We start from the raw sequence: 224,810 nt of genomic DNA, 5'->3' as shown, positions 1-224,810 counted from the left end.
CGCCCAGGGAAAAGATCCTGCGCATCTTGTTTATCATCTTTACGGTGATCGCAGCCCTGATCGTGATCCTGTTTGTGGCCTATAAGCTGCTGGTGGTCAAGCCGGAGATTCCCAATGTAGCGCCCCCCGATGCGGAGGAATCTGCCGGAATGGAGATGACGGGACCGAAACTGTCCGGCGACCGGAAGGAGGAGTTCTACACCTTCCTGGTGGTGGGACGGGATACCGGCGGCGGCGGCAACACCGACACCATTATGGTCATGTCCTACGACATTCCCAACCAGCAGCTCAATGTGCTGAATATTCCCCGTGATACTATGGTCAATGTGCCCTGGGACGTGAAGAAGATCAATTCCGTCTACAACTGGGCTTCCAACTACGACAGGGATGGCATCGATTACCTGAAGGAGGAGATCTCCTACCTCATCGGCTTCCAGCCCGACTTCACCATGGTGGTGGAATGGGAGGCTGTGGGTGAGCTGGTGGATGCTATCGGGCCCGTGTGGTTTGATGTACCATACGACATGAATTATGATGATGGTACCCAGGACCTCTACATCCACCTGGAGGCCGGCTACCAGGAGATCGACGGCGACGAGGCCATGCAGCTGCTGCGCTGGCGGAAAAACAACAAGATTGAAAACGGCAAACTGATTGTCTACGGCGGTTACCCCTCCGGCGATCTGGGCCGTATCCAGACCCAGCAGGATTTCCTGAAGGCGGTCATTGAGACCTGTCTGAACAACTTGACTGTGGATAAGATCCCCGCCCTGGCTCAGATCTTCTTCAATAATGTGGATACCCGCGGCACTCTTACCGTGAATAACCTGGCCTGGTTTGCCCAGGAGGCCATTCTGGGCGGATTGAGCATGGAGAATGTCAACTTCATGACCCTGCCCTGCGAGGGCGTCTACGTCTATAGCCGGACGGTGGGCAACAAGCAGTCCTATGTGACCCCCATCCAGGATCAGACCCTGGAAATGATCAACACCTATTTCAACCCCTATCTGGAGGACATCCGGTTGGATCAGCTGGATCTGATGAGCGTCAATGACGACGGGTCTCTGTCCTCCACCAGCGGCCATGTGGAGGACACCTATGCGGCTAAGCCTCAGGGCGGCAGCTCCAGCAGTTCGTCCGGTTCTTCCAGTTCGAACAGTTCCAGCGGCTCGGGTAGCTCCAACACAACGACCAAGCCCAGCAGCACGCCCAAGCCGGAAGTGACTTCCACGCCCAGGCCCAGTAACAGTCCGGCGGCCAGTGCGCAGCCCTCCGCGACCCCGGCTTCCACACCCAGTCCCACGGCCAGTGCGCAGCCCTCTGCGACCCCGGCGCCTACCCCAACTCCGGCCCCTACGCCGGCAGCCACACCCGCTCCTGAATCGACACCGGAGATTGGTCCGGGCATGGAGCCTGTGGAGTAAAGGAGAGATTTTATGTTAACACCTAAGGAAATTGCCCTGCTGGCCGCCAAAGCGCTGGACAGTAAGAAGGGCCTGGATATTAAGGTGCTGGAGACCGGTCATCTGACCACGCTGGCCGACTATTTCGTGCTGTGCTCCGCCACCTCCACCACCCAGATCAAGGCCCTGGCCGACGTCTGTGAGAAGGAGCTGAAGGACGCTGGCGAGCCCCCCCATCATGTGGAGGGCCACCGGGGCGGCATCTGGATCCTGCTGGACTTCTCCTCCGTGGTAGTCCACATCTTCAATGAGGAGGCCAGAGAGTTCTACGATCTGGAGCGCCTGTGGAGCGACGCCACCCCTGTGGACCTGTCCGGTGTGCTCACCGAAAACTAAAGCAGTAAAAAAGTGTCGCGGGATTTCCCGCGACACTTTTTTATTTCATGATGACTGGACTGGAGGTCCACTCCAAGCCGCAGGGCCTGGGTATAGGGAAGCACAGACCGTACAGGTCGGTGTATCGGACTTCCGCCTCAAAGAGCTGGCGGGCCGGACCGGTCAGGTCCCTGGCCTGAGCGGGCTTGGTCAGAATGGGGAGGGGACAGGTTCTTTTCATCTCCTTCAGAAGTGCCTGTCCCCGGCTGTTGAGCCCCAGCACCCGCACATAGGGGGGCAGCGGGGGGCGGTTCCCGTCCATCCCCAGAAAAGTAGAGAGGGCCAGCCGCCGGAGTCGGGCGTGGGTATAGCGCTTGGTTTTGGCAAGGGAGTAGAATTCATCCAGGGAGAGGGCCTGTCGGGCGGCGCGGACCAGCCGTTCCGGCAGGCCTTCTGCCGCGCCGCTGTCGGGGAGGGCGGCCCAGTCTGAGGCGTCCATGGTGCGCAGTTTGGCCAGAATGGCCCGCTCGATATGGGACAGGGAGGATACCGTATCCATCCGGTCCAGAGCGTTGGGGCACACCAGCAGAGCGGCTTCCTCTTGCTGTCCGCTCCGTAGCAGTCGCCGGATCTGGGTAGCGGAAGCGAAACCCTCCACCGTCCGGCTGCTGTTATGCTCCGCCCCCCGGCGGGGTACCGTTACTACCTCCATGGAGGCGGACAGATGGCGGAGGGCCCGCAGGTATTCCACCCCCAGGTTGTTGTTTGGGGTGGACAGGCAGGAACAATTTGCAGCCTCCTGCCGGGCGGCGGGAAAGGACAGCCCCTTGCCCAGAGCTGCCCGCAGCCTGGCAGGGAAGTCCGGGGCATCCAGAGCCTCCGCTGCCTGGCGCAGTTCATCAGCGCTGCCGCACTCGCTGCCAAAGGAGAGGGTATCTACCACCCCGGTGGCAGCCAGAATCGACACCGCTCCCCGGGCAAAGGCCTCTGCTGAGGCCATGGCCCAGGGGGTGGGAAGCTCCAGCACCAGATCGGCGCCCCCCTCCAGAGCCAGTCCAGCACGGGTCCATTTGTCCGTAACGGCACAATCCGCCCCCTGTACCCAGTGGCCGCTCATGACGCACACCACCGGCCGGTCCTCCTCCAGCAGGCGGCGGGTCTGGGCGATGTGCCAGGCGTGGCCCAGGTGGAATGGATTGTATTCCGCGACGATGCCTACAGCGGTCATGGCTTTTCCTCCAGAACGAGAGTAAAATTTCTCTCCCTTTCAGTCAAAATGTGGGTTGTTCTTTGTGAAAAAAAGGGATAAAATAAAACTGATATGTTTCTGTTATTGTACTACGGGAACGCCTGGCTCTCAAGCCATAGTTTATCAGGAAATGTAAGGAGAGATGGAACCATGAAAGTTCTGGTCATCAACGCTGGCAGCTCTTCCCTCAAGTATCAGCTCATGGACCCCGCCACCCGTGAGGTGCTGGCCAAGGGCCTGTGTGAGCGCATCGGCATCGACGGCCGCCTGACCCATAAGGTCCCCGCCAAGGACGCCAAGTGTGAGTTCGAGATCCCCATGCCCACCCATGCCGAGGCCATTCAGGCCGTGCTGGACGCTCTGCTCTCCAGCGAGCACGGCGTGATCAAGAGCGCCTCTGAGATCGACGCTGTGGGTCACCGCGTGGTGCACGGCGGCGAGAAGTTCGCCTCCTCCGTGCTCATCACCGACGAGGTCATGGCTGCTCTGGAGGAGTGCATCCCCCTGGCCCCTCTCCACAATCCTGCCAACATCACCGGCATCCGCGCCTGCCAGAAGGTCATGCCCGGCGTGCCCATGGTGGGCGTGTTTGACACCGCCTTCCATCAGACCATGCCCGCCAAGAGCTACATCTATGCTCTGCCCTACGAGTACTATGAGAAGGACAAGGTCCGCCGCTACGGCTTCCACGGCACCTCTCACCGCTACGTTTCCGCCCGGGCTGCCGCTATGCTGGGCAAGCCCATTGAGGAGCTGAAGATCATCACCTGCCACCTGGGCAACGGCTCCTCCGTGGCCGCTGTGGACTGCGGCAAGAGCGTGGACACCTCCATGGGCTTCACCCCCCTGGCCGGTCTGCCCATGGGCACCCGCTCCGGCGATCTGGACGCCGGTATCATGGAGTACCTGATGAACAAGTATGGCTACGACATGAAGGAAATGATGACCATCCTCAACAAGAAGTCCGGCGTGCTGGGTATCTCCGGTGTGTCCTCCGACTTCCGCGACATTGAGAACGCCGCCGAGGAGGGCAACAAGCAGGCTGCTCTGGCTCTGGAGGCCTTCCAGTATGGCGTGAAGAAGCTCATCGGTGCCTATGCTGCCGCCATGGGTGGTGTGGACGTTATCGTGTTCACCGCCGGCGTGGGCGAGAACGATGCCAACACCCGTCTGGCTGCCGCTTCCGGCCTGGAGTTCATGGGCGTGAAGATGGACGCCGAGGCCAACAGGGTCCGCGGAAAGGAGACCGTGATCTCCGCAGCCGACTCCAAGGTGAAGGTGCTGCTCATCCCCACCGACGAGGAGCTCATGATCGCCATGGATACCGCCGCCATCGTGGGCAAGTAAGGAAAACAGAATATCGTTCCATTCAAAGGGGCGCTGCTATGCAGCGCCCCTTTTTGCATCAAAAACGGGAAGCCGGTAGGATCCTGCTGCGGCTAGCCCCATTCTTTTAGAAAAATTTCATCTTTTTTTATGGAAGATTTGGGAAGGATTTGCTATCCTGTCTGACGGAACGGTTGGGAACAAATTGTGAATTCTGCGCCCGCCCTGTTGACATATGACAGCTTGTCGGATTAAGATAATACGACAGGTTGTCAGGTTTGGAGGGAACCACTGTGCCAAGTACGACCTTTTTTCATCTGCCGGCAGAAAAGCGGGAGCGGCTGCTGGCAGCGGCCCGGGCGGAATTTGTCCGGGTGCCCTACGAAGATGCCTCCATCAACCGGATGATCCGGGAGGCAGGTATCCCACGGGGCAGCTTCTATATGTACTTTACCGATAAGGAGGACCTGTTCCGCTATCTGATGGAGTCCTATGGACAGCAGCTGGTGGAGCAGGTGGAGGAATGGCTGGATCGGGATGGCGGAGATTTGTTTCAGGCCTTTCTGGACCTGTTTGACTATCTGCAGGCCAACCGGAACAGCGATGATTTCCGGGAGATGGCGGCCATCCTCCGCCGCAATCAGCGGCTTCAGCCGGGACTGATCCTCAACCGGCAGGGGCCCTGCGCCATTGTGGACCGCCTGCGGGACAAGATTGATCTGTCCCGGCTGGATCTGCGCAGCGAGACTGATCTGCCTGATCTATTTCACCTGCTGATCTCCGCAGTGGCGGGGACCATGCTGACGGCAGAGCAGGACGGCGGCTTGGAGCAGGCCAGAGCCAGGCTGATTCGTATTTTGGGGATCTTACAGCGGGGCGTAGCTGCAAAAGAGGCTGTGCCCGGCCGGGGACAGCAATGAAAAGGAGAAACGACCATGGAAGCAACCCAAGTAAAATCGGAAACCACAGCGGCGCCCAAGGAGGATCAGAAAAAACTTCCGGAGTTTAAGGCGCCCAAAAAGAAGCGCAAGTGGGTCAAGCGGGTGATTGCTCTGGTGGTGATCGTGGTGATCATTGCCTTCCTGCTCTCCCGCTGTATGGGTGCGGGCAAGCAGATCATCAGCAGTGCCTATTTGCCCTACACGGCCTCCATGCAGGATATGACGGTGTCCGTGTCGGGTACCGGTACCATTGAACCCATCCAGTCCTACAACGTGACCACTCTGGTCAGCGGCGAGATTCTGGAGGCTCCCTTTGAGGAGGGCCAGACGGTACATAAGGGCGACGTGCTCTTCCGCATCGATGCCAAGGATGTGGAGAACAACATTGAGCAGCTCCAGCTCAATGTCCGCTCGGCTCAGCTCACCCTGGACGATCTGCTCAAGACCCAGAGCGACAACCAGAAGGACCGGAACATCACCGCCAAAGACGCCGGCGTTATCACCGAACTGCACGTGGAGCAGGGGGACACCGTTACGGTGGGTACTGTGATCGCCGACGTGCTGGACCGGGATCACATGAAGCTGAAGGTACCCTTCCATGCGGCGGACGCTGCAGGCTTCTATGTGGGACAGACCGCCACGGTGACTGTGAACGGCACCGGCTCCACCCTGACCGGTACAGTGACTGAGATCGCTGCCACCGACGAGGTGGGAGCGGGCGGCACTCTGGTGCGCCAGGTAACCATTCAGGTCAACAACCCGGGTGTGCTGTCCGAGACCAGCCAGGGTACCGCCTCCATCGGCGGCGCGGCCTGCGCGGCCAGCTCCAACTTTACCTATGCGGCCTCCGCCCAGATCACAGCAAAGGCCTCCGGTGACCTGGATGTCCTCAATGTGAAGGAGGGGGACCGGGTCAGTGTGGGGCAGGTCATCGGTGTGATCGCCGAGGCGGATCTGGACACCCAGATCGAAAACGCCAGGATCGCCCTGGAAAATGCCCAGCTCTCCCTGAAAAACGCCCAGGAAAAGCTGGACGACTATACCATCACCTCCACCATCGACGGTCAGGTCATTGAGAAGAACCTGGATGTGGGAGACAACATCAACGGTATGTCCAGCTCCGGCACCACCGTGACCTATCCCGCCGTGATCTATGACCGCTCCCAGCTCACCTTTGAGATGGATATTGACGAACAGGACATCAGCCAGATCCAGGTGGGCCAGAAGGTGGAGATCACCGCCGATGCTCTAGACGGGCAGAGCTTCACCGGTGTGGTGGATAAGATCAACATCAACGGCACCACCGCCAGCGGACACACCAGCTATCCGGTCACTGTTCTGGTGGATGGCTCTCCTGAAGAACTGTATCCCGGCATGAACGTCTCTGCCAAAATCATTGTGGAAGAGGTGGGCAATGTGCTCGTCCTGCCGGTGGAGGCTGTGGAACGGGGGAATACTGTTCTGGTGGCCAAAGAGGGCTGCCTGGATGAAAAGGGAAATGTAGTGGATGTCACTGCCACAGAAGAGCGTCAGGTGACCCTGGGCCGCAACGACGACAACTACATCGAGATCGTGGACGGCCTGGAGGAGGGGGAAGTGATTCTGGCCCCCAGCCCTCAGGGGTCCAATATGATGGAAGCTATGATGGGGATGGGTTAAGCCATGGAACACCTCATTGAACTCAAAGACGTCTATAAGATCTACCAGATGGGTGAGGAGACCGTCCACGCTTTGGACGGCATCTCCCTGACGGTGGATCAGGGGGAATTTGTGGCCATTGTGGGCCAGTCGGGCTCCGGCAAGTCTACTGCCATGAATATCATCGGCTGCCTGGATGTGCCCACCTCCGGTACCTATCATTTAAGTGGGGTGGACGTGTCCACCATGGATGACGACCAGCAGGCCGAGATCCGCAACAAGATGCTGGGCTTTATCTTCCAGCAGTATAACCTCATACCCAAGCTCAACGTGCTGGAAAATGTGGAGCTGCCCCTGCTGTATGCCGGTGTGCCCGGCAGCGAGCGCCGGGAGCGGGCCCTTCAGGCGCTGGAACGGGTGGGACTGGCGGACAAGCGGAAGAATCTGCCCAGCCAGCTCTCCGGTGGTCAGCAGCAGCGGGTCTCCATTGCCCGCGCTCTGGCGGGAAATCCGTCGGTGATCCTGGCCGACGAGCCCACCGGCGCTCTGGATTCCCGCACCGGCCGGGAGGTGTTGGGCTTCCTTCAGAAGCTCAACGCCGAGGGAGACACCGTGGTCCTCATCACCCATGACAATTCCATTGCGGTAAGGGCCAAACGCATCGTCCGCCTTCAGGATGGACGAATCATCTATGACGGGGACGCCCACGATCCCAGAGCTGTAGTCCAGCCCGATCTGGAGGAGGAACACGGCGGAGCCAGGGAGGTGCTGAATCTATGAAGATAGGACAGTCCTTCCGGCTGGCCATCAAGAGCCTGATGACCAGTAAGGTGCGGGCGCTGCTTACCATGCTGGGTATCATCATCGGCGTGGCAGCGGTCATCGTCATTGTTTCCCTGGGCAACGGGATGCAGCAGTACATGAACAGCCAGTTTGAGCAGATCGGTGTCAATATGATCCAGGTGGGGATCTACTCCTACGGCGGAAACCGGGAGGCCACGCCGGAGGACTTCTATGAGTTGGCGGAAAAATATCCTCAGTACATCGATTCGGTGAGTCCCTACCTCAGCGCTACCACCATTGTCCGCCAGGGCGCACAGGAGTATGAGCGCACCAAAGTCTACGGCGTCAGCGAAACCATGTACAACAGCGAGAAGGGCCAGACAGCTACCGGTGACAAGCTGGAGGAAGGCCGCTTCCTCAGCTATGTGGATGTGGAAAAGAATCAAAAGGTGTGCGTGATTGGCAGCTACCTCAATGAGGATATGTTTGGCGGTCAGGGCCTGGGACAGACCCTGACCATAGGAGGCGTACCCTACACCGTCATCGGCACGCTGGCCCAGAAGGCGGATTCCACCGAGGGCAGCGGAGACGACCAGATCTATCTGCCCTATGGCCTGGTGGAGCAGATCAACGCTACCGGCAGCATGATGGGAATGAGCAGCAACTCCTACCTGGTCACCAGTACCAACAAGGATACCTCCTCCGCCGCCAAGGGTGTCATTGAGAATATGCTCTTTCGCATCTATGGGGACAGCAGTGCCTATCTGGTCATGACCTCGGCGGAAATGATGGACATGATGGACTCCATGCTGGGTGTGCTCATGACCATTCTGGTGGTTATTGCCGCTATTTCCCTGGTGGTGGGCGGCATCGGCATCATGAATATCATGCTGGTATCGGTGACCGAGCGCACCCGGGAGATCGGCATCCGGAAATCTCTGGGGGCCAAGGGCCGGGATATCCGCAGCCAGTTTATCATTGAGGCGGGTACCACCTCCGCCATCGGCGGCGTGATCGGTATCCTGTTTGGTATCCTGCTGGCCAATCTGTTTACCGCGGTGGTGGGAGTGGTGATGAGCGACGCCGAGGGCTTTGCCGCCATTCCCAATCTCAGCGGCATCCTGGTGTCCTTTGGCGTGTCGGTGGGCATCGGCGTCCTGTTCGGTTACCTGCCTGCCAACAAGGCGGCCAAACTCAACCCAATTGATGCCCTGCGTTACGATTGACAGGTGGGGAGGAACCTCTTGCCTCCTGCCTTCAGGGGGTATATACTTACGGTAACGAAGGCCCGTTTCCGTGGGAAGGAGAAAAAAGATGAAGCATAGACTGTTATCCGGATTGCTGGCCCTGGTTTTGGTATTGGGGCTGGCCCCCGGGGCGCTGGCCGCCCCTCCGGCCGAGGCGGAGGCTGCCCAGGTACTGGCTGCGCTGGACATTATGGTAGGAGATCAAAATGGTGATCTGGCCCTGGACCGTACCATTACCCGGGCGGAATTCACCAAAATGACAGTGGCGGCCTCCACCAGCCGGGATACGGTGGGGGATACGGTGGCTGTCAAGCCCTATCCGGACGTGCCCCAGACCCACTGGGCGGCTCCCTATGTGAAAGCCGCTGTGGACCTGGGCCTGGTTCAGGGCGATCTGTACGGCAACTTCAACCCCGACCAGAAGATCACTCTGGCGGAAGGGGTCACCATGGTACTGCGGCTGCTGGGCTATACCGACAGCGACTTTACCGGCGTTTGGCCCGCAGGCCAGATGGCTCAGTACCGGGCCCTGGATCTGGATGAGGGCGTGACCTGTGGGCAGAGTGAGAATATGACCCGTCGGGACGCTCTGTACCTGTTCTACAATCTGATGGTCACCAAGAACAAATCGGGGGTCTACCACCTGAATGTGCTGGAACCCACCCTGAATCTGGTGAATGCCGCCGGTGAGCTGGACCGGGTGGCTCTCATCAACTCTGCCATGGAGGGGCCGGTGGTGGCCTCCGCCAACTGGCAGGACGCCCTGCCCTTTAATGCCTCCACTGCCACGGTATACCGCAACAGCAAGGCGGCCACACTGGGCAGCATTCAGGAGCAGGATGTGCTCTACTGGTCCAAGTCCATGCGGACGGTGTGGGCCTACTCGGATAAGGCCACTGGTACACTGGAGGCCCTCAGCCCCTCCGCTTCCGCACCTACTTCGGTGACGGTGGCGGGCAAGACCTATGCCATCGAGACCACCTCCGCCGCCTATGCGCTGTCCGACCTGGGCAGCTATGCGGTGGGCGATCAGGTCACCCTGCTGCTGGGCCGCAACGGCGGCGTGGCCGCTCTGGGTGAGGCGCCCAGCGAGGGTGCGCTGATTTACGGCGTGATCACCAAGGTGGAAAACCTACCCTATGACGACGGAAACAACGGTACCTATACCGCCCGCACGGTGACGGTGGCGGCCACCGACGGCAGCAGCTACCGCTATCAGTGCAGTGAAAAGAGCCTGGAGGAGGGGGACCTGGTCCAGGTTATCACCGGCGACAGCCAGGTCCAGGTGAAGCGGCTGAGCACCGCCAAGCTGACCGGCAAGGTCAATTCCGATGGCACCAAGCTGGGCAGCTATGTGCTGGCGGATGATGTGCAGATCATTGATACCTATGAATCCCGCACTCCCATCCGGGTCTATCCCAGCCGCTTGGCGGGGGTGGAGCTGACCGGCAGCATGGTGCGCTACTATGCCCTCAACAGCGCCGGAGAGATCAGCCATCTGATCCTGGACGATGTGACCGGTGATCTGCACCAGTACGGCATCATTACCGATGTGAATGAGGTCAATGTAAGCCTGCCCACCGGCGGTTTCCAGATCTCTTCCGCTTACACTTATGATGTGGGCGGTCAGGAGCTGATGTTTGGCTCCGACTCCAAGATCTACAATCTGAAAACCGGTCCCTGCCAGGTCAAGATGGACAGTGATACCAATGTGGAGCGCCTGTACAACCTGAGTGAGCAGAAGCTGGACAGCGTCAGTGTCAGCGGAAACTTTGCTGTGGGCACTGACCGGCGGCAGTATGCGCTTTCCGAGCAGGTGGTGGTCTATGTCTATGATAAGGGCGACTATCTGCTCTCCAGCCTGTCCAAGGTGACGGAAGGAGACTATGCCCTCACCGGCTGGTACGACAAGAGCGAGAGTGCCGGTGGCCGGATCCGCGTGATCGTGGCCCGGTAAGCCTCAGAAGAAAAGAGCCCCGCCCCGCAGAGCCAGATATGCTCTGCGGGGCGGGGTTTATCATTTGAAATGCAGAAATTTCCGCCCGATGTGTATAACCCCTCTCCGGCCTGTCCAAAATAAGGCTCGGAGGTGCTGAAGAGTATGAAAAAATCATTCTACCACCGTTTCAGCGACTTTATCGAGGGAAAGGGATTTTACATCGTCCTGGCTCTCTGTCTTGCGGCCATCGGGCTTTCCGGCTGGTTCCTGTTCTCCTCCCTGACCGGGGAGCAGGAGGAGCAGCCTGTAGGCGGTACAGCCAGCATCACGGTGACCCCTGCCCCCACACCGGCTGCTACTGTAACGCCGGTGAAGCCCACCGTGACCGCAACCCCCAGGCCTACCGCTACGGTTCCCGCCGTAGTCTCTGCCACGCCCTCGGCCACCGTTCAGCCGACGCCCACACCTAAGAGCGCCCCCACCTCTCTCACCTGGCCGGTACAGGGAGAGGTGCTCACCAGCTACAGCGTGGAGACCCTGGCCTATGACGTGACCATGGCTGACTGGCGCACCCACGCCGGTGTGGATATTGCCGCCGCCGCCGGCACGGAGGTCCGGGCTCCCGCCTCCGGTGTGGTGGTTGAGGTGACCGAGGATGTGATGCTGGGCACCACTGTGGTCATCGACCACGGAGGCGACCTGACCACAACCTGCGCCAACCTGGCCTCCGTTCCCACAGTGGAAGTGGGGGATGAGGTGACGGTAGGGGATATCATCGGCTCGGTGGGGAACACCGCCATTGCCGAGAGTGCCCTGGCCAGCCATCTGCATTTCAGTGTGGAGCGGGAGGGCCAGAGCGTGGACCCCATGGAACTGCTGAACGGATAACGGAAAAGAGCGCGCTGCGGAGTGCAGCGCGCTCTTTCTATTGTCAGCGATGGAGCTGATTCCCGGAGCCACGGGTGATCTTGACCACCAGGCCGCTGAGGGCCAGCAGACCGATCAGGTTGGGCAGTACCATCAGGCCGTTGAACATATCGGACAGACTCCAGACCAGATCCACTTTCAGGGTGGAACCTACCACGATAAAGACCACCACGATCACGGCGTACAGTTTGGCGGCCCCCTTGCCGAACAGGGCCTTCACATTGACCTCGCCGAAGAAATACCAGCCGATGATGGTGGAGAAGGCGAAGAACAGCATACAGATGGCCACAAAGGCGTTGCCGAAGGAGCCAAAGGCGGCGTTGAAGGCGGCCTGGGCCAGGGCGGTACCCTGGAGGGGGCCGTTCACAGGCTGGAGCATACCGGAGGAGATGATGACCAGGGCAGTCAGGGTGAGCACCACAAAGGTGTCGATAAACACGCCCATCATGGCAATGATGCCTTGATCCTGGGGCTTTTCCACCTTGGCCATAGCGTGGGCGTGAGGGGTGGAGCCCATACCGGCTTCGTTGGAGAACAGGCCCCGGGCCACGCCGTACCGCATGGCCTCCCGCACACTCAGGCCCAGAGCGCCGCCAAACACCGCCTGGGGATCAAAGGCGCACACAAAGATGGAGCGGAGGGCGGAGAGCAGGGTCTCGTGGTTGATGCACAGGATGATGATGCAGCCTACAATGTAGAAGAAGGCCATAATGGGGACGATCTTCTCGGTGAAGGAGGCGATGCGCCGCACACCGCCCAGGAAGATAAAGGCGGCAATAACGGCCACCACAACGCCCACCGCCAGTTTGGGAATGCCAAAGGCGGTGTGGAAGGCGTCGCCGATGGAGTTGGACTGGACCATATTGCCCATAAAGCCAAGGGCCAGGATGATGGCGATGGCAAAGAAGCCGGACAGGAACTTGCCGAACTTGCCCCGGAAGGCTGCCCGGATGTAGTACAGGGGGCCGCCGGTGACATGGCCGTCGGCATCGGTGGTACGGAACCGCTGGGCCAGCACCGCCTCGGAATAGATGGTGGCCATACCGAAGAAGGCGGACAGCCACATCCAGAAGATGGCGCCGGGGCCGCCGGAATACAGGGCGGTGGCGCAGCCGGTGATGTTGCCGGTGCCCACCTGGGCGGCAATGGCGGTGGTCAGAGCCTGGAAGGAGGACATACCCTCCTTGCCCGCCCGGGCGCCCTTCATGGAGAAGCCGCCGAACAGCCGGCGCATTCCTTCGCCGAATTTACGCAGCTGGATAAAGCCCAGCCGCACCGTAAAGAAAATACCGGTGGCTACCAGCAAAAAGAGCAGCGCATAGTCCCACAGCACGGTGTTGACCGCGCCCACCAGTCCTTCGATCCATTCCATTGTACTCTCTCCTCGTCTCTTGGAATTGCGGCAAAGAAAAGGGCCAAACCGCACACACACTGCGGTTTGGCCCTGAAATACAAGCAGAAAGACATCCGGTGAACCGGATGCCGCTGTTCTTCACTCTGTCCTTTTGCCTGAGAGATTCGTGCCCCATGGGGGCGCGTTGCACCTTCGGCATCCCCGCTGGGGGGACTTCTCCAGAGCCACATCCATCCACAGTCCTCATTTCCCGGGGGAAACGCCTGAGAGTTTTGCTCCTTCGGCAAGCCGTCGGCTTTTTCCTGTGGACTTCCTTTGTCGCTATGCGGCGGACGAATGTCCATCCGATTTGATATGCAGAACTATAGCACGGGATGGGGGACTTGTCAAGCCATTCCAAACGGTCGAAAGAGGATGGGGAAAAGAGGAAAATCTGCGACAGAAACCGTGCACCTTCTCCCTGCCATCTGGCATATACTGATATGTACATCACCGGGAAGGAGGGAGCCAAATGAAGCAGTACCCGCATGATGACACCATTCAGTCCACCGGTCCCAGCGGAGACGTAGATGATCTGATCTTCTGTACCGATCCGGCGTGGTCCGCCAGCAGCCGATAAAAACCGCCCGCCTTCGGGCGGTTTTTTGGTGCCCCTCTCTTTACATCGGCCCTGCCGTTGGGTATAATAATATGGCTATTTTACGGAAATGAGAGTGGATCTATGTTACAGTTTGATGAATATAAGGTAAAGCTCAACAACCTGCGGCCCGAGCTGGACGAGCTGGAGCAGGCGTTGGGCCTGGAGGCCGCCCGGCGGGAGGCCGAGATGCTGGAGTCGGAGTCCGCCTCCGACGGCTTCTGGGACAACCTGGAGAAGGCCCAGAAGGTGCAGCAGCGGGTGAAGAACCTGCGGGACAAGATTGAGGGCCAGGAGAAGCGCCAGAGCCAGTGGGAGGACCTGATGACCCTGTGCGAGCTGGGCAACGAGATGGAGGACGAGAGCCTGGTGCCCGAGCTGGAGGAGGGCTTTGCCAAGCTGCAGGCCGACATGGAGGAGGCCAAGCTGTCCACCCTCTTCACCGGCGAGTACGACAACTCCAACGCCATCCTCACCTTCCACGCCGGCGCCGGCGGTACTGAGGCCCAGGACTGGGCCCAGATGCTCTTCCGGATGTACACCCGCTGGGCCGAGCGTCACGGCTTCACCTGCAAGACACTGGACTACTTGGACGGCGACGAGGCCGGTCTGAAGAGCGCCACCATCCTCATTGAGGGCGAGAATGCCTACGGTCACCTGCGCAGTGAGCACGGTGTGCACCGGCTGGTGCGGGTATCCCCCTTTGACGCCAACGCCCGGCGGCAGACCTCCTTTGCCGCCATCGAGGTCATGCCCGACCTGCCCGAGGACGCCGACGTGGAGATTCGGCCCGAGGACTACGAGATGCAGGTGTTCCGTTCCTCCGGCGCCGGCGGTCAGCACATCAACAAGACCTCTTCTGCCGTCCGACTGATCCACCATGCCACCGGCATTGTGGTGTCCTGTCAGACCGAGCGCAGCCAGTTCCAGAACAAGGACACCTGTCTGCGGATGCTGCGGGCCAAGCTGGTGGAGCTGAAGATGCAGCAGCACGCCGAGAAGATCTCCGACATCAAGGGTGTCCAGCTCAAGATCGAGTGGGGCAGCCAGATCCGGTCCTATGTGTTCATGCCCTATCAGCTGGTGAAGGATAACCGCACCGGCTATGAGACCAGCAACGTCAACGGCGTGATGGACGGCGATCTGGATGGCTTTATCAATGCCTATCTGAAGGCGGAGGCTACCGGCAACTGGGCGGAGAAATAATCCGCCGAAGGAAAAGGAGAATTTGCCATGTGCAAGGTACTCTATCTGCTCAACTATGCGGGCAAGGCGGGGACGGAGCGGTATGTGGAAACTCTGGTGAAGTACCTCTCTGCCGACGGGCTGGTGCAGCCCTTCTTTGCCTATAACGAGGGCGGGCTGCTGGTGGAGCGGCTGGAGGCCATGGGGGTCCCCTGCCGCCAGGTCACCATGCGTCGCCGGTTCGACAAGCAGGCCGCCAGAGCGCTGGCCGACCTGTGCCGGGAGTGGGATATTGATCTTATCCACTGCCACTACCTGCGGGAACACTATACTGCCCTGCTGGCTAAAAAGTACAACAAAAAAATCCGGGTGGTGTACACCAACCACTTTGTCCTGGCCAACGACTTTATCACCCGGCTGTCCAACCGCTGGATGGATAAGCGGCAGGACCAGATGATCGCCGTGTGCAACAAGGGCAAGGAGCAGCTCATTGCCAACGGCTGGAGCGCCGACCGGATCCAGGTCATCTTCAACGCGGTGGATCTGGAAGCCTGGGCGGGGGACCGCTCGGAATCCACCCTTCGTTCCGAACTGGGTCTGCCCGAGGACCGGTTTGTCATGCTGTGCGCCTCCCGCTTTGCCGACGACAAGGGACATAAGTACCTCATTGACTCAGTGAAGCGGCTGACGGAGCTGACGGACAAGCCCTTTACCCTGGTGCTGGCGGGAGACGGCCCTCTGCTGGAACCCTCCAAGGCCCAGGTCAAGGAGCTGGGGCTGGAGGAGCAGGTGAAGTTCATCGGCTTCCGCAAGGATATCAAGAACCTGTACAAGGGCTCCGATCTGTACGTCAACTCCTCTCAGCATGAGGCACTGTCCTTCCTCATCATCGAGGCTATGGCTGCCGGTCTGCCGGTGATTGCCACCGATATGGGCGGCAATTCGGACATTGTAAATGACGAGGCGGGCTGCGGCCTGCTGGTGACCTATGACGACCCCGACTCCATGGCGGGGGCCATGAAGCGGTTCCTGGAGGACCCGGATTTCAGAGCGGCCTGCCGGGAGAACGCCCTGCGGACCATCGAGGAGAAGTTCGAGATCCACAAGATGGCCAAGGTTACCTACGGTGTGTACGAAAAAGCCCTTCACGACTGATTCCAAGGAGTAAAAACCTGATGTCTATCGCAAAAAACAGCCTGTTTCTTCGCTTTTTCCTGGCCTTCTGGCTGGGACTCAGGCAGGCCTGGGCGGGCAGTCTGCCCGGACGGGCCTGCGCGGGCCTGGAGCGGTGGTTCACCCGGCAGCTGCGGGGGAGCATTCTCTTCCGCTTTGTCTGGCGGGAGGGAGTCATCCCAAAGGCCTGGCCGGACAGCCTGATCTGCAGGCTGCTCACCGCTATCATCAACATCCCCTGTGCCATCTGTAAGTGGCTCTGCAAGATCGGCCGCCCGGTATGGGACGGCAGCCTGTTCTGCCGCTTCCTGGGCACCGTGGGCGGAGCCGGATTCTTCTTCCTGGGCCTGTTCATGCTGGTGATGCTGGTGGCCCCCCATGAGATGTGGAACAACACCTATGGCCTGCTGGGCGCGGTTGCGGTCACCGGCCTGTTCATCATCGGCAGCGCCTCCCGGGCCAAGGATCGGCTGGAGCTGGATACGCTGGGGCCCTATATGAGCCTCTATATGGCCTTTATCTGCATTGCTCTGGCCGGGTCTATCTCTACCCGCCTGTCTATGCGCTTCTTTGCCTTCCACATTACAGCCTTCCTGTTGGTGCTGCTGGTGGTAAGTTCCGTGCGGAAGTATGAGCAGCTCCAGCTGATGGTGGCCCTGGCGGTGCTGGGTATCTCCATCGCCTCCATTTACGGCTGCTACCAGGGATATATCGGCGTGGAGGTGGTGGCCTCCCAGCAGGATATGACCGTCAACGCCGGTATGCCCGGCCGGGTCTATTCCGTCTTTGACAACCCCAACAACTTCGCCGAGCAGCTGGTCATGCTGTTGCCTCTGGAGCTGGCCCTCTTCCTCAACTCCCACTGGCGGGGCAAGACACTCTCCCTGCTCGCCCTGTGCGTGGGCGTGGTGGCCATCGGCCTTACCTATGGCCGCTCCTGCTGGATCGGGCTGGCCCTGGCGGTGGTGGTGTTCCTGGCCCTCATCGACTGGCGGTGGGTGCCCCTGTTCATTGTGGCCGGACTGGTGGCCATCCCCTTCCTGCCGGAGACCATCTACAACCGGATCCTCACCATCACCAACACCGAGGACAGCTCCACCCAGTACCGCTTCGAGATCTACTCCACTACCAGCAACCTGATGCGGGACCACTGGGTCAAGGGTATAGGATTGGGTACCGATGTGATGAAAGAGGTGTTCCAGACTTATCCCACCAACTTTGACGGCACCTATCCCATCCACACCCACAACAACTATTTGCAGATGTGGGCGGAGACCGGTATCTGGGGCGTAATCTCCTTCCTGGCCCTGCTGCTCTACCAGCTTAAGAGCGGCGTGAAGGCCTTCCGGGCTGCTCTGGATAAGCGCACCAAGCGGATGCTGGCGGCAGCCCTGGGCGCCTTCTGCGGCATCCTGGTGGTGAGTGTGGCGGAGTATACCTGGTTCTACCCCCGCAATATGTTCACCTACTGGTTCCTCTTCGGCGTCATCGCTGCCTGCGTCAAGTTGGTCAGACAGCAACAGAAAAAGGCATAACGAATAGAAGCACAAAAAAGCGTCTGCCTCGGCAGACGCTTTTTTTATACTTTCTTGTTAGCAGGGTTCCCGAGTCATCATTTCCAGAATCACATGGTCGGTCTCCCGCATCCCCTGGCGGCCCAGTTCGCCCACGTTCTGAATGGTGTGCTCCACGCCGTCGCTGATGATGCCGTCGCCGGTGCGGAACTCCTGGCCGTTCTGGTACATCTGATAACCAAAGATACCGGCCTCCACCGCCATACTGATCTTGGCGGCGCAGCTGGATTTGGCGCCGTCACACACCACGCCGGAGTGGAAGGCCAGGGCATTGACGATGGTGTGCTTCACTTGATCGTAACCGCCGCCCAGCAGGTAGCAGATACCGGCCCCGGCGCCAGCGCCGGCGCTCACCGCGCCGCAGAAGGCGGACAGACGGCCAATATAAGTCTTTTGGTGGATGGTGCACAGGTCGGACACTGCCAGCGCCCGGTACATCCGCTCTTCCGGAATGCCCAGGGAGCGGGCGTACTCAATGACGGGCACCGAGGCGGTGATGCCTTGGTTGCCGCTGCCGGAAACAATGACCACCGGCATTTCACAGCCGTTCATCCGGGCGTCGGAGCCGGCGGCGGCCTTGGCCCGGGCCCGCCGCTCCAGAGAGGCCTCGGTGCTCATGAGTACCTTGCCCACATTGGCCCCGTAGGCGTGGAGCAGGCCCTCCTCCGCGATAGCCATATTATACTGGATCTGGGGGTCCAGCAGGGGACGCAGGTCGTCCACGTCCACGCTGTCGGCAAAGTCCACGATCTCCTGGATGGAGAGGATGGAGCGGTCGGTGAGGGCGGTCTCCTGCTCGCCCTCCACCGGAATGTCGATCTCCTTCACGCCGTCTTTCTCCAGCAGCACAATGTTGGTGTGATAGTTGGCGATGCGCAGGGTGACGGTATGGCCGCCGCCGGTAAGGGTGACGGTATAGTCGAAGGTCAGGGGAGTGTTGGCCAGATGGACTCCGATGGGGTGGGAGCGGAGGAAGTCAGTCATTTCTGCCTTCTGTTCCTCCGTCACCACGGAAATAACTTCCAGCACCTTATCTGGGTCGCCAGCCACCAGCCCGGCGGTGACAGCGGCGGGGATGCCCTTCAATCCGCCGGTGTTGGGGACAATGACGCTCTTCACGTTTTTGATCAGGTTGCCGCTGACCTGGACGGAGACGGTTTCGGGCAGGCAGCCCAGGGCCCGGCGGGCCACCGCCGCGCCGTAGGCCAGCGCGATGGGCTCGGTGCAGCCCATGGCGGGGACCAGCTCTTCCCGCAGAATTTGCAGATAAGCTTGATAATGGGGATCGGTTTTCTTCATGAACAGTTCTTCCTTCCTGCGGGCTCCCCAGGGAGCGCGCTTTCTCCTGTTATCTACATGATATCCGACCTTCCCCCAGTTGTAAAGAGGTCCTTTCCATCTCAGGAAAGGACCTCTTTATTTTGGCGGAAGATTGAAATTCAAAAAATCTTTTTCTTTGGTGTACGAAACCGTCCAACTTTTGGGGGTGGAACCGCTAAAAGTGAAGAGACCATGGAGTCTCTTCCAACAGCGAGCGGGGCGGATACAGGGCTGGGGCGGCCGCTCCGGGAAAGAGGAGGTGAACAGGATGGCCAGATTGCAGGAATTATCCGGGCAGTATCGGGAGGCGGCCGCCCGGCTGAGGTTGGGCCTGGAGGCGGCCAAGCAGCGTCTGGAAAGCCAGGAGGGAACAGAACGACAGGTGACCAATCGGGAGATCCTGATGCTGCGGCAGATGCTGCGGGAGATGCGGGAACTGCGGCAGCTGGCGGAGGAATACTACACCCGGCCCAGAAACGGAAAATATACCACCGCCGACCTGACCGCGCCCCGAATCAACGAGGAAAAGCGATGAGCAGAGCCAGAGAGATCAGAGAACGAATCAAGGTACTGCGGGAGCAAAAGGCCGCCCTTCAAACTGAGCTGGATGGAGCGCAGGGGAGAGAGAAGAAAGCCCTCCGGCTGGAACTGGCCCGGGCCGAGGAGGATCTGGCGAACTGCACCCGGCAACTGCGGGAACTGATGCCCCGGCACAGGATCAGTCGAGGTACCACCTGGGCCGGGGTGGACGGCTGGCGGTGGGACAGAATGCAGTATAAGACCTGGGCGGAGGTGGAAGGCGCGGAGGCACCGGAGGGCCCCACGGAACAGGACAAGATGCGCCTGGCGGTACGGACGGCCCGGACGGGGATCACGCCTGTCCAGAAAGCTTATCTGGCAGGTATCGACAGTGGCAATCCTCAGGCCCAGGTGGCCCGGGAGGCGGGGCGGAACCGCTCCACTGTATGCCGTACGCTGCAACGGGGACAAAAACGGATTGCGGAGGACGCTAAGTTCCTCTATCGGCTGCTGGACTGCCAGGAGGGAGGTCCTCTGGTGGTGGACCTGGGGGAGCCGGAAGTACTGAAAGCGGTGCTGGACCGGCTCACCCTCCGGCAGCAGACCTATCTGTATCTCTATTATGGCGAGTGGCTCTCCCTGCGGGAGATCGGAACTTTGCTGGGGGTGGACCATGCGTCGGTACTGCGGTCCATCCGGTGCGGACTAAAGAGGCTGGAAAGTCTGGCCCTGGGAGAACAGGTGGAGGTGCGGGGACTGGAGAGACTGGAGGAGCGGCTGATGGCCCACTTCAATGACCTGCCTCCGGAGGAGACCCGGGAGAAGCGTACTTATCAAAAGCGAGGTGTTCCGTCTGCCGATCACAAGCCGATATCGCTGGCACAGCGGCTGCTTCGTCTGGTGCGGGGCGGACAGATACGGATTGTAGAGGCGGGTGCGCCTGATCTGTCCCTCGGAACGGATGGCTGGAGCAGCGGCAGGCTGCTGGCCTGGCTGAGGGAGCAGGGGGAGGGGCGGAAGGAAAAACGGGCTTGGCTGCGCAAGTTGTTGTATCACTTACTAACATGGATGAGGAGGGATCTGGATGCTGACTATCATTGAGATCGAGGCCAGAGCGGACGGCGGTCACGGTTTACAGAGCCAAAGCCACCGAACGGAGTGCTGGCTGGAGGGGTGGATTGCAGTGCCGCCCCAGCTGGAACAGGCGGCGTGGGACTGCTGCGGCTACTGCGAACTGGACATTCAGGACGGCATTCTGGTGGGGCTGACCCCCGGCCAGGTGCCGGAACCGGAACCCACACCGGAGCCTGAACCTACGGAATTGGAGCGGCTGCGGGCGGATGTGGACTTTCTGGCCATTATGACGGGGGTGGAACTGTGAACGTGTACGAGTTGGCTAAGAAATATTATCCCAGACTGTGGGATGAGCAGCGTATACAGGCCCTGGCAGAGGCAGGCAAGCTGACAGAGGAAGAAGCTGCGGCAATTCTCAGCCAGACGGAAAAAGCATAGCGCATGATCGTGTAAACAGCCGCCCCGTGAACCGCTTCTGTGGAAGCAGGCTCACGGGGCGGCTGTTTTGTTTTTTACAGGGATAACAGGACAGAGGGACGGTCCTCTCCAGGCGGGGTACAGAAGCGGACAAACTCCTCCATCTCCCGGGTGGCCCATTTCTCCCGGTGATAGAAGATCTGGCCATACATTACCGCCTTGAGGTCGCTGACATCCACAATGGCCAACTTTCCTTGGCGCACCGGTTCTTCCACCAGAAAACGGGGCAGGAAGGACAGCCCTTCCGTCTCCTCCAGAACTCGCAGCAGGAAGGAGGCGTAGCTGCTCTCCAATGCAGGGGTGATGGCCTGGCCAAAGGCAGCCAGCCGCTGGTCCAGCAGCCGACGGTAGTTGGCGTCCCGCTCCGTCAGATAGAAGGGCTTGTCCAGCAGGTCCACCAGCTTGTGGGAGTGGCCGCTCAGCGCCGCCCCCAGCGAAGCGGAGGCTACCACTACCACTTCCTCCTGCAGCTCCAGCATTTTGCACCAGCTGTTGTTATAGAGTGGCTCATCCAGAATGTAAATGATGTCCAGCTCTCCCCGCTCCATTTTAGTGATGATCTCCTCCGGCGTACCCGTGGTGATCTGGATGCTCACCTGGGGATGCCGTATCCGGAAATTCCGGATGATACCGGGCAGTCGGGCGTAGCAGAGGGATTCCAGTGTCCCGATATGGAGCTGGCCCCGCAGGGTTTCATCCTCACCTGCCAGAGCCAGCTTGGCTTTAGATACATCCTGAATGATGCTGATGGCGCTGTCCAGAAAGACCTTCCCCTGTCCGGTGAGACACACCCGCTTTCCCATACGGTCAAAGAGCCGGACCCGCAGTTCCTCCTCCAGAAGGCGGATTTGTACCGTGACGGCGGACTGGGAATATCCCAAACTGGCCGCCGCCTTGGAGAAACTTTGAAATTGGGCCACCCGGATGAATGTGGTCAGCTGACGCAGCTCCATAATGCAAGCCTCCTGCCATACCGGTGAGTTTGATATTAAGAAAATTCAATTATATGATAAATTAGATTTATTTGATTTAATTGTTGTGCAATGTTATACTAAGGCCCTCCAAAAGTCAATAGGGAAATGGACAAAATAGAGAAAGTTAAGGGAGGAACTTATATGGCAAAGAAAAAGATTAAAATTGGCCTGATCCCGAAGCTCATCATTGCAATTATCCTTGGCATCTTGTTTGGCTCCTATATGCCGGAGGGGTTCAACCGTGTGATTGTGACCTGCTCCTCGATTTTCAGCACATTCCTGTCCTTCATCATCCCGCTGATGATTGTGGCCTATGTGACCATGGGCATTGCCAACCTGCGCAGCGGCGCCGGTAAGCTTCTGCTCATTACAGTGGCCCTGTCCTATGTGTCTACGCTGGTGGCGGGTTCCGCCTCCTATCTGGTTTCCTCCAACCTTTTCCCCTCCTTCATGAGTGAAGGCGCCCTGGACCAGATTGCCCAGACGGCGGACGTTTCTCTGGAAAGCTATTTTTCTTTATCCATTCCTCCACTGCTGGATACCCTGTCCGCGGTTACTCTGGCCTTCGTGCTGGGGCTGTGCCTGTCCAATATGCGGGGCAAGGAGATTGGTGACAGCCTCTATCACGGCATGGAGGATTTCTCCGCCATTATTGATAAGGTGCTCCATGTGGTCATCATCCCCCTGCTGCCCCTCTACATCTGCGGCACCTTTACCAACATGACTGCCTCCGGCAAGACGTTCGCCATTCTGGGCATCCTGTGGAAGGTATTCCTGGTGGTCATCGCCATGCACCTGATCTATATCTGCATCCAGTTTATTGTGGCAGGTGCAGTATCCAAGAAGAATCCCTTCGCTCTGATCCGCAACCAGATCCCCGGCTACGCCACCGCCATCGGCACTCAGTCCTCCGCCGCCACCATCCCCGTCAACCTGGAGTGCGCCAAGAAGGACGGCATTCTGGAGGAGATCCGCAATTTTGTGGTGCCGCTGTGCGCCAACATCCATATGGCCGGTTCCATGATCACCATCACCGCCTGTGCCACCGCCGTGTGCCTGATGTACCAGCTGCCCATCAGCCTGGGTACTGTGGTGCCCTTCATCATGACTCTGGGCATTGCCATGGTGGCCTCCCCCGGCGCCCCCGGCGGCTCCATCATGACCGCGCTGCCCTTCCTGTACATGGTGTTCGGTACCGAGGCCGGCGATGTGAACGGCCCCATCTGTGCCATCATGGTGGCCCTCTATATTACTCAGGATTCCTTTGGCACCGCCTGTAACGTATCCGGTGACAACGCCATCGGTACCATTGTCAATGCCATCTACCAGAAATTCATTCTGAAGGCGCCTGCCGCCTCGGAGGAGTGATTCTATGTCGTTCATCAGCGTATTCGACGTATTGGGACCCAATATGATTGGTCCGTCCAGCTCCCACACTGCCGGTGCGGTGCTTATTGCCAACGTGGCTCACAAGCTGCTGGCGCCGCCTCTGAAGAAGGTGGACTTTACCCTCTACGGTTCCTTTGCCAAGACCTACCACGGCCACGGTACCGACCGGGCCCTGCTGGGCGGTATCATGGGTTTCTCCACCGATGATCTGTGCATTCGGGACTCCTTCCGCATTGCCAACGAGCGGGGCCTTGCCTTCTCTTTTACTCCCAATGAGGTGGAGACCGACATCCACCCCAACACCGTGGACATCCGCATGGAGAACGCTGCCGGGCAGGTTATGACCGTCCGGGGCGAGTCCCTGGGAGGCGGCAAGATGCACATCGTGCGCATCAACGGCGTCCGTGTGGACTTCAGCGGCGAGTACGCCTCGGTGGTGGTGATCCAGCAGGACAAGCCCGGAGTGGTGGCCCACCTGACCAAGGTGCTCAGTGACCGCAACGTGAACATCGCCTTTATGCGTCTGTTCCGGGAGGGCAAGGGAGATACCGCTTACAGTATCATCGAGTCGGACGGTACTCTGCCCGACGGCATCGGCGAGGAATTGCGGGCCAACCCCTATATCCAGGACGTTATGATTGTTCAGTCGTAAGGAGGCGGGAACATGGAGTTTAAAAATGCCAACGAACTGCTGGCGCTGTGCCGTCAGGAGGGGTGTTCCATCTCTGAGATCATGCGTCGCCGGGAGTGCATTCTGGGAGAGACCACGGTGGATACGGTCACCCGGCGCATGAAACGGGCATTGGAGATCATGCGGGAGTCAGCCACTATTCCGCTGACCAGCCCTGTCCGCTCCATGGGCGGACTCATCGGCGGCGAGGCCAAGCATCTGGCCGCCCACGCCGCCAAGAAGAAGGATATCTGCGGACCTGTGCTTCAGAAGGCCATTACCTACGCCATGGCGGTGCTGGAGGTCAACGCCTCCATGGGCCTGATCGTGGCCGCCCCTACCGCTGGTTCCTCCGGCGTGGTGCCCGGCCTGCTGCTGGCCCTTCAGGATACCTACCACATCTCGGACGCCCGGATCATAGAAGGGCTGTTCAACGCCGGCGCCATCGGTTATCTGGCCATGCGGAATGCAACCGTGGCCGGTGCGGTGGGCGGCTGCCAGGCGGAGGTGGGCATTGCCGCTGCCATGGCTGCCTCTGCTGCCGTGGAGCTGATGGGCGGTGAGCCGGAGCAGTGTCTCAGCGCGGCGTCCACTGTGCTGATGAATATGCTGGGCCTGGTGTGTGACCCGGTGGGCGGTCTGGTGGAGTACCCCTGTCAGAACCGCAATGCTGCCGGTGTGGCAAATGCGCTGGTTGCCGCCGAAATTGCGCTGAGCGGAATTCAGCAGCTGATCCCCTTTGATGAGATGCTGGCCGCCATGTACCGGGTGGGTCGCTACCTGCCCGCCGAGCTGCGGGAGACCGCACAGGGCGGCTGTGCTGCCACTCCTTCCGCCTGCGAGCGGTGCGGGTGCTGCGGCTGACAACTTAATACAAAATAAACATGGCCGCCCGTCAGGGCGGCCATGTTTTGCATCTTGAAAGGGAAATAGGGGCTTACTCCAGCACCGCGCCCCGGGAGGCGGAGGTGACCAGCTTGGCGTACCGGGCCAGATATCCCGTTTTGACCTTGGGCTCGGGGCACACCCACTTGGCTTTCCGCTGGGCCAGGGTAGCCTCGTCCACCTGCAGCTCGATCTTGCAGGAGGGGATATCGATGGAGATGATGTCGCCCTCCTCTACCAGGGCGATGGGGCCGCCCTGAGCAGCCTCGGGGCAGACGTGGCCGATAGCGGCGCCTCGGGTGGCTCCGGAGAACCGGCCATCGGTGATGAGAGCCACGCTCTCGCCCAGACCCATACCCACGATAGCGGAGGTGGGGTTGAGCATCTCGCGCATACCGGGACCGCCCTTGGGGCCCTCGTAGCGGATGACTACCACGTCGCCGGGGACAATCTTGCCGGCGTAGATGGCGGAAATAGCCTCCTCCTCGCTGTCAAAGACACGGGCGGGGCCGGTGTGGGCCATCATCTCAGGAGCCACAGCGGAGCGCTTCACCACGCAGCCCTCAGGGGCCAGATTGCCCTTGAGCACGGCAATGCCGCCGTCGGGGGAGTAGGGGTTCTCGATGGGGCGGATGAGCTCCGGGTTGCGGTTGGTGACGCCCTCCAGATTCTCCTCCAGGGTCTTGCCGGTGCAGGTCATAACAGAGGTGTCCAGCAGGCCCTTCTTGGTCAACTCTTTCATCACGGCGTACACGCCGCCGGCACCCTCCAGATCCTCCATGTAGGTGTCGCCGGCGGGAGCCAGATGGCACAGGTTGGGAGTCTTGGAGGAGATCTCGTTGCTCATGTCCAGATCCAGCTCGATGCCGCACTCGTGGGCGATGGCGGGCAGGTGGAGCATGGTGTTGGTGGAGCAGCCCAGGGCCATATCCACCGCTTCGGCGTTGTGGAAGGCGGCAGGGGTCATGATGTCCCGGGGACGGATGTTGTTCTTCACCAGTTCCATAATCTGCATACCGGCGTGCTTGGCCAGCCGCAGCCGGGCGGACCACACGGCGGGAATGGTACCGTTGCCACGCAGGCCCATGCCGATGGCCTCGGTGAGGCAGTTCATGGAGTTGGCGGTGTACATACCGGAGCAGGAGCCGCAGGTGGGGCAGGCATTGTTCTCATAGTCCTCTACGCCGCACTCGTCCAGCTTGCCGGCCTTGTAGGCGCCCACCGCCTCAAACATATGGCTCAGGCAGGAGCGGCGGCCGTCGTTGAGCCGGCCGGCCAGCATGGGACCGCCGGAGCAGAAGATGGTGGGAATGTTCACCCGGGCGGCGGCCATCAGCAGGCCGGGCACGTTCTTGTCGCAGTTGGGGATCATCACCAGGCCATCAAACTGATGGGCAATGGCCATGGCCTCGGTGGAGTCGGCGATGAGATCACGGGTGACCAGAGAATACTTCATGCCGATGTGGCCCATGGCGATGCCGTCGCACACGGCGATGGCGGGGAACTCCACCGGGGTGCCGCCGGCAGCCCGGACGCCGGCCTTGACGGCCTCGGCGATCTTGTCCAGATTCATGTGGCCGGGGACGATCTCATTGTAGGAGCACACCACGCCGATGAGGGGACGCTCCAGCTCCTCCTTGGTGTAGCCCAGAGCATAAAAAAGGGAGCGGTTGGGGGCGCGCTCCACGCCCTTGGTAACATTGTCGCTGCGCATGGGGAATGACCTCCTTCTATGTATCACTTGCGTTGTATGATAACGCTTGCATTGTCTGACTATATACTATATGATAGTGGCAGAACTGTCAAGGACTGACCAGAAGGGAAGTAGGGTATGGAGAAAAAAAGTTTGGCTCAGCAGACGGCGGAGGGATTATACAGTCGTATTGTAGTGGAGAAGGGACTTAAGCCGGGGGAGAAGTTGCCCAATGAGGTGGAGCTGGCCGGGGAGCTGGGGGTGAGCCGGGCCACCCTGCGGGAGGCCATCCGCACCCTGACTGCCCAGGGGGTGCTGGAGGTGCGCCGGGGCAAGGGCACCTTTGTGTCGGCGGCGGTGGAGGAGATGGACGACTTCGGCTTCTCCAGCCTGGAGCGGGTACGGGGGCAGTTGCGGGACCTGTTTGAGCTGCGCTCTATTTTTGAACCCAGGGCTGCCGCCCTGGCCTGCCAACGGGCCACAGAGGAGGAGCTGGCAAATATCCTGGCCCGGGGAGAGGAAGTAGAGCGGTGCATCCGGGCGGGGGAGGACCGAACCCAGGCCGACCGGGCCTTTCACGCCGCCATCGTCCGGGGCGCCCACAATGAGTTTCTGGTGCGGCTGCTTCCCCTCATCGATCAGGCGGTGGCCGCCGCTCTCACGGCGGGAGAGCACCAGGAGCGGCTGGCTGAAGACACGTGCCGGGACCACGCTCTGCTGATGGAATTTTTCCGTAAGCGGGACGGAGAGGGGGCGGGCTACGCCATGGCCATCCATATGCGCCACTCCATGGATGTGATGGGACTGTAAAAAGCGGCCCCCAGACGGGGGCCGCGCAAGGAGTTAGGTTACAGATTCCGCAGGTCGGTATCCATCAGGAAAGGTATGGAAGTTTGGATCAGATCAATGCGCTGGTCAAAGGCCTCCGCATCAAAATTGTCGCTGGAATCAGACATGGCCTGGGCAAATTCCTGGTCAGAGGCATCCAGCAGAGCGCATACCGGAGTAAGGAATTCCTCCCACTGTGCAGCGACTTCCATCAGGGCGTCATAGCCCTCCTGATAGTAGGGAGGGGGTGTCAGCTGGGACAGAGCATCCTTCACCTGATCATAGGAAGCCTGGGCGGCGCGATAGGCCTCCCGATAGGGCTCAGTGTCGAAGCTGATGGTGAAGTTGATGGTGTTGAAAAAGTCATGGATGCCGCTGGTGAACTCGCCCACCACCTCCAGGGCTTCCTGCTGGAATGCTATTGCGTTCTGAACCTCGGTGGTCTGATAGCTGGTTCCGGCCAGAGTGGTGGTCAGCACCAGCTCCTCCGGATGCTCGGAGGCCTCCGGCGGGATTTCCACGATGCAGTACAGGGTGAAATCCCGCAGCGGCGGCAGGGGAGTATGGCCGGTATAGGCGTTGCCGTTGCCTGCGATATCCTGATCAAATTCCGTATATTCATATTTTTCCTGGTAAAATACCTTATTAGAGAGTACGGTTTCCGGAATGAGATCGTCCTCCGTGGCACCGGTATTTTTGATGTTGTAGATGGCACACAGGTAGTCGCTGTCATCCTTGGCGTTCAGGTTGATGTTTTCATCCACCACTGCGTCCAGAATGACCACCCCTTTCAGGGTGAGCTCAGCGGTTTCTGATGTGATAGTCTGGCCAGCGGTCAGTTCTTCCAGCGTCTGGGCCGGTGCGCCGGAAGGACTGTCAGGCGCTCCGCCGCAGGCGCACAGAGAGACGGAGAGCGCCAGGGCCAGGGCCCCAGGCAGCAGCCGGTGATATTTCATTGCATTTTCCTCCTCATCAGATTATATACACCTGTACTATAGCATGAGGGGAGGGAGTCTACAATGTGCTGGGAGCATAGTGGTGTTTGGGGGGATTGACGGAAGAGAAGGAGCCACCTATAATGAAACCACGATAAAAGGGGGTGGACAGGTGATCGACGAAAACGGCAGGGAAGTTGGCGGCTATGGGCTGCTGAGCCGCTACCGGGGAGAGCTGATGGGGATTGCCATGCTGTATGTCATGCTCTTCCACGCCTATGAGCTGAACGACACTTTCCTGCCCTTCAAGGCCTTTCGCTCCATGGGGTTTGCAGGGGTGGACATCTTTCTGGTGCTCTCCGGCATGGGAATCTGCTGCTCCCTGGCCCGGCGGGAACAGGAGTCCTACGGGCGCTATCTAGGCCGACGGCTGCGGCGGCTGCTGCCCGCCTTCTGGCTGGTGGTGGGGATCTACAGTGCGGCCCTGGCCGCGGCCGGGCGGATCACTCCTGATGTGATCTTCTGGAATCTGTCCACCTTATCCTACTGGCTGAATGTGCCGGAGGGGTTCAACTGGTATATCTCCGCCATCCTGGCGTTCTATCTGGCGGCACCGTTCTATTTCAAGCTGTTCCGCCGCTGCGCCCATAAAGAGTGGCTGACCCTGTTCATCTATCTGATCAGCTACCTGCTCTATCGGGTAACCTGGGGGGGCGGGCTACTGTATCTGCCGGATTTTCTGCTGCGTATTCCCGATTTTGCCATGGGCTTTCTGGTGGGCTCCTATGTGATGGAGGGCAAAAAACTCAATGCCCGGCACCTGGCGGTGTGGGTGACTTCAGCTGTTCTGGCACTGGCAGTTGTGGCCGGCTGGCTGGTCCAGCCGGTGATCTTCCCCCTGATTCTGGCGGTTGTGGTGGGTGTGATGCCTGTCTGCCTACTTCTGGGTAGAGTGCTGCACTGGTACCCCGGACGGTGGGTCCCTGCCTTCCTGCGTCTGGTGGGGGGGAGCAGCCTGGAGATCTATCTGCTCAATGTGGTGATCACCCGGGAGTTCGGCCTGCTGGCGCCCTGGCTGGACCACGATCCCCGACACATCAGCTTCTATCTCATCGCCTATACGCTCAATATCGCTTTGGGCGTGCTGCTCCACCGGATCCTGGAGCGGCTCATGAGGCGGTTTGCATCCTGAGTATAAAAAGTGGCCCTCCAGCCGGAGGGCCACCTTTTTTATATTGCAATTAGTTGGAAGCGGTATCCAGGTCGGTGTCGCCGCCCCAGATCATGTTCTTGCGCAGCTCCTCGCCCACGATCTCCATCTGGTGCTTCTTGAGCGCGGCGCGCTTGGAGTTGAAGAAGGTACGGCCGTTCTTATTCTCGGCGATCCACTTGCCGGCGAAGGTGCCGTCCTGGATGTCGGCCAGCACGGCCTTCATGTTCTTCTTGGTCTCCTCGTAGGGCAGCACCCGGGGACCGGACACATATTCGCCGTACTCGGCGGTGTCGGAGATGGAGTAGTTCATGGCGGCCACGCCGCCCTTGTTGATCAGGTCGATGATGAGCTTCATCTCGTGGATGCACTCGAAGTAGGCGTTCTCGGGCTCGTAACCGGCCTCCACCAGGGTCTCGAAGCCGCACTTCATCAGATCCACTACGCCGCCGCACAGCACAGCCTGCTCACCGAACAGGTCGGTCTCGGTCTCGTCGTGGAAGGTGGTCTCCATGACGCCGGCGCGGGCGCCGCCGATACCGGCGATGTAGGCCAGGGCGATCTTATAGGCGTTGCCGGTGGCGTTCTGCTCCACGGCCACCAGGCAGGGCACGCCCTTGCCGTTGACGTAGGTGGAGCGGACGGTGTGGCCGGGGCCCTTGGGGGCAGCCATGAACACATCCACGCCGGCAGGAGGCACAATCTGCTGATAGCGGATGTTGAAGCCGTGGGCGAAAGCCAGGGCCTTGCCCTCGGTCATGTAGGGAGCGATATCCTTCTTGTAAACCTCAGCCTGAACCTCGTCGTTGATGAGGATCATCACAATGTCGCCCCACTGAGCGGCCTCGGCAACGGTCTTGACCTGGAGACCGGCCTGCTCGGCCTTGGCCCAGCTCTTGGAACCCTCACGCAGGCCAACGCACACATCGCAGCCGGAATCCTTCAGGTTCATGGCGTGGGCGTGGCCCTGAGAGCCGTAGCCGATGATGGCGATCTTCTTGCCGTTCAGGTAGGACAGATCACAGTCCTTCTCGTAATACATCTTAGCCATAGTCTTTGCACTCCTTTGTCAAATGAAGGTTTTTTTCTTGTCCACGATGATAACACAGCGGGGAAGAAAAGAATGATAAGTGTGATACAATCTCAGAAAAGATTTCGGCGTGGCTTGTATTTCTAAAATATTACAGGAAATTCTTCCCGAGATTAAATTCGGTTTGCTCCTTGGTCTCGTCCTCAATGGTATAGGCGCCCCGCTCCAGGGCCAGTTCCCAAACGTGCAGGCACGTTTGGGAGCCCTCCGGGCGGATTTAACCTCCTCGGCGGAAGTACCCGCAAGGGGTACGCCACATCCGTAGGGCGGCAAAGCCGCCAACGGCTGTGCAGTGAATTGCCCCTGCGGCAAGGTTTTGCTGCGCAAAACGCTTGGACGCCGCACAGCGGCGGGCCGCCGGTAGCGGCCTGGTGGCCCTTCTTAAAGGAAGTTTTTGCCCAGGTTGAACTCGGTTTGCTCCTTGGTCTCGTCCTCAATGGTATAGGCGCCCCGCTCCAGGGCCACCATGCCGGTGCGGACCAGCTCCAGGATGCCGAAGGCCTCCAGCAGCTTCTGCATGGCCTCCGCCTTGGTCTCATCGCCGATGAGGGCCAGGGTCAGGGATTTCAGAGATACGTCGATGATGGAGGCCCGGAAAATGTTGGCGATCTGGATGACCTCGTTGCGGATGTCGTGGGTCTCCGCCTTCACCTTGAACATCACCAGCTCCCGGCGGATGGAACGCTCCGGCTTCAGCTCCTGAACAGAATAGACGGGGTACTGCTTGCGAAGCTGGTTCATGATCTGCTCGATCATGGGGGCGTCGGCCCACACCTCAATGGTGATACGGGACACCGTGGGATCGTCGGTGGTGCCCACGGCCAGAGACTCGATGTTATAGCCCTTTCGGGAGAACAGCCGGGAGACCTGGGACAGGACACCGGCGGCGTTTTCTACCAGCACCGAAAGGGTGCGGCGGGTGGCATTCATTTCATTCATATTCCACACCCTCCTTAGTCCAGAATGAAGTCAGTGACCGGCGTACCGGCGGAGATCATGGGATGGACCATGGCGTCCTTGTCGATGGCGCACTCGATCACATAGGGACGGCCGGAGGCCACGGCACGGCGGAAAGCGGCCTCAAATTCCGGCTGGGTGGCTGCACGCTCACCCTGGATGCCGTAGGCCTCCGCCAGCTTCACAAAGTCGGGGCCCCGGTCCAGATCGGTCTGGGAGAAACGTTTGTGATAAATCAGGTTCTGCCACTGGCGTACCATACCCAGGGTCCGGTTGTTGAAGATCACGGTGATCACCGGGATGTTGTAGTGTTCGGCGGTACACAGCTCATGGCAGTTCATGCGGAAGCAGCCGTCGCCGGTACACTGGACCACCACCTTGCCCGGGTTGCCCACGGCGGCGCCCATGGCGGCACCCAGGCCGAAGCCCATGGTGCCGAAGCCGCCGGAGGTGATCAGCTGGCCAGGGCGGGAGAAGTGGTAGTACTGGGCGCACCACATCTGGTGCTGGCCCACGTCGGTGGTGATGATAGCGTCCCCGTCGGTGACCGCCTGAATGGTCTCCAGAATCTCATGGGGGTGGAGAATGTCGTCCTTCTTCAGGGGGATCTCCTTGTGGGAGAACACCCACTCCTTCCACTCGGGATAGTCGTGGGCGGGCAGCTTGGTGTTGAGCAGCTCCAGCACCCGACGGGCGTCGCCGATGATGTGGTGGTCGGTGACCACGTTCTTATCGATCTCGGCGCGGTCAATATCGATGTGGACGATTTTGGCGTTGGGGGCGAAGGTGGCGGGGTCGGTGGCCACCCGGTCGGAGAACCGGCAGCCGATGGCGATGAGCAGGTCGCACTGGTCGCTGGCGTGGTTGGAGGCGTGGGAGCCGTGCATTCCGATCATGCCGGTGAACAGGGGATGGTCGCCGGGGCAGGCGCCGCCGCCCATAATGGTGGAGGCCACCGGGGCATTGAGGGTCTCAATGAACTTCCGGAACTGAGGCACAGCGCCCTTGGAGCGGATCACGCCGCCACCCACCAGCACCAGGGGACGGCGGGCCTCCTCGATCATGTCCAGCAGGGTCTGGATGTCGCCGGCGTCGGGCTCGGGAGCCTTCAGCTCGTGGCTGGCCCGGCGGAGCATGGCGGCCAGACGGCCGTGGTTGGGGTGCTCAGACAGGGGCAGGGGCTCATACTCCGCCTCAGCGGCGGTGACGTTCTTGGCGATGTCCACCAGAACCGGACCGGGGCGGCCGGTGCGGGCAATGGCAAAGGCCTCCCGGATCACGTCGGCCAGCTGGTTGGGGTCCTTTACCAGGTAGTTGCACTTGGTGATGGGCATGGAGATACCGGTGATATCCACCTCCTGGAAGGAGTCCTTGCCGATCAGGTTCTCGCTGACGTTACAGGTAATGAACACCACGGGGGAGGAGTCGTAGTAGGCGGTGGCAATGCCGGTGGTCAGGTTGGTGGCGCCGGGGCCGGAGGTGGCGAAACACACACCCACCTTGCCGGTAGCCCGGGCGTAGCCGTCAGCGGCGTGGGAGGCGCCCTGCTCGTGGGCGGTGAGGATGTGACGGATCTTATCCTTATAGCCGTGCAGCTCGAACTCGTCGTATACATTTAGAATGGTGCCGCCGGGGTAACCGAATACGGTATCCACCCCCTGCTCCAGCAGACATTCCATCAGGATCTGGGCTGTTTTCATTCTCATGGTGGAAAAGACCTCCTTTGGCTGGTATGGGAGAAAAATAACATGGCGGCTTCGTCCCATAGGACGAAGCCGCCATGACACTCCGTGGTACCACCTAACTTCGCGGGCATACCCGCGCACTCATGCCCCGGTAACGGAGGGTAACCGTCCCCGCCTACTGCCTTCGGCGGAGCCGCTCCCGGGTGACCTTCCGATGCGGCCTCACGGGAGCTTACACCAACCGCTCCCTCTCTGCGCTTATGCGCCGCCCGTACTGTCCCGGTCATCGCATTTGAAGCGTCCATCCCAGAGGATGAACTGCAAGTTGTAGGTATAATCATAGCTTTCCCGGTGGGCTTTGTCAATCTGCCATTTGAAACTTCTGCATTTTAAACAAGTAAAGTACCGTGGCAGGGGGACAGAATCCACGGTTCCGCCAATTAGAAAACCGACTGGTATAGTTTTTTCAAAAAGGAGGAAAAGCAAGGAAGAATTCAGCTTTTTGATAAAACTGGTGAGTTTAAATGAAAAAACAGTGAGAAATTTGACGGTTTTAACTGGACAATTTGTGTGCTTTGCGATATGATAATTCTGTTTGAGATACCGGTCAAACAACTCAGAAAAATGGCCCGTGTGTGGGTCAGATTTGCGAGGTGGACCTATGAAGCAAAGCTTTTACGGCGGCGTGCATCCCCATGACCGGAAGGAGCTGGCACGCCACAAGGAGATAGCGCCTCTGAGCGCTGCTCCCAAGCAGGTGGTCATCGCTATGTCCATGCATATCGGTGCTCCCTGTAAGCCCATCGTTGCTGTGGGCGATCACGTTAAGGTGGGTCAGAAGATCGGCGAGATCGCCGGCCTGGGCGCCCCCATCCACGCTTCGGTCTCCGGTGAGGTCAAGGCGGTGGAGTCCCGTCCCTATGTGGGCGGCGGCAAGTGTATGTCGGTGGTGATCGAGAACGACTTCCAGGATACCTGGGGCTCCGAGCTCGTTCCCCATCCCGATTACACCAAGCTGAGCACCGATGAGATCGTCAACATCGTGAAGGAGGCTGGCCTTACCGGTATGGGCGGCGCCGGCTTCCCCACCCATGTGAAGATCAGCTCGGGCATCGGCAAGGTGGACACCGTGATCCTCAACGGCGCCGAGTGTGAGCCCTACATCACCGCCGACCATCGCCTCATGCTGGAGCATGGCGAGAAGGTTGTGGGCGGTCTGCGCATCCTCATGCAGGCCTTCGGCCTCAAGAGCGGCGTGATCGGTGTGGAGGCCAACAAGGAGGATGCCATCGAGCACCTGCGTGCTCTGGTGGGCGGCAAGGGTGACATCACTGTGGAGTCTCTGCGGACCCGGTACCCCCAGGGCGCTGAGAAGCAGCTGATCCAGCGCATCACCGGTCGTGAGGTGCCTCCCGGCGGCCTGCCCGCCCATGTGGGCTGCGCCGTGTTCAACGTGGGCACCGCTGCTGCTGTGTACGATGCCGTGGTGGAGGGCAAGCCCGTCACCCACCGTGTGATCACCGTCACCGGCGACGCCATCCAGGAGCCCAAGAACCTGATGGTGCCCCTGGGCGTGTCCTTCCAGGAGCTCATCAACGAGGCCAAGGGCTTCAAGGAGGAGCCTGAGCGCATCCTCACCGGCGGCCCCATGATGGGTATCGCTCAGTATGACCTGAATGTGACCTGCATCAAGGGCACCAACGCCGTGCTTTGCCTCACCAAGCACGAGGCTGCCCCCGTGGTGGAGGAAGAGGTCTGCCTGCGCTGCGGCCGCTGTGTCAACGTCTGCCCCATGCACCTGACTCCCGTGTATATGCACCTGTATGCCGGCAAGGGTATGTGGAAAGAGGCGGAGGCCCTCAACGTTATGGACTGCATCGAGTGCGGTTCCTGCAACTACATCTGCCCCGCCCGCATCCATCTGGTCCAGTCCTTCCGCGTGACCAAGGGTGAACTGCGGAACCTGGCGGCCAAGGAAAAAGCGGCAAAGGAGGCGGCCAAAGCATGAATGAGGAAAAGAAGCTGAATCTGACGGTGGCCTCGTCCCCCCACGTGGCCTCCCCCATCGATACCCAGAACCTGATGCGCGATGTGCTCATTGCGCTGGTGCCCGCCCTGGTCATGGGCGTGGTGTTCTTCGGCCCCCGTGCTCTCGTTGCCACTCTGATCTCTGTGGTGGCCTGCGAGTTCTTTGAGTGGGGCTATCGCAAGCTGATGAAGAAGTCCTGCGCCAACAAGGACCTGTCCGCTGCCGTTACCGGCGTGCTGCTGGCCTTCGTGTGCGCCCCCACTCTGCCTTACTGGATGCTGATCATCGGCGATTTCTTCGCCATCGTGGTGGTCAAGCAGCTCTTCGGCGGCCTGGGCCAGAACTTCATGAACCCCGCCCTGGGCGGCCGTGCCTTCCTGATGCTGTGCTATCCTGTAGCCATGACCACCTGGGCACCCCAGGGCATCGGTACGCAGTACTGGCCTGACCTGCTGGGTGGCACTACCACCATGGCCGGCGCCGACATCGTTTCCGGCGCCACCCCCCTGTCCGCCGATTTCATGCACAAGGGCCTGCTGCCCACCGATGTTTCCCTGCTGGATGCCTTTGTGGGCAACAAGATGGGCTGTATTGGTGAGATCTCCGCGCTCATGCTGCTGCTGGGCGGCCTGTACCTGATCTGGCGCGGCGTGATCCGTGCCCGTATCCCCGTGGCCTACATCGCCACCGTGGCGGTACTTACCTTTGCCTTCCCCATGGGCGGCAATGACCGGCTGACCTGGATGCTCTATCAGCTGTGCACCGGCGGCCTGATGCTGGGTGCCTTCTTCATGGCTACCGACTATGTGACCAGCCCCGTTACCAAGAAGGGCGAGGTCATCTTTGGCATCGGCTGCGGTCTGCTCACCGTGTTTATCCGCTACTTCGGCGGCTATCCAGAGGGTGTGTCCTACTCCATCCTGATCATGAACTGCTGCGTGTGGCTCATTGACAAGGTGGGCAAGCCCAACCGTTACGGCGTTACCAAGGAAATGAAGGCCGCCGCCAAGGCAAAGGCCAAAGCCGGAAAGGAGGGCTAAGCCATGAGCGAAACTGTTACTAAGAAGAAAGAAGCCGGCATGGCCACTCTGGTCATTGTGCTGTTTGCTATCTGCGCCGTTACTGCTCTGCTGCTGGGCCTGACCAATGAGGTCACCAAGCCCTACATTGCGGCCAACAACGAAAAGACCACCCAGGAGGCCATGGCGGCTGTGCTGCCTGCCGACAGCTATGAGAAGGTTACCGATCAGTACACCGGCGGCGACGCTACCGTGGAAGACGTCTACAGCGCCGGCGACGCCGGCTATGTGGTGCAGGTCAAGCCTGCCACTTCCTTCAGCGGCAACCTGACCATTATGGTAGGCGTGGACGCTACCGGAGCCTGCTCCGGTGTGTCCATCGTCAAGACCGGCGAGACCTCCGGCCTGGGTTCCAACGCCAGCAAGGAGGATTTCCGTGCCCAGTTCGTTGGTGCCACTGGTGAGGTCCATGTGACCAAGGACGGCGGCACCATCGACGCGCTCACCGGCGCCACCATCACCTCCCGAGGCGTATGCGAGGCGGTTTCCTCCGCTATTGCCGCCGCGGCCAGCATGGGTTAAGGAGGGAACAAACCATGAATGCAAGAAAACAACTGATGGACGGTCTGTTCTATCAGAACCCCGTTACCGTCCAGCTGCTGGGTATGTGTTCCACCATGGCCATCACCACCACTCTGTTCAACGGACTGGGCATGGGTGTGTCCGTGCTGGTGATCCTGACCCTGGCCAATATTATCATCGCAGCTCTGCGTAAGATTATTCCCAACAATATTCGTATTGCCTGCTTCATCGTGGTCATTGCCGGTTTCGTGACCATCGTGGACCTGATGCTCCAGGCATTTGTACCTGCTCTGTCGGCCAGCCTGGGTCTGTTTATCCCTCTGATCGTGGTAAACTGTATCATTCTGGGTCGTGCCGAGTCCTTTGCTTACAAGAACGGCATCGGCGCTTCCGCCATGGACGGTATCTTCCAGGGCCTGGGCTATACCATGATCCTGGTAATCATGTGTGTGGTCCGTGAGTTCCTGGGCAACGGCACCATCATGGGCGGCCTGCTGGAGATCGGCAAGGACGGCAACCTGGCCTTCGGCCTGGGCACCGCCGCCGGCATTCGCATCCTGCCCGAGGGCATCCCCGCTCTGGGCATGATTCTCCCTGTGGGCGGCTTCATCACGCTGGCCGTGCTCATCGCTGCCATGCAGTACATTCTGAACAAGCCCAAGAAGGGCGAGAAAAAGACTGAGGAGGTGGCCAAGTAATGGATTGGGCAAACCTGTTTACCGTGGCCCTTGGCGCCATCCTGGTCAATAACTTCATCGTGGCCCAGTTCCTGGGTATCTGCCCCTTTATGGGCGTGTCCAAGAAGGTGGAGACGGCCTCCGGTATGGGCCTGGCCGTTATCTTCGTTATGGGTCTGGCTTCCGCTATCTGCTGGCCCATCAATGAGCTGATTCTGGTGCCCCTGGGGCTGACCTTCATGCAGACCGTGACCTACATCCTGGTCATTGCCGCCCTGGTGCAGTTCATCGAGATGTTCCTGAAGAAGTCCATGCCCTCCCTCTATGAGGCCCTGGGCGTGTACCTGCCCCTGATTACCACCAACTGCGCCGTGCTGGGCGTGGTGCTCCAGAACACCCAGAACAGCTACGATTTTATTACCAGTGTGGTATACGGCGTCACCGGCGGTATCGGCTTCCTGCTGGTCATCGTGATTTTCGCCTCCATCCGGGAGCGGATGGAGTTCTCCGAGTGCCCCAAGGCCTTTGAGGGCTTCCCCATCGCCCTGATGGCCGCCGGTCTGGTGGCTCTGGCCTTCATGGGCTTCTCCGGCCTGAAGGTCTTTGGTTAAGGGAGGCGGATGAATCATGGATATGAATACTGTTATCTTTGCCGTTGTGGTCCTGGCTGTGCTGGGCGCCATCTTCGGCCTGGTACTGGCCATCGCCGCCAAGGTGTTTGCCGTTGAGGTGGACCCCAAGGAGGAGGCTGTGCTGGCCTGCCTGCCCGGCGCCAACTGCGGCGGCTGCGGCTTCCCCGGCTGCTCCGGTTATGCTGCCGCTGTGGCCAAGGGCAAGGCCCCTGTCAATGCCTGCGCCGCCGGCGGCGAGGCTGTCGCCGCTCAGATCGGTGAGATTATGGGCGTGGCTGCCGGCGCTTCCGTCAAGATGATCGCTCAGGTCCACTGCACCGGCTGCGGTCAGAACTACAAGCAGTACAACTATGTGGGCCTTCACGACTGCGTGGCCGCTTCCAAGCTGCCCGGCGGCGGTGATCTGGGCTGCTCCTACGGCTGCCTGGGTCTGGGCTCCTGTGAGAAGGTCTGCCCCTTCGACGCCATCCACGTCATCGACGGCGTGGCCAAGGTGGACGAGGAGAAGTGCAAGGCCTGCAACAAGTGCGTGGACGTTTGCCCCCGCCACATCATTGCTCTGGAGCCTTACAAGACCAAGCGTCACGTCACCATTCCCTGCTCCTCCCATGACAAGGGTGTGGATGCCCGGAAGGTGTGCGACAACGGCTGTATTGGCTGTTCTCTGTGCATGAAGAACTGCCCCAAGGAAGCCATCACCATGGTCAACAACCTGGCCGTGATCGACTACGAGAAGTGCATTGGCTGCGGCATCTGCGCCCAGAAGTGCCCCCGCAAGCTGATCACCGTGGATGGCAAGGTGCCCGAGGTCAAGCCTGCGGCGCCCAAGGCTGCCCCTGCTGCCGCCGCCGCCCCCAAGGCGGAGGCTCCCAAGGCCGAGGCCCCTGCCGAGCCCAAGGAGTAATTCCAAATACAAAAAACAGGACCTGCTTTCGCAGGTCCTGTTTTTTGTTGCTCAGGTGCTTAGTGCTGGCCCAGCTGGAAGGAGGCGCACTCGGTGGAGGCGCACTTGGTGGCGTTGGGCTCGCAGCAGCCGACCTTGATCTCATTCAGGGTGCAGTAGTTCTGGCCGCCGCAGTGATGGGCACAGTTGGTGACGGAGCACTTGATGCTGTTGTTAGGGGTCTGGTTCATTGCAAATTCCTCCTTGTTACCGTGGTACGCTCCTAGTATGGGCGGAATGGAGGAACTCTATGCAGGTATGTAGTAAAAAAATCTGCCAAAAGGGGAGAGGAGGTGGAAAAACAGAGGAGTAAAAGCAGCTTAATCCTGTGCGGGATCGTCCTGATCTGCCGTTGTTTCCACATCGTCCACCACAGTGGGGATAAACTGGGGAGCAAATTTACCCTTGCCGCGGTTTTTCACATAAAAGAAGCCGATGGTGGAAAAGACCACAGCGCCAATAAAATTCACGAACAGATCCTTCATGGTGTCGATAATGCCGATGTCCAGATAGCCGCCCAGCCCCAGAGATTGCTGGGCGCCGTCGGCAGTGACCACGATCACATCTGTAATATGTTTGATGGAGACAGGGTGATTGCCTCCGGTGGGGTCCAGCATCACCGAGCCAATGGAATTGACCACGGTATCCTTCTGCATATCCAGCAGGAAGAGCTGGTCCATCGAGAACTCAAAGAACTCCCAAAGCACGCCGATGGTCATGGAGAAGCAAAAGGCCACCACAGCCAGATAGACCGGAGAGAGGCTGAATTTCAGTTTTTCATTTCGGTTGAGGATATCCAGCAGAGAGAAGCCGATGGCGGCACACAGGAAACCGTTGAGGGTATGGAGCATGGTGTCCCAGTAGGGATATTGGATGTAGTAGGCCTGGATCTCACCAAGGATTTCCGCGGCGAAGATAAAGAGTAAGATAATGATTTCCAGCGTGTCCGGGATCTCGATACGAATGGTGCGCTCCAGGAAGGAAGGCAGCGTAAAGAGAAACAGGGTGAGAACACACAGAAACACGTTCTCAAAGTTGCCCTTGAAGGACTGGGCCACGATGGCCACAATAACCAGGGCCCGGAGAATGATATAGACTGCGGTCACACCGGGTTTGGCCTTTACCTCTTCTTTCAGCGCCTGTCGGCGCTGTCCCTTGGGGTGATGCTCTTTTTTCATGTTGTTACCTCCTGACCGACAGCGGGAAGTTGGGCCGCAGACAGCTCCCGATAGAGCTGGGCGGAGTGGGGCAGGGATTCCTGCTCATCCGGGCGCAGGGGCCGGACCGCTTTGGCAGGGGAACCCATCACCAGGCTGCCTGGCGGGATTACCGTGTTCTGGGTGACCAGCGCCCCGGCCGCCACCAGACTGCCTGCACCGATGACGCAGCCGTTGAGCAGGATGGCGCCCATACCGATGAGGCATCCGTCTTCTATTGTGCATCCATGGAGGATGGCGCCGTGGCCTACAGTTACATCCCGACCGATGACAGTGGGAAAGCCCGGGTCGCCGTGGACCACTGCCTGGTCCTGCACGTTGGAGCCTGCGCCCAGGCGGATGGAGCACTCATCGCCCCGCAGAACTGCGCCGTACCAGATGCTGGCGGCGGGGCCGACAGATACCTTGCCCACAAGGGTGGCATTGGCGGCGATTCTGGCCTCCGGGTGGAGCTGAGGAACATGGTTATCCAGAGAATGGATCATAGAAAGTGGGGCCTCCTTATCCGGATATATGGTATGCACACCATTATAGCCTGCCCCACATCAGCCCGCAAGTCAAATCTGCGTCACTGGTGCATAGACTGGGTTGGAGGTGAGCGCATGGAACTCAAACGAAATCAGATTACAGTAGGGGAGCTGCTGGACCATCCGGGTAGCCGGGCGGTGCTTCAGCGCCGGTTCCCTATGCTCTTCAAGCATCCCATCCTGGGGGCTGCCCGCTCCATCACCCTGGAGCAGATCCTCTCGGTAGCCCAGGCTTACGTATCCCAGAAGAAGATTGACGAGACTCTGAATGACCTGAGACGGGCATGAGGGACGCCCCCTTTCAGATACAAAAATCTGAAAGGGGGCGTTTTTCACGCTGGCTTTCGTCGGAACAGCCGGACATACCAGCGTAGAGAACCGGTATCCCGTGTTCGGCGCAGCAGTAGGGCGGTGAGTACCGTATCTACGCACAACAAAGCCGCAGCGGGTGGTGTGGCCCAGGTTGGAATGGCGGCAGCCAGCCAGGCAATCGTCGGATGGAGCAAATAATAGAGGGCCAGAGTCAATGCGCCCCAGTACAGGGAGAAGCGGAGGCAGATGTGCCGGCCCAGATGCAGAGGCAAATGGGAGTAATCCCAGAAGGATACCAGAAAGACTTTTTCATAAAAAAGACCCGCCAGAAGTTCTGCCGCCGTACAGATCAGAACCGCGGCAGGGAACAGCAGAAGAGGCTGAGCCCGTACACGCTCCGGCAGCAGGAGCAGACCCAGCGCGCCCAACCCATAGACCGGGCAGATGGGAAGAAGCAGGCGGCACTTCCGGTCCTGCTTGGATTCACCACTCAGCCGGGCATAGCCTACCTCGATGAGAAAGCCGACAAAGCTATAAATTAGAAAGATCCAAAACAGCGACATGGCATAGCCTCCTTTGCTTTTTAGTGTGGGCATAACCTGAGCAAAGGATACCTGTCAGTCTTTACACAGAGCCGGGTAGATTGAACGGCGTAGATGTCAAGGAGGAGTGGGAAAAAAGTAGGAAATTTGTCCATTCTGCTCTTGCCGGAACGAGGGGAAATATGATACGATAGAAAAAATTCAAAAGGGGAAATGAAGCGTCATGCGGCATTTGATCGACTTTGGAGACCTGTCAAGGGCGGAGTGGGATTCCCTGTACCAGCGGTGCAGTGATATTATGGACCACCCCGCCGATTTTATGGACGCCTGCCGGGGGCGGGTGATGGCCAGCCTGTTCTATGAGCCCTCTACCCGCACCAACTTTTCCTTCCAGACCGCCATGCTGCGGGTGGGCGGTACCGTGTTCGGCTTTGCCGATCCTAAATCTACCTCCACCGCCAAGGGCGAGACCCTGAAGGACACCATCAAGATGGTGTCCGGCTACGCCGATGTGGTGGTCATGCGTAACCCCAAGGAGGGCGCCGCCAAGGCTGCTTCTCTTTACTCTGATGTACCGGTGATCAACGCCGGCGACGGCGGCCATATGCACCCCACCCAGACCACCGCCGACCTGACCACCATCACCCGCCTGCGGGGCGGTGTTGACGGCCTGTCCGTGGGCCTGTGCGGTGACCTGAAGAACGGCCGTACCGTTCACTCCCTCATCAAGGCCCTGGCCAAGTTCAAGGGCATCAAGTTTTTCCTCATTGCTCCCCGTGAGCTGGCGGTGCCCGAATATATGCGGGCCTTCATGCGGGAGAATGATATGTGGTTTACCGAGGTCACCGGCCTGGAGGCCGTCATTCCCCAGCTGGATGTGCTCTATATGACCCGTATCCAGCGGGAGCGCTTTGTGGATCCCCTGGAGTACGAGCGGTGCAAGGGCATTTACGTCCTCACCCGCCGGAAGCTGGACCGGGCCCGGAAGGACCTGCTGGTGATGCATCCCCTGCCCCGTGTGGACGAGATCGCCATCGACGTGGACGACGATCCCCGGGCGGTCTACTTTGAGCAGGCCCGCTATGGTATGTATGCCCGTATGGCGCTGCTCACCGACCTGGCCAATCAGGACCGTATGAGCCCCGGCGCCGTGGAGATCGGCACCAAGCCGGTGTGCTCCAACCCCAACTGCATCACCCAGACCGAGCACTACCTGCCCCCCCTGGTGAAGCAGAACGGCGGCGTGGATTGCTGCGCTTACTGCGACAAGGAACTGCGGTAAGCCAGAGGCTTGACATTTTCCCGAAAAGTGCATATACTATGTCCCAAAGGCTAAGATGGGAAGGAGTACCCCCGCGAAAGGTACAGAGAGGAGCCGGTTTGGTGCAAGGCTCTCCGGCGGTGGGGGGAAGGTCGTCCCAGAGCTCTGCCCCTGAACCACAGTAGGGGGCGGCGGAATCCTCCCGTTACAGAGGCAATGAGTGTCCTCATTTGAGGAAATTCAGGTGGTACCGCGGACTAACAGGTTCGCCCTGAGCAACAGCTTGGGGCGAACCTTTTTTGCCCCGAAAAGGAGTGTAACAGATGAAGAAAGAACTTCCCAAGGTCTATGAACCCCAGGAGGTGGAGGGCCGCGTCTACGAGATGTGGGAGAAAAACGGCTGCTTTGAGGGCCACCGTGATCCCGATAAAAAGCCCTTCACCATCGTCATGCCGCCCCCCAACGTCACCGGCCAGCTCCACATGGGCCACGCCATGGACTCCACCCTCCAGGATATCCTGATCCGCTTCAAGCGGATGCAGGGCTACGCCGCCCTGTGGGTGCCCGGCACCGATCACGCCGGCATCGCCACCCAGATCAAGGTGGAGGAGGAGCTGCGCAAGAATGAGGGCCTGTCCCGCTACGACCTGGGCCGGGAGAAATTCCTGGAGCGGGTGTGGGACTGGAAGCACAAGTACGGCAACCGCATTGTGGAGCAGCAGAAGAAGCTGGGCGCCTCCTGCGACTGGTCCCGGGCCCGTTTTACCATGGACGAGGGCCTCAGTAAGGCTGTCCGCCATGTGTTTGTCTCCCTGTACAAGAAGGGCCTGATCTACAAGGGTTCCCGCATCATCAACTGGTGTCCCCACTGCGTTACCGCCCTGTCCGATGCCGAGGTGGAGTATCAGGACAAGCCGGGCAACTTCTGGCACATCCGCTATCCCATCCAGGGGGAGGAGGGCCGGTACGTCATCGTGGCCACCACCCGGCCCGAGACCATGCTGGGCGACACCGGCGTGGCGGTCAATCCCAACGACGAGCGGTACAAGGACATTGTGGGCAAAAAGTGCATTCTGCCCCTGGTGGGCCGTGAGATGCCCATTGTGGCCGACGACTATGTGGACATGGAGTTCGGCACCGGCTGCGTGAAGATGACTCCCGCCCACGACCCCAACGACTTTGAGGTGGGCCTGCGGCAGAACCTGGAGACCATCCGTGTGTTGGACGACAACGGCAAGGTGGTGGAGGGCTACGGCCGCTACTCCGGCATGGACCGCTACGAGGCCCGGAAGGCCATTGTGGCCGACCTGGAGGAGCAGGGCTTCCTGGTGAAGGTGGAGCCCCACCAGCACAACGTGGGCACCTGCTACCGCTGCCACAACGACGTGGAGCCTCTCATCTCCGCCCAGTGGTTTGTCAAGATGAAGCCTCTGGCTGAGGAGGCCCTGCGGGTGGTCAACGAGGGTGAGGTCAAGTTCGTCCCCGATCGCTTCTCCAAGATCTACACCAACTGGATGGAGAACGTTCATGACTGGTGTATCTCCCGTCAGCTGTGGTGGGGCCACCAGATCCCCGCCTGGACCTGCCAGGAGTGCGGCCACATCACCGTGTCCGAGGACGATCCCACCGAGTGCGAGCACTGCCATTCCCACAACATCAAGCAGGAGGAGGACGTGCTGGATACCTGGTTCTCCTCTGCCCTGTGGCCCTTCTCCACCCTGGGCTGGCCTGAGGAGACCGAGGACTACAAGTATTTCTATCCCACCGACGTGCTGGTCACCGGCTACGACATCATCTTCTTCTGGGTGGCCCGCATGATCTTCTCCGGCTGTGAGCACACCGGCAAGCCCCCCTTCCACACCGTGTTCATCCACGGCCTGGTGCGGGACGACAAGGGCCGCAAGATGTCCAAGTCCCTGGGCAACGGCATCGACCCCTTGGAGATGGCCAACCAGTATGGCGCCGACGCCCTGCGCTTCAACCTGGTCACCGGCAACTCCCCCGGAAACGATATGCGCTTCTACACCGAGCGGTGCGAGGCCATGCGCAACTTCGCCAACAAGATCTGGAACGCTTCCCGCTTCCTGATGATGAACCTGACCATCGACAAGTGCGAGCTGCCTGAGAAGCTGGAGCTGGAGGACAAGTGGATCCTGTCCAAGCTGAACAGCGTCATTCCCGAGATCACGGAGAACATGGAGCGCTACGAGCTGGGCGTGGCCGCCCAGAAGGTGTACGACTTCATCTGGGATTCCTACTGCGACTGGTATATTGAGCTGACCAAGACCCGCCTCCAGGGCGACGATGAGGACAGCAAGATCCGGGCTCAGCAGGTACTGTGCTACGTGCTCACCCAGATCCTGAAGCTGCTCCATCCCTTTATGCCCTTCATCACCGAGGAAATCTGGCAGGCCCTGCCCCATGAGGGCGACTACCTGATGCTCCAGCAGTGGCCGGAGCACCACGCCAACCTGGACTTCCCCGAGGAAGAGAAGGCTATGGAGCTCATCATGGACGCCATTCGGGCCATCCGTGCCCGTCGGGCCGAGATGAACGTGCCCCCCTCCAAGAAGGCGCAGCTCACCGTCTCCACTCTGGAGCAGGCCGTGTTCCACCAGGGCACCCCCTTCCTGAAGCGTCTGGCCTATGCCAGCGACGTGAAGGTGGTGGAGGCCACCGATACGGTGGACGCTCAGGGTATGGTGACCATCGCCACCCATGCGGCCCGGCTGTATCTGCCCCTGGCTGAGCTGGTGGACCTGGAGAAGGAGAAGGCCCGCATCCAGAAGGAGCTGGACAAGAACCGCAAGGAGCTGGACAAGCTGGAGACCAAGCTGAACAACCCCGGCTTTGTAAACAAGGCCCCCGCCCAGGTGGTGGAGGCCGAGCGGGAGCGGGCGAATAAGCTGAAGGCTCTGCTGGTCAAGCTGGAAGAATCTGCGGCTGCGCTGGGCTGATAAAATTCTCGAAAAACAGAGAAACGCCGCCATCGAACGCGGATGGCGGCGTTTCTGTGCCCATATTGTCATACTTTGTTACACAACTGTGGTTGTGCTCCAGAGCAGAATCGGATAAAATGTACAGTAATATTGTACGGCCCAGTTTGACCCAGGCCGTGGAAAGGAGGTTGGAGCGTTGAAAAGACTGATCCCATTGCTGGCGGTACTGCTGCTGCTGGGCGGATGTACCGGGTCCTGTCAGGATACCGGGGCGGTATCTACCGCGCTGCCCAGTGCCGCATCCACGCCTGAGGTGGAGCAGAGCGCCGAACCTACCCCCTCCGCGGAGCCCTCACCCATCCCAACGGCCCAGCCCACTGTTATGCCGGAACCTACGGCCTCTGTGGAGCCGGAGCCCTCTGCGGAGCCTTCGCCTACCCCCACGGCCTATGACGGACCTAACGATGAGGAGGTATTGTCCGCCTACCGGGCGGCGGTGCAGGCCTTCTGGTGGTTCCAAGTGGAGCCCATGCCCTTTGATGAAACGGACAGCCGCGAGGTAGACGGTGCCACCTATTATCGGGTAGACTATCCCGGCATTGACAGCACGGTCAGCCTGCGGGGTTACCTCAAGAGCCTCTTTTCCGACGATCTGGTGGAAAAGCTGCTGCCTTATGACGGGACCCAGTATGTGGACATCGACGGTGTGCTCTATGTCCAGGACGGTGGCCGGGGCACCGACATCACCAGGGGTGCCGAGACGACCCAGGTCCTGCGGGACGGAGACCCAAACCGCTGTACCGTCCGGGTGACGGTGGAAGTGCTGGACCCGGAGCAGGACGGCGCGGTGGTGGATACCCTGACGTTTGACTTCCCCTACGAAAAAGTGGGGGAGAAGTGGATCTTTACCGATTTTTCCCTGGTCCGGTGAGTCCTTCGACAAAATATATACCCCATCTGTGATAGGATCGCAGTATACCAAAAATTGGTATACTGCGATTTTTTTGTACAGGGGGGATATGCCATGGCAGTGACCTGCAAAGCAGAGAATCGGGCGCTGTACGCGGCCATTGACGGCGAGGTGGACCACCACCGGGCCAGACAGATTTTAGGCGAGTTGGTACGGCAGATCGACCTGACCATGCCCCGTCATCTGACGGTGGATCTGGGGGGCGTCAGCTTTATGGATAGTTCGGGGATCGCCGTACTGCTGCGGGCCAGCCGCCGGATGAGCGAGCTGGAAGGGACCATGGAGGTGGTCCATGTACCTGAGCAGGCAGGCAAGGTGCTTCGGGCAGCCGGGCTGGACCGGTTGATCAAATTTGAATGACGGAGGAACTACATAATGAAACCGATGAATGAGGCCACGGTGGTCTTTCTCAGCCGGTCGGCCAACGAGGGCTTTGCCCGTACCACGGCGGCTTGCTTTGCCGCTCAGCTGGACCCCACCCTGGAGGAGATCAATGACATCAAGACGGCGGTGAGCGAGGGAGTAACCAACTGCATCGTCCACGCCTATCCGGACAAGCTGGGGCTGGTCCAGATGCGGCTGCGGCTCTTTGAGGACCACACCCTGGAGATCCAGATCAAGGATAAGGGCGTGGGCATCCCCGATGTGGAGCAGGCCCGGAAGCCCATGTTTACCACCGGCGGAGAGGAGCGCAGCGGCATGGGCTTTACCATTATGGAGAGTTTTATGGACGGAGTGAAGGTACGCTCCACCCCGGGGAAGGGAACGGTGGTGACCATGCGCCGCAGGATCTCCCGACGGCTGGGAGGGGCGCAATGAATGTGGCGGATACCCCCGATCTGCTGGAGGAGGCCCGCCGGGGGGACAACGAGGCCTGCGCCAGGCTCATTGAGGAGAATGGTGGGCTGATCTGGTCCATTGTGCGCCGCTACTACGGCCGGGGAGTGGAGCCGGAGGACCTGTATCAACTGGGCTGCCTGGGCTTTGTGAAGGCGGTGCGGGGCTTCGATCCCGCCTTTGGCTGTCAGTTCTCCACCTATGCCGTGCCCAAGATCGCCGGTGAGATCCGGCGCTACCTACGGGATGACGGCGCTATTAAAGTCAGCCGCGGTCTGAAAGAGCGGGGGATGGCCATCCGGGCGGCCAGGGAACGGCTGTCGGCCTCCCTGGGCCGGGAACCCACCTTGTCCCAGCTGTCCGAGGCCACCGGGCTGGAGCCGGAGGAGATTGCAGCCGCTGAGGAGGCGGGGCTGCCGGTGGCCTCCCTCCAGATGGAGACAGGGGACGGCCTGACCCTGGAGAGCGTGTTGGGCACCGAGGGTATCGAGGAGGGTATCGTGGAGCGTGAGGCCCTGCGTACCGCCATCGCCGCCCTGCCTGACCGGGAGCAGCAGGTGATCCTGCTGCGCTACTACCGGGGCATGACTCAGGACCGGGCGGCCCGGGTGCTGGGGGTGAGCCAGGTCCAAGTATCCCGCATTGAGCGCCGGGCGGTGGAGCGGCTGCGAAAGAAACTGGAGGAGTGAGGGATGCGGACAAGCTGAGGGAGGCTGGCGTGTATTTGTCCTGTGCTGAGCATGACTTTGTTTGGATAAGAGGAACTTAATGGTGGTTTTTCTCGTCCAAAGGGAGTATAATGACCAAACAGAACAAAAAACGCAAGGAAGATGGATTGATATGGAAGATATTCTTTATATTGTCGTTCCCTGCTACAACGAAGAAGAAGTGCTGCCAGAGACCTCACGCAGGCTGAAAGAAAAGCTGGAGGCCCTGATGGCTGCCGGAACTATTTCCCGGGAGAGCCGGGTTCTTTTTGTAAACGACGGTTCCAAGGATAAGACCTGGCAGCTCATTGAGGAGCAGCACCAGAGCAGCCCCATCTTCTCCGGCGTGGACCTGAGCCGCAACCGGGGCCATCAGAACGCTTTGTTGGCAGGGCTGATGACCGCCAAGGAGCGGTGCGACATGGCCATTTCGATGGACGCCGACCTCCAGGATGACATCAACGCGGTGGACGCTATGGTGGAGCAGTATTATGCAGGCTGTGACATTGTGTACGGCGTGCGCTCCTCCCGGAAGAAGGACACCTTTTTCAAACGCTTCACCGCCGAGGGCTTTTATCGGCTGATGAACTCCATGGGAGCGGAGACGGTGTTCAACCACGCCGACTATCGCCTCATGTCCCGCCGGGCTCTGGAAGGCCTGGCACAGTTCAAGGAGGTCAACCTGTTCCTCCGGGGCATTGTACCCATGATCGGCTACCGCACCGGCACCGTGGAGTATGAGCGGGGGGAGCGGTTTGCCGGAGAGAGCAAATACCCCTTAAAAAAGATGCTCTCCTTCGCCATGGAGGGCATTACCTCCCTGTCGGTCAAGCCCATCCGCATGATCGCCGGCCTGGGCTTCCTGGTGTTCCTGGTGAGCATCATTATGCTCATCTATTCCATCGTCCGCTGGGCCATGGGGGAGACCATTCTGGGCTGGGCCAGCATGATTTGCTCGGTGTGGGCCATTGGCGGCCTGATCCTGCTGTCCCTGGGCGTCATCGGTGAATACATTGGCAAAATTTATTTGGAGACCAAGGAGCGGCCCCGGTTCCTGATCCGCGAGGTTTTGGAGGACGAGCATGGCAAAGCTGATTGATAACTCCATCCCCAAGTTCCTGCTGGTGGGGGTGGGCAACACCCTGTTGTCCATGATCCTCATGTTCCTGCTGGAGGGGCTGGGCTACTGGCCCTCCACCGCCATCGCCTATGTGGCCGGCGCGGTCATGAGCTTTTTCCTCAACCGCCACTTTACCTTCCACAGCGAGGAGACCTTCCTGCGCTCGGCGGTGAAATTTGCCGTCAACGTGGCGGTGTGCTATGTGATTGCCTACGCCCTGGCCCAGCCCATCGCCGGTTGGGTGCTGGGCAACACCGGCATGGACCCCATCTGGCAGGAGCGGCTCACCAAGCTGGGCGGCATGGCCCTGTATACCATCCTCAATTATTTCGGTCAGCGGTTTTTTGCCTTCCAGAAAAAGAAGGATTAAATTTATGTGAAATCCCCCCGCGTTCTCTTGCGTACGCCGGGAATTGGGGGTAGAATAGGGCCAGCATGTGAGTCACCATACCGCAAGGAGGTAAGAAGTATGGCCTTTTTTGACGATTTGAAGGATAAAGCCACCGACCTGGGCCGGGCGGGTATGGCCAAGTCCAAGCAGCTGATGGAGATCACCAAGCTCTCCCTCAACAATTCCGGGGAGGAGGACGCCATCCGGAAAGCCTATCTGGAGATCGGCAAGCTCTACTATGCCGAGCGGGGCGGGGCACCGGAGCCGGCGTATGCCGCCCTCTGCCAGCGGATCACCACCGCCAAGATCAACATTGAGGAAAACAAAGCCCGTATCGCCCAGATCAAGAAGGACGGCACCCTGTCCGACGAGGATATCTCTCAGGCCGCCGCGCAGACGGAAGTCACTGACTATACCGTGGAATAAGACAACCAAAGCCCTCCGCCGGCTCGGCGGAGGGCTTTTTGCGTCCCTGTAACTGGATTGTAACTGGACAAACATCCACTTCAAATGTAGTATAATGATATCCACTACAAATGAAGTTGGTGATAGAGATGAAACGACTGCCCGATACTGAGCTGGAAGTGATGAAGGCCCTGTGGGCCTCCGGGCCGGATACTCCGCGCGCTGCCCTGGAGACCGCCCTGGAGGGCTTTTGCTGGGCCTCCAATACGGTGAATACCTATCTGACCCGCCTGGCGGAGAAGGGCTTTGTAGCCGTCCGCCGGGAGGGGAAGAGCAACCTGTACACCCCGCTGGTGAGCCGGGAGGACTACCTGGCCTTTGACAGTCAGGCGGTACTGTCCAAACTGTACGGCAGTTCCCCCCGCAATTTCCTGGCGGCGCTGGCCAAGAACGGCCTGGAGGAGCGGGACCTGGACGAACTGCGGGATCTGTTGGATGAACTGAGCGGGGAGAAGCAGGTATGACGGATGTATTGACCTCCATCGCCGGGGTAAGCCTGGGCGGCGGGGCGGTGGCTTTGCTGCTGGTGGTGCTGGCCAAGCTGACCCGGGGACGGTACGGGGCCAGGTGGCGGTGCTGGGCCTGGCTGCTGCTGGCCCTACGGCTGGCTGTTCCCCTGCCTCTGCTGCCCGCCGGGTCGGCCTCCGCCCCCATCCAGATTCAGGTGCCGCCGGACCGGGTGATCTACCAGCCGGTGAGGACGCCCCGGCCCAGTGCGGCTCAGCCCTCCCAGCCGGTTCAGACGGCGGCTCCATCTGCGGCACCCTCGTCTGTCCCGGTCTCCACCCCTGCGCCCGAGGTTCTGCCCACAGAGCAGGACCAGGCCGCCCCCATCACAGTGGGCGGTATCCTGCTTGCGCTGTGGGTGACAGGTGACGCGGCGGTGCTGGGGTGGAATCTCATAGCTCATTTCCGGTTTAAAAGATACCTGGCCCGGTGGTGCCGCCCGGTGGAGGATGCGGGCACTATCCGCCTGTTCAACGGACTGTGCGACAGCCTCTCCCTCCACCGCAGGCCCATGTTGCGGCTGTGTCCCGGTCTGGCGGTACCCATGCTGGCGGGGCTGTTCAGGCCGGTGCTGCTGCTGCCGGAGGAGACCGGAGGTGAGAGCTTGCGCTACGCCTTGCTCCATGAGCTGGTTCACTACCGCCGCCGGGACATTTGGCTGAAAACTCTGGTGCTGTGGGTGAACGCCGTCCACTGGTTCAATCCACTGGTGTGGCTGATGGTGCGCTCCGTGGAGCGGGATACTGAGCTGGCCTGCGACGAGGGGGCCCTGAAGCGGCTGCCCCAGGAGGAACACGCCGCTTACGGCAGAGCGATTTTGCAGGCCGTGGCTGCCCTGAGAAAGGAGAAAGCATGACATTGCCCAAGACCCGGCTGTCTACAGCCATGAGCGGATCGGCCAAGGAGACCGAGGGACGGGTCCGCAATCTCTTTATCAAGCACAGGCGGCCCGCTCTGGGCCTGGTGTTGGCAGTTGGCTTTGCCATCGGCCTGTGCGGCTCCCTGGTGGCCTGCCGGTCGGAGACGGCCATTTCCGCCGCCCCGGCGGGAGAGGAATCGGCCTTTGCCCTCACCGGGCCGGGGGAGGAAATAGTACCCTTTACGGACCTGCTGGGCCTTTCCGGCACTGTGACTCACACCCTGACAGACGATGGCGTGCATAATTACGCCTATCAGATCCGGCTGGAGGACGGAACAGAGTTTCCGCTGACGGAGACCTGGATGCCCCTGTACCAGGTGGATCTGGACGGGGATGGGGCGGTGGACGCCCTGGTGGAGAATGAATTCTTCCTGCAGCTGTACCGCTATTGGCCGGACGGGTCCCTGCGGACCCAGCAGCTCCAGGCGGCGGCAGCCGGTTTGCTGGGCCTGGAGGGGGACTATTGGCGCATGGTGGAGCTGGCCTTCCAGCCGGAGGATCAGATGGTGGCCATCCACGTCTGGCCCTATGACGATGTGGGAGAGATGGAGGAGCGGGTACCCCTGTCCCGGCTGCTGGAGGCGGCCAACTGGAGCGAGGTGGTGCTTAACCCGGAGGGACAGCCCCTGCCGGATGGGAGCAGCCTCAGTTATCTGGAGAACCTCACGCTGGACGGCCAGGGTGTGGGAGACGACCATCTGACGGTTAGGGCAACCTGGCCGGACGGGCAGGACCAGGGTTCCACGGAGATGGTGGTGACCCTGGGTACCGGAGAGGTGCTGTCCTGGCGTTATCCAGCGGTCACCCGCCCCACGGTCACCCCGCTCCATATGACCTCCAGAGAGCGACAGTCCCTGCTGGCCGCCCTGGCAAGTCCCGGGTCCAACTACGGCGCCTGCGCCTATGTGGTGCTGGAGGTGGAGGACAATAAGCTGGCCCAGCGGTTCCAACTGGACGCCGTAGCTAATGCCTATGTGGAGACCGGGGAGAATGGCCTGCAGGTCCTGCGTATCCCGGAATTGTATGACAAATGGCACAGCTACCTCTGGGGGACAGCGGCCTGGGACGGCAACCAGATCACCTATACCTCCGACGGCTACTTTACCGATACCTATGAGTTGGACGTGGGTGGGGACAAGACCCTGACCCTGGCCCTGCGGTGTACCCCGTCCCTGGAGGAGGGCGCATTGGTCACAACGATGTTGTACGACCAGGTCCAGCTGTTGAAGGACGGCCAGGTGGTCCAGACCATCACACCGGAGGATGTGGCGGACGACGGGGTCCACACCTTCCAGGGCTTCCATATCGACAGCCCGGCAGGGGGGCCGGTGGAGACCAGGGATATCAACTTTGACGGGGTGGAGGAGTTCGGCCTGCTGTGCGACGCCACCCAGAACGCCTGCCGCTGCTGGTTTGTGTGGGACAGTGAGGCGGGACAGTTCCGCCATCTGGCCACCCTGGCCGGGGAACTGACCCTGCTGCCTGAGGAGGGGCAGCTGGAGGAGCGGATGTGGAACCGGGACTGGGATGCCATGGTGACCCGCACCTACGGCTGGGACAGCCAGGGCAACCTGGTACTGCAATCGGAAACATGACGGGAGGAACGGGATGAAAGTACCCAAAACACGGCTGTCCACGGCCATGAGCGGCTCGGCCAGGGAGACCGAAGGACGGGTCCGCAATCTCTTTGTCAAGCACAGACGGCCCGCCCTGGCCCTGGTGATGGCGGTGGGATTTGCCATCGGCCTGTGCGGCTCCCTGGTGGCCTGCCGTGCCCAGGTTGGCCAGGAGCAGCGGCTGGATGCCCTGTATGATGCCGCTGAGGTCAGTTTTGATGGGAAACCTCAGGGGGAGGAGCTGGCCTGTATCCAGGGCCAGGGGGGCACCCTGGTAGCCGGCCATTTTTACGACGACTATCCCCACTGTGCCCTGGTCATCGGCGTAGAGGATGACCGGGGCCAGCTTACTGGGCCGGTGTTTTCCGCCACCTCCAGCGGCGGAAGGCCCCAGGTTTCCACCTTCCGAAAGGACGATGTGGACTATCTCCTCTACACCGTCAACGGCGGAGGGCAGGGTTACACCTATGGAGAGGGGGGGCTGCTGGCCTTTGACGGCACCGACTTTACCTGGGTCTGGCCCATGAAGGGGGATCTGCGGCAGGAGGACGCCCAGGTCTGGATGGAGTACCAGAACTACTGGGAGGATCAAATACCCCTGCCCTGTCCCGGCGGGGTAGAGATCTTTCAGGGTGCGGATGACTGGCGCCTGTATGGCCAGGGTCCCCAATGGTCCTTTCGGGAGCGGCTCCAGCTGACGGGGGGGTACCATGCCCCTGAGCGGGTTATGAATGAGCTGCGCAGGGTTGTGGAGAGCCGCACCAGAGACCAGGATAACCCCTGGCAGGCCAGCAATACCTCCGCCCAGTGGCAGATCGTCCAGGTGACGCCGGGGGAGGAGACCCTGTGCGGACAGCGGTACACCCTGCTGGCCTGCTCTGTTTTGACGGGGGAGGAGTGGCTGGGAATGGAGGTGCTGCTCTGCCCCACGTTCTGGAGTGGTGAGGAGCAGCTCTGGCCCAATCTCATCCGGGTGGTCACAGGGAGCGAGGAGGAGGTGCGGCAGGCCCTGTCGGAGGAAAACCGGCAGGTGGAGACCGAGCGGATTACCATGACCACTGCCACCGGGAGAAACCTGTCCCTGGAGCTGGAACTGGAGCCGCTGGACCAGCAGCCCTATTGTCTGGCAATCGAGCAGATCCGGGTCTATGAGGGTGACACACCGCTTCAGTTCATGGCGGTGGAGGACGATGTGTATACGCCGGACAGCTTCTACCAGGGCCTGTTTCTGATCCGGGACCCCAATATTGGGGAGCCGGATATCCGGGACCTGAATTTTGACGGTTCCCCCGATTTGGGCCTGCTGGCGGAGTCGAGCTTTCCCCACAATGTGAGCTATGTGTGGTTCTTGTGGGACGAGGAGACGAGCCGGTTTTCCTTTTCCACCTACCTGTTTTCCAATCCCACCCTGGACGTGGAGAACCGACAGGTGGTGGAACACATCCGGGGGGATGTGGGCCGTCCGGAGGAGGCGGTGTATGTCTGGACTGAAGACGGTACCCTGGAGCAAATCAGCTACAGACAGCTCAGCTGGTCATGAGAGAGGAGGGCCATTATGAACGTGCCCCATACCCGGCTGTCTACCCGCATGAGCGGGTCGGCCAAAGAGACCGAGCAGCGCCTGCGTAATCTCTTTGCCCGGCACAAGCGGCCTGCCCTGCTTTTGGTGGCGGTGGTAGCCCTGGCTATCGGCCTGTGCGGAGGGCTGGTGGCCTGCCGGAGTACCACGCAGGCCGGAAGTTTCACGATGGACACCCAGTATTATGACGCCCTGGGCAACTACATTGAGCTCCCCAGACTGACGGCGGAGGGGGAGAGTGCCCAGGCGGTGAACCAGGCTCTGGCCGCCCTCAAGAGCCAGTATCAGACCGTTATGGATGCCCCCATGAATACGGTAGGGGGCCAGCGGTGCCTGTTTTATCCTGCGGTCACCGAACGGTACGATAACCTGATCTTCTATTTGGACTCTGCCAGCTCCGGCAGCGACGGCGGTCTCTACACCCTGGTCTACGACCGGCAGGAGGATCGGGTGGTGCCCCTGGCGGAGGCCCTGGAATTGGCGGGAACCACGGAGGATGCCCTCTGCCGGGGAGCGGAGGAGTACCTGAACGGGGAACTGGCGGGTACGGAGGTGGCTCTGGCCGCCCAGGATGGGGCGGTGACCGGGTTCCGCATCCGGAATGACCGCGGGGTGGAGTTCTATCTCACCTGCATGACCGACGATGCCGACCCGGCGATGGACGCTGTGGACGGCTGGCAGCGCTTGCTGGTGTATGCGGACGGCAGCTGGCGTCGCTATAACCCGCTTACGGAGGAGCTGCTCATTCCGGCGGAAGAACTGACCGGCTTTGATCCCCCCCTGTGGTATCAGTGGGGCCCATCCGGCGGGGTGCCGGAAGGCGGTTTTGTGATGGAGCGGATTCCTCCCCAGGTGGAGGAAGAAGTCCTGCAATATATGGTAGACCATGTGGGCTATTCGGAACCGCCTATGGAGCTGATCCTTCGTACCAGCTTTACTGATTTGAGCCGGTTGGATCTGGCGGAAGAATGGCGGGATATGGACGCTCTGGAGTGCTATGGAATTACCTATGGGGCTAACGGTACCTATGTGGGGGAAGATCTGCTCTTTTTCCGTAAGGGCGAGCAGTATACCTTCGTCGGATCGCTGGGAGAGCATGATTCCGAACAGATGGAGCCCACACGGTTGGCTGCTGTAGGCACCTATAATTATCGGATTATGTACTGGATGCTGGAGCAGGGCATCCTTACCGCCTTCCCCGAGGCGGACGCCATGCTGCGAGACGCGCCCATGCCGCTGGCAGCCCGGAATGCTGCGGTGGCCTATTTTTACAGCAACAGGCCGGCGGATATGTCCATTTTCTTTGCCGACCAGGCGCCGCTCCAGCCGGAAGGACGCACCATGCGGATTGATGAAGCAAGCTACCTGGGCCTGCGGCAGCTTTACGAGACCTACGGTGTAGTCTATCAGCTAAGGTGCAGCGGCTGGGAGGATGGGAATTGGTATGCCTACCCGGAACCCCTGTGGCTGGTGTTCCAGCTGGGCCAGGGAGGAGACATGACTACCGTCCTGGGTGAAAGTGTGCCCAGGGAAACGGTGGAGCAGGCTGCGCTGGAGCAGGGATACCATCTGGTGGATGGGACAGTGGCCCTGTGGCGGGACGGATACCCCAACCCGGCGGGGCCGGGGAGTGAGGTAGGCTTTTTCCAGGAGGAGCCTGTGGTCACCGTTCTGGAGGGGGCCGAGCCCATCTACCAGGCGGGGGACTGGTGGCAGCAAATGGAGTGGGAGGGCCTTTCGGCCCTGTGCTACTGCAATGCCGACGGCGGCTACGCCATCCAGCGTCTGGAGACCACACGAACCGATCTCTTTACTGACCGGGGTATCCGGGTGGGTTCCACCCGGGCGGAGGTGGAGGCGGCCTACGGGGAAAAGCTGTCCCGTACCGACTACTGGGGCCTGTATCCCGGGGAAGATTATCTGTGGTACTGCGCGGATCCGGAGGGCTGGGGGGCGGCCATCCTCTTCTTCTTTGATGGGGACCAAGTGAGCCGTATCGTACTCAACAATATGTTTAATTGACATAAAACAGAGGGGCCTGCCGCGGCTGCGGCAGACCCCTTTCTCATCAGGTGGTAAGGGTGGTGGAACGGCGCTGGGAGAGCCACAGTCCCGCCAGGATGAGGACGATGGCACCCAGGGTGAAAAGGGTCACCGGCTCCCCTAGAATGAGAAAGGAGGCGGCTACGGTGATTACCGGCATCAGGTAGAGGTACACATTGGTGGCTACCGGGTCAATGAGGGCGGAGGCCCGGTTCCAGGCCAGGAAGCACAGAGCGGAGGCCACTACGCCCAGGTACACCGTATTGCCCAGCATCACCGGTTGGGCAAACCGGGTCAGATCAAAGGTGATGCTGGTACCCAGGCAGAAGGGGAGGGTAAAGAGGACACCCCAGAAAAAGACCTTCCGGGTGACCAGCAGATCGTTTAGGCCCTGACGCTGGGCGGACTCCAGACACAGACCGTAGACGCCCCAACTGATAGCGGAGCCCAGGGCCAACAGACAGCCGATAGGATTGAAGTCAAAGGATTCTCCCTCCGCCAGGGAGATGAGGGCGATGCCTGCCATAGCGAGAACAAAGCCCACAAAGAAGGAGGCTCCAGGCCGGGTGGTTCGACGGCAAAGCCACAGCAGCAGCGCGGTAAACATGGGCGCGGAGGAGACGATGAGCCCTACGGTGGAGGCCATGGAAAAGGTGAGGGCGTAATTCTCCAGCAGAGAGTAGAAGGTGAGCCCTGACAGGGCGGCCCCCAGGAAAGGCAGCTCAGATCGGAAACTGCGGGGCAGATGGGGCTTTGGCGCACAGAGAAAGAGGATGGCTCAGGCCAGCACAAAGCGGAAGATGAGGATCTCTACCGGATGGAAGGCATCCAAAAGCACCTTGGTGGAGATATAGGTGGTACCCCACACAATGGAGACAGCCAGGGCCAGCAGATGGCCAAAGGCGGGAGAACGGCTCAAAGTGGGCACGCTCCTTTCTGGTTTAATAGGAAAAAACACCCCGCCTGCTGACGCAGGCGGGGCGAAAACTTTGATATGATCTTTACCTGCCAAGCAAAAATCACAGAATGCGGCGGGCAGCGATATACACGTTGGCGTAGTGGCCGGTCATCAGCTGATCGATCTGCACCTGATACTTGTTGGTAGAGGCGTGGATGAACTGGCCGTTGCCGATGTAGATGCCCACATGAGAGGCGGGGTAAGAGGTATTGTAACGGAAGAATACCAGATCGCCGGGCTGCAGCTCACTCTTGGATACCGCCACACCGTTGGACAGCTGGGTAGAAGCGGTGCGGTTCAGAGTGTAGCCGAAGTGGCGATATATGTAGCTGGTGAAGCCGGAGCAGTCAAAACTGTTGGGTCCGTTGCCGCCATAGACATAGGGCACACCCAGGAACTGCTTGGCGTAGCTGACGATCTGCTGGCCCATACTGCTGTCGGAAGCCACGGCCACGGCGGTGGCGCCGTCGCCGCGGGAACCGGCGGAGTCCTTGCAGGTCACCATATACTCGCTGCTGACATAGCCAACAGCACCGCTGGAGGTCTTGATCTTGTACCAGCCATTATTGATACCCACGATGGTGACAACCGCGTTGTCATTGAGGGTGGTCACCTTGCTGTAGGTGGTGCCAGGCCCGCTGCGTACGTTCAGGGTGGAGCCGCCGGTCTGAACCAGACCGTAACCGATGGTCACATCGGCCTGAGCGGAGACCGTCAGGTATTCGCCGGACATATAGCCTTCCACGGTGTTGTAGTCCACCTTGTACCAACCGTTGCCGGCGTCCTCCAGGATGACTACGGTGTCACCTTCGGAAGCAGTAGCCAGGATGGTGGAAGTGGTGTTGGCCTCGTTGCGAAGGCGAAGGGCGTCGGTATTGACGGTGCCCACGCCGCTGGCGGCGGAAGCGCCGATCATACAGACGGCGGAAACGGCGACGGTCAGGAGCGTGGTGCGCAGAAGCTTGGCAGGTGTTATCATTGGTAGAATTCCTCCGTTCTGATCGTTGGGTGGGTAGGAACTTATTTGCCGGACAGAGCCCGGTCCAGCCAGACGGAAGCCACGTCCATAGCGGCGTACAGGCTGTCTTTCTCGGTCTTCTTAACCACACGGTCCCGGCTCTTCAGGTCAGGGTCGGTGAGCTGAAGCTGAACGGATACCCGGGTGGCCATGTCCAGATCCTGATCCTTCTTCTGGTCCAGAACCTGAAGCATAATGATATATTTTTCGGCCATGCTGCCGTAATAGATCAGACTGTCTTTCCGGCGCAGCGGATGGCCCTTGTAAGTCAGAGGGATGCTTTGCGTAGCCATTTTGGCCTCCTTTTGGAAGTTGTTACTGCTTTTTAAAAACTGTAACCAAATTGTAACACATTGTTTCCAAGTCGTCAACCGCTTTTCCGGGATTTCTTGTTTTTTTCGCCCAAACCCTGAGGCAGACAGGGGGAAGAGACGTACAAATGCCGGATCAGCAGGACTGCTGTAAAGATGAGTCCGGCCAGTACCATCAGGCTCTCCAACAGCATGGTGAACATCTGACCACCCAGGGTGAGGATCAGGGTATATTTCATCCGCAGGTAGGTCAGATAGGCACTGAGGGAGGAGAGCTGGACCAGCACTGCCGGAGGCAGGCCCGTGGGACGGGTGCAGGCCCAGACCAGGGTGAGCACGTCAGCCAGGAAGTAATAGCGGTCGTGCATATAGGGGAGAAAGAAGGGCACGCCCAGCGTAAGCGTGATGCCGAAGAGCAGCAGAGCCCCATCGTCCAGCCGGTCCCGGAACAAGAAGGCCAGCACCAGCAGCAGCAAAACCAGGGCAAAGGCCGCCAGAATGCCCAAGCGGGCGCCGAAAGCCTCGTCAATTTGAGTGCCGTAGGGGACCATGGAGAAGATGGAGGCGCAGTTGTAGTTCAGTGCCCCTGCGCCCTCCTGCGTCTGGCCCACATAGACCCCCAGGATATCCCCCAGCGGTTTGCCCAGTAGCAGAGCAGGGATGCAGGTAACGGCATAGGCCAGGGGGAAGCACAACAGGTCCCGGAACCGGGTACGTCGGGCCATCCACAGCACTGCCCACAGGGGGAGGATGAACACTGTCTGCAATTTAAAGGAGAAGGCCACGCCCAGCAGGGCGGCGGAAGCTTTGGGACGGCCGCCCAGCCCATCTGCCAAGGCGTGGAGCGTCAGGGCACCGTACAGTGCGTCGCACTGGCCCCACAGGGAGCCGTTGAGCACCACAGTGGGCAGCAGCAGCAGGACGCAGAAGCATACCAGGGGACGGATGCTGTCTTTGCCGGTGAAGTGACGTACCAGCCGCAGGCCGCCCCAGGCCAGCAGCACATCAAACAGGATGGAGAAGAGCTTGATGAGGTACAGGTCGGGGACCGGCAGGTAGGAGATGGCGGCCAGGAAATAGAGGTAGGGTACATTATAGTTGCCGATGGGCAGCTTGATGGCAGCGAAGCTGCCGTTGTCCCGGAAGGTGGCCACCCACTGGGACAGGAAGATCTCGTAGTCATCTGCCGCATAGTCCAGCAGGATGGCCCGAAGGAAGAAGGCCAGGCCGATGGGCAGCAGCAGGGTACATAGCCGGTCCAGGGAACAGCCCGACCGGTGGAGCAGCCACAGCGCCAGTACGGCCAGGGCGGTCAGCAGTGCAAAGACGGCAGCTTTTGCCCCCGGACCGCCCCGGGACAGTTCAGAGATCGGAAACAGGGCAAAAAACAGCAGCGCCAGACCGCCGGCACCGGCGAACAAAGAGAGAGGGGAGCATCGTTTCATCGTGATACCTCATTGTCGGTCGGATGGGACAGGGACAACGATAGAAAAAGGGGGCGCTGCATGGCTGCAACGCCCCCCAAAAACATTGGGATTAAAGATCCGCGCTGTCGGTCAGAATGGGCTCCTCAACAACGGGAGCGTCGTCAACGACTTCGGCAATCTCTTCGACAGCCTCGCCGCTCTGGGCGGTACCCTCGTCGTCCATCTGGTCGTATTTGCGGTACATGGACAGGCCGGAGCCGGCGGGGATCAGCTTACCGATGATGACGTTCTCCTTCAGGCCCAGCAGGTGGTCCACCTTACCCTTGATAGCGGCCTCGGTAAGGACCTTGGTGGTCTCCTGGAAGGAGGCGGCGGACAGGAAGGAGTCGGTGGCCAGAGATGCCTTGGTGATACCCATGAGCAGACGGGTGCAGGTGGGCAGCCGCAGCTCCATACCGTCGTTGGTCTCACCGGCGTCGATGCGGGCCTGAACAGCGGCCTTGGCATCCTCGAACTCGATGAGCTCGATGGTGGAGCCGGAGAGCAGGTCGGAGTCGCCGGCGTCCTCCACACGGACCTTCCGCATCATCTGGCGGCAGATAACCTCGATGTGCTTGTCGTTGATATCCACGCCCTGCTGACGGTAGGGCTTCTGCACTTCCTGGATCAGATAGTCGTACACAGCGTGGATGCCCCGGACACGGAGCACGTCCTGGGGATAGAGGGCGCCTTCGGTGAGGGCGAAGCCCTTCTCCACGGTGTCGCCGTTCTTCACACGCAGGCCGGCATAGGGCAGCGTATAGGTGACGACCTCGCCGTCATCGGCGGTGATGGTCACATTGCACATGGAGTTGCGCTTGGCCTCCTCCAGAGTGACCTTGCCGCCCACCTCGGCCAGCTGAGCCATCTTCTTGGGCTTGCGGGATTCGAACAGCTCCTCAACACGGGGAAGACCCTGGGTGATATCGCCGCCGGCCACGCCGCCGGTGTGGAAGGTACGCATGGTCAGCTGGGTACCGGGCTCACCGATGGACTGAGCGGCGATGATACCAACGGCCTCGCCGGCGCCCACAGGCTCGCCGATGGCCAGGTTAATGCCGTAGCACTTGGAACATACGCCGCTGCGGGCACGGCAGGTGAGCACGGAGCGGATCTTGACCTGCTGGATGCCGTGAGCCTCCAGCAGCTTGGCATCGTCGGCAGTCATCATGGTGTGGTGGTCGATGAGCACCTCGCCGGTCTGAGGATCGCAGATATCCTCCACCGGGTAGCGGCCCTTCAGACGCTCGCCGAAGGTCTCGATGACCTGGCCGTTCTCCACGATCTCGCTGACCATGATGCCGTCGTCGGTACCGCAGTCGTCCTCACGGATGATGACTTCCTGAGACACGTCCACCAGACGGCGGGTCAGGTAACCGGAGTCGGCGGTACGCAGAGCGGTATCGGCCATACCCTTTCGGGCGCCTCGGGAGGAGATGAAGTACTCCAGCACGGACAGGCCTTCACGGAAGTTGGACTTGATGGGGATCTCGATGGTGCGGCCGGAGGTGTCGGCCATCAGGCCGCGCATACCGGCCAGCTGACGGATCTGAGCGGAGCTACCACGGGCGCCGGAGTCTGCCATCATCCAGATGGGGTTATAGCGGTCCAGGCCGGCCATCAGGGCGTCGGTCACGTCCTTGGTGGTCTTTTCCCAGGCCTCAACCACCAGGCGGTACCGCTCCTCGTTGGTCAGGAAGCCGCGCTTGTACTGGCGCTCGATCTTCACGATCTCCTTCTCGGTGTTCTCGATGAGACCGTACTTCTTCTCGGGGATGGTCATGTCGTAGATGGACACGGTGAGGGAGCCGCGGGTGGAGAACTTGTAGCCCTTGGCCTTGATGGTGTCCAGCACGCCGGCGGACACGGTGAAGCCGTGCTTGACGATACACTTGTCGATGATCTTGCCCAGCTGCTTCTTGCCGGTGACGAAGTTGATCTCGGGCTCAAACATCTGCTCGGGATCGGTGCGGTCCACAAAGCCCAGATCCTGAGGAATACCCTCGTTGAAGATCAGGCGGCCAACGGTGGTGCGCACCAGCTTATAGCGGGTCTCGCCGTCTACCTCGGCGGAGCGGCGGACCAGAATGGGCACATGGAGCTCCAGCTCGCCCTCGTCGTAGGCCAGACGGGCCTCGGTGTCGCTGCCGAAGACATGGAGCACCTCGCGGGGCAGCTGGCCGTCCTCGGTCTCGGCACAGATACCGGCGTAGGTGGGGATATCGTCCAGAGAGCCGGGGTTCTTGACCCACACCAGGTCGCCGGGATTCAGAGTGCCGGCGTCCAGAGCGGCCTTGACGGCGGCAACGTCGTCATAGGTCTCCTCGGCGGTGTGCTCGGCGTACTTCTCGTAGGTCAGGTAGTAGGAGCCCAGCACCATGTCCTGAGTAGGCACGGTGACGGGGCCGCCGTCCTGAGGACGCAGCAGGTTGTTGGCGGAGAGCATCAGCACCCGGGCCTCGGTCTGGGCCTCGGCGGACAGAGGCACATGGACGGCCATCTGGTCACCGTCGAAGTCAGCGTTGAAGGCGGTACACACCAGGGGGTGCAGCTTGATGGCGCGGCCTTCCACCAGCACGGGCTCGAAGGCCTGGATACCCAGGCGGTGCAGGGTAGGGGCGCGGTTGAGCATAACGGGGTGGTCCTTGATGACGAACTCCAGAGCGTCCCAGACCTCGGCCTTGCCCTTGTCCACCATCTTCTTGGCGGACTTGATGTTGTTGGCCAGACCGTCCTCCACCAGCTTCTTCATGACAAAGGGGCGGAACAGCTCGATAGCCATCTCCTTGGGCAGACCGCACTGATAGATCTTCAGCTCGGGGCCAACCACGATAACGGAACGGCCAGAGTAGTCCACACGCTTGCCCAGCAGGTTCTGACGGAAGCGGCCCTGCTTACCCTTGAGCATATCAGACAGGGACTTGAGGGCGCGGTTGTTGGCGCCGGTAACGGCGCGGCCGCGGCGGCCGTTGTCGATGAGGGCGTCCACGGCCTCCTGCAGCATCCGCTTCTCGTTGCGGACAATGATGTCGGGGGCGTTGAGCTGGATCAGGCGCTTCAGACGGTTATTGCGGTTGATCACCCGGCGATACAGGTCGTTCAGGTCGGAGGTGGCGAACCGGCCGCCGTCCAGCTGCACCATGGGGCGCAGCTCGGGGGGAATGACAGGCAGCACGTCGATGATCATCCACTCGGGCTTGTTGCCGGAGATGCGGAAGGCGTCCACCACTTCCAGACGCTTGACGATGCGGGCCTTCTTCTGGCCGGAGGCGGCCTTCAGCTCGGCACGGAGCTGGGTGGAGAGCTCCTCCAGGTTGATGTCCTGGAGCAGCTTCTTCACGGCCTCGGCGCCCATGCCGGCCTCAAAGTCGTCCTCGTACTTCTCCCGCATATCGCGGTACTCCTTCTCGGAGAGGATCTGGTTCTTGGCCAGGGGGGAGAAGCCGGGATCGGTCACAATATAGCTGGCGAAATAGAGCACCTTCTCCAGGATGCGGGGGCTGATGTCCAGCAGCAGACCCATCCGGGAGGGGATACCCTTGAAATACCAGATGTGGGACACGGGGGCGGCCAGCTCAATGTGGCCCATGCGCTCACGGCGCACCTTGGCCCGGGTGACCTCCACGCCGCAGCGGTCACAGATCTTGCCCTTGTAGCGGATCTTCTTGTACTTGCCGCAGTGGCACTCCCAGTCCTTGGTGGGACCAAAGATGCGCTCGCAGAACAGGCCGTCCCGCTCAGGCTTCAGGGTGCGGTAGTTGATGGTCTCCGGCTTCTTGACCTCGCCATAGGACCACTCGCGGATCTGCTCCGGGGAGGCGATGCCAATCTTGATGGCGTCAAATTCAGCGTAACTCATGTTTCTGCTCGACCTCCCTTACTTATTCCATATCGTCATCATCGGAGTAATCGTCCTCCGAATCAGAAAAATCATCGCTGTCGTCGGCAACGGCCAGATCATCGTCGTCGCTGCCTTCCTTGAGGGTGTAGCCCGCGGCGGCAAAGTCGGACTCCCCACCGGCGTTGTAGCCGTAGAAGTCGTCGTCATCGTCGCGGAACTTGCCGGGCTGGTAGGTATCCTCGTCGTCGTCCTTCAGCTCGATCTCGTTGCCCTGGTCGTCCAGCACCTTCATATCCAGGCACAGGGACTGCAGCTCCTTAACCAGAACCTTGAAGGACTCAGGCACGCCGGGCTTGGGCACGTTGTGGCCCTTGACGATAGACTCGTAGGTGCGCACACGGCCGGTGACGTCGTCGGACTTGACGGTGAGGATCTCCTGCAGGGTGTAGGCGGCGCCATAAGCCTCCAGGGCCCACACCTCCATTTCGCCGAAGCGCTGGCCGCCGAACTGGGCCTTGCCGCCCAGAGGCTGCTGGGTGACCAGGGAGTAGGGGCCGGTGGAACGGGCGTGGATCTTATCGTCAACCAGGTGGTGCAGCTTGAGGAAGTAGACGTAGCCCACGGTGACGGGGTTGTCGAACCGCTCGCCGGTGCGGCCGTCGTACAGCCAGCTCTTGCCGTCGGGGCGCAGACCAGCCATCTTCAGGGTCTCGGCGATGTCCTTCTCGTCGGCGCCGTTGAAGACGGGGGTGGCCACCTTCCAGCCCAGGGTCTTGGCGGCGTAGCCCAGATGGACCTCCAGCACCTGACCGATGTTCATACGGGAAGGCACGCCCAGGGGGTTCAACACGATGTCCAGAGGAGTGCCGTCGGGCAGGAAGGGCATATCCTCCTGGGGCAGGATGCGGGACACAACACCCTTGTTACCGTGACGGCCGGCCATCTTGTCGCCCACGGAGATCTTACGCTTCTGGGCGATATAGACGCGGACCACCATGTTGACGCCGGGGGAGAGCTCGTCGCCCGCCTCGCGGGTAAAGACCTTCACGTCCACGATGATGCCGCTCTCGCCGTGAGGCACCTTCAGGGAGGTGTCACGGACCTCGCGGGCCTTCTCACCGAAGATGGCGCGCAGCAGGCGCTCCTCGGCGGTGAGGTCGGTCTCGCCCTTGGGGGTGACCTTGCCCACCAGGATGTCGCCGGCACGGACCTCGGCGCCCACCCGGATGATGCCGCGCTCGTCCAGATCCTTCAGGGCGTCGTCGCCCACGTTGGGGATGTCCCGGGTGATCTCCTCGGGACCCAGCTTGGTGTCGCGGGACTCGGTCTCGTACTCCTCGATGTGGATGGAGGTGAACACGTCCTCCTTCACCATGCGCTCGTTGAGCAGGATGGCGTCCTCGTAGTTGTAACCTTCCCAGGTCATAAAGCCCATGAGGATGTTCTTGCCCAGGGCGATCTCGCCGTTGGAGGTGGAGGGGCCGTCCGCGATGACCTCGCCCTTCTCCACCCGCTGGCCGGCGTTGACAATGGGACGCTGGTTGATGCAGGTGCCGTGGTTGGAGCGCAGGTACTTGGTCAGCTTGTACTCCTCCACACGGCCGCTGTCATAGCGAACGGTGACGTACTGAGCAGACACCTTGGTGACCACGCCGTCTTCCTCGGCCAGAATGGCGACCTCAGAGTCGATGCAGTTCTTGTGCTCCTGACCGGTGGCCACGATGGGGGCCTGGGTGGTCAGCAGAGGCACGGCCTGACGCTGCATGTTGGCGCCCATCAGAGCACGGTTGGCGTCGTCGTTCTCCAGGAAGGGGATCATGGCGGTAGCGATGGAGAACATCATCTTGGGGGACACGTCCATGTAGTCCACCTGATCCCGGTCCACATCGATGATCTCGTTGCGGTGACGGCAGGTGATACGGGCGTTCTTCAGACAGCCGTTCTCGTCCAGAGGCTCGGTGGCCTGGGCGATGGTGAACTCGTCCTCCATGTCGGCGGTCATATACTCCACCTGGTCGGTGACCTTGCCGGTGGCCTTATCCACCTTGCGGTAGGGAGCCTCGATGAAGCCGTAGCGGTTGATGCGGGCGTAGGAGGCCAGGTAGGAGATCAGGCCGATGTTGGGACCTTCGGGGGTCTCAATGGGGCACAGACGGCCGTAGTGGGAGTAGTGAACGTCTCGCACATCGAAGGAGGCACGGTCACGGGACAGACCGCCGGGGCCCAGAGCGGACATACGGCGCTTGTGGGTCAGCTCGGCCAGGGGGTTGGTCTGGTCCATGAACTGGCTCAGGGGGGAGGAACCGAAGAACTCCTTGATCGCGGCGGTAACGGGACGGATGTTGATCAGGGACTGGGGGGTGACGATGTCCAGGTCCTGAATGGTCATGCGCTCCCGGATGACGCGCTCCATGCGGGAGAAGCCGATGCGGAACTGGTTCTGCAGCAGCTCGCCCACGCAGCGCAGACGACGGTTGCCCAGGTGGTCAATGTCGTCGGCGTTGCCCACGCCATGGGCCAGGCAGTTCAGGTAGTTGATGGACGCCATGATGTCGTCCACAATGATGTGCTTGGGGATCAGGTCGTCGATGCGGTCCTTGACAGCCTCTTTCAGCTCCTCGCCGGAGTAGTTCTGCAGCAGCTCCTGGAGGACGGAGAAGCGCACCTTTTCGGTGACGCCGCACTGGGCGGGGTCAAAGTCCACAAAGCCGGCCATATCCACCATGTTGTTGGAGAACACCTTCAGCTGAACGCCGCCGTCCAGGTCCAGCACGGCCTCGTTGACGCCCTTGGCCTCCAGCTCCCGGGCCTGCTCACGGGTGAGCACCACGCCGGGCTCGGCCAGGATCTCGCCGGTGGTGGGGTCCACGATGGGCATGGCCAGCTTCTGGCCGGACAGGCGGGACCAGATGGCCAGCTTCTTGTTGAACTTGTAGCGGCCCACGGCGGACAGGTCGTACCGGCGGGGGTCGAAGAAGAGGGCGTTGAGCAGGCTCTCGGCGGAGTCCACCGTGGGGGGCTCGCCGGGGCGCAGCTTGCGGTAGATCTCCAGCAGGGCCTCCTCATAGGTCTTGCAGGCGTCCTTCTCCAGGGTGGCCACAATGCGGGGATCGTTGCCGAACAGCTCCAGAATCTCGGAGTCGGTCTTGGGACCCACGGCCCGGATCAGGCAGGTGATGGGCAGCTTGCGGTTCTTATCGATACGGACATAGAAGATTTCGCTGAGATCGGTCTCATACTCCAGCCAGGCGCCGCGGTAAGGAATGACGGTGGTGGCGTACACCACGTTGCCGGTCTTATCCTCGGTGCGGGCATAATAGATGCCGGGGGAACGGACGATCTGGGAGACGATGACGCGCTCGGCGCCGTTGATGACAAAGGTACCGGCCTTGGTCATCAGGGGGAAATCTCCCATGAAGATCTCCTGCTCCTTCATCTCGTCGGTCTCTTTGTTGCGCAGGCGCACCCAGACCTTGATAGGAGCGGCGTACGTGGCGTCCCGGGCCTTGCATTCCTCCACGTTGTACTTGGGAGGCTCATCCATGGAGTAGTCGATGAAGGAGAGCTCCAGATTGCCGGCGTAGTCGGTAATGGAGGCCACATCCTTAAAGACTTCACGCAGGCCTGTCTCCAGGAACCACTTGTAGGAGTTCTTCTGCACCTCCAGCAGGTTGGGCATTTCCAGGATCTCTTCATGGCGGGCGAAGCTTTTGCGGAGGGTCTTGCCGAAGTAGACGTCCTTGACCATCGTAGAAAAAACACCTCGATTTCATTGTCTGGAACCGCCGCCTCAGGGGGGCGATTCCGGCGAAGGTTGCTGCTTTCCGTCAAATCATACAAAAGGGGCGGTGGGGCACCGGACGCGAACGCCCGGGTGCGTGGATAAAAATATTCTGATATCCTCTTGCGCTTTCCGCCCTGCTGTGTTAAACTGACCACACAGTGGAGCAGAATGTTCTGACGCAATCGGAAGTTAAGAGCGTTTTAGTATACCATGAAATCATAGGAAAAGTCAACGGCTGTTTGGTGAAAATCTGGAGAAATCCAGATTTTTTTCATGTCTGCGGCAGGATGGAGGAGAGCAGGATGCAGGACAGAGAGGTGGCGGAACAGATCGCGGATGTGATCCGCCTGTGTGAGGACACGGATGGACTGCTCATCGCCAACCGGGACGGTATAGTGGAGTTTCAGCGGATTTTTCTGGACAACTACTGGCGTTCCGGTGAGACGGTGGGGCTGCATATCTTTGAATTGTATCCTGAACTGGACGAGGAGAGCAGCACCATCATCCAGGCACTGAGAACCGGAAAGCCTTCTTATAATGTATTGCAGGACATCAATAACCGCCGGGGCGAGCGGGTGCTGCTGGAGTCCACCACCATCCCCATCGTGGTGGACGGACAGGTGGCGTGCGTCATTGACTCCTCCAAGTTCCACTCCATCGATCAGCGGGTTATCCGGGGGGAGGGAGGCATTTCCACCCTGGACCGCATCATCACCCAGGACCCGGCTATGTTGGCCCTGAAGAAACGCATCCGGGACGTGGCGCCCCTGGATTCCTCCGTGCTCATTTACGGCGAGACGGGCACCGGCAAGGAACTGGTGGCAGAGTCCCTCCACAGCGAGGGACGGCGTTCCGGCAGGCCCTTTGTCTCCCAGAACTGTGCGGCCATTCCGGCCAATTTGCTGGAGAGCCTGTTCTTCGGTACCGAAAAGGGCTGCTATACCGGCGCCCTGACCCGGAAAGGTCTGCTGGAGGAGGCCGACGGAGGCACGCTGTTTCTGGATGAGATCAACTCCATGGAGATCGGCCTCCAGGCTAAATTATTAAAGGTATTGGAGGAGAAGAAGGTCCGCCGCCTGGGCGGCAGCCGGGACATCCCCTTTGATGTGCGTATCGTGGCGGCTGTCAACGAGGAGCCTGCCAAGCTGATCCGGGAACACCGGCTGCGGGAGGACCTGTATTACCGCCTTGGTGTGGTGCGAATTACGCTGCCTCCCCTGCGGAAGCGGGTGGGAGATATTCCGCTGCTCATTCGCTATTTTATCGACCAGTATAATCGAAAGATGAAGCGCAGCGTCCGGGGGATCAGTGATCAGGCCCTCCGCCGGCTGGAACGGTACAGCTGGCCCGGAAACGTGCGGGAGCTGCAGAATGTCATCGAGGGGGCCTTTGCTTCCGCACGTTCCGAGCTGCTGGTGCTGGACCACATGGAGGACGCCCTGGAGTATCAGGAGGTATCCCTGGCGGAAGAGAGCCGGGAGGGAGATATTGACCCGGGCTTTTCACTGACCAAGGCGCTGGAACAGTATGAAAGGGAGCTGCTGCACAAGGCTATGGAACAATCCTCCTCCATCTCGCAGGCTGCCCGTCTGCTGGGCCTGTCCAGACAGAACCTGAAATATAAACTGCAAAAATATAACCTGTAAAAAATTTTGCATCCGCAAAAAATTTTGCCTGCAATAAGGGAGACTCTTCCCATAAAGCGCAGCAAGGACCGCCCCGTTTGTCGGCGGAAAGAGGAGCAGAAGCCCTTCTTTCTGCATGAAAAGACAAATAGGGCGGTCTTTTTGTACTCTGACCTCCGGTTGGCACGGAATTTGCTCCTTGTGAAAGAGGAAACAGACTGAATGGGAAGAAAGGAAGATCGATATGCGAACCCTTCGCTATAACGGAACGATTCTTTCGATGGATCAGACCATAAGCCGATATGAGGCCATTGGTGTTCAAGATGGGAAAATTGTGTTTTTGGGGACAAATCAGGAGGCGCTGACCCAGCGATGGGATGAGAAAAAGGACCTTAACGGCGCCTGTGTGCTGCCTGGCTTTAACGATACCCATATGCACCTGCTCCACTATGCCATGTTCCGCCGGAATGTGCCTCTGCTGGGCGTTAAAAACATCGATGAAGTGGTGGCGCGTTGTAAGGCCCGGATTGAGACGGAGCATCCCGGTTACCTCATCGGCATGGGCTGGAATCAGGAGACTATGGAAGAGGGACGGCTGCTGACGAAAGAGGACATGGACCGCATCTCCACCGAGATCCCGGTGTGTATGCTGCGGACCTGCATCCATATCGCCGCCTGCAATACGGTGATGCTGGAGAAGATTCGTGCCCTGAAAAATGTGGAGCCCGAGGTGATGGCTCTGGTGGATTTTGAGCACGGTATCCTGCGGGAGAACGCCGCCCGCCTCTACATGGACGTGCTGCCCCAGGCGGACGACGCCTATGTGCGTCAGCTGATCCGGGAAGGGCAAAAGGAGCTGAATGCCGCCGGCATCACCTGTATCCACTCCGACGATCTGATGGCTATCGCCGGTATGGACCCCATCCGCCTCATCGGTATTTTCCGGGAGATGGAGGCCGACGGGGAACTGACCGTGCGGGTGTATGAACAGTGCCTGGTGGAGCCGGAGGACTTTGAACGGCTCAGGGGCGTGCGCAGCGACCCGGATGACCGGGACAGTCTCTTCCGTACCGGACCACGGAAGCTGCTCCAGGATGGTTCTCTGGGCGCCAAGTCCGCCGAGATGATAGACGGATATGTGGATGACCGGGAGAACCACGGTATTCCTATTTATACAGAAGAGGAGTTGTGCAGCCGCATCCGGGCGGCCCACGATATCCACATGGACGTGGCGGTCCACGCCATTGGCGACCTGGCCCTGAAAAAGGTGTGTGACGCCATGGAGAAAGCGGAGCAGGCCAATCCCTGGACGGATCACCGCCACGGCATCGTCCACGCCCAGACCACCACCCCCGCCCTGCTGGAGCGGATGAAGGAACTGGGTCTACAGGCCTATATCCAGCCCATCTTCATCGACGCCGATATGAACATCATTGCCGAGCGGGTGGGAGAGGAGCACGCCCGGGACTGCTACAACTGGAAGGCCATGCTGGACCTGGGCCTGCACGTCAGCGGCGGTTCCGACTGCCCGGTGGAGCCCTTCAACGTGCTGGATAATATGCGCGCCGCCATCACCCGGCAGAACCGGGCTGGCACCAAGACCTATCTGCCCGAGCAGGCTCTCACCGTGGAGCAGGCCATTCGGCTCTTTACCTCGGATGCCGCCTGGCCCAGCCGGGACGAGGGGGTGCGTGGTACCCTGGAGGTGGGCAAGCAGGCCGACCTGGTGGTGCTGGATCAGGATCTGTTTGAGGTCCAGCCCAGCCGCTTCCCCCAGGTGAAGGTATTGGAGACCGTGCTCAACGGCGTCACAGTCTATCAGGCGTAACGCGGTGCTCCGCGTGGACCATAGAAAGGAGAGCTCCCTATGAACGAGATGCTGGAAAAGGCCCGTGCTATTGAGAAGCAGATCATCGCCGACCGGCGCTGTCTGCATCAGATCCCCGAGGTGGGCGTGTATACCCCCAAAACGGCGGAATATGTGAAGAAACGGCTGGACGAGATGGGCATACCCCATCATGACTGCGGCATCCACACCAAGGAGGAGCGGGAGAAGATGGTATTCGCCGGTTATCCCGACGCCCCCGAATCCACCGGCGTGGTGGGACTCATCGGCAAGGACGGTCCCTGTATCCTGCTGCGGGCTGATATGGACGGCCTGCCCATGGAGGAGACCACCGGCCTGGAGTTTGCATCCAAGGGCAACACCGCCCATATGTGCGGCCATGATGCCCACGCCGCCATGCTGCTGGGCGCCGCTCAGATCCTGAAGGATATGGAGGACGAGCTGCCCGGCACCGTGAAGCTGATGTTCCAGCCCGGTGAGGAGATGGGCTACGGTTCCCGCACCATGGTGGACGACGGCCTGCTGGAGAACCCCAAGGTGGACGCCGCCATGGCGCTCCATGTAGGTTCCCAGGTGGAAGTCGGCAAGCTGAACTACTCTCCCGGCGTGGCCTCCGGAGCCATGGCCACCTTTATTGTCAGCATCCAGGGCAAGGGCGGCCACTCCTCCGAGCCCCAAAAGACCATCGACCCGGTGAACATTGCCACTCAGGTGTGCTCCGCCCTCAATATGCTCATTCCCCGGGAGGTGGACCCGGAGGCCTTTGCCACCATGACGGTAGGCGCCCTCAACGGCGGCCGGGCCTCCAACATCATCCCTGATACTGCGGAGATCATGGTGTCCTTCCGCACCCTCAGCCCGGAGGCCTACGACCATCTGATTGAGCGCATTCCTGAGATCCTGGAACACTACATCAAGGCCTGGCGGGGCACCTATGAGGTGCGGGTACTTAAGACCCCCAGCACCGTGTGCGACCCCAACTTCTCCGCGGAGATCGTTCCCTTCGCCGCTGAGATCCTGGGCGCGGAGAATGTGAAACCGGTGCCCCCCATGAAGGGGGCCGAGGACTTCGGCCATGTGACCCGCCATGTGCCCGGATTCTATGCCTTTATGGGGGCGGGCTCTCCTGACGGCTATCCGCTGCATAACCCCAACATGGTACTGGATGAGAGCGCCTTTGCCCTCGGAACCGCTATCCTGGCCAACTGCGCCGTAAAGTGGCTGAAAAAGAAGACACAAGGTTAAATGGAGCGTGCTGCGAGAGACCGGCAAGACAAGAGGAGGATAATATGTTATGGGAAACACATTAAATAAGAAGAGGGGCTTCAGTATGCCCCATGTGTATATTGTCATTCTGATCCTGATGCTCATCATTACGGCGTTGACTTACATCATCCCCGCCGGTTCCTACGTCCGGGACGCCAGCGGTACGGTGGACCCCAACAGCTTCAGTTTTGTGGAACAGACCCCGGTGGGCTTTTTGCAGTTCTTCACTGCCCTCCACCAGGGCTTTGTGGAGAGCGCCAGCATCATTGGAGCCGTACTGCTCATCAGCGGCTGTATCCAGATCATCAATAAGACCGGCGCCTTTTCCGCCGGTATTCAGTCCCTGATCCGGATCAGCGGCCGGGGCGGACTGGTCATGGTGATCATCTTCTTTACCCTGTTTACCGCCCTGGGTGTCATCGGTTATCTGGACGCCCTCTATCCTTTCTATCCGATCATTATCTCCCTGTTTATCACTTTGGGCTATGACAAGATGGTGGGTACCGCCATCATCCTGCTCTCCACCGCTGTAGGCTTTACCTGCGGCATGGTCAACCCCTACACCACCGGTGTGGCCCAGACCCTGGTGGGACTGCCCATGTACTCCGGCATTGCGTTCCGGGCAGTGGGCCTGGCGGTCTTTTTCGTCATTGCTCTGTTCTTCCTGGTCCGCTACTGCATCAAGATCAAGAAGGATCCCAAAAACAGCATCATGGGCGAGAACTACCTCCAGGAGCAGACTGCCCCCATGGAGTTTGAAGCGGGCCTGAAGTTTACCAAGGGCCGGATTGTCATTATCCTGGCCTTCCTGGCCACCATTGTGTTCTCCGTGGTGGGTTCTCTCCTGTGGATGTGGGGCCTGCCTGAGATTACTGCCTGCTATTTCCCGGTCACCATCTTGGGCATCATCCTGTCCCGCATAGATCTGACCGAGGCCTGCACTGAGTTCGGCAAGGGCATGGCCGGCGTCATTGCCCCCACCATGGTCATCGGCTTCAGCCGTGCCGTGTCTGTCCTGCTCACGGAGGGCAACATTACCGACACGATTATCCACGGTGTCTCCGGCCTGCTGGAGGGCAAGAGTCCCGTCATCACCCTGCTCATCATCTACGCCTTTGTCACCCTGTTCAACTTCTTTGTTTCTTCCGGCAGCGGCAAGGCTGTGGTTATGATGCCCATCCTCCAGCCTCTGGGGCAGGTGTTGGGTATCAACCAGCAGGTGATGGTACTGGCTTACCAGTACGGTGATGGATTCACCAACACTTTCTGGCCTACCGCCTCTCTGCTTCAGCTCTCCCTGTGCGGCATGGATTACGGCCACTGGTTCAAGTTTGCCTGGAAGATCTATGCCTGTCTGATTACCGCCGGCTTTATCCTGGTGGTGGTTGCAAATCAGATCGGCTACGGGCCCTTCTGAGTTTTCCTGAGACGTCCGGAAAAGGGGCGGCGCACCGGCCGGTGCGCCGCCCCTCGGCATTCCGACGGGAAACGCCCCGAAACTGTTGGAAAATCCAGTGATTTTCTGATTGACTTACATTTTGGGGTATGATATAATCCGGAATTGCGCAGGTGTGCCTGCCAAAGGGGAAAAACGGTGAAAAAACCGCGAATCTCCGTGATTTCAAGGAACGGGAGGCTTACCGATGCTTACCCAACTCAAGCAGGGCACCAAAGTGGTGGGAGTCAAGCAGACCCGACGTGCCATTGACAAGGGGCTTGCCGCCCGTGTTTTTCTCGCCCAGGACGCTGATCCGGCGCTCACCGGTCCGGTGGAGACGCTGTGCGCCGAAAAGGGTGTGCCTGTGGAAAAGGTGGCGCAGATGAAAGAGCTGGGCTCCGCCTGCGGCATCGCCGTGGGCAGCGCCGTAGCCGCGCTGCTGCACTGATTTTGGTTTTAACGGTATAATTTTTGATTATTCCGTTAAAATATATTTCTCAGAAACAAAGAAAGGAGGAAAACCATGCCTACGTTTAACCAGCTCGTTCGCAAGGGACGCGAGGCCGTGACCTACAAGTCCAATTCTCCTGCTATGCAGAAGGGCCTGAACACCCTGAAGAACCGCGAGACCGACCTGCCTTCTCCCCAGAAGAGAGGTGTGTGCACCGCTGTTCGTACCTCCACCCCGAAGAAGCCTAACTCCGCTCTCCGTAAGATCGCCCGTGTGCGTCTGACCAACGGCTACGAAGTGACCGCTTATATTCCCGGTGTTGGCCACAACCTGCAGGAGCACTCCGTGGTCATGATCCGCGGCGGCCGTGTTAAGGACCTGCCCGGCGTTCGTTACCACATCATCCGCGGCACTCTGGATGCCCAGGGCGTTGCCAACCGTATGCAGGGCCGTTCCAAGTACGGCGCCAAGCGGCCCAAGGCCGGCAAGAAGTAATTTTAGCGATTACTTCCGATCGCGCTGCAAGCTTGCAGCAACATGAAATGAACTAACGCGCAATCGCGCAAGGCAGTTGTCCTTGCAGAGGCGCTTCCTATACAATAGGGGCGTTTTCCTGTGAGGCACTGGACAAGCAGGCACTTGTCTTACACGGGGGCGTTTGAAACGCCTTCGAGTACCTATGAAATCATACTATGAAGGAGGGAAGCAAAGTGCCCAGAAGAGGAAACGTACCCAAGCGGGAGGTTCTGCCCGATCCTATCTACAATTCCGTCCTGGTGACCAAGCTGGTCAACAGCATCATGCTGGACGGTAAGAAGGGCGTGGCCCAGAAGGTGGTCTACGGAGCTTTCGATATCATCAAGGAGAAGACCGATAAGGATCCCCTGGACGTGTTCACCACCGCTCTGGAGAACATCATGCCGTCCCTGGAGGTCAAGGCCCGCCGCGTGGGCGGCGCCACCTACCAGGTGCCCATCGAGGTTCGGCCCGAGCGCCGTCAGACCCTGGGTCTGCGGTGGCTCACCAACTACTCCCGCAGCCGCAGCGAGAAGACCATGAAGGAGCGCCTGGCCGGCGAGATCATGGATGCCTCCAACAACCTTGGCTCCGCAGTCAAGAAGCGTGAGGACACCCACAAGATGGCCGAGTCCAACAAGGCGTTCGCTCACTATCGCTGGTAAGGAGTTAGAGTATGCCTAGGAAAGTTACCTTAGAGAATACCAGAAATATCGGCATCATGGCTCACATCGATGCCGGTAAGACCACTACCACCGAGCGCATCCTCTACTACACCGGTGTTAACTACAAGATCGGTGAGACCCATGATGGTACCGCCACCATGGACTGGATGGCTCAGGAGCAGGAGCGCGGCATCACCATCACTTCCGCTGCTACCACCTGTTACTGGAAGGGGTCTAAGAACCAGTTCCCCCAGACCCGTATCAACATCATCGACACCCCGGGCCACGTGGACTTCACCGTAGAGGTGGAGCGCTCCCTGCGCGTGCTGGACGGTTCCGTGACCGTCATGTGCGCCAAGGGCGGCGTTGAGCCTCAGTCCGAGACCGTGTGGCGTCAGGCCGACCACTACAAGGTCCCCCGCATGATCTACGTCAACAAGATGGACATCATGGGCGCTGACTTCTACAACGTGCTCCGCATGATCCACGACCGCCTGAAGTGTAACGCCGTGCCCATCCAGCTCCCCATTGGCTCCGAGGATACCTTCAAGGGTATCATCGACCTGGTGGAGATGGACGCCGACATCTACTACGATGAGCTGGGCAAGGATATGCGCGTGGAGGAGATCCCCGCCGACATGATGGAGCTGGCTCAGGAGTACCGCACCAAGCTGGTGGACGCCTGCGCCGACATCGATGACGAGATCATGGAGCTGGCTCTGGAGGAGAAGCCCATCCCCGAGGATATGCTGCGCCGCGCTCTGCGTAAGGGTACCATCGAGAACCTGCTGGTTCCCGTGACCTGCGGTACCTCTTACCGCAACAAGGGCGTGCAGAAGCTGCTGGATGCCATCGTGGACTTCATGCCCTCTCCTCTGGACATCCCCGCCATCAAGGGCACCAACCCCGAGACCGACGAAGAGGACGAGCGTCCCGCCGACGACAACGCCCCCTTCTCCGCTCTGGCGTTCAAGATCATGACCGACCCCTATGTGGGCCGTCTGTCCTTCTTCCGTGTGTACTCCGGTAAGCTCACCACCGGCTCTTCCGTGCTCAACAGCACCAAGAACCAGAAGGAGCGTATGGGCCGCATCCTGCAGATGCACGCCAACCACCGTGAGGACATCGAGGAGGTTTTCTCCGGCGATATCGCCGCCGCCGTGGGCCTGAAGAATACCACCACCGGCGACACCCTGTGCGATGAGAAGGCTCCTATCATTCTGGAGTCCATGGAGTTCCCCGATCCCGTGATCCGCGTGGCCATCGAGCCCAAGACCAAGGCTGGTCAGGAGAAGATGGGCCTGGCGCTGGTGAAGCTGGCTGAAGAGGACCCCACCTTCCGTACCTGGACTGACGAGGAGACTGGTCAGACCATCATCGCTGGTATGGGTGAGCTCCACTTGGAGATCATCGTGGACCGTCTGCTCCGCGAGTTCAAGGTGGAGGCCAACGTTGGCGCTCCCCAGGTCGCCTACAAGGAGACCATCAAGAAGTCTGTCGAGCAGGACACCAAGTATGCCCGTCAGTCCGGCGGTAAGGGCCAGTACGGTCACGTCCGCATCACCATCGAGCCCAACGAGCCCGGCAAGGGCTATGAGTTCCTCAACGAGATCACCGGCGGCGTCATCCCCAAGGAGTATATCCCCGCGGTGGACGCCGGTATCCAGGGCGCCATGCAGGCGGGTATTCTGGCCGGTTATCCCGTGGTGGACGTGAAGGTCCACCTGACCTTCGGTTCTTACCACGAGGTCGACTCCTCTGAAATGGCGTTTAAGATCGCCGGCTCCATGGCCTTCAAGGAGGCCATGCGCAAGGCCAACCCGGTCCTGCTGGAGCCCGTGATGAAGGTCTCCGTCATCGTGCCCGACGAGTATCTGGGCAACGTCATCGGCGACCTGACCAGCCGCCGCGGCATGATCCAGGGCCAGGAGAGCCGTCCCGGCGCCACTCAGGTGGACGCTCTGGTGCCTCTGGCCAGTATGTTCGGCTACGCCACTGACCTGCGTTCCTCCACTCAGGGCCGCGGCCAGTACTCCATGGAGCCCCACAGCTATGTGGAGATTCCCAAGAGCATTGCCGAGAAGATCATTGCCGAGCGGGGCCGCAAGGACGACTAATTTTCGTTCCGAGGCAATTCCCGCAACAAAAGTATTGCTTTTTATTCTGCAATGCTATACAATATTTTCGCATTTATGTGGAAATGACCCTATCCCAACTTGAGTAATTAAGGAGGACACTTAAAATGGCTAAGGCTAAATTTGAGCGTACCAAGCCCCATGTCAACATTGGCACCATCGGCCACGTTGACCACGGCAAGACCACTCTGACCGCTGCTATCACCAAGTATCTGGCTCTGAAGGGTCAGGCCCAGTACGAGGACTACTCCAGCATCGATAAGGCTCCCGAGGAGCGCGAGCGCGGCATCACCATCAACACTGCCCACGTGGAGTACGAGACCGACAAGCGTCACTATGCCCACGTTGACTGCCCGGGCCACGCTGACTATATCAAGAACATGATCACCGGCGCTGCTCAGATGGACGGTGCTATCCTGGTTATCGCCGCCACCGACGGCCCCATGGCTCAGACCCGTGAGCACATCCTGCTGGCCCGTCAGGTGGGCGTGCCCGCCATCGTGGTCTTCCTGAACAAGTGCGATCAGGTTGACGACGAGGAGCTGCTGGAGCTGGTGGAGATGGAGGTCCGCGAGGTCCTGACCAAGTACGAGTTCCCCGGCGACGACATCCCCATCATCAAGGGCTCCGCCCTGAACGCTCTGACCTGCGAGTCCGGCGACCCCAACGATCCCGACTTCGCCTGCATCAAGGAGCTGATGGACGCTGTCGACGATTATATCCCCACTCCCGCCCGTAACGATGATCTGCCCTTCCTGATGCCCGTTGAGGACGTCTTCACCATCACCGGCCGTGGCACCGTTGCTACCGGTCGTGTGGAGCGCGGCATCATCAAGATGAACGAGGAAGTCGAGATCGTTGGCCTGACCGACGAGAAGAAGAAGACCGTCGTCACCGGCATCGAGATGTTCCGCAAGCTGCTGGACTACGCCGAGGCTGGCGACAACATCGGCACCCTGCTGCGCGGTATTGCCAAGACCGACATCGAGCGTGGCCAGGTTCTGTGTAAGCCCGGCTCCATTCACCCCCACACCAAGTTCGTGGGCCAGGTGTACGTCCTGAGCAAGGACGAGGGCGGCCGTCACACCCCCTTCTTCAACAACTATCGTCCTCAGTTCTACTTCCGTACCACCGACGTTACCGGCGTCATCACTCTGCCCGAGGGCACCGAGATGTGTATGCCTGGCGATAACGTGGACATGAAGGTCGAGCTGATCACCCCCATCGCCATCGAGAAGGGCCTGCGTTTCGCTATCCGTGAGGGTGGCCGCACCGTGGGTTCCGGCGTTGTTATCGACATCGAGGAGTAATTCTCCTTTTGCAAGAAGACCTGCCGCAAGGCAGGTCTTCTGCATTTAAGAGACTGTCCGCCCGAAGGAAAAGCGCTGTTATCGACATCGAGGAGTAATCTACTCCTTTGAGGAAAGAGCCAGCTTTTAGCTGGCTCTTTCCTTTTTTCAATTAGGAGGGTGTCCGCCCGAAGGAAAGCGTTATTGTCAACATTGAGGAGTCATTTGCTCCTTTCAGAAGAGAGCCAGCGAAACGCTGGCTCTTTTCTTTTGGCAATCTTTTGAGGGGCTTGTCTGTGTGGAAAAGCTATGATAGAATAGCCGCAGAAAGGAAGTATGTCATGCTAACCAATATCACAAATATTTCTCCCGAAGAGGCCGAAGAGACCATTCAGACCGTAACCGGCTTTTTCAATGACCTGAATCTTCAGAAGATCATTACCATCATTCTGCTCTTTGTGGGCTGCATGGTGGTCATGAAAATCATCCTCCGTCTGACCGACCGGGCCTTCCTCCGCCTGGAGATGGAGAAGAGCCTCCATACCTTTATTCATGCCGCCCTGCGGGTCATTCTGTGGCTCATTACCGTGTGCATCGTGCTGGACTATATCGGCGTGCCTATGACCAGCCTGGTGGCGGTGTTGGGCGTGATCGGTTTGGCCGTATCCCTAGCCATTCAGGGGACCTTGTCCAATTTAGCGGGAGGCATTCAGGTGCTGGTGTCCAAGCCCTTCAAAGCGGGGGATTATGTGGAGGCCGGCGGCGTCAGCGGTACCGTAAAGGAAGTGGGCCTGGCCTATACCAAGCTGAGTACCATCGACAACAAGGTGATTTCGGTACCCAACGGCCAGATCTCCGCTGAAAAGATCATCAACTATACCACGGCGGAGCAGCGGAGGGTGGACTTGAAGTTTACCACCTCCTATGACGATGCGCCAGAAAAGGTGATTGCCGCCATCAAGGGAGTCATCGGCGCCCATCCTAAGGCTCTGTTTACACCGGAACCCTTTGTCCGGGTGTCGGCTTATCTGGACAGCAGCATCGAGTACAGTGTCCGGGTATGGTGCGCTACCGCAGATTATTGGGATCTGTACTACGATCTGCTGGAACAGGTCAAAGCTGCCTTTGACGCCCAGGGCATTGAAATTCCCTACAACCATTTGAATGTGCATCTGATTCGGGAGCAACAACAGGGTGAGTGACAGCGGAAGAGAGTAAGCAGCGGGTGGCTTGCTTCATCTCTATGTGCCTATGAAAAATGGCCGCGAAAGCGGCCATTTTTTGTAGGGTGCCGATGGTTTTAAGCTGCTGCCTCATCTAGCCTGGCATCTCCAGCCCATGGATGAATCCGCCTAACTGGGGAGAGAGTACATCTCCGCCAATGACGGTATTCTTGTAAATCAGCAGTCCGGCCTGGATGCCGGTTTCCCCTGTAGGGTAGTTGCTGATTTCATAGGTATACCGTTTGACCCGCTTGCCGCAATATTCCGTCAGATCGAAGCCCTGGGAGGATTGGAGCTCCAGGTATTGGGTGTAGCTGTCATCGAAGGACTCTGGAATGAGCAGTTCCTCCACGGCGGAGGGTTCCTGAGAGACCTGCCACCCATAGCTCTCCAGATATGCGATCCGATCCTCATTGGATTTGACGCCGGTGGGACTGACCACGCCGGAGACCGCCGTATCCCGGCCGCCCAAACCTGCCGCAGTCAGCAGGACCCCGCAGACTACCACAGCAGCGGCGGCCACAGCCAGTATAGGTCCTTTACGGACCCTGGCGGTAATAATAAACACAGCGCAACGCCCCTTTCCCAAAGTGCTGATACTCAAAGAGTATGTGCCTATGGTGCCGGTTATGACAGAAAAGGGGAAAGCTGATAAGGAGGTACGTCATTGGAACGTCTGGACAAAATTTTGGCCAATACGGGCCGATGGTCCCGGAAGGAAGTCCGGGAACTGGTGCGGGCCGGGCGAGTAGCGGTAAATGGTGTCCCGGTTCATTCTCCGGAGGGAAAATGGGATCCCGCCGCCGAATTTGCGGTGGACGGTGTTTCCGTTTCCGGGGAGCGCATGGTCTATCTCATGCTCCATAAGCCGGCTGGATTGGTGTCCGCCACCGAGGACCCCAAACAGCCCACGGTGCTGGAACTGCTGCCCGACCACCTAAAACGGGTGGGGCTGTTTCCGGCAGGACGGTTGGACAAGGATACCGAAGGCCTGCTGCTGCTTACCAATGACGGTGTGCTTGCCCACCGGCTGCTGGCGCCCCGACGCCATGTGGATAAGACCTATTTTGTCCAGGTGGAAGGGCAGTTGGATGAGACGGATGTAGAGGCTTTTTCCACCGGCATGACTTTGGGAGACGGGCTGGTGTGTATGCCTGCCGGTCTGGAGGTGCTGGGGCAGCCTGATACTGCCATCGTCACTCTGCGGGAAGGAAAATATCACCAGATCAAGCGGATGCTGGCCAGCCGGGGCAAGCCGGTGCGCTACCTCAAACGCCTCACCATGGGCCCGCTGAAACTGGATCCCGCATTGAAGCGGGGAGAATGGCGACCTCTGACCGAGGAAGAGATGGCGGCATTGCGTCTGGCAGCGGGAGTATGAGCGGAGGTTCTCCCCAGAGTTGGCAATTTTTTGCGTCTTTTAGTCAATATCACCAAAAAACTTTGAAAAAGCTATTGAAAAGAGCAAAAAGAACCGGTATAATAGTGACTGTTGAATGAACAGTTGCGTCAAGAACTGTCTGAAGAGGAAATAGGGCACTCAGCCCGTGTGTGTTGCGTGTAATAGACAGAGTATCCCAAAGTGGGGATTAATATAAGGAGGCATACAACCATGTCCAGCAGAATTTTCCAAAGCGTTGTCTTACAGATGAAAGACAGCACCGAACGGGCCATTGGCGTGATCGATTCTGAGGGAACGGTTGTGGCCTGCAACGAACTCAGCTGTATTGGGGAACACTGGCCTGGTGCAGTTGAGGCGGTAAACCGGGGCGAGGGAGACACCGTCCGCTTTGAGGGCCGTACCTTTAAGGCACTGGCCGGCTGGGGTTCCCAGTTTGACTATGCGGTCTTTGTCAAGGGTGAGGATGCCGAGGCTACTATGGTTTGTTCCATGGCTACGGTGGCCCTCAACGGCGCCAAGACCTATTATGAGGAGAAGCACGACAAGGCTACCTTTGTCAAGAATATTATTTCCGACAATATCCTTTTGGGTGATATCTATGTTCGGGCCAAGGAGCTGCACTTTGTCTCCGAGGCGCCCCGGGCGGTCTTCCTGATCCGTCAGGTGGAGACCACCGATCCGGCCCTCATTGACGTGGTCCACGCCCTGTTCCCCGACAAGCAGGTGGATTTTGTGCTCTCCATCAGCGAGACCGACGTGGCCCTCATCAAGCAGCTCAATGATGGGGCTGAGACCCGGGATCTGCACAAGATCGCCAAGCAGATCGAGGACAAGATCAACGAGGAACTCCATATCCGGGTGGTCATCGGCATCGGTACTATCGTGGGCCATATTCGGGAACTGGCCCGGGCCTACAAGGAGGCTGGCATTGCCATTGACGTGGGCCGGGTGTTCGACACCGAGAAGAGCATCATCAACTACGAGAATCTGGGTATTGGCCGGTTGATCTACCAGCTGCCCACCACTCTGTGTGAGATGTTCCTTCAGGAGGTCTTTAAGAAGAATCCCATCGACGCACTGGATCAGGAGACCCTGTTCACCATCAACAAGTTCTTTGAGAACAACCTGAACGTGTCTGAGACTGCCCGGAAGCTCTTCGTTCACCGGAATACCCTGGTATACCGGCTGGAGAAGATCAAGAAGCTTACCGGCCTGGACCTGCGGGAGTTTGACGATGCCATCACCTTCAAGGTGGCTCTGATGGTTAAGAAGTATCTGATTTCCCGCGGTATCGACAACTAAAAGAAACCATATCAGCCGCAGAGGACGTCGGTGACGACGTCTTCTGCGGCACGTGAGTTTGTCCCCAATCCTGTAAATGAGGTACACAGCGTGATACGTCTGATCGATATTCAAAAGTCCTATGACAACGGGACCAAGGCCCTGAAAGGGGTCAATCTGCGCATTGACGACGGAGAATTCGTCTTTTTGGTGGGTCCTTCCGGCTCCGGTAAATCCACCATTCTGAAGCTGATTACCGCTGAGATCGCCCCCACCGGCGGGCGGCTCATGGTCAACGGCTATAACCTGAACAACATTACGCCTCGGCAGGTGCCCTATATGCGGCGCACGCTGGGGGTTATTTTCCAGGACTTCCGCCTGATCGACAAGAAAACCGTGAAGGAAAATCTGGTCTTTGCCATGCAGGCGGTGGGAGCCTCTTCCCGGGAAATCCGCAAGCGGGTGGCCTATGTGCTGGATCTGGTGGGTCTGCTGGAGAAGGGGGATCAGCGCCCCGACCAGCTCTCCGGCGGTGAGCAGCAGCGTGTGGCCATCGCCCGGGCTCTGGTGAATAATCCCCAGATGATCATCGCCGACGAGCCCACCGGCAACCTGGACCCCATGCGCTCTCTGGAGATCATGATGCTGCTGGAGCGCATCAACGAGTTGGGTACCACCGTGCTGGTGGTCACTCACGAACGGGAACTGGTCAACCGCTTCTCCAAGCGAGTGGTGGCCATCGAAAACGGCAGGATCATCAGCGACGAGACAGGCGGGTATTACAACAATGAGACAACGATATAATTTTGGCTATCTGTTTTCCGAGGGCTTTCACAGTATTTTTACCCACGGATTTATGTCCTTTGCGGCAGTGTGCATGATTGTGTGCTGTCTGCTTATCATGGGTTCCTTCTCTTTGGTGGCGGTAAACGCCCAGCACAACTTCTCCGACCTGGAGCAGGAGAACCAGTTTACCGCGTACATCGATGAGACCCTTTCTCAGGAGGAGGCCCGTGCCCTTCAGGATGATATTGAGGCTGTGCCCAATGTGGCGCGGGCTGAGTTTGTCACCAAGGAAGAGGCCCAGGAAGAATTTGAGGCTGACTATGAGGGCAATCCCCTCTTTGAGGGCCTGCCCTCCAGCGTATATCGCGACCGGTTCCACATCTATCTGGAGGATATCAGCAAGCTGGCCGAGACCGAGACGGCGGTAAAGCAGGTGGCGGGCGTGGCCTCCACCAAGTCTGCCCCTGAGATCGCCGAGGGTTTTACGGTCATCCGCAATATTGCAGGCGGTGTGGCCCTGATCCTGGTGGCCATCCTTCTGCTGGTGAGCCTGTTCATCATCTCCAACACCATCAAGCTTGCCACCTTTAACCGGCGGGAGGAGATCGCCATCATGAAGATGTGCGGCGCTACCAATGCCTTTGTGCGCTGGCCCTTTGTTTTTGAAGGCATGATCCTGGGCGTCACCGGCGCGGTGGTTGGCTTCTTCCTCCAGTGGGGGGTATATACCCTGGTCAGCCGTGCCATCGGCGGTACGGACACCATTGATCTCATCAAGGTGCTGCCGTTCCAGCCCATGGCCCTGTGGGTGTTTGGGGCCTTCCTGATTACCGGTCTGCTCATCGGTGTGGTGGGCTCCATGTTGGCCATCCGCAAGTTCCTGCAGGTGTGATCCACCTGCGTCATCCGGAATAAGGAGACCTTATGAGACGGAAACATCCCAGACTCCGGCTTTTGTGCGGGGTGCTGGTTCTGGCATTGTGTACATCGGCTGCCACCCAGGCGGGAGCGGTGACTCAGAGCGAGATCGACGCGCTGAAAAAGGAACAGCAGGAAAGCCAGGCCAAGCAAGCGGCGCTGAAAGACCAGCTGTCCGATATCAAAGAAAACCAGGCCGCCGCTCAGCAGAAGCGGCAGATTCTGACCCAGCAGTTGGACGCCATCAACGCTGAGATTGCCAACATCGATGCCCAGATCTCCTACTATGACGGAGAGATCGCCCAGAAAGAAGTGGAGCGGAAAGAAGCGGAGGCCCGGGAGGCGGAGCAGTACGACCTGTTCTGCCAGCGGGTACGGATGATGGAGGAACAGGGAACGGTGTCCTACTGGTCCATCCTCTTCAACGCCGACAGCTTTTCTGATCTGCTGGATCGCATCGCTGACGTGGACGCGGTGATGGCCTATGACAACCAGATTATGGACCAGCTTGTCGCCACCCGGCAGGAGCTGGAGCGGGTCCAGGGAGAACTGGAGAGTGCCCGAGCCGAGGAGCAGGAGGCCCGTGACCAGCAGGAAGCGAAAAAGGCGGAGCAGCAGGCCAAGGTGGCAGAAGCCCAGAAGCTGCTGGATCAGATCAACGCGGATGCCGCCGAGGTCAACCGGCAGCTGGAGGCAGAGGATGCCGCCGCTGCCAGCATTCAGGCTGAGATCACCCGAAAGCAGAAACAGCTGGAGGAGGAGCGGAAACAGCAGAATGTGACCCTGCCTCCTACTGGTTCGGGATACCAGTGGCCCCTGCCCAGCAGCTGTCTGACCCTCACCTCTGCCTTTGGCTACCGCATTCATCCCATCAGCGGCCAGGCCCACAGCCATACCGGCATTGATGTGTCGGCGGCAGGAGGCACCCCCATCTATGCCACCAAGGGCGGGCAGGTCATCATGTCGGAGTATGGCTCCGGCGCCAACTGGTCCTACGGTAATTTTGTGGTCATCGACCATGGAGACGGAACCACCAGCCTGTATGCTCATATGAGTTCCCGGGCGGTGAGCGAAGGACAGTTGGTAAACCAGGGGCAGACCATCGGCTATGTGGGCAATACGGGCAATTCCAAAGGCAATCACCTGCATCTGGAGGTGCGGGTTGGCGGTCGGCGAGTGGACCCGGAGGGCTGCTTCCCAGGCTTGTCCAATTCCTTTATTCGGGCCTATAATTGGTAAGCGACAGACCTACGGCACAGACAGATAAGGAGAAAAATTGTGGCAAAAAGCGGAAAGAAAACCAATCAGAAACACACCACAAAAAAGGTAGAACCCCGGCGCGTGGTAGTGGGCGTCCTGGCTGCGTTGTTGGCGCTGCTGATGCTCCTGCCCATGGTCAGCATGATTATCAGCAGCGCAGGAGCTGTGACCCAGAGTGAGATCGATGCTCTGAAAAAGGAGCAGGAGGAGAGTCAGGCCAAACAGGATGCCCTGAAAGATCAGCTGGCTGATCTTGAGGCCGATCAGGCTGCTGCCCAGGAAAAGCGGCAGCTGCTGACCGAGCAGCTCAATGCCATCAATGCTGAGATTGCCAACATCGACGCCCAGATCTCCTACTATGACGGAGAGATCGCCCAGAAGGAAGAGGAGCGTAAGGAGGCGGAGGCTCGGGAAGCAGAGCAGTACGACCTGTTCTGCCAGCGGGTGCGGATGATGGAGGAACAGGGGACGGTGTCCTACTGGTCTATCCTCTTCAATGCCGAGAGTTTCTCCGACCTGCTGGACCGCATTGCCGATGTGGATGCGGTTATGGCATACGACAATGAGGTCATGGACCAGCTGATTGCTACCCGAGAGGAGCTGGAGCGGGTCCAGGGCGAGCTGGAGAGTGCACGGGCCGAGGAGCAGGCAGCCAAGGAACAGCAGGAGGCCAAGAAGGCCGAACAGCAGGCCAAGGTGGCTGAGGCTCAGGCCCTTGTGGATCAGATCAACGCGGACACAGCCGAGGTTAACCGCCAGTTGGATGCGGAGAGCGCCGCAGCTTCTGAGATCCAGGCAGAGATCGCCCAGAAGCAGAAGCAGCTGGAGGAGGAGCGGAAGCAGAATAATATTGTGATCTCCTCGGAGACCGGTTATCTGTGGCCGCTGCCCGGATATTACCGCCTGTCCTCGCAGTTTGGTTATCGTATTCATCCCATAACCGGCGTGGCCCACAGTCACACCGGCATTGATATCCCGGCGGCAGGCGGAACGCCTATTCTGGCTGCCAAGAGCGGGCAGGTGGTCACCTCTGCCTATCACTACTCCTACGGCAACTATGTGGTCATCGACCACGGCAACGGTAACTCTACCCTGTATGCCCATATGAGTTCCCGTGCGGTGAGCGAGGGCCAGATGGTAACCCAGGGGCAGGTGATCGGCTATGTGGGTACCACCGGCAGTTCCACCGGCAATCATCTCCACTTTGAGGTGCGGGACAACTATACGCGGGTGGATCCGGAGAGCAAATTCCCGTCGCTGAATTTGACTCCCCCGTGGTAAAATTGAATGGTACATGAGGGCGGAGGGGGCAACCCCTCCGCCCTTCTTTGCTTATTACGTTCAGAAAGGAAATGATACAGTATGCGAACCAAACGCTTCTCCGCCCTCCATCTGATCATCCTGCTGCCGGTCACCATGCTCCTGACGGCAGGGGTGCTGCTGGCTGTTTTCTATGGAATCTTCGGCAAGGAGGGCCTGTCCCTGTTGGAGGGCCTCTACTTGGTCAACAGCCGGTTTGTGGGAGAGTACGATGAGACGCAGGTGGTGGATTCTGCCCTGAGCGGTATGGTGGACGGTCTGGGAGACCGGTGGAGCTACTACCTCACAGAGGAGGAGTATGAGGCACAGAACCAGCGCCGCACCAACCAGTATGTGGGCATCGGTGTTACAGTGAACTATGAGTCGGAAGATGGCCTGACCATTGTAGAGGTAATAGAAGGCGGTCCTGCAGAGGCTGCCGGCCTCCAGGGCGGTGAAGTGATTACCGCGGTGGACGGCTTCTCTCTGGCCGGTGAGGCCCGCTATGAGGGTGCTGAGCGTATCCAGGGCGAGGAGGGGACAACTGTTACCCTGGAGGTCCTGGGAACGGACGGGGAGACCCGTACGGTGGAGGTGACCCGGGCCAGCCTGGACAGCGATCCGGTCACAGCCAAGATGCTGGAGGGCAATGTGGGCTATGTGGCCCTGGCCAATTTCTACGACCACAGCGCTGACCGATTGAAGGAAGAGGTGACCCGTCTCCAGGAAGAGGGCGCCGAGGCGCTGGTATTTGATATGCGCAACAACGGCGGTGGTTACCTCAGTGAGCTGACCGAAATGCTGGACTTCCTGCTGCCCGAGGGACCCATCTTCATCAGCAGGGACCGGGCAGGCAATGAGGAGGTTACCCAGTCGGATGCCGCCTGTGTGGATCTGCCCATGGCAGTGCTGGTCAATGCCAATACCTACTCTGCCGCTGAGTTCTTTGCTGCCGAGCTCCAGGAGCAGGGAGTGGCGGTCATTGTAGGCGAGCCCACCAGCGGGAAGGGGTATTCTCAGCAGACCTTCGCCCTGCCCCACGGCGGCGCTATGGCCATCTCTACCGGGGCCTATTTTACCGGCAACGGTACGTCGCTGATCGGGACCGGTTTGACTCTGGATCGGGAGGTCTATCTCACCGATGAGGGAGATGCCCAGCTGGAGGCGGCTCTGGACCTGCTGGAGCAAAACTAACAGGAAACGGGCCTTCCGCAACATCATGTTGCGGAAGGCCCGTTTTAAAATGGCGCTTAGGTGTGATCTTTGTCCCGCAGGTCCCGGAAGAGCAGAGAAATACACCAGATAGCCGCCAGACCAACCAGGGTAAAGATCACGCGGCTGAAGGTGCTGGACTGTCCTCCGAAGAGAAAGCCTACCAGGTCAAACTGAAAAATGCCGATGCTGCCCCAGTTGAGTCCGCCGATGATGGCAAGGACCAGGGCGATCTTGTCCAGGAACATAGGATATGCTGCCTCCTCCAAATTGAGATACCGCTGTTAGCATATCCTGTTTTGTGTGCAATATTCAAAAAATTTAAATGCCGCCATTTAGCTGCCTAAGAGCTTGCCCAGCCAGCTGCGTTTCAGCTTTACCGCCTTGTGGGGGCACAACTCATGACAGCAGTAGCAGCGGATACAGGAGCGGGGGTGGATCTTGGCTGTGCCGTCGGGGCCGGTCATGGTGATGGCTTTGCCGGGACAGGCGTTTTTGCAGATGGCGCACCCCACGCACACCTTGGACTGTACCCTGGGAGTCTGGGACAGCAGGCTCTTACACAGCCGCCCGGCAGCGCCGGTGAGGGGACCCAGAAACTCCATCAGATTGCTCCGCACGTTGGCAGGAAATTTATAGTCCGGGATGCGCAAGTCATCCAGACGGGCGCCGATCAGCTCCACATCCTCCCAACGGGTGGGAGACAGCCCCCGGGCCTCCGCTGCCAGCAAAACGGGGTTGCTGTTTCGGGGCAGCCCCATAATCTCCCCGGCGATCACATCCAGAGCCAGAGGATTATCTGAGAGCAGAAGCAGGCCTACCTGTCTGGGCGTACCGGAGGAGCCGGGACCTTCCCCCTCCATGGCCAGAACGGCGTCCATGACGCTGAGGCGGGGCTTCATAAAGCCAATGAGATCCAACAGCACCTGGGCAAACTGGGCCTGATCCGGGTGAGAGCCATGGAAACCCACCTTGGTCAGGCCGGGGATCAGACCGAAGCTGTTTTTGACCGCGCCGGTCATGCCCATAAAGACATGGGTCTTCATTTTGCACAGATCAAAGATGCCGTCACAGTCCAGAGCGGGGGAGATGATTTCGGCCTGCCGGAGCACCTTTCCCTCCGGCAGCTCTACTAAACGGGCGGAGGGGTCCATGCAGACCTCGCCACCGGACTCCTGAGCAGCCTGGGCCGTGCCGGTCTTTTCGTACAGATTGCGGAGTACCGATTCCTTTTGAAGCGCGCCGCCGGGACTGTCTGCGATGACGGCAGTACCCCCGGCCTCCCGGATCAGCTTGGCAATAGCGCCGATCACCGCCGGGTGGGTGCAAACCGCTGCTTCCGGCGGGACGGGGCGGAGCAGATTGGCCTTCAGCAGGATGCGCTCACCCGGCTGGACAAACCGGGAAATTCCGCCCATCCGCTCCACCGTTTTCCGCAGCGCAGTCTCCGCTTTGGCGTAATCGGTGCAGGAGACGACGTAAACCTGGTTTCCCATCACGCCAGAGACTTGGGCCCGAAGCCGTGGGGGAGCAGCTCATGGAGGGGCAGGCGAACGAAGTCCCGGTCAGAGCGGCCCACCAGAACCGTCAGGTCGGGAGCAAATTCGTAAAGCATCTGACGACAGGCACCGCAGGGCCAGCAGTAGTCGGTGGAGTTGCCCACCACAGCCAACCGGACAAAGTCATCCTGGTGGCCCTCGCTCACCGCCTTGACCAGAGCGGTGCGCTCGGCGCAGATGGTGGAGCCGTAGGCGGCGTTTTCCACATTACAGCCGGTGAATACCGTCCCGTCGGCGCACAGCAGGGCGGCGCCCACAGGAAAATGAGAGTAGGGGACATAGGAGCGTTCCAACATGGTAAAGGCCAGATCCACCAGTTCCCGGTCGGTCATAGCAATCCCTCCTGACAAATAAAAAGGTGGTAAAATGAGATTGGGTTCTCATTTTACCACCTTTTTTCAGGTGTGACAACTACCATTCATACCTTTCCGGGAAAGGGGACCCGGTGGACCAGCAGAATGGAGACTCCGCCGGTGACCGTTCCGGTGATGAGAGAGCACAGCAGCAGGGGGGGCAGATAAACCAGAGGAGCGGGAGTGCCCAACACGACCATAGCAGCCAGGATCTGTCCGGTATTGTGAGCGGCAGCGCCGGCAATGGACACGCCGAACAGGGACAGGCCGGGCAGCCGCAGCAGCAGGGCCATGACACCAAGGGCCAGCAGACCGCCGGTGAGAGAGAAGGCCAGTGCCATCAGGTTGCCTCCCAGCAGGGAACCCAGCAGACAGCGGGCAATGAGAATCAGCAGAGCCTCCCGACCGGACAGACGGCACAGGGCGTACACGGTGACCAGATTGGCCAGGCCAAGCCGCAGGCCGGGAAGGGGGAAAAGAATGGTCAGTGGGACCAGGCCCTCCGCCACGGAGAGAGCCAGGGCCAGGGCCGTGAGGACTGCCGAGCGGGTGAGCCGTCGGAGGGAAACAGACACAGGCGAACCTCCTTCCAGGAAAAAAGAAACGCAGGTGGGGAACTTTTCAGCCTGTTACCGCGTCAAAGGGTTCAGGCTCCGTACCGGACAGGGAGATGACCAGCCGATTGGGCAGACAGATGATCTGCTGCCCCGGGCGGCTGATCCAGCCGGTACGCACACAGTCCTGACTGGGACAGTCGCTGTGTTCAATACAGATACGGCCCTGTTCCGCCCGGATGGTGAGGGGGTAGGCTGCCCCTTCCACATCCAGCGTAACCGGCTGGGACAGCTGATCCAGGCGATACTGGGCCACTGTCTCGCCATCCAGGGTGATGACGGCGGTGACGGCGCTGCCCTCTGCAGGGCGCAGCAGGAATACCAGAAGTACCGCGAAAGCCACTACAGCCAGTACGACCAGACCGTCCCACAGGGTGGGACGGCGGCGATCAGCGGCGGGCGATCTCATAGGTATACCCCCGATCCTCACCGGCGGGGCGGTAGCCCGCCTCCAGACCTTCGGTGACGATTACCCTGTTGTCCTCCGTACACAGCACCAGCTCAAAATCATCCCTGCTGCGCCAGAAGTCCAGCGCCTCCTCCGGACCGGCTACAAACAGGGTGGTGGAGAGAGCGTCGGCCAGCATATGGTCGGAGGAAATCACCGTCACAGACAAAAGACCGCTGTCGGCGGGATAGCCGGTTTTGGGATCGATGATGTGGTGATAGGTCTGACCGTTTTCCTCAAAATAGCGCTCATACCCGCCGGAGGTGGAGGCGGTTTGATCTTCCAGAGAGAGGACGCACAGAGCCTCCGAGGTGTTCTGCGGGTCTTTGACCGCCACCTGCCAGGCGGAACCATCCAGCTTACTGCCAATGGCGGTGACGTTGCCGCCCAGATCCAGCAGAGCAGAAGTAACGCCATACTCTCGCAGTACGGCGTCCGCCCGGCCGGCGGCAAAGCCTTTGGCCACTGCGCCCAGGTCTACTTCCATACCTGCCTGCTCAAGTCGGGCAGAGGAGGAGGCCTCATCCACAATGAGGGCTTCGCTGTTCACCAGAGACATAGCGTCGGCCAGAGCCTCAGCTGAAGGAACGTGGCGCTCCTCCTTGGTAAAGCCCCAGGCGTCCATCACAGGCGCGATGGTGATATCAAAGCAGCCGGGCAGCAGCTGAGAAACTGATTTGGCAAAGGACAGCAGATCTGCCACCTCGGCATCCAAAGAGATCAGGGTACCGTCTCCGGCATGGCTGTTGAGAAGAGAGATCTGGCTGTCCGGATTGGTGCGGGAAAGCAGCTTGTCCAGACGTTCGACCTCCTGCCGGGCGGCCTGGATGGCATCTTCGCCGCCTTCGTTATATACACGGATGGACATGACGGTGTCCATGGAAAAGAACTGGACCTGTGCAGGTTCCGCATCGGCAGAGGGGGCGGTGCAGCCAGCCAGGAAAAGCAGGCAGCAAAGGAAAGGAAGAAAACGCTTCATGATTGACTCCATTCTGCATGGTGCGGCTCCGCCAAAGACCGATGGCGCCGCGGTTTCGGACTTTTTTGCAGACCTTATTCTAGCATAGTTTTTCACGATTGAAAAGAGAAAAGGGATTCTTGACTTGCAATATGCGGCAGATTCTGATAAACTATATGGGATTGATGATTCAGGGTTGTTCGCCATATCTGCCGAACACTTTGCCACAGGAGATGGATACATGAATAAGAAAGAACAACAGAAAGCCCAGCGCGCACGGGAAGAAGACATCGTTCTGACTAAGGTCCTCTGGTGGATTCTGGGCGCTGTGGTGCTGGAGGCTCTGCTCCTTCTGCTGAACAAGGTATATGTAAACTTTACCACTGAACAGGTCTATATTGCGGTAGCCCTTCAGGGAATGTTCAATGTATTGTCCATTGTACTGCCGATCTGCTTCGTGGTTTTGCTGATTTGGACCCTGGTATTCTGGCGTGCAGGCCGTTCTCTTTGTCTGCCGGGGGTCCTGACCGGGATTTCTCTGGTGCTGGCCGTGTGTGCGGTGGTCATTCATTACTTCTATGACAAGGGCATCAATTTCCTGTACATCGCGGTGCCTGCGGTAGCCGTGCTGGCGCTGATTTACTATCTCTACCAGCGGGAATTTTTCTTTGCTGCGGTACTCGGTGCTTTGGGCCTGCTGGGCGTTAAGGTTGCTGCTCAGGCTGCCAGCAGTCCTCTGGTGGGATATGGCTATCTGGCTGTACTGGCCGTGATCGTTGTGGTTGCCGCCGTGTGCTTCCGGATGCTCCAGGCTCACAAGGGTGTGTGGAACATCAAAGGTAAGAGCAAGGAAATCCTGCCCAAGAACGCGAACTATGCCATGCTCTATGTGACCTGCGCCCTGGTCGCCGTGGTGGTAATCGCGGCGTGTGTGCTGGGGGCCCTGGCACTGCTGTACGGCGTATTGGTAGCTTGGCTGCTGATCTTGGCGGTCTACTACACTGTGCGTCTCATGTGATTGTGTGAAAGAATAAAAAAGCCCGGTTCGGCAAAGGCCGAACCGGGCTTTTTTATTACAGAAGAGCCAGACCGTTGATTACCAGCTTGAACTGGAGACTCAGGTGCTCGGCCGCCCGGCGGCACAGAAGCATCCGCTCTAAAAAGATCTCGAAGTAGTCCATAACAGCGCAGAACTCTGTATTGATGGTCAGAGTCAGGGTAATGGTACCCGCATCCTTGTCCAGCGAAAGATCGGAACGCTCGGCGGCGTAGTTGACCCGATCATGGATGTCAAAGCTTTGGTGCTCCTTGTTGCGGACCCGGCTGCGGCGCACGTCTGTCTTGTCAGCAAGGATCAGGGCGGCGGCCACAGGATTGACCGGGAAGGCGGTAGAGTCGTCGTGATGGCCGATGGCGGTGATGACAGCGGCTACATCTGCCGGTTCCATTCCCATCTTATCCAAAATACGAAAGGCCATAACCGCGCCGGTTTGGGCGTGATCGTGGCGGTTGACCACGTTGCCGATGTCGTGCATAAAACCAGCAATGCGGGCCAGTTCCTGCTGATGAGCATCATAACCAAGCTGGACCAGAATGTCAGCAGCGACCTCAGCGCAGCGTGTCACATGGGCAAAGCTGTGTTCTGTAAAACCCAGTGCCGACAGCGAATGGTCAGCCTGTGTGATATAGGTGCGGATCTCTTCCGATTGGCGTACCATCTGATAACTGATTTTCATACCGGGATTTCCTCCTCTGCCAGATAGCCTGCTCTCTCATCATAACCAAGGAAGGCCTGTTTTGCAAGTTGGAGAAAAATTTTTCTGGACTGTGTAAAAAAGCGTTGACAAATAGCAAATGGTATGCTACTATATTCTGGCTGACGTACTTAACAACAGTCAGCGCCCATGCGGGTGTAGTTCAATGGTAGAATCCCAGCCTTCCAAGCTGGTCGCGTGGGTTCGATTCCCATCACCCGCTCCATACGCGCCTGTAGCTCAGGTGGATAGAGCAACTGCCTTCTAAGCAGTGGGTCAGGGGTTCGAGTCCCTTCAGGCGTGCCATTTTCCCGTTCGGTTTTTCCATATGGTGGGTGTAGTTCAGTTGGTAGAGCATCGGATTGTGGTTCCGAGTGTCGCGGGTTCGAGTCCCGTCACCCACCCCATAAACGCATGGCGGAAGGGCCGGAGCGTCCGCTCCGGCCCCTTTGCTATTGACCAGCCATGTTGGGGTGTAGCCAAGTGGTAAGGCACGGGACTTTGACTCCCGCATTCGCTGGTTCGAGCCCAGCCATCCCAGCCATATGACTCGTTAGCTCAGTCGGCAGAGCAACTGCCTTTTAAGCAGTGGGTCCGGGGTTCGAATCCCCGACGGGTCACCAAAAAGAAAACCCTGTAGCTTCACGGCTACAGGGTTTTTTCTTACTCTTGCAACGGAAAGAGCGATTCCGTTTTACATTGTGCGTTTCCGATTTCTGTAATTAAAAACCTGGTTCAGATGCAAAAATTGCACACGCCGTTACACACGGAGCTGAGAGCAGTTAGCGCTCCCAGCTCTTTTTACTGATGTCCATATTGCACTCGATCCCGGGTCGCTGCTTCTGCATAGCCTCAAAAGCGCTGATAGCTGCGCGGCGCTCGGTTCCGGGGTATTTGGTCTAGTGCTCGGTATCTTCGTGGCCGTCCTCATAGACACGGACCAGGCGCAGGGTGTAGGTCACGCGCTTGTCATACCATCCTTTGTGCCGGATCAGGTCAAGGCGGAGTTTATAAGGCATAGTCGCAAGGACCGCGTACCGCTCTGCAAGGGCCTGCCGGTAGCCCTTGAGGGCTTCCAGCGCCTCCTCCATACGCTGGATGGTTCCGGCGGCGCTACGGTCGTACAGCGCTACGCCGTCGGTGTCGGTCAGCTTGTCCGGGCGGCGCAGGTGGTCAAAGATCTTGATCTCGGCCTCGTCACCTCTCCAGCTATGGGCAAAAAGTTCTTGCCAGGTCATAAAACATCCTCCTGTTTTAGAAAAGATTAAATCTTCCAATTTTTTGTGGTTTTTAGCGTATCGCCATCGTGAAAAGCTGCGCCGTGGGTCATTCCGGTATGGTCAACGCCTTCCCATCTATCCAGGTAAAGAAGCGCGTTTTCGTTTGCCTCCTGTTCGGTTAGGCGATATACGCGGGTCAGCCTGATCCACCCGCCGGGCCATGAATACAACCGGCCAACGCGGGCGCTTTCCTTTGTGAGTTCGGGGAGATCGGAAAGCATTTCCTTTCTTGCTGCCTGGTATTCCGCCGTTGCCTTGTTCCTATCTATGGCGGCGGAGATACGGGAAATCAAATCTTTATCATCAGAAAGCCGAGCATCAGGCAAGGCATCATTCGGCGGGCATAGTTGGCAAAAATAGAGAAGCTGGTAGCAACCCATCCCGGCGCAGCCGGCAGAATCCAGTATTGCAGGCACAGGATTCCTCCGAAGATCAAGAGGCTTTTCCCCACCATGGCAAAGCAGCGATGGAGCAGCATCAGGAGCAGGAGAAAACCGATCCATATCATTTCCATCCAAAAAGGTTGCTCACTAAAGGCTGCCAGATTGGCGAAAACCAGCAGAGCAAGACCCACCCTGGGGTCGAACACCAAACAGCGCCGTGCCTCCTCCATGTTACAGAATCCCCGCCTTCTCAAAGTGCTTGCGGAACATTCCCTTGGCCAGCAGGATACCCAGTATCGCTCCTACAATAGGAGCCCCCACCAGAACCACGATCATACCCGGGGAGGTCAATGCTGCCAAGGTAGAGACATAGGCTTCCGGCATTCCCTGCTGGCTGATCTGCGCCAGAAAACTGTCCCGCATGATCCAGACAGGCAGCGGGGAGCCGATCATCCCCAGCGAGAAAAACACATAGGCCAGAGCATTACCACGGAAAGACCGGTAATGGCTACAGATCCGGCAAAGCTCCGCCAGGATGCAGCTCACCGCAAAAGCAATGAGAATCACCACCGTAAATTGGCCAGTAACAAAGTAGATCAAGGCCGTAATAAAGCCCATCAGGACCACTGCGCCGGTCTTTGGCACCTTAGTACACATCATCAGGAATGGGATACCCGCAAATATGGCGATCAGGCCAGGCATCAAGATCCAAAGCAGAGGATGCAGACCGCTGAGAAGCATAAAAGCAAAGTTAATGACAAAGTAGATGGCGGAGAAAATTCCCACCGTAATGATGTCCTTTCCCGTCATCCCTTTTTTCTGCGTGTTCATGATGTACCGCTCTCCATTCATGTGGTTAGATTATGCTAACCATTATTTCTGAGAAAAGGCGCTCAGCGCGCCCCTCCTTACTGAGTATAGCGGCACATCGCAGTTCTTTCCGCTCCGATTGGACGACTTTATCCTGTTTGGTCATGGAATTTAGCGCTGTGACAGAGATGTACCATCTTCACCATACAGAATCGGTCCGAAACTGCCATGCTGACCTTGGTGGACAGCTTCAATCCGGTTCGGGTGATATGGCGGTAATAAGGCTCCTCAGCCAGCACCCTGACCCCACTGCCGATTTTTCCGGCCAGCACCGATGCGGAATCCACATAGAAAAACATCTGCGCATCTCCGTGGCCCACTTGCTTCATGTACTTTTTCCGCATCATGGCCATACCGCTTTTGCTCACGGTATCAAAGACGATTTCAATCTCTCCAAACCCCGTGAGCATCCGCAGGAGGCCCACAACCTTGCTTTCCTCAAAATAGTGGAACAGGCCGCCGGCGGTGACCAGAATAGGAGCATCCGGCACATCGGCGCGGATCTGCCTGATCCAGTCCTCGGCAAAGGCGTCTCCGGCGAGATAGGTCTCCCGCTCCGGCTCCGGCAGCAGCTCTCGCCGGTACTCCACCACATGGGGCAGATCCACGGTATACCAGTGCGACCTTCCATTGTCGCAGCGGTAATAGGCCGTCTCCAGACCGCAGCCGAGTTGAACGATCACACCGTCCGGCCTGCGCTCCAGAAACGCCCGGATGTACCGATCCATATTGGCGGACCGGGCGGCGGAGGCCAGCAGAGTATACTGGTTCTGTCCGTCCTGCTCCGGCAGGCTGGAAGGCAGCTTCTCCTTCAGCTCCAGCGCCTTCCCATCGTATAAGATCTGCGGGCAGTGCTCGCTGGCATAGAGCCTGCCCAGCATGGGGACAAACAATGTGTCCTCCACAACGCCCAACTTGGACATGGTCAGCCCTCCCGTTTTGACGAATTACTTTCTGCCGACAAGCAGCTGGGAAGATCCCAGCATCATCATGGCAGCCCGGCGGTGGGAGCCGAAAGCTTCTTCTGCGGTATCAATGAGCCGGACATCCTGATAGCCCATCTCCCGCAGCTTTTGCGCAAAGGCATCCATATCGCCGTACAGCCTGGGCTTCATGTCATCATTCAGAGCGAAGACGCCGCCTTTTTTCAGCACCCGCAGGCTCTCCAGCAGCAGCTTGTGCATATCGGCTCCCATGACATTGTGGTAGACATAGTTGCTGATGACCGCATCAAAACTCTCATCGGGGAAATCCAGATGATTGGCGTCGCCATGCTGGAATACACACCGGGAGGCCACACCTTCACTTGCAGCGTTTTTCTCACAGAGGGCCTTGCTGTAATTGTAAACAGCTCCCCAGTAGTCCATGCCAGTGACCTTTGTCTCCGGCCAGGTTAGGGCCGCACGGATCGACAGGGCTCCGGAGCCGCAGCCGACTTCCAAGAGACTGCCCTGGCCGTCATAGTCCAGATGAGAGAGAACGACCCGGTGAACCTGTTCCATAATCCCGCCGCCGCCAAAGGCATACTGGCGCCTGATCCATGTGATCCAGACCAGCAGGGCTGCCAGCGCCGCCGTAACAACTGAGAACAGAACGCCGAGAGCTGTGATGTGGAACACCGAAAAGGAGAGTATGGCCAAAACCACGGCCAGAGCCGTGATGCCGCCGATAATATAGAACACGGGATTGGACATCCAGCTCCCGTAGTCTTCGCCGTGACTGCCGAGACGAATTTCTGCTTGTTGATTACGCTTTTGCTGCATTTGATTTTCCTCCTGTTGTTCAATATTTGTGTACAATTCGTTTACGGGTGTTTCTCCTTCGCCTTCCGGCAGACAAAAGAGGCTATGCCCTGAACGGTGCGAACCTTTGCCGGCCCGAATGTTTCCTCCAGACGCCGCCGCAGGCTCTCCGCCGTCTCAAAGGGCGGGGTGAACCAGCCCTTTGGCACATACAGCCTGCGGATTAGCCAGTCCGTGCGGCGGTTTTGTCCCCGCACATAGAAGCAGCCGCAGAAGGTCCCGCCGGGCCGCAGTACACGAAAGATCTCCCGCCAAGCGGCCTCTTTGTCCGGGAACGCATGAAAGCCGTTGAGCGAGAGCACGATGTCGAAGCTGCTGTTCCCAAAGGGCAGCGCCCCCACATCCCCCTGCTGAAAGCGCACATGGGCAAGTCCCTCGCCCCGGGATTTTGCCCGCTCCAGCATCTCCGGCGAGTAATCCAGGCAGGTGATCTCCGCCTCCGGCATTTCCCGATAGAGGGGCATGGTCAGTATGCCGGTACCCACGGGGACTTCCAGCAGTCTTCCGGAAAACCCCTCCGGTATTCCGGAAAGGGCGGCGGAAAGGTAGTCCTGGGTTTCCGCCCGATCCATTCCCCATATCAGGCGGCATACCGCTCGGCCTGACAGGGTGGAACAGGTGATCATGCCATCATAAAATGTCCGTTTGCCTCCCAATCCCCGGTAGGCGTTTTGAATCCGCTCTTCTTGTCCCATTTTTTCACCTTCACTCACTCAAGCACCCAGCGCCACATCCAGCGTCATCATGAGGGTAAAACCGACTGCAAACAGAATAGTCCCTATATTGGAGTGCTTTCCCACTGACATCTCCGGGATCAATTCTTCCACTACCACATAGACCATCGCTCCGGCGGCAAAGCTCAGGGCGTAAGGCAGTACCGGAACCAAAATCCCCGCCAGAAGGATGGTCAGAATCGCACCTATGGGCTCCACTGCGCCGGACAGCGTCCCATACAGGAAGGAGCGGGATTTGGAGACCCCCTCCGCTTTCAGGGGCATGGAAATGATCGCGCCCTCCGGGAAGTTCTGAATGGCAATTCCGAGAGAAAGAGCCAGCGCCCCCGCCAGCGTGATACCGCTGTCTCCGTAGAGCCACCCGGCATAGACCGCCCCGACCGCCATTCCTTCCGGAATATTGTGCAGCGCCACAGCCAAGGTCAGCATGGTTGTTTTTCCAAGACTGCTTTTGATGCCCTCGGCCTCCGCGCTGCCGCGGTGCAGATGCGGGATCAGCCGATCCAGCCCCAGCAAGAAAAAGATTCCCAGCCAGAAACCCACAACGGCGGGGACAAAGGACCACCGCCCCATGTCCGCTGCCTGCTCCATCGCGGGCAGCAGCAGGCTCCAGATGGAAGCCGCCACCATGACCCCCGCCGCAAAGCCGGTGAGCGCACGCTGTACCATCTCACCCAAATTGTTCCGCATAAAAAAGACGCAGGCCGCCCCCAGCGTCGTCCCGGCAAAGGGAATCAGTAGCCCTTGCCATAGTTCAATCGGCATATTCTCCTCCAATCTTGCCGCAGTGGTTTTCTGCAAAGTCGATCCGGATGATTCGGAGGCACATCGATCTGTCGGTCAGCTTTGCCAGTGGCTAACAGGTGCAACCGAACACTGTATAAGAATCTCCGGTACAGAGCCCTTATCAATTTTACATTTTTCCATAGTCGCCTTTCAAAAGGTATGATACTCTATGCTTGATTATAGTTAGCTATCGCTAACCAGTCAAGTCATTTTCTGTTAGGGACAGTTAATTTTCCTATCAGCTGTGTAGAGTGTTACGCAAACTCTCACCCGCAACCTTCAAAGTGTGCGAGATTCAGGATTTCTTTTTTCTTTCTCTGGGCGTAACGCAGAGTTTGATATGCTCCGCCGCTGGAATGATCCACACAGAATACCACAAGGTCGCTTCGATCCACCATCTGCCGGTTGCGAATCTGAATGGCAACCTTCGGATGGCTGCCAGCGGCGGCGCTGCACAGTTCAATTTCATCATAATATGCTTCAAAGTTCTCCAAATTGTCCCGCAGCTCTGCCGTCGGATACGGAAGTACCAAAATCAGGGCGCTATTGCCATCCCGCACACGGCGCTGTTGGCGCTTGACGGCAGAAGAAACAATCTGATCAAAGTCTCCGTTACGGCCAACCAGAAACTCCACATATTCCTTTTCCAAAAGCAATGTGTGGATCAGCGACTCCACACGCGCTTCCGCTTCCCAAAATTCCGGAACGATCCGATGTCCAAAGAAACTGACGGTAAATAGATCCATGTCGTTCTCGTTGGCATTTTCTGACCAACAGCTCCCTTAAGTATATGTTTCACCTCTTATTATATATATACATTTACTTCAAGTAAATAATCCTCTAATTGGTTTCAATTATATTTTACCTGCTCTGTTGGTAGCATAATGTCGGGAGGTGAAGTGATGCAGACAGAGTTTCCGGAACGATATATCACTCTGGGCTTAAAAATTGCCTATTACAGAAAAAAGGCGGGATTGACACAGGAGGTTCTTGCTGAACGGATCGGAAAAAGTGTTAATTTTGTCGGCCAGGTAGAAGGAACAGGAACAATTCGGGGTGTATCCTTGGAGACCCTGTTCAAAATTGCCCAAGTATTGAAGATTCAGCCCTCCAAACTGTTGGAGGACGACTGATTAACATTGTAAAAAGAAAGGGAGTGCCGCCACCGGAATGTATCCGGTGGCGGCACTCCTCTTTTCATGATGGTTTAGGCGCTCCTCCTCTTAGAGCTTCCACCGGCCGGACTCTTTACGGCCGGATACGAACGCTTGATACAAGCCCTCCTGGGCCATGAGCTGGCTGTGGGTGCCCCGCTGAACGATCTGTCCGCCGTCCAGCACCAGGATCTGGTCGGCGTTACGGACCGTCTTCAGCCGGTGAGCGATCATCAGAATGGTCTTGTCCCGGGTCAGGGCTTCGATGGCCTTCTGCAGCCGGTCCTCATTCTCCGGATCCACATTGGCGGTAGCTTCATCCAGAATCACGATGGGAGCATCCTTCAGGATAGCCCGGGCAATGGAGATGCGCTGCTTCTCGCCGCCGGAAAGACTGGAACCGCCCTCACCGATGACGGTGTCATAGCCTTGGGGCAGGGTGAGAATGAAGTCGTGGCAGCAGGCCTTCTTCGCCGCGGCCACCACCTCCTCGTGGGTGGCATTGGGGCATCCAAACTTGATGTTGTTTTCCACCGTGTCGGCAAAGAGATAGACCTTCTGAAATACCATGGAGATTTGATCCATCAGGCCCTCCAGGGTATAGTCCTTCACATTCTGACCGCCCACCAGGACGGCGCCACTCTCCACATCCCAGAACCGGGCGATGAGATTACACAGTGTGGTTTTCCCGGAGCCGCTGGGGCCCACGATGGCGGTGGTGGTTCTGTCCGGGATGGTGAAGGATACATCCCGCAGGATGGGCCGCTGGTCATAAGAGAACGAAACATGGTCGAAGGTAATGCCGTGATCCCTGGGCGTGCCGACCCGACCGGTCTCTGCCAGCTGAGGCATGGCATCCGTCTCATCAGCATGGGCCATGCAGCTGCTGACGATACGCAGCAGGGACATACCGCTGCCCGCCGAGGAGATCTGAGCAAAGACCAGGAAGGACATGATGACCACCATCAGAGCGTTGGCCAGAATCATCGTTCCGGAGAGATAGAACCATACCGCTGAGAGCATCATGGCCACGCTTCCCAGCTGGAGCGCGATCCCCTGCGCCATAATATAAGGGGTGAACATCTTTTCGATGTTCAGGTTGCTGCGGCAGTTGTATTCCAGTGCTTCCTGCAAGGTGCGGTCACCCCGTCCGGTGAGGTTGAAGGACTTCACCACGCTCATGCCCTGCACATACTCCAGCACCGCCTCCACCAACTTGGCCTCGGACTTCTGACGGTGCGGGGCGAGGGCGGCGGATTTTTGCTCCATGGCCGAGGTGATGAACAAATAAACTGCTGTGGCCGCCACCACAATGAGACCGATCCGCCAGTCAAAAATCAGGATCATCACCGTAAAGACCAGAGCGTTGAGCATCCCGCCCAGCATGGTCACCAACACCATGGGGGCCACAGTCTCCACATTGTCCAGTACAGTGGTGCAGACCCCGGTGAGCTCTCCCAGGCTGTTGTCGTTGAAGTAGCCCATGGGGACGGATTTCATCCGCTGCCCGATGGCCACGCGCTTATTGGCCGCCATGAAGTACCCGGCGTGGGTCTGCTGGAGTTGGGAGAAATACTTGGTCACGGCGCTGCCCAGAATACTGACTGCCAACAGACCCAGCGCCTGCCACGCCGTGGCATGGCCGGTTTTTCCATCCAGCAGAGCCAGGATGGTGTAGTAAATGGCGGCGATCTCAAACATATGGAACACCGCATTGAAAAAGCAAGCGATCACCGAGCGCCGGATATTGCGCTGTTCCTCACCGGCAAACCGCCAGATACCTCTGAATGTCTCGATCATACCGTTTCTCCCTCCTTTGCGCCCATGTGAGCCTGCCACAGATCGGCGTACAACGGGCAATGGCGCAACAGTTCTTCATGTCTGCCCTGTGCCTCGATGCTTCCATCCTTCACCACCACGATCTGATCTGCGCCGGTGATGGTGGACAGGCGGTGGGCAATGACGATGACCGTCTTACCCTCCACCAGTTTTGCCACTGCCCGCTGGACCACCGCTTCATTCTCCGGATCAATGTAGGCGGTGGCCTCGTCCAGAATCACCACAGGGGCGTTTTTCAGCATGGCCCGGGCGATGGCGATACGCTGCCGCTCTCCTCCGGAGAGATGGGCGCCTCCGCCGCCCACCCGGGTGTCATAGCCATGCTCCAACTGGCGGATGAAACCGTCGCATCCGGCGGCTTTGGCGACTTGTTCCACTTCTTGATCCGTGGCATTTACCCGGCCCATGCGGATATTTTCCCGGATGGTATCGTCAAAGAGGTAATTGTCCTGAGAAACAAAGGCCACCTGGTCATAGAGTTGTTCCAGCGGGATACGGCTTTCCTCCACGCCGCCCAGGGTAATGCGGCCCTCGGTCACATCCCAGAAACCGGCGATGAGCTTGGCAATGGTGGACTTGCCCGAACCGGAGGGACCAACCAAAGCGGTGAGGCTGCCGGCCGGAATGGTGAGGGAGATGTTGTGGAGGATCTCCTTGTCCTGGGCATACCCAAAGGAGACATGATCCAAGGCGATATCCGGTCTTCCCAGCTGTGCCGGCTGTGTTCCGTGATCCTGCTCCGGCTTCAGGAGGATCTCGTCCACCGAACCTACGATGGTACCCACCTTGGCAAGATTATCCACAAAGCCCATGGCGGCAATGAGAGGTCCCACAATGCTCATGGACAGGATGGTGGTGGTGAGAAATACCTCTGCGGACAAGCTGCCGTCCGTGTAGAAGATCCAGCCCACAGGCAGCACCGTAATAAGCGTGGTGGGAGCGATGGCATAGGCCAGCGCCATTCCAAACTGGCATTTCTTCATCCAGTTGTAGTAGTAGGCAGCATTGGCTCGTACCCGGGAGGAGAACTTCTCATAGGCGTTCTTTCCCTGATTGAAGGCCTTGATGACCTCAATGCCGCCGATGTACTCCACAATGGTCTCGTTCATAGCCTGGGTCGTCTCCACCGCACCCTGATAGTCCTTGCCATAGCTGCCCATAATGGCCATCATAAAAGCCATGCCCACAGGAATGGACACCAGACTCAGCAATGCCATACGCCAGTCCAGCGTAAACAGATACACGAGAACGCATACCGGCGCCAGCAGATTGGAGGTCATCTCTGGCAGCAGGTGAGCCAGCGTCGTCTCCATACTCTCCACCTGATCTACCACGATCTGTTTGAGCCGTCCGCTGGAGGAATCCAGAATATCTCCCAAGGGTAAGCGAGGCATTTTGGACAGAACCATCTTCCGGATGTCCCGCAGGATCTGGAAGGTGGCCTTGTGGGAGAGGGAAAGTGCCAGATTGTAAAGCAGGGTTTTGGCCAGATAGCCCCCCAGGGCCACCATGCACCACAGAAGATAGAAGTTCCAGTCCCGCTGCCCGGTCAAAAGCGCTACCAGGATGTGCCCTGCCGAGAGATACGGCAGCAGACCCAGCAGGACACCCGCCACCGCGCAGAAGATGGCGGTGATCAGGCCGCCGTGATGATCCTTGCCCAGCTGCCACAGCCGCAGCAGTGGGCTTTGTGTTTGCTGCATAAATAAGCCTCCTTTAGTTAGTTGCTGCTAACCTTTGGTTCTATGAAAAGGCCGCCGGGAAAGCGGCCTTTTGCACTACCGGAAGTTTTCAGGATGAAAAATCGTTTCAAATCCTGCCATGTGATAGCGGTTGAGCTGGCGGACATAGTGGAGCGCCCGGGCCTTATCCATGCGGTGCCGCACCGGCTCAAACATTCCGTTGAAGTAGGCGGTGGTAACGATATGGATCAAGTCCTCGGTGACCTGACCGGAGCGGACGCTCTCACAGCCGATGACCTCCATGTATTTGTAGGTGTAACTGACTTCGATCTCCACCAACTCGTCAATATAGTGGGCATATTCCGTCCCGGCGGCCCGGCGGAGCAGCAGTTCAAACTCCGACAGGTGCTCATAGATGTAATCAAACAGTCCCTCCTGGGCATGGGCAGTGTAACGCCCCATCTCCTCCTGCTGGGTTGGGCCGTCAAACTGGTGAAAAGACTCCTGAATCTCCAAAAAACGGCGCTTCAGCTCTCCCGCGGCAGGCTCCACCAGGGCCCGGAACAATCCCGCCTTGTCAGTAAAGCGGGTATAGATGGAGCCGGTGCTGGTTCCCGCCGCTTTGGCGATGTCCCGCAGGGAGGCCAGAGCAAAGCCTTTTTCCAAAAATTCCTGACGGGCGCAGCGGAGTACATTTTCATAGACCCCTTCGATCTGCTTTGCCATGGTATCACCTCACAATTCAAAACAGTGTTTTATAACGATGTTTTGAATATACAACCAAAGAGCGAGTTTGTCAAGAGAGGATTTCCCCTTGACAGGGGCAGAAAGGGATGCTATATTGATAATCAGATTATCGGTAATCAAATTATCATTTGTCGGGAGGGGTGTTATGGCAAGACCGGATACTTCCATCGACCCTCGGATCATGGACAGTGCCAGAGAGGAGTTCCTGGCGCTTGGCTTTGAGAGGGCTTCCCTGAAATCCATCTGCCAGCGAGCGGGTGTGACAACCGGGGCTCTTTATAAGCGTTACGCCGGAAAAGAGGAGCTGTTTCGCGCTGTGGTGGCGGATACGGTGGCGGATTTGGATGCTGTTTATGAGGAGCGGACGGCGGTGCCGGCATCCGCTCTCTCCGACGAAGATCTGATCCGGGCGTGGTATATGGATGAGGAATATATGCTGTGGTGGTTCCGCTTTCTCAATGAGCGGCGGGATGGCTTTGTGCTGCTGCTCACCGGAGCGGAGGGCACCGCTTACGCCAACTTCCAGCACGACTGGGTTGAGAAAATGACGGAAGGCACCTGGACCTACTATGCTGAGGCCAGACACCGAGGGTTATGTACGGTGGATATGACGCAAGAGGAACTTCATGTAGTTCTGTCCGCTTTCTGGACCACCATTTACGAGCCCTTTATCCACGACTTCACCTGGCCGGAGATCCAGCGCCACTGTACTCTGGTCTGCCGTCTCTTTGACTGGTATGCCGCCCTGGGATTCCCCAAGGGGTGAAAAATGCCTCTCCGGAGGCTTTTTTCTCGCCAGAAAGTTAGCAATAACTAACCAAAAAGGAGTGATACTGTGTTTCAAAAAGTCCTGCGCTACACCGGACGCCACCGGAAGACGACTTATGCCTCCATTCTGGTACTGGTGGCCGGCGTGGCCATGAGCGTGCTGCCCTATTTCTTCCTCTACCGCCTGCTGAGACCCCTGCTGACTGGGGGCAGTCTCACATTGGAGGAAACCCTGTTCAACGCCGGAGCCATGGCTCTGTGCATGGTCCTCTACGGCCTTCTCTATGTGGAGGGGCTGGCTCTGTCTCATCGCTCCGCCTATCATACTTTGGAAAACCTCCGGCTCCATCTCCAGAGCAAGCTGGAAAAGCAGCCCCTGGGCGCGATCCAGGAGAAGGGCGTTGGCGTCTGGAAGAAGATGTTCATTGACGACATCGAGAGCATGGAGCTGTTGCTGGCCCACGCCCTGCCGGAAGGGCTGTCCAATCTGGCGGTGCCGGTGGTGGTATTTGTGGCCATGTTCCTCACGGACTGGAAGCTGGGTCTGCTTTCCCTCTGCTCCCTCCCACTGGGCGTGCTGGCTATGGGCATGATGTACCGCTCCGGCATGAGCAAGATGGGAGACTACTACGCTGCCGGGCAGAAAATGAACAACACCATCGTGGAGTACATCAACGGCATGGAAGTCGTGAAGGTCTTTAACCGGGACGGAGAGTCCTATCACCGCTTTGAAACCGATGTGAAAAACTACCGTGATTTTACTCTGGATTGGTTTCGGGCCTGCTGGCTGTGGATGGCACTCTACACCAGCATTTTGCCCTGCGTGGCGCTGGTGCTGCTGCCGGCCGGCGGCTATCTGGTACTCACCGGCGCCTCCACCCTGCCGGATTACGCGCTGGTATTGTGCATGTCCTTTTCCGTGGGACCGCCTCTGGTCCGAGCTATGAACTTTATGTCGGTGCTGCCCCAGCTGAGCTACAAGATCGATCAAATGGAATCTCTGTTCAATATTCCGCCCCTGAAAGAAGGAAAAACGGATTTCAACGGAAACGATTTGCAGATCCGCTTTGAGAATGTGCGGTTTTCTTATGAAAAGGACGAAGTCCTCCACGGCATCTCCTTCTCTGTCCCACAGGGGAGCCTCACTGCTTTGGTGGGAGAATCCGGTAGCGGGAAGTCGACCCTTGCCAAGCTGCTGGTCCACTTTTACGATGTGACGGACGGACGCATCACGCTGGGGGGGCAAGACCTGCGAGAGATGTCCCTCGCCTCTCTGAATGAGCAGATCTCCTTCGTCGCGCAGGAGCAGTTCCTGTTCAACACCAGCCTGTTGGAGAACATCCGGCTGGGAAGACCCGGCGCCACCGACGAGGAGGTGCTGGCGGCGGCGGAACGGGCTCAATGCGGAGAGTTTCTGAAACGGCTGGAAAAAGGAATCTATACCATGGCCGGCGATGGCGGCAAAGGGCTTTCCGGCGGGGAGCGGCAGCGGATCGCCCTGGCCCGGGCGATTTTGAAGGACGCTCCCATCGTGGTGCTGGATGAGGCCACCGCCAGCGTGGACCCGGAGAATGAGGAAAAAATGAACGCCGCCATTGCCGAGGTGATCCGGGGCAAGACGGTCATCGTCATCGCCCACCGGCTTCAGTCCATTGTAGGCGCCGATCAGATTGTGGTGCTGGATCAGGGCAATGTGGCAGGGATTGGCCGCCACGATACATTGCGAAAGACTTGCCCCGCCTATGAAAAACTGTGGCGGGCTGCCGAGGGAGCCGCTGCCTGGCGTGTCTCTGCGGAGAAAGGAGGCGACGAGGCATGATCGCGCTGATGAAACGAATCCTGTCCGTATCCGGCCCCTATCAGGGGCGGATCAAGCTGGCCTTTGTCTTTGCGTTCCTGAAGGCCATGCTGTCCAAGGCCCCCATCGGTCTGTCCTTCCTGGCCCTGAGCGCTTTTCTCCAGGGAACCATAACGGCACGGCTGTGCTTGTGGCTGGCGGTGGGCACGGTGGGCTGCGTGCTGCTGGAGTGCCTGTGCCAGAATATCGCTGACCGGCTCCAGGCCGCGGCGGGCTATATGGTATTCGCCGATCTGCGCATGGAGCTGGGGCGGCATCTGCGCCGCCTGCCCATGGGCTATTTCACAGAGGGCAACATCGGCAAAATCAGTTCCGTTCTGTCCACCGACATGGTGTTTATTGAGGAGAACTGTATGCACGACATTGCCAACATGATGAGCTATACCTTTGCCCAGGCCATTCTGGTGCTGTGGCTGGCCTTCCTGAATTCCTGGCTGGGACTGGCCGCCTTGGTGGTGGTACTGATCATCTGGCAGCTGGGCCGCGCTTCCCTGGGGAGCACCCTGGCTCACTCTGATGTCCGACAGGAGCAGAGCGAGGCTCTCACACGGGCGGTACTGGACTATGTGGAGGGCATCGGCATCGCCAAGACCTTCAACCTGCTGGGAGAGCGTTCCGCGCAGCTCACCGAGAATTTCGCCCGGAGCCGCAAGGTCAGCATTGCGTTCGAGGAAAGCCAGGCCCCCTGGATGCGGGCCCTTTATCTGGTGTGCGGTCTGGGCTCGGTGCTGATAATTCCCCTGTCTCTCTGGCTCTATGGCCGGGGGCAGCTCTCCATCACCTTCCTGCTGGGTGTCTTGCTCTTCGTCTTTGACCTCTTCGGCCCCATTAAGGCACTCTACAGCCAAGCCACCCGCCTGACGGTGATGAACGCCTGCATGGACCGGATCGAGGCGGTACTGGCCCAGCCAGAACTACCTGACCGGGGCCGGGAGACCTTACCCAAAGCCGGCGGTGCCCCGGAGGTGGAGTTCCGAAATGTCACCTTCGCCTACGGGGAGAAAGAGGTACTGCATGATGTCTCTTTCACACTGGAGAAAAACCGGATGCTGGCCCTGGTGGGGCCCTCTGGCGGCGGTAAAAGTACGGTAGCCAACCTGCTCTCCCGGTTTTGGGATGTCAAACAGGGCCAAATCTTAGTGCGGGGCAGGGATATCCGCGATATTCCTCTTTCTGATCTGATGGATCAGATCTCCATGGTGTTCCAGCGGGTCTACTTATTCCAGGATACCGTCTATAACAACATCGCCATGGGGCGGACAGACGCCACACGGGAGGAGGTTTATGAGGCGGCCAGAAAAGCCCGATGCTATGACTTCATCATGGAGCTACCCGACGGCTTTGACACGGTCATCGGCGAAGGTGGAGCCAGCCTATCCGGCGGAGAGCGACAGCGAATCTCCATTGCTCGCTGCATTCTGAAGGATGCTCCCATCGTCATTCTGGATGAGGCCACTGCCAGCGTGGACGCCGACAATGAGAGCTACATCCAGGAGGCCATCACCCAACTGTGCCGGGGCAAGACCCTGCTGGTCATTGCCCACCGGCTCAATACCATTCGTCACGCCGATGAGATCCTGGTTATCGACCAGGGGCGCATCGTTCAGGCCGGCGCCCACGACACACTTATGGAGGAGGAGGGCATTTATCGCCGCTTCATCACCGCCCGCTCCAATCCCACCAGTTGGTGCCGGTAAAGGCAGAGGCGCGAAAGAAAAGAATGACCGGGATGCGTGTCCCGGTCATTCTTCGTTCCAGCTTCTTCCCTTGATTGATCCCGGGGGGCATACAAATCCAATATAGTGGCATCTTGCAATTTCATGCGACAAAGAGTATGATGTAGTTAGCAGGCACTAACCATCATTGAGGTGACCATACTGTATGGATGACAACAAGCAGTTTTGGGAGCGGTTTTCACGGCATTACGCCGGCTTCATGCGCTGCTCTCAGGCGACCTATCAGCAGATATGCAAAGCAATGCGTCCTTTTCTGAAACGGGACATGGATGTGCTGGAGTTGGCCTGCGGAACAGGCCAGCTGTCCGTGCCGCTGTCTCCATGTGTCCGGAGCTGGGAGGCAACCGACTTTTCAGCTGAAATGATCCGTCAGGCCAAAAAGCAGGTGCATTCGTCCCGGCTCCATTTCTCCGTCCAGGACGCCACCAAGCTGCCCTACGGCCCGGAGAGCTTCGATGCAGTCGTGATCTCCAACGCCCTCCATGTCATGCCTCATCCGGAAAAAGCTCTGGCGGAAGCCTGGCGGGTTCTGAAGCCGGGGGGATGGCTGTCCGCCCCCACCTTTGTCTGGGGCAAAAGCCGAAGCGCCAGACTCCGGCTCTGGTTCATGGGGCTTTCAGGCTTTCGGGTGTATCATGTCTGGACTGCCGGGGAGCTGATGGCATACCTGTCCGAGCGCGGCTATTCCATCGTTCGCCATCCACTTCTCGGAAGTTCGTTGGCGCCGCTGTGCTGTCTGATGGCCAGGAAGATCCCCGATGAACGGACCGCGGCACGGCAGACCACCTTCCGGTCCGCGCAGCTCGATGATCCAAAAGTCAAGAAGGAGTGAGAGAACATGTGGAAGTACACAGTGGAAGTCAACGGAATGATGTGCGGGATGTGCGAGGCTCATGTCAATGACGCTGTTCGCAAAGCCTGCCCGGTCAAAAAGGTGATTTCTTCCCGAAGCAAAAACCAGACCGTGATCCTCTCTGAAACAGAGCTGGACACAGAGGCTGTTATGAACGCCATTCGCAGCACGGGGTATGAGGTCGGCACAATCCAAAAGGAGCCGTACAAAAAAAGAGGATTGTTCGGTTGAGTTCATTGGCAGCAGCGGCCAGAAAAGAGGCATGAACATGAACACGGCAACGCAGTCGTTTGGATATGGATTAGCGGCTCTGCTATTTTGCATCGCTATTCTTGGCGTGTGCCATAAAATCAAAAAAGCCGCCCGAAAGGTTTTGAAAAGCCAGCAGACACATAAGGATGAGCTACCGTAAGCGTTTGGAGCTATGGAGCAGGTACGCTTGGCGGTGAACTTACACAGCAGGTCGCTCCTGATTTAAAAGCGCAGATCACATAAAAATGAGGTGGAGGCCATATCAAGGCTCCACCTCATTTGATATTCCGTGCCAAATGGCAGGTATTCACTTATCGCGTTGCCGCTCGATAGCAAAGTCGGCCAAATTTGCATAGGCTCATTGCCCGTGAGCATCTTCCCGCATTTTCGTTACCTGCTCCAAGTGCGCCTGCACCGCCGCAAAGGATTTTTCGCTGATCACATGCTCGATCCGGCAGGCATCTTCGGTCGCAGTCTCTTCGTCCACTCCTAATTCCATCAGCATCTGGCTCAACACCGTGTGGCGGGTGTACATCGTCTTAGCAATGGCAAGCCCGGTCTCCGTCAGGGTAATTGCTCCGTCAGCATCCACATTCACATATCCGTCCTTTTTCAGAATGGACATGGCTCTGCTGACGCTGGGCTTGGTAAAGCCCAACTGCTCTCCCACATCGATAGCTCGAACAAAGGTGCTGTTCTGTGAAAGAATATAGATGGTTTCCAGATACATCTGGCCAGACTCGTGAATCGCCATAGGAACCTCCAAAAAAACGGGCGTTTTGCTTATTATAACACAGGCGTCCGACAAGCGCCATTTTTTCTGTCAACAAAATCCATCCGTCCTCTTGACAAGCGAATTTGTCCTGTATATAATTGCGTTAGTTAGCTACCGCTAACCAAAAGCGGCAGCTATATATTTAACGCATTGGTTAGCAATCGCTAACCACATTTACTGTCAGTTTTTCTATTTCGCCGTACAGTCTTCGAATGGACATGATTTTGTGAGGAAAACGCTATGTCAGAGGATCTGCTGATTCGCCATTGTTCTCCCACCCTGGCCGGGATCAAGACGGGAAACCTCTTTTCCTGCGCCTGCCCCAGCCGGAAGGATCTGACGAGAGACTTATGTCGGCTGAACAAGAAACTGGTGCCCAAGGGCATCCGCGTTCTGCCGCTCCGGGTTTGCAAAGGCCGCGCTTTGATTTACGCCTACCGGCCCAATGCGCTGGAGAGCGATCTGACCGATCACCGCGCCAGAGCCTTGCTTCTGAAATACGGCTATGTGCCGGAAAACCCCAACGGCTGTGTGGTTCACCTCATCCACCGGCTCCGGAGCGAGGAGGAATTTCCCCATGAGATCGGCCTGTTTTTGAGCTATCCGCCGGAGGATGTCCTGGGCTTCATCTGCAATCGGGCGTGCAATCACAAGTGCGTGGGCTGCTGGAAGGTCTACGGCGACGAGCAGACCGCCAAAAACATCTTTGAAAAATATGAGATGTGCAGCAAGATCTACTCCCGGCAGTGGCAGCAAGGGAAATCCATCGAGCAGCTCACCGTGTCTGGTTGATGTTTCTACCATAACAAATCCAGAAAGAAAGGTCGTTGAGTCTTATGAGTAAAGTTGCAGTTGTGTATTGGAGCGGCACGGGAAACACCGAGGCCATGGCAATGGCGGTGGCCGAAGGCGCCAAGGGCAAAGGCGCTGAGGTGTCTGTGATTACCGCCGCAGAGTTCTCGCCGGAGCAGGTCGGCGAGTATTCCGCCATCGCCTTTGGCTGCCCCTCCATGGGGTCGGAGCAGCTGGAGGAGAGCGAGTTCGAGCCCATGTTCACCGCCTGTGAGGGCAGGCTGAGCGGAAAGAACATCGCTCTGTTTGGCTCCTACGGCTGGGGCGACGGCGAATGGATGCGCAGCTGGGAGTCCCGCTGCAACGACGACGGCGCCAATCTGGCCTGCGAAAGCGTGATCTGCAACGAGGCTCCGGACGATGACGCTCTGGCGGCCTGCCGCGAGCTGGGCGCGTCACTGGCCTGACAAAAGCACCGCAGAAGGCAGGAGGCGCTTGTCTCCTGCCTTCTCTCTGGTTCCCCGGTCAGCATAGGTAAAACCAATTTCGAACCCAGAGAAACAGGTCGTGAGAAATATGCTGAAAGAATACTTATTGAGGCAGGGCTCCGGCACGGGCCGCTGGGGCCACGGTATGCCGGGGGTGCAGATCTGCCGATTTTCCCTGCCGGAACCGGAGCAGGAACCTCTGCGGTCTGTCCCAGTGTGCGGCGCACCGCTCCAGTTTGAGGCGCTGTTCTGCATGACTGGCCGCCTTACTGTCCGAGCGTTACAGGGTGCTTCCTGCATGGTGGAGGCTCCGGGGATCTTCCTCCTCTCCGACAGCTCCGCTCTCCGCTCGTGTCAGTATAGCGGAAACCTGGGCGGCGTTTTGATTGCTGTGGACGCCAAAGCTGCAAAAGAAAGCCTTGTGACAGTCTGCTCCACCCTGGGGATGAGGTTGGACACCAGAATCGTCAAGGAGAAGATGACGGCGAGGAACGGCTGCATGGCTCTGTGCGGCACACCTTGGACGCAGTCATTTTTTGAAACGGTTCGCTATCTGTCTGAGCAGGAGCAGGAACGCTACTGTGTTTTCAAGTCGGTGGAACTGCTGTATCTGCTCTGCACCGAGGTATCTGAATCGAATGGCTCTCTCTCCGGCTCAGGCTGCCCAGTATCCCACAGTCTGTTGGAAGTCAAGGCATACATCCAGACGCATCTGTCTGATAAGCTTACCATTGCGTTCCTCTGCAAACAGTTTTCGCTTTCCCCGACCTTCTTGAAAGAAGGGTTCCGCCGCGCCTATGGCATGCCGATTCACAGCTTTTTGGTTCAACAGCGCCTCCGACGGGCACAGGAGCTGATCTGCACCACCCGGATGCCCATTCAGCAAATTGCGCAGGCTGTGGGGTATGAGGGTATGAGCCAGTTCAACGCAGCGTTCAAGCGGGAGTATGGCATGACCCCCGGCCAGTACAGAAAAATGTCGGAAACCGCAACTCTGCGTCCGTTTTGACAGCGACAAACACCCACGGTTTCTGCTACAATAATCAGACATTCCAAAGCATTCAGAAGGAGTGACAGCGATGAAACAGCATCGTTTTTGGGCGTGGGGCGCTGTGATCTGCATGATTATGGTCATGGTCACCGGCTACAAACGGAAATAAGGGAAAGGAAGGATCACAATGAGCGTTTATACGAAACTTGCCTGCTTTGCGGGTGGTGCGTTGTTTGGTTCTTTTGGCATCAAGCTGCTGTCCAGCAAGGACGCCAAGAAAGCCTATGTCCATGTCACGGCCGCCGGCCTGCGGATGAAGGATTCGGTCATGGGGACTGTGACCACGGTGCAGGAAAACGCCGCGGACATTCTGGCCTCCGCCAAGGAGCTGAATGAGGACCGGGCTGCGAAGGAAGCGGAGGAAGCCGCCGCTGCCAATCTGGAGAGCGAAGAAGCCTGATTGACCCAGAGGGAGCCGCCAGCGGCTCCCTCTTTTCGTGAAGGAGGAACCTATGAACGCAACCATATTGCACGAAAGCCGGGGGCGCATCCGGTTCCGGCTGCGGCAAAAACAGATGACACTCGCTCAGGCGGATCTGCTGGAGGCATGGATTCAGGGAAAGTCCTGGTGCCGGCAGGTCACCGTCCACGAGCGCACCTGCTGCGTCATCCTGTACTACGACGGGACTCGCCAAACCGTGCTGAACGAAATTCGGCATTTTTCTTGGCAGGAGGCGGAGCAGACCACCGCGCTTCCCGCCCACAGCAGCCGGGCACTGAACCGGGAATTTGAGGAGAAGCTGGTGGCAAAGGTGGTGTGCAAGGCCGCCTGCACCCTGTTTCTCCCGCCTCCACTGCGCCTTGCCCGCATACTCTGGCACATGATCCCCTTTGTACGAAGGGGACTGCGCTGCCTGCTGCGCCGCCGCGTCAAGGTGGAGCTGCTGGACGCCCTGTCCATTTCCATCTCGGCGTTCCGGGGCGACTTTGATACCGCCGGCACCGTCATGTTCCTGCTGGAGGTGGGTGAGCTGCTGGAGGAGTGGACCCGAAAGAAATCCGTGGCGGATCTGGCCCGGTGTATGTCCTTAAATGTGGATCGGGTCTGGCTGCGCACGGCCCAGGGCGAGGTACTGGTCCCCGTGTCCCAGATCCAGCCGGGGGACGCCGTGGTGGTTCGTGCCGGCGGTATCATCCCCGTGGATGGTCTGGTTCTGGAGGGGGAGGTCACCGTCAATCAGGCGTCCCTCACCGGAGAGTCCATCCCGGTACCCAAGCGCCCCGGCGGCGCGGTCTATGCCGGCACTGTGGTAGAGGAGGGCGAATGTGTGCTGGAAGTGAAGCAAGCCTCCGGCCAGAGCCGCTATGACCAGATCGTCCACATGATCGAGCAGTCGGAGCAGATGAAGTCGGAGGCTGAGAGCAAGGCCGCCAATCTGGCGGACAAGCTGGTGCCCTATACCTTTGCCGGGAGCCTGCTGAGTTTTGCCCTTACTCGGAATGTGACACGGGCTCTGTCGGTACTGATGGTGGACTTCTCCTGTGCGCTGAAGCTGGCCATGCCTCTGGCCGTCCTCTCCGCCATGCGGGAGGCGGGACGCGCCCACATCACCGTCAAGGGCGGCAAATTCCTGGAGGCGGTGGCTGCCGCCGACACCATCGTTTTCGACAAGACCGGCACCCTGACCCACGCCTGCCCCCGGGTGGCTCAGGTGGTATCTTTCGGCACTAAGGAGGAAGCCGAAATGCTGCGGCTGGCCGCCTGCCTGGAGGAACACTTTCCCCATTCCATGGCCAACGCCGTGGTGGAGGAGGCGAAGCGCCGGGGCCTGCGTCACGAGGAGTACCACTCCAAGGTGGAATATCTGGTGGCCCACGGCATCGCCAGCACCGTAGATGGGGAGCGGGTCCTCATCGGCAGCGCCCACTTTGTCTTTGAGGATGAGGGCTGCGTCATTCCAGAGGGCGAACAGGAACGCTTTGACGCCCTGCCGCCGGAGTATTCCCACCTGTATCTGGCGGTGGGGGGACAGCTGGCCGCCGTGATCTGCATCTCTGACCCGCTGCGGGAGGAGGCGAAGGAAGTTCTGTCCACCCTCCGTGCTCTGGGGGTCACCAATACCGTCATGCTCACCGGCGACAGTTACCGCACCGCCGCAGCCATTGCCGCCCAGGTGGGAGTGGATGACTTCCGCGCTGGAGTCCTTCCGGCGGACAAGGCGGAGTATGTGGCACGGCTCCGCCGGAAGGGGCATACCGTCCTGATGGTGGGCGACGGCATCAACGACTCACCGGCCTTGTCCGAGGCGGATGCGGGCATCGCCATCAGCGACGGCGCCGCCATCGCCCGGGAGATCGCGGACATCACCATCGCTGCCGACAGTCTCTGGGAACTGGTAGAGCTGCGCCGGATCGCCATGGCGCTGATGGCGCGCATCCACTCCAACTACCGCTTCGTTATCGGCTTCAACGGCACCCTGATTGCCCTTGGTGTGGTCGGTGTTCTGCCGCCCGCCACCTCTGCCACGCTGCACAATCTCTCCACCCTGGGCGTCAGCTTACGGAGTATGAGTGCATTACCACTTAGCAAAAAGAATACACCATGACGAATAAGGAGAGGCAATCTACAGAGATCGCCTCTCCTTATTTTACTTCTTTCTAAATAGGTAATTATTTGCCTGATATATGCCTCTATATACCTAACGCCTGTGCATGGAAAAAACCGTGCTGCTTGTCACGCATGATCCCACAGAGCTGGATATGCTGGGTGTGCCGAATTGCTGACAGGACTGGAATAAAAAACGGGCTTCACAGATGTCAAAATGCTTCTATGGAGTCCGTTCTTTTTCTGTCAGCAGGACGGGGTCTTCACGACCACCAGGTACATCTTGAACGCTGTCACGCCCTGTACTGCGTGAGGGATGCCGGCAGGCATGATAATGGCTTCTCCTGCGTTTAGGGTGTGGGGAACGCCGTCAATGGTAATTTGTGCCGTTCCTTCCAAAATAGTCGCCATAGCGTCTCCGGGAGCAGCGTGGGTGCTAATGGCCTCACCCGCATCAAAGGCAAACAGGGTGATCCCCGCACCGGGCTGTTGGGCCAGGGTCAGGCTGACAACCTTACCCCCTTCATATTCCACTTGCCCCTTCAAGGCAAAGGGCTGCGCATGAGGGACATTCTTAATCAGAGTTTCCATGAGTTATTCCTCCTAAATCATTATGAAAGCGTGATCTGCAGCAGCTTGCAGCCATCCGGAGCAACTACTGCGTGGGGGGTATGGGCGGGAACTGCCAGGCAATCGCCCGTTTGAAGACAGCGGCTGTCCTCCCCCACAGAGACATCAAGCGCCCCCTCCAGAATGTAGTAGAGGGTATCGCCAAAATAGCATTCCTCGCTGATACTCTCTCCGTCGCCGAAGGCCAAAAGAGTCATTTGGCAGTGTTCCTGCCGGCTCATAGCCATACTGACCACGCGGTCAGGTTGAATCTGAATCAGATGGGTGAGCTGCTGGGGCTGCTGTGTGGGCAGGTTGCGTAAAAAGTCCATTGCTCATACCTCCATGGGTCGTTTTATCCTTATGATACCCCAGGAAACGGGATCATTCCATTGCCACAGCAACAACGATCAGGCTGTGATGCGACCAATAATTTCCCGCCGGATCTCCGTCAGTTCCGGCGCCGAGGCATCCCGGCCTTCCCGGCCAGGCAGGGTGATCCATGTTTGAATGGTGGCTGGCCTGGGTGTCAGGACAGCAATCCGGGTGGCCACGGTCAACGCCTCATCAATTTCGTGGGTGACAAACAGAACGCCTGGCTTTTTGATCTTCCAGATCTCCAGAAGCATATTCACCATCTCCATGCGAATGCCGTAGTCCAGTCCCTGAAAGGGCTCATCCATCAGGAAGAACTCTCCGCCGAAATGGAAGGCCCGTGCCAGCGCACATCGACGGGCCATGCCCCCGGAGAGCTGCGTAGGATAGTATCCCTCAAAGCCTTTCAGCCCTACATCCGAAATGAGGGTACGCACAGCCTCCGGCTCAGCATCCTCACGAACCAGACGGATGTTTTCTTCCACCGTTCGCCACGGCAGAAGGCGGGGACTTTGAAACATATAGCTCAGCCGAGTATCGGTTGCCTCGATGGTACCCGTGTCAGGTGTTGCCAGGCCTGAAATCAGGTTAAGAAGCGTGGTCTTTCCGCAGCCGGAGGGACCGATCAGGGCCACGATCTCCCCCGGAGAAAGGGTCAAAGACAAGTCAGACAGGACAGGTAATCCGTCATAGGACTTGGTGATTCCGCTCAGTTTCAGCATATCACACCTTCTTTCCCACAAAAAGCCATCCTCAGCAATCTTTGTGTGAGATAGCACCCCAATACCAGCAGCAGCGACCAGGCAATGATGGCATCGGGCTCGATGTTGAGCCGGGCCGTGGTGATGGCTCCTCCGATTCCGCTGTTTGTAGTAAGAACCTCTCCCATAACTGCCAGCTTCCATCCGCCTCCGATCACGATTTCCAGCGCTGAGCGGAAATAGGGGCGGATAGAAGGAAGGGTTACATGGCGCAGCATCTTCCAGCGGGAAAATTGGTAAAGGCGCGCCATCTCCAACAGCTGTGGATCTACGCTGCGGACGCCGTGACTGAGGTTGATCACCACAGTTGGAACTGTGGCTGTGGCCACGATGAAGACGCAAGGCTTTCCGTTAAATCCAAACCACACCAGTGCCAGAACCACCCAGCATACGGGCGGAATGGCCTGGAGCACATGGATCAGTGGGGTTCCCACATCCTCTATCTTGGGACACAGGCCAAACAACAGCCCCAGAACAGCGCCAACGCCCACACCGATGGCCAGACCGGCAATCAGCCTCAGGATCGTTGTTCCTATGGTGGCTCCGAAATCCGACTGCGTCATCAGCCGAACCAATGTAGAAAGGACCTGGGCAATGGGGGGCACCACCAGCGGCGGGAAAAAGAGAGATGCCAGCTGCCAGGCTCCCAGCAGCAGGCACACTCCCAGGGTACGGCGGAACCACAGTCCCGCCTTACCCTGCATAGAACAGCCCCTCATCGGGCAGCTTTCCACCGATCATAGAGGGCTCAAAGTTGTAAAGAAGGTTATAAAAGGTATCCAGTTCCTCTTTGGCGTCCTGGGCACTCTTAAAAGTCAAGCCCATATTGGGAATCGCTGCCTCCACAATTGCGGCTTTCATGCCCAGATACTCCTCAGCCAGCGCAGCAGCCTCAGCCGGGTGATCCAACACCCACTGCACGCTCTCCTTATAGGCGGCCTGGAACTGGGCGGCCAGCTCAGGGTTCTCGTCCAGGAATGTCTGGGTGGTGCCGAAGCCCGCGTTGGGGATCATGGTATCGGTGCCGGTGGATCGCTGCCACTCGGTTTCAAAGCTGAGTGCCCGGCGCACATTCTCATTCTGTACCATGGCGGAAGTAACCTGGGGCTCGATCAAGGTGGCGTATTCCGCCTCCCCGGAGGCCAAAAGGGCGGCTACTTCTGCAGTACTGGCGTAGACCACCTGGACATTTTCACCCACCGTCAGGCCGGCCTCACTCATAAAATACTGGGTGAGCGCATCTGGAGGAGAGGACTGAAGCGGAATATATACCGTCTTGCCCTCCAGGTCGCTCCAGGTTGTGAAATTCGGATCGGTGGTCATAAAGTACGTAACGCCCCAGGTGTTCACATTCATCAGACGTACATCAAGTCCCTTATTATAGAGGGTGGATATCACGGTCAGGGGAAATGCGTACAGGTCATGTTCTCCGCCCTGGACCATAGCCAGAAGTTCTTCCGGGGTATTCCACACATTCAGGTCAATTGTCACATTCTCCCCCAGCAGCTGCTCCTCCATCATGTGAAGAACCGGCAGAGCAGGCGGGGCAGTGGGCACGCCTACAGAGATGGTAATCGGTTCGGCGGCCTGGCTGGATTCCTCTGCTGTGTCGTTTTGGTTGGTGCTGTCCGCAGGCGCATTGCCCCCGGCACAACCGGCCAGGGCAAAGAGCATCATAGCAGAAGCCAGGATGGAAGCAAGAGTGCGTTTCATTTGAGATCCTCCAATCTGAATCAATATAATCCCGCTTGTGGTTAGACATAGCTAACCACAAGCGGGATTATTACATAAAACAACAGGACCGTCCGTTGCTATGGCAACGGATAGCCCTGATTTTTCTGTCTATGCGGTTAAAAACTTACTGTCCAAAATTTGAATAACCTGTCCCTGATAAGTAAGAATACCCTCTTTCTGCATTCGGCCCAGTTCCCGGGAGAGGGCGCTGCGATCTACACACAGATAGTCCGCCATCTCTCCACGTCCCATCTCCAAGCGTATCTCACCATTGGAGGCAACTGGCAAACCTTGAAGATAGACCTTAATCCGATTGCGAAGCCGGTTCTGTGCCAAAATACGCATTTTCTGGTTGAGGAATAAAGCTCCTCTTCCCATTTCCTGCAACAAATTGGCGGTTACCCGCATCCGGTATGGACACCCGTTCTCTTGCTGCAGCAACAAAGGGTCAAAGTCCAGATAGAGCACCTCTGTATCGTTAAGGGCATCAATTTGAATGGGGCTGTCTTGGGACATGGAGCAGACCAATGTCTCCCCAAACACGCGCCCCCTACTCAGGCGATCAATGGTTAGTAGATTTCCGTCCTCGCTGTAAAGTGAGATCCTTAAGGTGCCAGACATAACAACGCCGGGGCGCTTTTGGCAATCACCGATCCGCAGCAGAATTGTGTCCTTTGGAATTGCCCGCACTTCTCCATGCAGGCAGTTAAGAACATTCTGATACTTTTCTTCCGGAATACCGTCGAACAGCTGGCAACGGCGCATCGCCGCAAAAATCGAACCCATGAGATCCCTCCGTGTTGCTGTGGCAACCGACAAAAACAAAAAGCTTCTTTATAGTTAGCAATAACTAACCATTATTATACTGCTTAGACAATGAAATGTCAATGTAAGGAGGCTGTCTATGAATGGGATCGGTTTAGATTGCGGAACTGCTACTGTCAAACTGGCTATGCTCTCACAGGAGAGGGAGCTTTTGTGGTTCAAATCCTCCGCGCATCATGGTGCCGCAGTTCAAACAGTTCGGGCACTTCTCGGCGAACTACTGCAGGCGGATAGCAATGCTTGCGGCTATCCGGTAATGCTCACCGGAAGCGCAGGAGATCGACTTTCAGATGCCTGCCCCGGACTCTCGACTCTGGGCGATATTCCTGCCATCCATCGCGGTATCCGTCTGCTGGCGCCGGAAGTGAAATCTGCCATCGAAATTGGCAGTCAAAGTGCTCGTTTCCTCACAGAGCTGGATCGTGGTACTCCTCCCAGATTTGCAGTGAATGAGCACTGTGCCGGGGGCACCGGCTCCTTTTTTGAGGACCAAATGTCCCGGCTGGGCTTGCGGATCGAGGATTATTCCGAACTGGTAGCAAAGGCTCGCTCCATCCCCCGCCTCTCCGGCCGCTGTGCTGTCTTTGCTAAAACGGATATCATTCACCGACAGCAGGAGGGGGTGCCTACTCCTGACATTCTGCTGGGGCTCTGCTACGCAATGGTCCGCAACTATAAAGCGGTTATCGTGCGGGGACTTCCTGTGGAGAAACCTGTGGCTTTATGTGGCGGAGTTGGCTACAATGCGGGGGTTCTTCGGGCTATTCGGGATGTTTTTGGTCTCACGGAAGAAGAATTGATTTTACCGAAGAATTTCCTCTACGCCGGCGCCGCCGGGGCTGCGCTGGCTGCTCAGGAGGCAGGCACCTGTTCCATGGGAGAACTACTGGCCTCTCTGTGTGGGCAGGATTCAAACACGGAAGACCGGCTGCACCGTCGTCAGCCACTGGGGCCTGATCCCAAGGTTTTTGTATCTGATCCGCCTGTTTCCGGCCATATCCCACCACAGGGCTGCGCTTTGGGCATTGATGTAGGTTCTACCAGCACAGACCTGGTTCTCACGGATCAATTCGGAGAACTGGTGGACTTCCAGTATCTTCGCACCGCCGGAGACCCGGAGGCTGCGGTGCGAAAGGGCCTGGAGAATATCCGCTCCCGTTTTGGGCGGATTCCCCTTCTGGCAGTTGGCGTCACTGGCTCCGGACGAGAGCGGATCGGCCGGCTCATCGGTGCGGATGCCGTGCGAGATGAGATTACAGCCCAGGCAAGAGCTGCCATCCAATGTATGCCCAAAGCAGATACCGTCTTTGAGATCGGCGGTCAAGATTCTAAATACATCTCCCTTCAGAATGGGCAGGTTGCAGACTTTCAAATGAACAAAATCTGTGCTGCCGGAACCGGCTCCTTTGTGGAGGAGCAGGCCGCACGCATGAACATCCCTTTGAAGGACTTCGGCCGCCTGGCACTTACTGCAAAGGCCCCTGTGGAATTGGGAGAGCGATGCACCGTGTTTATCGAGACCGCTATCCTATCTGCCCAGGCACAGGGAGCCACCCAGGCAGAGGTCGCAGCCGGTTTGTGCCAGTCCATTGTCCGAAATTATCTCCACAAAGTAGTTGGGAGCAAGCCAGTAGGACGCCATATTGTGCTCCAGGGCGGTGTGGCCTATAACCCCGGCATCGTGGCCGCTTTCCGCCAGGAATTTGGAGATCGGCTCACAGTCTCTCCCTGCTTCTCCATCAGTGGAGCATACGGCGCCGCTCTGCTGGCACTGGAATCCAAGAAAGGCCCTACCCGCTTCCATGGGTTCGACAGGCAGCCGGAAGCGGAGGTCGCCCTGTCCGCGGAGATTCAACGCAACATCGCCTTTTACCAGCGTGGCCCACGGTTGCTGTTGGAAGGTTATGATCCAACACCTGTCCCCGGAAGGAAAACGGTGGGTGTACCTTTTGCCCTGATGATCCACAAGTTCTTTCCTATGGCAAATGCCTTCTTCCGGCAGTTGGGATTCAATGTACTGCTCTCGCCGTCTACCAACGAGGAGATCATACGCCTCTCCCAACAGACAGCCCAGGCGGAGACCTGTTACCCGGTAAAGCTGATCCATGGTCATATGGCCTGGTTGGCAGAGCGCGGTGTTGACTATATCTTTCTCCCCTCCATCCATACCATGAGGCATGAGACCTCCAAGGTTGAGCACAACTACGGCTGTGTCTATATGCAGACCGCACCTCAGTTGGCCGCCCGTGCCCTTCGTCTGGCAGAGCAGGGCATTGAGTTGCTCAACCCTGTGTTCGATCTGGACTTTGGGCAGGAAGCGATGGCATCAGCTATGCTGGGCCTTGGAAAACAGCTTGGCATCCCCAAACTGCGGTGTCTGCCTGCCCTGATGGCCGGAGCCCAAGCGGTACGCCGGCATACAGCAGCAGTAGAGCGGCAGGGTCGTGAACTGCTTTCCTCTCTGAATCCTGAGGACAAAGTACTTGTACTGATCACCCGGAACTACGGTCTTTCCGATCCGGTGCTGAATATGGGAATCCCTCGTCTGCTGCTGGAACGGGGGCACAAGGTAATTACTCTCTCCCATTTACCTGCTCACGACCTGGATCTGTCAGCGGACTACCCCAATCTGTACTGGCCCTTCGGACAACACATCCTCTCCGGGGCGAAACTCGTGGCCCATCACCCCAATCTGTACGCCGTCTATCTCACCAATCACGGCTGCGGACCGGATACGATGCTCTCCTATCTGTTCCGGAAGGAGATGGGCGAAAAACCCTATCTGCACATCGAAGTGGATGAGCACTTCTCACCAGTAGGCGTTATTACTCGCATCGAGGCATTTCTCCAGAGTCTGGAAAGCCGTTCCTCTCAGCCACTGCCGGATCACTTTAAGCTCACAGCTGTGGAACACTGCTCTACCAAAGTCGTTGATATCCCAGAATCAAACCACGGCCCTTTATATGTTTTGGATCTGCCGCCGTTTACCACATATCTTAGGAAATATGCTGAAATGGTATGGAATGTGGAAACCCATCCCATGCCTCTGGGCGGCACTTCCCTGGTTTTGGGCCGGGGGGAGACCAGTTCCAAAGAGTACCTTCCCTTCCCCGCATTACTGGATGGTATTCTGAACGCAGCGGAGAAGGAATCCGATTCCTTTCAGATGCTGATTCCCTCCACTCAAGGCGCGGAGGCCGACGGCCAGTACCCGTGGGCGGTGGAGGCAGTGCTTGCCAACCGGGGACTGGAGCGGGTAACACTGGTTTCCCCGGAACTGGAAACTTTGCCGGAGAACATCCCAGATCCAGACCTGTTGTTCCGAGCCGTGTTGGCAGGAGATCTCATACTGTGCGCCCCGCCTGAGCAGCGCAGCGCACTAAGTCCAGACGACATTCCAAATTGGGACAGCCTGAGCACGTTGGCGGCGCAAATCGGAAGCATCCCTGTCAAAAGCCAGCCTCTTGCCGCGGTGGGAGAACCCCTTACGCTGTTTGCTCTAAACGACGGGGTGCTGGGAACGCTGGAAAGGCAGGGCCGGCCTCTGTATCGTGCCCCCCTGAGCGAGTACCTCTGGTTTCTCTGGCGAAATTCCGGAAGTGTCATAGCCGCTTCCTGGACGGATCAAATGACAGAACTGGGGCGCCTATTGGGGGCGAGAAGCAGCTTCTCCAAAGATCCGGAGGGGATGCGTACTGCAGCGGATCAGCTGCTGCCGAGATTTGCCGGAGCCAACGGTCGGTACCGTTTGGCCAAGGCACGGGAACTTGGCCGAACATCGGCTGGTGTGCTGACGCTGGCTCCCCGGTATGAAAACACAGCAACACTGTTGGATATGACTGGTGAAATGGGTGGAATCCCCCACTTACATCTTGCCATGGACAGTGATTGGGACGAGAGCGCCTGGTCCCGCCTAAACTCCTTCCTCTATTACCTGAAATAAACCCCAGAATCATACCCTTTGTCCGTGCAGGCAGTTTATAGAAGCCTCTTTTGTTTTTATCGACCGAGGCTGTAGAAAAAGCACCGGAGGAGTGGTGAAGGAAAAAACCTGTTGTTGATTTGACCCGATGTATGTCCCTGAATATGGATTGTGTCTGGTGGAGCACAGCTCAGGATGGGTGCTGCTCCCCATGCCCCAATCCAGCCGGTAGATGCCATGGTGGTCCGGGGAAGCGGCATTATCCCCGTGGACTGAGTGGTACTAAAAGGTGAGGGCACCGTCAATTTGGCGTCCCCTCACCGGAGAGTCCATCCCAGCCTCCAAGCGCAGGCGGCGTTGTTTGTGCCAGAACTATTGCGGAGGAAGCCAAGCTTCGTAGTTTGCAACATGAGGAGTACCATTCTTTAGGTGGAGTATCTGGTGGCTCACGGCATCGCAAGCACCGTCGATGAGGAGCGAGTCCTCATCGGTAGCGCCCACTTTGTCTTTGAGGATGAGGGTTGCGTCATTCCAGAAGGCGAACAGGAGCGCTTTGACGCCCTGCCGCCGGAGTATTCTCACCTGTATCTGGCCGTAGGCGGACAGCTGGCCGCCGTGATCTGCATCTCCGACCCGCTGCGGGAGGAGGCAAAGGAAGCCCTCTCTGCCCTCCGTACCTTGGGGATTACCAGCACCGTTATGCTCACCGGCGACAGTTACCGCACCGCCGCAGCCATTGCCGCCCAGGTAGGAGTGGATGACTTCCGCGCCGGAGTCCTGCCGGCGGACAAGGCGGAGTATGTGGCAAGGCTTCGCCGGGAGGGACACACCGTGTTGATGGTAGGCGACGGCATCAACGACTCGCCGGCCTTGTCCGAGGCGGACGCGGGCATCGCCATCAGCGACGGCGCCGCCATCGCCCGGGAGATCGCGGACATCACCATTGCCGCCGACAGCCTCTGGGAGATTGTAGAGCTGCGTCGGATCGCCATGGCGCTGATGGCGCGCATCCATTCCAACTACCGCTTCGTCATCGGCTTCAACGGCGCCCTGATCGCTCTGGGCGTAGCCGGAGTCCTGCCGCCAGCCACCTCCGCCACGCTGCACAATTTCTCCACCCTGGGCGTCAGCTTGCGGAGCATGAGCCGGCTGACTACTCAGACGCAGTCCACTCGGGGCAACAATTTGCAGAATGGATAAAAAAGAATCCTTTCCGCTTGGTAGCTTGTGCTTTTTGCGTGGTTGCACATGACTAACTCCGTGTGCTATAATAAGCCCACGATGCGCAGTGCGTGATGCATGGTAAGTCCAATCGCCGCTGCGCATCTTTTTTCGCAAAGAAGTTAGCCATAGCTAACCGCATGAAAGAAAGGGGAGGATTGTATCAGACCGTATCGTTCTACCATAGTTCTCTTGGCTCTGTTGCTTGTCTTGTCCTGCTGCTCACTGTTTGTAGGCGTGATCGATCTGACGCCGGGCGAGCTTCTGGCGGGCAATTTTGAGCAGCTGGAGATTTTCATCATCTCCCGGCTGCCCCGTCTGCTGGCCATTTTGTGTACCGGCATTGGCATGAGCGTGGCGGGGCTCATCATGCAGCAGCTGTGCAGCAACAAATTCGTGTCCCCAACCACCGGGGCCACCATCTCCTCGGCCCAGTTCGGCATCTTGCTGGCGCTCCTGTTTATGCCGGCCTCCACCCTGTGGAGCCGTGCCATCTTCGCCTTTGCCACAGCAATTCTGGGCACTTGGATCTTCGTTTGGTTCATTCAGCGCATCCAGTTCAAGGATGTGGTTATGGTTCCGTTGGTGGGCATTATGTTCGGCAATGTCATCGGCGGCATTACCAACTATCTGGCGTACAAGTACGAGATGACCCAGGCCCTGTCCTCCTGGCTGGTGGGCCACTTTTCCCTGGTGCTGAAGGGCCGGTATGAGATCGTCTGGCTGACGGTGCCGCTGGTCATTCTGGCCTTTTTCTTTGCCAACCACTTCAACATCGTGGGGCTGGGCAAGGATTTTTCCAAGAACCTGGGGGTCCCGTACAATCTGGTGCTCTTCTCCGGCCTCACCATTGCCGCCATGATCACTGCCTCCATCGTGGTGGTGGTCGGCTCCATCTCCTACATCGGCCTGATCGTGCCCAATGTGGTAGCCATGTACAAGGGCGACAAGATTCGGGGCACGCTGGTGGACACCGCCCTGTTTGGCGCAATCTTCGTGCTGGTGTGCGACATGATCGGCCGGGTGGTGATCGCCCCCTACGAGCTGCCCATCGAACTGATCGTGGGCATCCTGGGAAGCCTCATTTTCATCGCCCTGCTGTTTTACCGGCTCAAGCATGGCCGCAAGGCCATCCGTCTGGGCGGCGCCGGAACAAGCTGCTGCTCCACCATGCCCAACCTGAAGGGAGGTGCAGACCAGTGAACACGGCTGCCATACGCGCCAACCGGCGCAAACTCCTGATTTTGGCCTTTCTGGTTTTGCTCTGCGCGGCGGGCTATATGCTGGTTGAAGTGAATTTCTCTAATCCCAAGCTGCTGGCCTACGCCATGAAGATCCGAACTCCCAAGCTCATCGTCATGCTGATCACGGCCTTTGCCATTGGCGGAGCCTCCATCGTGTTCCAGTCCATCATCAACAACACCATCGTGACTCCCTGCCTGCTGGGGATGAATTCCCTCTATACCCTCATCCACACGGCGGTGGTGTTCTTTCTTGGATCTGCCAGCGTGGTGGCCTCCAATGCCAACCTGTCCTTCGCGGTGGATGTGGTGCTCATGGGCATTACCGCTACCATTATCTACAGCTGGATCTTCAAAAAGACCAAGCACAATGTGCTGTATGTGCTGTTGGTGGGCACAGTACTAACTTCGTTTTTCAGCAGCATTCAGACTACTCTTACACGGGTCATGGACCCCAATGAGTACGACAACCTGCTGAATACTCTGGTGGCAAGCTTCAGCAACATCAATTCCGAGATCATCGTCTTTTCCCTGATTCTTCTGGCAGGCGTCATCTTCGCTCTGCGCAAGGAACTGGCCCTGCTGGATGTGCTGACCTTAGGCAAGGAGCAGGCCATCAACCTCGGCGTGGACTACGACCGCTGCATCCGCCGCCTGCTGCTCGGCGTGACCCTCTGCATCGCCGTGGCCACCGCCATGGTGGGGCCCATCTCCTTTTTGGGGCTCATCATCGCCAACCTGTCCCGGCAGCTGCTCAAGACCTTCCGCCACACCCAGCTGGTGCTGGGCTCGGCCCTGTTCGGCATGATCGTGCTGGTGGGCGGGCAGCTCATCGTCGAGCATGTGTATTCCTACTCCGTGCCGGTGAGCGTGTTCATCACCGTGGGCGGCGGCCTTTACTTCCTCTACCTCCTCCTGACAAGAAAGAAGGTGTGACCATGCGTGTACAGGAATTGACAAAACAGTATGACGGGAAAACCGTGGTGGACGGCGTGAGCTTCGCCATTCCCAAGGGTAAGGTGATTTCCCTGATCGGCCCCAACGGCGCGGGCAAGTCCACCGTCATGGGCATGATCTCCTGACTGATCGCCCACGACAGCGGACTGGTAGACTTTGAGGGCAAGGACATTGGCAAATGGAAAAGTAAGGAGCTCTCCAAGCGTCTTGCCATCCTGACCCAGTCCAATAACATCCAGATGAAGCTGACTGTGCGGGAGCTGGTGACCTTCGGGCGCTTTCCGTATTCAGGCAACCGGGTCACCCCAGAGGATCAGAAGATTATCGACCGAGCTATTCACTACATGGAACTGGAGGAGTTCCAGGATCGCTTCATCGACGAGCTCTCCGGCGGCCAGCGGCAGCGGGCCATGATCGCCATGGTCATCGCCCAGGACACGGAGTATGTGCTGCTGGATGAGCCCACCAACAATCTGGATATCTACCACGCCACCAATATGATGAAAATCGTCCGCCGCCTCTGCGACGAGCTGGGGAAGACGGTGATTTTGGTGCTGCATGAGATCAATTATGCGGCATTCTATTCTGATTACATCTGTGCCTTCAAGGACGGAAAAATCGCCAAGTTCGGCACTGTGGAGGAGGTGATGACGAAAGAGAACCTGTCCCAGATCTATCAGGTGGACTTCGAGATTCTGACCATTGCGGGCAAGCCTCTGTCCATCTACTATTGACCCTTATTTTCAGTACTTTTTAGAAAAGGAGTAACCAAAAATGAACATGAAAAAGATGCTTTCTCTTGCCCTGGCCGGTGTGATGGCCCTGAGCCTCATGGCCTGCTCTGCGCAGAACGGCGGCGATTCTTCCGAGAATACCTCCTCGCCCGGCAGCAGCCAGTCCAGTGAGGAAACCCAGAACAACGAGACCCCTGAGTCTGTGACCATTACCAGCCTCAATGCCAACAAGGAGGCGGCGGAGCTGGAGGTGCCGTATGATCCTCAGCGTATCGCCATTCTGGACATGGCTTCCCTGGACATTCTGGACGCCCTGGGTGTGGGTGACCGGGTAGTGGGCACCGCCGATACCAGCCTTGAATACCTCCAGGATTACATCAACGACGACATTGCCAACCTGGGCACCATCAAGGAAGCCGATCTGGAAGCTGTCATGGCCTGCGAGCCGGATGTCATCTTTATCGGTGGCCGTCTGGCCTCCAGCTACGACGCCCTCAGCGAGATTGCTCCTGTGGTCTACTTGGCCACTGATACCGAGCTTGGCGTAGTGGAAAGCGTGCGGCAGAACGCTACCACCATTGCCTCCATGTTTGGTCTGGAGGACAAGGTGGATGAGCTGATGGCCAATTTTGACGCCCGGATCACCGCCCTGTCCGAATTTGCCGCTGGCAAGACCGCCATCGTGGGACTGGTCACCAGCGGCAGCTACAATGTGCTGGGCAATGACGGCCGCTGCTCCATGATTGGACGCGAAATTGGTTTCGAAAATATTGGCGTGGACGCCAACATCGACACCTCCACCCATGGCAACGAGGCATCTTTTGAGTTCATTGTGGAGAAGGCACCCGACTATATCTTCGTTCTGGATCGTGATGCCGCCATCGGCACCGACGGGGCAAAGCTGGCCCAGGAGATCATGGAAAACGAGTTGGTGATGGGAACTGATGCCTACAAGAACGGCAACATCGTCTATCTGGCTCACCCCGCCGTGTGGTACACCGCCGAGGGTGGTATCTCCGCACTGGACATTATGCTGCAGGATCTGGAGAGCGAGCTGCTGGGTTAACGCTGTTTCAGATGGAGTATTACGGCCTTTCTCCAAAGAACTCATATATCGTTTTCATTGAACTTGACTACTAACGAAAGGAGCGCTTACCATGGATCAGGAAAACAGAATGCCTCTTATTGGCGACAAGGCCCCGTCCTTCGAGGCTGTCACCACCCAGGGCCCTATCAAATTCCCGGAGGATTACGCCGGCAAATGGGTGATCCTCTTCTCCCATCCTGCGGATTTCACCCCGGTCTGCACCACGGAGTTTATGACCTTCGGCTCCATGATCGACGAGTTCAAGGCTCTCAATACTGAGCTGGTTGGGCTTTCGGTGGACTCCATCTATTCCCACATTGCCTGGCTGCGGAAGATCCAGGAGCTGGAGTGGAACGGTAAGAAGCACATCAATGTGACCTTCCCCCTCATCGAGGATATCCGCATGGAGGTGGCCAACAAGTACGGCATGATCCAGCCGGGACAGTCCAACACCCAGGCGGTACGGGCGGTGTTTGTCATCGACCCCAACGGCGTGGTGCGAACCATCCTGTACTATCCGCTGTCCACGGGCCGCAACTTTGACGAGATCAAGCGTATCATCCTGGCGCTCCAGAAAGCGGACGCCGACGCCTGCGCCACCCCGGCCGACTGGCGACCCGGCGATGATGTCATCGTACCCACCGCTGGCAGCTGCGGCGTAGCCAAGGAGCGGATGGACAACCAGAGCGAGAATCAGTATTGCCTGGACTGGTTCATGTGCTTCCGCAAAGAGTCGAAGTAATACTAAGTTAATTCCCCAATAACAGAAAACCGGTCGAGATTTCATGCACGAGATCTCGACCGGTTCTTTTTTGTTGTATTGCGGTGATTTTGCAAAGACTCTCGGTGATAACCAATAGAAAATGAGCTTCAGAATTTGCAACTGCGTTTATAATTAATTTGCCGTTCCCATTTGAAATGCCGACCGTCCAATATGCTGGAAAAGTATTGCTATGCCTCCTGCGAGCCTCATTTTTCTATCTTTTCTGGTGGTATAAATTCTAATAGATCGCCGATCCCACAATTCAACACCGTACAAAGCCTTGCGAGGACATCTATATCTAAACGAGTAATTTGGTTTTTACAATAATTGTTGATCTGGGTCCGCTGCATCTCAGCTCGATGGCTCAGCATATTCTTGCTAAGACCAGATGCCTTCAACAGCTCGTCCAGCTTAATCCGAATCGTTCCATATTCCACTTGCCAACCCTCCGACCACAAGAAATATGTTGACAAGTTTAGTGTACCCTTGGTAGAATAGAAAAATAAGATATAGAAAGTCTTGTCGGACTAATTGCACATATATAATGCACAGTTTTGGCTTGTGCTTTTTAGACAATATGAATATATAATAATACAAAAAGCGGATAATCTTCAAATTTCAGCAAAACTGCCTAAAACCTAAGCGATTTCTAAGAAACCCCTAAAAATTCCCTATTATAATACCCCCATCGAAACGGTGAGGGGAAACGCACTTTTTGTCTGTTATCCCCGCAAGGGGAGAATATGGCAGGAAATCGTATAGGGAGCAATGAACACCCGCCGGGGGTCAGGGAAAAAAGAGCAACATTACATACCGCAATCCTTCAAGGGGTTGCGGTTCTTTTTTATTCGACACCATTTGTCCTTACTCACTATATACCGCTAAAGCTCGGCAAATATTTCTCTTCGTATGCACTCACCGCACGGTGGGTGCATTTTATGCTCAGGGCGAAAGACGGAGACTTTTTCATCTCCGACTGGCTGCGAAACCGAAACACAGTTGAATTTCTCGGGATATGGGAACAGATCCACAACCCGGATTTTAATTATGGCGAATTCGCCGTAATTAGAAGCCAGGCTGGTTTGAACAGCTACAAGCTCAGCGTCAAAGAGTGGGTTGAAAAGACCCATGCAATTGGACTGCGGGCAAAGGCCGGAAGATATGGCGGTACATATGCCTACAAAGACATTGCCTTTGAGTTCGGCATGTGGATCAGCCCTGAGTTCAAAATCTATCTGATCAAGGAATTTGAGCGGCTCAAGACCGAGGAAATGAAACAGCTTGGCTGGGACATCAAGCGAAATCTGGCCAAGATCAACTATCGAATCCATACAGATGCCATCAAGGAGAATCTGATTCCACCGGAGCTTTCCGCAAAGCAGATTTCCATGGTGTATGCCAGTGAAGCCGATGTCTTGAATATGGCTCTGTTCGGTATGACCGCAAAGCAGTGGCGGGACAGCCATCCCGATCTGAAAGGGAATATCCGTGACTACGCCAATGTCTCTCAGCTGGTCTGCCTGTCCAATCTGGAGAACCTGAATGCGGTGTTCATCAATGAGGGGATGTCTCAGGCCGAACGGCTGACAAAACTCAATGCCATCGCTATAAGCCAGATGGAGATCCTGACTCAAGATCACCGAATCGAAGCTCTGGAGGCTCATAGCGAAGACCTATCTCCTATGGAGTAAAAATATAATCGGCAGGACGCTTGCGAGTGGGCGAAGGCCGTGGCATCTATAGTGTTGCGATGTTCCAAGAAGAAGGACACGCTTAAGCGTGTCCTTCTTTTTTTAGTCATATATGGATTAGTAAAATCCTCGAGCCGTTACGGCTCGAGGATTTTTTTCTATGAAATGTAAAAAAGAGGATCTTTTGACAGATAGTTTGTGGTATACAAAGAAATTCTTTGCATCGGTGTATGAGAACGTACATCATCCGGCCCTATGCGCCTATGGGTAGGAGGTGATACTATGATTCCGTTTGATAACCGGTGTATTCCCGTTGACGGTGCAATGCTGGCTGGACCTATGAGCTGTTGCTATAGGTGATTTGATATGTGTATGGATAAAAAAGACGGTGGAGACTCCGTCAGATAAGGAGGATAAATCTATGAGCAAATCCATTGTATGCCTGGACCCGGGCCATGGGCCGGGGTGTGTCAACGGCGCCCCGGACGGGAGCTACAGGGAATGTGAATTTACCTGGGACTTGTACACCCGCCTGCGACCTCTGCTGGAGGCACAGGGTATTACCGTGGTAGGCACCCGTGAGCAGGAGCGCGACTATCCCGGTCTCAGCGCCCGGGCCTCGGTGAGCAACCGGGCGGGGGCAGACCTGTTCGTTTCCCTCCACTCCAACGCTGCCGGGAGTTCTGCCCGTGGCTTTGTGGCATTCACCTCTGCACCCCCGGAGACGGCGGCACGGAACCGTCTGGCAGCCGCCATCATCAACCGCGTCCATGCCGCCGGTGTGGTGCTGTGGGGGAGCGGGCTGGCCCATGAGTTGTACACGGTGCTGGCCTCCACCACCGCCCCGGCGGTGCTGCTGGAATACGGCTTCCACACCAACGCCCAGGACCTGGCCCTGCTGAAGGACGCCGCCTACCGGGATAAGCTGGCCCAGGCCACCTGTGCCGGAATCTGCGACTATCTGGGCCTGGAGGTCAAGGAGCCGGACCAGGAGAGCGGACAGCCCAATGAGCCGGACAGCTGGGCCAGGGAGGCATGGAGCAAGGCAGCTGCCGCCGGCATCTTCGACGGCACCCGTCCCCGGGACGGGCTGACCCGGCAGGAGGCCGCCGTGGTGCTGGACCGGCTTGGGCTGCTGCCGGAGAAAGGAGCCTGACATGGAGCACATCAATTCCTTCAAAGCGGCGGTGGCTGCCTTCTGTGCCGCCCTCACCGCCCTATGGGGCTGGTTTGGCTGGGTGGTGGTGGCATGGGTGGGTTGTATGCTCATCGACTACGCCACCGGCTCCGCCGCCGCCCTGCGGGCGGGGGAGTGGTCCAGCAAGACCGCCCGGGACGGCATCTGGCACAAGCTGGGCAGTGTGGTGGCCGTCATTGTGGCGGCTATCCTGGACACGGTCATTGGCCGCTTGTTGGGCAACGTCCCCGGGGTGGAGCTGCCATTCACCTACACGGTGCTCCTCTGCCCCCTGGTGGTGATCTGGTACATCCTCACCGAGGCGGGCTCCATCATCGAGAACGCCGGTGCCCTGGGGGCTCCGATACCGGCTTGGCTCACCAAAATGATTGCGTCCCTGGGAGCCAAAGTGGATCAGGCGGGGGACAACCTGGAAAATTGAATACCGGATAGAAATGCCCTGTGGGCGCCGAGATAAAGGCGCCCACAGGGCATTTTTAGTGCAGGAGATGAAAGGGTCAGGCCTTGGCCAGCTGACGGCGGAACAGGGTGCGGAAGATCAACCGGACCAGAGGACCGCAGTAGAGCAGCTGCCAAATCAGTGCCATGGGCATATTGCAGCCGAAGGTGTGGACCCAGGCGCCGAAGCTGGGCTCCTTGAACAGCAGGGTGGCAATCAGGCTCATGGTGGGGCACATGATGCACACGATCATGGTGGAGATGGCGTAGGTAATGAACTGAGGGCGGTCGGTGGGCCGCATGAAGGAAAAGGCCAGTCTGGTGGCCAGCTTTTCTACCACAAAGAACTCCAGCAGGAAGGCGATGGGCGCCATGATGGGCAGCTCATGAAGGGCCAGCAGGAAGGTCTGATTGGTAACGCCGCCGGTATTGAGAGCTACGTTGTAGACGATCATACCGTATACCATGATAACGGCCATGATAATGGTAAAGATCACATTTTGCAGTTTTGTTTTAGGCATTTGGGGTCTCCTCTCCAAACAGTTTGGACAGCAACAAAAAAGGAAAGCAACGAAACGCCCGTCTCGTTACTTTCCTTCACTGCGACTGCCTATTATAGGTTCATTTTAGCATTTTTAAAAGGCTTTCGTAAGCGTTTTTTTGCAGGCAGAGCACACAAAAATGTCTCAACGTGAGCGCTCCTTTTGTCCAAGGTGCATGGTTGACAGCAAAAGGAAATCGCGCTAAAATATTTGTATACAAATTGTTTGGAACAAAACTGTTTGGGGGAGGAGCCATATGGACCGCAGCTTCCACTATCTGTTGATGGCGACGCAATCGCTGTTTCAGCGTAGCGTGATGGCGGAACTGAACGGGTCTGGCCTGACGGCCGGCCAGCCCAAAGTGCTGGACTACTTGGGCCGCCACGACGGCAGCGTACAGAAGGCGATTGCGGCCGGATGCCAGATCGACCCGGCCACGCTGACAGGGTTGCTCAATCGCATGGAGGAAAAGGGCCTGATCCGGCGCTGCAATGAGGATGGCAACCGGCGGTCCCTCCACGTCTATCTGACAGAGCAGGGATGGGCCAAACAGAGAGAGGTGCGCCAGACCATGGAGCGGCAGTCGGAGGTAGTACAGGCTGGACTGAGCGAGGAACAGCGGGCTCAACTGCTGGACTGCCTCTACAAGGTGTGCGCGAATATGACCGATATGGAGGGTTTGCAGTGAGCAAAGCAGAGCTGGTCCGGAGATATGTGTTGTTTTTATTCGGACTGTTCGTCAATTCTCTGGGGATCGCCCTGGCCACCAGAGCCAACCTGGGCACGTCGCCCATTACCAGCGTCCCCTATGTGCTGAGCATTCGGTTTCCCCTGTCACTGGGGATGTTTACCCTGTTTTTCAGCCTGCTGTTGATTGCCATTCAGCTGATTATCCTGGGGAAGCGTTTTCCCAAGCAGTTTTTGCTTCAGCTGCCGGTGATCCCTATCTTTTCTGTATTCATCGACCTGTCCATGGCGCTGTTCTGGTTTGTGGACCCCCAGACCTATCCCGCTAAAGTCTGCTCGCTGCTGCTGGGCTGCCTGGTGCTGGGTTTTGGTGTGTTCATTGAGGTGGCGGCCAATGTGGTCATGCTGCCGGGCGAGTGTACAGTAAAGGCCATCTCCACTCGCTGGAACACCAACTTTGGAAAGACCAAGGTAGCGGTGGATGTGACTATGGCGGCCACGGCGGCGGTGCTGGGGCTGCTGCTGTTCCATACCCTGACCGGAGTTCGGGAGGGTACCTTCATTTCCGCTCTGCTGGTGGGGACCATTGCAAGGCTGTTTGGCCGCCTGATCGGAGCACCGGTGCAGGCATTGCTGAAGAGCCGTCAGTTGTCTCAAGCCTAAATATAAAAAATGTCCGGCCATGCTGTAAATCAACAGCATGGCCGGACGTTTTTCTTTTTAAAATAGGAGATTTCAGCGGCTCCAGTCCCGGCTGCGGCCCACTGCCTTGTGCCAGCCGGCCAGCAGCCGCTCCCGCTCCGGGGCGGTCATACGGGGTTCAAAGGCGGTATCGCACATCCACAGGTGGCGAATCTCGTCGGTGTCCTGCCACACATGGGCAGCCAGACCGGCCAGGTAGGCCGCGCCCAGGGCGGTGGTCTCCCGGATGGCGGGACGGCGCACCTCACGATCAATGATATCGGCTTGGAACTGCATCAGGAACTGGTCTCGGCTGGCGCCGCCATCGGCCTTCAGCTGGGTGAGAGGTACGCCGGTGTCTGACTCCATGGCGTGAACCAGATCGGCTACCTGGTAGGCAATGGATTCCTGGGCGGCCCGGATGATGTGCTCCCGGCGGGTGCCGCGGGTCAAGCCCACCAGAGTGCCCCGGGCGTACATATCCCAGTAGGGGGCACCCAGGCCGGTGAAGGCGGGCACCAGGTACACCCCGCCGTTGTCAGCGACCTTCTGGGCGTAATACTCCGCGTCTCGGCTCTCGGTGAAGAAACGCATCTCGTCCCGCAGCCACTGGATCACCGCTCCGCCCACAAAGACGGAGCCCTCCAGAGCGTATTGGACGCCGCCGTCCCGGCCCACGGCAATGGTGGTGATAAGGCCGTTGCGGCTCTCACAGGGGACCGAGCCGGTGTTCATCAGCAGAAAACAGCCGGTGCCGTAGGTGTTTTTGGCGTCGCCGGGCTCAAAGCAGGTCTGACCGAACAGAGCGGCCTGCTGGTCGCCAGCAATACCGGCGATGGGCACCTTGACGCCCTGGATTTCGGTATAGCCGTAGATCTCGCTGGAGGAGCGCACTTCGGGCAGCATGGCCTTGGGAATATCCAGGGCGTGGAGCAGGGTGTCGTCCCAGCACAGCTTATGGATATCGTAGAGCATGGTGCGGGAGGCGTTGGTCACGTCGGTGACGTGGACTGCCCCGCCGGTGAGCTTCCACAGCAGCCAGGTGTCCACCGTACCGAAGAGAATCTCGCCCCGGCGGGCCTTCTCCCGGGCTCCCTCCACATGATCCAGCATCCATTTGATCTTGGTGGCGGAGAAGTAGGCATCGGGGATCAGACCGGTGGTTTTGCGGATGTGGTCCCCCAGCCCGTCAGCCATCAGCTGATCCACAATGCCGGCGGTGCGGCGGCACTGCCACACGATGGCGTTGCAGATGGGGCGGCCGGTGGCCTTGTCCCACAAAATGGTGGTCTCCCGCTGGTTGGTGATGCCGATGGCGGCGATGTGGGCGGGGTCTACGCCGGACTGGGCGATGACCTCCATCATCACCGCGTACTGGGAGGACCAGATCTCCATGGCGTCGTGCTCCACCCAGCCCTCCTGGGGATAGATCTGGGTAAATTCCTTCTGGCTGATGCCGATGATGTTCTGCTCCCCGTCAAAGAGAATGGCCCGGGAACTGGTGGTACCCTGATCCAGGGACAGGATATACTTTTCCATAACAATGCCTCCCGATATTCCGCAGCGCTGCGGTCACAGATCGCGTGTGGCTACAAAGGAAACGCCGGTGCCGCAGACGTTGGGCACCACGATGTCGCCGGTATGAATCGGTGCGGTCAGCTCCACCCCGTCCAGACAACGGACCGCCTGCATGATCAGCGCCTTAGGAATGGGCGCGTCTGTCTTGACCGGGCAGCGGGGATGGGCCCCGCCGGTGCAGCGGACGGTGGAGGTGACCACCCGTGTGGGATGAGTCAGCTCCATTTTACCATATTCTTCGCCCCGTGGACAGCCATTTCCGGTTACCCGGTAATCCTGTTCCTCGTCGACCTTCAGGTGGCAGCCCTTGGGGCAGACAATGCAGATCAGTTCTTTCATTTGGACTCCACCTCCTGAATGGATACGGTAATGGCTTCCGAGGCCCGCTCCAGCAGGACCTTAGGCAGAACGATGTGCTCCATCTCACCGGGGGCCAGATGATCCCGGGGGAATCGGGCAATGAGAGTATCCCCCGACTTGACAAGGATCTGACTGTCCCCACAGATTCGGTTGACCCGGAAGAAAAGGTCACAATTTTTTGCCACCCGGTTGGGCCGGATGTGCTGGGGTACGGTGTAGGTCACGCCGTCACCGGTGTGTACCTCCAGCGCGGCGGGATCGGAGGGGGCTGAGCCCAGGACGTAGTCTGCCGCAGCCGCGCCTGCTCGCTGGCTCTCGGCGGTAACAAAGTCCACCAGATCATGGACGTGGGCCACGTTGCCACAGGCAAACACGCCGGGGAGGGAGGTCTCCATATTCTCATAGACCACCGCCCCATTGGTGCGGGGATCGATGGCGATGCCCGCCTGGCGGGTCAGCTCATTTTCCGGGATCAGGCCCACCGACAGCAGCAGGGTATCGCAGTCGAATATCATCTCGGTGCCGGGAATGGGCTGGCGGCGTTCATCCACCTGGGAAACCACCACCTGCTCCACCCGGTCCCGGCCGCGGATGTCGGTGACGGTGTGGGAGAGGTAGAGGGGAATATCGTAGTCATGGAGACACTGGACGATGTTCCGGTTCAGACCGCCGGAGTAGGGCATGACTTCCACACAGGCCAATACTTTGGCACCTTCCAGAGTCATGCGGCGGGCCATGATGAGGCCAATGTCACCGCTGCCCAAAATAACCACCCGTCGTCCCGGCAGCCAGCCCTCCATGTTGACGTATCGCTGGGCCGCTCCGGCGGTAAAGACGCCGGCAGGCCGCTGACCGGGGATGGCGATGGCTCCCCGGGTACGCTCCCGGCAGCCCATGGCCAGGATGATGGCCTTGGCCTCTTCAATGCGATAGCCGGTATCCTTGCCCACCATATGGACCTGCCGGTTCTCTGTGACGGTGAGCACCATGGTGTCCAGCCGCACCTCCACGCCGGTGTCCTCCAGCATCTTGATAAACCGTCCGGCGTATTCCGGTCCGGTGAGTTCCTCTTTAAAATAATGCAAGCCAAAGCCGTTGTGGATGCACTGGTTCAGGATGCCGCCCAGTTCCTTGTCCCGCTCCACAATGAGGATATGCTTCAGGCCCTTCTCCCAGGCGGCACAGGCGGCTGCCAGCCCAGCCGGGCCGCCGCCGATTACGATCAGATCATACATGGTCACTGCCTCCCTTCGTCTGGCTTGCCAGCAGCCAGCTGCCCGCTTTATCCTGTACAATGGTGCCGGGACTGACCTGCTGCTCCCGGGCCAGGATCTCCACCACCCGGGGCCCGCAGAAGCCGCCCTGGCAGCGGCCCATGCCGGCGCCCACCCGGCGCTTTACCCCGTCCACCGAGCGGGGCGGGATGGGACTGCGGAGGGCGTCCAGAATCTCCCCTTCGGTAATGGTCTCACACCGGCAGATGACACGGCCGTAGGCCGGGTCCTGCTCCACCAGCCGTGCCTTTTCCGCCGGGGACAGGTCGTGGAAGCGGACCCGGCGGCGCTGACAGCAGTAGGTCTGCTTTTCTTCCAGCACCAGCCCGTCCCGCTCCAGCAGCTGGGCGGCATATTCCGCAATGGCTGGGGCGGCGGTGAGACCGGGGGAGCAGATGCCTGCCAGATCCAGAAAGCCGGGGGCAGCCAGTTCGATGATAAAATCTCCACGGTCGGTGGAGGCTCGCACGCCGGCAAAGTTGCGGATAGACTCCCGGAAGTTGACCGAGGGCACGGACTTGAGGGCGGTATTCCGCACATAGGACAGCCCGTCGGAAGTGGTGCCCACGTCGTCATCGGGGACTGGGTCGGCATTGGGACCCACGATCAGGTTGCCGTGGACGGTGGGGGCCGCCAGCACGCCCTTACCGCTGGGACCGGGGCACTGGAAGATCACATGGCCCACCCGGTCCCCCTCGCTCTTGTCCAGCAGGAAATACTGACCCCGGGAGGGATGGATGGTAAAGCTGGCGGGAGCCGCCATCTCATGGATGGTCTGGGCGGATACACCAGCGGCGTTGATCACATACCGACTGCGGAAATCACCCTGGTTGGTGTGGACCAGCCAGCCGTCCTCCAGCCGTTCCAGACCGGTGACGGCGGTGTCCAGCCGGAGGTCGGCGCCGTTGCGTACGGCGGTCTCTGCCAGAGCCAGGCAGTATTCCCAGGGGGAACAGATGGCGGCGGTAGGGGCCCAGAGCGCGGCGGTCACCTGGGAGGAAAGGTTGGGGTCCATGGCCCTGGCCTGATCGCCGGTGAGCACTTCCAAGCCGGGCACGCCGTTGTCCTGGCCACGCTGCTGGAGAGCACGGAGGGTGGCCTCCTCCTCCGGGGAGAAGGCCAGCACGAAGGAGCCGCACTGCCGGTAGGGTACGTCCAGCTTGGCACACAGTTCTTTTGCCAGGGCGGCACCCCGTACGTTGAGTTTGGCCATAAGCGTGCCAGGCTCGGGGTCATATCCGGCATGGAGAATGGCGGAGTTTGCCTTGGTGGTGCCGTCGGCTACGTCATTTTCCCGCTCCAGAACAGCTACGTTCAGACGATAGCGGGAGAACTGGAAGGCGGCCGCCGCGCCGGTAATGCCGCAGCCAATAATGAGAACGTCATACATAATAAAACCTCCTGGCATGAAACTTCATACGCCAAGAGCGCACCACGAAAACGGGCAAAGGCTTGTGGCGCATGAAGTTTATGAGCATATGGACCGTCCCGGCCCATGCGCTTTGATTTTATGGCCGTGCCGCTGAAAGCGGCACATGGCCAATTTTGCTATGCTTTTTCATAGCAAAAAAGAGCAAAACAAAGCCGCCCCGGCGGGGTAGCTTTGTTTCACTCTCATACTCTGGAAACAATAGTATCTGATTTTACATGGCCCAGACAGCTGGGTTGGTGGAGGACACCGCTACTGCACCGGCGCCCAGAGCGCCTGTTACATCCTCCTTGTCGGAGATCAGACCGCCGGCGATGATGGGCTTTCCGGTGGTCTGGCACAGCTGACGGATAATCTTGGGCATCAGGCCGGGCAGTACCTCCACTAAGTCAGCGGATTCCTGGGAGAAATGGCGCTCCACGTTCTTCAGGGCCATGGAGTCCAGCAAAAAGACCCGCTGGATGGCCACCAGCCCCAGTTCCCTGGCCCGCTTGGTAAGGGAGGCCTTGGTGGAGATCACACCGTCGGCGGCGGTATACCGGGCAATAAAGTCGGCGGAGATCTCCCGGGCGGATAGTCCGTCGATGAGATCCAGATGGACAAAGGCCTTCTTATCAGCCTGATGGATGCGGGCTACCTTTTCGCCGATGGTCAGGATATCACCGTAGAGTAGAAAAAGTACAGCCACATCACTTTCCAGCGCGGCCTCCAGTCCGGCGTCGTCCTTTACCGCGGCGATAACCGGCCCATCGGCCAGCAGCTCCAGTAAGCTTGTGCAATTCATGGTCATCGCCTCGTTTCGGCTCCCATACAGCGGGAGGACATAAAAATGCGCAAAGCAACCGCTGGCTGCCTTGCGCACTCTATCACTCTTCTGCACAGAGGACAGTTTCATAATAACAGGCTGAAACCAGAAATGCAAGAGAGGAGGCGGGAAAAATCAAATTTTGCAGAGAGAACCAAAATTGATATGCCCAGTTTATACAAAACTGACAAAAAATATCTAGACTACTTGACAGTCACTCGTGCATCTGGTATGTTGAAAACAGTTTTAGTACAGTAATTCAATTTCATAATGCGCATGAGTGATTGAGAAGCGCGACTGTCGGAAGGACGGTCGTGTTTTTTTGCGCTGAGGGGGTGCGGGAAAAGAGGGTTCGTCAGAGGTATGCTTTGAGTAGGAAAAGGAGGTTGTCTCAATGTCCAAAAGTAAGACAAGGAAAACTGCGATTATCCTATGTATTTCTATTATTTTGATGCTGGTGAGCGCGGTAGCTACCATGGTGATCCAGACCGGCGGAGGCAGCATTACCATCAAGGAACTCCACTGGGAAACGGACAGCGGATTCGCCATGGATGGCTGGCTCTTCATTCCTGACGGGGCCACAGCGGAAAATCCCGCTCCCGGCATCGTGACCAGCCATGGTATGTACAACAATAAGGGAATGCAGGACGCCAACTTCGTGGAGCTGGCCCGTCGGGGCTATGTGGTGTTGGCGCAGGATATGCCTTCTCACGGTGAGTCGGATAACGTAAACAACGTGGGATTGGTGACCTCCGGCCTGTATCAATCGGTAAAGGTGCTGGCCGACCTGCCCTATGTGGACAAGAGCCGTATCGGCATCACCGGTCACTCCATGGGCGGTATGTCCTGCAACGCTGCTATCGAGCTGGATAATCAGGCAGAGGAACAGCTGATTTCCGCCGTGCTGCTCAACTGTGCCGATGCTACTTATGTGGATGCCGACGGCGCCTGGACCAATATCTATGGCAGCCGTGACGCGGGTATCATGGCGGCACAGTACGATGAGTTCTTTATGCAGGATACCGATGAAAATGGAAATACCACCCTGCCCAAGGACTACGTGCAGTACAACAATGCTCAGTCCTTCCTGTATTTTGGTACCGATCCCACGGGCCAGGAGCTGCGGCAGGCTGATACGGTGTACTATGAGACCATCGATGGACGGGAAGCTGTCCGCGTGATCTACAACCCTGCCATCACCCATCCCTGGGCCCACTTCAGCCAGCGGGCTACTAGCGCCGTTATCAGCTTCTTTGAGGAGACTCTGGGCGCGCCCAATCCGCTTCCTGCCGACGATCAGATCTGGCAGGTCAAAGAGGCCTTCAATCTGGTGGGTCTCATCGGTTTCGGTATGTTCATCACCTGCTTCACTCTGCTGATGGTGAAGACCCCCTTCTTTGCCAGCCTGGGCAGAGAAGAGCCGGTGGCGCCCAGAGCGGTCTCCGGCAAGGGTAAGGCATGGTTCTGGGGCAGCCTGCTCCTGGGTGCCATCTTTGGGTCTGCTGTGTACATCCCCATCATGCTCAATGCCAAGACCTTTACCGTATTCTATGACGGCTGGCCTCAGAGTTCCCCCTGGGGCGTGTGCCTGTGGGCGGCGGCCTGCGGCCTGTTTGCCATCCTGAGCATGGTGGTCAGCTATTTCGCCTTTGGAAAGAAGAACGGCCTGAACCTGAAAGAAGTCGGTGTCAGGATCTCCCTGCCCCAGCTGGGCAAGACCATCCTGCTGGCTGCCATCGTGATCTGCGTAGCCTTCGGCTGCGTGTTCTTCACCGACTACTTCTTCAAGGCGGACTTCCGCATCTGGGTACTGGCCGTCAAGACCTTTGCGGTTGACAAGGTTGCCGTGGCGGTGTTCCCCTATGCGATATTCTTCCTGGTCTACTATGTGGGCAACTCCGTGGCGCTCAACTGCTTCAACTACAATGATATCGGCGGCAAGCATCGCTGGATCAACACCACCATCGTGGCGGTGGCCGCGGTCCTTCCCGCGGTGGTCCTGCTGCTGATGCAGTACCTGCCCTTCTTTGCCGGCGGGGACCTGATGTTCCGAGACGCCAATATGCAGGTGGTCTGGCTCTTCCCCATGCTGGTGGTCCTGTCTGTGGCGGCCATCATCTCCCGCAAGATCTACCGGGCAACCAACAACCCCTATCTGCCCGGTATCATCCTGGGCATCATCGTTACCATGATCAGCTGCAGCAATACCCTGACCTGGTCCCCCACCTAACTCCTGAACCACGGACAACACCCCCGGAGATTACCTCCGGGGGTGTTGCAATTTTAAGTGGATCTTGAAGAGAGGGTGCGGACGCGGAGGAGGTCGTAAGTACGGATAAAAGGTGCTATTTTACCGCCGTTGTTCAGGCAGTGGAGCAGGACCTCTCCGCAGGCCCGGCTGTCGCTGCCGGCGTGATGGTGGTCCAGCTCCAGGGCCAGGTAATCACACAGGGTATTCAGCCTGTGGTTGGGCAGCTGAGGGAGCAGGCGGCGGCTCATCTGACAGGTACAGGCGTAGGGGACTGTGGGCTGCCAGATTATGCCGTAGTCCCGCAGACATTTAGCCAGCACCGACAGATCAAAGGGTGCGTTATGGGCAATGAGCAGGCCGCTTTCCATAATAGGTTTGATCTCCTGCCACAGCGCCGGAAAGGCCGGCTTTCCTGCTACCATCTCCGGTGTGATCCCCGTCAGTGAAATATTGAAGGCGTCAAAATGAGCTTCCGGATCTACCAGTGAGTAATATTCCTGTACTACAGTGCCATTGTCTATAACGGTGATACCGATGGCGCTCATGCGGTTATTGGCGTAGTTGGGGGTTTCCACATCAAAGGCAATGTACCGGTCTGTCATAGTTGTCCCTCTTCTCTGCGGTATTTTCCTGCCGCTATCATACCGGCTTTTTGAAAAAAAGACAAGAAGGTCAAACGGGGCCCGCACACGAATGTGCGGGCCCCGCGTTTGTATGGAGGCAATTATTTTTTTGCAGAGGTCTCTTCCGTCTTGTCCTTGGGGAGGATCAGGCTGAGCAGCAGGGAGACCACGAACACGCCGGCCACGGCGTTGCCGTTGAAGATGTCGCCCACCGCAGGGGGGAAGGCGGCGAAGAAGTTGCCGGAGGTCTGGGTCAGGCCGATGCCGATGCAGAAGGAGAGGGAGACGATGATCATGGTGCGGTCGTTGAACACGCACTCCTTGAGCATCTTGATGCCCTCATACATGATGGAGCCGAACATCATGACGGTGCAGCCGCCCAGTACCGACTGGGGCAGGGAGTTGAAGAAGGCGCCCAGCGGGGGGAAGAGGGAGGCCAGAATCAGGATCAGAGCGCCCATAAGAATGGTGAAGCGATTGATGACGCCGGTCATGGTCACCAGACCCACATTCTGGCTGAAGGAGGTGAGGGGCAGGCAGCCGAAGCAGCCGGAGATGGAGCTGGAGAAGCCGTCTACCGCCAGGGAGCCCTGGAGCTCCTCGATCTTCAGGTCACGTCCCAGCGCTCCCTGGGCCACGGCAGCGGTGGCGCCGGTGGTCTCCGCAGCGGAAACCAGGAACACAATGGCGATGGTAAAGAAAGCGCCAATGTCAAAAACGGGGGTGTGGCTGGTGAAGAACACCAGCTTGGGCAGGCTGAAGAAGCCCACTTCGCCGATGGTCTTCTGGATGCCGGAAAAGTCCACCATAGGGGCCACTCCCGTCACAGTCAGAATAGCGGAGGCCAGATAGCCCACGATCAGACCCACCAGGATGTTCAGGTTCTTGTAGACGCCCTTCAGGCAGTAGCGGGACACCAGACACACCACTAGGGTAAAGGTACCGATAGCCAGATGGTACCAGGCGCCAAAGTCGGCCACGCCATTGCCGCCGCCCCAGGAGTCCATGCCCACCGACAACAGAGACAGACCGATGGCGATGACCACGCAGGCGGATACCACGGGGGTGAGGAAGCGCTTCCAATACTTTGCGCTTAAACCCACCAGACCCTCGAAGATACCGCCTAAGATGACGGCACCCACCATACCTTCATAGCCCAGAGCGGGATTGGTGCAGATCATGAGCAGGCTGCCCAGGAAGGTAAAGCTGACGCCCATGACGATGGGCAGCTTAGAGCCGATCTTCCAGATGGGATAGAGCTGTAAACAGGTGCCGATGCCGGCGGCGAACATAGCGCACTGGAGCAGTTGGGTGATCTCCGCGGGAGTGAGATGGGAATCCGTTCCCCGCACGACGGCGGCGCTGCACACGATGAGCACCGGCGCCAGGTTGGCTACAAACATGGCCAGAACGTGCTGCAGGCCAAAGGGGATGGCCTTAGACAGGGGGACCCGCCCGTTCAGTCGGTAGATGTTGTCTTCGCTGACGGTTTTGACTTGTGCTTCCTTGTTTTCCATCCTTGACACCTCACTTGCAAAATAAAAAATAATTATTTCAAATGCATATTTTTTTGCACAAAAGGGTGTAAAAAACCCCTTCGGTCTGAGGCCGAATTGTTTCAGAAACATTATGGCAAATCAACAGGACCGAAGGGGCGCAACATAGGAATCAGGGGATACCTGGCTTTGGGACAATAGGATTACACGGCGTCGGCCTCGGCATTTTTGCCCAGACGGCGAAGCATGGTCTTTTTCACCGCCCGGAAGATATTCTCATATCCGGTGCACCGGCACAGGTGGCCCGACATGAGCTTGCGGATCTCGTCATCGGAGTACTCCCTGCCGGACTCCAGGATCTCGGCGGCGCTCATGATGAAGCCGGGGGTGCAGAAGCCGCACTGGACGGCAGCCTCGTCGATGAAGGCCTGCTGGATGTCGGAGATCTCACCGTTGGGGCCGGCCAGCCCCTCCAGGGTGAGGATCTCCTTGCCGTCGGCCCACACTGCCAGATAGATGCAGGAGTTGAAGCACTCCCCGTTGACCAGCACGTTGCAGGCGCCGCACTCGCCTACCTCGCAGCCCTTTTTGATGCTGGTGAGCCGGTAGTCGTCCCGCAGCATATCGGTGAGGGAGGCACGAACATCGACCATCTTCTCCACCTGCTTGCCGTTGATGGTGCAGCGGACCAGCTTATACTGATTACTCATGGATCACACCTCCTGCCAGACGAATGGATTCGGTCAGGGCCCGCTCGGCCAGGGCCACGGCAATGTGCTGGCGGAAGTCTTTGGCGGCTCGCCAGCTGTCACGGGGATTGATGTCCTCCAGCACGGTTTGGGCAAAGGCCTTGATCTCTGCCTTGGTGGTGGGCTTGCCTTTGGCATATGCCTCAGCGGTGACAGCCCGCATGGGAACCGGTCCCGCCACGCCGTAGGCGATACGGACGTCCTCCATGGTGCTCTTGTCCGCCGACAGCTTCACATTCACCGAGCAGCCGGTGGTGGCGATGTCCATGGCGTTGCGCATGGCGTACTTGATGTAATGGCCCTCGTAGCCCTCATAGGCGGCCTTGGGGATGAGAATGGCGGTCTGGAGTTCGCCGGGGCGCAGGTCTACCTGACCGGCCTTGATGTAGAAGTCCTGGATGGGGATGCGCCGCACGCCCTCCGGTCCGGTGATCTCGATGATGGCGTCCCAGGCGAACAGGGTGGAGGCCGAGTCGGCGGAGGTGACGCCGTTACAGGTGTTGCCGCCGATGGTGCCGATGTTGCGGATCTGGGGACCGCCCACCTGGTCCACCGCCTGACCCAGCACATTGATGTGGGCCTGGATGATGGGGTCCTTGGTGATGTGGGAGAAGCTGGTGAGGGAGCCGATGCGGATGGCGCCATCCTCCTCAAAGGACACCCCCCGCAGTTCGTCCAGACCATAGATGCTGACCAGCTCCTTGCCGGCCCGCTTGCCCTCCCGGATCTGGACCAGCACGTCGCTGCCTCCGGCAATGATCTGGGACTCGGGATGTTCCAGCAGCAGCTGGACGGCATGAACTACGCTCTCTGCCTCGTAAAGGGCTTTGATATCATACATGGCCGGGAGCCTCCTTTCAAATCAGTCCCTCTTCCTTGAAACGGCGGAAGAGGATATGGGGATTGACGGGCGCCTCGTTCACAAAGACGCCGGTGGCCTGATAGACGGCGTTGCGGATGGCGGGAGCCACCGAGCAGGTGGGCGGCTCGCCCAGAGCTTTGGTGCCGAAGGCGCTGGTGGGCTCGGGATTCTCCACGAAGAAGGCCCGCAGCCGGGGGTGGTCCATAAAGGTGGACAGTTTGTAGTCCAGCAGGTTGTTGTTCAAAGCCTTGCCGCTCTTGGGATCGAAGAGCAGCTTCTCCGACAGGCCGAAGCCGATGCCCATGCTCATGCCGCCGTGGACCTGGGCCTCCGCCAGAGCGGGGTTGATGATGGTGCCGGCGTCATGGACGTTGACCAGATCCAGCAGCTTCACCTTGCACATGGGGATATCCACCTCCACCTCGGCGAAGGTACAGCCGAAGGAGTAGGCGTTGGATTTGATCTGGGCGGTGCTCTCGGCGGTGAGGTGCTGGCTGTGGGTCAGGCTGTACAGGGCCTCGGTGGCCAGGTCGCCCAGAGTCATCAGCACCCGGCTGTCGGTGACGCGGACGATATTGCCGTCGATGATGTCCAGGTTGTAGGGAGGCATCCGGGTCAGCTCATGGGCGTAATTGAGGATGCGCTCTTTCAGCAGGGAACCGGTCTGCCGGATGGCAAAGCCGGCGGTGTAGGTCTGGCGGGAGGCGTAAGCGCCGGTGCCGAAGGGGGTGACGTCGGTATCCTGGCAGGACACCACATGGACCTTGTCCAGGGGAACGCCCACCACGTCGGCGGTCATCTGTGAGAAGGCGGTGTCGGCACCCTGGCCGATCTCAGTTTCGCCCACCTGGACCTGGAGGGAGCCGTCCTGGTTGAGAACCATCCGGCAGGAGGAGGTCTCCAGAGAGATGGGCCACACGGCGGTGTTGTACCAGAACACCGCCATGCCGATGCCCCGGCGGATGTCGCCGGTCTGGTTCTGATAGGACTCATATTTCCGCAGATAGTCGGTGACCTCCATGCCCTTGTCCATACACTGATTGAAGGTGTCGGCGTACAGCTCGTTTTTGGAGAAAGGATCGGTATAGCCCACCGGCATCAGGTTCTTCCGCCGGAAGGCGATGGGGTCCATACCCAGCTTGGCGGCAACCTCCTCGGTGTGGCACTCGGCGGCCCACATGGCCTGGGGAATGCCGTAGCCCCGCATGGCGCCGGCCACCGATTTGTTGGTAAAGACGGTGTAGGCGTCCACCTCCACGTTGTCGCAGGGGTAGAGCTGGGGGAAGGCGCCGGCGCCCTTGGCGCAGATGCTGTGGCCGTGGGAGGCGTAGGCACCCTGATCGGAGAAGGCCTCCAGCTTGCGGGCGGCGTAGGTGCCGTCGGGCCGCACCCAGGAGATGATGTGGCTGCGAATGGCGTGGCGCACCCGGGTAGAGACGAAGGTGTCCTCACGGGGCACATCCAGCTTCACCAGGTGGCCGCCCAGCTGCATACACAGCCAGGCGCACAGGGGCTCGTAGAGCACATCCTGCTTGTTGCCAAAGCCGCCGCCGATGTAGGGCTTGATAACCTGGATCTTGCCCCACTCGATGCCCAGAGCCTGGCCCACCACCCGGCGGACGATGTGGGGGATCTGGGTGGAGGTGACAATTTTGATTCGGTCGCCGTTCATCTCGGCGTAGCAGATGAAGTTTTCAATGTGGCAGTGCTGGACGGTGGGGGTCTCATACCAGCCCTCCACCTTGATGAGGCCGGGCTCCTTGATGGCCTCCTCGTAGTTGCCCTTGCGGATGGTGGTGTGCTTGAGAATATTGTTGGGATAGGCCTCGTGGAGCTGGGGGGCGCCGTCCTTCATGGCGTCCAGAACGTCCAGTACGAAGGGGTACTCCTCATACTCCACTTTGATGGCCCGGAGTGCCTGGGCGGCGGACACCTCGTCCTCCGCCACCACCGCGGCGATGTCGTCGCCGTAGAAGCGGACCCGGTCGGTGAGCACCAGCCGGTCGGCCACGTCCTGATGGCTCTCATCGGTGGACCAGGGGTGTCCGGCGGTGGGGAAGCAGTGCTTCTCCTTCAGGTCAAAGCAGGTAAAGACTTTGACCACGCCGGGGATGGCTTCCGCCGCGGAAGTGTCGATGGACTTCACCCGGCCGTTTGCGATGGTGGCGTGCAGGACCTGGGCCACATAGGCGCCCTTGTCGCACAGATCGTCGGTATATTTGGTGCGCCCGATGACCTTGTCATAGGCGTCCACACGGGTGGCTTTCTTTCCTACATACATGGCGCGTTCCTCCTGTCTGTCAGTTGATTGTCTGGGCCTGGATTCAGCCGTTGACGTGATGCTCGATGTGAGATTTCATGCGTCGGTAACCGTCCTCGGTGATGATGATTTTGCCTCGCTGGACCCGGATCAGGCCCAGCTCTTCCAACTTTTGAATGCTGCGGTCCAGGGTCTTGACGGAAAAGCCGATCTCGTCCGAGATCTGAGCCCTGGTCTGCTTCAGCTCCAGCTGCTGGGGGGTAGGGATACGCTGCTCGAATTTGCGGATCAGATGGACCATCAGCCGATCCTTGCCCTCCATAAAGAGATACTTCCGGGCTTCGGCGGTCTGGGTGATGAGACGGCTCATATTCTCCTGGGTCCGCAGAAAGAGGGCGTCCACGTCCATCCGCATCCAGTCCATATAGGCGTCTGCCGGAATGGAGAGCACCCGGCACTTGGTGGATGCCACAATGCTGATGCGGTACTGGGGCAGTCCGGCAAAGCACTCAATCTCACCAAAAAAGTCCCCCGGCCCGAAATCCTTGAAGGAATAGGGCCGCTCGTGCATGGGCCACTCCACGCCGGTCACCTTGCCGGAGAGGATCACAAAGATATGAGTACACTCTGTGCCGGCCTTAATAAAGGTCCGGTCTGCCTCTATATCGATCAGGGTCATGTAGTATTTGACTTCTTCGGTACAGTTCCGGAACAGAAACTCCATGTAGCTTCGTTTCTGTGGAGGGAGCTCCTTAAAAATATCCACAAGACTGCACCTCCTTGGTTGTATTATATCGTTACATTCCTACAAAAGAAAAGGCCATGTGTCTTATTTTTTTATTTTTTCTGTGAAAGCGGTCAAACTGCCTTTGGAGGTCTCCGGGAATGTGGATGAAACCGTACCCATCTGTTGAGGAAAGAATGGGGCGGTGCACGTGGGACTTCCCGAAAACGGGAGGAGAGGGTAACATTGACAAACAAAAAATGAAATGATACAATGAGTTTAATTTCCGGGACCTTTCGTTTTGCAAAGGAGACTGGTATATGGATGGGACCTTTGTCGAGATGCAGATGCAGCGGAAGACCGCTGTGGAATTGCGCAGTGACAAAGGCCCTTTTTCGTTGGGGGAGGGTTTGGTATGAAGCGGATCTGGCTGGTGGGGATGCTGCTGCTGGCAGCGGTAATGCTGTCTGGCTGCCGGGAGGAACTGCCCGACATCGACAATAGTACCATTGACTTTTCCACCTCGGAGTACAAACATATCACCAACGGTGGGGTCACAGACGACGAGAAACTGCCCTACAATGTGGATGCCATCACCGGGGCTACCCTGACGGTGGAGGGGCCGGGGGTGGTGTCCTCCACGCCCCTGTCCATCCGGGAACTGGAGAACCGGACGGAGGGCCTCTTCCGGGGGGCCTACGAGGACAGCAGCGGCGTGCGGATCTACGAGGGCGTGGACCTGTATACTGTGCTCTATGAGATGACGGGCGGGGACAGTGGCATTTTCCTCACCGATACCGCCACCCATGTGGAACTGAAGGACTGCAACCGCAACACCCTGGCCGTCATTCCGCTGGACCAGGTGGCCCAGGCCAGCCAGGAGGGCCGTCCCATCCTGCTAGCCTACGGGGTGGGCAAGACCGACGGTTCCCTGGCTGCCCCCTTTGTCTTTGACGCCAAGGCGGAGGGGGAGCACTCCCTGGGCTATGTGGACGAGCTGGACAACGAGGACGGCTGCCTCCGGCTGGTGTACGATCTGGATCGGTGGGAGGCGGAGGGGGACTATAAGACCTTCTCCAACGTGGCCTACCTCTATGTCCGGGAGGGGGAGGAGCCGGGCTACAAGCACGACGGCGGCCCCTACGGCAGCGCCGACTACGGAGAGTACATCCTCACCTTCCGGGGCGACGCCCTGGGGGCGGAGCTGGACCTGACGGTGTCCCAGCTGGAGGCCCTGGTGCGCTACGATGAGAATGGGCAGCCCCAGGAGGGCGGACTGGGCTGGCGGGATAGCTACAGCCTGGCCAACAACGCCTACTGGTATGTGAACGAGTATGAGGGGCTGGACCTGTACCGGCTGCTGTGCTACCTGGGCATGGACAGCGCTGAGGAGCTGGGACGGGCGGAATCCCGCACCACCATCGTTACCTTCCAGGCTGCCGACGGCCGTCTGTCCCCCGAGTCCTTCTCGGTGGAGGCCCTGTCCTACCCGGACGCCTTCGGCTTCTACAACAAAAACGCTGCCGACCCCGGGGACGGCAGCTATGTGCCTACCAATGCCGATTTGGTGGATACCGGCTACCCGGTGCTGCTGGCCTACGGCGTCAACCGCTACCCCTACACCGTAGACCGGGGGGACGAGGGCTATCTGTCCGGCCTGGCCAACAGCGGCGGCCCCATGCGGGTGGTGTTCGGCAAGACCCAGTACAACCACGCCAACGGCTCTAACCAGGTGCAATATGTGAGCCAGGTAATTGTGGGGGAGGACGTGCTCTATCAGACCCACCTGTACTCTAACGACCCGGACTGCAGAGCCCTGGCGGAGGAATCCGTCCGGCTGGAGGTGGTGGACGAGGCGGGCAAGCAGCTGCTGGAGCGCACCCTGACGGTGGGCCAGGTGGAAAACCTAGTCTACGGCGAGGGGACCGACCGGACCTCTGCGTCGGTAAAGGACCGCTATCAGCGGCCTGACCAGCCGGACCAGTCCGACGTCTACGAGGGCGTGAGCTTGGAATATCTGCTGATGGACTACGCCGGCCTGCCTGGAACGGTGGGAACAGTTACCTTCTCCGGCGGCGGGGAGGAGGTCACCGTGTCTCTGGAGGACCTGTTCCTGCCCGGCTATAACAGCGCCACCGGCAAGAGCGGCCTGCTGCCCATGCTGGCCTTTGCCAAGAACGGCGCGCCCCTGGTGGGGGCGGCGGGAGATGAGGGCTACACCGAGAGCCTGCCCCTGTATCCCACGGACAGCCAGGACCCGGCCACCTACTGGGTGGACAACCAGGGTGGCCCGCTGACGGTGTTGCTGCCCGCCCAAGGGGAGGAGGAGGCACGGCAGATCTGCGGGGTTACCTCCATTCGAGTGGAGCTGGAGCCGGACCCATACGCTCATCTGGAGGGGGAGGCCGCCGCTCTGGCGGACCGGACCGTGACCCTGTCCGGCCCCGGCTTGACCCAGGAGCTGACCCTCACCGTGGCGGAGCTGGAGAGTCGACAGACCCAGGCCAAGACCATGGATTTCAGTCTGTTGGATCAGGATGGCCTGACCCAGCAGCGGTACCGGGGCATCCCTGTGTATCAGCTGCTCACCGAGGCGGGACTGTGCAACAACGCCGGGGAGGTGACGGTAACCTCTGCTGACGGCACCAGCGTCACCCTACCCCTGTCCCTGCTGAAGGGCATCAATTACACCAACTACGCCGCTCCGGAGAAGCAGCCGGTGTGCGCTCTGCTGGCCTATGGTACCGGTCCGGTGGACGGACAGGGGGGAGCCCCTCTGACGGAGGAGACCGGCGGTCCCCTGAAGCTGGTGGTGCCTATGGACGGGGAGGACGCGGAAAACGGGGAACTGTGGGTGGAGAATGTGGTGTCCATCCAGGTGTCGGCCAACCAGGTGGATACCTGGAGCCACGCCATGAGCGATGTGTACAGCGAGTTTCTGGACGACACCATGACCCTCACCATCCGCAACGACGACCACGAGTGGACCCGGGACTATACGGTGGAACAGCTGGAGGCCATGGACAGCCTTATCGTCCGGGACGACTACGCCGTGCTGGAGCTGGGCACCTGCGAGGGCATCGACCTGTGGGGCCTGGTGCTCCAGGAGGCGGGGGAGGTGCCCGGCATCGACCAGCCGGTGTCGGTAACGGCCTATGCCTCCGACGGCTATAAAAATGACCTGCTCAGCGTCTTTGCCCTGGACGGACTGGAGCAGGGGGTGCTGGACCCGGAGGGCCAGCGGAAGAAGATCATCGTTGCATACGCCATCAACGGCGCGCCCCTGGTGGACGAGGAGAGCCACGAGGGCTATACCGGCACTGCGGGCAACAGCAGCGGGCCCTTGCGCATCATTGCCGAGACGGTGCAGGGGGCGTCGGTGAAGTATTTCAACAAGCTGGTGGTGACGGTGCCGGGCAGCGGCCCCATCGGGTAAGGAGGGAGCAGATATGACCAAGCATAACGGAAAATCACTCTGCGCCCTGCTGCTGGCGGTGCTGCTGACCCTGAACCTGTGCGCCTGCGGCGGCCAGTCCCAGGAGTCTCCCGCTCCCACGGGGGAGACCGTTACCGACGGGGCGGGCCGGACCCTGGCCCTGCCGGAGGAACCGGCGGAGGAGAAGATTGCCTCGGTGTACGGTACGGCGGTGCCCTTCCTGGTGGCTTTGGGCCTGTCGGAGCAGGTGGTGGCGGTCAATGCCAAGTCCTCCTTCTGGACCGACGCGGTACCCGCTCTGGATGAGGCGGGTACGGTGGGCCGGGGCTTGGTGGATCTGGAAGCCATGGCGGCCAGCGGCGCCACCGTGCTGGTCCACCGGGCCAACGACAGTGAGACGGTGGAGGCGGTGGAGCGGCTGGGCATCGACGTGGTGTGCATCTCGGGGGAGGATCTGGAGGGCATCTACCAGACCCTACGGCTGCTGGGGACCTACTTTGGCCGGGAGGACCGGGCGGAGGAGGTCATCGCCTGGATGGAGGGTAAATTCGAGACCATCGACGAGATTGTGGCCGGCATCCCACAGGAGGAGCGGGTCACCGTGCTGGTGATGGGCAGCGAGCCGGGCCGTATTGCCGGGGGAGATATGCTCCAGTCCTGGATGATCGAAAAGGCGGGGGGCATCAGTGTCTCCGCCCAGGTGACCAACGACAGCAACTGGATGAACGTGGGGGTGGAGACGGTGTTCTCCTGGGATCCCCAGTACCTCTTTTGTACCAGCTCGGCGGCCCTGGACTATACGCCGGAGGAGCTGCTTACCGATCCGGCCTGGAGCGCCCTGGCGGCGGTGGAGGACGGGCGGGTGTACCAGATTCCCGCTCGTATTGACACCTGGGATATGCCGGGGGTGGCCAGTGTGCTGGGTACCTTCTGGATGCTCCACACCATGTATCCGGATGCCTTCTCCACCCAGGAACTGGAGGCGGAGATTGAGGACTACTATACCTTCCTCTTCGGCCGCACCTTTGATGCGGACTACCTGGGGTATACGCTGACATGAGGGGACGGAAAAGAAATCCATGGCTCATCCCTCTGCTGGCGGTGTTGCTGCCGGTGGGGGCGGTGCTGGCGGTGTGCGTGGGAAAGTATCCGGTGACTCCCTGGGAGAGCCTGAGTGTATTGTGGGGGGCCCTGACCGGCGGCGGGTCCGCCGACCAGATGACGGCAAACGTAGTGCTGGGCCTGCGGGTCCCCCGCATCCTGGCCAGCATTCTGGTGGGAGCCGCACTGTCGGTCTCCGGCGCGGCCTATCAGGGCGTGTTTCAAAACCCGCTGATCTCCCCGGACTTTCTGGGAGTGTCGGGGGGCGCCTGCGTGGGGGCGGCGGCGGCCATCCTCCTCTCCCTCACCAGCGGGTGGGTCCAGCTCTTCGCCTTTGCCGGCGGCCTGCTGGCGGTGGGGCTGACGGTAACCCTGCCCATGCTGCTGCGCAGCCGGGCCAACCTGATGCTGGTGCTCTCGGGTATCATCGTGGGGTCCGCCATGTCCTCTCTGCTGGGCTTTCTCAAATACACCGCCGACCCGGAGACCCAGTTGGCTGCCATCACCTACTGGACCATGGGCGGCTTCAACTATCTGGCCCTGGAGGACCTGCTGCCTGCCCTGCCCTTCCTGCTTATCCCGGCGGTGGTGCTCATCCTCATGGGCTGGCGCATTGATGTGCTGTCCATGGGAGAGACAGAGGCCCGGGCTCTGGGCCTGCCGGTGAGCGCGGTGCGGGGTACGGTGATCCTGTGCGCCACCCTTCTCACTGCCTCATCGGTGTGCTTGACAGGTACCATCAGCTGGGTGGGCCTTACCATTCCACACCTGGGCCGGATGCTGGCGGGGCCGGGCCACACCAGGCTGCTGCCGGTGTCCGCCCTGCTGGGCGGCCTGTTCCTGCTGGTGGTGGACACCCTCACCCGCACCATCGGGGCGGAGGAGATGCCGGTGAGTATCCTCACCGGACTGGTGGGGGCCCCCTTCTACGGCTGGCTGCTGTGGCGGCAAAGGAGGGCGGGCCATGCTCTATGAAATCCACGATCTGAATTTTTCCTACCCCGGCGGTCCCCCGGTGCTGGAGCAGGTATGTCTCACCTTGAAGGAGGGGGAGATTTTAACGGTGCTGGGCCCCAACGGCGCGGGCAAGAGCACCCTCCTCAACTGCATGATGGGCCTGCTGCCCACCCAGGCAGGAGCCGTCCGCCTGTGCGGGCGGGACATCACCGCCATGAGCGAGCGGGAGATCGCCAGGCTGGCGGGCTATGTGCCCCAGAACCACACCCCGGTCTTTGACTACTCCGTGCTGGAGTTTGTACTCATGGGCCGGGCGGCCCTCCTTTCACCCCTGGCCCGGCCGGGGCCGGAGGACCGGCGGGAGGCGGAAAAGGCACTGGAGGCCATGGGCTTATCCCATCTGGCCCACCGGCCCTACACCGACATCAGCGGCGGCGAGCGGCAGCAGGCCACCGTAGCCCGGGCCATCGTCCGCCACCCCAAGGTGGTGCTCTTTGACGAGCCCACCGCCCACTTGGACTTCGGCAACCAGCTGCGGGTGCTGCGGATGGTCCGCCGTCTGTCGGAGGGGGGCTACGCCACGGTGGTCACCACCCACAACCCGGACCACGCCATTCTGCTGGGCGGGACGGCGGCGGTGCTGGACCGGCAGGGCTGTCTGCGCTCCGGACCGGCGGAGGAGCTGCTCACTGAGGAGCTGCTGCGGCAGATCTACGACACCCAGCTGCTGGTGCGCTACAGCCAGGAGCTGGGCCGGCGGGTGTGCCTCTACCCACCCCTTTAACAGGTACTCGTTCCCATTGGGATGAGAATAGAAAAGGAGAGATGGAAATGAAACGAATGACCGCATTGCTGCTGTCCCTCGCCATGCTGCTGGTGCTGTGCGCCTGCGGCGGGGAGACCGGAACGCCCGATACCCAGACTCCCGCCGGCACTACGCCGGTGGTGGAGAGCCCCCAGACCGGCGGGGAACCCACGGCGGAGGAAGTGAAGGGAGTTACCATTCCTTCCTTCATCATCAACGTGGGCGGCACCGACATCACCAACGAGACCATGGCGGAGTATCCGGTGTATCAGGTTCAGGCCACCTCGGTGAACAGCGCCGGGACTGAATCCACCTGCGTCTATGTGGGCTTTGCTCTGTCTGACGTGCTGGCCGCCGCCGGTGTGGAGAGCTACACCACTGTCACCGCCGCTGCCAACGACGGCTACGAGGTGGAGGTGGATCAGGCCACCGCTGCCGCACCTACCACATTGGTGGCCATCTCCAAGGACGGAGAGCAGTTCAAGAGCTCCCCCTGGTTCGCACCCTGCTCCTCCGGCACTACCGGCGACTACCTGAAGGGTATGGTGTCCATCGCCGTGGACGGCGGCGAGACCCAGCAGCCCGCTCAGAGCGGCGAATCCGGCGGTGAGACCGGCGGCGTGCCCGAGATCCAGGACCGCACCGACAAGGTGGAGTTTGCGCCCTATTCCTTCCTGGTGAACGGCACGGAGGTGACCAACGATACCCTGGCGGGGCTGAGCATCTACAAGATCGATGCCACCGTCACCAACAGCGCCGGGGAGACCTCCACCTCCACCTACACCGGCTATCGGCTCAGTGATGTGCTGGCCGCCTGCGGCGCGGAGGGCTACACCAGCGTGAAGGCGGTGGCCAATGACGGCTACGAGACCGAGCTGGATCTGGAGAGCGCCGACAGCGAGTACACCCTGCTGGCCATCGAGAAGGACAAGGAGACCGGCGAGGAGGGCACCGTCTGGGTGGCGCCCTGCCTGGAGACCTCCTCCAAAGCCTACTGCAAGCTGGTGGTGGAGATCGTGGCCCAGTGATCTGGGACCAACAGGGCCGGGGGCGGAGTCTGCCCCCGGCCCTTGCCGGTCAAAGGAGGATGTGGAAATGAGAAGCAAGCGTGTGTGTGGGGCGGCGCTGGCCCTGTGTCTGTGCCTGTCCGGCTGCTCCGGAGGCGGGCAGGCTGCCCTGCCACCCCCGGAGCCCATGGGGGACAGCCCATTCGGGGTGGACAGCAACATCAATATGGAGACCATCGACCAGTATCTGGGCCGGGAGGACGTGGCCTACCGGGACGTGCGGCTGCTCTTCGATCCGGCCAACTACGGCGAGATAGGAGGAGAAGCCGACCTGACCCGCACCATCGAGGGCTTCCGCATTGTGCCCTATCCCTACCTGGCTACCCTCCAGACCCTGCCGGTGTCCGGCGGCTATGAGGGGGAGTGCCTCTATGAGGTGACCTGGGCGGAGGACGGCACCGTGGCCCAGGCCAGGCCCTTGTATGAGGAGTCGGAGCTGATCCTGGAGGAGCTGTTCCCCAAGGATCAGGCCATCTTCCTCATGTGCGGCGGCGGAGGCTACGCGGGGATGATGAAGGAGCTGCTGATCTACCTGGGCTGGGACCCGGAGCTGCTGTACAACGTGGGGGCCAACTGGACTTATACCGGCGACCACGCCCAGGAGCTGGTGATCTACCCCGAGGACGCCGACGGGGAGAAGATCTACGCCACCTGGCGGGCGGATTACGCCTATCTGGACTTTGACCGGCTCCATCCCCTGGAGGACGGAACATGAGGCGGGGGGCGGCGGCAGTGCTGGTCCTGCTGCTTCTGCTGTCCGGCTGCGGAGGCGGAGAAAACGTCCGGACGGAGGAGAAGTTTCCCACCTTCACCTTTACCCACTATGCATCCGGCGGGGCGGACAGTCAGGAGACGGCGGTGATCCTCTTTGAGCAGAGCAATTCCACCTTTACCAGCTATCAGGTGGCCTTCCCCTCCTGCACCTGCCGGGATTCCATCGTCAACTATATGTCGGTGGCCTATGTGGAGCTGCTCAACAACAAGGACGACCCGGAGGACGCCGCCATCCGGGCCATCAGCTTCGGCAACAACCAGGGCTTATGGGGGGACAGCAACCCCAATTACTACATTGCCGAGTATACCGAGGAATATATGGATGAGCATTTTGTCCAGATGCTGGTCAAGGCCACCAAGGCGGACCTGGACGCCTGGGAGGGCTACGGCACGCAGATCGCCGGGGTGGATGCCGACGCGGTCACCGGGGCCTCGGTGTCCACCGGCAACATCACCTCCATGCTCCAGGGGCTGTTTGCCTACCACACCGCCAAATATTATGGAGGTGGGGCGGAATGATCCTGCTGATTCAGGGTGAGATCGGCGTGGGCAAGACCACCCTGATCCGCCGCCTGTTGGGCGAGCGGCTCCCGGAGGCCCGGGGCTTCTGGACCCGCAAGGAGGCGGAGGGGGAGGGCTTTTCCATCTACATCCACCCAATGGGGCAGCCGCCTCGATACGGAGATGAGAACCGGGTGGGGCGGCGGCTGCCGGGACAGCCCCGGCGTGCCTTTCCGGAGGCCTTCCAGCGGGCGGCGGTGTGGCTGGAGGCCATCCCGACGGGGGGCGTAACGGTGCTGGACGAGCTGGGGGTACTGGAAGAGGAGGCCCCCCGCTTCCAGCAGGCGGTGGTGGAGCTGATGTGCCGCAGCAGACTGGTTCTGGCCGCCGTCAAGCCGGCGAAAACGCCCTTCCTAAACCGAGTGCGCTCCCTGCCGGGGGCACGGCTATGCCTCATTACCCCGGACAACCGGGAAGAACTCCATCTCCGGCTGAGTGCGGAATTATCTTTCAACCCATAAGACAAAAAGCGGCCCGCCGCAGGTGCAACAGCCTGCGGCGGGCCTTTTTGAGGGAATGGTCCGTCTGTACGGACAAGATGAGGGGAGTAGGAGGGATCAGGAACGGGCAGAGCTCTGGCCCTGCTGCCAGTCCCGGTTGAAGCGGTGCTCGTCGATGACCAGCACAATGAGAGAGGAGACGATGGACACACCGGCGAAGATGATATAGGTATAGCGCAGGTTGCCGCCGGTGATGTTGAACACCACGCCATTGACCACGAAGGAGAGGGCGGAGACGGCGCCCTGGATGGGGAAGATCACGGAGTTGACCTTGCTGAAGCCCTGGCGGCCGTAGACGGAGGTAACCAGAGAGGTGGTGAAGTTGGCCTGCTCACGGGTGAAGCCCAGCTCCATGTTGCGCAGCACCATCTGGGACACCACGCCCAGGGAGCAGATCTGGAACATACCGGTGGTGATGGCCACCAGCCAGGTCTCCTTGCAGCATAGCAGCTTCTTGGTGGTCCAGCCGCCGACGTTGTCCTGGGGACCGTGATAATACTCGTTCTGATAGACCTCGTCGGACACGTTGTCGGGATTGAGGCCCCGCTCCTGAGGCGTGTTGCGCACGATGAGCAGACCCAGCACGCCCAGTACGATGCAACAGACGGAGATGGGCAGCACGCCGTTGCCGATGCCCATGGTGCCCACCAGATAGGTAATCAGGGGAACGAAAGCCACGGAGGCCAGGTTATGGCCCATGGTGGTGTAACCCATGACGATGCCCTTTTTCTTGGGAAACCACTGGGTCACCAGGTCGCCGCCGGAGATGTAGCCCGCGGACATGACGCCGCCCACCACCACACACATACAGATGGTGTACATGGCCAGATTGACGGCGTTGCCCACGCCCCAGTAGGCGATACCGGCCAGGATCATACACACACCGGAGGTGATGCGGGCGCCGATGGCTCGGTTGACCTGGCCAACGATGATAAAGAAGATGACGCCGACTACACCAGCCACGGTGTTCATGGTGAGTACGGTGCCGCTGAGGATGCCGAATTTTTCCGCAATGGCGGGAGCAGTGACATTTGCGCCGCTGTTGACCATGCCGGCATACAGCCAGAACATGAGCAGACAGTAAAAAATGGTGACCCAGCCGTGAAGGCCAAAGTTGACTACAGAGGATTTATTGCCGTCGTTCTTATGACTTTTCATCACAATTACCTCCTGATCAAATCTGAGGGATACCCAACGCCTGCTGGGCGTTGCGGAAATAGAGCTGTTCCGTCTCTTCCTGGCTTAGGGGAAGCTGACCCAGGAAAGCCATCATATCTTCCAGGGACTCGTAGGGATAGTCGCTGGCGAAGAGGATGTGATCCATCCCCAGCACGTCCTTGGTGCACTGGAAGGCCTCCTTGGACATATTGCCGCTGGTGGTGACCCAGATGTTATTACGGAAATAATACCCCAGATCCTGCTTGCATTGAAGAGCGGGATTGGGCAAAAATTTGATCCGGTTCTCGATTCGCTCCATCAGGAAGGGCAGGCCCTCACCCAGATGGCCAAGCACCAGCTTGAGCTGAGGTACCTCATCAAACAGGCCGGATACCACCATCCGCAGCAGGGTAGTCACCGTATCCACGGTAAAGCCAAGGCCGGGACCGGCAAAGGTGAAGCCGAAGCCCTCGTATCGCTGGCCCTTGGGCAGCTGGGGGTGGAGGTAGACGTAGACGCCCAGCTCTGCTGCCTTGTGGAACAGGGGACGATAGCGTGGATGGTCAGCGGAAGTATCACCGTAGTTGGAGTGGGTATGCCAGCTGACAAAGCCATATTCCTTCACGCAACGCTCCAGCTCTTTCTGCGCGGCGTCCACATCCCCCACTGGCAGGATGGCACTGCCGAGGAAACGGTCAGGATGGCGGCGGGTCAGCTGATACAGGGCGTCGTTGGTGGCCCGGCAGACGGCGATGCTGTCTGCAATGGGCAGTTCCTCCGCGCCGGGAGAACAGCTGAGGACAGCCTGGGAGATGCCCTGGCGGTCCATCAGTTCCAGCCGCTTCTCGCACACATCCAGCAGCTTCTGCAGCAGGACGCCCTGAGGCATGGTGATGTTGTCCGTCCAGTGGATGATGTCGGTTTTGGCGTCATAGCGGGGGGGCATGGTCCGGCTGGCCAACGCGTCTATCAGGCTTTGGTCATAAAAATGGTTTTCCAGGTCGATGCGTCTCATACCACATATCCTCTCATTGTAATAATCTAAATGAATCATTCGGTAATAATTATTACTGTAGATAGAGAGTATCATAACAACACCATACTGTCAAGTGTTATTCTGTTATTATCGCGCGAAAAAAGGAAGAATATGTGTTTTAGACAAAAATGGGAGGAAAACCTTGTGCGGAATACTGGAACGCCCAGGGAAGCGGGGAGGGGTTCAGATTGGCTTGACATCATTTGAATAACGGGATAAACTAAGACTATCTGGTTTGGACGCTGTCTGCGGGGCAGCGTGATCTGCACGCAAGCGCCTCTGCGATTCCGGGTCCGGCGGCGTGTACTGCCGGACGGAAGGGAGAAGTGCACATGGAGCATGAGGTCAGAGAAAAGATCCTGCGGACAGCGAAAGAAATTTTTCAGCAGGAAGGCTATAAAGGGACCACCATTAACAGCATTGCCAAACGGGCGGGCATATCGCCATCCACCATTTACCTCTATTTTCAGGGGAAGAAGGACCTGTTTCAGCAGTTGAATATTTCAGAGGACGAGGCCCTTCAGGACGTTTATAACGCAAATCGCGCCTCCATCCTCCAGACGGCGCTGATCCTGTTCGGGGAGCATGGCTACGACGGTGTGTCTATGGATATGATTGCCCGGGAGTCGGGCTATTCCAAGGCTTCGCTGTATCAGTATTTCAAAGACAAGGAGTCCCTCTATTCCGCAGTCATGCAGGAGACTCCCTTCCATTTCAATTTCCTGAGCATCCAGCCGGAGATGGGAGACTTTGACCTGGAGGCCGCCGTCAAGCGCATCGGCTTGGACTATCTGTCCATCTTCAACACGCCGGAGCGGACGGCTTTTACCCGGGCTATTATCCGGGACTCCAACCGCCACCCGGAGATCAGCAATATGTACCATAAAAACGGCATCGGTTATGTGGCCCGGTGCCTGGAGACGGTGCTCAAGCAGTATGCCGATCAGACCCGGCTGCGGGATGGGCTGGACCTCTATTTGACGGCTAAGACATATGTAGGGTCTCTGTTCGGCTTTGCCATCCAGTACAAGATTGTGGTGGGCATCCAGCCCCAGTACACCGATGAACAGATCGTGGACACCCTGACGGGGATCTTCCTCAACGGAATTTTAAAATAAATAATAAATAACAGCCTCCCGGCATTGCCGGGAGGCTGTTATTTATTATTCACTCTTGATGGCTTCCAGGGCGGGTATGCGTACCGCCTTGTTGGCGGGATAATAGCCGGAGCCCAGGCCAATGAGAATGGAGAACAGGATAGCGAAGAGCAGCAGCCAGGGCGGGATCACCGAGACCCGGGTCACGGTCTCGCCGCCCACGATGGCGGGCAGGAGATTTTCCATGGATGGCCCCAGTGAGACCAGATTGATGGCCACCGAGGCGATAAAACTGATGACACAGCCGATCAGTCCGCCGATGAGGCCAATGGCCCCGGCCTCTGAGAGGAACATGATCCGGATGTCGGTGACGTAGCAGCCCAGGGACTTCATAATGCCGATCTCCCGGGTGCGCTCCGAGATGGACATGATCATGGTATTGGTGATGCCCAGAGCGGCAACAAACAGGGAGATGGCGCCCAGACCGCCCAGCATCATCTGCTTCTGCCGGGCCTCCTTTTCCATGGGCTTGCGGATGCTCTCCATGGACTCGGTGGGATAGCCCATGGACTTGATCTCCCGCTCCACCGGTTCCACCTGATCGATGCTTTTGACCTTGACCATGATGGAGTCATAGGCAGGCTTTTTGCCCTTGCGGCCCTGAGTCTTTTCCATCAGCTTCAGCAGATCGGGCATATTGAGCAGAATGCCTTCGGAGGTCTCGCTACCCTTGGAGTAGTCTTCCTTTACCGCGCCTACCGGGTTAAAGGGCAGGGTTATTTTTCCGTTCTGCGTCTCAATTTCCATGGTTATGGGCTGCTTCAGCGGGTCCAGATAGGGGGGCGGAGGGTCCACGGGCTTGCCGGTGTCGTCAAATTCGCCGGTCCAGCGGTCGATCATGTTGCGGCCCTCCGGGCGCAGGGTGTCCTTGAAGCTGTAGGCCAGGTATTGGCCGGTCAGGATCTCGCCTTCCCGCTTGGGCAGGACGCCGGCAGTGAGATGATAGCCCATCTGCTCCATTGCGGCGGTATCCACGCCCACTACCGTGGTCCAATCGGCGATATAGCGTTTTCCTGTTCCGGTGATGAGGCGGATGGATTCCGCCTCCAGGGACAGCTTGGGGGTGAGGGCCTCCACGCCGGGCAGGGCCTTCAGCCGCCGCAGCAGCGGGTCGTCCAGCTTGACCTTGCCCCGGCCGCCCTGGGGGGCGTTGACCGTGATGATGGTCAGATCACCCATCTCCGCCAGGGTCTTGTCCTGGGCCTCCTTCATGCCGATGCCCAGAGAGACCATGATCACGATGGAACAGCAGCCGATGAGGACGCCCAGCACGGTGAGGAAGGTACGGGATTTGCGGCGCATCAGGTTTTGCAGGCAGATGCGCAGCATATCTTTTTGCTTCATGGCTTATTCCCCCTCGTTGGAAGGCGGGGTGTCGTCCCAGTCGTCCCAGCTGCTTTCTTCGGTTTTGCCGCCCTTTTTCTTTTTCCAGATCAGCAGTCCTCCGCCGCCGACCAGCACCACCGCTCCGGCGGCCAGTCCCACAGTCATCCAGGGGAACCCGCCTTCGTCCATGTCGGGATCAAAGTCGTCGGGGAAATCCTCTGGCGGCGGGGGAGCGGTCACATGGAGGGTGACAGGGAATTCCCGGGTCTGGACCTGCTGGTCGGCGTTTTCGTAGGTGATCTTCAGCACCACCTTCACGTCTCCCTCGGTGTTAGGGGTAAGAGCAAAGCCAATGTTGCCGTTAGCGCCTGCGGTGACGTTGCCCAGGTACTGGGTGCGGGCGGGGGTATCCACCCCTTCACCCTCCACCGTGGCCTCCAGATTGGCCAGATCATCCTTGCCTTTGTTGACATAAGTCAGCAGCAGCTCGGTCTCCTCCCCCATGGATACCGTTTCCGGCACGGAGGGGGCGTTGATCTGGAAGCGGTCGGGCTGGTAGACGGGGATGGACAGCTTTACGTCGGAGCTGGCCTGGGTGCGCTTCTCACCGTCCACATATTCATATTTGAAGGAGAGGGTCAGGCCCTGCGCACCGCTTTTGCCGGTGGGTACGGCCCGCATGGGGATCTCCTGACTCTGGCTGGCCCCGGCGGCAAGAGCCTTGTAGAAATAGGTGTTGGTGCTGGCGTCCATGGTGAAGGTCTCTCCGCCGTCCATGGTGACTACCACGTTGGAGATGGGCACGGCGCCGGTGTTCTCAAAGGTAAAGTTCAGAGGGAAGGCGCTGCCGGAGGGTACGGAACTCTCGCCGTAGGAATAGCTGCGTACCACCACGTTGGGCACGGAGGCATCCGACTTGGAGGAGGCGTTGGCAGCGATGTTCACTTTGTCGGAGGAAGTGGCCTGGGTCATGGTTTCGCCGTTGTCATAGAGGTACTTCAGTTCGGTGTTCAGGGACTGGTTGGTGGAGGAGAGATCCTTGGTAGCCTGTACCTTGACGGAGATAGAGGTGCTTTTTCCCGGGGCCAGATCAGGCAGCAGGAAGGTGGAAGTGGGGTCCATCAGAATCAGGGACTCGGAGGTGGTGACAGACACCACCGGTTTGACCAGGGACGTGGTGCCGGCGTTCTGGAAGGTGAGGGTGACCGGCAGAGTCTCACCGGCGGAGATAGGCTTGCCTGTGGCCGAGCGGGTAACCAGCACCACCGGCTGGGGCACAGTCTCTTTGGCTTGGGTGGGTACCACCACTTTGTCGGACACCGAGGCCTGGGTCATCATACCGCCGTTGTCATAGCCGTATTTCAGCTCGGTGCTCAGAGTCTGGCTGGTACTGCTGTTGCCCCGGGCCACCTGGATCTGTACGTCCAGGGTAGCGGTTTTACCGGGCTGGATGTCAGGCAGCAGGAAGGTAGCGGCGTCGTTGAGGATCATCAGGGACTCGGAGGGAGTGACAGCTACCACCGGCTTGACCAGCGGGGTGGAGCTGGTGTTCTGGAAACGGAGGGTGATGGTTGCGGTCTCATCCACGGCCAGAGGATGGGGCAGGGTGGAACGGGTGACCAGCACCACCGGCTGAGGCACGCTCTCCCGGCCAATGGCGGGAATGGAAATCTTGTCGGTAACATTACCCTGAACGGTGGAGACGTTGTTGTAGTAGTTGAACTTCAGATCCACGCCTAAAGATTGGGCGGGGGAGGGGATGGCGCTGGCGCCCTTGATCGTGATCTCCAAGCTGACACTCTTTTTTCCGGCAATGTCCGCCAGGGGGAAAGAAGAAGTGCCGCTCTCCAGCAGAAGACCATCGGAGGGGGTAAAGGTGACTACAGGGGATTTCAGCTTAGTGCTGCTCAGGTTTTGGAAGGTGACCTTCAGCTTGACCTCCTGCCCGGATTCAATGGGCTTCTCCAGCTCGCTGCGGGAGACCAGCACCATGGGGGCGGGGGCGGGATCTGGCGCGGAGGGAGGCTCTGGAACATTGGTGGGCGCTTCATATACCACCGCTTCGGTAATGGTAACCTCCAGGGTCTGATAGGAACTGGCATCGCCGGCGGTGCCCACCTGGAGCTTCAGGCTCTGGCCCACGCCCTTATAGGTCAGGCCAGTGAGCCGGACGGCGTAGACCAGCGGGGCGGACTCAGAGGAGGTCTTTTCCACCGAGAGGGAGCCGCCGGTAAAGCTGTCGTCCAGCTTGGTAATGTCCAGGGTTTTGGGATCGCCGGCCCCGGTGCCGTCGCCGGTATCCTTGACGGACACGGTGATGTTGACCGTATTGCCTTTTTTGATGCTGCCCACCGAGCGGCCGGAGGAATCGGTGACCTGGTAGCCGGTGATGTACAGATTGCTGCCCTCGGCGGCAAAGACTGCGGGCAGCGCCGCTGCCAGCATGGCCAGCAGCAGAAGCAGAGAAACGCCGGTGCGGAATAGGTTATGTTTCATGGGAAGATCTCTCCTTTGGATTGACTTTGTTGCTGACGATCTCGCCGTCGATGAGGGTGACGATCCGATTGGCATAGGCAGCCATTTCCGGATCGTGGGTGACCAGAATGATGGTCTGGTGGTAGTCACGGGCAAAGGTGCAGATCATGTTCATGATCTCTACCGTGGTTTTGGAGTCCAGGTTGCCGGTGGGCTCGTCGGCAAAGACCACGTCGGGCCGGGCAATAAAGGCCCGGGCGATGCCCGCACGCTGCTGCTGACCGCCCGACATTTGGCGGGGAAAGTGGTCCAGCCGGTGGGCCAGCCCCACCCGGGTGAGCAGCTTGCGGGCGGCGGCCTCCCGCTGGGCTTTGGGCACCCCCCGAAACATCAGGGGGAGAGCCACGTTTTCGGTGGCGGTCAGGTTGGGCAGCAGGTTGTAGGACTGAAACACAAAGCCCAAGTGCTGCTGCCGGAAGGCGGCCAGCTGATTCTCATTCAGCCGGGAGATGGGCACTCCGCCGATGAGGACCTCCCCACGGGTGGGCTTCTCCATACCGGCCAGCTGGTTGAGCAGGGTGCTTTTGCCCGAGCCGGAGGTGCCGAAGATGCAGCAGATCTCCCCACGGGACACGCTTAGATTGATGCGCTTGAGTGCCACCACCGTCTCGTCGCCGATGGGGTACTCTTTGCGGACATTTTTCACTTCAATAATGGGGCGGCTGCGCAAATCAGGCCCATTCATAGGTGTTGCCCCCTTTCTGAATGGGAGTATACCCGACCACTCTTTATCCCTCGTGTGGGTTTGTTTAAGATTTGTAAAGGTAGGAGAAAGAAAAAAGACGCTCCGGACTGAAAACAGTCCGGAGCGTCAAATCAGGTGGAGGCAGGCGGCTGCCACAGGGGAAGGGTGAGGAGAAATTCCGTGCCTTTCCCTGCAGCGGGGCGAGTGGAGAGGGAAATAGAGCCGCCGTGCAGCTCCATGATACGGCGGGTGATGGACAGGCCCAGGCCGCTGCCCTGGCCGGAGCGGGCGTCGCTGCCCACAACGAAAGGCTCAAAAATAGACTGGATCCGCTGCGGGGGGATGCCCGCACCGTTGTCCGCCACAGTGAGCAAAGCCTTGCCCTCGGTCTCGGTCAGTCGGAAGAAGAGCATGGTGCCCAGCCGGTTGTGGCGCAGGGCGTTGGAAAGCAGATTATCCAGCACACGGCGGAATTGCAGGGGATCCAGCTGGCAGCGCAGGGCCCGGTCGGGCAGATCAATGTCCAGCCCGAAGCCCGCCAGATCGATCTCATCATATTTGTCCGCCAGATAGGCCCGCAGAAATTCGCACAGATCGGTGGGCTCGGTGTGGAGTACGAACTCCGGATGCTCCACCTTGCTGTATTCATGGAAGGCGTCCACCAGCTCAGTGAGGGCGGCCGCCTTCCCCTGAATGGCCCGCAGATAGCGCTCCTGCTCCTCGGGGGGCACCTTGCCGTCGCAGATGGCGTCAATGTAGCCGGCAATGACGGTGATGGGAGTTTTGAGGTCGTGGGAGATGTCGGCAATCAGCTTCTGCCTGCCCTGATCCAGCCGCTGGCGCTCCGCTTCACTCTCGGCCAGCCGGTCGGAAAAACGGTCAAAGCTCTCCCCAATACGCCGGATCTCCCGGGTTCCGCCGCAGTCCCCCACCCGGACCATCCGGCCCTCGGACTGGGAGACCACCGCGTCGTTGAGCCTGCGCAGAGGCCGGCCGATCCGGCGGCTGAGCCACCAGATGAAGAGCCCTGCGCTGAGCAGGAACAGGGGGATAAAGAGGAGCCAAACCTTCCAGGAATCCTGATAGCGTTTCATGTAATCGGCGTCGCTGATCACCGCCTCACGCAGCAGAACGGTCATGGGCTCGTTGTCCTGATTGACAAAGACACCACGGGTAAGAAAGGCGTCGGAAAACCGCTTGCCGGACAGGTAGAGAAATTCCTGGGGCGTATAGACGGTCTTGCCCTCCTTCAGGCCGCCAAATATGACCTCATAGGAGCCATTCAGCACCATGGTGTCCACCGATCCGTCGCTCATGGACTGACGGATCACCAGATAGCGGGATTCTTTGTTCGCGTTGGACAACGCAAAGGTGGTAACGGCGGCATCTGCATCCCAGAGCTGGACGCAGTCCAGTTCACTGGGGGTGCAGAGCGGGTCAAACCCGAGATCGGAGGAGTAGACCAGTAGACCATCCCCGTCATAGACGGCAAAGGCGCTGCCTGTGTCGCCGGTATAGCAGGTCAGGCTCTGGTAATTGCCGGATAACAAGGCGCTGTCGGCCATCAGACCGGCCCAGTCCGCCGGTTGATAGAGCCGGGTCAGCCACTGATCCCACAGAGAAAAGATCCCGCCCACAATGACCAGCAGGGTGAGGGTAAACAGCAGGTAATTGCGTACCAGCAGGCCGAACAGGCTGCCGGGAACCGGTTTATTTTTCAAGCTTATACCCCAATCCTCTCACGGTGATGATATAGCGGGGGTCCTTCGGGTCGTCCTCCAGCTTGTCCCGCAGCTTGGAGATGTGGACCATCATGGTGTTGTCGTCCCCCTCAAAGTAGGGGCCCACCGCCCCCTCGTACAGCTGGATCTTGGTGAAGATCCGGCCGGGGGAGCGCATGAGCAGGGCCAGGATCTTATATTCCATGGGGGTAAGAGCTACGGGGACGCCCCGTTTGGACAGCTGGCAGGTGACGGTATCCAGCGCCAGATCCCGGACCGTGAGCACATCCTGACCTGTCCGGCCCGCTCGGCGCAGCTGGGCCTTCACTCGGGCCACGATCTCCACCGGGTTAAAGGGCTTGGCAATGTAGTCGTCCGCCCCCAGATTCAGACCCAGAATCTTGTCATTGTCCTGGTTTTTGGCGGACAGGATCAAAATGGGCAGCTGGCTGTACTGTCGCAGGGCGCGGGTCAGCTCAAACCCGTTGAGGCCGGGCATCATGATATCCAGAATGGCCATGTCAGGGCTGTGGGTTCGGGCCAGTTCCAGCGCCTTGCTGCCGTCATCCGCCTCCAGAACCCGAAAGCCTTCGCCTTCCAGATAGAGACGCAGCAGGCCCCGGATATCCGCGTCGTCCTCGGCAATGAGAATCATAGGTGTCATGGACAGCGCCTCCTCGTGCTGTATTGTGCTCCCATTGTAACAGAGGAAGGCGGATTGGGAAAGTCCGGCCCGCGAAAAAAGCGGAGCCTTTACGAATCTTAAGACGCGAGGAACCAATAGAGCCCAGCACCCAAAGAAAATTGCTGTTCTGTTGCAATAGCAACAGACAAAATACCTAAAATCATATATGATTTAGACAACGCAAGGAAACCTGCAAAAGCACAGGCCGTGGAGTGATCCACGGAACATAGAGAGGTGTATATGATGAGAAAGACCATCGTCAATCCCCGCAAAGCTGCCATCGTCGGCTGCGGTTTTGTAGGCTCCGCCACGGCCTTTGCCCTGATGCAGAGCCATCTGTTTTCGGAACTGGTGCTGCTGGACGTGAATTTCGACAAGGCCGATGGTGAGGCCAAGGACATTGCTCACGGCATCCCCTTTGCGGGGGCTATGAAAATCTATGCCGGTACCTATGACGATGTGGCGGACGCCGCCGTGGTCATTGTGACGGCGGGGGCCAATCAGAAGCCCAACGAGACCCGGCTGGATCTGGTCCACAAGAATGTAGCGATCTTCAAGAGCATCATCCCTGAGATCGCAAAGCGGGATTTTCAGGGGATCCTGCTCATTGTCTCCAATCCGGTTGATATCCTGACCTATGCAGCCCTCAAGCTCAGCGGGTTGCCGGAGCACCGTGTGATTGGCTCTGGTACCGTGCTGGATACCGCCCGGCTCAAGTACCAGCTGGGGCAGCACCTCCATGTGGACAGCCGCAGTGTCCACGCCTTCATCATCGGTGAACACGGCGACAGCGAGATCGCCGCCTGGAGCAGCTCCAACGTCTCCGGTATCCCCCTCAACGACTTCTGCGAGATGCGGGGCCATTTCGATCACGCCTCTGCCATGAAGGAGATTGCCGAGAAGGTCAAGACCAGCGCCTATGAGATCATTGCCAAGAAGCAGGCTACCTACTATGGCATTGCCATGTCGGTAAAGCGGATCTGCGAGGTGATCGTCCGCAATGAGCGGTCCATCCTGCCGGTGTCCACCATGATGCACGGTGAGTACGGCATCGAGGGTATCGCCCTGAGTATGCCTGCCATTGTAGGCTTGGACGGGGTGGAGACCCATGTGCCTATCGTGCTGGATCAGGAGGAGCAGGAGCAGCTGCGCCGCTCGGCGGAGACCCTGAAGCAGGTGGCTGCCACTCTGGAACTGTAATCGGAAATTATAAAGAATTCCTTTCTTTTTGCGGCTGGCACAACTTTCCGACCTCGACGGGAGTCTAAGCATCGTAACACGGGCGGCAAGGTCTGCCCGGTGAATGCATCAATCCCAGACAGGGACAAAGAAAGGAACATGACTATGAAGCGGAAGATTTGCCTGGTTCTTACTCTGGTGCTTGTGGTGTTTGCACTGAGCGCCTGCGGAAAGGCTGACAGCGGTAAAAAGACGGACGATGGTTCCAGCCAGCCCCAGTCCACGGAGAAGGTAGAGGAAAAAAAGGTGAGCGGGATCATCAACCAGATGGGGGACTATCTGGTGCTGCTTACCGGCGATGGTGAGTACCAGGGCATGGATTACGGCAAGGGCGTCAGTGTCGACGGATTTGCCGAGGGTGACTCGGTGGAGATTACTTATACCGGTGAGCTGGGGGTGGACGGTGCTACTCCTGTGATTACCGCCATCAGCAAGGTGAAGTAAAGCGCACCCGTTGCGTTTGGACGGGATCTGTGGGATAATGGCATGAACAGGCCTGTCCTTCAGATGCAGGCCCGATGATGGAAAGGATGAAGTGGATTTTATGGACAATACCTACATTCGCTTTACAGACGATCTGGAGGCCCCCTATTCCGATCTGGTTGTGGTGGACGGAAAGTACCTCTACCTCTCCGGCCTGGTATCCGAGGATCTGGAGACCCAGGAGCTGGCCTGCGGCGACATCACCTTTGAGACCCGCCAGGTGCTGAACAACCTGGAGCAGTTGCTCAAGCGTTACGGCTCCGACATGGACCATGTGGTGCGGATCGACGTGCTGCTGCGGGATTTTGCCGAGCGGGACGAGATGAACGCGGAGTATGTGCGCCACTTTGACCCCAAGCGGATGCCTGCCCGGCTGTGCTACGGCAACGTAGGCCTGGCGGACAACTGCAAGATCGAGATCGCAGTCATTGCCGTCAAGTGCTGAGCATAGATCATTGCAAAGAGAAAAGCAGCCCCCCGCGCCTGGTCAAACCGGGCACGGGGGGCTGCTTATTTTTAGATCTCATTATTTTACTTTAAAGGCTTACTCACTGTCTCCCAGGGGAGCAATCACATTGCGGAAGACCAGCCGCAGGAAGAGAAGACTCAAAATCAGGGAGGCTATCTCGGCGATGGGAAAGGCCCACCACACGGCGGTTACACTTCCGGTAAAGGAGAGGAAGTAAGCGGCGGGGAGGAGTACCACCAGCTGACGGACAATGGACATGATCATGCTCAGCACGCCGTTGCCCAGGGCCTGGAACGTGGAGGAGCAGATGATGTTGAAGCCGGCAAATACAAAGCACAGGCTGATGATCCGCAGGGCGGGCACGCCGATCCGCAGCATTTCCGCCGAGGCCTCAAACAGACCCAGAATGGGGGCGGCGAAAAATTGAATGATCACCAGGCCCACCAGCATGATGCCAACGGCCAGAATAGCGCTGAAGCGCACAGTTTCCGTAAGACGCTTACGCTTCCGGGCACCAAAGTTGTAGGAGACGATGGGTACCATGCCGTTATTCAGGCCAAATACCGGCATGAATACAAAGCTCTGGAGCTTGAAGTAGACGTTGAATACAGCCACGGCGGTGGAAGTGGAGATGGCGCCCAGGATCAGGTTCATACCAAAGGTCATCACCGAGCTGATGGAGTTGAGTACGATGGTGGGGATACCAACGCTATAAATGCGTCCAATGATATGTCCGCGGGGGCGGAACCCCTTCAGTTTGGGCTGGATCTCATGGTTGTGGGTAATATTGAAGATCAGAGCCAAAATGGCGGCAACGATCTGGCCCAGCACGGTGGCGGCAGCAGCGCCGGCCACGCCCATCTCCGGGAAGGGGCCAATGCCAAAGATGAGGATGGGGTCCATAACGATGTTGATGACTGCGCCCACGCCCTGGGTGATCATGGTATAGAAGGTGCGTCCAGTGGACTGGAGCAGCCGCTCAAACATGATCTCCATAAAGAGACCAATGGAGAGCCCGGCGCAGATTCGCAGATAAGCCACGCCCTGGTTGACGATATCTGGGTCGTTGTTCTGTGCCAGGAAGAAGGGCTCGGCAAACACAACACCTGCAATGGAAAAGACCAGCATACTGAGGAAGGCCAGGAAAACGCCGTTCTCTGCGGTGCGGTTGGCCGTATCAAAGTCCTTGGCGCCCAGGCTGCGGGAGAGCAGGGCGTTGACGCCCACGCCGGTACCTACGCTGACGGCGATCATCAGGTTCTGATAGGGGAAGGCCATTCCCACGGCAGCCAGTGCGTTTTCGCTGACTTTGGCCACGAAGTAGCTGTCCACCACATTGTACAGAGCCTGCACCAGCATGGAGATCATCATGGGCAGGGACATGGAGAGGACCAGACGTTTGATGGGCATAACGCCCATTTTGTTTTCTTGCAGTTCTGACATAAAAACCTCCCAACCGAAAAGAGAGCCGCAGCGGACCGCTGCGGCAAAAAAGAATCCATTTCGTTGTTATTCTAATCGATTGTATATGGTTAGTCAATAGATTTTCAGTATACGAACCAGTTTTTCAGAGGCACCACCCCTTCTGCTCCGCAATATGATAGGTTGTGGGGGCCTGCACCGGCTGACGGTGAGCCTCCACCCATTTCAAGTGACAGCGAGGAGCGTTATGATATGAGTACCATTACCTTGGATGCCCTTCGGGTGGGCCAGTGGGGCCAGGTAGCCGAGGTGCTGACCGAACCGGCCATGCGCCGGCGTTTGCTGGACCTGGGACTGGTACCGGGGACTGCAGTGAGCTGCACGGCAGTCAGCCCAGCGGGTGACCCGGCAGCCTATCTGATCCGTGGGGCGGTCATTGCTCTGCGGCGGCGGGATGCCAGGGGCGTCAGACTGGCAGGCGCGCCATGGGACTGACGCGTGCTGCCACAGGAGCGGGCGCGGCGGCAGTGCTCCAGCCGGTAGGGATCGACGGAGCGGAACGGGTGGTGGCACTGGCGGGCAATCCCAATGTGGGTAAGTCTACCCTGTTTAATGCACTGACCGGTCTGCGCCAGCACACCGGGAACTGGCCGGGCAAGACCGTAGCGGTGGCTCAAGGGCGATGCCAGTGGAATGGAAGGTCCTATACACTGGTGGATCTGCCGGGTACCTATTCTCTGTTAGCCCACTCCGCTGAGGAGGAAGTGGCACGGGATTTTCTCTGCTTCGGTGGTGCTCAGGGTGCGGTGGTGGTGTGCGACGCCACCTGTCTGGAGCGCAATCTGAATCTGGTGTTCCAGACCCTGGAGCTGGAACCCAGAACCGTGGTGTGTGTCAACCTGCTGGACGAGGCTGCCCGCAAGCATATTACGGTGGATTTGGAGGCTTTGTCTGCCTATTTGGGCGTTCCAGTGGTTGGAAGTTCCGCTGGGCGGGAGGAGGGGCTGGAGGAGCTGATGGAAGCACTGGACCATCTGTTGGATGGAAAGGAGCCGCCCAAGCCCCGGCCAGTTTGTTATCCGCCCCAGGTGGAATTTGCTGCTGCCTCCCTCAAACCCCTTTTGGAGTCCAGGCTCCAGGGTAAACTCCCTGTACGCTGGGCGGCGCTGCGGCTGCTGGAGGGAGATCCCACGCTTCCTTCCAGCCTGGCACGGCAGACAGGCTGGGACCCGGAGAAGGACCAGGAACTTCAAGCCGCGTTGACCAGGGCCAGAGAGCAGCTGACCCACAGCGGGATAACGGACCTGAGCGATCAGCTGGCGGCCAGCCTGGTCCATGCAGCCCACCAGGCTGCCCAAGAGGCCCTGCCCCAGGGTGTGGCTGCTGCAGGGGGGGAACGGCTGGATCGATTGCTTACCGCCAGGGCCACCGGTATTCCCGCTATGCTGCTTCTGCTGGCGGCTGTGCTGTGGCTCACCATAGAGGGAGCTAACTATCCCTCTCAGCTGCTTTCCGATGGGTTGTTCTGGATTCAGGATCGGCTTACCGACTTGTTTGTCTGGCTCAATGCTCCGGAGTGGCTCCACGGGGCGCTGGTCCTGGGAGTATACCGGGTGCTGGCCTGGGTGATCAGCGTCATGCTGCCCCCTATGGCCATCTTCTTTCCCCTTTTTACATTGCTGGAGGATTTTGGATATCTTCCTCGGGTGGCTTTTCTGCTGGATCATGCGTTTCAAAAAGCCAAAGCCTGCGGCAAGCAGGCCCTGACCATGTGAGTAGTATATATAATTTTGCAAATTACTGCTTACAGCCTCCAGTGGAGCTGGATCGACTGGCCGTCAATGGTTATCCGATCCAAAAGGCCGGACAGCAGCGCACGCTTGCGGTCTGTGTCCCCATCGGCAAAGCCCTGCCGGTAGTCCTCTACGGCAGCAAGAAACAGATCTTTGGCGGGCACCTCATCCGGAGCGTTAAGCTGCGATTCCAGCGCAGCCTTTTGTGCCGACAGATCGTTGACCCGCTGGGTGATAGATGCCATGGGAATGGAGCCGACCTGATACAGCTCGATCAGACGCTCGATCTGCCGCTCCAGCTCCGCACAGGTACGGCGCAGTTTATCCTTGTCAATATGCACCGTCTTGGCGGCGTCGGCAGCCATAATCGCGTGATCTACGGCAGCGGAGCTAGAGACCATCGCATCCACCTGCTGACATACCAAGTGATCCAATGTGCTGATCTCCCAGTTGTCATTTTTGCAGTCCGGGTCACGGACGAATTTAGGGCTGCTTTTGGCTCTGGAATAGCATTTGTAATATCCATGGTTGGCTGAGTACCGGGCTCCGCAGCGGCCGCAGTACAGCAGACCTGAGAGCAGGTAACCCGCCCGGAAAGGGTTGCGCTGGGATGTTGTTTTTGCCGCCTCACGGGACAGGCTGTTGAGCAGCTGATTGGCGGCGGTAAAGACACGCTTCTCCACAATGGGCTGATGTATTCCATCATACTCTTGCCCCATGAAATGGACCTTCCCGATATAGAGACTGTTCTTCAGCACGTTGCGGACCTTTGCAGCTGTCCACTTTGTGGTGTACTTTGTGGATAAAATATGCCAGATTGCGTTGATGGACTTCCCGGCCAGGAAGAGGTCAAAGGCCTCCCGGACCTGTATAGCCTCGTACTCATTGACGGTAAGAAGCCCGTCCGCATAGGTATAGCCGGTGGGTGCGTTGCCGCCGCCGTGGAAGTATCCGGCCTTGCCCCGGCCGATCCGGCCCATGGTAAAGCGCTCGGTGATTTGATCCTTCTCCAACTGGGCAAAGACGGACAGTATTCCGATCATGGCCCGGCCGAAGGGTGTAGAGGTGTCGAAGTTCTCATTGATGGAGACAAAATCAGTGCCATGGGCCAGCAGCTCGTCCTCGATGAGGGTGAGGGTATCCTTCTGGGAGCGGCTGAGCCGGTCCAGCTTGTAAACCACTACAGCGTCTACATGGGTCTCCCGGATCTGCGCCAGCATGGTCTGAAGGGCAGGCCGGTCTGTGTTCCCACCGGAGTATCCTCCGTCTATATAGGTGTGCAGCAGCACCCATCCCTTGGCGGCACAATAGGACTCCAGCCGAGCGGTCTGCTCCTCGATGGAGTAGTTCTCCAGCTGGTTCTCGGTGGAGACTCTGGCGTAGCCGAATACCATCATTTTGTCCTTGGACATGAGGCGTCCTCCTTATCTTAATATCAATGGTCTATATTTGGCGTCTTTAAAAGATTTTGAACTTGGGTGTATCTCAATGTGCAACTTTTAGTAATGTTACACCATAAGTGAGGGACAGCGTCAAATGCCATCATTGAAATAGTGTGATTAAAAAAGTCAACAATAAGCTAACAAGAACTTCGTAGAATTTCCCAGTGTTTTTTTGGCTATTCTGCTGCTATAATATAAGCGTAGCATAGTAAAGGAGGTGCGGTTATGGCTACAAAGAGCATCCTGAAAGATGTCCGCTTCCGGGACAAGTCGCTATGCCGCGGTTTTGCTACAGCACTTGAGCACGCAAAGGGAAAAAAGAGCAAAGAGGTCCGAATATCCAGAACGTGCCAGACTATCCAGAAGGATAAAATCAAAGATTTTTTTGGAGATAAATGATGGCAGGTTATTCGATACTGTCCCTCAGCGACATCATAGAAGAAAAGGGAGAGGATTTCTGTCGGGAGATCCTCTCCTCCTTTTCGTGTCCAAAGAACGGGGATGTTGAGCGGTTTCTGACAAAGAGATCTGCAATCGATTTCGCGAAGCAGGGGATTTCTCAGACCTTTTTGGTATATGCGTCTTACCGGAAGGAAAATGTCATTTGCGGATATTTTACGATTGCCAACAAGTATATTGTAGTGAATAAGCACTCTGTTTCCGGCACACTTGGTAGACGCTTAAGAAAATTTGCAATGCCAAGTGCGGCTAAAAATGATTTGGTAATTATGGCTCCGCTGGTTGCTCAACTCGGTAAGAATTACACCAACGACTATAATAAACTGATTACTGGTGACGAGCTGTTGAAAATGGCTGAAGATCAGATTCGGCTTGCTCAGCGAATCATCGGAGGCAAGGTGGTATACCTGGAGTGTGAAGACGTTGATCGTCTGAGGTCATTCTATAGTGACAATGGGTATGTGGAATTTGGAAAGCGAAAGCTGGATAAGGATGAGCGTACGGAAATGAGCGGTACACACCTGATCCAGCTGTTGAAGTACTTACATTAAAATCCTCAGCTGATAAGTTGGGGCTTTTTTGCAACTAAGGAACCGGAACAATACAAATGTTCGATTCTTGGCGTTTTAAGAGGCCGGGGCGTGAGCCCCGGCTTTTGTGTTGTTATCAGGACGGCGGGTCGCAGACTTTACAGGCCGTATAGCCGTGGGATTGGGCATCTGCCGCGCTGGTGAACCAGATCTCGTTGGCGCCGGAGATCTTCTTGGCATGGCGACAGGTCGGGTAGTGGTACTTATCCGACTCTGTGCTGCCTACAAATTGGCCTACTGACTGTACTGGAGCTGGGGTGGCCACAGGCGTGGGCGTAGGCTCAGGAGTAGGTGTAGGCGTGGGAGCGGCAAATACGTCATTTGTGACCCCAAACTCTGCCCCGAGATCGTCGGTGGAGCTGACGGGAATGCTGCCTGTAATCACAGCTCCAGCAGCCATGTCCTCTACAAAGAAGGTTTTGCTGCCGACCATATTTCCGGAACGGTCCATCATGCGTACGGAAATGTTGCCGGAGAATAATGTATCTGCTTCTGTTGTATTGGAGATAGTGACGTCTACACAGGACGAAGACTCATTGACTGTGGTGTCTACGGAGATTCCAGCAACAGGCTCTCCGCTCAGAGGTAAAGTTTGTATCGCTACTGTTGGACTGGGAGACGGGGTAGCGGAGGTGTCATTGCCTCCGCAGGCCGCCAGGGGTGTCAGCATCAGGCAGCAGAGAAAAATTGTCAATAACTTTTTCATAATGACTTACTTCTCATTCCTCATGATTAGTCTGGATATCCATGTTTCCTATCACTTGGTATCCAGTCAGGAAAGATGTCCTTTCACTTTTCGCTTAGTGAAATTATTCAACAAAAAGGACAGAACTTCCAGCAATGACTGCGGTGTTGGTTACTCCTCCGCCAATGTTATCAAAAGAAGTGATAGCAATGGGTAATCCCACGAAATCTATGTACATATCTGAATAGACATCAGGAAGGGAACCATTGTAGATGATATAAAAATAATCTCCATTTTCATCTCCAACAAGTAGGGTAGTGATCACGCTTCCTCGTTCGTTAATCTCCCCAACCTGAATTACGTATGCATTTTCTCTTAGACATAGTTTGCCCTGGACGCTGGTCAGGCTCTTTTCAATCTGGGGGTATCCGATAGAGGGATCAATCAGTGCATCAACTTCAGTAGAGGCCTGTTCTGTTGTGGCGGGAAAGAGATCCGGATGTTCTTCAACAAATGACTTGCTGGAAGAATTCATGTTAAATGTGATGGCGTCATACTTTGAGTAATACTCAAGGATTTCCGGATATGTTGGACGAAAGGCACCATCAATATAGGTACCTACTTCAGAATAACCATCAGACCAATAAACGCCGCCCTGTCCATCGAATCGGCCATTTTTGAAGTATCCCTCATAGTACCAGGTGTCTCCGGAGTCGTTTTGAGAGTCGAATCTACCATAACCGTTTGGTACACCATCAACTACTTCGCCGGAATATGATCCCTCACAGGTTACAAGATAATCTTCATTTGTATCATAGTTCCAAGAGTAAGCATCTATACTCAGGTTGCTTATTTCGGAACTATTTGCGCTTTTCTCAGGGACAAGACTTTCGGATGGTAAAGCAGTGCTGGGATTTACTGTCGAATTGTTCCCGGATGAGCAGGCAGATAAAGCTATGAGCATTGAAAGAGTCAGCAAAGGGGGAACTATTTTTTTCATAATAATTGCACTCCTTTTATGTGTCTGGCCTAGGATCAAATTTTTTTCGACAAATTTCTTCCTTCGGTGTACCAAAACGTACAACAAACAGGCCTGTTCTACCTATAGGTGAACGATACTTTTTGGAAGGGGGTCTGTTCATGGTACAGAATGACATCATGACTGAGGCGCTGGAACTGTTCCGACAGCTCTCCGAGGAGCAGCAGCTTATTTATCTTTCGCGTCTACGATCCCTTTTAGCTGAGCAAGAACAAGCTCCTGCTGATCCGGCGTGAGCTGGCTGAACAACTGGACGAATTTCTCTTCACGCCCGTTGGCCGATAGGCCGACGGGCGTTCTTTCGTTACCAGTCAGGAGGTATTCCACAGAAGTATTCAAAACAGCAGCAATTTGGGAAAGCCGTTTATTGTAAGACGTGGATTTTCTTCTTCTCCATTCGCTGATTCTAGGAGCAGGAATACCCAAATCCTCTGCAAATTGACGTTGTTCAGGATATATCTTATCGACCAATAGAAAGATTCTGTCCACAATATCCATTGGCGTATCCTCCTAACAAATTGCACAATTTCTTTTATAATGGTAAGGCATTGTGCAGATAAACGATAATTGCGAAATATATATTTTGTAATTGACAATTACAAAAATCAGAACTATGATTAACCCGTAGCAAACCACAGGTTTACCGGAAATCAGGAAGGGGGGAAAACTAAAATGCTTTTATTTTCATTCTCGTGTGACCTGTTTGGAGAAGTAAAAGAGAATTTAAAGAAGGAACTTGAACGGTACACGGGAGAGGAATGTATCCTGCTCCCGATGTGCACAGGCGTATTCCGTATACCTGAGTCAACGGCGTCAGATTCACGGGAAGAAGGAACGTATGAAAGCAGCAAGGGAAATGAGGACCGCAACAGCGGACAGTGACAGTGACAGGCGATTCTCACCATTGATCCGAGAAGTACGTGCCAGGTACATACGACCTAAGTCACTCACACGAATTGCGTTCAAGGGGATAGACAGTTCGGCACGGTCTCATAGGAAAATTCATCTGAGCAGAACCGCTCTATTAGTCCGGTCCGATACAGGTAAGGATAGGGTTCTATGTCGTGTAGCAGAGGTTCATCTGATGTAGCTCCCTGCCTTAAGATGGTTCGGAGCACTTTGAGCTCTGAAGAGGACAGCTCGATGTCATCAACGCTTGAGATGTTTCCCACACCCATCACCTCAATAAACCTATAGCTAAATCATACCATATCGAACAGTTTGGAACAAGGCCAAAGTGAAGGGGGGAGGAAGTTGAAAATCAGAGAACTCATGGAGTCGAGGGGGCTCCAGGGAATTCAGGTGGCGGCGGCACTGAATGTATCCAGCAATGCAGTTTCCAAGTGGGCAAACGGGCAGGCCAACCCCAGCGCGGACAAGCTACCCGCTCTGGCTGACCTGCTGAACTGCTCCATCGACGCCCTCTATGGCCGGGACGGTCTGGAGGAGCGGGACGCCAGCTGATCCCCAGATCCATTTTATCCTGAAGAGGAGGAGATAACCATGCTGGACGATTGCCGGAATATCTATAAAATTTGCCGCAAGTCTGCCGGGTTGACCCAGGAAGCGGCAGCGGAGCGGCTGGGCATCAGCGTGGAGAGCCTGCGGGCCTATGAGACCGGCCAGCGGATTCCGCCCAATCAAGTGGTGCGGCTGATGGCGATCCTTTACAATGCCGTGTATTTGGCCTTGCAGCATCTACAAGAGACTGATGACCTGTACAAGAGCGTAGTGCCGGAGATCCGGCCCAGATCCGTACTGGAGGCCAGCGCCAAGCTGACCAACCGGATCTTTGCTTTTGCAGAGTCCCATGCCGACCGGCGGCTGCTGCGGATCGCGGAGGACAACGTCATCGATGACGGGGAGCGGCCCGAGTTCGATGCCATCCTGGAGGACCTACAGGAGATCGTGGAGGCCGCGCTGGAGCTGCGGTGTGCCCGGGAGTCCTCATAGGACAACCCGGCGGCAGCATAAATGGAAAAAGGAGGTGGCGCGCAATGGTCGATATGAGCAAGGTCAAGGTAACCAATATCATGGCGGATGGCTCTATCTGTGAGGATCTGAGTACATACCTTGAGACCCATACTCTGCCGGATGATGTGCTGCGGATGATCCTGGGATTTATCCGGGATGGACGCGCCATCCGGGAACAGAGAGAGCGGGGTGCGTCTCATGATTAGGCAAAAAGAAAGGCCCCCCTGTCTGTGGGCGCAGACAGAGAGGCCAAACGATGGTTTCGTGCATGAAAACCATAATTATTATACCACAAATGGCCGGATTTTACAAGGGGGTTGGGAAGTTTGACTGAGTACCATTTCAATGCCGAACTGGCCCAGCGCCACGGCGTCAACGGGGCCATCTTCCTCCATGCCATGGCATTCTGGGTAGCCAAGAACCAGGCCAATGGGCGGCACTTCCATGAGGGCCGTACCTGGACCTACAATACCCTGGACGCCCTGACCAAGTTGTTTCCCTTCTGGACCCGGCGGCAGGTAGAAAGGATCGTGGCCAAGCTGAAGGAGGACGGGGCGCTGCTCACCGGGAACTTCAGCCAGGATAAGACGGATCGCACGGTGTGGTACGCCCTGACAGACCCGGTGCTGGAGGCCTATGGGCTCCTTGTTTGTCTCACTTCACCGGACGGTGATATGGGCGATTCTGACGATAAAGAGCCCCCGCATCCCATTTCACCAGATGGTGAAATGGATTTCACCAAACAGGGACAACCATTTCACCAGACGGGGAAATGTAATAAGGAAACAGTTACTGACCAGTTATATTATCCCCCCTTACCCCCCAAGGGGGAACGGAGGGCCCTGAAAGGGGACAAGCAGACGGTCCAGGCCATGCTCCACGCGTATACCGGAGAGGATCAGGAACTGGCCCAGGCCCTGGATGACCTGATGGAGGTGCGCTCTGCCAAGAAGGCGGTGGACTCCCCCAGAGCTATCTCCACCCTGCTCAACAAACTGGACAAGCTGGCGGACGGCTCCCGGGAGCTGAAGCTCCAGATCGTCCGGGAGTCCGTGACCAACAGCTGGAAGGGTGTGTTCCCCTTGAGAGGCGGACAAGCCCCAGCAGCCAGGAGGGAGGTGGAGCGCCATGTGGAGTGAGGAGAACGATGTGGGGGAGGTGCTACTCTACGACCCCGCCTTTCTCGACCCCAGCCTTCCCACCGGGTTCTGGTTCTGCGCCGATGCCGAGGACGTGCTGGCTGTCCAGATTAACGCCGGGTGCCTGCGCACATTAGGCAGCTGGGAGCAGATCGGCCGGTACGAGGGTTTCTTCCTGCAATTCTGCTACATTCTGGTGGTGTGTGCCGATCCCCAGAAGCGGGAGAACATGGTGCGGGAACTGCGCCACCGGCTGCCCAACGTGATCCTGCTGGCAGTGGAGGACAAGGGTTTTCGGCGCTGCCCGTCGGTGCGTGCGCTGCGGGATACCTACGGGCTGAAGGCCGTGGACCAGATGCTGCTGGACACCGTGGAGGTCCCCGCCTATGGCCTGCTGGATCTGGCCGACGTGAAACAGCCGGACGTGACAAGGCTGGACAAGGTGCTCTACGGCATCCCAAATCTGGACAGGGCCACCGGCGGGGCCATCATGGGCGAGCTGTCCGTGTGGACCGGCAAGCGGGGCGAGGGAAAGAGCACGCTGCTGGACCAATTTCTGCTGGAGGCCATCGACCAGGGTCAGCCGGTATGCGCCTACTCCGGGGAGCTGCCGGCCTGGAAGTTCAAGTATTGGGCCTCCCTCCAGGCGGCGGGGCCCCAGTACATATCCAAGACCACGGACCGGATGAGCGGGCGGGAGATCGCATCCCCAACGCCCTTCGTCCAGGGGCTGATTGACGACTGGTGGCGGGGGCGCTTCCTCCTGTACGACATCGGGACCAGTACCTACCACGATGCGGCCAACATTCTGCGGGTGTTCCGGTATGCACACCGGCGCTACGGTGCTAAGGTCTATCTGGTGGACAACCTGATGACCGCACGGTTCCGGGGCAATGACCGGGACTTCTACCGGGCGCAGTCGGAGTTTGTGGCGGAGCTGGCCGCCTTTGCCCATGACAATGGCGTCCACGTCCATCTGGTGGCGCATCCCCGCAAGACTGACAGGATCGACGACTCGGACGATGTGTCCGGCATCGGAGATGTGACCAACCTAGCCGACAACGTGTATGCGCTGGAGAAGGAATCCAGGCCGGACCGGCAGCAGGATTGTGTGCTGACCATCCTGAAGAATCGCTTTTTTGGTGAGCGGGGCCGCAGCATCGGATTGAATTTTGAGGCCAGCAGTAAGCGCTTCTATAAGTCCGGAACGGGAAACCCCAACAAGGCATATGGGTGGGCTTTGAGTATGCCCCAGCAGTTCCTGGAACTGCCGGAGACAGAGGTCGATCCGTTCCGTGAGAAAGGAGACCAGCATGGACAATACCAGAGCGGCCCAGCTTCTGCGGTTGGAGATCCTGCGCCGGGAGGCCCTGGCACGGGCCAGCAGCTTCCCAGTGGATCACCTGCAGGTGGCCCAGGTGCTGACTCTGGCGGTCCAGGCTCTGGAGGAGGAAACGCATGAGGATAGGCGAGAAGATCACCTGGACCCCGTCGGCCTTTGAGCATGAACTCAGCGGCGAGCGGGCCAACAAAATGCGCAAGCTGCGGTCGGTAACCGGCCGGATCGTCTATATCCATCCGGCCCGGCGGTACTATATGGCCGAGGCTTCCGTAGGAAGTGAAATTATCCGGGAGTGTTTCCCGATCAACGAAAGATAGGAGTGTTTCGTGCATGAAAACCTTCGCCATTGTCAATCGAAAGGGCGGGGTGGGCAAGACCACCACCGCCGTCAATCTGGCCTATGTGCTGGCAACCAGCTGCCGGCTGCGGGTGCTGTTGGTGGATGCCGATGGGCAGGCAAACGCCACCCAGATCCTGCTGCCGCCCGGGGAGTATGCCGGGCTGGGCGCCCTGCTGCGGGGGCTGAGTATCTGCTACGACGAGTTGGTGGTGCAGACAGATGTGCCCGGCCTGGATGTGCTGCCTGCGGCAGAGGATCTTTGGGCCATGGATCTGGAGGCCGCCGGTGGTGATCGGGGCCGGAGCTATAGGGCGCTGCGAGATATGCGGGAGGCTTTGGAGGAGGACGGGGCCTATGACGTGATGGTCATCGACTGCCCGCCCAACCTGTCCGCCGCCTGTGTGTCTGCCATTCTGGCCAGCGACTCCATCATCATTCCTGTTCTGTCCGACGCCTGTTCGGCCACCGGCGTGGGGGACTTGGTGGACCAGATTGCCAGCCTGCGCTCCCTTCACCCGGCGCTGCGGGTGTCCGGTGTTCTGGTGAACCAGTGGCACCGCTCCCCGGTAGTGGAGGACTCGGTGGCCTACCTCCGGGAGGAGGGGCTGGTGCCGGTCTACGACACCGTGATCCGCCGCACCGACAAGGTGCCTGAGTCCAGCTGGGCCCGGATGGCGGTCCAGGCCTGGAGCCCTTTCTGTTCGGCGGCCCGGGATTACCGGGCCTGGGTGGCGGAACTGGCGGCAAAGGAGGGGATCCAGTATGGGCAAGCCTGATCTGGGGCGGCTCATCGCCCAGACTATGGCCCCGACGGCGGAGGACAGGACCATCGAGGTCATTACCGGGGAGATCCTGGATGCCAAGCGGGCTGGGGGAGAGGCTATCCTCACCATTGGCCGGTGCCTCATCGAGGCAAAAGATATGCTGTCCCACGGGGAGTGGCGGTCCTGGCTGGAGGAGCAAGTAGAGTTCTCAGAACGATCCGCCCAGCGATTCATGAGACTGGCCCGGGAGTGGTCAAATCCGACAACGTTGTCGGATTTGGGAGCCTCCAAAGCCTTGGCGCTCCTGGCATTGCCGCCGGAAGAGCGGGAGCAGTTTATGGAGGACCACAAGGTCATCGACATGAGCGCCCGCCAGCTGGAGCAGGCCATCAAGGAGCGGGACGAGGCCAGAGCGGCCGCTGAACGGGCGGCGGCAGACCAGCGCACGGCTGAGCAGGCCCGGGATAAGATGGCGGAGGACATGAAGTTTCTCAATGTCCGTTTGGCTGGAGCCAAAGAGGATCGGGAGCAGGCCATGCAGGATGTGGCTCGCCTGGAGGCTGAACTTGCTGACCTGAAGGCCAAGCCGGTGGACGTTGCGGTGGAGACCGTGGTGGACCAGGCCGCCATTGACAAGGCCCGGGCCGACGCCATCGCCGAGATGCAGGAGAAACTGGATAAGGCAAAGGAGGCGGCGGCCAAGGCCAGGGAGAAACAGAAGCAGGCCGAAGCCTCTGTGGAAGTTCTGAAGCGGTCTCTGGAGGAGCGGGACAAGTCGGAAAAGAAAGCCGCTATTGCCGGTGACAAGGAGCTGGCTCAGTTCGAGGTGCTTTTCAACCAGGGGCAGGAACTGGCCAACAAGCTCCACGGACTGTTGCTAAAGGCCAGGGGCCGGGATGATCAGACCGCCGCCAAGGGCATGGAAAAGGCCCTGAAGGCTCTGGCTGAGGCCATCGGGAGGTGCGCGGAATGAGTGCCTGGTATGAGCAGGCGGAACACCGGCTGAGGGAGGAGTACAAGGCCGTCACCGGACACAAGGAGTCCGCCATGAAAAGCGCCGTGCGGGACGCCCTGCTGGAGTTCTGCCGGCAGAATGAGGAATTTGCCCAGGCGGTGGCTCAGGGCGGCACCTTCAAGGACTGCATGGCCTCGGTAGCCAAAGGGGTGGGTGGCTCCATTTCCGATCTTGAGGCCTATCGTCGGGCGGTGTCCTTCTATTTCGACGGGGCAAAGGTCAGCTTCTCCATGACTATCCAGCTGGAGCCGGCACAGACAGAGCCGGACCGGAATGGCATCCTGCTGGATCTGTCCGACTTCTTCTGAGGGGGCGGACGGGATGAAATACACCGAACAAGAGCGGGAGATCCTCAACAGCTGGCCCACCGTGACTGAGGAGGACCTGGTGCGGATGAACGATATGTTCCAGCACTACCTGTTTTTCCGGCGGGTGAACACATTGGGCCTGATGACTATCGACCTGCGCGCCTCCTGCTGCGGGCACCGGGAGACCCGGCCAGTCCTGCCCCGCACCGAGACTCCGGAGCACCGGGATCTGCTGGACCATCTCAGGCACAAAGAGGTATGGACCTGCCCCTGGTGCGGCCGCAAGGTGACGGTCATCAACCTGAGCAAGGCAGGCAAGCGCAAGTCATTGGCCCAGCGGGAGCTGACTGTACTCCTCCACACCAGAGGAGATGCCCTCTATGCCGATGCCCTGGCGCTGCGGAAGGACTACGAGGATGACGCATCCCTTACCGCCCGGCCAACCGCCTGGTGCTCCAGCGGCTACCGGTTCACCCGGGGCGAGGTGATGCAGGTGGATCACCAGTGGGATTACCAAAATCCTTACATCACCTACGAGCGGGATAAGCTGGGGCGGCGGAAGTTGGTGCAGGAGCCATTCAAGCTGGGGTGTATCTCCTACTACCAGCACGAGTCTTACTCCATCGCAAACCGTGATGCCCTAGAAGTCCACCCGTTCTTCCGGTACTGCGGTTTCTTCCACCACTGGCAGTACCGTCCGGGCGGGGCCAGGGGATATGCGTTCCGCTTTTCTGATTTCATTTCCTACCTGACCGCCTATGCCATCTACCCCAGGCAGGTGGAGATGCTGGTCAAGAGCGGGATGTACCGGCCCATAGCCGACCTGATCTTTGACCGGAAGAAAAACGCGGCGGCCATGTGCTGGGAGGAGCCAGACCCAAGGAAGAGCTTCGGACTAAATAAGCGGGAGCTGTCCTGGTTTATGGGCGTCCAGCCGCCTCTGGATGTGCTGGCGGTGCGGAACTATGTGCATCGCCACTGGGGCAAACGCTGGGATATGGCCTTCTGCTACGATTTTTATAACCTGTGGGGTGCCCATCAGACGCCCATGGAGGTGCTCCGATTCCTGAACCGCTACCATCTGGACCCAGACCGATTCCTGCGGTACATAGATGGTGTGTTTATCCAGAACGAGGAATATTATGCCACCCTATTTGAGGTGTACCGGGACTATATCGACGCGGCCTATCAGTTGGGCTACTGCATGGAGCACAGCAAGGTGCTGTGGCCAGAGCAGTTGTACACTGCTCACGATAAACTTACTGCGGAGCTGGCGGCCCGATACACGGAGCCCCAAGGTAAGAGGGTGGCAGCAGACGGAAAGAGCCGGAAAGAGAAGTATGAGTTCGAACTGGACGGCCTGCGGATTATCTTCCCGTTGACGGCCCAGGCCATCAAGCGGGAGGGTAAGGCGCTGGATCACTGCGTGGGCGGACATGCCGAGCGGCATATCAGAGGGGTGCTCACCATTCTGTTCCTGCGGCGCTCCGAAGCAGCTGGGGTTCCCTACGTTACCATTGAGATGAACGGGAATCAGATCAAGCAGATTCACGGCTACCACAATGACACCATGCCTGGGAGCCCCAAGCCCCGGGAGGTCCACAAGGAGTTCCTGGACACCTGGCTGCGGTGGCTGCGGGCGGGGAGCAAACGGAACGAGGACGGCACGCCAAAGCTACCCCAGAGGGCAGTGAGAAAAAAGCAGGGGGTTGGAGCCGCATGAAGTTGGAAGATGCCACCAAGGAGGAGCTTATCTGGTGGATTAAAAAGTACGCCTTTGAGCTGAAATATGAACTAAGGCACTTTGGACCTGATGTTATGTTCCGCCGCTATCAGCAATTTAATGACAAGGCACATTCAGCAGGGGAGCGATATTCCAAGGCATTTGCGGAGTATTCTTCGATTTTGTCTCCATATAAGGGACTTCCTATCTCCTCAATCCCGAGAGATGTTTGCAAAAAGGGGGCAAATCTGGAGAGTATTATGCTGCAGGCGTCAGAGGAGCAAAGGCGGTATTGGAAGGCTGCCGATAAGTGCCTGGGCAAATATGATCAAATGATGGAGGAAACTACCCATGGGTAAAAACAGAAAACTGGGCAGGGGAGGCAAGCCCCATGGCGTGAACTACGCTCAGGTGCTGGCCCGGCAGGCGGCCATCCGGGCCGGGCTTGAAAAGGCCGCCCGGGACGCCACTGTGCAGGCAGAGGCCGATGCCCACACCCAGCGAGCCATGTGGCTGATGGTGTGCTCCATCTCAGATGCCTATGGATACGGACCGAAGGGAATGCAGAAGTTTTTTGCAGCCCTTCAGGAGAACACCGACGAACTGGAACGGATGCGGACCGAGGTGGATGAGGAGTATGCTTTTGAGAAACTCCGTCAGAAGGCGTCCAAGGTAACCGGTATGGAGGTCCATTACCTGGAGGACCAGCTGGGTATGCTGAAGGAGATGCGGGAAACTCAGCAGATGACATCATTTTCGTGACCCCACGAAAATGGTCTGTGATGCTCCGGCTCTCTGCCGGGTGGGAGCGCTCCTCACCCGGACCTCTCTTTTCTCTCTGGCCGGGGCCCTGCTGATCTGAAGGCCTGCGTTCCTGCGCGGGGTATTGGTAGGAGAAGCGGGGCGCCCGGCAGAGAGCCGGAACAGCAAAGTACCGCCCACAACGGGGCGGTACTTTGACGCACAGGATTACAGATCTTCCTGGTTTGCGGAGGGTTTCTGGTGGTACACCTTCAGGTTGGGGCCGGAGGTGCCGGGAATGATGGGTTTTGCATGTTCCTTCCCGTGCTTGGCTTTGCCTTGGATCTCGGGTACGGGAGGCTCCGTGTTGCGGGGCTGGGTGTGGGTCACATCAGGACGTGCCATGCCTTGCTTGGCCATCATATCACCTCAATTTTTGTGTTAAAAGAGCTGCTTGACCTCTTCGGCCATGCGTTTCAGGTCTTCCAGGGTGGCGGGCTGCTGCTTGCGGGAGCGGATCTTGGCCTGAATATAGCCGGGCAGCTGGACAAAATAGGCCTCCATGGCCGGGTCTTCCATCAGATTGGCATACCGATCGCTGTACGTGGGCTCCATGCGATTCACCTCCGGTGATAGCTTGCCCACGGACAGCGCACTTCATTTCAAACGGAGGGATTGGATGAAAAACAAAAATTTGCGACGAATCTCTGTGTTGGTCACGGCCCAGACTGCCGCCAACCTGGAGAAGCTGGCCCAGATGGACGGGCAGCCCAGCATCGGCCGGGTGATGGACAAGCTGGTGCGGGAGAAGATGATCTCCCTCCGTCAGCCGGAATCCCTGTGGCAGGCCCACTGCCTCAGCCGCTTTGGGAGGTGTGAGTGATGGGACGATCCAGTGTGCAAAATGACAGGATTCTGACCATGGATCAGGTCCGGCTGATCGTGGCGCTCCATGATGCTGACCTCTGCATCTCTGGCGCAGCGAAAGCGCTGGGGATCAAAGATGGGACGGCGCGGGCCAGGATCAACTCTATTGAGCTCCATACCGGGATCGATGTGCTGACGATCCACGGCATGAGCCAGCTCTATGACGGGGCCAGGACGCTGGTGGACATGGAGGCGCAGAATGGCCAAGCGGATTAAGACCATCACCGCCGGGCGGCTGGTGATTGCGGTGCTATACTCTATGCCAACGCCACGTAGTACGCCGGAAGAGAGGAGTGCTCTACGGGAGATCTCCAGTGCCGCTCAGATGGCGTTAAACAACCGCCGGGCCTGGCAGAAGTTGGAGCTGCTGCTGGCCGCCAATTTTGGCCGCCGGGATCTGGTTGTCGAGCTTACTTACGACGACGCACATCTGCCGCCCTTCAAGACGGAGGCAGTTAAACTGATCCGCAAGTTTTTGTCCTGGTTGCGGGCCCACCGAAAAGCCAGGGACCAGGAGCTGCGTTATGTGTACGTTACTGAGCAACTCAGTGCCGAGGGTGGCCGATTGCATCACCATCTTGTCATCAACGGAACCGGAGCGGATCTGGAGGTGTTACGCTCTCTCTGGCCGTATGGCAATGTGAAGTTGGAACAGTTGGACGATTGGCAGGGGTATGAGGCTCTGGCCAAGTATCTGACTAAAGAGGCTCGGGAGGTGGGGCGACCGGAACCAGGAAAAAAGTGCTGGGTCTCTTCGGTGGGGCTGAAAAAGCCAGTGGCGGAGAGCGAGATGGTCAAGGATAATCTGACCCTGGCAGCACCACCGGGTGCCATTATCCTCAGTGCGCCGCCGCCCGTCCGCAACCAGTATGGCGAATTTACTACCATTAAATACATTAAACCGAAACCAAGAAAGGAGAGAAAAGGAACCAGGCCACCGTCCAGACGGAGAAGAGAATAGCCTTTACATCTTTATTCGATCTGGAAACAGGGTGCGACAAGTAAAAAAGCCCATAGAAAGTGAGTGAAAAAGTTGAAAACAACTCGCGAATGTGGTAAACTTATCGTAAAGGACGGATGGCTAATCTGTCCCGGCTGCCGCAAGCGTCTGCTCCGGGTGGAGATGGACACGGCAGCGCAAAACTTAATCGTCTACTGTCGCAACTGCAAGCGCACCGTGACGGTAGACATCGACAGAGGCCAGTGCTTTGAGAGCCAGAGCCCGACATGATCCCAGCGTGGGATGTGGTCGGGCTCTGGCTTTTTGTTTTGCCCGGAGGTGATAGCCCGTGGCCATGAAGCCGCTCCGACCATGCAGGCGCCCAGGGTGCTCTGCCCTCACCCGGGAGGGCTACTGCCCCAAACACAAGCCCAGACCGGCGGCCAGGAGGGAGTCGGCAGAGTACCACGCCTGGTACAGCCTGCCCATTTGGACCGATGACCTGCGGCCCACCCAGCTCCTGCAGGAGCCCTGGTGCCGGGAGTGTGCCAAGCGAGGCATCCGCACCCGGGCCACGGTGGTGGACCATGTGGAGCCCCACCGGGGGGACTGGGCCAAGTTCACCGACAAGACCAACCTGCAATCCCTGTGCAAGTCCTGCCACGATCGCAAGACGGCCAGAGAGCAGGCAGCAGAGCGGCGGAAAAGCCGCTGAATCTGAAGGCAAGGTCCGTCGGGAAGCTACGCCCGCACCCGAGCGCGGGCGTGTGTATCCGCCCGTGCGCACCCAGGGGCAAGCCCTTGGCTTGCCGACCCCAGCCCCACCCGGAAAATGTTATGTCAACCGCGTTGCAAGACCGCGCGGCCTCTCGAATGCGAGAAAATCTCCCCCATCAGGGTTTTGGCCCCAGTGGGCAGGGGACAGGAGGTGAAAACCATGCCGACGGCGCCCAAAGCGCTGGACAACATGAGCAAAAATTTGACCGTGGAGGAGCGGCAGCTCCGGGAACAGGCTGAGGAGGGGGTGATCCCTGACCGGGGCCGGGAGAGCCGGATGGAAAAGCCGGCCATCATGACCAAAAACGCCATCGCCGCCCGCTACTGGCGGAAGGTGCTGGAGAGAATGGACGGCCTGGTGATCCTGGACGATCTGGACAGCGATGCCCTGGGTGTGTACTGCGTCATGCTGGCCCGGTATGAGAGCCAGTGCAAGGTGTTGGCCCAGACGACCAAACAGCTGAAGGACGCCAAAGATGATCCAGAGGCGGTGGCGGATGCCGTGGCCAAGCTGGACGCGGTGAGCGGCAAGATGCAGTCCCTGGAGCGGAATATCCTTCAGTACGCTGAGAAGCTGGGGCTCACACCATCCGGCCGGGTGCGGTTGGCCCAGAAACGGGCTCAAGCTGCCGCAGAGGCCCGGGCTGATCCGGATGGTGATCTCTTTGGGGACTAGATGGCAGTCAGGTCTGCATCACGCCGTCTCGGTCTATGCCAAGCAGGTGACTCAGGGCCGACTCCGGGATCAGTGCTGCAAGTATGAGATCCTGGCTTGCCAGCGGCATCTGGACGACCTGAAACGCCAGGGGACGGAGAACTTCCCCTATGTGTTCGATGCCACCCGGGCCGACCGGATCATCCGGTGGTTTGGCCAGTGCGTCCAGGTCCGAGGCGTGGACGCGGGCAAGCCCATCCGGCTGGAGCCCTGGCAGGTGTTCGACCTGGGCTGCACCTACGGCTGGGTCCATAAGGACACCGGCGCCCGGCGGTTTACCCACACCTACAACAAGCGGGCCCGGGGCAACTACAAGTCCAGCGAGAAGTCCTGTCAGGGTCTATACCATATGTGCGGCGATGCCATCTATCCGCCTTATCATCCTGAGTTGGCCAAGTTCGAGCAGGAGCCGGAAGTGGAGTGTGCCGCCGTGGACCGGGGTCAGGCCATGCGGGTGCTGGGCGACGCCAAGAAGATCGCCCTTGCCAGCCCCAACATTGCCAAGCGTCTGCTCATTCCCCGGTCCAATCCCATTGTCCACCGCACCAGGGGCGGCTTTATGCGGGCCCTGTCCAAGGACACCAAAAACAAGGACAGCGGCGCTCCCACCTACTTCGTGGTGGATGAGTACCATGCCCACCCCAATTCGGAGATCTACGATCTGGGCACCAACTCCTTCGGCAAGCGGGCCCAGTCCCTGCTGGACGTGATTACCACCGCCGGCGACGATGCCGGTAGCAAGCCTTGCTATGAGGAGGAACTGTACGCCAAGCGGGTGCTGGAGGACCCAACGGTCATCGACGAGAGCTACTTTGTCATGATCCGGGAGCTGGACGAGGGGGACAACCCCCACAATGAGGCGGTCTGGGCCAAGCCCAACCCCTGTCTGCGGTATCCCAGCCCGTACAGTGAGATCCTGCTCAAGCAGATCCGGGACGAGCACAATGCGGCCTATGCGTCCAACGATCCCAACAAGATCCGCAAGTTTCTCACCCGCCGGATGTGCCTGTGGCAGGTGGGCAGCGTCAACCACTACCTGGATGAGAACTGTATGGCCAAGGCCAGGCGGGCCATGGTGCCACGGGCGGAGTTTGCCGCCCTCACCGACGGTCTCCGCTGTCACTGCGGGTTTGACTTGGGCAAGCGGATCGACCTGTCCGGCGCGGCGGCGGTGTTCGACCTGCCGGATGGGCGCATCGGCATTAAAATGCACGGCTTCATGCCGGAAAATGGGGCGGACCGCCATGAGAAGACCGACCGGGTGCCCTATAAGTTCTGGGCCCAGGGCGGCTGCTGCACCCTGACCCCCGGCGATGTGACCGACAACAGCTATGTGTACAACTGGATCTGCCAGGGCGAGCGGGACCACGGCTGGAAGGTGGACGAGGTGGACTACGATGGCCACAACGCCACCGACCTGGCCATCCGCATGAATGAGGACCGGAACCGGGAGGACTTCTGCGTGGAGGTGGCCCAGACCTGCGCAGGGCAGAACCTGGCGGTGAAGACCTTCCGGGAGCTGCTGCTCCAGGACCGGGTGGTGCTGGAGGAGAGCCCGCTGGTGCTGTGGTGCCTGCAGAACGCCATTGAGATCCAGAACAACTACGGAGACCTGAAGCTGTCCAAGCGCCACAAGGACGACACCGAGCGCATCGACCCGGTGGCCGCCGCCATGAACGCGCTGGCCCGGGTGCTGGTGAAACGGAACGTAACGGATCTGAACACCGCCCTGGATCGGGGCAATTTCACGTTCTGAGGAGGAGCTATGGAACCAAACGAGATCAAGCAGAGAGACCGTCCCGGTATCCTGGCGCTGGCAGCCGGGGCCTGGGAAAAATGGGGGGCCGGGGCGCTGCTGTGCGGCGGGGCGGTTGCCCTCACCGTGGGGGCGGCCCTCATCTATCCCCCCGCCGGATGGATCACGGGGGGCGTCCTGGCCATCCTCGGCGGCATCCTGGCGACCATCGGAGGAGGTGAGGGCAAGTGAGCATCCTGCGCGGTATTCGTAAGGCGGCAAGCGGCCCCGGCGCCGCTCTGGGCGGCGTGCTGACATCCTCCGCAGTCTACGGGCCGGACGGCTTCCTGGACGTGGAGAACATCAGCCTGAGCCGGGACCGGGCCATGAAGCTGTCCACGGTGAACCGGTGCGTGGAGGTGCGCAGCTGCACCATTGCGGCCCTGCCGGTCTATCTCATGCGGGAGTCCACCAAGGAGCGCCTGCGGGACCACCGGCTGGCCGGGGTGCTGTGGGGACGGCCCAATGAGGCCATGACCCGGTTTGACTATGAGCGGCTCATGCAGGTCAATCTGGACCTGCGGGGCAACGCCTATGCCTGGATCAACCGGGACCCCAGGACGGGGTACCCGGTGGAGCTGATTCCCCTGCAGCCAGACCATGTGACCCCATACGTGGCTCTGGATAGCTCCCTCTGGTACATCTACACCAACCCCAGGACCGGGCAGATGTTCCGCCTTTCGCCCGCCGATGTGCTCCACTACAAGGCCTACTCCCTGGACGGCATCGAGGGCATCTCCATCCTGCACAGGGCGGCCCTGACTATCCAGACGGGCCTGGCGGCTCAGGAGTATCAGAGGGCCATGTACCAGAACGGAGGGCGGCCCTCCGGCGTGCTGACCACTGATACCGATATCGGCGGAGAAGTGACGGTCACAAGGAGCGACGGCTCCACCGAGAAAATCGGAAAAAAGGAACTCATCCGCCGGGAGTGGGAGAAGATCCACAACGGTCCGGGCAATGGGTTCCGGGTAGCCGTTATGGACAACGGGCTCAAGTATCAGGCCCTTTCCGTCAGCAACTCCGACGCCCAGTTCGTGGAGAGCGAGGACATCCGGGTGGCCGATGTGTGCAGGTTCTTCGGTACGCCCCTGCACATGGTGTACGCCGGCAAGCAGGCCTATTCCTCCAACGAACAGAACGCCATTGAGTTCACCCGGTTCACTCTCCAGCCCCTGGTCATCCAGCGGGAGCAGGAGGACAGCTACAAGCTGCTCCTTCCCCGGGAGCGGACCGACGGGCTGCGCATCCGGCGGGAGCTGAAGGGTTTGCTGCGGGGCGACACGGCTGCCCAGACCGCGCTGTACAAGGGGATGCGGGAGGCAGGCGTATACAGCGTCAATGACATCCGTGCCCTGGAAGATCTGCCGGACGTGCCCGGTGGGGACAGCCGGTATGCCAGTTGGAACTATGGCCCCCTGGCAAACTGGGATGCACTGAGTATCATTCGGGCCTTGGGCGGACAGGCCCCGGAAGGAGAATGAGATGGAAACCATTGTGAAAACGCCCCTGACCCCGTCGGATCTGGATGCCATCAACGCTTTGGCCAAGGCCCAGCTGACGGAGGATCAGATCTACACCTTTGCGGTGCGGCTGTGCGACAACGAGGTGGACCGGGACTATGAGCGGTTCCCCCGGGCCAGCCTGGTGGAGTTGGCTAAGCTCTTCGTGGGCAAAAGCGGCATCTTTGACCATCAGTGGTCGGCCCAGGGGCAGACCGCACGGCTCTATAAAACCGAGGTGGTGGAGGAACCGGGCCAGACCACAGAGGCGGGGGACTCCGCCTGCTGGCTGAAGGGCTATGCCTACATGGTGCGCACCGAGGCCAATCGGGACCTGATCGCTGAGATCGAGGGCGGCATCAAGAAGGAGATCAGCGTGGGCTGCGCCGTGAATCGCTCCACCTGCTCCATCTGCGGGAGCGTGGCGGGCAGCTGCGGCCACCGGCGGGGACAGGTCTATGACGGGCAGCTGTGCTTCTTCAACCTGGAGGAGCCTGCCGACGCCTATGAGTGGTCCTTTGTGGCGGTACCTGCCCAGCGGAAGGCCGGCGTGGTCAAGGCTCTGCGCCAGCCCCAGGAATCAGATAAAGCCCAATTGATCCAGCAGGCCAGGGCCCGGCTGGAATTGGAGAAAGCAAGATTTTGAGGATATGGAGGGAATCTACATGAAAATTGACAAGCAGAAGCTGTACACCCTGAAGGATGCCCGCAACCAGGTGCTGGAGGCGGCGGACGCCGCCCTGGATGCCGGGAACATGGAGGAGTATGAGGCCAAGCTGGCCGAGGTCAAGGGCTATAACGCCCAGATCGAGAGTGTGGAGAAGCTGCTCCGGGAGCAGGAGCGCTTTGCCGGACAGGAGCCCGGTACCTCCGGCGGCCCTGGTCTGGAGCAGCAGGGGCAGGAGGACGGCTACGCCAAGGCGGTGAAGAGCTTTGCCGACGCCGCCCGCAGCGGCTTCCGGGTGGCCAAGGCTGCCGGTGACATGATGCAGGAGGGTGTGGATGCCGACGGCGGTTACGCCGTGCCCCAGGATATCGTGACCCGGATCATCAGCCTGCGTGACAGCAAGGAGAGCCTGCTCAGCGAGGTGCGTGTGATCCCCGTAACCACCAAGTCCGGCCGCCGCACCCTCAAGAAGCGAGGCCAGCACACCGGTTTTTCCACCGTGGCCGAGGCCGCCAAGTACGGCAAGGCGGCCACTCCCCAGTTCACCACTGTCAGCTATGACATCGAGAAGCGGGGCGGCTATCTGCCCGTCACCAACGAGCTGATGGAGGACAGTGACAGCAACATCGCCGCCGTGGCCGAGGAATGGCTGGGCGATGAGGCCCGGGTCACCGCCAACAAGGAGATCATGACCATCGTGGCCACCAACGATTCCACTGATCTGACCGATCTGGACGGCATCCTGAAGGCCTGGGTGGGCCTGGGCTCCACCTTCCGGGCCACCAGCAAGCTGCTCACCAACGACGACGGCCTGCTCTGGCTGGGCACCCTGAAGGACGCCAACGGCCGGCAGCTGCTGACCCCCAACCCCGCTGAGCCCAAGCAGCTCCAGCTGTGTGTGGGTCCCTACATTCTGCCGGTGAAGACCTACGACAACGATACCATGCCCAGCACCGGCACCAAGATCCCCATGATCCTGGGTGACCTGATGGAAGGCATCGCCTACTGGGACCGCCGCCAGTTCACCATCAAGGTCAGCGACGTGGCTTCCGTGGGCGAGCTCAACGCCTTTGAGCAGGATCTGACCATCTGGCGGGGCAGCCTGCGGGACGACTGTACCTCCTGGGACACTGAGGCCTGGGTGAACGGGTATATCGACACCGCCGCCGCGGCAGGCTAAGGAGGAATTGCAATGAGCGACAAGAAGAAAGACGAAGTAGCGGCAACCTGCAATCAGGATGCGGAGGAAGCCGTACAGTTTAACCTGCCTGTGGAGGAGGGTTCTCTTTCTGCCGGTCAGATGTGCCGGGTGGCATTTTGCAGCGGATTGAACCTGCGGAAGGCGCCTGGTATGCATTCGCCGGTTCTGCAGGTTCTCCCGGCAGGAACGGCGCTCCTGATTGATCCTTTGGAGTGGGTAGCTGATGGCACTGGTGTGTGGTTCCCCGTCACTATTGATGGGGTAAACGGCTTTGTCAATGGTCAGTACCTGGTACAGATTGGTTGCTGATCATGGCGCTGACCGATGAGCGGCAGGCCGGGCTGCTGGCCTATTGCCGCATTGAGGAGCCGACGGCGGAGGAGCTGCTCACCCTGGAGACTCTGTACGATGCGGCGGTGGGCTATCTGGAGGGGGCGGGGGTCTCCCTGCCCCCGGAGGGCACGCCCCGGCGGGCCCAGTACGACCTGGCGGTGAACTTCATGGTGCTGCGGGACTTCGACCTGCGGGACGCCGAGGTGGCGGGGGCCATCCAGGATAACCCCGCCTTCCGGCGGCTCATTACCCAGCTCAAGCTGACCGAGCCGAGAGAGGGGGCCTGACCCATGTCATACATCGGAGCGGGCAAGCTGGACCAGCACCTGGAGGTGCTGGAGCTGCGGGAGACCTCCGCCGGGCTGTGGGAGTGGGTGGCCGTCCGCCGAGCCTGGGGCCAGGTGGAGCAGACCGCCAAGACCAACCTTTTCAGCAAGGTGGGCGTGGGGGCCAGGGACGCCGCCATCGTGCTGCGCACCCAGCCCCTCACCCTCCACAACGCACTGCGCTGGAAGGGGCAGCACCTGTTTTTGACCTCCGTCACCTACCGGGACCGCAACCACCTGGATGTGGCGGCGGCCCTGGTGGAGCTGGTGGAGTGCCGGGCGGATGCTGACGAGAGAGGGGATGGGACCAGGTTCCCCGGCGTACTCACAGAGAAGTACGCCAAATGGGACCAGCCGGAGCCCTACTCCGTGAACCAGCTGACCTATGTGCTGGTGACCCCCAAGGGGATCGTGCTCCAGCGGGGCGGCCTGGTGGCGGTAGCAGGGACCAATTACGAGGTGCAGGTGGCCCACACCCTGGACCCGTACAAGAACGAATATGAGATCGTGCGCACGGAGGATCTGTAAATGCCAGTGCAGATGGACATGAGAGACCTGGAGCGGCTGGACCAGGATCTGGCCCAGGCCATGGCCCAGACGCCAGAGATCAAGCGGGATGCTCTGGCGGAGCTGGGGCAGCAGATGCTGGCGCAGGTGCGCTCAAGGATCGGTGGTACCGGCAAGGTGCAGCGGTGGCAGCACGTCCACCTGGGATCTGGGGGCGGCTACGTGGCCGTCCACCCGGCGGAAAACACGGTGGATGATTACGGATTGGCCGTTGGCGCAGTGACCAACGCCATCGAGTCAGGCCACAAAATCAGGCCGCCCGGCGGTAAGGCCAAGCGGTACACACCCCGCATCCGCAAGGCCCAGGTACCGGCCAGGCAGATGTATGCCGGAGTGGATCCGGAGACAGTAGTGGACCAGGCGGCGGCCAATCTGGCCCTCCGGCTGGCGCAGAATCTGGAGGGATAAGCCATGCTGAGGATCAACGACATTCTGGACGGGGTGGAGGATCTGACAGGGAAGACCTTCCCCCGGCTGAAGGGCTACCGCAACCTGGTACACAAGAACTTTGAGCGGCCCTCCTTCCTGGTGGAGGTGGGCAGGCAGACCATGGAGGACGCCACCTGTCACACCGTAGAGCGCACCGCCCAGGTGAAGCTCACCTTTTTCGAGACGGTGGACGACTACCACGACAGCCAGATCGAGGTGCTCAGTGACCGGCTGACGGCGGCCTTGGCGCTGTACACCGGCGGAGCCATCCAGGTGGGGGACCGGTACCTGGACCTGTCCGATACCGCCGGTGAGGTGTTCAACGACTACGCCGAGCTGACCTTTACCCTGTCCTGGCAGGACGACCGGGTTCTGGAGGAGGTACAGGCATCCCCCATGGAGCAGTTCGACATGGATTTTACCGTAAAGGAGGAGACGTAAATGGCTGGAATGGGACAGCCTAACCTGACCATCGCCTTCCACAAGGCGGCGGAAGAGGTGGTAAACCGGCTGAAAAACGGCATCGTGGCCGTCATCGTGCGGGACACGGGGGCTGAGGCCGGACTGTATACCCTGGCCGACCCGGAGGATATGCCCAGCGGCCTGGGGGCGGAGGTCCAGGCCTACATCACCCGTGCCTTTCTGGGGGGCGACGGCAAGCCCCAGAAGGTGCTGCTGTCGGTGATCGGCGCTGAGGACGACCTGGTGGAGGTGGGATGTGCCGCCCTGGCCTCCAGTGACTTCGACTATCTGGCCTGTCCGGCGGATGTGGAGGCCGAGCAGATGACGGCTGCCGTCACCTGGCTGGAGGGGGTCCGGAAGAAGTACTGCATCGGCAAGCTGGTGCTGCCGGGTCACAAGGCGGACAACATGGCGGTGGTGGACTTCGTGGCCACCGGCATTGTGGCCGGCGGTCAGACCTACACCGCCGGGGACTATTGCAGCCGCATCGCCGGGGTGCTGGCTGGCACCCCCATTGAGTCCTCCGCTACCTCCACCCCCCTGGAGGAGGTCAGCGGCGTGGATGAGATCGCCGATCCGGACACCGCCGCCGACAGCGGCCAGCTCATCCTCATCCACGACGGCCGGAAGGTGAAACTGGGCCGGGCGGTGAACTCCCTGACCACGGTGTCGGGAGACATGAGCGAGAGCCTGAAGAAGATCAAGATCGTGGAGGCCCTGGACCTGATCCGCAGCCGGTGCCGCACGGTCATTGAGGACAAATACATCCGTATGGCCAACAGCTACGACAACAAGCTGCTGCTGGTCAGTGAGATCCATGACTTCCTCCAGACCCTGGAGGGGGAGGGGGTCATCCAGGCCGGCTCCAGCTACGCGGAGCTCAACCTGGACAAACAGAAGCAGTGGCTGAAGGAAAACGGCGTGGATGTCTCCGGCATGACCGACCAGGAGCTCCTGAAGGCTGACACCGGCTCCTGGGTCTTCATCAAAATGGGCGGCGTGGTGCTGGACGCCATGGAGGACTTCGATCTGGATTACTACATGGGAGGTGAGGCTCTATGAGTACCTTTGACAGCGCCAAGCGGGTGATGTCGGGCACCTTCGGCGAGGTTTGGTGGGATGGCGATCTGGTGGCCGAGTGCTACAAGTTCACCGCCAAATACACCCACTCCAAGGAGGCCATCAACCTGCCCAGGGAGATGGTGGAGGACAGCAAGGTCATGGGCTCCAAGGGTACCGGCTCCATGGGCCTGTACAAGGTGTACAGCCGCTTCCGGGAGATGGCCGACGCCATCCGGGACGGCAAGGATGTGCGGGTGACCATGGTGAGCAAGCTGGACGACCCGGACGCCTACGGCGCCGAGCGGGTGGCCATCTACGGGGTCAGCCTGGACGAGGTGCCCCTGGTGAACTGGGAGCGCAAGACCGTCCAGAAGGACGAGGTTCCCTTCACCTTTACCAGCCACAAATACCTGGAATCCGCATAAGGAGGACCTGAGATGAGTAAGATTCTGGACCTGCTGCTCCGGCCCGAGACGCCGGATGTGCAGAAAGACCTGCCCCGGGCCAGCTACGAAGTGGTCCGGCTGAGTGAGCTGTACGGGGAGCCCTTCGTGCTGGAACTGAAGGGGTTGCCCTACGGCAAGGCCCTGGAACTGAAGGACATGACGGACTGTGAGATCCAGACGGTGCTGGCAGGAGATGCGGACGGTGTGTGGCGCTCCACGGAATTGCTGATGGCCCACGGCCCCACCCCGGCGGAGGTAGTCAAGTCCTATCTGCTGCCCGGTGAGATCCGGGCGGTGGCTGTGGCCGTGGAGCTGCTCAGCGGTTACCGTAAACCGGTGGTGATGCCCTGGGGGCGGGAGGAGGTCACGGACCCTGAGGACGCCGTAGCGGAGGAACTGGCAAAAAACTGACCGAGGGCGGAGATCCTGAGCTGAGGCTGATGTACCTGCTGTTCCGGGAGAAAAACTGGGCCCCCGCCCAGTACTGGTCCCTGCCCGCCGGAGAGAAGGCCCTGGTACGGGCCTTCCTGGTGCGGGAACTGGAGCAGCGAGAGGAGGCCATGAGGCGGCGATCTCCGCCGCGGTGACAAGGAGGTGAAGGACGGTGGGCAAGGAGGCCAGCATTCTGGTGACCCTGCGGGACCAATACTCCCCGGGAGTCAAGGCCATGCGGGAGGCAAACTCCGGCTACGGAAAAAGTTTTGATGAGGTGCAGCAGAAGGCCAAGGCCTATGAGACCCGGCTGGACGGACTCATCAAGCAGCAGAGCCAGCTCCAGGTGGAACTGGTGGATGCCAAGAAGACCCTGAAGGACGCTGAGAAGGCCTATAAGGAGACGGGGTCCGCCGCTGACGCGGACGCCCTGTCCAGCGCCAAGGAGAAATATGAGGCGCTGAATACCGTCATGAAGGAGACGGTCCAGGCCTCCAAGAACACCCAAACCGCCCTCCGGGAGCTGGAGGGCCAGGGCAGCCGCTTGTCCCGGCAGAATGGCGGCACGTCCGGAGGGATCCTCTCCACCCTGGGCCAGGCGGGAGCCTGGTCCATGCTGGGAGATGTGGCCAGCCAGTGGGCAGGCACTCTGGTCACCTCCTTCGGCGGCAGTGATGTGGGTACCCTGTTCTCCAGCGCCCTCAGCAGCGCCGGAGCAGGGGCTGCTATCGGCAGCATGATCGCTCCGGGGATCGGCACCGCCGTCGGGGCCGCCCTGGGCGGCCTGGTGGGTCTGGTCAGCGGAGGGGCCCAGATCTATGAGCAGCAGGACGACGCCTTCAAGCAATATTATCAGCAGCTGTACGAGCAGGGCCAGTCAAAGACGGAGGAGAGCCTGACCAGCGGCTCGGCCACCGCCTCCCAGCGGGAGCTGGACGAGATCGCCTTCAGCCGCCTGCTGGGGGAGGGGGCAAGCCGGCAGTACCTCAGCGACCTGCGGGTCATGGCCGCCGCCACCCCCATGGAGTACAGCGACCTGACCAGCATGAGCCGGGCCCTGGCCATCGGCTTCGGGGACAGCCCGGAGCGGATGCTGGAGCTGATGGCGGCCATCGGCGACGCCGGCAGCGCCGTGGGCGTCACGGCGGAGGACATGACCTACATGGCCCAGGCCATGAGCCGGATGCAGAGCTCCGGCAAGGCCAGCCTGGAGTACCTCAACATCCTCCAGGAGCGGGGGGTCAACGTCATCGGAATGCTGGCGGATGCCTATGGTAAGACCCAGGGCGAGATCTACGACATGATTTCCAAGGGATCCATCGGCGGCCAGGACGCCGTGGACATCATCCAGGCCGGTATGGCGGAGTCCTACGGCGGGGCCATGGAGACCATGGCCCAGACCTTCAGCGGTCTCACCTCTACCCTGGAGGACGCCATGACCGAGATCGATGCCGCCAGGGGGCGAGGGTACAACTCAATGCGGGCCGGTGGCCTCCAGCAGGAGATCGATGCGTATGGCGGCGTTCTGGGGGAGGCGGTATCCAACCTCAACACCATCTCGGGGCAAAACCAGGCATATTTGGATAACCTGTCCGAACAGTACTCCAGGGAGGCGCTCAGTGCGGTTCTGCTGGGCCAGGAGACTACGCCCGGCCTTTTTGATGATAAAACGGTGGCTGAGTTGAAAGAAATGCGCGGAGACTTCATTAAGGCCTCCGCCGACTATGAAAACGGCAGCCAGGAAGCTGGCCTCAAGATGGATAACCTCCGTATGGAGGCGGAGGCCTTGGCTACTGCAGCATATGAGAGCAGCAGCGCATATCAGCTTGTCCATGACAGTGAGCTGGATCTGATCGGTGCGATCCGAGAGAATACGGCCGCCCTGAACGGCTGGCGGAACAACTATGACCTCCAACAGGAATCCAGCAAGGGGCGTGGGTCGGTGCTGGTAAGCGGATATGACGATGAATCACCGGGCGCCCGGGTGCGGAACAATAACCGCTACCGATATGCCACCGGCCTGGGCCGGGTGCCCTACAATGACTATCCGGCATTCCTCCATGAGGGGGAGCGGGTGCTGACGGCGGCAGAGGCCCGGGTCTACAACAAAGTGGGCGGTGCCGGTGGGGTCACCGTCTCGGGAAATACCTTTATTGTGCGGCAGGAATCGGACATTGACGCCATCGCCGCCAGTCTGCTGGCCAGGATGAAGCAGGCCAGTCTGGCCGGAGCCTACGGATAGGAGGGTGACCATGGCGCTGACCTTTTCATTTCTGGCGGACGGCCAGGAGCTGAGCCTGCCGGTGCCGCCCCTGCCCTTCGGTTGGGGGGCGGGACAGAACGTGCGGGAGCTCACCGTCAACGGCACGGGCACCGTCTATCTGCCCGGCGATCCCTCCGCTTTCAGCGGGGCGCTGGAGTGTCTCTTCCCGGCGGGGGAGCGGCCCTACAGTGCTCCTGGTGCGGTGGCCGACCCCTACTACTACGTCAACAAGTTTTCCGCCTGGGCCCGGGGCAAGAAGATCGTGCGCTATGTAGTGCCCGGCGTGGTCAATGCCCAGGTGGTCATTGAGGAGATCTCCTACGAGGAGCGGGACGGCACCGGGGACGTGTACGCCAAGCTCTACCTGAAGGAGGTCCAGTCCCTGGAGGCGGTGACCTCCGAGTCGGGCAGCTCGGGCGGCCGCAGCGAGGCGGAGCAGACCGGACAGGCCCAGACCTACACAGTGGTGGCCGGGGATTGCCTGTCGGTGATCTGTCGCCGGTTCTACGGCAACGGTACCGCCAAGTACTACAATGCCCTGGCCACCTACAACGGCATCAAGAACCCCCACCTGATCTTCCCAGGCCAGGTGCTCACCCTGCCCCCTGTGGGCCAGCTGGGGGTGAGCGGGTGATTTTAAAGTTTACCTCCGGCGGCAGGACGGTGGAGAATGCCTGGGGCCTGGTGAGCAATGTGGAGTGGAGCGGCGACAAGCAGAGGGCCGCCCGTACCCTCAGCTTTGACCTGGCAGTAAGTCAGGCTGATCCCAACCTGCCGGCGGTGGAGTGTCCGGTGGGGGCCATGGCGGGCTTCTGGGACGACAGCGGGGCCCAGCTCTTTCAGGGGCCGGTGGTGACCCGCACCCTCAGCGACGCCAGGCCCACCGTGGCGGTCACCGCCATGGACCGGGGTATGTACCTGGCGGGCAACCAGGGCACCCTCCAGGTGCGGGGAGAGACGCCGGAGTCCGCGGTGCGCCGCCTGTGCCAGAGCTACAGTATCCCGGTGGGAGAACTGGCGGCCACCGGGGTGGCGGTAAGCCGCAAATTTGCCGGCATCGACCTGTGGCGCATTGTCACCACGCTGTATACCCTGGCCTCCCGGCAGACGGGAAAGCAGTACCTGGCCCGCTTCGAGTGGGACAAGCTCACCGTCCGGGAGCGCAGCGAGACGGGGGAGAGCCTGGTGATCCGCCCCAAGTCCAACCTGCTGACCTCCACTACCACCGAGTCCATTGAGGACATGGTCAACAGCGTGGGCATCTACAACTCCGACGGGGTGCGGCTGACCACGGTGCGGGATCAATCCGCGGTGGACCTGTACGGCCTGCTGGAGCAGCACATCACCCAGCGGGAGGGAGAGGACGCCCAGGCCGAGGCCAAGCAGCTGCTGGAGGACAACGGCCTGGCCCAAAAGGTGACGGTGACCTGTCTGGGGGACATCCGGCTTACCACCGGCCGGACCGTGATCGTGCGGCAGCCGGTGACCGGCCTGTCCGGGGTGCTGTGGATCGACGCCGACAAGCACATCTGGGATGAGAACGGCTATACCGTGCAGCTGACGCTCAATTTGCGCAACGTGATGTATACCACAGAATCGGGAGGTGAAGTGACATGAATGCGGAAGACCCCTACAGCGGCTTACTGCTGGAGATCGACAAGCGAGCGCAAGGCCAGTGGCCGCCCGGCCTGCTGCGGGGCACTGTTCTGGATGTGGGAGAGGGGCGGCTGGTGATCCAGGCCGGCGGTATGACGCTGGATGAGCAGGATCTGATGGTGGACGCCCGGCTGTGGCCCAGGCAGGAGGGCCCCTTCCGGATCACGCTGGACATAGACGGCGCATCCGTCCGGACCAGTATCGACACCGGCATGGCCGTCATTACCTCCATTCCTCTGTGGGAGCTGCCCGGAACGGTGACCCTGAACAGCCACCGGCTGGCAGTGGGGGACCAGGTGCTGCTGCTGCCCGACGCCGAAGGCCAGATCTACTATGTACTTTGCAAGGTGGTGAGCCCGTGACACTCTTTCCTTTGATCAGCGCCCCCGACCAGGCGGGGCAGGGGACGGGTGTGCTGCCCCTGTACCGGGAGATCGCCTGGGATTTTGAGACGGACAGGCCCCTCTGGCAGGGCGGAAGCCCGGTATGGGTCACCGGGGCCCAGGCGGTGGCCACCTGGGCGTGGAACGCCCTCCACGCTGTCCGGGGCCACCTGGTGCTCTTCACCAGGGACTACGGCTGCGAGCTCCAGGAGCTGACCGGACGGCCCTACACCGCCGAGGTCAAGGAGGCGGAGGCGGTGCGCTATGTACGGGAGTGCCTGACGGTCAATCCCTACATCAACGACGTGCAGCAGATCCAGGTGAGTTTCTCCGGCTCCACCCTCAGTCTGCGGTGTGCCGTCAGCACCATTTATGGGGAGGTGAGCGTGGATGTTGGACTTTAGTGCCATCAGTACCGAGGTCACGCCGGAGAGCATCAAGGCGGAGCTGGTGAGCCGCCTGACGGCTGCCGGGCTGGACATCGACACCCGGGAGGGCTCCTATACCGACCTGATCTATTCAGAGGCGGCCTATCAGATCTACAAGGCGTGGCAGCAGCTCCGGGTGCTGCTGGCGGCCGCGGTCCCTGGGCCGGATTCCGGGCCCTATCTGGACCTCTTTGCCGGACAGTACGGCATGGAGCGCACTCCCGCCTCCACCGCCCATGTGACCCTCACCTTTACCGGCCAGGACGGGGCGGTCATCCCGGCGGGGACGGTGTGTCTCACCCCCTCCGGCCTGCGCTTCCGCACCGATTTGCAGGTCACCATAGCGGACGGCACCGCTACAGCACCCGCCACGGCGGAGACTGCCGGTGAGGGGTACAACGTGGACGCCGGCAGCGTGACCCGCTTCCTGGTGACCATTCCCGGTGTGGAGAGCGTCACCAATGCCGGCCCAGGCGAGGGAGGGGCCGACGGCGAGAGCGACGCCTCTTTTTACGAGCGGATCTACACCCGGCTGTCCAAACCGGTGGCCAGCGGCAACGTGTATTACTACGAGCAGCTGGCCCGCCAGACCCCCGGCGTGGGCCAGGCCAAGACCATCCCTCTGTGGGACGGCCCCGGCACCGTGAAGGTGGTGCTGGCCAGCCCGGACAAGCAGCCGGTGGACGAGCTCATCGTCACCCAGGCCCAGCAGATCCTGGACGAGGGGCGGGTCATCGGGGCGGATGTGACGGCGGTGTCCGCCCAGGCCCTGGAGATCACGGTCACCACCACCTGCACGCTGGACAGCGGCGTCCAGGCGGACGCCGTGGAGAAGCAGCTGTCCGGCCTGCTGCAGTCCATGTTTGAGTCCATGGAGTTTGGTACCGATGCCACCATCCGGCTGAACCAGGTGGCACTGCGGCTGCTCTCCTGCGACGGCGTGGTGGACTATGCCGACCTGCGGCTCAACAGCCAGGGTGCAAACCTGTCCAAGACGGTGGAGCAGGTGCCGGTGCTGGCCGGGGTGACCATCACCCCGGGAGGTGCGTGATGGGTGCCCGTGATGTGCTGGAGCGGCTGCCCCGGCGGCTGCTGGACAGCCCCTATACCGCCGGAGTGTCCGACCCCATGGCAGATCTGTCCCAGGAACTGCTGGAGGGGGCCAGGCAGCTCTATCTGGAGTTCTACGCCCACACGGCCAATGAGGCCGGGCTGACGGAGTGGGAACGGCTCACCGGTCGCACCCCCGCCCAGGGAGCCACCCTGGAGGAGCGGCGGCAGGCGGTGGTGGCCCAGCTGTGCGCCGGCGGCACCGCCAACGCGGCCCTCATCGAGTCCATGGCCAAGGCTTTGACGGGCTACGACGTAAAGGTCACAGAACATTTCTCTGAATACACCTTTTCCCTGGCCTTTTACGGGGATGAGAGGGGATTTATCCGCATTGATGCCAAACTGCTCCGGGATTCGGTGGAGCTGGTGAAGCCGGCCCATCTGGAATTTGTCATCAGCCCCATCACCTGGGGAGACCTGGAGGAAGCGGCACTCACCTGGGCAGGGATGGAGGAGCAGTTCCCTACCTGGGGGCATTTTGAACTGCTTTTTTATTGTCACCCGAAAACAACCTGATATTTGGGAGGGAAACACATGATCAAAACCATGACGGCCAGGATCAACGGCCAGACCTATCAGCTGACCCAGGAAGAGGGCAGCGGCGACTGGGTGGTACAGATCCAGGCCCCTGCGCTGTCCAGCTATAACCAGGAGGGGCACTATTACCCTGTGGAGCTCACCGCCACCGACGAAGGCGGCAACTCCACCACCATTGACGATGACCATTCGACGTTTGGCACGCAGCTGCGCCTGCAGGCCAAGGAGCGGGAGGCCCCGGTCATTACCATTACGTCTCCCACCGCGGACGCTCATCTTGGCACGGCTGCGCCCGTGGTCACGGTCAAGATCACAGATAACGATTCCGGGGTGGATCCTGACACTGTGGTGATCAAGGTGGACGGCGCACCGCTGGAGGCATCCGGCGAGGCCACAGACGGCGGGTATCTGTTCACCGCTTCCGCGTCCGGCCTGGAGGACGGCCCCCACACCATTACGGCGGACGCTGCGGACCACGACGGCAACGCCGCCCAGCAGGCTTCCGTCACCTTCACCACGGATACCGTGCCGCCGACCCTGAATGTCACGGCGCCTGTGGAGGGCTTCAAGACCAACAACAGCAAGCTGGTGGTCAGCGGCGAGACCAACGATGTGACTTCCGGCCCCGTCACGCTGACGGTCAACGATACCCCGGTGGTGGTGGACGAGGGCGGTACCTTCTCCACCCAGGTCACCCTGACCGAGGGTGAGAACCGGATCACCGTCAAGGCCACCGATGCGGCGGGCAAGCAGACCGTCATCACCCGCACCGTCTATCTGGATACCAACGCCCCTGTATTCATCAGCGTATCCATGACGCCCAACCCCGTGGACTGCGGCGCCACCTTCGTCCTGCGGGTCAAGGCTACCGATGATTAAGCGGATCTGGGGCAGCTGTGACGGCGCGGAGATCCTGCTCCGGCAGGGTCAGGAGGGGCTGTGGGAAACCACAGTCCCCTCCAGGCCCACCGGGGAGTATACCGTAGCCCTGTGGGCAGAGGATGACGCGGGCAACCGCAGCTATTTTTGCTCCATCCTCATGACTTACGACATCACCCAGCTGTGCTGCAGGGTGCAGCTGCTGGAGGTGGGCGCGGACTGGTCCACGGATCAGGTGGCGGCGGTGCTGTCCCGGCGTGAGATCTCTGCCCGGCTGCTGCCGGATCCGGTGGGGATCACGGTGGATCTCCATGAGGTCGCGGTGGAGCTGATCCGCTGCCAGCTGTGTGGGAGGTGAGTTTCGGTGCAGGAGTTCAGAATGCTGCTGGGGGAACGCCGGCGGCTGACGCTGCAGGTTACCATCCGGGACAGTGACGCCTTTACCATCCGGGACGCCACCTGGCGCCTGGAGGGCGGCGGCACCTTGGAGGAGGGCGTGGCTGAGATCGTGGATCACAACCTCCGGGTGGAGGTGGAGCCCAAAACCACCGGTCTGTATCAACTGACGGTGACCTTCTCGGTGGGTACCGAGGTCATCAAAAAGCGGGTCTCCATCCAGGTGGGCAAGTGAGGTGAGCGGTATGGCGGACCGGTTTTCCCCGGTGATCCTGGCGGTCTCCATTCTGCCCAACCCGGTGGAAGTGGGTGGGCGGATCGCGGTGCGCGTCCAGGCAACGGACAGCGCCAGGGTGATCCTGCCGGGCGGCGCCTTTGCCCGGCTGCGGGATGGAAAACGCCTGGCGGTGAGGAGGGATAGTATGGCAACCGAATATGAGCTGGCCTGCACAGGCGCTGAGCTGGACGAGGCTGTGGCCAATGCGGCCAGCTGCGTCGAGGCCCTGGATGGCCTGGCTGAGCTGCTGGAGCAGGTGGTGGGGGTGCCGTCGTGAGTGGGAACCTGACGCCGTATATCTCGCTGCTGTGCGGGCTCCGGGATGACCTGGCCGAGAATCTGACCCGGATGGGAGTATCGGCCACCGCCGATGAATCCCTCCAGACGCTGATACCCAAAGTGCTGCGTATCGCCCAGGGTGACACCTCCCTGCAGGTCTTCCAGGCGGCTCTGACACCGGAGTTTGACGTCTCCTATGGCTTTTTTGGCCCCGGTGAGGTGGCTGAGTTTACCGGCATGTGCAGCATCACAGCCCTGTGCAGGATCCGGGCGCTGCGTGTGGAGATCACAGGGGATGGGGCTGCCACACTGACCGTGGAGGCCCCCGGATGGACGGTACAGACAGGCACCGGGGTGACTGCGGTCTATCAGCCTGCCGGGGGCATGACCCGCTTTGACGGCCAGGATGCCCTGGACGGCATCCGCATCCACGGAGACGGGGAGACGTCGGTCACCGCCACCATCCGGGTGATTGCTGTGGGAGAGGAGGGCCTGACCCTGTCGGCCACCGGCTCCACCGCCCTGGTGTTTAAGTATGGAGCGACCTGGGACGTGCTGGAGGCCCTGGGATATACCTGGGGCGGCCTGGAGGGAAAGACCTGGTACGAGATTGAGCATATCGGAAAGCCGGACGCGGGGTGAGACGATGGCCAAGCTGACAGAATTGGCAGAGGAATATCGGGAGGCCGCTGTGCGGCTGCGGCTGGCCATTGAGGACCGGCAGGAACAGGCGGCACAGGGAAACTCCGTCGCTGCCCGGGAGCTGGCGCTCCTGCGGCAGATGCTGGCGGAGATGCGGGACCTGCGGCAGCTCACCCAGGGATATTACACCCGGCCCAGGGACGGGACGTATACCACCTCCAATCTCCGGGCGCCCCGCATGGACATGAGTAAAAAATGAGCCAGGCCAGAGAGATCAAAGCCCAGGCCAAGTCCCTGCGGGAACAAAAGGCGGCCCTTCAGACTCAGCTGGAGAAAGCCCAGGGCCGGGAGGCCCGGGCCATCCGTCTGGAGCTGGCCCGGATCGGGGAGGACCTGGTGGACTGCTCCCGGCAGCTGCGGGAGCTGATGCCCCGGCACAAGATCAGCCGGGGCAGGACCTGGTCCGGGCTGGAGGGCTGGCAGTGGGATAAGCTCCAGTACCAGACCTGGGCAGAGCTGGAGAGTGCCGAGGACCCGGAGGGCCCCACCGAGCAGGACAAGATGCGCCTGGCTGTTCGGGCGGCCCGGACGGGTATCAGCCCCACCCAGGAGGCCTATCTGGCCGGTACCGACGGGGGCAGGAGGCAGGCCCAAGTGGCCCGGGATGCGGGGAAGAACCGCTCCACCGTGTGCCGCACCCTCCAGCGGGGGCAGCGCCACATCGAGGCGGATGCCAGGGCCATCTATCAGCTGCTGGGCCGCCAGGAAGGTGGCCCCCTGGTGGTGGACCTGGGGGATCCGAAAGTGCTGAAGATGGTGCTGGACCGGCTTACTCAGCGGCAGCAGACCTATCTGTACCTCTACTATGGTGAGTGGCTCTCCCTGCGGGAGATTGGCACCCTGCTGGGTGTGGATCACGCTTCGGTGCTGCGCTCCATCCGGTGTGGCCTGAAGCGGCTGGAGAGCCTGGCTCTGGGGGAGCAGGTGGAGGTGCGGGGGTTGGACAGCCTGGAGGAGCGGCTCATGGCCCACTTCAACGACCTGCCCCCGGAGGAGGGACCACGGGAGAAGCGGACCTACCAAAAGCGGAGCAAATCCACCCCCAAGCCTGCGCCCATCCACCTGAAGGACCGGCTTCTGCGCTTTGTGCGGGGCGGTCAGGTGCGGACGGTGGGTGCAGGAACAGAAGCGCCTGAGATCCGGACGGAGGGCTGGAGCTCCGGAAAGCTGCTGGCCTGGCTGGAGGGGCAGGGGGGAGGCCGACGGGAGCGGGCAAGCTGGATCCGCAAGCTGTTGTATCACTTATTTGCATGGATCAGGAGGGATTTGGATGTTGACCATTATTGAGATCGCGGCTAGAGAGGACGGAGGCCACGGCCTGCAGAGCCAGAGCCACCGGACCGAGTGCTGGCTGGAGGGGTGGATCGCAGTGCCGCCCCAGTTGGAGAAGGCAGCCTGGGACTGCTGCGGCTACTGTGACCTGAAGATCGAGGACGGCGTGCTGGTAGACCTGACCCCCGGGCAGAAGCCGGAACCGGCGGAGGAGCCGGAGCAGGCGCCCACGGAGATGGAGCGGCTGCGGGCGGACGTGGACTATCTGGCCATTATGACGGGGGTGGAACTGTGAACGTATATGAACTGGCCCAGAAGTATTATCCCAAGCTGTGGGACAGAACCCGGATCGAGGCCCTGGCGGCGGCAGGCAAGCTGACGGAGGACCAGGCCAGGGAGATCACCCAGGAGCCCAACGCTGAATAGGCGTGGCAATATGGAAAGGAGAACAAATATGAACACGAACCTGAATGAACTGGTAGTCGCCATCTATGCCCGGGCGGCCATGGACCGGCGGGAGACCGGCGTGTCCGACCTGAGCGTGGCGGCCTCCAAGATCCGCAACAACATCCGCCATGGCAGGGCCGTGGACCCGGTGGAGGGCATTCCCGCCAAGTACATCCCCGACTTTGCCGCCCTGCAGGCCCGGGAAAAGGCTATGGGCGAGGATGCCTTTGCCCAGGCCTGGACGGCCATGAATGCCCGGCGTCAGGCGCGGTATACCGACCTGTGCAGGCTGTGGGAAGCCGGTGACTATGACGACATGGTGCGGCTCATGACCGAGTACACCCCCATGCCCCTGGTGGAGGACAGAAATGAGTAACAGCCCGCTGGTGACTTACACCAGGCTGTCCCCCAACTGCAACAAGCCCCGGAATCACGCCATTGATACCATCACCATCCACTGTACGGCAGGACAGGGGACGGCTCAGAGTATTCTGGGCCTCCCCAGTTTTACCGAGCACGACCCTGTAAACGGCTATTCCTGCAACTACGCCGTGGGGAAGGATGGGAGCATCGGCCTGTGCGTGGAGGAGGCCAACCGGTCCTGGTGCAGTTCTAACCGGGAGAATGACCACCGGGCCATCACCATTGAGGTGTCCAGCGAATCGGTGAGTCCCTATAAGGTCACCGAGCAGGCCCTGGCGGCTCTCATTGACCTGCTGACGGACATCTGCAAGCGGAACGGCATCAAGCGCCTGGTGTGGTCCAACAACAAGAGCGACCGGGTAAATCACCGGGGTGGGTGCAACATGACCTGCCACCGGGACTTTGCTGCCAAGGCCTGCCCTGGGGATTACCTGTATGCCCTGGAGGGGGACATCGCGGCAGAGGTCAACAAACGATTGGAGGAGGGGGAAGAAGTGACGCAGGAGCAGTTCAATGCCATGATGGAGGTCTACCTTACCCAGCAGCGCAGCAAAGAGAGCAGCAGCTGGTCCCAGGAGGCCTGGGAGAAGGCGGAGGCCGCCGGCGTGTTTGATGGCACCGCACCCCAGGCACCGTTGTCCCGGGAACAGGCCTCCCTGGTACTGGATCGGCTGGGCTTGCTGCCGGAGGGAGGTGGCTGACATGGAGCACATCAATACCTTTAAGGCGGCGGTGGCCGCCGTGTGCGCCGCGCTCACTGCCCTGTGGGGCTGGTTTGGCTGGGTGGTGGTGGCCTGGGTTGGGTGCATGATCATCGACTATGCTACCGGCTCCGCCGCAGCCCTGCGGGCAGGGGAGTGGTCCAGCAAGTCAGCCCGGGACGGAATCTGGCACAAGCTGGGCAGCGTGGTGGCCGTCATCGTGGCTGCCATCCTGGACACGGTCATCGGTCACCTGCTGGCCCATGTGCCGGGGGTGGAGCTGCCTTTTACTTACACGGTGCTGCTCTGCCCCCTGGTAGTGATCTGGTACATCCTCACCGAGGCCGGTTCCATCATCGAGAACGCCGGCGCCCTGGGTGCGCCCATCCCGTCCTGGCTCACCAAAATGATCGCAGCATTGGAGTCCAAGGTAGATCAGGCGGGGGACAATATGTCATCTAAAGAATGATAAACTCAAACAGCCCTTCGGACTTTCCGGAGGGCTGTTTGAGTTTACATTGTTATATATACTATATGTATGGGTTTCGGATGCAACGCCGCCGGTGTAGTGGGATGCCGCATCATCGATTCTCCCCGAGAACGGCTGATTGCCATCCTTACCAACAGTTTTGTTCCATGCAATGGGCGATTTCCAACCCTGATTGCTCTGATCACCATGTTTTTTGTGGGTACGGCGGGAGGGTTGTGGCAGGGAATGGCATCCTCACTGCTGCTCACCGGGGCCATCCTGCTGGGCGTGGTTATGACCTTCGGCATATCTCATCTCTTATCCAATACGTTGCTGAAGGGGATTCCGTCGGCCTACGCCCTGGAGCTGCCGCCCTACCGCCGCCCCAGAGTGGGGCAGATTCTGGTACGTTCGGTGCTGGACCGTACGCTGTTCGTATTGGGGCGGGCGGTCGCCGTTGCCGCGCCCGCTGGTTTGGTGATCTGGCTATGTGCCAACATTACTGTAGGAGGAACCAGCATCTTGGGCTGGTGCACTGGTTTTCTGGACCCCTTCGGCCGGTTGTTGGGCATGGACGGCACTATTTTGATGGCCTTTATATTAGGCTTCCCTGCCAATGAGATTGTGATCCCCATCATTCTCATGTCCTATCTGTCCACTGGAACCTTACAAGATACGGGAAGCCTTGAGGCTCTTCGGGAACTGTTGGTGGTAAACGGCTGGACTTGGACCACAGCACTGTGTACCATGCTGTTTTCTCTGTTCCACTGGCCATGCTCCACCACCTGCCTAACCATCGCGCGGGAAACACGCAGTGTAAGATGGACGGTGCTGGCTGTGGTCATCCCAACAGCGCTGGGAATCTGCCTTTGTTTACTGACAGCCACTGCCTCAAGGATGCTGGGGGCAGTGTAAATAAGAGCTGACTGGAAGTTTTTTTAGGAAAAATCAAAATTAACTCTTTACAAACAGGGGGATGATTGCTATAATAATCTGGCACGTTAAAAGAACGTGTCAGATGCGCCCGTAGCGCAATTGGATAGAGCGTCAGATTCCGGTTCTGAAGGCTGGGGGTTCGAGTCCCTTCGGGCGTACCACGAAGAAATCCTGTAACCACAAGGGTTACAGGATTTCTTTTTTTGATTTTTTGGAAAAAACGCTTGTTGCTTATCTGCTTTGGTTGATTAGATGATGCCGATCATTTCTTAGCCTTTGCAAAAAAGCGGTCTGGATTTCCTGTGTCCAGGCCGTTTTTTCTGTTCTCACCGACGATGCCGGTTGCACTTTGGACTGCATTTTGTCTTCTTTCATAAAGAACTATTTATGCTGGATAAGGAGACAATCTTAAAATGGCTGATATTCTCTATATTGTAGTGCCCTGCTACAACGAAGAGGCCGTGCTGCCTGAGACCGCCCGGCGACTAAGGGACAAACTGGAGGCTCTGATGGCGGCGGACAAGATCTCGGAGAAGAGCCGGGTACTCTTTGTCAACGATGGTTCCAGGGATAGTACCTGGCGCATCATCCAACAGCTCCACAGGGAGAATCCGCTGTTCAGCGGCGTGGACCTAAGCCGCAACCGGGGACATCAGAATGCCCTGCTGGCGGGACTGATGACAGCGGCTGACCGCTGCGATATGGCCATATCCATGGATGCCGACCTCCAGGATGATGTGGACGCGGTGGATGCCATGGTGGAGCAGTATGAGAACGGCTGCGACATTGTGTACGGGGTGCGCTCTTCCAGGCAGAAGGATACCTTCTTCAAACGATTTACCGCTGAGGCGTTTTACCGGCTGATGAATCGTTTGGGTGCGGAGACGGTATTCAATCACGCCGATTACCGGCTCGTGTCCAGACAGGCGCTGGAGGGCCTAAGCCAGTTTCATGAAGTCAATCTGTTCCTCCGGGGCATCGTGCCTATGATCGGCTACCGTACCGGCACGGTGGAATACGAGCGGGGACAGCGGTTTGCCGGTGAGAGCAAATATCCCCTGAAAAAGATGCTCTCCTTTGCCATGGAGGGAATTACCTCTCTGTCGGTCAAGCCTCTCCACATGATCACCGGGCTGGGATTCCTGGTTTTTCTGGTCAGTGTGGCTGTGTTGATTTACTCCATGATTCGCTGGACCATGGGGGACACCATTCTGGGCTGGGTCAGCGTGATCTGCTCTGTATGGGCTATCGGCGGGCTGATTCTCCTGTCCCTGGGTGTGATCGGGGAGTACATCGGAAAAACCTATCTGGAGACCAAGGGACGGCCTCGGTTTCTGATCCGGGAGGTGCTGGAGGACCGGTAGCCGTCGGCCGTACCGATTAGGGGACGGCGGTGCTCAATGTCGATGACCATATTGGGCCCCAGAGAGGTAATGGCCACGATTCCGTCCGCGCCGCTCTCCCGGCAGGAGGCGGCAAAGCCTACGGGATCAGAAATATTGGCGTTCATTTTGACCCAGACGGGCTTTTTGGTGAGGCCCCGCAGCACTGCCACGATCCGCTTGACCTCGTCGAAGTCCTTGCCCACATACCGGGGAATGTACTCATATCCGGCCACCAGCGGCTCCAGCTGAGGGACCATCTGCTTCAGGTCTTCGTCGTCGTACCCCACACTGGCAATGATGGGCGTGTCACACTGATTGCGTACCTCGGGGAGGTATTCCCCGATCCATTGGGATGCGGGATGCTCCGACCAGGCTTCGGAATTGAAGATCATGGTCCGGTTGCCTGCGATACAGGGGCGGCCCACCTCCGCTGCTTCAGGGGCAATGGTCTTTGTTACGATGGCGCCCAGTCCCTGCCGGGCCAGATAGAGAATCCGTTCGGCGTCTCCAGTCAATGGGCCCGAGCCGGGGAGCAGGGGAGAAGAGAGCTTCAGCCCGGCGGCATTCGTGGAGATATCCATGAAAACTCCTCCTTTACTCAGCGTCTGCCACCCATGGTCAGATCCATAACAGCCTTGACTGTATGCAGTCTGTTTTCGGCCTCCTGATAGATGATGGAGTGAGGACCATCAATGACGGAGTCCTCTACCTCGTTGACCCGGTCGGCGGGCAGCGCGTGCATATAGATGCTGTTCTCAGAAGTGAGATCCATCAGCTCCTGGGTGCACTTCCAGGACTTATTCTTTGCCAGACGCTCCAGCTCCTCCTGGGTCAGGGTGGTGTTGCCCGCGCGCTTCTCATCGGTGGGAACCTTCTTGCTGTCGGCGTACCAGCTGCCCCAGTTCTTGGGGATCACCACATCGGCCCCCTCAAAGGCCTCACGGATGTTGTGGGTGATGCGGATGGTGCCGCCGTTCTTCCGGGCGTTCTCCTCCGCCTGAGCGATCACCCAGTCGGGCAGCTCGTAGCCTTCGGGATAGGCCAGGGTGACCTCCATCCCGTAGCGGGGGAAGAGCAGCGCCTGGGTGACGGGCACAGAGATGGGCTTTTTGTGGGTGGTGGCGTAGCACCAGATGATGGAGACCTTCAGGCCCTGGGTTTTGGTGCGGCCAAAATGCTCCTGAATGGTCATCAGGTCGGCCAGACCCTGCATGGGGTGGTACAGGTCGCACTGGAGATTCAGAACGGGCACTCTGGAATACTTGGCCATCTCACGGATGTAGGCGTTGCCCACGCCCCAGCCGCAGTGACGGCAGACAATGGCGTGACCGTAGCTGGAGAGGATCATCGCCGTATCCTTGGCGGAATCGCCGTGCTGGATCTGCATCTTGCTGGCATCCAGGAAGTGGGCGTGGGCGCCCAGCTGGGTGGCGCCGGCCTCGGTGGAGTTACGGGTACGGGTGGGCTCGTCAAAGAACATCATAAATACGGTCTCGTCCCGCAGGCTTGCGTGGGGAATCTTCCGAGCGAATTTCAGTTTCAGATCATAAGCTGTGTCCAGGCGGGTATCGATTTCTTCGTTGGTCCATTCCTGCAGAGTGATCAGGTGCTTGCCGCCCATAGAAGTTACCATAATATTTCCCTCCGTTTTAGACTGACTGATTGATCAAATTTGAGGCCATTTAAAACGAGCCTGTGGCTCGCATTAGTTTGATTAGTCAGTCAGATTTTCTGCGCTCATTATATGACAAAGCTCTTTTTGTGTCAATCTTCTATTCTGGACAAAAAAATCAAAAGAAATTTAGGCATTCAGACGGAGATATCGGCCCCGTTCCATACGATATCGCGATAACGCTGGGGATCAGTGTCGCCCTCGGTAGAAAAGAGAAGTACGCTGGAGGTTTCATCAAGGCCGATCGCCTCCCGCAACTCGCGGTACTCCGCGTTCTCCATCAAAGTGGCCAGCAGGCCCATTCCCACTGCGCCGCTTTCTCCGGAAACCACCTGGGGATCGCCTTTGCAGGGGGCGGACAGCATTCTCATACCTTTGGCAGCCACCCAGTCCGGGCAGGAGACAAAGAAGGAAGCGTGATTGCGCAGAATGTCCCAGGAAATTGTATTGGGTTCTCCGCAGGCCAGGCCCGCCATAATGGTTTGCAGATCGCCGTCCACGGTACGTAGCTGTCCGTCACCTGCCACGGCACCCCGGTAGAGGCAGTCGGCGGCCTGGGCTTCCATGATGATGGTTTTTGGGGAATTTTCGGGAAAGAGATTGTGGAAGAAGCCTACCACTGCACCAGCCAGGGAGCCTACCCCCGCCTGCGCAAAAATGTGGGTGGGACGGGCGGCGCCAAGGGACTTGAGCTGCTCGGCGGCCTCCATAGCCATGGTTCCGTAGCCCTGCATGATCCAGGCAGGGATTTCTTCGTAGCCATCCCAGGCGGTGTCCTGCACTACGACGCCGCGCTGGGTTTCCGCAGCCTCGGCGTCGGCAATACGTACACATTCATCATAGTTGACCTCCTCAATGGTGACCTTGCCACCTTCCCGGGCAATGTTGTCAAAGCGGGACTTGCTGCTGCCCTTGGGCATATGGACAACGGCCTTTTGTCCCAGGCGGTTGGCAGCCCACGCCACACCGCGGCCATGGTTGCCGTCTGTGGCGGTAAAGAAGGTGGCCTGTCCAAATTCTTGCTTGAGCTGGTTGCTGGTCAGGTAATCATAGCTCATCTCGTCTACAGATTTACCAAGTTCTTTGGCGATGTACCGGGCCATGGCAAAAGAACCGCCCAGGACTTTAAAGGCATTCAGACCAAACCGGTAGGACTCATCCTTAACAAACACATCCTTCAGCCCCAGATGTCCGGCCATACGGGAAAGCCTGGCAAGAGGGATAACAGCGTATTGGGGAAAACTCTGGTGAAATCTGCGGGCCCGCTGCACCTCATCCAGAGCCATGACGCTCAGCTGCTGGTCCCCGCTTTTGGGCATTTTGTTGGCGCTCCACTTGATGACTTCCATAATGATCCTCCATTTCTGACGGCTTTGTGCCGGTGTATGGCAAATATATCACATCCCAGAGAATGAATCGACTAGTCAGTCAGTTTAATGGGTTTGATTTTTTACGACCGGTTTGATATACTGATGATACGAAATGGATGGCAGAAAAGAGGATGCCGATCATGGAATATAATCCTATGGAAGAAACGATCCTGGCTGCGGCGTTTGAGGTGGTAGACAGGGAAACACTCAACGGGACCCGTATGCGTTTGATCGCAGAGGAGGCCGGAGTGGTGCAGTCCAATCTCCACTACTATTTCAAGACAAAACGGGACTTGCTGCTGGCCCTGCTGCGCTATATCCAGAAAAACTTTTCAGAAAAGCGAGAGGCGGTACTCAACCAACACTCTAATACCCTGGCAGACAAGTTGGCTGGCTTCTTTGAGCAGAAAAAGCAGATTATTGAGGAAGAACCTCAATATGACAGAACCCAGTTTGACTATTGGTGCATGGGACGGGTGGATCCTGAGATCAATGAGGAGTTCTATCAGTCTTATGAGATTTGGAGAAAGCATATTGCAGAAACCATTCGTCTGTATGATCCTGCAGTAGAAGCGGAAACAGCCGCCCTTCTGGCTCATATCATGGTTTCCATGATGATGGGAGAGTCCCTTCAGGTGCTGAATTCCAAGCTGACGGTAGATTTGGACCTGTATGCGTCCCTCTGTTGTGATATGCTCATGGAATACCTTCATACCGCTCCATCAACTGTACAGGCATGATAAAAGCGCCCCCGGAAAGAATCTCTTTCCGGGGGCGCTCTCTGTATAGGAACCAATCAACCTGCTTGATGCAGCTTGTTTAGCTCCAGAAGGATCAATTTTGTACATACCTCAAAATAGCGATCCAAATCAAAGTCGGCTCGGTTCATAATCTGCATGACGGCGCCTACGAACATGGATACCATAATATAGCCCAGTGCCCGCTGGGTTTCGGCGGGAATTTCGGGATAAGCCTGCGCGATCAGGCGGATGGCCTGTTCCCGCCAGCCCTCATAACTCTCGTCAAACAACTCCTGCATCTCCGGCTCTGTATGAGCATACAGCCAGAAATCGATCTGTACCGTTTCATAGCGCCAGTCTTCGTCCAACAGGCGTCTGGGCTCCTGGAAGAAATGCGCGATCTGACTTTCAACAGGTGTATCCGGATCCATAGCATCCTGCTTGCGGCGCTCTGTAAACGTATCCTGAATCATGCAGAAGAGTGCCTTCATCAGTGCATCTTTTGTTTTAAAGTGATAGTGCAGATTAGACTGGGACATTCCTGCTTCTTCAGCGATCAGGTGCATCCTGGTTCGGCTGATGGTTTCCCTTGCTACGACCTCCAGGGCCGCGTCCAATATGGTTTTTTCCTGTGGTGTAACCTTCATCTTTCCCACGCCTTAGTTCCTTTTTTTATCATTTTATCGTTTTAGGTGAAGCCTGTCAAGGAGCGGGGCCCTGGTTACAATGGCCCGGAAGGTCGGATGAGTCCTCCGACAGTAGGATGCCTATCAGGTTTCTCCGGGCAGCAGCTCAAACTCCAGAAGCTCCTGGCTGGTCTCCCGCTCCGAGGCATCCAGTCCCCGGCCGCCCACCATCACTTCGCCTACCTGATTGTCATAGGGGTCCTGCCGCCAATCCTGCATGGGCGGTGTCAGAGGCGCCTGGAAGGCGCTGTTTGCCACCATACGCCAGGGGTCCAGGCTGCCGAAGTAGTGCCGGCGGCGCTCGGTCTCTCCATTGCGCCGGGCCGAGGAGCCAAAGGAGCAGTCTGCCCACAGCCAGCCATGGGGCGCCAGATAGAACATGGCCCAGTCGTGGGGGCCAACACTGTCGGGCCGGACGGCCAGGCCGCTCTGCCACCGGGCGGGGATGCCCGAGATACGGCACAGGGTGATAAAGAGCAGGGCAAATACGCCGCAGTCTCCCCGCAGGGTCTTGGCGCACTGGTCGGCGATACAGTCCAGTTGGAGGTAGGCGGGTTGGTAGCGGTAGTCCACTTGGCCGGTCACATAGTCATAGATAGCCCGGGCTTTTTCTGCCGGTGTGGAGCACCCCCGGCAGATGTCTTTTGCAAGTGCCCGCAGGTAGGGAGTAAAGACGATGTGGGGAGCTTGCTCCTCCAGATCGAAGGTGGGCTGAACAGGGTCCAGCGGCAGTGTCATGGGGTCGGTATACTGGGCCCGAATGAGATAGCGGTAAGTTACGGAGAATGTATCCACCCCCTGTGTCCGCCACCACATGGTGCGCTGAGGGGCACATTCCGGAGCGGCTATGCCGCCGGGTGTGTGGTCCAGAATCTGAATCTGGCTCTGCTGGGGACAGGCGGCGGGGATGGGCAGCCAGGCCTGAACCTCTTGCCCGGTTACCGGCGCCAGGGAGCGGATGGTGGCCCGCAGCGTGATGCGGGCAGCAAGGGCACCCTCAGCCTCCATCCTGGCCAACACGGCGTCCCGGGCGGAGTGATCCTGGGGCTCCTGTATGAGACCGGGGGCTTCTTTGGGGTATATACGAAGGGACTCCAGGAACCGCTCCTGACACCGCAATTCTCCGTCGATCATGCGCCAGTCAATGCGCCCGTGGTCCACCAGAGTGTCAAACTGTTCCTCCGTGCACTGGGGCCACTCTGCGCGGATCATAGCCAGGGCCTCAGCACGGGAGTAGGGGTAGTCGCCAGGCAGACGGGTCAGCCGCAGCCGCTCCGCCTCCAGGCGGGGAGTCAGCAGAGGCTGGGTATGGCTGGCCAAACGCTGGTCGATGAGCCGGATGGCGCCTGCCAGGTCGCCCATCTCCTTCCGGCGGGCGATGTCTGCCGGCAGCGGATCGTTCAGGTGCAGAAAAGAGTCGTTTTTGGTCATATGGCAGGCCTCCATTTATGAATCTTTGGTGATATCCAGTCCCTGCGTTCCAATGTCTACAGAGCCGTCCTTCAAAGAGATGAAGGGGGAAAACTCTGCCGTCTCGTCCTCGTAGGTCAGACGGATGGTTGCGTCGGCGAAGATATCGCTGGCGTTGCACTGGAGGATAAAGGGCTGGCAATCCGGGTCCTGGTAGATCAGAATGGGTTGGGAGGTCTCCAGATCGTTGCGGTACAGGGACAGCTCCATACCCGTATATCTGGGGATCACCAGATAGCAGTCTCCGGCGGAGAGATAGTGAACAGGCAGGCTGTCATGATCCAGATAATGCTCCACATAGTAGTCCAGATCATCGATTTGCTGATATCCCAGGTAGGCCACGGCATAGTACTGTCCGTCCTCAAAGGGAATGGTATCCTGTTTGGAAGCCTCAGGCTGAGAGGTACAGCCGGAGAGAAGGCCCAGACAAAGGAGAAGAGCGGAGAGGCCACAGGTCATTTTTTTCATAGCGCATCCTCCAAATCTGCCAGCTGGCGGCATCATTCTGATTGATGTGGGCAAAGCCATTATAGCAGGAAAAACAGCGCTTTACAACGATAAAGAAACACACCCCCTGTACAGCAAATTGCCGTACAGGGGGTGTGTTTTCACTACCTTAAAGGGGCTTTTGCTTGTCGGTGAAAGGAGTTTGACCGGGCAGCTGCACGTCGGTGGAGAGCGGATACCGGGCCAGATATTTGTTGAAGCCGCGGCCATACTCGTCATCCCGCATACGGGTGAGCAGCTCCTCACGCTTGCCCAGAGCCCGTTCGCCGATGAGGTAGGCATATTGGATCTCGCCCCATTTTGCCATGCCCTCATAGATCTCGATTTCCTGGGCTTTGCCGTACAGTTTCAGGATGGCTTTGCTGTCCCAGTTGAGGTATTGCCAAATGTGGATCAGCTCATGGGCGATGGTCATGGTGGACTGCATCCGGGGCGCGCCGTTTTCCACCAGTATGGTATAGCCCTTTTTGTCCCGGATGGCTACGCCCAGCACTCTGCCGTCGCTCTTTCCGGTGGGAACAAAGCGCTTGCCCAGCCGCCGATGGAGCTTTTGCGCGTTGACCATCTCCACCCGGACCGACGCCGAGATCTTAGCGCCGTAGAAGATCTCCAGGTTTTGCACCACGGTTTGGTAGATGGCCCGGAATTCTTCCTCGGTTTTGACTGCCGTTCGGCTACAGGTAATACAGCGGTCCCGACCGTCCGAGAGGATCTCATACTCGGTTCCGGTCAGCTCTACGCCGCAGAAGTCGCAGCAGCGGCTGCCGTCCCGCAGGATATCCTGGCCGATCCGTTCGGCGGTGTCCCGGCCTGCCCGGGCCTGCTTGAGCTCGCTGTTGCCGAAGCCCAGGGCCTCCAGATAATCTCTGGTACCCTGTACGTCGATCTGTTCCGGCACCTGGGTACCGCCGTAGAGCAGGTAGCAGCGCAGGTGGTAGGGCTTGCGGGAAATGGGGCTTCCGCCGCCGGCCTGTACCTGTTCCGGCTCAAAGTGGAGGGTGTCCTGCTCAATCGGAGCCGGATTCTCCTGGATGGGAGCCGGGTCAGCATCTTCGGCAATTTCCTCGGCAGGAACATCCTGATCGGAAACCTTGTCGCCAGCATCAGGAACAGCGGCTTCCGCCTCGGCAGGTTGCTCAGCAGGCGGTTCCTCCGGGAGGGGAGAGGTGGATTCCGGTTCAGCGGCAGGAACATCCTGGTCGGAAACCACTTCGTCGGAGCGCTCCTCGATGACAGCATCAGGAACAGCGGCTCCCGCCTCGACAGGTTGCTCAGCAAACGGCTCCTCCGGAAGGGGAGAGGTGGGTTCTGGCTGTTTTGTCACGGAGGTATCGTCGGAAGGTGGGGCTTCGGTACCCAAGCCTCCCGGAGCGGTGCTCATGAGAGGCGGCATGGTGTTTTCCTTGGGCTTGCGGTGGAACAGCTTCCGGAAGAAGTTGCCGATCTTCTGGAACAGCCGTCTGAAGAAGCCCTTTTTCGGCTGCGGCTCTTCCTCGGCGGGAGGCGCGGTAAAGTCGGGGGGCTCCTGGGC

Annotated in this window: 234 protein-coding genes, 6 tRNA genes, 3 pseudogenes, 2 riboswitches and 2 other annotated features (1 of these 247 running past the window's edge); of the genes and pseudogenes, 162 read left to right on the top strand and 81 right to left on the bottom strand. The window is 59.0% G+C overall.

The window, feature by feature from the left end:
- A protein-coding gene (locus B5E56_RS02625; protein ID WP_087266935.1) for an LCP family protein crosses the window boundary here: on the top strand, positions 1-1,424 show its 3' portion. The gene continues 103 nt to the left of window position 1, outside the view; only the last 1,424 of its 1,527 coding nucleotides appear in the window; its start codon lies off the left edge, out of view; its stop codon occupies positions 1,422-1,424.
- Positions 1,425-1,436: 12 nt separating this feature from the next.
- Positions 1,437-1,799: a ribosome silencing factor gene (gene rsfS, locus B5E56_RS02620; RefSeq protein ID WP_087266931.1), complete on the top strand. Its 363-nt coding sequence runs from the start codon at positions 1,437-1,439 to the stop codon at positions 1,797-1,799.
- A 40-nt stretch (positions 1,800-1,839) separates the two neighbouring features.
- Here the strand turns inward: rsfS and B5E56_RS02615 are convergent, their stop codons facing one another.
- Positions 1,840-3,006, bottom strand: coding sequence for a tRNA(Met) cytidine acetate ligase (locus B5E56_RS02615; protein WP_087388365.1), 1,167 nt, complete (start codon positions 3,004-3,006; stop codon positions 1,840-1,842).
- A 171-nt stretch (positions 3,007-3,177) separates the two neighbouring features.
- Between B5E56_RS02615 and B5E56_RS02610 the strand changes: the two genes are divergently transcribed.
- The 7 genes from B5E56_RS02610 (at position 3,178) to B5E56_RS02580 (ending at position 11,789) form a co-directional block, all read left to right on the top strand.
- Positions 3,178-4,374 (top strand): acetate/propionate family kinase, encoded by a 1,197-nt coding sequence (locus tag B5E56_RS02610; RefSeq protein WP_087388363.1) that lies wholly within the window; start codon positions 3,178-3,180, stop codon positions 4,372-4,374.
- Between the two features lie 272 nt (positions 4,375-4,646).
- Positions 4,647-5,273 (top strand): TetR/AcrR family transcriptional regulator, encoded by a 627-nt coding sequence (locus tag B5E56_RS02605; RefSeq protein WP_087388361.1) that lies wholly within the window; start codon positions 4,647-4,649, stop codon positions 5,271-5,273.
- Between the two features lie 15 nt (positions 5,274-5,288).
- On the top strand, positions 5,289-6,953 hold the full coding sequence (locus B5E56_RS02600) for an efflux RND transporter periplasmic adaptor subunit (RefSeq protein WP_087388360.1): 1,665 nt from the start codon (positions 5,289-5,291) through the stop codon (positions 6,951-6,953).
- Between the two features lie 3 nt (positions 6,954-6,956).
- Positions 6,957-7,712, top strand: a complete 756-nt coding sequence (locus B5E56_RS02595; protein WP_087187688.1) for an ABC transporter ATP-binding protein — start codon at positions 6,957-6,959, stop codon at positions 7,710-7,712.
- Entirely contained in the window at positions 7,709-8,941 is a 1,233-nt protein-coding gene (locus B5E56_RS02590; protein WP_087388359.1) for an ABC transporter permease, read from the top strand. Before B5E56_RS02595 ends, B5E56_RS02590 begins: the two co-directional genes overlap by 4 nt.
- Before the next feature lie 88 nt (positions 8,942-9,029).
- Entirely contained in the window at positions 9,030-10,919 is a 1,890-nt protein-coding gene (locus tag B5E56_RS02585) for an S-layer homology domain-containing protein (RefSeq protein WP_087388357.1), read from the top strand.
- A 144-nt stretch (positions 10,920-11,063) separates the two neighbouring features.
- Positions 11,064-11,789, top strand: coding sequence for a peptidoglycan DD-metalloendopeptidase family protein (locus tag B5E56_RS02580; RefSeq protein ID WP_087266907.1), 726 nt, complete (start codon positions 11,064-11,066; stop codon positions 11,787-11,789).
- A 43-nt stretch (positions 11,790-11,832) separates the two neighbouring features.
- Here B5E56_RS02580 and B5E56_RS02575 read toward each other — a convergent pair whose 3' ends face one another.
- A complete protein-coding gene (locus B5E56_RS02575; protein WP_087388355.1) occupies positions 11,833-13,200 on the bottom strand; it encodes an alanine/glycine:cation symporter family protein in 1,368 nt (455 codons plus the stop codon).
- A 116-nt stretch (positions 13,201-13,316) separates the two neighbouring features.
- Positions 13,317-13,409: riboswitch (glycine riboswitch) on the bottom strand.
- A riboswitch (glycine riboswitch) is annotated at positions 13,410-13,497 on the bottom strand. It lies immediately after the preceding riboswitch.
- Positions 13,498-13,903: 406 nt separating this feature from the next.
- Between B5E56_RS02575 and prfB the strand changes: the two genes are divergently transcribed.
- The 3 genes from prfB to B5E56_RS02560 are packed head-to-tail and all read left to right on the top strand — an operon-like array spanning position 13,904 to position 17,712.
- Positions 13,904-15,025, top strand: coding sequence for a peptide chain release factor 2 (gene prfB / locus B5E56_RS02570; protein ID WP_087266901.1), 1,122 nt, complete (start codon positions 13,904-13,906; stop codon positions 15,023-15,025).
- A 27-nt stretch (positions 15,026-15,052) separates the two neighbouring features.
- Positions 15,053-16,159 carry a glycosyltransferase family 4 protein gene (locus B5E56_RS02565; RefSeq protein WP_087388353.1) on the top strand — a complete coding sequence of 369 codons (1,107 nt, stop codon included), beginning with the start codon at positions 15,053-15,055 and terminating at the stop codon, positions 16,157-16,159.
- A 20-nt stretch (positions 16,160-16,179) separates the two neighbouring features.
- Positions 16,180-17,712 carry an O-antigen ligase family protein gene (locus B5E56_RS02560; RefSeq protein WP_087388351.1) on the top strand — a complete coding sequence of 511 codons (1,533 nt, stop codon included), beginning with the start codon at positions 16,180-16,182 and terminating at the stop codon, positions 17,710-17,712.
- Between the two features lie 57 nt (positions 17,713-17,769).
- On the opposite strand, the gene B5E56_RS02555 is transcribed toward B5E56_RS02560, so the two are convergent.
- Positions 17,770-19,056, bottom strand: coding sequence for a serine dehydratase subunit alpha family protein (locus B5E56_RS02555; RefSeq protein ID WP_343214222.1), 1,287 nt, complete (start codon positions 19,054-19,056; stop codon positions 17,770-17,772).
- Positions 19,057-19,339: 283 nt separating this feature from the next.
- On the opposite strand from B5E56_RS02555, the gene B5E56_RS02550 reads away from it, so the two are divergent.
- From B5E56_RS02550 to B5E56_RS14355, 4 genes are read left to right on the top strand one after another with little or no spacing between them, the layout of a single operon-like run.
- A complete protein-coding gene (locus B5E56_RS02550) occupies positions 19,340-19,606 on the top strand; it encodes a hypothetical protein (RefSeq protein ID WP_087328806.1) in 267 nt (88 codons plus the stop codon).
- A complete protein-coding gene (locus B5E56_RS02545) occupies positions 19,603-20,691 on the top strand; it encodes a hypothetical protein (protein ID WP_087388347.1) in 1,089 nt (362 codons plus the stop codon). The genes B5E56_RS02550 and B5E56_RS02545 overlap by 4 nt, the downstream gene beginning before the upstream one ends.
- Positions 20,675-20,971 carry a toxin-antitoxin system toxin subunit gene (locus tag B5E56_RS02540; protein ID WP_242958742.1) on the top strand — a complete coding sequence of 99 codons (297 nt, stop codon included), beginning with the start codon at positions 20,675-20,677 and terminating at the stop codon, positions 20,969-20,971. The genes B5E56_RS02545 and B5E56_RS02540 overlap by 17 nt, the downstream gene beginning before the upstream one ends.
- Positions 20,968-21,102 carry an XkdX family protein gene (locus tag B5E56_RS14355; RefSeq protein ID WP_140399779.1) on the top strand — a complete coding sequence of 45 codons (135 nt, stop codon included), beginning with the start codon at positions 20,968-20,970 and terminating at the stop codon, positions 21,100-21,102. Before B5E56_RS02540 ends, B5E56_RS14355 begins: the two co-directional genes overlap by 4 nt.
- A gap of 74 nt (positions 21,103-21,176) precedes the next feature.
- On the opposite strand, the gene B5E56_RS02535 is transcribed toward B5E56_RS14355, so the two are convergent.
- Positions 21,177-22,094, bottom strand: coding sequence for a LysR family transcriptional regulator (locus B5E56_RS02535; RefSeq protein WP_087388345.1), 918 nt, complete (start codon positions 22,092-22,094; stop codon positions 21,177-21,179).
- A 162-nt stretch (positions 22,095-22,256) separates the two neighbouring features.
- Between B5E56_RS02535 and B5E56_RS02530 the strand changes: the two genes are divergently transcribed.
- Genes B5E56_RS02530 through sdaAA form a run of 3 tightly spaced genes read left to right on the top strand, consistent with a single transcriptional unit; the run spans position 22,257 to position 25,038 of the window.
- The gene (locus B5E56_RS02530) at positions 22,257-23,483 is read left to right on the top strand and encodes a dicarboxylate/amino acid:cation symporter (RefSeq protein ID WP_087388343.1); all 1,227 of its coding nucleotides are present in this window, start codon (positions 22,257-22,259) and stop codon (positions 23,481-23,483) included.
- 4 nt (positions 23,484-23,487) lie between these two features.
- Complete coding sequence (gene sdaAB / locus B5E56_RS02525) at positions 23,488-24,156, top strand: L-serine ammonia-lyase, iron-sulfur-dependent subunit beta (RefSeq protein ID WP_087388342.1); 669 nt, start codon at positions 23,488-23,490, stop codon at positions 24,154-24,156.
- Positions 24,157-24,168: 12 nt separating this feature from the next.
- Positions 24,169-25,038 (top strand): L-serine ammonia-lyase, iron-sulfur-dependent, subunit alpha, encoded by an 870-nt coding sequence (gene sdaAA, locus B5E56_RS02520; RefSeq protein ID WP_087388340.1) that lies wholly within the window; start codon positions 24,169-24,171, stop codon positions 25,036-25,038.
- 73 nt (positions 25,039-25,111) lie between these two features.
- Here the strand turns inward: sdaAA and ilvD are convergent, their stop codons facing one another.
- Positions 25,112-26,773 carry a dihydroxy-acid dehydratase gene (gene ilvD, locus B5E56_RS02515; RefSeq protein ID WP_087388338.1) on the bottom strand — a complete coding sequence of 554 codons (1,662 nt, stop codon included), beginning with the start codon at positions 26,771-26,773 and terminating at the stop codon, positions 25,112-25,114.
- Between the two features lie 117 nt (positions 26,774-26,890).
- Here ilvD and B5E56_RS02510 point away from each other — a divergent pair, with 117 nt between their 5' ends.
- Complete coding sequence (locus tag B5E56_RS02510; protein WP_087388336.1) at positions 26,891-27,562, top strand: FadR/GntR family transcriptional regulator; 672 nt, start codon at positions 26,891-26,893, stop codon at positions 27,560-27,562.
- Between the two features lie 38 nt (positions 27,563-27,600).
- Here B5E56_RS02510 and B5E56_RS02505 read toward each other — a convergent pair whose 3' ends face one another.
- On the bottom strand, positions 27,601-28,536 hold the full coding sequence (locus B5E56_RS02505) for a CHASE3 domain-containing protein (RefSeq protein WP_087388333.1): 936 nt from the start codon (positions 28,534-28,536) through the stop codon (positions 27,601-27,603).
- 151 nt (positions 28,537-28,687) lie between these two features.
- Between B5E56_RS02505 and B5E56_RS02500 the strand changes: the two genes are divergently transcribed.
- On the top strand, positions 28,688-29,707 hold the full coding sequence (locus B5E56_RS02500; protein ID WP_158098644.1) for an acyltransferase family protein: 1,020 nt from the start codon (positions 28,688-28,690) through the stop codon (positions 29,705-29,707).
- 49 nt (positions 29,708-29,756) lie between these two features.
- Here the strand turns inward: B5E56_RS02500 and ilvC are convergent, their stop codons facing one another.
- The 3 genes from ilvC to ilvB all read right to left on the bottom strand — a co-directional run bounded on the left by ilvC (position 29,757) and on the right by ilvB (position 33,478).
- Complete coding sequence (gene ilvC / locus B5E56_RS02495; protein WP_087266863.1) at positions 29,757-30,776, bottom strand: ketol-acid reductoisomerase; 1,020 nt, start codon at positions 30,774-30,776, stop codon at positions 29,757-29,759.
- 420 nt (positions 30,777-31,196) lie between these two features.
- Positions 31,197-31,754 (bottom strand): acetolactate synthase small subunit, encoded by a 558-nt coding sequence (gene ilvN / locus B5E56_RS02490; protein ID WP_087187708.1) that lies wholly within the window; start codon positions 31,752-31,754, stop codon positions 31,197-31,199.
- A gap of 14 nt (positions 31,755-31,768) precedes the next feature.
- Entirely contained in the window at positions 31,769-33,478 is a 1,710-nt protein-coding gene (gene ilvB / locus B5E56_RS02485; RefSeq protein ID WP_087187709.1) for a biosynthetic-type acetolactate synthase large subunit, read from the bottom strand.
- Positions 33,479-33,534: 56 nt separating this feature from the next.
- Positions 33,535-33,753: a binding site (T-box leader), on the bottom strand.
- 365 nt (positions 33,754-34,118) lie between these two features.
- Between ilvB and rsxC the strand changes: the two genes are divergently transcribed.
- The 6 genes from rsxC to B5E56_RS02455 are packed head-to-tail and all read left to right on the top strand — an operon-like array spanning position 34,119 to position 39,300.
- A complete protein-coding gene (gene rsxC / locus B5E56_RS02480) occupies positions 34,119-35,465 on the top strand; it encodes an electron transport complex subunit RsxC (protein ID WP_087388329.1) in 1,347 nt (448 codons plus the stop codon).
- Positions 35,462-36,526 (top strand): RnfABCDGE type electron transport complex subunit D, encoded by a 1,065-nt coding sequence (locus B5E56_RS02475; protein WP_087388327.1) that lies wholly within the window; start codon positions 35,462-35,464, stop codon positions 36,524-36,526. Before rsxC ends, B5E56_RS02475 begins: the two co-directional genes overlap by 4 nt.
- Before the next feature lie 3 nt (positions 36,527-36,529).
- Positions 36,530-37,087 (top strand): RnfABCDGE type electron transport complex subunit G, encoded by a 558-nt coding sequence (locus B5E56_RS02470; protein WP_087388325.1) that lies wholly within the window; start codon positions 36,530-36,532, stop codon positions 37,085-37,087.
- A 14-nt stretch (positions 37,088-37,101) separates the two neighbouring features.
- Positions 37,102-37,785, top strand: coding sequence for an electron transport complex subunit RsxE (rsxE, locus tag B5E56_RS02465; protein WP_087266853.1), 684 nt, complete (start codon positions 37,102-37,104; stop codon positions 37,783-37,785).
- Positions 37,785-38,375 (top strand): electron transport complex subunit RsxA, encoded by a 591-nt coding sequence (rsxA, locus tag B5E56_RS02460; protein WP_087388323.1) that lies wholly within the window; start codon positions 37,785-37,787, stop codon positions 38,373-38,375. The genes rsxE and rsxA overlap by 1 nt, the downstream gene beginning before the upstream one ends.
- A 22-nt stretch (positions 38,376-38,397) precedes the next feature.
- A complete protein-coding gene (locus B5E56_RS02455) occupies positions 38,398-39,300 on the top strand; it encodes an RnfABCDGE type electron transport complex subunit B (RefSeq protein ID WP_087388478.1) in 903 nt (300 codons plus the stop codon).
- Positions 39,301-39,359: 59 nt separating this feature from the next.
- Here the strand turns inward: B5E56_RS02455 and B5E56_RS02450 are convergent, their stop codons facing one another.
- The 3 genes from B5E56_RS02450 to B5E56_RS02440 form a co-directional block, all read right to left on the bottom strand.
- Positions 39,360-39,530 (bottom strand): DUF1540 domain-containing protein, encoded by a 171-nt coding sequence (locus B5E56_RS02450; RefSeq protein WP_087187715.1) that lies wholly within the window; start codon positions 39,528-39,530, stop codon positions 39,360-39,362.
- A 129-nt stretch (positions 39,531-39,659) separates the two neighbouring features.
- Positions 39,660-40,517 carry a hypothetical protein gene (locus tag B5E56_RS02445; protein ID WP_087388321.1) on the bottom strand — a complete coding sequence of 286 codons (858 nt, stop codon included), beginning with the start codon at positions 40,515-40,517 and terminating at the stop codon, positions 39,660-39,662.
- Positions 40,514-41,041, bottom strand: coding sequence for a gamma carbonic anhydrase family protein (locus tag B5E56_RS02440; RefSeq protein WP_087388320.1), 528 nt, complete (start codon positions 41,039-41,041; stop codon positions 40,514-40,516). Before B5E56_RS02440 ends, B5E56_RS02445 begins: the two co-directional genes overlap by 4 nt.
- A gap of 117 nt (positions 41,042-41,158) precedes the next feature.
- Between B5E56_RS02440 and B5E56_RS02435 the strand changes: the two genes are divergently transcribed.
- Entirely contained in the window at positions 41,159-41,371 is a 213-nt protein-coding gene (locus B5E56_RS02435) for a hypothetical protein (protein ID WP_087187718.1), read from the top strand.
- Positions 41,372-41,415: 44 nt separating this feature from the next.
- Here B5E56_RS02435 and B5E56_RS02430 read toward each other — a convergent pair whose 3' ends face one another.
- On the bottom strand, positions 41,416-41,958 hold the full coding sequence (locus B5E56_RS02430; protein WP_087388318.1) for a putative ABC transporter permease: 543 nt from the start codon (positions 41,956-41,958) through the stop codon (positions 41,416-41,418).
- Between the two features lie 202 nt (positions 41,959-42,160).
- Here B5E56_RS02430 and pyrB point away from each other — a divergent pair, with 202 nt between their 5' ends.
- The 14 genes from pyrB to B5E56_RS14975 all read left to right on the top strand — a co-directional run bounded on the left by pyrB (position 42,161) and on the right by B5E56_RS14975 (position 57,270).
- On the top strand, positions 42,161-43,219 hold the full coding sequence (pyrB, locus tag B5E56_RS02425; protein WP_087187720.1) for an aspartate carbamoyltransferase: 1,059 nt from the start codon (positions 42,161-42,163) through the stop codon (positions 43,217-43,219).
- Between the two features lie 43 nt (positions 43,220-43,262).
- Positions 43,263-43,475, top strand: a binding site (T-box leader).
- Positions 43,476-43,521: 46 nt separating this feature from the next.
- A complete protein-coding gene (locus B5E56_RS02420) occupies positions 43,522-46,155 on the top strand; it encodes a valine--tRNA ligase (protein ID WP_087388316.1) in 2,634 nt (877 codons plus the stop codon).
- Positions 46,156-46,333: 178 nt separating this feature from the next.
- Positions 46,334-47,068 (top strand): hypothetical protein, encoded by a 735-nt coding sequence (locus B5E56_RS02415; RefSeq protein WP_087388314.1) that lies wholly within the window; start codon positions 46,334-46,336, stop codon positions 47,066-47,068.
- Between the two features lie 93 nt (positions 47,069-47,161).
- Entirely contained in the window at positions 47,162-47,467 is a 306-nt protein-coding gene (locus tag B5E56_RS02410; RefSeq protein ID WP_087266830.1) for an STAS domain-containing protein, read from the top strand.
- 15 nt (positions 47,468-47,482) lie between these two features.
- A complete protein-coding gene (spoIIAB, locus tag B5E56_RS02405; protein WP_087388312.1) occupies positions 47,483-47,926 on the top strand; it encodes an anti-sigma F factor in 444 nt (147 codons plus the stop codon).
- Complete coding sequence (locus B5E56_RS02400) at positions 47,923-48,633, top strand: sigma-70 family RNA polymerase sigma factor (RefSeq protein ID WP_087187725.1); 711 nt, start codon at positions 47,923-47,925, stop codon at positions 48,631-48,633. Before spoIIAB ends, B5E56_RS02400 begins: the two co-directional genes overlap by 4 nt.
- A gap of 151 nt (positions 48,634-48,784) precedes the next feature.
- Positions 48,785-49,750 carry a glycosyltransferase family 2 protein gene (locus B5E56_RS02395; protein WP_087388309.1) on the top strand — a complete coding sequence of 322 codons (966 nt, stop codon included), beginning with the start codon at positions 48,785-48,787 and terminating at the stop codon, positions 49,748-49,750.
- Positions 49,734-50,141, top strand: coding sequence for a GtrA family protein (locus tag B5E56_RS02390; protein ID WP_087388307.1), 408 nt, complete (start codon positions 49,734-49,736; stop codon positions 50,139-50,141). Before B5E56_RS02395 ends, B5E56_RS02390 begins: the two co-directional genes overlap by 17 nt.
- Positions 50,142-50,240: 99 nt before the next feature.
- The gene (locus B5E56_RS02385; RefSeq protein WP_087388305.1) at positions 50,241-50,588 is read left to right on the top strand and encodes a serine proteinase; all 348 of its coding nucleotides are present in this window, start codon (positions 50,241-50,243) and stop codon (positions 50,586-50,588) included.
- A gap of 128 nt (positions 50,589-50,716) precedes the next feature.
- On the top strand, positions 50,717-51,091 hold the full coding sequence (locus B5E56_RS02380) for a BlaI/MecI/CopY family transcriptional regulator (RefSeq protein ID WP_087388303.1): 375 nt from the start codon (positions 50,717-50,719) through the stop codon (positions 51,089-51,091).
- Positions 51,088-51,990, top strand: a complete 903-nt coding sequence (locus tag B5E56_RS02375; protein WP_087388301.1) for a M56 family metallopeptidase — start codon at positions 51,088-51,090, stop codon at positions 51,988-51,990. Before B5E56_RS02380 ends, B5E56_RS02375 begins: the two co-directional genes overlap by 4 nt.
- Positions 51,987-53,648: a hypothetical protein gene (locus B5E56_RS02370; protein WP_143383116.1), complete on the top strand. Its 1,662-nt coding sequence runs from the start codon at positions 51,987-51,989 to the stop codon at positions 53,646-53,648. The genes B5E56_RS02375 and B5E56_RS02370 overlap by 4 nt, the downstream gene beginning before the upstream one ends.
- A 13-nt stretch (positions 53,649-53,661) precedes the next feature.
- Entirely contained in the window at positions 53,662-55,209 is a 1,548-nt protein-coding gene (locus B5E56_RS02365; protein ID WP_087388296.1) for an XAC2610-related protein, read from the top strand.
- A gap of 15 nt (positions 55,210-55,224) precedes the next feature.
- Positions 55,225-57,270, top strand: coding sequence for a hypothetical protein (locus B5E56_RS14975; RefSeq protein WP_087388294.1), 2,046 nt, complete (start codon positions 55,225-55,227; stop codon positions 57,268-57,270).
- A gap of 46 nt (positions 57,271-57,316) precedes the next feature.
- On the opposite strand, the gene B5E56_RS02355 is transcribed toward B5E56_RS14975, so the two are convergent.
- From B5E56_RS02355 to rpoB, 7 genes are all read right to left on the bottom strand, one after another.
- Positions 57,317-57,835: a DMT family transporter gene (locus B5E56_RS02355; RefSeq protein ID WP_158098643.1), complete on the bottom strand. Its 519-nt coding sequence runs from the start codon at positions 57,833-57,835 to the stop codon at positions 57,317-57,319.
- Between the two features lie 234 nt (positions 57,836-58,069).
- A complete protein-coding gene (locus tag B5E56_RS14570; protein WP_158094662.1) occupies positions 58,070-58,210 on the bottom strand; it encodes an EamA family transporter in 141 nt (46 codons plus the stop codon).
- A 100-nt stretch (positions 58,211-58,310) separates the two neighbouring features.
- The gene (locus tag B5E56_RS02350) at positions 58,311-59,228 is read right to left on the bottom strand and encodes an SH3 domain-containing C40 family peptidase (RefSeq protein WP_087388289.1); all 918 of its coding nucleotides are present in this window, start codon (positions 59,226-59,228) and stop codon (positions 58,311-58,313) included.
- 41 nt (positions 59,229-59,269) lie between these two features.
- Entirely contained in the window at positions 59,270-59,560 is a 291-nt protein-coding gene (locus B5E56_RS02345; RefSeq protein WP_087187735.1) for a hypothetical protein, read from the bottom strand.
- A 74-nt stretch (positions 59,561-59,634) separates the two neighbouring features.
- A complete protein-coding gene (locus B5E56_RS02340; protein ID WP_143383115.1) occupies positions 59,635-61,023 on the bottom strand; it encodes a DUF2029 domain-containing protein in 1,389 nt (462 codons plus the stop codon).
- 91 nt (positions 61,024-61,114) lie between these two features.
- The gene (rpoC, locus tag B5E56_RS02335; protein ID WP_087388287.1) at positions 61,115-64,903 is read right to left on the bottom strand and encodes a DNA-directed RNA polymerase subunit beta'; all 3,789 of its coding nucleotides are present in this window, start codon (positions 64,901-64,903) and stop codon (positions 61,115-61,117) included.
- A 22-nt stretch (positions 64,904-64,925) separates the two neighbouring features.
- Entirely contained in the window at positions 64,926-68,633 is a 3,708-nt protein-coding gene (gene rpoB, locus B5E56_RS02330) for a DNA-directed RNA polymerase subunit beta (RefSeq protein ID WP_087388285.1), read from the bottom strand.
- Positions 68,634-68,971: 338 nt separating this feature from the next.
- Between rpoB and B5E56_RS02325 the strand changes: the two genes are divergently transcribed.
- The 10 genes from B5E56_RS02325 (at position 68,972) to B5E56_RS02280 (ending at position 81,102) form a co-directional block, all read left to right on the top strand.
- The gene (locus tag B5E56_RS02325; protein WP_087388284.1) at positions 68,972-70,315 is read left to right on the top strand and encodes a sigma-54 interaction domain-containing protein; all 1,344 of its coding nucleotides are present in this window, start codon (positions 68,972-68,974) and stop codon (positions 70,313-70,315) included.
- A 223-nt stretch (positions 70,316-70,538) separates the two neighbouring features.
- Positions 70,539-72,122, top strand: a complete 1,584-nt coding sequence (locus tag B5E56_RS02320; RefSeq protein ID WP_087388282.1) for an amidohydrolase — start codon at positions 70,539-70,541, stop codon at positions 72,120-72,122.
- A gap of 39 nt (positions 72,123-72,161) precedes the next feature.
- A complete protein-coding gene (locus tag B5E56_RS02315) occupies positions 72,162-73,385 on the top strand; it encodes a M20 metallopeptidase family protein (RefSeq protein WP_242958741.1) in 1,224 nt (407 codons plus the stop codon).
- Between the two features lie 85 nt (positions 73,386-73,470).
- Positions 73,471-74,823 carry a YfcC family protein gene (locus B5E56_RS02310; protein WP_158098642.1) on the top strand — a complete coding sequence of 451 codons (1,353 nt, stop codon included), beginning with the start codon at positions 73,471-73,473 and terminating at the stop codon, positions 74,821-74,823.
- 226 nt (positions 74,824-75,049) lie between these two features.
- Positions 75,050-75,292 (top strand): ribosomal L7Ae/L30e/S12e/Gadd45 family protein, encoded by a 243-nt coding sequence (locus B5E56_RS02305; RefSeq protein ID WP_087388278.1) that lies wholly within the window; start codon positions 75,050-75,052, stop codon positions 75,290-75,292.
- 75 nt (positions 75,293-75,367) lie between these two features.
- Positions 75,368-75,790: a 30S ribosomal protein S12 gene (rpsL, locus tag B5E56_RS02300; RefSeq protein ID WP_087187743.1), complete on the top strand. Its 423-nt coding sequence runs from the start codon at positions 75,368-75,370 to the stop codon at positions 75,788-75,790.
- Between the two features lie 215 nt (positions 75,791-76,005).
- Positions 76,006-76,476, top strand: coding sequence for a 30S ribosomal protein S7 (gene rpsG / locus B5E56_RS02295; RefSeq protein WP_191435189.1), 471 nt, complete (start codon positions 76,006-76,008; stop codon positions 76,474-76,476).
- A gap of 11 nt (positions 76,477-76,487) precedes the next feature.
- The gene (gene fusA, locus B5E56_RS02290; RefSeq protein WP_087388276.1) at positions 76,488-78,593 is read left to right on the top strand and encodes an elongation factor G; all 2,106 of its coding nucleotides are present in this window, start codon (positions 76,488-76,490) and stop codon (positions 78,591-78,593) included.
- A 125-nt stretch (positions 78,594-78,718) separates the two neighbouring features.
- Positions 78,719-79,921 carry an elongation factor Tu gene (gene tuf / locus B5E56_RS02285; protein WP_087388274.1) on the top strand — a complete coding sequence of 401 codons (1,203 nt, stop codon included), beginning with the start codon at positions 78,719-78,721 and terminating at the stop codon, positions 79,919-79,921.
- Positions 79,922-80,241: 320 nt separating this feature from the next.
- Positions 80,242-81,102 (top strand): mechanosensitive ion channel family protein, encoded by an 861-nt coding sequence (locus B5E56_RS02280; protein ID WP_087328858.1) that lies wholly within the window; start codon positions 80,242-80,244, stop codon positions 81,100-81,102.
- A 115-nt stretch (positions 81,103-81,217) separates the two neighbouring features.
- On the opposite strand, the gene B5E56_RS02275 is transcribed toward B5E56_RS02280, so the two are convergent.
- Positions 81,218-81,691 carry a DUF4830 domain-containing protein gene (locus tag B5E56_RS02275; RefSeq protein WP_087187748.1) on the bottom strand — a complete coding sequence of 158 codons (474 nt, stop codon included), beginning with the start codon at positions 81,689-81,691 and terminating at the stop codon, positions 81,218-81,220.
- Positions 81,692-81,790: 99 nt separating this feature from the next.
- Here B5E56_RS02275 and B5E56_RS02270 point away from each other — a divergent pair, with 99 nt between their 5' ends.
- From B5E56_RS02270 to B5E56_RS02240, 7 genes are all read left to right on the top strand, one after another.
- Positions 81,791-82,504 (top strand): pseudouridine synthase, encoded by a 714-nt coding sequence (locus tag B5E56_RS02270; RefSeq protein WP_087388272.1) that lies wholly within the window; start codon positions 81,791-81,793, stop codon positions 82,502-82,504.
- Positions 82,505-82,735: 231 nt separating this feature from the next.
- On the top strand, positions 82,736-83,827 hold the full coding sequence (locus B5E56_RS02265; protein ID WP_087187750.1) for a PucR family transcriptional regulator: 1,092 nt from the start codon (positions 82,736-82,738) through the stop codon (positions 83,825-83,827).
- 90 nt (positions 83,828-83,917) lie between these two features.
- Complete coding sequence (gene ftsE / locus B5E56_RS02260; RefSeq protein ID WP_087187751.1) at positions 83,918-84,610, top strand: cell division ATP-binding protein FtsE; 693 nt, start codon at positions 83,918-83,920, stop codon at positions 84,608-84,610.
- Complete coding sequence (gene ftsX, locus B5E56_RS02255) at positions 84,594-85,484, top strand: permease-like cell division protein FtsX (RefSeq protein WP_087266772.1); 891 nt, start codon at positions 84,594-84,596, stop codon at positions 85,482-85,484. The genes ftsE and ftsX overlap by 17 nt, the downstream gene beginning before the upstream one ends.
- A gap of 32 nt (positions 85,485-85,516) precedes the next feature.
- Complete coding sequence (locus tag B5E56_RS02250; protein WP_087388270.1) at positions 85,517-86,749, top strand: murein hydrolase activator EnvC family protein; 1,233 nt, start codon at positions 85,517-85,519, stop codon at positions 86,747-86,749.
- Between the two features lie 39 nt (positions 86,750-86,788).
- Complete coding sequence (locus tag B5E56_RS02245; protein WP_242958740.1) at positions 86,789-88,051, top strand: murein hydrolase activator EnvC family protein; 1,263 nt, start codon at positions 86,789-86,791, stop codon at positions 88,049-88,051.
- 81 nt (positions 88,052-88,132) lie between these two features.
- A complete protein-coding gene (locus tag B5E56_RS02240) occupies positions 88,133-89,263 on the top strand; it encodes a S41 family peptidase (protein ID WP_087388268.1) in 1,131 nt (376 codons plus the stop codon).
- A gap of 56 nt (positions 89,264-89,319) precedes the next feature.
- Here B5E56_RS02240 and B5E56_RS02235 read toward each other — a convergent pair whose 3' ends face one another.
- The 6 genes from B5E56_RS02235 to B5E56_RS02210 all read right to left on the bottom strand — a co-directional run bounded on the left by B5E56_RS02235 (position 89,320) and on the right by B5E56_RS02210 (position 93,234).
- On the bottom strand, positions 89,320-89,529 hold the full coding sequence (locus B5E56_RS02235; RefSeq protein ID WP_087187755.1) for a DUF378 domain-containing protein: 210 nt from the start codon (positions 89,527-89,529) through the stop codon (positions 89,320-89,322).
- A gap of 87 nt (positions 89,530-89,616) precedes the next feature.
- A complete protein-coding gene (locus B5E56_RS02230; protein WP_242958738.1) occupies positions 89,617-90,777 on the bottom strand; it encodes a DUF362 domain-containing protein in 1,161 nt (386 codons plus the stop codon).
- Positions 90,777-91,172 (bottom strand): cytidine deaminase, encoded by a 396-nt coding sequence (gene cdd, locus B5E56_RS02225; protein ID WP_087388263.1) that lies wholly within the window; start codon positions 91,170-91,172, stop codon positions 90,777-90,779. Before cdd ends, B5E56_RS02230 begins: the two co-directional genes overlap by 1 nt.
- 86 nt (positions 91,173-91,258) lie before the next feature.
- On the bottom strand, positions 91,259-91,768 hold the full coding sequence (locus B5E56_RS02220; RefSeq protein WP_087388261.1) for a Gx transporter family protein: 510 nt from the start codon (positions 91,766-91,768) through the stop codon (positions 91,259-91,261).
- Between the two features lie 46 nt (positions 91,769-91,814).
- Positions 91,815-92,216 carry a NusG domain II-containing protein gene (locus tag B5E56_RS02215; protein WP_087187759.1) on the bottom strand — a complete coding sequence of 134 codons (402 nt, stop codon included), beginning with the start codon at positions 92,214-92,216 and terminating at the stop codon, positions 91,815-91,817.
- Complete coding sequence (locus B5E56_RS02210) at positions 92,197-93,234, bottom strand: FAD:protein FMN transferase (protein WP_087388259.1); 1,038 nt, start codon at positions 93,232-93,234, stop codon at positions 92,197-92,199. The genes B5E56_RS02215 and B5E56_RS02210 overlap by 20 nt, the downstream gene beginning before the upstream one ends.
- A 220-nt stretch (positions 93,235-93,454) precedes the next feature.
- Here B5E56_RS02210 and B5E56_RS02205 point away from each other — a divergent pair, with 220 nt between their 5' ends.
- On the top strand, positions 93,455-94,231 hold the full coding sequence (locus tag B5E56_RS02205) for a hypothetical protein (RefSeq protein ID WP_087187761.1): 777 nt from the start codon (positions 93,455-93,457) through the stop codon (positions 94,229-94,231).
- A 55-nt stretch (positions 94,232-94,286) separates the two neighbouring features.
- Here the strand turns inward: B5E56_RS02205 and B5E56_RS02200 are convergent, their stop codons facing one another.
- Positions 94,287-94,949, bottom strand: a complete 663-nt coding sequence (locus B5E56_RS02200; protein WP_087388258.1) for an HD domain-containing protein — start codon at positions 94,947-94,949, stop codon at positions 94,287-94,289.
- 170 nt (positions 94,950-95,119) lie between these two features.
- Between B5E56_RS02200 and B5E56_RS02195 the strand changes: the two genes are divergently transcribed.
- From B5E56_RS02195 to B5E56_RS02175, 5 genes are all read left to right on the top strand, one after another.
- Positions 95,120-95,193 (top strand) — tRNA-Gly (locus B5E56_RS02195).
- Between the two features lie 3 nt (positions 95,194-95,196).
- Positions 95,197-95,273, top strand: a tRNA-Arg gene (locus B5E56_RS02190).
- Between the two features lie 25 nt (positions 95,274-95,298).
- A tRNA-His gene (locus tag B5E56_RS02185) sits at positions 95,299-95,374 on the top strand.
- 62 nt (positions 95,375-95,436) lie between these two features.
- Positions 95,437-95,511, top strand: a tRNA-Gln gene (locus B5E56_RS02180).
- Between the two features lie 3 nt (positions 95,512-95,514).
- Positions 95,515-95,590: transfer RNA gene (locus tag B5E56_RS02175), tRNA-Lys, on the top strand.
- Positions 95,591-95,866: 276 nt separating this feature from the next.
- Here the strand turns inward: B5E56_RS02175 and B5E56_RS02170 are convergent.
- From B5E56_RS02170 to B5E56_RS02130, 9 genes are all read right to left on the bottom strand, one after another.
- Positions 95,867-96,205, bottom strand: a complete 339-nt coding sequence (locus tag B5E56_RS02170) for a hypothetical protein (RefSeq protein WP_087388256.1) — start codon at positions 96,203-96,205, stop codon at positions 95,867-95,869.
- A 26-nt stretch (positions 96,206-96,231) separates the two neighbouring features.
- On the bottom strand, positions 96,232-96,540 hold the full coding sequence (locus B5E56_RS02165; protein ID WP_087187764.1) for a hypothetical protein: 309 nt from the start codon (positions 96,538-96,540) through the stop codon (positions 96,232-96,234).
- Positions 96,537-96,860 (bottom strand): hypothetical protein, encoded by a 324-nt coding sequence (locus tag B5E56_RS02160; RefSeq protein ID WP_242958737.1) that lies wholly within the window; start codon positions 96,858-96,860, stop codon positions 96,537-96,539. The genes B5E56_RS02165 and B5E56_RS02160 overlap by 4 nt, the downstream gene beginning before the upstream one ends.
- A 1-nt stretch (position 96,861) precedes the next feature.
- Positions 96,862-97,461, bottom strand: a complete 600-nt coding sequence (locus tag B5E56_RS02155; RefSeq protein ID WP_087388254.1) for an MptD family putative ECF transporter S component — start codon at positions 97,459-97,461, stop codon at positions 96,862-96,864.
- Positions 97,462-97,589: 128 nt separating this feature from the next.
- A complete protein-coding gene (locus tag B5E56_RS02150) occupies positions 97,590-98,423 on the bottom strand; it encodes a class I SAM-dependent methyltransferase (protein WP_087388252.1) in 834 nt (277 codons plus the stop codon).
- Between the two features lie 24 nt (positions 98,424-98,447).
- Positions 98,448-99,263 (bottom strand): class I SAM-dependent methyltransferase, encoded by an 816-nt coding sequence (locus B5E56_RS02145; protein WP_087388250.1) that lies wholly within the window; start codon positions 99,261-99,263, stop codon positions 98,448-98,450.
- 41 nt (positions 99,264-99,304) lie between these two features.
- Positions 99,305-99,997, bottom strand: coding sequence for a class I SAM-dependent methyltransferase (locus B5E56_RS02140; RefSeq protein WP_087388248.1), 693 nt, complete (start codon positions 99,995-99,997; stop codon positions 99,305-99,307).
- An 18-nt stretch (positions 99,998-100,015) separates the two neighbouring features.
- Complete coding sequence (locus B5E56_RS02135; protein WP_040411884.1) at positions 100,016-100,801, bottom strand: ZIP family metal transporter; 786 nt, start codon at positions 100,799-100,801, stop codon at positions 100,016-100,018.
- Positions 100,802-101,088: 287 nt separating this feature from the next.
- Positions 101,089-101,568 (bottom strand): hypothetical protein, encoded by a 480-nt coding sequence (locus tag B5E56_RS02130; RefSeq protein ID WP_087388246.1) that lies wholly within the window; start codon positions 101,566-101,568, stop codon positions 101,089-101,091.
- A 156-nt stretch (positions 101,569-101,724) separates the two neighbouring features.
- On the opposite strand from B5E56_RS02130, the gene B5E56_RS02125 reads away from it, so the two are divergent.
- Positions 101,725-101,955, top strand: a complete 231-nt coding sequence (locus tag B5E56_RS02125) for a helix-turn-helix domain-containing protein (protein ID WP_040411886.1) — start codon at positions 101,725-101,727, stop codon at positions 101,953-101,955.
- 90 nt (positions 101,956-102,045) lie between these two features.
- On the opposite strand, the gene B5E56_RS02120 is transcribed toward B5E56_RS02125, so the two are convergent.
- From B5E56_RS02120 to B5E56_RS02110, 3 genes are all read right to left on the bottom strand, one after another.
- Positions 102,046-103,776 carry an ABC transporter ATP-binding protein gene (locus tag B5E56_RS02120; protein ID WP_087388243.1) on the bottom strand — a complete coding sequence of 577 codons (1,731 nt, stop codon included), beginning with the start codon at positions 103,774-103,776 and terminating at the stop codon, positions 102,046-102,048.
- Positions 103,773-105,518 (bottom strand): ABC transporter ATP-binding protein, encoded by a 1,746-nt coding sequence (locus B5E56_RS02115; RefSeq protein WP_087388241.1) that lies wholly within the window; start codon positions 105,516-105,518, stop codon positions 103,773-103,775. Before B5E56_RS02115 ends, B5E56_RS02120 begins: the two co-directional genes overlap by 4 nt.
- A 75-nt stretch (positions 105,519-105,593) precedes the next feature.
- Positions 105,594-106,223, bottom strand: a complete 630-nt coding sequence (locus B5E56_RS02110; protein WP_087388239.1) for a TetR/AcrR family transcriptional regulator — start codon at positions 106,221-106,223, stop codon at positions 105,594-105,596.
- A gap of 166 nt (positions 106,224-106,389) precedes the next feature.
- Here B5E56_RS02110 and B5E56_RS02105 point away from each other — a divergent pair, with 166 nt between their 5' ends.
- The 6 genes from B5E56_RS02105 to B5E56_RS14820 all read left to right on the top strand — a co-directional run bounded on the left by B5E56_RS02105 (position 106,390) and on the right by B5E56_RS14820 (position 111,871).
- Positions 106,390-107,010 (top strand): TetR/AcrR family transcriptional regulator, encoded by a 621-nt coding sequence (locus B5E56_RS02105; protein ID WP_087388237.1) that lies wholly within the window; start codon positions 106,390-106,392, stop codon positions 107,008-107,010.
- A gap of 69 nt (positions 107,011-107,079) precedes the next feature.
- Positions 107,080-108,831, top strand: a complete 1,752-nt coding sequence (locus B5E56_RS02100) for an ABC transporter ATP-binding protein (RefSeq protein ID WP_087388235.1) — start codon at positions 107,080-107,082, stop codon at positions 108,829-108,831.
- The gene (locus tag B5E56_RS02095; RefSeq protein WP_087388233.1) at positions 108,828-110,567 is read left to right on the top strand and encodes an ABC transporter ATP-binding protein; all 1,740 of its coding nucleotides are present in this window, start codon (positions 108,828-108,830) and stop codon (positions 110,565-110,567) included. Before B5E56_RS02100 ends, B5E56_RS02095 begins: the two co-directional genes overlap by 4 nt.
- 184 nt (positions 110,568-110,751) lie before the next feature.
- Complete coding sequence (locus B5E56_RS02090; RefSeq protein WP_087388231.1) at positions 110,752-111,438, top strand: class I SAM-dependent methyltransferase; 687 nt, start codon at positions 110,752-110,754, stop codon at positions 111,436-111,438.
- Between the two features lie 6 nt (positions 111,439-111,444).
- Positions 111,445-111,690, top strand: a complete 246-nt coding sequence (locus B5E56_RS02085; protein ID WP_087388229.1) for a heavy-metal-associated domain-containing protein — start codon at positions 111,445-111,447, stop codon at positions 111,688-111,690.
- Positions 111,691-111,727: 37 nt separating this feature from the next.
- A complete protein-coding gene (locus tag B5E56_RS14820) occupies positions 111,728-111,871 on the top strand; it encodes a hypothetical protein (RefSeq protein ID WP_242958736.1) in 144 nt (47 codons plus the stop codon).
- 198 nt (positions 111,872-112,069) lie between these two features.
- Here B5E56_RS14820 and B5E56_RS02075 read toward each other — a convergent pair whose 3' ends face one another.
- Positions 112,070-112,465, bottom strand: coding sequence for a metal-dependent transcriptional regulator (locus tag B5E56_RS02075; protein WP_087388225.1), 396 nt, complete (start codon positions 112,463-112,465; stop codon positions 112,070-112,072).
- A gap of 261 nt (positions 112,466-112,726) precedes the next feature.
- On the opposite strand from B5E56_RS02075, the gene B5E56_RS02070 reads away from it, so the two are divergent.
- From B5E56_RS02070 to B5E56_RS02050, 5 genes are all read left to right on the top strand, one after another.
- Positions 112,727-113,278, top strand: coding sequence for a DUF3793 family protein (locus tag B5E56_RS02070; protein WP_087388223.1), 552 nt, complete (start codon positions 112,727-112,729; stop codon positions 113,276-113,278).
- Between the two features lie 44 nt (positions 113,279-113,322).
- Positions 113,323-113,745, top strand: a complete 423-nt coding sequence (locus tag B5E56_RS02065; protein WP_006575242.1) for a flavodoxin — start codon at positions 113,323-113,325, stop codon at positions 113,743-113,745.
- Positions 113,746-113,854: 109 nt separating this feature from the next.
- On the top strand, positions 113,855-114,775 hold the full coding sequence (locus B5E56_RS02060) for a helix-turn-helix domain-containing protein (protein WP_087388221.1): 921 nt from the start codon (positions 113,855-113,857) through the stop codon (positions 114,773-114,775).
- 169 nt (positions 114,776-114,944) lie between these two features.
- A complete protein-coding gene (locus B5E56_RS02055; protein ID WP_006575244.1) occupies positions 114,945-115,217 on the top strand; it encodes a DUF6110 family protein in 273 nt (90 codons plus the stop codon).
- A 52-nt stretch (positions 115,218-115,269) separates the two neighbouring features.
- Complete coding sequence (locus tag B5E56_RS02050; protein WP_087388219.1) at positions 115,270-117,363, top strand: heavy metal translocating P-type ATPase; 2,094 nt, start codon at positions 115,270-115,272, stop codon at positions 117,361-117,363.
- A 245-nt stretch (positions 117,364-117,608) separates the two neighbouring features.
- Here the strand turns inward: B5E56_RS02050 and B5E56_RS02045 are convergent, their stop codons facing one another.
- The 6 genes from B5E56_RS02045 to B5E56_RS02020 all read right to left on the bottom strand — a co-directional run bounded on the left by B5E56_RS02045 (position 117,609) and on the right by B5E56_RS02020 (position 121,627).
- Positions 117,609-117,953 carry a cupin domain-containing protein gene (locus tag B5E56_RS02045; protein ID WP_087270355.1) on the bottom strand — a complete coding sequence of 115 codons (345 nt, stop codon included), beginning with the start codon at positions 117,951-117,953 and terminating at the stop codon, positions 117,609-117,611.
- A 20-nt stretch (positions 117,954-117,973) separates the two neighbouring features.
- Positions 117,974-118,303, bottom strand: a complete 330-nt coding sequence (locus B5E56_RS02040) for a cupin domain-containing protein (RefSeq protein WP_087388217.1) — start codon at positions 118,301-118,303, stop codon at positions 117,974-117,976.
- Between the two features lie 78 nt (positions 118,304-118,381).
- Entirely contained in the window at positions 118,382-119,068 is a 687-nt protein-coding gene (locus B5E56_RS02035) for an ABC transporter ATP-binding protein (protein ID WP_087388215.1), read from the bottom strand.
- Entirely contained in the window at positions 119,062-119,811 is a 750-nt protein-coding gene (locus B5E56_RS02030; protein ID WP_087388213.1) for an ABC transporter permease, read from the bottom strand. Before B5E56_RS02030 ends, B5E56_RS02035 begins: the two co-directional genes overlap by 7 nt.
- A complete protein-coding gene (locus B5E56_RS02025) occupies positions 119,801-120,820 on the bottom strand; it encodes an ABC transporter substrate-binding protein (protein ID WP_087388211.1) in 1,020 nt (339 codons plus the stop codon). Before B5E56_RS02025 ends, B5E56_RS02030 begins: the two co-directional genes overlap by 11 nt.
- 129 nt (positions 120,821-120,949) lie before the next feature.
- Positions 120,950-121,627, bottom strand: a complete 678-nt coding sequence (locus B5E56_RS02020; protein ID WP_087388209.1) for a Crp/Fnr family transcriptional regulator — start codon at positions 121,625-121,627, stop codon at positions 120,950-120,952.
- A gap of 118 nt (positions 121,628-121,745) precedes the next feature.
- Here B5E56_RS02020 and B5E56_RS02015 point away from each other — a divergent pair, with 118 nt between their 5' ends.
- From B5E56_RS02015 to B5E56_RS01985, 7 genes and pseudogenes are all read left to right on the top strand, one after another.
- Positions 121,746-125,609, top strand: coding sequence for an acyl-CoA dehydratase activase (locus B5E56_RS02015; protein ID WP_242958734.1), 3,864 nt, complete (start codon positions 121,746-121,748; stop codon positions 125,607-125,609).
- Positions 125,610-125,962: 353 nt separating this feature from the next.
- A pseudogene (locus B5E56_RS02010) lies at positions 125,963-126,788 on the top strand (HAD-IC family P-type ATPase); the annotation flags it as partial.
- A 213-nt stretch (positions 126,789-127,001) separates the two neighbouring features.
- Complete coding sequence (locus tag B5E56_RS02005; protein WP_343214221.1) at positions 127,002-128,012, top strand: ABC transporter permease; 1,011 nt, start codon at positions 127,002-127,004, stop codon at positions 128,010-128,012.
- Positions 128,009-128,986: an iron chelate uptake ABC transporter family permease subunit gene (locus B5E56_RS02000; RefSeq protein ID WP_087388205.1), complete on the top strand. Its 978-nt coding sequence runs from the start codon at positions 128,009-128,011 to the stop codon at positions 128,984-128,986. The genes B5E56_RS02005 and B5E56_RS02000 overlap by 4 nt, the downstream gene beginning before the upstream one ends.
- Before the next feature lie 2 nt (positions 128,987-128,988).
- Positions 128,989-129,741: pseudogene (locus B5E56_RS01995) on the top strand (ATP-binding cassette domain-containing protein).
- 46 nt (positions 129,742-129,787) lie between these two features.
- Complete coding sequence (locus tag B5E56_RS01990) at positions 129,788-130,807, top strand: siderophore ABC transporter substrate-binding protein (protein ID WP_206404952.1); 1,020 nt, start codon at positions 129,788-129,790, stop codon at positions 130,805-130,807.
- Between the two features lie 91 nt (positions 130,808-130,898).
- Complete coding sequence (locus B5E56_RS01985; RefSeq protein ID WP_087388203.1) at positions 130,899-131,570, top strand: peroxiredoxin; 672 nt, start codon at positions 130,899-130,901, stop codon at positions 131,568-131,570.
- A 227-nt stretch (positions 131,571-131,797) separates the two neighbouring features.
- Here the strand turns inward: B5E56_RS01985 and B5E56_RS01980 are convergent, their stop codons facing one another.
- Positions 131,798-132,028 (bottom strand): helix-turn-helix domain-containing protein, encoded by a 231-nt coding sequence (locus B5E56_RS01980; protein ID WP_087238088.1) that lies wholly within the window; start codon positions 132,026-132,028, stop codon positions 131,798-131,800.
- Between the two features lie 306 nt (positions 132,029-132,334).
- On the opposite strand from B5E56_RS01980, the gene B5E56_RS01975 reads away from it, so the two are divergent.
- The 3 genes from B5E56_RS01975 (at position 132,335) to B5E56_RS01965 (ending at position 134,901) form a co-directional block, all read left to right on the top strand.
- Positions 132,335-133,282, top strand: coding sequence for a KilA-N domain-containing protein (locus tag B5E56_RS01975; RefSeq protein ID WP_242958732.1), 948 nt, complete (start codon positions 132,335-132,337; stop codon positions 133,280-133,282).
- 421 nt (positions 133,283-133,703) lie between these two features.
- Positions 133,704-134,438 carry an N-acetylmuramoyl-L-alanine amidase family protein gene (locus tag B5E56_RS01970; RefSeq protein WP_087388201.1) on the top strand — a complete coding sequence of 245 codons (735 nt, stop codon included), beginning with the start codon at positions 133,704-133,706 and terminating at the stop codon, positions 134,436-134,438.
- A gap of 1 nt (position 134,439) precedes the next feature.
- On the top strand, positions 134,440-134,901 hold the full coding sequence (locus B5E56_RS01965; RefSeq protein WP_087388199.1) for a phage holin family protein: 462 nt from the start codon (positions 134,440-134,442) through the stop codon (positions 134,899-134,901).
- Positions 134,902-134,977: 76 nt separating this feature from the next.
- Here the strand turns inward: B5E56_RS01965 and B5E56_RS01960 are convergent, their stop codons facing one another.
- Positions 134,978-135,439: a DUF2798 domain-containing protein gene (locus B5E56_RS01960; protein ID WP_087271063.1), complete on the bottom strand. Its 462-nt coding sequence runs from the start codon at positions 135,437-135,439 to the stop codon at positions 134,978-134,980.
- Between the two features lie 337 nt (positions 135,440-135,776).
- Here B5E56_RS01960 and B5E56_RS01955 point away from each other — a divergent pair, with 337 nt between their 5' ends.
- Together B5E56_RS01955 and B5E56_RS01950 are read left to right on the top strand one after the other, a co-directional pair.
- Complete coding sequence (locus tag B5E56_RS01955; protein WP_242958730.1) at positions 135,777-136,148, top strand: MarR family winged helix-turn-helix transcriptional regulator; 372 nt, start codon at positions 135,777-135,779, stop codon at positions 136,146-136,148.
- The gene (locus B5E56_RS01950) at positions 136,145-136,810 is read left to right on the top strand and encodes a YczE/YyaS/YitT family protein (protein ID WP_242958728.1); all 666 of its coding nucleotides are present in this window, start codon (positions 136,145-136,147) and stop codon (positions 136,808-136,810) included. The genes B5E56_RS01955 and B5E56_RS01950 overlap by 4 nt, the downstream gene beginning before the upstream one ends.
- Before the next feature lie 72 nt (positions 136,811-136,882).
- Here B5E56_RS01950 and glpK read toward each other — a convergent pair whose 3' ends face one another.
- From glpK to B5E56_RS01925, 5 genes are all read right to left on the bottom strand, one after another.
- Positions 136,883-138,367, bottom strand: coding sequence for a glycerol kinase GlpK (glpK, locus tag B5E56_RS01945; RefSeq protein WP_191433510.1), 1,485 nt, complete (start codon positions 138,365-138,367; stop codon positions 136,883-136,885).
- Positions 138,368-138,400: 33 nt separating this feature from the next.
- A complete protein-coding gene (locus B5E56_RS01940; RefSeq protein WP_087271059.1) occupies positions 138,401-138,745 on the bottom strand; it encodes a DUF1667 domain-containing protein in 345 nt (114 codons plus the stop codon).
- The gene (locus tag B5E56_RS01935) at positions 138,742-140,001 is read right to left on the bottom strand and encodes an NAD(P)/FAD-dependent oxidoreductase (RefSeq protein WP_087388195.1); all 1,260 of its coding nucleotides are present in this window, start codon (positions 139,999-140,001) and stop codon (positions 138,742-138,744) included. The genes B5E56_RS01940 and B5E56_RS01935 overlap by 4 nt, the downstream gene beginning before the upstream one ends.
- Entirely contained in the window at positions 139,994-141,430 is a 1,437-nt protein-coding gene (locus B5E56_RS01930; protein ID WP_087388193.1) for an NAD(P)/FAD-dependent oxidoreductase, read from the bottom strand. The genes B5E56_RS01935 and B5E56_RS01930 overlap by 8 nt, the downstream gene beginning before the upstream one ends.
- Positions 141,431-141,683: 253 nt before the next feature.
- Positions 141,684-142,253 carry a glycerol-3-phosphate responsive antiterminator gene (locus B5E56_RS01925; RefSeq protein ID WP_087388191.1) on the bottom strand — a complete coding sequence of 190 codons (570 nt, stop codon included), beginning with the start codon at positions 142,251-142,253 and terminating at the stop codon, positions 141,684-141,686.
- A gap of 45 nt (positions 142,254-142,298) precedes the next feature.
- Here B5E56_RS01925 and B5E56_RS01920 point away from each other — a divergent pair, with 45 nt between their 5' ends.
- Both B5E56_RS01920 and B5E56_RS01915 read left to right on the top strand, forming a co-directional pair.
- Positions 142,299-142,532, top strand: coding sequence for a hypothetical protein (locus B5E56_RS01920; RefSeq protein WP_087388189.1), 234 nt, complete (start codon positions 142,299-142,301; stop codon positions 142,530-142,532).
- 136 nt (positions 142,533-142,668) lie between these two features.
- The gene (locus tag B5E56_RS01915) at positions 142,669-144,504 is read left to right on the top strand and encodes an alpha/beta hydrolase family protein (RefSeq protein WP_143383113.1); all 1,836 of its coding nucleotides are present in this window, start codon (positions 142,669-142,671) and stop codon (positions 144,502-144,504) included.
- Between the two features lie 53 nt (positions 144,505-144,557).
- On the opposite strand, the gene B5E56_RS01910 is transcribed toward B5E56_RS01915, so the two are convergent.
- From B5E56_RS01910 to B5E56_RS01885, 6 genes are all read right to left on the bottom strand, one after another.
- The gene (locus tag B5E56_RS01910; RefSeq protein WP_087388186.1) at positions 144,558-145,127 is read right to left on the bottom strand and encodes a 3'-5' exonuclease; all 570 of its coding nucleotides are present in this window, start codon (positions 145,125-145,127) and stop codon (positions 144,558-144,560) included.
- Positions 145,128-145,249: 122 nt separating this feature from the next.
- Positions 145,250-146,665 carry a uracil-xanthine permease family protein gene (locus tag B5E56_RS01905; protein ID WP_087388184.1) on the bottom strand — a complete coding sequence of 472 codons (1,416 nt, stop codon included), beginning with the start codon at positions 146,663-146,665 and terminating at the stop codon, positions 145,250-145,252.
- 182 nt (positions 146,666-146,847) lie between these two features.
- A complete protein-coding gene (xdhC, locus tag B5E56_RS01900; protein ID WP_087388182.1) occupies positions 146,848-147,354 on the bottom strand; it encodes a xanthine dehydrogenase subunit XdhC in 507 nt (168 codons plus the stop codon).
- Entirely contained in the window at positions 147,347-148,234 is an 888-nt protein-coding gene (xdhB, locus tag B5E56_RS01895; RefSeq protein ID WP_087388180.1) for a xanthine dehydrogenase subunit XdhB, read from the bottom strand. Before xdhB ends, xdhC begins: the two co-directional genes overlap by 8 nt.
- Before the next feature lie 16 nt (positions 148,235-148,250).
- Positions 148,251-150,536, bottom strand: coding sequence for a xanthine dehydrogenase subunit XdhA (gene xdhA / locus B5E56_RS01890; RefSeq protein WP_087388178.1), 2,286 nt, complete (start codon positions 150,534-150,536; stop codon positions 148,251-148,253).
- 43 nt (positions 150,537-150,579) lie between these two features.
- Entirely contained in the window at positions 150,580-151,281 is a 702-nt protein-coding gene (locus B5E56_RS01885; protein ID WP_087388176.1) for a Crp/Fnr family transcriptional regulator, read from the bottom strand.
- Positions 151,282-151,654: 373 nt separating this feature from the next.
- Between B5E56_RS01885 and B5E56_RS01880 the strand changes: the two genes are divergently transcribed.
- The 8 genes from B5E56_RS01880 (at position 151,655) to B5E56_RS01845 (ending at position 160,401) form a co-directional block, all read left to right on the top strand.
- On the top strand, positions 151,655-154,675 hold the full coding sequence (locus B5E56_RS01880) for a molybdopterin-dependent oxidoreductase (protein WP_087388174.1): 3,021 nt from the start codon (positions 151,655-151,657) through the stop codon (positions 154,673-154,675).
- Positions 154,676-154,688: 13 nt separating this feature from the next.
- Positions 154,689-155,735 carry an ABC transporter substrate-binding protein gene (locus tag B5E56_RS01875; RefSeq protein WP_087388172.1) on the top strand — a complete coding sequence of 349 codons (1,047 nt, stop codon included), beginning with the start codon at positions 154,689-154,691 and terminating at the stop codon, positions 155,733-155,735.
- Positions 155,732-156,751, top strand: a complete 1,020-nt coding sequence (locus B5E56_RS01870) for a FecCD family ABC transporter permease (RefSeq protein ID WP_087388170.1) — start codon at positions 155,732-155,734, stop codon at positions 156,749-156,751. Before B5E56_RS01875 ends, B5E56_RS01870 begins: the two co-directional genes overlap by 4 nt.
- The gene (locus tag B5E56_RS01865; protein ID WP_087388169.1) at positions 156,741-157,517 is read left to right on the top strand and encodes an ABC transporter ATP-binding protein; all 777 of its coding nucleotides are present in this window, start codon (positions 156,741-156,743) and stop codon (positions 157,515-157,517) included. Before B5E56_RS01870 ends, B5E56_RS01865 begins: the two co-directional genes overlap by 11 nt.
- 47 nt (positions 157,518-157,564) lie before the next feature.
- Positions 157,565-158,566, top strand: coding sequence for a hypothetical protein (locus B5E56_RS01860; RefSeq protein WP_087388167.1), 1,002 nt, complete (start codon positions 157,565-157,567; stop codon positions 158,564-158,566).
- Between the two features lie 67 nt (positions 158,567-158,633).
- Complete coding sequence (locus tag B5E56_RS01855; protein WP_087388165.1) at positions 158,634-159,320, top strand: hypothetical protein; 687 nt, start codon at positions 158,634-158,636, stop codon at positions 159,318-159,320.
- On the top strand, positions 159,317-159,898 hold the full coding sequence (locus tag B5E56_RS01850; protein WP_087329871.1) for a hypothetical protein: 582 nt from the start codon (positions 159,317-159,319) through the stop codon (positions 159,896-159,898). The genes B5E56_RS01855 and B5E56_RS01850 overlap by 4 nt, the downstream gene beginning before the upstream one ends.
- Positions 159,895-160,401 carry a nucleoside-triphosphatase gene (locus B5E56_RS01845; RefSeq protein WP_087388163.1) on the top strand — a complete coding sequence of 169 codons (507 nt, stop codon included), beginning with the start codon at positions 159,895-159,897 and terminating at the stop codon, positions 160,399-160,401. The genes B5E56_RS01850 and B5E56_RS01845 overlap by 4 nt, the downstream gene beginning before the upstream one ends.
- A 96-nt stretch (positions 160,402-160,497) precedes the next feature.
- Here the strand turns inward: B5E56_RS01845 and B5E56_RS01840 are convergent, their stop codons facing one another.
- Both B5E56_RS01840 and B5E56_RS01835 read right to left on the bottom strand, forming a co-directional pair.
- A complete protein-coding gene (locus B5E56_RS01840) occupies positions 160,498-161,598 on the bottom strand; it encodes an MFS transporter (protein WP_087388162.1) in 1,101 nt (366 codons plus the stop codon).
- 16 nt (positions 161,599-161,614) lie between these two features.
- Positions 161,615-162,613 (bottom strand): amidohydrolase family protein, encoded by a 999-nt coding sequence (locus B5E56_RS01835; protein WP_087388160.1) that lies wholly within the window; start codon positions 162,611-162,613, stop codon positions 161,615-161,617.
- 353 nt (positions 162,614-162,966) lie between these two features.
- Here B5E56_RS01835 and B5E56_RS01830 point away from each other — a divergent pair, with 353 nt between their 5' ends.
- Positions 162,967-163,752 (top strand): TetR/AcrR family transcriptional regulator, encoded by a 786-nt coding sequence (locus B5E56_RS01830; protein WP_087388158.1) that lies wholly within the window; start codon positions 162,967-162,969, stop codon positions 163,750-163,752.
- Positions 163,753-163,797: 45 nt separating this feature from the next.
- Here B5E56_RS01830 and B5E56_RS01825 read toward each other — a convergent pair whose 3' ends face one another.
- From B5E56_RS01825 to B5E56_RS01805, 5 genes are all read right to left on the bottom strand, one after another.
- A complete protein-coding gene (locus tag B5E56_RS01825; protein WP_087388155.1) occupies positions 163,798-165,135 on the bottom strand; it encodes an ABC transporter permease in 1,338 nt (445 codons plus the stop codon).
- A 3-nt stretch (positions 165,136-165,138) separates the two neighbouring features.
- Positions 165,139-167,613, bottom strand: a complete 2,475-nt coding sequence (locus B5E56_RS01820; protein WP_087388153.1) for a COG1361 S-layer family protein — start codon at positions 167,611-167,613, stop codon at positions 165,139-165,141.
- Positions 167,603-168,337: an ABC transporter ATP-binding protein gene (locus B5E56_RS01815; protein ID WP_087187513.1), complete on the bottom strand. Its 735-nt coding sequence runs from the start codon at positions 168,335-168,337 to the stop codon at positions 167,603-167,605. Before B5E56_RS01815 ends, B5E56_RS01820 begins: the two co-directional genes overlap by 11 nt.
- A gap of 131 nt (positions 168,338-168,468) precedes the next feature.
- Positions 168,469-170,058, bottom strand: a complete 1,590-nt coding sequence (locus B5E56_RS01810) for a sensor histidine kinase (RefSeq protein WP_087388150.1) — start codon at positions 170,056-170,058, stop codon at positions 168,469-168,471.
- The gene (locus B5E56_RS01805) at positions 170,048-170,722 is read right to left on the bottom strand and encodes a response regulator transcription factor (RefSeq protein WP_087187511.1); all 675 of its coding nucleotides are present in this window, start codon (positions 170,720-170,722) and stop codon (positions 170,048-170,050) included. Before B5E56_RS01805 ends, B5E56_RS01810 begins: the two co-directional genes overlap by 11 nt.
- A gap of 264 nt (positions 170,723-170,986) precedes the next feature.
- Between B5E56_RS01805 and B5E56_RS01800 the strand changes: the two genes are divergently transcribed.
- The 3 genes from B5E56_RS01800 to B5E56_RS01790 all read left to right on the top strand — a co-directional run bounded on the left by B5E56_RS01800 (position 170,987) and on the right by B5E56_RS01790 (position 172,910).
- On the top strand, positions 170,987-171,943 hold the full coding sequence (locus tag B5E56_RS01800; protein ID WP_087388148.1) for an L-lactate dehydrogenase: 957 nt from the start codon (positions 170,987-170,989) through the stop codon (positions 171,941-171,943).
- 144 nt (positions 171,944-172,087) lie between these two features.
- A complete protein-coding gene (locus B5E56_RS01795) occupies positions 172,088-172,426 on the top strand; it encodes a hypothetical protein (RefSeq protein ID WP_087187509.1) in 339 nt (112 codons plus the stop codon).
- A gap of 100 nt (positions 172,427-172,526) precedes the next feature.
- Positions 172,527-172,910 (top strand): RidA family protein, encoded by a 384-nt coding sequence (locus B5E56_RS01790; protein WP_087187508.1) that lies wholly within the window; start codon positions 172,527-172,529, stop codon positions 172,908-172,910.
- A 99-nt stretch (positions 172,911-173,009) separates the two neighbouring features.
- Here B5E56_RS01790 and B5E56_RS01785 read toward each other — a convergent pair whose 3' ends face one another.
- Positions 173,010-174,377 carry an MATE family efflux transporter gene (locus B5E56_RS01785; protein WP_087187507.1) on the bottom strand — a complete coding sequence of 456 codons (1,368 nt, stop codon included), beginning with the start codon at positions 174,375-174,377 and terminating at the stop codon, positions 173,010-173,012.
- Between the two features lie 231 nt (positions 174,378-174,608).
- Between B5E56_RS01785 and B5E56_RS01780 the strand changes: the two genes are divergently transcribed.
- On the top strand, positions 174,609-174,851 hold the full coding sequence (locus tag B5E56_RS01780) for a FeoA family protein (RefSeq protein WP_087187506.1): 243 nt from the start codon (positions 174,609-174,611) through the stop codon (positions 174,849-174,851).
- Positions 174,842-176,131: a FeoB small GTPase domain-containing protein gene (locus B5E56_RS01775; protein ID WP_087388147.1), complete on the top strand. Its 1,290-nt coding sequence runs from the start codon at positions 174,842-174,844 to the stop codon at positions 176,129-176,131. Before B5E56_RS01780 ends, B5E56_RS01775 begins: the two co-directional genes overlap by 10 nt.
- A gap of 29 nt (positions 176,132-176,160) precedes the next feature.
- On the opposite strand, the gene B5E56_RS01770 is transcribed toward B5E56_RS01775, so the two are convergent.
- Positions 176,161-177,561: a recombinase family protein gene (locus B5E56_RS01770; protein ID WP_242958727.1), complete on the bottom strand. Its 1,401-nt coding sequence runs from the start codon at positions 177,559-177,561 to the stop codon at positions 176,161-176,163.
- Between the two features lie 255 nt (positions 177,562-177,816).
- Here B5E56_RS01770 and B5E56_RS14695 point away from each other — a divergent pair, with 255 nt between their 5' ends.
- Positions 177,817-177,990, top strand: coding sequence for a hypothetical protein (locus B5E56_RS14695; RefSeq protein ID WP_087187504.1), 174 nt, complete (start codon positions 177,817-177,819; stop codon positions 177,988-177,990).
- On the top strand, positions 177,990-178,601 hold the full coding sequence (locus B5E56_RS01760) for an N-acetyltransferase (protein WP_087187503.1): 612 nt from the start codon (positions 177,990-177,992) through the stop codon (positions 178,599-178,601). Before B5E56_RS14695 ends, B5E56_RS01760 begins: the two co-directional genes overlap by 1 nt.
- Before the next feature lie 115 nt (positions 178,602-178,716).
- Here the strand turns inward: B5E56_RS01760 and B5E56_RS14715 are convergent, their stop codons facing one another.
- From B5E56_RS14715 to B5E56_RS01750, 3 genes are all read right to left on the bottom strand, one after another.
- Positions 178,717-179,073, bottom strand: coding sequence for an Ada metal-binding domain-containing protein (locus tag B5E56_RS14715; RefSeq protein ID WP_206404950.1), 357 nt, complete (start codon positions 179,071-179,073; stop codon positions 178,717-178,719).
- Between the two features lie 376 nt (positions 179,074-179,449).
- Complete coding sequence (locus B5E56_RS14345) at positions 179,450-180,325, bottom strand: hypothetical protein (protein WP_143383112.1); 876 nt, start codon at positions 180,323-180,325, stop codon at positions 179,450-179,452.
- A 207-nt stretch (positions 180,326-180,532) separates the two neighbouring features.
- Complete coding sequence (locus B5E56_RS01750; RefSeq protein WP_087388142.1) at positions 180,533-180,862, bottom strand: helix-turn-helix domain-containing protein; 330 nt, start codon at positions 180,860-180,862, stop codon at positions 180,533-180,535.
- Between the two features lie 756 nt (positions 180,863-181,618).
- On the opposite strand from B5E56_RS01750, the gene B5E56_RS01745 reads away from it, so the two are divergent.
- From B5E56_RS01745 to B5E56_RS01690, 12 genes are all read left to right on the top strand, one after another.
- Positions 181,619-181,828, top strand: a complete 210-nt coding sequence (locus B5E56_RS01745; protein WP_242958725.1) for a helix-turn-helix domain-containing protein — start codon at positions 181,619-181,621, stop codon at positions 181,826-181,828.
- Between the two features lie 39 nt (positions 181,829-181,867).
- Positions 181,868-182,317 carry a helix-turn-helix domain-containing protein gene (locus B5E56_RS01740; protein WP_087388140.1) on the top strand — a complete coding sequence of 150 codons (450 nt, stop codon included), beginning with the start codon at positions 181,868-181,870 and terminating at the stop codon, positions 182,315-182,317.
- A gap of 44 nt (positions 182,318-182,361) precedes the next feature.
- Positions 182,362-182,544 carry a BOW99_gp33 family protein gene (locus tag B5E56_RS01735; protein WP_087187499.1) on the top strand — a complete coding sequence of 61 codons (183 nt, stop codon included), beginning with the start codon at positions 182,362-182,364 and terminating at the stop codon, positions 182,542-182,544.
- Positions 182,545-182,664: 120 nt separating this feature from the next.
- Complete coding sequence (locus tag B5E56_RS01730) at positions 182,665-183,477, top strand: hypothetical protein (RefSeq protein WP_087388138.1); 813 nt, start codon at positions 182,665-182,667, stop codon at positions 183,475-183,477.
- Entirely contained in the window at positions 183,467-184,939 is a 1,473-nt protein-coding gene (locus B5E56_RS01725; protein WP_087388137.1) for an AAA family ATPase, read from the top strand. The genes B5E56_RS01730 and B5E56_RS01725 overlap by 11 nt, the downstream gene beginning before the upstream one ends.
- Positions 184,936-185,136 (top strand): hypothetical protein, encoded by a 201-nt coding sequence (locus B5E56_RS01720; protein ID WP_087266718.1) that lies wholly within the window; start codon positions 184,936-184,938, stop codon positions 185,134-185,136. Before B5E56_RS01725 ends, B5E56_RS01720 begins: the two co-directional genes overlap by 4 nt.
- A gap of 13 nt (positions 185,137-185,149) precedes the next feature.
- The gene (locus tag B5E56_RS01715; RefSeq protein ID WP_087388135.1) at positions 185,150-185,935 is read left to right on the top strand and encodes a ParA family protein; all 786 of its coding nucleotides are present in this window, start codon (positions 185,150-185,152) and stop codon (positions 185,933-185,935) included.
- On the top strand, positions 185,922-186,896 hold the full coding sequence (locus B5E56_RS01710) for a DUF3102 domain-containing protein (RefSeq protein WP_087388133.1): 975 nt from the start codon (positions 185,922-185,924) through the stop codon (positions 186,894-186,896). The genes B5E56_RS01715 and B5E56_RS01710 overlap by 14 nt, the downstream gene beginning before the upstream one ends.
- A complete protein-coding gene (locus B5E56_RS01705; RefSeq protein ID WP_242958724.1) occupies positions 186,893-187,246 on the top strand; it encodes a hypothetical protein in 354 nt (117 codons plus the stop codon). The genes B5E56_RS01710 and B5E56_RS01705 overlap by 4 nt, the downstream gene beginning before the upstream one ends.
- Positions 187,247-187,259: 13 nt before the next feature.
- The gene (locus B5E56_RS01700; protein ID WP_158098641.1) at positions 187,260-188,969 is read left to right on the top strand and encodes a PcfJ domain-containing protein; all 1,710 of its coding nucleotides are present in this window, start codon (positions 187,260-187,262) and stop codon (positions 188,967-188,969) included.
- A complete protein-coding gene (locus B5E56_RS01695) occupies positions 188,966-189,328 on the top strand; it encodes a hypothetical protein (RefSeq protein WP_087388128.1) in 363 nt (120 codons plus the stop codon). The genes B5E56_RS01700 and B5E56_RS01695 overlap by 4 nt, the downstream gene beginning before the upstream one ends.
- Positions 189,321-189,731 carry a hypothetical protein gene (locus B5E56_RS01690; RefSeq protein WP_087388127.1) on the top strand — a complete coding sequence of 137 codons (411 nt, stop codon included), beginning with the start codon at positions 189,321-189,323 and terminating at the stop codon, positions 189,729-189,731. Before B5E56_RS01695 ends, B5E56_RS01690 begins: the two co-directional genes overlap by 8 nt.
- Positions 189,732-189,938: 207 nt before the next feature.
- Here the strand turns inward: B5E56_RS01690 and B5E56_RS01685 are convergent, their stop codons facing one another.
- A complete protein-coding gene (locus tag B5E56_RS01685) occupies positions 189,939-190,133 on the bottom strand; it encodes a hypothetical protein (protein ID WP_242958723.1) in 195 nt (64 codons plus the stop codon).
- An 18-nt stretch (positions 190,134-190,151) separates the two neighbouring features.
- Entirely contained in the window at positions 190,152-190,325 is a 174-nt protein-coding gene (locus B5E56_RS14565) for a hypothetical protein (RefSeq protein WP_158098640.1), read from the bottom strand.
- Positions 190,326-190,389: 64 nt separating this feature from the next.
- On the opposite strand from B5E56_RS14565, the gene B5E56_RS01680 reads away from it, so the two are divergent.
- The 42 genes and pseudogenes from B5E56_RS01680 (at position 190,390) to B5E56_RS01480 (ending at position 216,813) form a co-directional block, all read left to right on the top strand.
- A complete protein-coding gene (locus B5E56_RS01680; RefSeq protein ID WP_087388122.1) occupies positions 190,390-190,593 on the top strand; it encodes a hypothetical protein in 204 nt (67 codons plus the stop codon).
- Positions 190,593-190,853 carry a hypothetical protein gene (locus B5E56_RS01675; RefSeq protein WP_087388121.1) on the top strand — a complete coding sequence of 87 codons (261 nt, stop codon included), beginning with the start codon at positions 190,593-190,595 and terminating at the stop codon, positions 190,851-190,853. Before B5E56_RS01680 ends, B5E56_RS01675 begins: the two co-directional genes overlap by 1 nt.
- Positions 190,837-191,598 (top strand): rolling circle replication-associated protein, encoded by a 762-nt coding sequence (locus B5E56_RS01670; protein WP_087388119.1) that lies wholly within the window; start codon positions 190,837-190,839, stop codon positions 191,596-191,598. The genes B5E56_RS01675 and B5E56_RS01670 overlap by 17 nt, the downstream gene beginning before the upstream one ends.
- A 63-nt stretch (positions 191,599-191,661) precedes the next feature.
- Positions 191,662-191,868, top strand: coding sequence for a cysteine-rich KTR domain-containing protein (locus B5E56_RS01665; protein ID WP_087388117.1), 207 nt, complete (start codon positions 191,662-191,664; stop codon positions 191,866-191,868).
- Between the two features lie 64 nt (positions 191,869-191,932).
- Complete coding sequence (locus B5E56_RS01660) at positions 191,933-192,292, top strand: HNH endonuclease signature motif containing protein (protein WP_087388460.1); 360 nt, start codon at positions 191,933-191,935, stop codon at positions 192,290-192,292.
- A gap of 222 nt (positions 192,293-192,514) precedes the next feature.
- A complete protein-coding gene (locus tag B5E56_RS01655) occupies positions 192,515-193,030 on the top strand; it encodes a phage terminase small subunit P27 family (protein ID WP_158098639.1) in 516 nt (171 codons plus the stop codon).
- The gene (locus B5E56_RS01650) at positions 193,020-194,825 is read left to right on the top strand and encodes a terminase large subunit (protein ID WP_206404948.1); all 1,806 of its coding nucleotides are present in this window, start codon (positions 193,020-193,022) and stop codon (positions 194,823-194,825) included. Before B5E56_RS01655 ends, B5E56_RS01650 begins: the two co-directional genes overlap by 11 nt.
- A 9-nt stretch (positions 194,826-194,834) precedes the next feature.
- Positions 194,835-195,056 (top strand): hypothetical protein, encoded by a 222-nt coding sequence (locus B5E56_RS01645; protein ID WP_087388111.1) that lies wholly within the window; start codon positions 194,835-194,837, stop codon positions 195,054-195,056.
- Positions 195,053-196,348 (top strand): phage portal protein, encoded by a 1,296-nt coding sequence (locus B5E56_RS01640; protein ID WP_087388109.1) that lies wholly within the window; start codon positions 195,053-195,055, stop codon positions 196,346-196,348. Before B5E56_RS01645 ends, B5E56_RS01640 begins: the two co-directional genes overlap by 4 nt.
- Before the next feature lies 1 nt (position 196,349).
- Positions 196,350-197,012, top strand: a complete 663-nt coding sequence (locus B5E56_RS01635) for a hypothetical protein (protein WP_087388107.1) — start codon at positions 196,350-196,352, stop codon at positions 197,010-197,012.
- Between the two features lie 19 nt (positions 197,013-197,031).
- On the top strand, positions 197,032-198,213 hold the full coding sequence (locus B5E56_RS01630; protein ID WP_158098638.1) for a phage major capsid protein: 1,182 nt from the start codon (positions 197,032-197,034) through the stop codon (positions 198,211-198,213).
- A gap of 12 nt (positions 198,214-198,225) precedes the next feature.
- Positions 198,226-198,543, top strand: coding sequence for an SH3 domain-containing protein (locus B5E56_RS01625; RefSeq protein WP_087388103.1), 318 nt, complete (start codon positions 198,226-198,228; stop codon positions 198,541-198,543).
- Positions 198,544-198,545: 2 nt separating this feature from the next.
- On the top strand, positions 198,546-198,854 hold the full coding sequence (locus tag B5E56_RS01620; RefSeq protein ID WP_087388102.1) for a head-tail connector protein: 309 nt from the start codon (positions 198,546-198,548) through the stop codon (positions 198,852-198,854).
- A gap of 3 nt (positions 198,855-198,857) precedes the next feature.
- A complete protein-coding gene (locus B5E56_RS01615; RefSeq protein WP_087388100.1) occupies positions 198,858-199,421 on the top strand; it encodes a hypothetical protein in 564 nt (187 codons plus the stop codon).
- Positions 199,422-199,868 carry a hypothetical protein gene (locus B5E56_RS01610; RefSeq protein WP_087388098.1) on the top strand — a complete coding sequence of 149 codons (447 nt, stop codon included), beginning with the start codon at positions 199,422-199,424 and terminating at the stop codon, positions 199,866-199,868.
- A gap of 3 nt (positions 199,869-199,871) precedes the next feature.
- Positions 199,872-200,330: a phage tail terminator family protein gene (locus B5E56_RS01605; protein WP_087388095.1), complete on the top strand. Its 459-nt coding sequence runs from the start codon at positions 199,872-199,874 to the stop codon at positions 200,328-200,330.
- Entirely contained in the window at positions 200,331-201,413 is a 1,083-nt protein-coding gene (locus tag B5E56_RS01600; RefSeq protein ID WP_087388093.1) for a phage tail sheath C-terminal domain-containing protein, read from the top strand. It begins immediately after the preceding gene.
- A complete protein-coding gene (locus tag B5E56_RS01595; RefSeq protein WP_087388091.1) occupies positions 201,410-201,838 on the top strand; it encodes a phage tail tube protein in 429 nt (142 codons plus the stop codon). The genes B5E56_RS01600 and B5E56_RS01595 overlap by 4 nt, the downstream gene beginning before the upstream one ends.
- 12 nt (positions 201,839-201,850) lie before the next feature.
- Entirely contained in the window at positions 201,851-202,270 is a 420-nt protein-coding gene (locus tag B5E56_RS01590) for a hypothetical protein (RefSeq protein WP_087388089.1), read from the top strand.
- Positions 202,271-202,299: 29 nt separating this feature from the next.
- Positions 202,300-202,446 (top strand): hypothetical protein, encoded by a 147-nt coding sequence (locus B5E56_RS14690; protein WP_164496867.1) that lies wholly within the window; start codon positions 202,300-202,302, stop codon positions 202,444-202,446.
- A 17-nt stretch (positions 202,447-202,463) separates the two neighbouring features.
- The gene (locus B5E56_RS01585; RefSeq protein WP_087388087.1) at positions 202,464-204,533 is read left to right on the top strand and encodes a tape measure protein; all 2,070 of its coding nucleotides are present in this window, start codon (positions 202,464-202,466) and stop codon (positions 204,531-204,533) included.
- 10 nt (positions 204,534-204,543) lie between these two features.
- Complete coding sequence (locus tag B5E56_RS01580) at positions 204,544-205,188, top strand: LysM peptidoglycan-binding domain-containing protein (protein ID WP_087388085.1); 645 nt, start codon at positions 204,544-204,546, stop codon at positions 205,186-205,188.
- Entirely contained in the window at positions 205,185-206,171 is a 987-nt protein-coding gene (locus tag B5E56_RS01575; protein ID WP_087388083.1) for an XkdQ/YqbQ family protein, read from the top strand. Before B5E56_RS01580 ends, B5E56_RS01575 begins: the two co-directional genes overlap by 4 nt.
- Positions 206,168-206,572 carry a DUF2577 family protein gene (locus B5E56_RS01570; RefSeq protein WP_087388081.1) on the top strand — a complete coding sequence of 135 codons (405 nt, stop codon included), beginning with the start codon at positions 206,168-206,170 and terminating at the stop codon, positions 206,570-206,572. Before B5E56_RS01575 ends, B5E56_RS01570 begins: the two co-directional genes overlap by 4 nt.
- Complete coding sequence (locus tag B5E56_RS01565; protein ID WP_158098637.1) at positions 206,569-206,997, top strand: DUF2634 domain-containing protein; 429 nt, start codon at positions 206,569-206,571, stop codon at positions 206,995-206,997. Before B5E56_RS01570 ends, B5E56_RS01565 begins: the two co-directional genes overlap by 4 nt.
- Positions 206,984-208,072 (top strand): baseplate J/gp47 family protein, encoded by a 1,089-nt coding sequence (locus B5E56_RS01560; protein WP_087388077.1) that lies wholly within the window; start codon positions 206,984-206,986, stop codon positions 208,070-208,072. The genes B5E56_RS01565 and B5E56_RS01560 overlap by 14 nt, the downstream gene beginning before the upstream one ends.
- Positions 208,072-208,647 carry a putative phage tail protein gene (locus tag B5E56_RS01555; protein ID WP_087388075.1) on the top strand — a complete coding sequence of 192 codons (576 nt, stop codon included), beginning with the start codon at positions 208,072-208,074 and terminating at the stop codon, positions 208,645-208,647. Before B5E56_RS01560 ends, B5E56_RS01555 begins: the two co-directional genes overlap by 1 nt.
- Before the next feature lie 18 nt (positions 208,648-208,665).
- On the top strand, positions 208,666-209,547 hold the full coding sequence (locus B5E56_RS01550; RefSeq protein ID WP_087388073.1) for an Ig-like domain-containing protein: 882 nt from the start codon (positions 208,666-208,668) through the stop codon (positions 209,545-209,547).
- A complete protein-coding gene (locus tag B5E56_RS01545) occupies positions 209,540-209,905 on the top strand; it encodes a PF13754 domain-containing protein (protein ID WP_087388071.1) in 366 nt (121 codons plus the stop codon). Before B5E56_RS01550 ends, B5E56_RS01545 begins: the two co-directional genes overlap by 8 nt.
- A gap of 6 nt (positions 209,906-209,911) precedes the next feature.
- Positions 209,912-210,178 carry a hypothetical protein gene (locus B5E56_RS01540; protein WP_143383111.1) on the top strand — a complete coding sequence of 89 codons (267 nt, stop codon included), beginning with the start codon at positions 209,912-209,914 and terminating at the stop codon, positions 210,176-210,178.
- 10 nt (positions 210,179-210,188) lie between these two features.
- A complete protein-coding gene (locus tag B5E56_RS01535; protein ID WP_143383110.1) occupies positions 210,189-210,497 on the top strand; it encodes a hypothetical protein in 309 nt (102 codons plus the stop codon).
- Entirely contained in the window at positions 210,494-211,141 is a 648-nt protein-coding gene (locus B5E56_RS01530) for a hypothetical protein (RefSeq protein WP_087388062.1), read from the top strand. The genes B5E56_RS01535 and B5E56_RS01530 overlap by 4 nt, the downstream gene beginning before the upstream one ends.
- A gap of 4 nt (positions 211,142-211,145) precedes the next feature.
- Entirely contained in the window at positions 211,146-211,400 is a 255-nt protein-coding gene (locus B5E56_RS01525; protein ID WP_087388060.1) for a hypothetical protein, read from the top strand.
- Positions 211,397-212,488: a sigma factor-like helix-turn-helix DNA-binding protein gene (locus B5E56_RS01520; protein WP_087388057.1), complete on the top strand. Its 1,092-nt coding sequence runs from the start codon at positions 211,397-211,399 to the stop codon at positions 212,486-212,488. Before B5E56_RS01525 ends, B5E56_RS01520 begins: the two co-directional genes overlap by 4 nt.
- The gene (locus B5E56_RS01515) at positions 212,472-212,768 is read left to right on the top strand and encodes a toxin-antitoxin system toxin subunit (RefSeq protein ID WP_242958721.1); all 297 of its coding nucleotides are present in this window, start codon (positions 212,472-212,474) and stop codon (positions 212,766-212,768) included. The genes B5E56_RS01520 and B5E56_RS01515 overlap by 17 nt, the downstream gene beginning before the upstream one ends.
- Positions 212,765-212,899, top strand: coding sequence for an XkdX family protein (locus B5E56_RS01510; RefSeq protein ID WP_087388055.1), 135 nt, complete (start codon positions 212,765-212,767; stop codon positions 212,897-212,899). The genes B5E56_RS01515 and B5E56_RS01510 overlap by 4 nt, the downstream gene beginning before the upstream one ends.
- A 28-nt stretch (positions 212,900-212,927) precedes the next feature.
- Complete coding sequence (locus B5E56_RS01505) at positions 212,928-213,296, top strand: hypothetical protein (RefSeq protein ID WP_087388052.1); 369 nt, start codon at positions 212,928-212,930, stop codon at positions 213,294-213,296.
- On the top strand, positions 213,289-214,044 hold the full coding sequence (locus tag B5E56_RS01500) for a peptidoglycan recognition protein family protein (protein ID WP_087388049.1): 756 nt from the start codon (positions 213,289-213,291) through the stop codon (positions 214,042-214,044). Before B5E56_RS01505 ends, B5E56_RS01500 begins: the two co-directional genes overlap by 8 nt.
- A 1-nt stretch (position 214,045) precedes the next feature.
- Positions 214,046-214,513 carry a phage holin family protein gene (locus B5E56_RS01495; RefSeq protein ID WP_087388047.1) on the top strand — a complete coding sequence of 156 codons (468 nt, stop codon included), beginning with the start codon at positions 214,046-214,048 and terminating at the stop codon, positions 214,511-214,513.
- A 60-nt stretch (positions 214,514-214,573) separates the two neighbouring features.
- Positions 214,574-215,428 (top strand): annotated as a pseudogene (locus B5E56_RS01490) (nucleoside recognition domain-containing protein); the annotation flags it as partial.
- Positions 215,429-215,533: 105 nt separating this feature from the next.
- A tRNA-Arg gene (locus tag B5E56_RS01485) sits at positions 215,534-215,610 on the top strand.
- 252 nt (positions 215,611-215,862) lie between these two features.
- On the top strand, positions 215,863-216,813 hold the full coding sequence (locus B5E56_RS01480; RefSeq protein ID WP_087187478.1) for a glycosyltransferase family 2 protein: 951 nt from the start codon (positions 215,863-215,865) through the stop codon (positions 216,811-216,813).
- Here B5E56_RS01480 and B5E56_RS01475 read toward each other — a convergent pair.
- The 3 genes from B5E56_RS01475 to dpaL all read right to left on the bottom strand — a co-directional run bounded on the left by B5E56_RS01475 (position 216,753) and on the right by dpaL (position 219,858).
- Complete coding sequence (locus B5E56_RS01475; protein ID WP_143382694.1) at positions 216,753-217,415, bottom strand: hypothetical protein; 663 nt, start codon at positions 217,413-217,415, stop codon at positions 216,753-216,755. The two genes, B5E56_RS01480 and B5E56_RS01475, sit on opposite strands and share 61 nt — an antisense overlap.
- A gap of 17 nt (positions 217,416-217,432) precedes the next feature.
- Positions 217,433-218,467 (bottom strand): ornithine carbamoyltransferase, encoded by a 1,035-nt coding sequence (locus B5E56_RS01470; RefSeq protein ID WP_087388043.1) that lies wholly within the window; start codon positions 218,465-218,467, stop codon positions 217,433-217,435.
- A 176-nt stretch (positions 218,468-218,643) separates the two neighbouring features.
- Entirely contained in the window at positions 218,644-219,858 is a 1,215-nt protein-coding gene (gene dpaL, locus B5E56_RS01465) for a diaminopropionate ammonia-lyase (protein WP_206404951.1), read from the bottom strand.
- 158 nt (positions 219,859-220,016) lie between these two features.
- Here dpaL and B5E56_RS01460 point away from each other — a divergent pair, with 158 nt between their 5' ends.
- A complete protein-coding gene (locus B5E56_RS01460) occupies positions 220,017-220,616 on the top strand; it encodes a TetR/AcrR family transcriptional regulator (RefSeq protein ID WP_158098636.1) in 600 nt (199 codons plus the stop codon).
- A 56-nt stretch (positions 220,617-220,672) separates the two neighbouring features.
- Here the strand turns inward: B5E56_RS01460 and B5E56_RS01455 are convergent, their stop codons facing one another.
- The 4 genes from B5E56_RS01455 to B5E56_RS14560 all read right to left on the bottom strand — a co-directional run.
- Positions 220,673-221,263, bottom strand: coding sequence for a TetR/AcrR family transcriptional regulator (locus B5E56_RS01455; RefSeq protein ID WP_242958749.1), 591 nt, complete (start codon positions 221,261-221,263; stop codon positions 220,673-220,675).
- A 123-nt stretch (positions 221,264-221,386) separates the two neighbouring features.
- A complete protein-coding gene (locus B5E56_RS01450) occupies positions 221,387-222,733 on the bottom strand; it encodes a transglutaminase-like domain-containing protein (RefSeq protein WP_164496866.1) in 1,347 nt (448 codons plus the stop codon).
- A 15-nt stretch (positions 222,734-222,748) separates the two neighbouring features.
- Positions 222,749-223,240, bottom strand: coding sequence for a hypothetical protein (locus B5E56_RS01445; protein ID WP_087187473.1), 492 nt, complete (start codon positions 223,238-223,240; stop codon positions 222,749-222,751).
- A 148-nt stretch (positions 223,241-223,388) separates the two neighbouring features.
- Positions 223,389-224,810, bottom strand: a 1,422-nt coding sequence (locus B5E56_RS14560; RefSeq protein WP_343214220.1) for a hypothetical protein, incomplete at its 5' end; no start/stop codon positions are given.

Source organism: Flavonifractor sp. An112, assembly GCF_002161085.1.
Classification (GTDB): domain Bacteria; phylum Bacillota; class Clostridia; order Oscillospirales; family Oscillospiraceae; genus Flavonifractor; species Flavonifractor avicola.
This window is presented reverse-complemented; position numbering and strand designations above follow the sequence as displayed.

Excerpts from the sequence above, each read along its gene's own strand:
- B5E56_RS02075 (WP_087388225.1), bottom strand. The coding sequence starts at position 112,465 with ATGGCGATTCACGAGTCTGGCCAGATGTATCTGGAAACCATCTATATT.
- B5E56_RS01655 (WP_158098639.1), top strand. The coding sequence starts at position 192,515 with ATGCCGACGGCGCCCAAAGCGCTGGACAACATGAGCAAAAATTTGACC.
- B5E56_RS01610 (WP_087388098.1), top strand. The coding sequence starts at position 199,422 with ATGCCAGTGCAGATGGACATGAGAGACCTGGAGCGGCTGGACCAGGAT.
- B5E56_RS02580 (WP_087266907.1), top strand. The coding sequence starts at position 11,064 with ATGAAAAAATCATTCTACCACCGTTTCAGCGACTTTATCGAGGGAAAG.
- B5E56_RS01915 (WP_143383113.1), top strand. The coding sequence starts at position 142,669 with ATGTCCAAAAGTAAGACAAGGAAAACTGCGATTATCCTATGTATTTCT.
- B5E56_RS01630 (WP_158098638.1), top strand. The coding sequence starts at position 197,032 with ATGAAAATTGACAAGCAGAAGCTGTACACCCTGAAGGATGCCCGCAAC.
- B5E56_RS02235 (WP_087187755.1), bottom strand. The coding sequence starts at position 89,529 with ATGTTCCTGGACAAGATCGCCCTGGTCCTTGCCATCATCGGCGGACTC.
- B5E56_RS02575 (WP_087388355.1), bottom strand. The coding sequence starts at position 13,200 with ATGGAATGGATCGAAGGACTGGTGGGCGCGGTCAACACCGTGCTGTGG.
- B5E56_RS01715 (WP_087388135.1), top strand. The coding sequence starts at position 185,150 with ATGAAAACCTTCGCCATTGTCAATCGAAAGGGCGGGGTGGGCAAGACC.
- B5E56_RS02475 (WP_087388327.1), top strand. The coding sequence starts at position 35,462 with ATGAATGAGGAAAAGAAGCTGAATCTGACGGTGGCCTCGTCCCCCCAC.
- B5E56_RS02320 (WP_087388282.1), top strand. The coding sequence starts at position 70,539 with ATGCGAACCCTTCGCTATAACGGAACGATTCTTTCGATGGATCAGACC.
- B5E56_RS01815 (WP_087187513.1), bottom strand. The coding sequence starts at position 168,337 with ATGAATGGGCCTGATTTGCGCAGCCGCCCCATTATTGAAGTGAAAAAT.
- ilvD (WP_087388338.1), bottom strand. The coding sequence starts at position 26,773 with ATGCGCAGCGACAATGTTACCAAGGGCGTGGAGCGCGCCCCCAACCGC.
- B5E56_RS01475 (WP_143382694.1), bottom strand. The coding sequence starts at position 217,415 with ATGGATATCTCCACGAATGCCGCCGGGCTGAAGCTCTCTTCTCCCCTG.
- B5E56_RS02135 (WP_040411884.1), bottom strand. The coding sequence starts at position 100,801 with ATGCCGATTGAACTATGGCAAGGGCTACTGATTCCCTTTGCCGGGACG.
- B5E56_RS01985 (WP_087388203.1), top strand. The coding sequence starts at position 130,899 with ATGGATCAGGAAAACAGAATGCCTCTTATTGGCGACAAGGCCCCGTCC.
- sdaAB (WP_087388342.1), top strand. The coding sequence starts at position 23,488 with ATGTCGTTCATCAGCGTATTCGACGTATTGGGACCCAATATGATTGGT.
- B5E56_RS01560 (WP_087388077.1), top strand. The coding sequence starts at position 206,984 with ATGTTGGACTTTAGTGCCATCAGTACCGAGGTCACGCCGGAGAGCATC.
- B5E56_RS01770 (WP_242958727.1), bottom strand. The coding sequence starts at position 177,561 with ATGTCCAAGGACAAAATGATGGTATTCGGCTACGCCAGAGTCTCCACC.
- B5E56_RS01505 (WP_087388052.1), top strand. The coding sequence starts at position 212,928 with ATGAACACGAACCTGAATGAACTGGTAGTCGCCATCTATGCCCGGGCG.
- B5E56_RS14690 (WP_164496867.1), top strand. The coding sequence starts at position 202,300 with ATGTACCTGCTGTTCCGGGAGAAAAACTGGGCCCCCGCCCAGTACTGG.
- B5E56_RS02140 (WP_087388248.1), bottom strand. The coding sequence starts at position 99,997 with ATGGGACAAGAAGAGCGGATTCAAAACGCCTACCGGGGATTGGGAGGC.
- B5E56_RS01775 (WP_087388147.1), top strand. The coding sequence starts at position 174,842 with ATGGGACTGACGCGTGCTGCCACAGGAGCGGGCGCGGCGGCAGTGCTC.
- B5E56_RS01725 (WP_087388137.1), top strand. The coding sequence starts at position 183,467 with ATGTGGAGTGAGGAGAACGATGTGGGGGAGGTGCTACTCTACGACCCC.
- B5E56_RS01825 (WP_087388155.1), bottom strand. The coding sequence starts at position 165,135 with ATGAAGCAAAAAGATATGCTGCGCATCTGCCTGCAAAACCTGATGCGC.
- xdhA (WP_087388178.1), bottom strand. The coding sequence starts at position 150,536 with ATGTATGTAGGAAAGAAAGCCACCCGTGTGGACGCCTATGACAAGGTC.
- B5E56_RS01865 (WP_087388169.1), top strand. The coding sequence starts at position 156,741 with ATGCTCTATGAAATCCACGATCTGAATTTTTCCTACCCCGGCGGTCCC.
- B5E56_RS02530 (WP_087388343.1), top strand. The coding sequence starts at position 22,257 with ATGGCAAAGAAAAAGATTAAAATTGGCCTGATCCCGAAGCTCATCATT.
- B5E56_RS02445 (WP_087388321.1), bottom strand. The coding sequence starts at position 40,517 with ATGAAAAAAGAGCATCACCCCAAGGGACAGCGCCGACAGGCGCTGAAA.
- B5E56_RS14695 (WP_087187504.1), top strand. The coding sequence starts at position 177,817 with ATGGCTACAAAGAGCATCCTGAAAGATGTCCGCTTCCGGGACAAGTCG.
- B5E56_RS02020 (WP_087388209.1), bottom strand. The coding sequence starts at position 121,627 with ATGGGTTCGATTTTTGCGGCGATGCGCCGTTGCCAGCTGTTCGACGGT.
- B5E56_RS02455 (WP_087388478.1), top strand. The coding sequence starts at position 38,398 with ATGAATACTGTTATCTTTGCCGTTGTGGTCCTGGCTGTGCTGGGCGCC.
- B5E56_RS01645 (WP_087388111.1), top strand. The coding sequence starts at position 194,835 with ATGGAACCAAACGAGATCAAGCAGAGAGACCGTCCCGGTATCCTGGCG.
- fusA (WP_087388276.1), top strand. The coding sequence starts at position 76,488 with ATGCCTAGGAAAGTTACCTTAGAGAATACCAGAAATATCGGCATCATG.
- cdd (WP_087388263.1), bottom strand. The coding sequence starts at position 91,172 with ATGACCGACCGGGAACTGGTGGATCTGGCCTTTACCATGTTGGAACGC.
- B5E56_RS02110 (WP_087388239.1), bottom strand. The coding sequence starts at position 106,223 with ATGGCAAAGCAGATCGAAGGGGTCTATGAAAATGTACTCCGCTGCGCC.
- B5E56_RS01975 (WP_242958732.1), top strand. The coding sequence starts at position 132,335 with ATGGCAGGAAATCGTATAGGGAGCAATGAACACCCGCCGGGGGTCAGG.
- B5E56_RS01735 (WP_087187499.1), top strand. The coding sequence starts at position 182,362 with ATGGTCGATATGAGCAAGGTCAAGGTAACCAATATCATGGCGGATGGC.
- B5E56_RS01855 (WP_087388165.1), top strand. The coding sequence starts at position 158,634 with ATGAGAAGCAAGCGTGTGTGTGGGGCGGCGCTGGCCCTGTGTCTGTGC.
- B5E56_RS01940 (WP_087271059.1), bottom strand. The coding sequence starts at position 138,745 with ATGAAAGAACTGATCTGCATTGTCTGCCCCAAGGGCTGCCACCTGAAG.
- B5E56_RS01680 (WP_087388122.1), top strand. The coding sequence starts at position 190,390 with ATGAAAAACAAAAATTTGCGACGAATCTCTGTGTTGGTCACGGCCCAG.
- B5E56_RS01495 (WP_087388047.1), top strand. The coding sequence starts at position 214,046 with ATGGAGCACATCAATACCTTTAAGGCGGCGGTGGCCGCCGTGTGCGCC.
- sdaAA (WP_087388340.1), top strand. The coding sequence starts at position 24,169 with ATGGAGTTTAAAAATGCCAACGAACTGCTGGCGCTGTGCCGTCAGGAG.
- B5E56_RS02610 (WP_087388363.1), top strand. The coding sequence starts at position 3,178 with ATGAAAGTTCTGGTCATCAACGCTGGCAGCTCTTCCCTCAAGTATCAG.
- B5E56_RS01660 (WP_087388460.1), top strand. The coding sequence starts at position 191,933 with ATGAAGCCGCTCCGACCATGCAGGCGCCCAGGGTGCTCTGCCCTCACC.
- B5E56_RS01620 (WP_087388102.1), top strand. The coding sequence starts at position 198,546 with ATGGCGCTGACCGATGAGCGGCAGGCCGGGCTGCTGGCCTATTGCCGC.
- B5E56_RS02205 (WP_087187761.1), top strand. The coding sequence starts at position 93,455 with ATGAATAAGAAAGAACAACAGAAAGCCCAGCGCGCACGGGAAGAAGAC.
- B5E56_RS01740 (WP_087388140.1), top strand. The coding sequence starts at position 181,868 with ATGCTGGACGATTGCCGGAATATCTATAAAATTTGCCGCAAGTCTGCC.
- B5E56_RS01805 (WP_087187511.1), bottom strand. The coding sequence starts at position 170,722 with ATGACACCTATGATTCTCATTGCCGAGGACGACGCGGATATCCGGGGC.
- B5E56_RS02125 (WP_040411886.1), top strand. The coding sequence starts at position 101,725 with ATGCAGACAGAGTTTCCGGAACGATATATCACTCTGGGCTTAAAAATT.
- B5E56_RS01705 (WP_242958724.1), top strand. The coding sequence starts at position 186,893 with ATGAGTGCCTGGTATGAGCAGGCGGAACACCGGCTGAGGGAGGAGTAC.
- B5E56_RS02325 (WP_087388284.1), top strand. The coding sequence starts at position 68,972 with ATGCAGGACAGAGAGGTGGCGGAACAGATCGCGGATGTGATCCGCCTG.
- B5E56_RS01760 (WP_087187503.1), top strand. The coding sequence starts at position 177,990 with ATGGCAGGTTATTCGATACTGTCCCTCAGCGACATCATAGAAGAAAAG.
- B5E56_RS01550 (WP_087388073.1), top strand. The coding sequence starts at position 208,666 with ATGATCAAAACCATGACGGCCAGGATCAACGGCCAGACCTATCAGCTG.
- xdhB (WP_087388180.1), bottom strand. The coding sequence starts at position 148,234 with ATGTATGATATCAAAGCCCTTTACGAGGCAGAGAGCGTAGTTCATGCC.
- rpoC (WP_087388287.1), bottom strand. The coding sequence starts at position 64,903 with ATGAGTTACGCTGAATTTGACGCCATCAAGATTGGCATCGCCTCCCCG.
- B5E56_RS02265 (WP_087187750.1), top strand. The coding sequence starts at position 82,736 with ATGTCCAGCAGAATTTTCCAAAGCGTTGTCTTACAGATGAAAGACAGC.
- B5E56_RS01580 (WP_087388085.1), top strand. The coding sequence starts at position 204,544 with ATGGCGCTGACCTTTTCATTTCTGGCGGACGGCCAGGAGCTGAGCCTG.
- B5E56_RS02025 (WP_087388211.1), bottom strand. The coding sequence starts at position 120,820 with ATGAAACGCACTCTTGCTTCCATCCTGGCTTCTGCTATGATGCTCTTT.
- pyrB (WP_087187720.1), top strand. The coding sequence starts at position 42,161 with ATGCGGCATTTGATCGACTTTGGAGACCTGTCAAGGGCGGAGTGGGAT.
- B5E56_RS02565 (WP_087388353.1), top strand. The coding sequence starts at position 15,053 with ATGTGCAAGGTACTCTATCTGCTCAACTATGCGGGCAAGGCGGGGACG.
- B5E56_RS01785 (WP_087187507.1), bottom strand. The coding sequence starts at position 174,377 with ATGTCAGAACTGCAAGAAAACAAAATGGGCGTTATGCCCATCAAACGT.
- B5E56_RS01685 (WP_242958723.1), bottom strand. The coding sequence starts at position 190,133 with ATGATGGCCAAGCAAGGCATGGCACGTCCTGATGTGACCCACACCCAG.
- B5E56_RS01515 (WP_242958721.1), top strand. The coding sequence starts at position 212,472 with ATGTTGACCATTATTGAGATCGCGGCTAGAGAGGACGGAGGCCACGGC.
- xdhC (WP_087388182.1), bottom strand. The coding sequence starts at position 147,354 with ATGAGTAATCAGTATAAGCTGGTCCGCTGCACCATCAACGGCAAGCAG.
- B5E56_RS02305 (WP_087388278.1), top strand. The coding sequence starts at position 75,050 with ATGCTTACCCAACTCAAGCAGGGCACCAAAGTGGTGGGAGTCAAGCAG.
- B5E56_RS01635 (WP_087388107.1), top strand. The coding sequence starts at position 196,350 with ATGGAAACCATTGTGAAAACGCCCCTGACCCCGTCGGATCTGGATGCC.
- B5E56_RS01970 (WP_087388201.1), top strand. The coding sequence starts at position 133,704 with ATGAGCAAATCCATTGTATGCCTGGACCCGGGCCATGGGCCGGGGTGT.
- ilvN (WP_087187708.1), bottom strand. The coding sequence starts at position 31,754 with ATGAATGAAATGAATGCCACCCGCCGCACCCTTTCGGTGCTGGTAGAA.
- B5E56_RS02470 (WP_087388325.1), top strand. The coding sequence starts at position 36,530 with ATGAGCGAAACTGTTACTAAGAAGAAAGAAGCCGGCATGGCCACTCTG.
- B5E56_RS02050 (WP_087388219.1), top strand. The coding sequence starts at position 115,270 with ATGAACGCAACCATATTGCACGAAAGCCGGGGGCGCATCCGGTTCCGG.
- B5E56_RS02595 (WP_087187688.1), top strand. The coding sequence starts at position 6,957 with ATGGAACACCTCATTGAACTCAAAGACGTCTATAAGATCTACCAGATG.
- ftsX (WP_087266772.1), top strand. The coding sequence starts at position 84,594 with ATGAGACAACGATATAATTTTGGCTATCTGTTTTCCGAGGGCTTTCAC.
- B5E56_RS01790 (WP_087187508.1), top strand. The coding sequence starts at position 172,527 with ATGGACAATACCTACATTCGCTTTACAGACGATCTGGAGGCCCCCTAT.
- B5E56_RS14820 (WP_242958736.1), top strand. The coding sequence starts at position 111,728 with ATGAACACGGCAACGCAGTCGTTTGGATATGGATTAGCGGCTCTGCTA.
- rpsL (WP_087187743.1), top strand. The coding sequence starts at position 75,368 with ATGCCTACGTTTAACCAGCTCGTTCGCAAGGGACGCGAGGCCGTGACC.
- B5E56_RS01695 (WP_087388128.1), top strand. The coding sequence starts at position 188,966 with ATGAAGTTGGAAGATGCCACCAAGGAGGAGCTTATCTGGTGGATTAAA.
- B5E56_RS02385 (WP_087388305.1), top strand. The coding sequence starts at position 50,241 with ATGGCCTTTTTTGACGATTTGAAGGATAAAGCCACCGACCTGGGCCGG.
- B5E56_RS02055 (WP_006575244.1), top strand. The coding sequence starts at position 114,945 with ATGAGCGTTTATACGAAACTTGCCTGCTTTGCGGGTGGTGCGTTGTTT.
- B5E56_RS02090 (WP_087388231.1), top strand. The coding sequence starts at position 110,752 with ATGGATGACAACAAGCAGTTTTGGGAGCGGTTTTCACGGCATTACGCC.
- B5E56_RS01800 (WP_087388148.1), top strand. The coding sequence starts at position 170,987 with ATGAGAAAGACCATCGTCAATCCCCGCAAAGCTGCCATCGTCGGCTGC.
- B5E56_RS02250 (WP_087388270.1), top strand. The coding sequence starts at position 85,517 with ATGAGACGGAAACATCCCAGACTCCGGCTTTTGTGCGGGGTGCTGGTT.
- B5E56_RS01880 (WP_087388174.1), top strand. The coding sequence starts at position 151,655 with ATGAAGCGGATCTGGCTGGTGGGGATGCTGCTGCTGGCAGCGGTAATG.
- B5E56_RS02585 (WP_087388357.1), top strand. The coding sequence starts at position 9,030 with ATGAAGCATAGACTGTTATCCGGATTGCTGGCCCTGGTTTTGGTATTG.
- B5E56_RS01500 (WP_087388049.1), top strand. The coding sequence starts at position 213,289 with ATGAGTAACAGCCCGCTGGTGACTTACACCAGGCTGTCCCCCAACTGC.
- B5E56_RS01845 (WP_087388163.1), top strand. The coding sequence starts at position 159,895 with ATGATCCTGCTGATTCAGGGTGAGATCGGCGTGGGCAAGACCACCCTG.
- B5E56_RS01595 (WP_087388091.1), top strand. The coding sequence starts at position 201,410 with ATGAGTACCTTTGACAGCGCCAAGCGGGTGATGTCGGGCACCTTCGGC.
- B5E56_RS02410 (WP_087266830.1), top strand. The coding sequence starts at position 47,162 with ATGGCAGTGACCTGCAAAGCAGAGAATCGGGCGCTGTACGCGGCCATT.
- B5E56_RS14565 (WP_158098640.1), bottom strand. The coding sequence starts at position 190,325 with ATGGAGCCCACGTACAGCGATCGGTATGCCAATCTGATGGAAGACCCG.
- B5E56_RS02230 (WP_242958738.1), bottom strand. The coding sequence starts at position 90,777 with ATGGGAAACCAGGTTTACGTCGTCTCCTGCACCGATTACGCCAAAGCG.
- spoIIAB (WP_087388312.1), top strand. The coding sequence starts at position 47,483 with ATGAAACCGATGAATGAGGCCACGGTGGTCTTTCTCAGCCGGTCGGCC.
- B5E56_RS02115 (WP_087388241.1), bottom strand. The coding sequence starts at position 105,518 with ATGCAGCAAACACAAAGCCCACTGCTGCGGCTGTGGCAGCTGGGCAAG.
- B5E56_RS01615 (WP_087388100.1), top strand. The coding sequence starts at position 198,858 with ATGTCATACATCGGAGCGGGCAAGCTGGACCAGCACCTGGAGGTGCTG.
- B5E56_RS01935 (WP_087388195.1), bottom strand. The coding sequence starts at position 140,001 with ATGTATGATCTGATCGTAATCGGCGGCGGCCCGGCTGGGCTGGCAGCC.
- rsfS (WP_087266931.1), top strand. The coding sequence starts at position 1,437 with ATGTTAACACCTAAGGAAATTGCCCTGCTGGCCGCCAAAGCGCTGGAC.
- tuf (WP_087388274.1), top strand. The coding sequence starts at position 78,719 with ATGGCTAAGGCTAAATTTGAGCGTACCAAGCCCCATGTCAACATTGGC.
- B5E56_RS02535 (WP_087388345.1), bottom strand. The coding sequence starts at position 22,094 with ATGGAGCTGCGTCAGCTGACCACATTCATCCGGGTGGCCCAATTTCAA.
- B5E56_RS02170 (WP_087388256.1), bottom strand. The coding sequence starts at position 96,205 with ATGACCTGGCAAGAACTTTTTGCCCATAGCTGGAGAGGTGACGAGGCC.
- B5E56_RS02155 (WP_087388254.1), bottom strand. The coding sequence starts at position 97,461 with ATGAACACGCAGAAAAAAGGGATGACGGGAAAGGACATCATTACGGTG.
- B5E56_RS01700 (WP_158098641.1), top strand. The coding sequence starts at position 187,260 with ATGAAATACACCGAACAAGAGCGGGAGATCCTCAACAGCTGGCCCACC.
- B5E56_RS01925 (WP_087388191.1), bottom strand. The coding sequence starts at position 142,253 with ATGAATTGCACAAGCTTACTGGAGCTGCTGGCCGATGGGCCGGTTATC.
- B5E56_RS02210 (WP_087388259.1), bottom strand. The coding sequence starts at position 93,234 with ATGAAGCGTTTTCTTCCTTTCCTTTGCTGCCTGCTTTTCCTGGCTGGC.
- B5E56_RS01590 (WP_087388089.1), top strand. The coding sequence starts at position 201,851 with ATGAGTAAGATTCTGGACCTGCTGCTCCGGCCCGAGACGCCGGATGTG.
- B5E56_RS02060 (WP_087388221.1), top strand. The coding sequence starts at position 113,855 with ATGCTGAAAGAATACTTATTGAGGCAGGGCTCCGGCACGGGCCGCTGG.
- B5E56_RS01470 (WP_087388043.1), bottom strand. The coding sequence starts at position 218,467 with ATGGTAACTTCTATGGGCGGCAAGCACCTGATCACTCTGCAGGAATGG.
- rsxE (WP_087266853.1), top strand. The coding sequence starts at position 37,102 with ATGAATGCAAGAAAACAACTGATGGACGGTCTGTTCTATCAGAACCCC.
- B5E56_RS02130 (WP_087388246.1), bottom strand. The coding sequence starts at position 101,568 with ATGGATCTATTTACCGTCAGTTTCTTTGGACATCGGATCGTTCCGGAA.
- B5E56_RS02430 (WP_087388318.1), bottom strand. The coding sequence starts at position 41,958 with ATGTCGCTGTTTTGGATCTTTCTAATTTATAGCTTTGTCGGCTTTCTC.
- B5E56_RS02365 (WP_087388296.1), top strand. The coding sequence starts at position 53,662 with ATGAAAGTACCCAAAACACGGCTGTCCACGGCCATGAGCGGCTCGGCC.
- B5E56_RS01525 (WP_087388060.1), top strand. The coding sequence starts at position 211,146 with ATGGCCAAGCTGACAGAATTGGCAGAGGAATATCGGGAGGCCGCTGTG.
- B5E56_RS02345 (WP_087187735.1), bottom strand. The coding sequence starts at position 59,560 with ATGGCTACGCAAAGCATCCCTCTGACTTACAAGGGCCATCCGCTGCGC.
- B5E56_RS01795 (WP_087187509.1), top strand. The coding sequence starts at position 172,088 with ATGAAGCGGAAGATTTGCCTGGTTCTTACTCTGGTGCTTGTGGTGTTT.
- B5E56_RS01720 (WP_087266718.1), top strand. The coding sequence starts at position 184,936 with ATGAGGATAGGCGAGAAGATCACCTGGACCCCGTCGGCCTTTGAGCAT.
- B5E56_RS02070 (WP_087388223.1), top strand. The coding sequence starts at position 112,727 with ATGTCAGAGGATCTGCTGATTCGCCATTGTTCTCCCACCCTGGCCGGG.
- B5E56_RS01840 (WP_087388162.1), bottom strand. The coding sequence starts at position 161,598 with ATGAAAAGTCATAAGAACGACGGCAATAAATCCTCTGTAGTCAACTTT.
- B5E56_RS02560 (WP_087388351.1), top strand. The coding sequence starts at position 16,180 with ATGTCTATCGCAAAAAACAGCCTGTTTCTTCGCTTTTTCCTGGCCTTC.
- B5E56_RS02160 (WP_242958737.1), bottom strand. The coding sequence starts at position 96,860 with ATGGAGGAGGCACGGCGCTGTTTGGTGTTCGACCCCAGGGTGGGTCTT.
- B5E56_RS01710 (WP_087388133.1), top strand. The coding sequence starts at position 185,922 with ATGGGCAAGCCTGATCTGGGGCGGCTCATCGCCCAGACTATGGCCCCG.
- B5E56_RS02240 (WP_087388268.1), top strand. The coding sequence starts at position 88,133 with ATGCGAACCAAACGCTTCTCCGCCCTCCATCTGATCATCCTGCTGCCG.
- B5E56_RS02105 (WP_087388237.1), top strand. The coding sequence starts at position 106,390 with ATGGCAAGACCGGATACTTCCATCGACCCTCGGATCATGGACAGTGCC.
- B5E56_RS01670 (WP_087388119.1), top strand. The coding sequence starts at position 190,837 with ATGGCCAAGCGGATTAAGACCATCACCGCCGGGCGGCTGGTGATTGCG.
- B5E56_RS02615 (WP_087388365.1), bottom strand. The coding sequence starts at position 3,006 with ATGACCGCTGTAGGCATCGTCGCGGAATACAATCCATTCCACCTGGGC.
- B5E56_RS01520 (WP_087388057.1), top strand. The coding sequence starts at position 211,397 with ATGAGCCAGGCCAGAGAGATCAAAGCCCAGGCCAAGTCCCTGCGGGAA.
- B5E56_RS02340 (WP_143383115.1), bottom strand. The coding sequence starts at position 61,023 with ATGAAACGATGCTCCCCTCTCTCTTTGTTCGCCGGTGCCGGCGGTCTG.
- B5E56_RS01605 (WP_087388095.1), top strand. The coding sequence starts at position 199,872 with ATGCTGAGGATCAACGACATTCTGGACGGGGTGGAGGATCTGACAGGG.
- B5E56_RS01920 (WP_087388189.1), top strand. The coding sequence starts at position 142,299 with ATGCGCAAAGCAACCGCTGGCTGCCTTGCGCACTCTATCACTCTTCTG.
- B5E56_RS01965 (WP_087388199.1), top strand. The coding sequence starts at position 134,440 with ATGGAGCACATCAATTCCTTCAAAGCGGCGGTGGCTGCCTTCTGTGCC.
- B5E56_RS01675 (WP_087388121.1), top strand. The coding sequence starts at position 190,593 with ATGGGACGATCCAGTGTGCAAAATGACAGGATTCTGACCATGGATCAG.
- B5E56_RS02095 (WP_087388233.1), top strand. The coding sequence starts at position 108,828 with ATGATCGCGCTGATGAAACGAATCCTGTCCGTATCCGGCCCCTATCAG.
- B5E56_RS01690 (WP_087388127.1), top strand. The coding sequence starts at position 189,321 with ATGGGTAAAAACAGAAAACTGGGCAGGGGAGGCAAGCCCCATGGCGTG.
- B5E56_RS01830 (WP_087388158.1), top strand. The coding sequence starts at position 162,967 with ATGGAGCATGAGGTCAGAGAAAAGATCCTGCGGACAGCGAAAGAAATT.
- B5E56_RS02390 (WP_087388307.1), top strand. The coding sequence starts at position 49,734 with ATGGCAAAGCTGATTGATAACTCCATCCCCAAGTTCCTGCTGGTGGGG.
- B5E56_RS01960 (WP_087271063.1), bottom strand. The coding sequence starts at position 135,439 with ATGCCTAAAACAAAACTGCAAAATGTGATCTTTACCATTATCATGGCC.
- glpK (WP_191433510.1), bottom strand. The coding sequence starts at position 138,367 with ATGGAAAAGTATATCCTGTCCCTGGATCAGGGTACCACCAGTTCCCGG.
- B5E56_RS01460 (WP_158098636.1), top strand. The coding sequence starts at position 220,017 with ATGGAATATAATCCTATGGAAGAAACGATCCTGGCTGCGGCGTTTGAG.
- B5E56_RS02400 (WP_087187725.1), top strand. The coding sequence starts at position 47,923 with ATGAATGTGGCGGATACCCCCGATCTGCTGGAGGAGGCCCGCCGGGGG.
- B5E56_RS01820 (WP_087388153.1), bottom strand. The coding sequence starts at position 167,613 with ATGAAACATAACCTATTCCGCACCGGCGTTTCTCTGCTTCTGCTGCTG.
- B5E56_RS14345 (WP_143383112.1), bottom strand. The coding sequence starts at position 180,325 with ATGAAAAAAATAGTTCCCCCTTTGCTGACTCTTTCAATGCTCATAGCT.
- B5E56_RS02065 (WP_006575242.1), top strand. The coding sequence starts at position 113,323 with ATGAGTAAAGTTGCAGTTGTGTATTGGAGCGGCACGGGAAACACCGAG.
- B5E56_RS02280 (WP_087328858.1), top strand. The coding sequence starts at position 80,242 with ATGCTAACCAATATCACAAATATTTCTCCCGAAGAGGCCGAAGAGACC.
- B5E56_RS02600 (WP_087388360.1), top strand. The coding sequence starts at position 5,289 with ATGGAAGCAACCCAAGTAAAATCGGAAACCACAGCGGCGCCCAAGGAG.
- B5E56_RS14975 (WP_087388294.1), top strand. The coding sequence starts at position 55,225 with ATGAACGTGCCCCATACCCGGCTGTCTACCCGCATGAGCGGGTCGGCC.
- B5E56_RS01535 (WP_143383110.1), top strand. The coding sequence starts at position 210,189 with ATGGCGGACCGGTTTTCCCCGGTGATCCTGGCGGTCTCCATTCTGCCC.
- B5E56_RS01555 (WP_087388075.1), top strand. The coding sequence starts at position 208,072 with ATGGGTGCCCGTGATGTGCTGGAGCGGCTGCCCCGGCGGCTGCTGGAC.
- B5E56_RS01450 (WP_164496866.1), bottom strand. The coding sequence starts at position 222,733 with ATGACCAAAAACGACTCTTTTCTGCACCTGAACGATCCGCTGCCGGCA.
- B5E56_RS01870 (WP_087388170.1), top strand. The coding sequence starts at position 155,732 with ATGAGGGGACGGAAAAGAAATCCATGGCTCATCCCTCTGCTGGCGGTG.
- B5E56_RS01455 (WP_242958749.1), bottom strand. The coding sequence starts at position 221,263 with ATGAAGGTTACACCACAGGAAAAAACCATATTGGACGCGGCCCTGGAG.
- B5E56_RS01930 (WP_087388193.1), bottom strand. The coding sequence starts at position 141,430 with ATGTATGACGTTCTCATTATTGGCTGCGGCATTACCGGCGCGGCGGCC.
- B5E56_RS01905 (WP_087388184.1), bottom strand. The coding sequence starts at position 146,665 with ATGGAAAACAAGGAAGCACAAGTCAAAACCGTCAGCGAAGACAACATC.
- B5E56_RS02120 (WP_087388243.1), bottom strand. The coding sequence starts at position 103,776 with ATGATCGAGACATTCAGAGGTATCTGGCGGTTTGCCGGTGAGGAACAG.
- B5E56_RS14715 (WP_206404950.1), bottom strand. The coding sequence starts at position 179,073 with ATGGTCGGCAGCAAAACCTTCTTTGTAGAGGACATGGCTGCTGGAGCT.
- B5E56_RS01955 (WP_242958730.1), top strand. The coding sequence starts at position 135,777 with ATGGCGGAACTGAACGGGTCTGGCCTGACGGCCGGCCAGCCCAAAGTG.
- B5E56_RS02545 (WP_087388347.1), top strand. The coding sequence starts at position 19,603 with ATGAGCAGAGCCAGAGAGATCAGAGAACGAATCAAGGTACTGCGGGAG.
- B5E56_RS02015 (WP_242958734.1), top strand. The coding sequence starts at position 121,746 with ATGAATGGGATCGGTTTAGATTGCGGAACTGCTACTGTCAAACTGGCT.
- B5E56_RS02420 (WP_087388316.1), top strand. The coding sequence starts at position 43,522 with ATGAAGAAAGAACTTCCCAAGGTCTATGAACCCCAGGAGGTGGAGGGC.
- rsxA (WP_087388323.1), top strand. The coding sequence starts at position 37,785 with ATGGATTGGGCAAACCTGTTTACCGTGGCCCTTGGCGCCATCCTGGTC.
- B5E56_RS02450 (WP_087187715.1), bottom strand. The coding sequence starts at position 39,530 with ATGAACCAGACCCCTAACAACAGCATCAAGTGCTCCGTCACCAACTGT.
- B5E56_RS01750 (WP_087388142.1), bottom strand. The coding sequence starts at position 180,862 with ATGGATATTGTGGACAGAATCTTTCTATTGGTCGATAAGATATATCCT.
- prfB (WP_087266901.1), top strand. The coding sequence starts at position 13,904 with ATGTTACAGTTTGATGAATATAAGGTAAAGCTCAACAACCTGCGGCCC.
- B5E56_RS02375 (WP_087388301.1), top strand. The coding sequence starts at position 51,088 with ATGACGGATGTATTGACCTCCATCGCCGGGGTAAGCCTGGGCGGCGGG.
- B5E56_RS02440 (WP_087388320.1), bottom strand. The coding sequence starts at position 41,041 with ATGATCCATTCTCTGGATAACCATGTTCCTCAGCTCCACCCGGAGGCC.
- B5E56_RS01835 (WP_087388160.1), bottom strand. The coding sequence starts at position 162,613 with ATGAGACGCATCGACCTGGAAAACCATTTTTATGACCAAAGCCTGATA.
- B5E56_RS01480 (WP_087187478.1), top strand. The coding sequence starts at position 215,863 with ATGGCTGATATTCTCTATATTGTAGTGCCCTGCTACAACGAAGAGGCC.
- B5E56_RS02590 (WP_087388359.1), top strand. The coding sequence starts at position 7,709 with ATGAAGATAGGACAGTCCTTCCGGCTGGCCATCAAGAGCCTGATGACC.
- B5E56_RS02085 (WP_087388229.1), top strand. The coding sequence starts at position 111,445 with ATGTGGAAGTACACAGTGGAAGTCAACGGAATGATGTGCGGGATGTGC.
- B5E56_RS01545 (WP_087388071.1), top strand. The coding sequence starts at position 209,540 with ATGATTAAGCGGATCTGGGGCAGCTGTGACGGCGCGGAGATCCTGCTC.
- B5E56_RS02510 (WP_087388336.1), top strand. The coding sequence starts at position 26,891 with ATGGAGAAAAAAAGTTTGGCTCAGCAGACGGCGGAGGGATTATACAGT.
- B5E56_RS01570 (WP_087388081.1), top strand. The coding sequence starts at position 206,168 with ATGAATGCGGAAGACCCCTACAGCGGCTTACTGCTGGAGATCGACAAG.
- B5E56_RS02035 (WP_087388215.1), bottom strand. The coding sequence starts at position 119,068 with ATGCTGAAACTGAGCGGAATCACCAAGTCCTATGACGGATTACCTGTC.
- B5E56_RS02150 (WP_087388252.1), bottom strand. The coding sequence starts at position 98,423 with ATGTCCAAGTTGGGCGTTGTGGAGGACACATTGTTTGTCCCCATGCTG.
- B5E56_RS02395 (WP_087388309.1), top strand. The coding sequence starts at position 48,785 with ATGGAAGATATTCTTTATATTGTCGTTCCCTGCTACAACGAAGAAGAA.
- B5E56_RS01910 (WP_087388186.1), bottom strand. The coding sequence starts at position 145,127 with ATGACAGACCGGTACATTGCCTTTGATGTGGAAACCCCCAACTACGCC.
- B5E56_RS02435 (WP_087187718.1), top strand. The coding sequence starts at position 41,159 with ATGGAACTCAAACGAAATCAGATTACAGTAGGGGAGCTGCTGGACCAT.
- B5E56_RS02215 (WP_087187759.1), bottom strand. The coding sequence starts at position 92,216 with ATGAGATCGCCCGCCGCTGATCGCCGCCGTCCCACCCTGTGGGACGGT.
- B5E56_RS02045 (WP_087270355.1), bottom strand. The coding sequence starts at position 117,953 with ATGGAAACTCTGATTAAGAATGTCCCTCATGCGCAGCCCTTTGCCTTG.
- B5E56_RS02380 (WP_087388303.1), top strand. The coding sequence starts at position 50,717 with ATGAAACGACTGCCCGATACTGAGCTGGAAGTGATGAAGGCCCTGTGG.
- B5E56_RS02310 (WP_158098642.1), top strand. The coding sequence starts at position 73,471 with ATGCCCCATGTGTATATTGTCATTCTGATCCTGATGCTCATCATTACG.
- rpoB (WP_087388285.1), bottom strand. The coding sequence starts at position 68,633 with ATGGTCAAGGACGTCTACTTCGGCAAGACCCTCCGCAAAAGCTTCGCC.
- B5E56_RS02550 (WP_087328806.1), top strand. The coding sequence starts at position 19,340 with ATGGCCAGATTGCAGGAATTATCCGGGCAGTATCGGGAGGCGGCCGCC.
- B5E56_RS01625 (WP_087388103.1), top strand. The coding sequence starts at position 198,226 with ATGAGCGACAAGAAGAAAGACGAAGTAGCGGCAACCTGCAATCAGGAT.
- B5E56_RS02540 (WP_242958742.1), top strand. The coding sequence starts at position 20,675 with ATGCTGACTATCATTGAGATCGAGGCCAGAGCGGACGGCGGTCACGGT.
- B5E56_RS02030 (WP_087388213.1), bottom strand. The coding sequence starts at position 119,811 with ATGCAGGGTAAGGCGGGACTGTGGTTCCGCCGTACCCTGGGAGTGTGC.
- rsxC (WP_087388329.1), top strand. The coding sequence starts at position 34,119 with ATGAAGCAAAGCTTTTACGGCGGCGTGCATCCCCATGACCGGAAGGAG.
- B5E56_RS01445 (WP_087187473.1), bottom strand. The coding sequence starts at position 223,240 with ATGAAAAAAATGACCTGTGGCCTCTCCGCTCTTCTCCTTTGTCTGGGC.
- B5E56_RS02370 (WP_143383116.1), top strand. The coding sequence starts at position 51,987 with ATGACATTGCCCAAGACCCGGCTGTCTACAGCCATGAGCGGATCGGCC.
- B5E56_RS01850 (WP_087329871.1), top strand. The coding sequence starts at position 159,317 with ATGAGGCGGGGGGCGGCGGCAGTGCTGGTCCTGCTGCTTCTGCTGTCC.
- B5E56_RS01600 (WP_087388093.1), top strand. The coding sequence starts at position 200,331 with ATGGCTGGAATGGGACAGCCTAACCTGACCATCGCCTTCCACAAGGCG.
- B5E56_RS01990 (WP_206404952.1), top strand. The coding sequence starts at position 129,788 with ATGAAAAAGATGCTTTCTCTTGCCCTGGCCGGTGTGATGGCCCTGAGC.
- B5E56_RS01875 (WP_087388172.1), top strand. The coding sequence starts at position 154,689 with ATGACCAAGCATAACGGAAAATCACTCTGCGCCCTGCTGCTGGCGGTG.
- B5E56_RS02315 (WP_242958741.1), top strand. The coding sequence starts at position 72,162 with ATGAACGAGATGCTGGAAAAGGCCCGTGCTATTGAGAAGCAGATCATC.
- B5E56_RS02200 (WP_087388258.1), bottom strand. The coding sequence starts at position 94,949 with ATGAAAATCAGTTATCAGATGGTACGCCAATCGGAAGAGATCCGCACC.
- B5E56_RS01860 (WP_087388167.1), top strand. The coding sequence starts at position 157,565 with ATGAAACGAATGACCGCATTGCTGCTGTCCCTCGCCATGCTGCTGGTG.
- ilvC (WP_087266863.1), bottom strand. The coding sequence starts at position 30,776 with ATGGCTAAGATGTATTACGAGAAGGACTGTGATCTGTCCTACCTGAAC.
- B5E56_RS02505 (WP_087388333.1), bottom strand. The coding sequence starts at position 28,536 with ATGAAATATCACCGGCTGCTGCCTGGGGCCCTGGCCCTGGCGCTCTCC.
- B5E56_RS02350 (WP_087388289.1), bottom strand. The coding sequence starts at position 59,228 with ATGATAACACCTGCCAAGCTTCTGCGCACCACGCTCCTGACCGTCGCC.
- B5E56_RS02040 (WP_087388217.1), bottom strand. The coding sequence starts at position 118,303 with ATGGACTTTTTACGCAACCTGCCCACACAGCAGCCCCAGCAGCTCACC.
- ilvB (WP_087187709.1), bottom strand. The coding sequence starts at position 33,478 with ATGAGAATGAAAACAGCCCAGATCCTGATGGAATGTCTGCTGGAGCAG.
- B5E56_RS01780 (WP_087187506.1), top strand. The coding sequence starts at position 174,609 with ATGAGTACCATTACCTTGGATGCCCTTCGGGTGGGCCAGTGGGGCCAG.
- B5E56_RS02145 (WP_087388250.1), bottom strand. The coding sequence starts at position 99,263 with ATGCAGCAAAAGCGTAATCAACAAGCAGAAATTCGTCTCGGCAGTCAC.